144 protein-coding genes, 1 tRNA gene, 2 other RNA genes and 1 pseudogene are annotated in these 172,038 nt (G+C 61.2%); 89 read left to right on the forward strand and 59 right to left on the reverse strand.

Translation table 11 applies throughout. The annotated features are described in order from the left end of the window. The first annotated feature begins 27 nt into the window (after nt 1–27). From AB5Y53_RS04025 to AB5Y53_RS04040, 4 genes are all read left to right on the forward strand, one after another. Nucleotides 28–3,462, forward strand: coding sequence for a beta strand repeat-containing protein (locus AB5Y53_RS04025; protein ID WP_368181168.1), 3,435 nt, complete (start codon nt 28–30; stop codon nt 3,460–3,462). Between the two features lie 87 nt (nt 3,463–3,549). Further along, nucleotides 3,550–4,107 carry a hypothetical protein gene (locus tag AB5Y53_RS04030; protein WP_010675157.1) on the forward strand — a complete coding sequence of 186 codons (558 nt, stop codon included), beginning with the start codon at nt 3,550–3,552 and terminating at the stop codon, nt 4,105–4,107. A 55-nt stretch (nt 4,108–4,162) separates the two neighbouring features. Then, a complete protein-coding gene (locus tag AB5Y53_RS04035; RefSeq protein ID WP_010675156.1) occupies nt 4,163–4,864 on the forward strand; it encodes an SIMPL domain-containing protein in 702 nt (233 codons plus the stop codon). Nucleotides 4,865–5,070: 206 nt separating this feature from the next. Next, entirely contained in the window at nt 5,071–7,392 is a 2,322-nt protein-coding gene (locus AB5Y53_RS04040) for an ATP-binding protein (RefSeq protein ID WP_368181235.1), read from the forward strand. Here AB5Y53_RS04040 and AB5Y53_RS04045 read toward each other — a convergent pair. After that, nucleotides 7,370–8,029 (reverse strand): response regulator, encoded by a 660-nt coding sequence (locus AB5Y53_RS04045; RefSeq protein WP_368181169.1) that lies wholly within the window; start codon nt 8,027–8,029, stop codon nt 7,370–7,372. The genes AB5Y53_RS04040 and AB5Y53_RS04045 overlap by 23 nt on opposite strands. 204 nt (nt 8,030–8,233) lie before the next feature. On the opposite strand from AB5Y53_RS04045, the gene AB5Y53_RS04050 reads away from it, so the two are divergent. Together AB5Y53_RS04050 and AB5Y53_RS04055 are read left to right on the forward strand one after the other, a co-directional pair. Further along, complete coding sequence (locus tag AB5Y53_RS04050; protein WP_368181236.1) at nt 8,234–8,359, forward strand: hypothetical protein; 126 nt, start codon at nt 8,234–8,236, stop codon at nt 8,357–8,359. An 8-nt stretch (nt 8,360–8,367) separates the two neighbouring features. Continuing rightward, nucleotides 8,368–9,528, forward strand: a pseudogene (locus tag AB5Y53_RS04055) (IS3 family transposase). Here AB5Y53_RS04055 and AB5Y53_RS04060 read toward each other — a convergent pair. After that, a complete protein-coding gene (locus tag AB5Y53_RS04060) occupies nt 9,459–10,469 on the reverse strand; it encodes a hypothetical protein (protein WP_368181170.1) in 1,011 nt (336 codons plus the stop codon). The pseudogene AB5Y53_RS04055 and the gene AB5Y53_RS04060 overlap by 70 nt on opposite strands. 581 nt (nt 10,470–11,050) lie before the next feature. Next, on the reverse strand, nt 11,051–13,843 hold the full coding sequence (locus AB5Y53_RS04065) for an Ig-like domain-containing protein (RefSeq protein ID WP_368181171.1): 2,793 nt from the start codon (nt 13,841–13,843) through the stop codon (nt 11,051–11,053). 511 nt (nt 13,844–14,354) lie between these two features. On the opposite strand from AB5Y53_RS04065, the gene AB5Y53_RS04070 reads away from it, so the two are divergent. From AB5Y53_RS04070 to AB5Y53_RS04090, 5 genes are all read left to right on the forward strand, one after another. Next, on the forward strand, nt 14,355–15,098 hold the full coding sequence (locus tag AB5Y53_RS04070; protein WP_368181172.1) for a hypothetical protein: 744 nt from the start codon (nt 14,355–14,357) through the stop codon (nt 15,096–15,098). A 29-nt stretch (nt 15,099–15,127) separates the two neighbouring features. Further along, a complete protein-coding gene (locus AB5Y53_RS04075) occupies nt 15,128–15,613 on the forward strand; it encodes a CS1 type fimbrial major subunit (protein ID WP_368181173.1) in 486 nt (161 codons plus the stop codon). 74 nt (nt 15,614–15,687) lie between these two features. Continuing rightward, the gene (locus AB5Y53_RS04080; protein WP_368181174.1) at nt 15,688–18,111 is read left to right on the forward strand and encodes a TcfC E-set like domain-containing protein; all 2,424 of its coding nucleotides are present in this window, start codon (nt 15,688–15,690) and stop codon (nt 18,109–18,111) included. A gap of 26 nt (nt 18,112–18,137) precedes the next feature. Then, a complete protein-coding gene (locus AB5Y53_RS04085) occupies nt 18,138–18,791 on the forward strand; it encodes a response regulator (protein WP_368181175.1) in 654 nt (217 codons plus the stop codon). Nucleotides 18,792–18,800: 9 nt separating this feature from the next. Continuing rightward, nucleotides 18,801–19,985 (forward strand): hypothetical protein, encoded by a 1,185-nt coding sequence (locus AB5Y53_RS04090; RefSeq protein WP_368181176.1) that lies wholly within the window; start codon nt 18,801–18,803, stop codon nt 19,983–19,985. Nucleotides 19,986–20,099: 114 nt separating this feature from the next. Here AB5Y53_RS04090 and AB5Y53_RS04095 read toward each other — a convergent pair whose 3' ends face one another. Then, nucleotides 20,100–21,476, reverse strand: coding sequence for an amino acid permease (locus AB5Y53_RS04095; protein WP_010675155.1), 1,377 nt, complete (start codon nt 21,474–21,476; stop codon nt 20,100–20,102). A gap of 356 nt (nt 21,477–21,832) precedes the next feature. Between AB5Y53_RS04095 and AB5Y53_RS04100 the strand changes: the two genes are divergently transcribed. Beyond that, a complete protein-coding gene (locus AB5Y53_RS04100) occupies nt 21,833–22,108 on the forward strand; it encodes a hypothetical protein (RefSeq protein WP_081000923.1) in 276 nt (91 codons plus the stop codon). Between the two features lie 129 nt (nt 22,109–22,237). Here AB5Y53_RS04100 and AB5Y53_RS04105 read toward each other — a convergent pair whose 3' ends face one another. Further along, nucleotides 22,238–23,050, reverse strand: a complete 813-nt coding sequence (locus AB5Y53_RS04105; RefSeq protein ID WP_010675153.1) for a pyruvate, water dikinase regulatory protein — start codon at nt 23,048–23,050, stop codon at nt 22,238–22,240. 307 nt (nt 23,051–23,357) lie between these two features. Here AB5Y53_RS04105 and ppsA point away from each other — a divergent pair, with 307 nt between their 5' ends. Both ppsA and modF read left to right on the forward strand, forming a co-directional pair. Next, nucleotides 23,358–25,730, forward strand: a complete 2,373-nt coding sequence (ppsA, locus tag AB5Y53_RS04110) for a phosphoenolpyruvate synthase (RefSeq protein WP_368181177.1) — start codon at nt 23,358–23,360, stop codon at nt 25,728–25,730. Between the two features lie 118 nt (nt 25,731–25,848). Then, the gene (gene modF, locus AB5Y53_RS04115; protein ID WP_368181178.1) at nt 25,849–27,303 is read left to right on the forward strand and encodes a molybdate ABC transporter ATP-binding protein ModF; all 1,455 of its coding nucleotides are present in this window, start codon (nt 25,849–25,851) and stop codon (nt 27,301–27,303) included. Between the two features lie 18 nt (nt 27,304–27,321). On the opposite strand, the gene AB5Y53_RS04120 is transcribed toward modF, so the two are convergent. Together AB5Y53_RS04120 and AB5Y53_RS04125 are read right to left on the reverse strand one after the other, a co-directional pair. After that, on the reverse strand, nt 27,322–27,501 hold the full coding sequence (locus AB5Y53_RS04120; RefSeq protein ID WP_368181179.1) for a hypothetical protein: 180 nt from the start codon (nt 27,499–27,501) through the stop codon (nt 27,322–27,324). Nucleotides 27,502–27,518: 17 nt separating this feature from the next. Beyond that, complete coding sequence (locus AB5Y53_RS04125; RefSeq protein ID WP_368181180.1) at nt 27,519–28,058, reverse strand: isochorismatase family protein; 540 nt, start codon at nt 28,056–28,058, stop codon at nt 27,519–27,521. Nucleotides 28,059–28,278: 220 nt separating this feature from the next. On the opposite strand from AB5Y53_RS04125, the gene AB5Y53_RS04130 reads away from it, so the two are divergent. Further along, nucleotides 28,279–28,476, forward strand: a complete 198-nt coding sequence (locus AB5Y53_RS04130) for a hypothetical protein (RefSeq protein ID WP_010675148.1) — start codon at nt 28,279–28,281, stop codon at nt 28,474–28,476. A gap of 11 nt (nt 28,477–28,487) precedes the next feature. On the opposite strand, the gene AB5Y53_RS04135 is transcribed toward AB5Y53_RS04130, so the two are convergent. Continuing rightward, nucleotides 28,488–28,943, reverse strand: a complete 456-nt coding sequence (locus AB5Y53_RS04135) for a VOC family protein (protein WP_368181181.1) — start codon at nt 28,941–28,943, stop codon at nt 28,488–28,490. A gap of 340 nt (nt 28,944–29,283) precedes the next feature. Here AB5Y53_RS04135 and AB5Y53_RS04140 point away from each other — a divergent pair, with 340 nt between their 5' ends. After that, on the forward strand, nt 29,284–30,105 hold the full coding sequence (locus AB5Y53_RS04140; RefSeq protein WP_368181182.1) for a MetQ/NlpA family ABC transporter substrate-binding protein: 822 nt from the start codon (nt 29,284–29,286) through the stop codon (nt 30,103–30,105). A gap of 54 nt (nt 30,106–30,159) precedes the next feature. On the opposite strand, the gene AB5Y53_RS04145 is transcribed toward AB5Y53_RS04140, so the two are convergent. After that, on the reverse strand, nt 30,160–30,882 hold the full coding sequence (locus AB5Y53_RS04145; protein WP_368181183.1) for a phosphatase PAP2 family protein: 723 nt from the start codon (nt 30,880–30,882) through the stop codon (nt 30,160–30,162). A 250-nt stretch (nt 30,883–31,132) separates the two neighbouring features. Here AB5Y53_RS04145 and AB5Y53_RS04150 point away from each other — a divergent pair, with 250 nt between their 5' ends. The 7 genes from AB5Y53_RS04150 (at nt 31,133) to dedD (ending at nt 40,030) form a co-directional block, all read left to right on the forward strand. Continuing rightward, nucleotides 31,133–32,254, forward strand: coding sequence for a 4-phosphoerythronate dehydrogenase (locus AB5Y53_RS04150; protein WP_368181184.1), 1,122 nt, complete (start codon nt 31,133–31,135; stop codon nt 32,252–32,254). A 147-nt stretch (nt 32,255–32,401) separates the two neighbouring features. After that, nucleotides 32,402–33,418: an aspartate-semialdehyde dehydrogenase gene (locus AB5Y53_RS04155; RefSeq protein WP_324037855.1), complete on the forward strand. Its 1,017-nt coding sequence runs from the start codon at nt 32,402–32,404 to the stop codon at nt 33,416–33,418. A 293-nt stretch (nt 33,419–33,711) separates the two neighbouring features. Next, on the forward strand, nt 33,712–35,838 hold the full coding sequence (locus AB5Y53_RS04160) for a FimV/HubP family polar landmark protein (RefSeq protein ID WP_368181185.1): 2,127 nt from the start codon (nt 33,712–33,714) through the stop codon (nt 35,836–35,838). 166 nt (nt 35,839–36,004) lie between these two features. Next, entirely contained in the window at nt 36,005–36,814 is an 810-nt protein-coding gene (truA, locus tag AB5Y53_RS04165; protein WP_042016930.1) for a tRNA pseudouridine(38-40) synthase TruA, read from the forward strand. A 119-nt stretch (nt 36,815–36,933) separates the two neighbouring features. Next, entirely contained in the window at nt 36,934–37,797 is an 864-nt protein-coding gene (accD, locus tag AB5Y53_RS04170) for an acetyl-CoA carboxylase, carboxyltransferase subunit beta (protein ID WP_010675139.1), read from the forward strand. Nucleotides 37,798–37,799: 2 nt separating this feature from the next. Further along, nucleotides 37,800–39,059 carry a bifunctional tetrahydrofolate synthase/dihydrofolate synthase gene (folC, locus tag AB5Y53_RS04175; RefSeq protein WP_199767319.1) on the forward strand — a complete coding sequence of 420 codons (1,260 nt, stop codon included), beginning with the start codon at nt 37,800–37,802 and terminating at the stop codon, nt 39,057–39,059. A gap of 179 nt (nt 39,060–39,238) precedes the next feature. Beyond that, the gene (dedD, locus tag AB5Y53_RS04180) at nt 39,239–40,030 is read left to right on the forward strand and encodes a cell division protein DedD (RefSeq protein ID WP_368181186.1); all 792 of its coding nucleotides are present in this window, start codon (nt 39,239–39,241) and stop codon (nt 40,028–40,030) included. Between the two features lie 113 nt (nt 40,031–40,143). Here the strand turns inward: dedD and AB5Y53_RS04185 are convergent, their stop codons facing one another. From AB5Y53_RS04185 to AB5Y53_RS04200, 4 genes are all read right to left on the reverse strand, one after another. Beyond that, nucleotides 40,144–40,488, reverse strand: a complete 345-nt coding sequence (locus tag AB5Y53_RS04185) for a TusE/DsrC/DsvC family sulfur relay protein (protein ID WP_039038798.1) — start codon at nt 40,486–40,488, stop codon at nt 40,144–40,146. A gap of 112 nt (nt 40,489–40,600) precedes the next feature. Further along, nucleotides 40,601–42,751: a YccS family putative transporter gene (gene yccS / locus AB5Y53_RS04190; RefSeq protein ID WP_368181187.1), complete on the reverse strand. Its 2,151-nt coding sequence runs from the start codon at nt 42,749–42,751 to the stop codon at nt 40,601–40,603. Between the two features lie 264 nt (nt 42,752–43,015). Continuing rightward, nucleotides 43,016–43,672, reverse strand: coding sequence for a Bax inhibitor-1/YccA family protein (locus AB5Y53_RS04195; RefSeq protein WP_010675134.1), 657 nt, complete (start codon nt 43,670–43,672; stop codon nt 43,016–43,018). Nucleotides 43,673–43,835: 163 nt separating this feature from the next. Further along, nucleotides 43,836–44,774 (reverse strand): helix-turn-helix transcriptional regulator, encoded by a 939-nt coding sequence (locus tag AB5Y53_RS04200; RefSeq protein ID WP_368181188.1) that lies wholly within the window; start codon nt 44,772–44,774, stop codon nt 43,836–43,838. A 130-nt stretch (nt 44,775–44,904) separates the two neighbouring features. Between AB5Y53_RS04200 and AB5Y53_RS04205 the strand changes: the two genes are divergently transcribed. From AB5Y53_RS04205 to AB5Y53_RS04215, 3 genes are all read left to right on the forward strand, one after another. Continuing rightward, the gene (locus tag AB5Y53_RS04205) at nt 44,905–47,061 is read left to right on the forward strand and encodes a TonB-dependent siderophore receptor (protein ID WP_368181189.1); all 2,157 of its coding nucleotides are present in this window, start codon (nt 44,905–44,907) and stop codon (nt 47,059–47,061) included. A 97-nt stretch (nt 47,062–47,158) separates the two neighbouring features. Further along, nucleotides 47,159–48,205, forward strand: a complete 1,047-nt coding sequence (locus AB5Y53_RS04210) for an alpha/beta hydrolase (RefSeq protein ID WP_368181190.1) — start codon at nt 47,159–47,161, stop codon at nt 48,203–48,205. Between the two features lie 192 nt (nt 48,206–48,397). Next, on the forward strand, nt 48,398–48,601 hold the full coding sequence (locus AB5Y53_RS04215; RefSeq protein WP_353933824.1) for a DUF6719 family protein: 204 nt from the start codon (nt 48,398–48,400) through the stop codon (nt 48,599–48,601). 104 nt (nt 48,602–48,705) lie between these two features. Here AB5Y53_RS04215 and prpF read toward each other — a convergent pair whose 3' ends face one another. The 5 genes from prpF to prpB form a co-directional block, all read right to left on the reverse strand. Beyond that, on the reverse strand, nt 48,706–49,905 hold the full coding sequence (gene prpF / locus AB5Y53_RS04220; RefSeq protein WP_368181191.1) for a 2-methylaconitate cis-trans isomerase PrpF: 1,200 nt from the start codon (nt 49,903–49,905) through the stop codon (nt 48,706–48,708). 155 nt (nt 49,906–50,060) lie between these two features. Continuing rightward, a complete protein-coding gene (gene acnD / locus AB5Y53_RS04225) occupies nt 50,061–52,691 on the reverse strand; it encodes a Fe/S-dependent 2-methylisocitrate dehydratase AcnD (protein WP_368181192.1) in 2,631 nt (876 codons plus the stop codon). Next, nucleotides 52,691–52,843, reverse strand: a complete 153-nt coding sequence (locus AB5Y53_RS04230; protein ID WP_368181193.1) for a hypothetical protein — start codon at nt 52,841–52,843, stop codon at nt 52,691–52,693. The genes acnD and AB5Y53_RS04230 overlap by 1 nt, the downstream gene beginning before the upstream one ends. Continuing rightward, nucleotides 52,843–54,000 (reverse strand): 2-methylcitrate synthase, encoded by a 1,158-nt coding sequence (prpC, locus tag AB5Y53_RS04235; protein ID WP_069785208.1) that lies wholly within the window; start codon nt 53,998–54,000, stop codon nt 52,843–52,845. Before prpC ends, AB5Y53_RS04230 begins: the two co-directional genes overlap by 1 nt. Nucleotides 54,001–54,064: 64 nt before the next feature. Further along, on the reverse strand, nt 54,065–54,964 hold the full coding sequence (gene prpB, locus AB5Y53_RS04240; protein ID WP_368181194.1) for a methylisocitrate lyase: 900 nt from the start codon (nt 54,962–54,964) through the stop codon (nt 54,065–54,067). Nucleotides 54,965–55,346: 382 nt separating this feature from the next. Here prpB and AB5Y53_RS04245 point away from each other — a divergent pair, with 382 nt between their 5' ends. Next, nucleotides 55,347–56,900 carry a PAS domain-containing methyl-accepting chemotaxis protein gene (locus AB5Y53_RS04245; protein ID WP_214005645.1) on the forward strand — a complete coding sequence of 518 codons (1,554 nt, stop codon included), beginning with the start codon at nt 55,347–55,349 and terminating at the stop codon, nt 56,898–56,900. A 102-nt stretch (nt 56,901–57,002) separates the two neighbouring features. On the opposite strand, the gene AB5Y53_RS04250 is transcribed toward AB5Y53_RS04245, so the two are convergent. Then, nucleotides 57,003–58,595, reverse strand: a complete 1,593-nt coding sequence (locus tag AB5Y53_RS04250; protein WP_368181195.1) for an ABC transporter substrate-binding protein — start codon at nt 58,593–58,595, stop codon at nt 57,003–57,005. A gap of 88 nt (nt 58,596–58,683) precedes the next feature. On the opposite strand from AB5Y53_RS04250, the gene AB5Y53_RS04255 reads away from it, so the two are divergent. From AB5Y53_RS04255 to maiA, 6 genes are all read left to right on the forward strand, one after another. Continuing rightward, nucleotides 58,684–59,328: a TIGR01621 family pseudouridine synthase gene (locus AB5Y53_RS04255; RefSeq protein ID WP_368181196.1), complete on the forward strand. Its 645-nt coding sequence runs from the start codon at nt 58,684–58,686 to the stop codon at nt 59,326–59,328. Continuing rightward, nucleotides 59,325–59,978 (forward strand): HAD family hydrolase, encoded by a 654-nt coding sequence (locus tag AB5Y53_RS04260; RefSeq protein WP_368181197.1) that lies wholly within the window; start codon nt 59,325–59,327, stop codon nt 59,976–59,978. The genes AB5Y53_RS04255 and AB5Y53_RS04260 overlap by 4 nt, the downstream gene beginning before the upstream one ends. Nucleotides 59,979–60,217: 239 nt before the next feature. Then, entirely contained in the window at nt 60,218–61,372 is a 1,155-nt protein-coding gene (hppD, locus tag AB5Y53_RS04265) for a 4-hydroxyphenylpyruvate dioxygenase (protein ID WP_010675123.1), read from the forward strand. Beyond that, a complete protein-coding gene (locus AB5Y53_RS04270) occupies nt 61,365–62,513 on the forward strand; it encodes a homogentisate 1,2-dioxygenase (protein WP_368181198.1) in 1,149 nt (382 codons plus the stop codon). The genes hppD and AB5Y53_RS04270 overlap by 8 nt, the downstream gene beginning before the upstream one ends. Nucleotides 62,514–62,523: 10 nt before the next feature. Further along, nucleotides 62,524–63,522, forward strand: a complete 999-nt coding sequence (locus AB5Y53_RS04275) for a fumarylacetoacetate hydrolase family protein (protein WP_010675121.1) — start codon at nt 62,524–62,526, stop codon at nt 63,520–63,522. A gap of 69 nt (nt 63,523–63,591) precedes the next feature. Then, nucleotides 63,592–64,230, forward strand: a complete 639-nt coding sequence (maiA, locus tag AB5Y53_RS04280; RefSeq protein ID WP_010675120.1) for a maleylacetoacetate isomerase — start codon at nt 63,592–63,594, stop codon at nt 64,228–64,230. 72 nt (nt 64,231–64,302) lie between these two features. On the opposite strand, the gene AB5Y53_RS04285 is transcribed toward maiA, so the two are convergent. The 5 genes from AB5Y53_RS04285 to AB5Y53_RS04305 form a co-directional block, all read right to left on the reverse strand. Further along, nucleotides 64,303–64,926 (reverse strand): glutathione S-transferase family protein, encoded by a 624-nt coding sequence (locus AB5Y53_RS04285; RefSeq protein ID WP_368181199.1) that lies wholly within the window; start codon nt 64,924–64,926, stop codon nt 64,303–64,305. A gap of 128 nt (nt 64,927–65,054) precedes the next feature. Beyond that, the gene (locus AB5Y53_RS04290; protein ID WP_368181200.1) at nt 65,055–65,555 is read right to left on the reverse strand and encodes a thioredoxin family protein; all 501 of its coding nucleotides are present in this window, start codon (nt 65,553–65,555) and stop codon (nt 65,055–65,057) included. 167 nt (nt 65,556–65,722) lie between these two features. After that, nucleotides 65,723–67,387 carry an asparagine synthase B gene (gene asnB, locus AB5Y53_RS04295; protein WP_368181201.1) on the reverse strand — a complete coding sequence of 555 codons (1,665 nt, stop codon included), beginning with the start codon at nt 67,385–67,387 and terminating at the stop codon, nt 65,723–65,725. A 205-nt stretch (nt 67,388–67,592) separates the two neighbouring features. After that, the gene (locus AB5Y53_RS04300) at nt 67,593–67,961 is read right to left on the reverse strand and encodes a cupin domain-containing protein (RefSeq protein ID WP_039038770.1); all 369 of its coding nucleotides are present in this window, start codon (nt 67,959–67,961) and stop codon (nt 67,593–67,595) included. Nucleotides 67,962–68,102: 141 nt separating this feature from the next. Next, nucleotides 68,103–68,852 (reverse strand): HAD-IIA family hydrolase, encoded by a 750-nt coding sequence (locus AB5Y53_RS04305; RefSeq protein WP_010675115.1) that lies wholly within the window; start codon nt 68,850–68,852, stop codon nt 68,103–68,105. Between the two features lie 201 nt (nt 68,853–69,053). On the opposite strand from AB5Y53_RS04305, the gene AB5Y53_RS04310 reads away from it, so the two are divergent. Beyond that, complete coding sequence (locus AB5Y53_RS04310; protein WP_368181202.1) at nt 69,054–70,073, forward strand: adenosine deaminase; 1,020 nt, start codon at nt 69,054–69,056, stop codon at nt 70,071–70,073. Between the two features lie 74 nt (nt 70,074–70,147). On the opposite strand, the gene AB5Y53_RS04315 is transcribed toward AB5Y53_RS04310, so the two are convergent. From AB5Y53_RS04315 to AB5Y53_RS04335, 5 genes are all read right to left on the reverse strand, one after another. Then, on the reverse strand, nt 70,148–71,134 hold the full coding sequence (locus tag AB5Y53_RS04315) for a zinc-binding dehydrogenase (protein ID WP_368181203.1): 987 nt from the start codon (nt 71,132–71,134) through the stop codon (nt 70,148–70,150). A 144-nt stretch (nt 71,135–71,278) separates the two neighbouring features. Continuing rightward, the gene (locus AB5Y53_RS04320; protein WP_368181204.1) at nt 71,279–72,388 is read right to left on the reverse strand and encodes an alkene reductase; all 1,110 of its coding nucleotides are present in this window, start codon (nt 72,386–72,388) and stop codon (nt 71,279–71,281) included. Between the two features lie 176 nt (nt 72,389–72,564). Continuing rightward, nucleotides 72,565–74,106: a TerC family protein gene (locus AB5Y53_RS04325; RefSeq protein WP_045524375.1), complete on the reverse strand. Its 1,542-nt coding sequence runs from the start codon at nt 74,104–74,106 to the stop codon at nt 72,565–72,567. A gap of 637 nt (nt 74,107–74,743) precedes the next feature. Further along, the gene (locus tag AB5Y53_RS04330) at nt 74,744–75,259 is read right to left on the reverse strand and encodes a hypothetical protein (RefSeq protein ID WP_191967279.1); all 516 of its coding nucleotides are present in this window, start codon (nt 75,257–75,259) and stop codon (nt 74,744–74,746) included. A gap of 406 nt (nt 75,260–75,665) precedes the next feature. Then, complete coding sequence (locus tag AB5Y53_RS04335; RefSeq protein WP_010675108.1) at nt 75,666–76,592, reverse strand: cation diffusion facilitator family transporter; 927 nt, start codon at nt 76,590–76,592, stop codon at nt 75,666–75,668. A gap of 169 nt (nt 76,593–76,761) precedes the next feature. On the opposite strand from AB5Y53_RS04335, the gene AB5Y53_RS04340 reads away from it, so the two are divergent. From AB5Y53_RS04340 to AB5Y53_RS04375, 8 genes are all read left to right on the forward strand, one after another. Further along, nucleotides 76,762–79,818, forward strand: coding sequence for an FAD-binding and (Fe-S)-binding domain-containing protein (locus tag AB5Y53_RS04340; protein WP_368181205.1), 3,057 nt, complete (start codon nt 76,762–76,764; stop codon nt 79,816–79,818). Beyond that, nucleotides 79,818–80,306 (forward strand): hypothetical protein, encoded by a 489-nt coding sequence (locus tag AB5Y53_RS04345; RefSeq protein WP_368181206.1) that lies wholly within the window; start codon nt 79,818–79,820, stop codon nt 80,304–80,306. The genes AB5Y53_RS04340 and AB5Y53_RS04345 overlap by 1 nt, the downstream gene beginning before the upstream one ends. Before the next feature lie 126 nt (nt 80,307–80,432). Then, the gene (locus AB5Y53_RS04350) at nt 80,433–80,894 is read left to right on the forward strand and encodes a hotdog fold thioesterase (RefSeq protein WP_043154944.1); all 462 of its coding nucleotides are present in this window, start codon (nt 80,433–80,435) and stop codon (nt 80,892–80,894) included. Between the two features lie 180 nt (nt 80,895–81,074). Then, nucleotides 81,075–82,973 (forward strand): DEAD/DEAH box helicase, encoded by a 1,899-nt coding sequence (locus tag AB5Y53_RS04355; RefSeq protein ID WP_029314717.1) that lies wholly within the window; start codon nt 81,075–81,077, stop codon nt 82,971–82,973. Nucleotides 82,974–83,304: 331 nt separating this feature from the next. After that, complete coding sequence (locus tag AB5Y53_RS04360) at nt 83,305–83,787, forward strand: molybdopterin-binding oxidoreductase (protein ID WP_039038761.1); 483 nt, start codon at nt 83,305–83,307, stop codon at nt 83,785–83,787. Between the two features lies 1 nt (nt 83,788). Then, nucleotides 83,789–85,705 (forward strand): putative bifunctional diguanylate cyclase/phosphodiesterase, encoded by a 1,917-nt coding sequence (locus tag AB5Y53_RS04365; RefSeq protein WP_368181208.1) that lies wholly within the window; start codon nt 83,789–83,791, stop codon nt 85,703–85,705. Between the two features lie 208 nt (nt 85,706–85,913). Next, a complete protein-coding gene (locus AB5Y53_RS04370) occupies nt 85,914–86,819 on the forward strand; it encodes a LysR family transcriptional regulator (RefSeq protein WP_042864011.1) in 906 nt (301 codons plus the stop codon). Nucleotides 86,820–86,923: 104 nt separating this feature from the next. Next, entirely contained in the window at nt 86,924–88,117 is a 1,194-nt protein-coding gene (locus AB5Y53_RS04375; RefSeq protein ID WP_368181210.1) for an MFS transporter, read from the forward strand. A gap of 63 nt (nt 88,118–88,180) precedes the next feature. On the opposite strand, the gene AB5Y53_RS04380 is transcribed toward AB5Y53_RS04375, so the two are convergent. Continuing rightward, nucleotides 88,181–89,503 carry a Na+/H+ antiporter family protein gene (locus AB5Y53_RS04380; protein WP_039038758.1) on the reverse strand — a complete coding sequence of 441 codons (1,323 nt, stop codon included), beginning with the start codon at nt 89,501–89,503 and terminating at the stop codon, nt 88,181–88,183. A 226-nt stretch (nt 89,504–89,729) separates the two neighbouring features. After that, nucleotides 89,730–90,392, reverse strand: a complete 663-nt coding sequence (rnt, locus tag AB5Y53_RS04385) for a ribonuclease T (protein ID WP_010675098.1) — start codon at nt 90,390–90,392, stop codon at nt 89,730–89,732. Between the two features lie 145 nt (nt 90,393–90,537). Here rnt and AB5Y53_RS04390 point away from each other — a divergent pair, with 145 nt between their 5' ends. Then, nucleotides 90,538–92,511, forward strand: coding sequence for a methyl-accepting chemotaxis protein (locus tag AB5Y53_RS04390; RefSeq protein ID WP_201972144.1), 1,974 nt, complete (start codon nt 90,538–90,540; stop codon nt 92,509–92,511). Between the two features lie 68 nt (nt 92,512–92,579). Beyond that, nucleotides 92,580–93,455, forward strand: a complete 876-nt coding sequence (locus AB5Y53_RS04395) for an OmpA family protein (protein ID WP_039038755.1) — start codon at nt 92,580–92,582, stop codon at nt 93,453–93,455. Between the two features lie 100 nt (nt 93,456–93,555). Here the strand turns inward: AB5Y53_RS04395 and suhB are convergent, their stop codons facing one another. Further along, nucleotides 93,556–94,359, reverse strand: a complete 804-nt coding sequence (suhB, locus tag AB5Y53_RS04400; RefSeq protein WP_039038754.1) for an inositol-1-monophosphatase — start codon at nt 94,357–94,359, stop codon at nt 93,556–93,558. Between the two features lie 200 nt (nt 94,360–94,559). Between suhB and AB5Y53_RS04405 the strand changes: the two genes are divergently transcribed. The 8 genes from AB5Y53_RS04405 to emrD all read left to right on the forward strand — a co-directional run bounded on the left by AB5Y53_RS04405 (nt 94,560) and on the right by emrD (nt 102,824). Then, a complete protein-coding gene (locus AB5Y53_RS04405) occupies nt 94,560–95,015 on the forward strand; it encodes a hypothetical protein (RefSeq protein WP_368181211.1) in 456 nt (151 codons plus the stop codon). 119 nt (nt 95,016–95,134) lie between these two features. Further along, nucleotides 95,135–95,743, forward strand: coding sequence for a glutathione S-transferase family protein (locus AB5Y53_RS04410; RefSeq protein ID WP_039038752.1), 609 nt, complete (start codon nt 95,135–95,137; stop codon nt 95,741–95,743). Between the two features lie 31 nt (nt 95,744–95,774). Further along, nucleotides 95,775–96,437 (forward strand): glutathione S-transferase family protein, encoded by a 663-nt coding sequence (locus AB5Y53_RS04415; protein ID WP_113977567.1) that lies wholly within the window; start codon nt 95,775–95,777, stop codon nt 96,435–96,437. Between the two features lie 195 nt (nt 96,438–96,632). Beyond that, nucleotides 96,633–98,159, forward strand: coding sequence for an ABC transporter substrate-binding protein (locus AB5Y53_RS04420; protein WP_368181213.1), 1,527 nt, complete (start codon nt 96,633–96,635; stop codon nt 98,157–98,159). Then, the gene (locus AB5Y53_RS04425) at nt 98,156–99,118 is read left to right on the forward strand and encodes an ABC transporter permease (protein WP_368181215.1); all 963 of its coding nucleotides are present in this window, start codon (nt 98,156–98,158) and stop codon (nt 99,116–99,118) included. Before AB5Y53_RS04420 ends, AB5Y53_RS04425 begins: the two co-directional genes overlap by 4 nt. 2 nt (nt 99,119–99,120) lie before the next feature. Further along, on the forward strand, nt 99,121–99,927 hold the full coding sequence (locus AB5Y53_RS04430; RefSeq protein WP_368181216.1) for an ABC transporter permease: 807 nt from the start codon (nt 99,121–99,123) through the stop codon (nt 99,925–99,927). After that, entirely contained in the window at nt 99,924–101,354 is a 1,431-nt protein-coding gene (locus tag AB5Y53_RS04435; protein WP_368181217.1) for an ABC transporter ATP-binding protein, read from the forward strand. Before AB5Y53_RS04430 ends, AB5Y53_RS04435 begins: the two co-directional genes overlap by 4 nt. 270 nt (nt 101,355–101,624) lie before the next feature. Further along, a complete protein-coding gene (gene emrD / locus AB5Y53_RS04440; protein WP_368181218.1) occupies nt 101,625–102,824 on the forward strand; it encodes a multidrug efflux MFS transporter EmrD in 1,200 nt (399 codons plus the stop codon). 134 nt (nt 102,825–102,958) lie between these two features. Here the strand turns inward: emrD and ssrS are convergent. Both ssrS and zapA read right to left on the reverse strand, forming a co-directional pair. Further along, nucleotides 102,959–103,141, reverse strand: a non-coding RNA gene (gene ssrS, locus AB5Y53_RS04445) — 6S RNA. 16 nt (nt 103,142–103,157) lie between these two features. After that, nucleotides 103,158–103,490, reverse strand: coding sequence for a cell division protein ZapA (gene zapA / locus AB5Y53_RS04450; RefSeq protein WP_010675086.1), 333 nt, complete (start codon nt 103,488–103,490; stop codon nt 103,158–103,160). A gap of 173 nt (nt 103,491–103,663) precedes the next feature. Between zapA and AB5Y53_RS04455 the strand changes: the two genes are divergently transcribed. The 6 genes from AB5Y53_RS04455 (at nt 103,664) to gcvP (ending at nt 112,018) form a co-directional block, all read left to right on the forward strand. Continuing rightward, nucleotides 103,664–104,233 carry a UPF0149 family protein gene (locus AB5Y53_RS04455; RefSeq protein ID WP_103242980.1) on the forward strand — a complete coding sequence of 190 codons (570 nt, stop codon included), beginning with the start codon at nt 103,664–103,666 and terminating at the stop codon, nt 104,231–104,233. Nucleotides 104,234–104,419: 186 nt separating this feature from the next. Continuing rightward, nucleotides 104,420–105,643, forward strand: coding sequence for a 2-octaprenyl-6-methoxyphenyl hydroxylase (gene ubiH, locus AB5Y53_RS04460; protein WP_368181219.1), 1,224 nt, complete (start codon nt 104,420–104,422; stop codon nt 105,641–105,643). A 100-nt stretch (nt 105,644–105,743) separates the two neighbouring features. After that, on the forward strand, nt 105,744–106,964 hold the full coding sequence (locus AB5Y53_RS04465) for an FAD-dependent 2-octaprenylphenol hydroxylase (RefSeq protein ID WP_010675083.1): 1,221 nt from the start codon (nt 105,744–105,746) through the stop codon (nt 106,962–106,964). Between the two features lie 381 nt (nt 106,965–107,345). Continuing rightward, nucleotides 107,346–108,443 (forward strand): glycine cleavage system aminomethyltransferase GcvT, encoded by a 1,098-nt coding sequence (gene gcvT, locus AB5Y53_RS04470; protein ID WP_010675082.1) that lies wholly within the window; start codon nt 107,346–107,348, stop codon nt 108,441–108,443. A gap of 76 nt (nt 108,444–108,519) precedes the next feature. Then, nucleotides 108,520–108,909, forward strand: coding sequence for a glycine cleavage system protein GcvH (gene gcvH, locus AB5Y53_RS04475; protein ID WP_010675081.1), 390 nt, complete (start codon nt 108,520–108,522; stop codon nt 108,907–108,909). A 232-nt stretch (nt 108,910–109,141) separates the two neighbouring features. Then, nucleotides 109,142–112,018, forward strand: coding sequence for an aminomethyl-transferring glycine dehydrogenase (gene gcvP, locus AB5Y53_RS04480; protein ID WP_368181220.1), 2,877 nt, complete (start codon nt 109,142–109,144; stop codon nt 112,016–112,018). An 87-nt stretch (nt 112,019–112,105) separates the two neighbouring features. Here gcvP and AB5Y53_RS04485 read toward each other — a convergent pair whose 3' ends face one another. Next, entirely contained in the window at nt 112,106–112,591 is a 486-nt protein-coding gene (locus AB5Y53_RS04485; protein WP_368181221.1) for a VOC family protein, read from the reverse strand. 228 nt (nt 112,592–112,819) lie between these two features. On the opposite strand from AB5Y53_RS04485, the gene AB5Y53_RS04490 reads away from it, so the two are divergent. Next, on the forward strand, nt 112,820–113,569 hold the full coding sequence (locus AB5Y53_RS04490; protein WP_319896124.1) for a class I SAM-dependent methyltransferase: 750 nt from the start codon (nt 112,820–112,822) through the stop codon (nt 113,567–113,569). A gap of 124 nt (nt 113,570–113,693) precedes the next feature. On the opposite strand, the gene AB5Y53_RS04495 is transcribed toward AB5Y53_RS04490, so the two are convergent. Then, nucleotides 113,694–113,939 (reverse strand): hypothetical protein, encoded by a 246-nt coding sequence (locus tag AB5Y53_RS04495; protein WP_368181222.1) that lies wholly within the window; start codon nt 113,937–113,939, stop codon nt 113,694–113,696. A 116-nt stretch (nt 113,940–114,055) separates the two neighbouring features. Here AB5Y53_RS04495 and AB5Y53_RS04500 point away from each other — a divergent pair, with 116 nt between their 5' ends. Beyond that, nucleotides 114,056–115,375: an MFS transporter gene (locus tag AB5Y53_RS04500; RefSeq protein ID WP_368181223.1), complete on the forward strand. Its 1,320-nt coding sequence runs from the start codon at nt 114,056–114,058 to the stop codon at nt 115,373–115,375. A gap of 71 nt (nt 115,376–115,446) precedes the next feature. On the opposite strand, the gene ahpF is transcribed toward AB5Y53_RS04500, so the two are convergent. The 3 genes from ahpF to AB5Y53_RS04515 form a co-directional block, all read right to left on the reverse strand. Then, nucleotides 115,447–117,033, reverse strand: coding sequence for an alkyl hydroperoxide reductase subunit F (gene ahpF, locus AB5Y53_RS04505; protein WP_368181225.1), 1,587 nt, complete (start codon nt 117,031–117,033; stop codon nt 115,447–115,449). 142 nt (nt 117,034–117,175) lie between these two features. Further along, nucleotides 117,176–117,742, reverse strand: coding sequence for an alkyl hydroperoxide reductase subunit C (gene ahpC / locus AB5Y53_RS04510; protein ID WP_010675074.1), 567 nt, complete (start codon nt 117,740–117,742; stop codon nt 117,176–117,178). Nucleotides 117,743–118,371: 629 nt separating this feature from the next. Then, nucleotides 118,372–118,818, reverse strand: a complete 447-nt coding sequence (locus AB5Y53_RS04515) for a CBS domain-containing protein (protein ID WP_010675073.1) — start codon at nt 118,816–118,818, stop codon at nt 118,372–118,374. A gap of 211 nt (nt 118,819–119,029) precedes the next feature. Here AB5Y53_RS04515 and queA point away from each other — a divergent pair, with 211 nt between their 5' ends. The 7 genes from queA (at nt 119,030) to nlpI (ending at nt 126,059) form a co-directional block, all read left to right on the forward strand. Continuing rightward, nucleotides 119,030–120,097 carry a tRNA preQ1(34) S-adenosylmethionine ribosyltransferase-isomerase QueA gene (gene queA, locus AB5Y53_RS04520; RefSeq protein ID WP_010675072.1) on the forward strand — a complete coding sequence of 356 codons (1,068 nt, stop codon included), beginning with the start codon at nt 119,030–119,032 and terminating at the stop codon, nt 120,095–120,097. A gap of 118 nt (nt 120,098–120,215) precedes the next feature. Further along, nucleotides 120,216–121,352, forward strand: a complete 1,137-nt coding sequence (tgt, locus tag AB5Y53_RS04525; protein WP_010675071.1) for a tRNA guanosine(34) transglycosylase Tgt — start codon at nt 120,216–120,218, stop codon at nt 121,350–121,352. A 50-nt stretch (nt 121,353–121,402) separates the two neighbouring features. Next, nucleotides 121,403–121,738, forward strand: coding sequence for a preprotein translocase subunit YajC (gene yajC, locus AB5Y53_RS04530; RefSeq protein WP_010675070.1), 336 nt, complete (start codon nt 121,403–121,405; stop codon nt 121,736–121,738). A gap of 18 nt (nt 121,739–121,756) precedes the next feature. Beyond that, the gene (gene secD, locus AB5Y53_RS04535) at nt 121,757–123,610 is read left to right on the forward strand and encodes a protein translocase subunit SecD (protein ID WP_103260284.1); all 1,854 of its coding nucleotides are present in this window, start codon (nt 121,757–121,759) and stop codon (nt 123,608–123,610) included. A gap of 9 nt (nt 123,611–123,619) precedes the next feature. After that, nucleotides 123,620–124,567: a protein translocase subunit SecF gene (secF, locus tag AB5Y53_RS04540; protein ID WP_039038736.1), complete on the forward strand. Its 948-nt coding sequence runs from the start codon at nt 123,620–123,622 to the stop codon at nt 124,565–124,567. 100 nt (nt 124,568–124,667) lie between these two features. After that, nucleotides 124,668–125,036 (forward strand): rhodanese-like domain-containing protein, encoded by a 369-nt coding sequence (locus tag AB5Y53_RS04545; protein WP_213319209.1) that lies wholly within the window; start codon nt 124,668–124,670, stop codon nt 125,034–125,036. Nucleotides 125,037–125,126: 90 nt separating this feature from the next. Then, nucleotides 125,127–126,059 carry a lipoprotein NlpI gene (gene nlpI / locus AB5Y53_RS04550; protein WP_280520777.1) on the forward strand — a complete coding sequence of 311 codons (933 nt, stop codon included), beginning with the start codon at nt 125,127–125,129 and terminating at the stop codon, nt 126,057–126,059. 75 nt (nt 126,060–126,134) lie between these two features. On the opposite strand, the gene AB5Y53_RS04555 is transcribed toward nlpI, so the two are convergent. Together AB5Y53_RS04555 and AB5Y53_RS04560 are read right to left on the reverse strand one after the other, a co-directional pair. Further along, nucleotides 126,135–127,007 carry a U32 family peptidase gene (locus AB5Y53_RS04555; protein WP_368181226.1) on the reverse strand — a complete coding sequence of 291 codons (873 nt, stop codon included), beginning with the start codon at nt 127,005–127,007 and terminating at the stop codon, nt 126,135–126,137. Nucleotides 127,008–127,019: 12 nt separating this feature from the next. Then, nucleotides 127,020–128,015: a peptidase U32 family protein gene (locus AB5Y53_RS04560; protein ID WP_010675064.1), complete on the reverse strand. Its 996-nt coding sequence runs from the start codon at nt 128,013–128,015 to the stop codon at nt 127,020–127,022. A 188-nt stretch (nt 128,016–128,203) separates the two neighbouring features. On the opposite strand from AB5Y53_RS04560, the gene AB5Y53_RS04565 reads away from it, so the two are divergent. The 21 genes from AB5Y53_RS04565 to AB5Y53_RS04665 all read left to right on the forward strand — a co-directional run bounded on the left by AB5Y53_RS04565 (nt 128,204) and on the right by AB5Y53_RS04665 (nt 147,944). Continuing rightward, a complete protein-coding gene (locus AB5Y53_RS04565; RefSeq protein WP_151028118.1) occupies nt 128,204–128,716 on the forward strand; it encodes an SCP2 domain-containing protein in 513 nt (170 codons plus the stop codon). A gap of 190 nt (nt 128,717–128,906) precedes the next feature. After that, nucleotides 128,907–129,641 (forward strand): tRNA (cytosine(32)/uridine(32)-2'-O)-methyltransferase TrmJ, encoded by a 735-nt coding sequence (trmJ, locus tag AB5Y53_RS04570; RefSeq protein ID WP_103857942.1) that lies wholly within the window; start codon nt 128,907–128,909, stop codon nt 129,639–129,641. A 94-nt stretch (nt 129,642–129,735) separates the two neighbouring features. After that, on the forward strand, nt 129,736–130,239 hold the full coding sequence (gene iscR, locus AB5Y53_RS04575) for a Fe-S cluster assembly transcriptional regulator IscR (RefSeq protein WP_025327241.1): 504 nt from the start codon (nt 129,736–129,738) through the stop codon (nt 130,237–130,239). A gap of 52 nt (nt 130,240–130,291) precedes the next feature. Continuing rightward, on the forward strand, nt 130,292–131,506 hold the full coding sequence (locus AB5Y53_RS04580; RefSeq protein WP_010675060.1) for an IscS subfamily cysteine desulfurase: 1,215 nt from the start codon (nt 130,292–130,294) through the stop codon (nt 131,504–131,506). 54 nt (nt 131,507–131,560) lie between these two features. Beyond that, entirely contained in the window at nt 131,561–131,944 is a 384-nt protein-coding gene (gene iscU / locus AB5Y53_RS04585; RefSeq protein ID WP_010675059.1) for a Fe-S cluster assembly scaffold IscU, read from the forward strand. A gap of 15 nt (nt 131,945–131,959) precedes the next feature. Further along, the gene (gene iscA, locus AB5Y53_RS04590; protein ID WP_010675058.1) at nt 131,960–132,283 is read left to right on the forward strand and encodes an iron-sulfur cluster assembly protein IscA; all 324 of its coding nucleotides are present in this window, start codon (nt 131,960–131,962) and stop codon (nt 132,281–132,283) included. A gap of 190 nt (nt 132,284–132,473) precedes the next feature. Beyond that, nucleotides 132,474–132,992, forward strand: a complete 519-nt coding sequence (gene hscB, locus AB5Y53_RS04595) for a co-chaperone HscB (protein ID WP_010675057.1) — start codon at nt 132,474–132,476, stop codon at nt 132,990–132,992. A 28-nt stretch (nt 132,993–133,020) separates the two neighbouring features. Then, complete coding sequence (hscA, locus tag AB5Y53_RS04600; protein WP_368181227.1) at nt 133,021–134,868, forward strand: Fe-S protein assembly chaperone HscA; 1,848 nt, start codon at nt 133,021–133,023, stop codon at nt 134,866–134,868. Nucleotide 134,869: 1 nt separating this feature from the next. Next, complete coding sequence (gene fdx / locus AB5Y53_RS04605; RefSeq protein WP_005299781.1) at nt 134,870–135,208, forward strand: ISC system 2Fe-2S type ferredoxin; 339 nt, start codon at nt 134,870–134,872, stop codon at nt 135,206–135,208. Between the two features lie 157 nt (nt 135,209–135,365). Then, entirely contained in the window at nt 135,366–136,667 is a 1,302-nt protein-coding gene (gene pepB, locus AB5Y53_RS04610; protein WP_368181228.1) for an aminopeptidase PepB, read from the forward strand. Further along, nucleotides 136,664–137,947 carry an aminopeptidase PepB gene (gene pepB / locus AB5Y53_RS04615; RefSeq protein WP_041213015.1) on the forward strand — a complete coding sequence of 428 codons (1,284 nt, stop codon included), beginning with the start codon at nt 136,664–136,666 and terminating at the stop codon, nt 137,945–137,947. Before pepB (AB5Y53_RS04610) ends, pepB (AB5Y53_RS04615) begins: the two co-directional genes overlap by 4 nt. A 277-nt stretch (nt 137,948–138,224) precedes the next feature. Continuing rightward, on the forward strand, nt 138,225–138,653 hold the full coding sequence (gene ndk, locus AB5Y53_RS04620) for a nucleoside-diphosphate kinase (RefSeq protein ID WP_045524435.1): 429 nt from the start codon (nt 138,225–138,227) through the stop codon (nt 138,651–138,653). Between the two features lie 167 nt (nt 138,654–138,820). Further along, entirely contained in the window at nt 138,821–139,924 is a 1,104-nt protein-coding gene (locus tag AB5Y53_RS04625) for a bifunctional tRNA (adenosine(37)-C2)-methyltransferase TrmG/ribosomal RNA large subunit methyltransferase RlmN (RefSeq protein ID WP_180910998.1), read from the forward strand. An 11-nt stretch (nt 139,925–139,935) separates the two neighbouring features. After that, complete coding sequence (tapF, locus tag AB5Y53_RS04630; RefSeq protein WP_080768047.1) at nt 139,936–140,727, forward strand: PilW family type IVa pilus biogenesis/stability lipoprotein TapF; 792 nt, start codon at nt 139,936–139,938, stop codon at nt 140,725–140,727. Beyond that, on the forward strand, nt 140,717–141,637 hold the full coding sequence (locus AB5Y53_RS04635) for a RodZ domain-containing protein (RefSeq protein ID WP_368181229.1): 921 nt from the start codon (nt 140,717–140,719) through the stop codon (nt 141,635–141,637). The genes tapF and AB5Y53_RS04635 overlap by 11 nt, the downstream gene beginning before the upstream one ends. A gap of 10 nt (nt 141,638–141,647) precedes the next feature. Continuing rightward, the gene (gene ispG / locus AB5Y53_RS04640) at nt 141,648–142,778 is read left to right on the forward strand and encodes a flavodoxin-dependent (E)-4-hydroxy-3-methylbut-2-enyl-diphosphate synthase (RefSeq protein ID WP_010675049.1); all 1,131 of its coding nucleotides are present in this window, start codon (nt 141,648–141,650) and stop codon (nt 142,776–142,778) included. A gap of 138 nt (nt 142,779–142,916) precedes the next feature. Next, complete coding sequence (gene hisS / locus AB5Y53_RS04645; protein WP_368181230.1) at nt 142,917–144,194, forward strand: histidine--tRNA ligase; 1,278 nt, start codon at nt 142,917–142,919, stop codon at nt 144,192–144,194. A gap of 3 nt (nt 144,195–144,197) precedes the next feature. Continuing rightward, nucleotides 144,198–144,848, forward strand: coding sequence for a YfgM family protein (locus AB5Y53_RS04650; protein WP_368181231.1), 651 nt, complete (start codon nt 144,198–144,200; stop codon nt 144,846–144,848). After that, nucleotides 144,841–146,025, forward strand: a complete 1,185-nt coding sequence (bamB, locus tag AB5Y53_RS04655) for an outer membrane protein assembly factor BamB (RefSeq protein ID WP_029314685.1) — start codon at nt 144,841–144,843, stop codon at nt 146,023–146,025. Before AB5Y53_RS04650 ends, bamB begins: the two co-directional genes overlap by 8 nt. A 74-nt stretch (nt 146,026–146,099) precedes the next feature. After that, nucleotides 146,100–147,596, forward strand: a complete 1,497-nt coding sequence (gene der / locus AB5Y53_RS04660; RefSeq protein WP_010675045.1) for a ribosome biogenesis GTPase Der — start codon at nt 146,100–146,102, stop codon at nt 147,594–147,596. Nucleotides 147,597–147,713: 117 nt separating this feature from the next. Beyond that, on the forward strand, nt 147,714–147,944 hold the full coding sequence (locus AB5Y53_RS04665) for a zinc ribbon domain-containing protein (protein WP_039038718.1): 231 nt from the start codon (nt 147,714–147,716) through the stop codon (nt 147,942–147,944). A 322-nt stretch (nt 147,945–148,266) separates the two neighbouring features. Here AB5Y53_RS04665 and mltF read toward each other — a convergent pair whose 3' ends face one another. Continuing rightward, on the reverse strand, nt 148,267–149,760 hold the full coding sequence (mltF, locus tag AB5Y53_RS04670) for a membrane-bound lytic murein transglycosylase MltF (RefSeq protein WP_029314683.1): 1,494 nt from the start codon (nt 149,758–149,760) through the stop codon (nt 148,267–148,269). 149 nt (nt 149,761–149,909) lie between these two features. Here mltF and purL point away from each other — a divergent pair, with 149 nt between their 5' ends. Further along, the gene (gene purL, locus AB5Y53_RS04675; protein WP_368181232.1) at nt 149,910–153,803 is read left to right on the forward strand and encodes a phosphoribosylformylglycinamidine synthase; all 3,894 of its coding nucleotides are present in this window, start codon (nt 149,910–149,912) and stop codon (nt 153,801–153,803) included. A 268-nt stretch (nt 153,804–154,071) separates the two neighbouring features. Here the strand turns inward: purL and nuoN are convergent, their stop codons facing one another. The 17 genes from nuoN to AB5Y53_RS04760 all read right to left on the reverse strand — a co-directional run bounded on the left by nuoN (nt 154,072) and on the right by AB5Y53_RS04760 (nt 172,036). Continuing rightward, nucleotides 154,072–155,535, reverse strand: coding sequence for an NADH-quinone oxidoreductase subunit NuoN (gene nuoN / locus AB5Y53_RS04680; protein WP_210600104.1), 1,464 nt, complete (start codon nt 155,533–155,535; stop codon nt 154,072–154,074). Nucleotides 155,536–155,578: 43 nt separating this feature from the next. Beyond that, complete coding sequence (nuoM, locus tag AB5Y53_RS04685; protein WP_103244619.1) at nt 155,579–157,096, reverse strand: NADH-quinone oxidoreductase subunit M; 1,518 nt, start codon at nt 157,094–157,096, stop codon at nt 155,579–155,581. A gap of 69 nt (nt 157,097–157,165) precedes the next feature. Continuing rightward, nucleotides 157,166–159,013 (reverse strand): NADH-quinone oxidoreductase subunit L, encoded by a 1,848-nt coding sequence (nuoL, locus tag AB5Y53_RS04690; protein ID WP_368181233.1) that lies wholly within the window; start codon nt 159,011–159,013, stop codon nt 157,166–157,168. Then, nucleotides 159,010–159,318 (reverse strand): NADH-quinone oxidoreductase subunit NuoK, encoded by a 309-nt coding sequence (gene nuoK, locus AB5Y53_RS04695; RefSeq protein ID WP_010675036.1) that lies wholly within the window; start codon nt 159,316–159,318, stop codon nt 159,010–159,012. Before nuoK ends, nuoL begins: the two co-directional genes overlap by 4 nt. Nucleotides 159,319–159,397: 79 nt before the next feature. Further along, nucleotides 159,398–159,937: an NADH-quinone oxidoreductase subunit J gene (gene nuoJ, locus AB5Y53_RS04700; protein ID WP_010675035.1), complete on the reverse strand. Its 540-nt coding sequence runs from the start codon at nt 159,935–159,937 to the stop codon at nt 159,398–159,400. 9 nt (nt 159,938–159,946) lie between these two features. After that, nucleotides 159,947–160,489, reverse strand: a complete 543-nt coding sequence (nuoI, locus tag AB5Y53_RS04705; RefSeq protein WP_010675034.1) for an NADH-quinone oxidoreductase subunit NuoI — start codon at nt 160,487–160,489, stop codon at nt 159,947–159,949. A gap of 90 nt (nt 160,490–160,579) precedes the next feature. Continuing rightward, nucleotides 160,580–161,545, reverse strand: coding sequence for an NADH-quinone oxidoreductase subunit NuoH (gene nuoH, locus AB5Y53_RS04710; protein ID WP_010675033.1), 966 nt, complete (start codon nt 161,543–161,545; stop codon nt 160,580–160,582). Further along, nucleotides 161,542–164,271, reverse strand: a complete 2,730-nt coding sequence (gene nuoG / locus AB5Y53_RS04715; RefSeq protein ID WP_368181234.1) for an NADH-quinone oxidoreductase subunit NuoG — start codon at nt 164,269–164,271, stop codon at nt 161,542–161,544. The genes nuoH and nuoG overlap by 4 nt, the downstream gene beginning before the upstream one ends. Nucleotides 164,272–164,328: 57 nt before the next feature. Beyond that, nucleotides 164,329–165,714, reverse strand: a complete 1,386-nt coding sequence (nuoF, locus tag AB5Y53_RS04720; protein WP_042016644.1) for an NADH-quinone oxidoreductase subunit NuoF — start codon at nt 165,712–165,714, stop codon at nt 164,329–164,331. After that, the gene (nuoE, locus tag AB5Y53_RS04725; protein WP_010675030.1) at nt 165,711–166,250 is read right to left on the reverse strand and encodes an NADH-quinone oxidoreductase subunit NuoE; all 540 of its coding nucleotides are present in this window, start codon (nt 166,248–166,250) and stop codon (nt 165,711–165,713) included. Before nuoE ends, nuoF begins: the two co-directional genes overlap by 4 nt. 72 nt (nt 166,251–166,322) lie before the next feature. After that, nucleotides 166,323–168,092: an NADH-quinone oxidoreductase subunit C/D gene (gene nuoC / locus AB5Y53_RS04730; RefSeq protein WP_197713285.1), complete on the reverse strand. Its 1,770-nt coding sequence runs from the start codon at nt 168,090–168,092 to the stop codon at nt 166,323–166,325. A gap of 38 nt (nt 168,093–168,130) precedes the next feature. Next, the gene (locus AB5Y53_RS04735; RefSeq protein ID WP_010675028.1) at nt 168,131–168,805 is read right to left on the reverse strand and encodes an NADH-quinone oxidoreductase subunit B family protein; all 675 of its coding nucleotides are present in this window, start codon (nt 168,803–168,805) and stop codon (nt 168,131–168,133) included. 29 nt (nt 168,806–168,834) lie between these two features. Then, entirely contained in the window at nt 168,835–169,239 is a 405-nt protein-coding gene (locus tag AB5Y53_RS04740; RefSeq protein WP_039038710.1) for an NADH-quinone oxidoreductase subunit A, read from the reverse strand. A 256-nt stretch (nt 169,240–169,495) separates the two neighbouring features. Further along, nucleotides 169,496–170,371, reverse strand: a complete 876-nt coding sequence (locus AB5Y53_RS04745; RefSeq protein WP_010675026.1) for a flagellar motor protein MotB — start codon at nt 170,369–170,371, stop codon at nt 169,496–169,498. Beyond that, nucleotides 170,349–171,107, reverse strand: a complete 759-nt coding sequence (locus AB5Y53_RS04750) for a flagellar motor protein (protein WP_039038709.1) — start codon at nt 171,105–171,107, stop codon at nt 170,349–170,351. The genes AB5Y53_RS04745 and AB5Y53_RS04750 overlap by 23 nt, the downstream gene beginning before the upstream one ends. 657 nt (nt 171,108–171,764) lie before the next feature. Next, nucleotides 171,765–171,893: non-coding RNA, RtT sRNA (locus AB5Y53_RS04755), on the reverse strand. A 55-nt stretch (nt 171,894–171,948) separates the two neighbouring features. Continuing rightward, a tRNA-Ser gene (locus AB5Y53_RS04760) sits at nt 171,949–172,036 on the reverse strand. Nucleotides 172,037–172,038: the final 2 nt, after the last annotated feature.

Genomic DNA, 172,038 nt, shown 5'->3' on the forward strand with positions numbered 1-172,038 from the left:
GACTTCAAGGCGCTGACCGGGGGCGGGGTGGGCAGCGAAGTGTTCACCTACACCCTGACGGATGCGGACGGAGACGTGAGCACGGCGACCCTGACCCTGACCATCAAGAACGACGATGACGGGGTGACCATCACCAACCTGACGCCCAAGGGCGAGGGCGGGGATGCGAAGGTGTACGAAGACGACCTGCTGGCGACCCGCGGCGCGAATGAGTCGGCGGGGTCGGACAGCAGCAAGGAGTCGACCACGGTGACGGGGGACTTCACCATCAGCGCGCCGGACGGGGTGAAGACCCTGAGCGTGGGTGGCATCAACATCGTGGTGAACGGGGTGGTGGCGGGCTTCCCGCTGAGCGGGGTGACCACGCCGCTGGGCAATACCCTGACCATCACCGGGTACAACCCGGCGACCGGGCTGGTGAGCTACAGCTACACCCTGAACGACAACGAGGCGCACCCGACGGCGAACGGCAACAACAGCCTGTTCGAAGACTTCGCGGTGAGCCTGGTGGACAGCGACGGTGACTCGGCCTCGAACACCCTGAGCGTGCAGATCGTGGACGACGTGCCGACGGCCAACGATGATGCTGACAGTGCTACTGAAGGTGTGTTCACTCCAGTGACGGGGAATGTCATTACCGGGGCGGGTACCATCGGCGGCACAGCCGGTGCCGGGGTGGACGTCATGGGGGCGGATGGTGCGGCAATCAGCCAGGTCGTGAGCTCGAACGGCAATTCAGACAGTAATCCTGCCGGTGGATTCACCGTGACCGGGCTGTATGGGACGCTGACCATGGGGCTGGATGGCGAATACAGTTATACGCTCACGGCGGCATCGGTTCCCGTGGGGGCCTCGGAGGTATTTACCTACACGCTCAAAGATGGCGATGGTGATACGGATCCGGCAACTCTGACCATCAATATTGCTCAGGATACCCGTGTCCCTGTATTGACCATCGGCAATGCGACGGTTGATGAGGAGGGACTGCCTGAGGGGACGGCTGCCAGTGGTAATTCGGAGATATTCAATGGCAGCTTCACCATCAACACCCAGGGGGAAAATCTGACTACCTTGACCATCGGTGGGCAGGCTTACAACTTGACCAGTGGCGGCAGTCAGACCTTGATCAACAATACGGAAGGAATGCTGACGGTAACCGGTGTCAGCGGCCCCACAGCCGGTGTCTACACGGTGAACTATACCTACACGCTCAAAGACAATGTGCTGACTCACAACGTTCAAGGCAACAGTGATACAGCGAATGGTCCGAGTTTCGTCGTGTCCGCTACGGATGCCAGTGGCGACAGTGGCACGGGTAACCTGCAGGTTGTGATCAGCGATGATGCCCCCATTGCCAATGCTGTTACCAATGCAGGCCAGGCGACTCAGGTGCAGAACACGAATCTGATGTTGATCCTCGATATCTCCGGCAGTATGGGTGATCCATCGGGCTATCAAGGCATGACTCGGATGCAGGTGATGCAAAAGTCCGCTTTGGAGCTGCTGGACAAATACAGCGCCTACGGCAGCGTCATGGTCAATATCGTGACCTTCTCCACTTCAGCCGCCAATCCGACCGGGGTGTGGGTCTCGGTCGATGTAGCCAAGGCCATCATCCTTGGCCTTACCCCCACGGACTCGACCAACTACGATGATGCACTGAACGAGGCAATCAAAGCCTTTGGCGATACAGGTAGACTCGCTAATGCGCAAAATGTCTCTTACTTCATGTCGGATGGTCTGCCAAATGCCAACTCGTTGAGCGGTACCCCCGCCACAGTTCCTGATGGCAACAACTCGCTTGGCGGTGGGAACGGGATCGATGGTGACGGCACGACACTGAGCGGTGAAACCAAGGACTGGGCCGATTTCTTGACGGCGAACAACATCAATTCGTACGCGCTCGGGATGGGCTCGGGAGCGACTCAGTCTGCACTGGATCCCATTGCCTACAACGGGGTCAGTGGTGCCAGCCCGGCAAATACCACCGCAGTGGTGGTGACTGACTTCAGCCAACTGACCGCGACTCTTTTGAGCACCGTGGTAGCTCCGCCCCTGGCAGGACAACTTATCAACGGGGTAGCGGCGAGTGCTGGGGCCGACGGTGGCTGGCTCAATGCCATTACCGTGGGGGGGGTGACTTATACCTACAACCAGAAGACGGACTCCGCTGGCGTCTCGGGAGGAACATCAGCCGGGACCTTCAATACAACGACCAACGAATGGACCATTACACTTGCAGGCGGCATCCTCAAGGTGGACATGGACAACGGCGCCTACACCTATACTCCGCCGTCATCCATTCCGGTCGGGGGGATAAACCAGGTCGTGGGTTACAGTGTGATAGACAACGATGGGGATACTGCGTCCAGCACCTTGTCCATCGTTATCAACCCGGCGGTCGGTCCTACCGTGGTTCGTGATGACTTTATCATCACCAACCAGGACCCGGCGACCATTCCGGATTGGGCTCTGCTTGCCAATGACACCGGGCCTCTGGCTGCGACCCAGATGATCACGGGCGTCTCGGGAGCCGTTGGAGGGACCGTCACAGACAATGCAGGCTCGGTAACATTTGATGATACCTCCGGCAATGCGACTCCCAACTCTTACGAGGGTTCGTTCAACTACACCAATAGCACGACCACAGATACGGCCAAGGTGTATGTGGATGTGCAGAGCGGTTTGACACTTACCGGGAGCTATCTCGACGAGATCCTTATTGGGGGATCTGGAAACGATACGCTCAACGGCAATGCCGGGAACGATATCCTGCTTGGAGGACTCGGTAACGACACCTTGAATGGTGGTGAGGGCAATGATCTCCTGATCGGTGGCGCTGGCAACGATACCCTGAACGGCGGCAACGGCAATGATACGGCCAGTTACTTCGACAGCGCTGCTGGGGTCACGGTCACAGTCAATGGTGCCAGTCAGAATACCGGAGGGGCAGGGACAGACAGCCTGAGCAACATGGAAAATCTGGTAGGGTCCATGTTCAACGACAGCCTGACCGGCGATGGTAATGCCAACGTCTTGAGCGGACTGGCAGGTAACGACATCTTGAGTGGTGGTGGGGGCGACGACCTGCTGATTGGGGGTACCGGCAGTGATACCCTGACTGGTGGGGCTGGCAAGGATACCTTCAAATGGATGGCAGGTGATGCAGGAGGCACGGATACCATCAAAGACTTCACCACGGGGGCCAATGGAGATGTCCTGGACCTGAGTGAACTGCTCAGTGGTGAGCATGCCGATGCGAGCACACTGGATCACTACCTTACCTTTGCTTCTGGTCCGGGCAGTGGCAAGTCGACCCTAACCATTGATCTCGATGGGGCGGGAAGTGGCACCACGACTCATACCATCCTCTTTGACAATGTGGATCTGACGGCCGGTAAATCCAATTTGCAGATCATTCAGGATCTGCTGGATCAGGGCAACCTCAAGGTCGATCCGTAAGCAGGGTATGGGGGCCGGATGTGCCCGGCCCCTGTTATTTGACGGAGTGGGCAGATAAGATAGCTGCAGTATCAGGAGAGGGTCACCATGCAGTCATTCAACTGGGTCGACATCGACGGCATTCGCTACAGCTGGAACGGGCAGGACAATATCGTCTGCACCGGCCGCTTTGGCTATCAGGCCACGATGACAGGTGACACGCTCAATGGTCTGGAGCTGGAGAGCGAAGATGGTGAGGTGGCGGGGTTGCTCAATGTGGACTTTGCCGCCTCTCGTATCAGCTTTACGCCAGCAGAGGATGCGCCCCTGCCCCACATGATGGTGCTGGTCGGCCATGAGTGGGGGCAGCAGGAGTATTCGTTGCAGAGCCTGAGTGATACCTCCTTGCAGGGGCTGCTCAGCCACGGTGAGGAGCTTGACTGGGGGGCGCTGGCCGTCGTGACGACGTCCGAGCCGAATCTGCCATCACAAGGTCATGTTCTGTCGTGGGATTCGTTCCACTTTGAGGATGAATCGCTGTTTGGCAGCCAGGCGCCTGCTCCCGTGATGACAAGCCATGGCAATTCAGGAGGAGGGGAAATCAGCATCAATATCGACATGACCAATCAGGTGCTGGACCAGATCCCGCCGACACACGATATATGAATCCCAATCGACGACATGCATAATGACCTCCATCTAAACGATGGAGGTTTTTTTTATGTGGCGTCCCCTTCTTACCCTGTCCGCGCTGGTTGTCAGTGCCCCCTTGCTTGCCATCGAGGTTCCCCAGGCTCCCCATCTGGTCGTCAGTGGCTATGCGGAGCAGAAGGCCGAACCAGACATGCTGACACTCAATGTCGCCGTCACGGCACTGGAGAAGCAGGGCATCAAGGCCAAACAGCAGGTAGATACCAAGGTAGCTGCCTTCTTTGGCCAGCTGGAGAGCCTGGGCATCAAGCGCAGCGACGTCGAGGCGGGCAACCTGGTGATCTCCCCCGAGTATCAGTATCCCCAGAATAAGCAGCCTGAAATGGTGGGTTACCGTGCCCAGCGCCAACTGGCCGTCAAACTCTATCAACTCGACAAACTCAGCCAGTTGATGGATACCGCCCTCAAGGCGGGTCTGGAGTCCGTGACCCAGATAGAGTACGGCCTGAAGTCACCACAGGTCATCAAGGAGCAAGCCCGGCTTGGTGCTGTCGCTGATGCCACGAGCAAGGCGGAATCCCTGGCCAAGGCTTTCGGCATGAAGCTTGGCAAGGTGTATAGCGTCGAATACCGCAACAGTTCCCCCATGCCGGTCTATACCCGTGCCATGAAGGCCGCGGCAGCCCCTGCCGCCGACATGATGGAAAACAGCTATCAACAGCAGCAGATCAGCATCACTGACAATGTTGAAGCCGTCTTCCTGCTGGAATAACACAGCCCCTTTGTCTATCACTCAAACCCGAGGCAACCCCTCGGGTTTTTATTTCCTTTGTGAAAGAATGGAAGTCAATGGTCGTATATGGGAATGCTCTTATTTATCTTTTTGTCTTTAAGATAGACAATATTGAAACTCACAGAAGTCGTGGCCATGATTAATCGAGTTCAAGTCATAGAGGGTAGTCAAGGATGAGAGTGAAAATGACCAAAATTTGGTTGATATGTTCATATCTTGTCACCAATGTGGCCCATGGCGCTCTTTTGTTGAGTGAGAAGGAACACCATTGGATCAGTGAACATCCAGTGATTGTCTATCAGTCTAATGGTACTTGGCCTGTCGATTTCCATCGTAATGGCAGGCATGTTGGGCTTGTCAGAGATTACCTTGACGTGATTACAGAATTGACAGGACTGACCTTTGTTGAAAGCCAACAAACCCCTCCTTCCTTGGCATCATCACCTGTCTGGGTTATTCCGGCGGTATCTCCTAAATTTTCCAGTCTCTCGAAAAAATGGACACTGACAGATGCATATGTGACTGTTAGTGCATTAGTGGTGACGCAAACGGACAAACCCAGCGTTTACGCGCTACGCCAGTTGGAAGGTCGCACCCTGGCTATTCAAAAGACAACATTCTATCGAGATTGGTTGCATAAAAAACATCCTAACATCCGATTGATGGAGTATGACGATGGATTGCAGGCGTTGCAGGCAGTCAAAACAGGAGCGGCGTATGCAGCTCTTGGAGCAGAGTTAAGTATCAGGCCTCTTTTACAGCGATATTTTACAACAACGTTGGCAATAGCTGGATACCCGCCAGAGGCATATACTGGCGTGCACATGGCGGTCAGCGCAGAGCATCCAGAATTACATAGTATTCTGAATAAGGTCCTTATCTCACTCAGTGCTCAGCAGACCGATGCAATATTTAAACGCTGGATTGATGAGCTTGAATTGGGGATGCCCCCTGTTAGTACAATCTTCTATTATTACAGCGGTGAAGCAGCATTATTGATCGTATTCCTTATTATTTTGAGTGTCGCATTATATCAGGCCCGTCAGGCTCGTATGCGTGCCGAGGATAGTGAGGCAGAGAAATCTCGCTTCTTGGCTGTAATGAGCCATGAGATCCGCACACCGATGAATGCCGTGATGGCTTCACTGGAGTTATTACAACGACCAGAAAGCTCAAATCAAAAAGAATATATCTCACTGGCTCGAACCTCTGCAGAAGGATTGATGGAGCTGCTAAATGACATTCTTGATTACTCTCGCCTAGAGTCAGGTCAGCTTTCTCTTAATTTGATAACTTTCGAGCTAAAATCTTTTTTACAGGAAGTCTATGATAGTCATTATCCTAGTTCTATCCAAAAGGGATTGGAATTACGACTGGATTGTCCAATAAATGAAATGTGGGTTATTACGGACTCTCAACGCCTCAAGCAGATTTTGCACAATTTACTCTCTAATGCGATCAAGTTTACGGAAAAAGGGAAGGTAGTATTAGCGGTAGACTTGCAAGAAGAGGAAGGAAAATCTCTAGTGTTAGTCTTTCGTGTGGAGGATCAAGGGCCTGGTATCCCTCAGTCAGAACAGAGAAGGCTTTTTAAAGCATGGCAACAAGCGGATAATTCTGTGACCCGTCGACATGGTGGAAGTGGATTGGGGTTATACATCTGTCAGCAGTTGGCTCACTTGATGGGAGGGAGTCTCAGGTTGGCCAGTCAAGTAGGGGAAGGAACCCGCGTCTTTCTTACCCTGCAAGTTGAGCGCTGTTTACCTCAAGAGTCTGAAAGCCAAAACAATGAGAAAGCACTGCCTCGTTTCACTGAATCAATGTCTGTCCTTGTTGTTGAAGATCATCCTGTCAACCAGCGATTGCTGACGGATCAACTTGAAGTCATGGGCTGTCATAGTGAAGTCGCAGAGAATGGACTTGCAGCACTGAGACTCATCGCTGAAGAAAACTATTACAGTGCAGTATTACTTGATTGCAATTTACCAGACATGAGTGGATATATGGTTGCAAGAAAGATACGCGCTTTCGAGTCTCGAATGGAGCGTGAGCGGACGCCAATCATCGCCATCTCAGCAATGAGTGATAATCAACATCTAATCCGGACGCAAGAAAGTGGCATGGATGATGTTTTGTTCAAACCGATTAGGTTACAGAGTCTGGCCGATACTCTTTTACGGTGGTGTCAAGCAGATGTCGAAACTACCGTTTCAACCCCCTTGATTGTGCAGCCTTCTATTGGAGCAAGGGAATATCTGGAAGAGGATCTGAGAGAATTTACCGTTGCTGTGGAGCTTAAAGATCAATCTCGAATGCATCATTACAGTCACCGTATAAAAGGCGTGGCCTTGATGATAGGGTTAACCAAGTTAGCTGCTTTGGCTACGCTCCTTGAGAAGCGGCTGAGTCAGGGGGAGGGTATGTCCATAGAGGAAGGAGAAGAATGGAAAGAAAAATTACAAGCGCACATCATGCTTCTCCCGTCTAACGAATCTCCTCGCGAATAAGAAAGAGCTCATGGTCATTTTTTATCCCAAGCTTGCGCAGGGCTGATTGTTTTTGTGAGCTGATAGTCTTAATGCTGCGATGAAATTTCTGAGCGATTTCGCTGACGCTCATTCCCTCAATGATACAACGAACTACTTCATGTTCTTTTGGTGATAACCGGTTTATATACCGATTTTGCGTTGAGTTAGTATATGGCTTATGCGGTAGTTCCATTTCAATAGATTCAATTTCAGCTTTCATTTCAGGGGATAGGTAGATGTTCCCCTTTGCCACGCAATGTACAGCTTTTGTTATTTCTTTGGGGTCTGAGTTTTTTCCTATAAAGCCCTTCGCCCCAGCTCTTAGGGCTTGAATAACTAATCCACAATTGTAGTGTGCAGACACAACAAGGAGTGCTGTAGCAGGATTTTTATTGGTCAGGTATTTTATCAGCGACAATCCATCCATTTCATCAGGAGACAAAGAAAAATCCATTATAACCACATCAGTCGATTTATTTTGCAAAGCAGTGATGAGTGTTTTGCTTGTTGTAAAACTCCCCTCCATGATTAATGATTGATCTGTTAGTAGTATGTCATTGAGTCCTCTCAATATAAGTGCATGGTCATCCAAAGTCATAATTTTTAGTTTCTTCATATCGTTACCCCAAAAACGCATCTATGGGAAAGCATTTCAACGAGAGATCACGTAACTATCTGTAACTTATAATGTCTTTCCTATATTGTCTATCCCTGTATGAAGATGGTATTCACCTGACCGTTGCCCACAAAAGGGAGTGGTCATACGGCTTCAAACCGGATAACAAAACGGTACCCCTACCGTGTTATCTGGAGTCACCGTATGACCACCAACGAGAAAGTAGCACGTCGTAAGCTCAGCCTGCTAGAGCTCGCCAAAGAGCGCAATTTTAGTGGTTTAATCATCCCGGACACCATTTTAGGTGGTAGAGTCGCCACCATAATCTGAGGTGTTCAATGACAAGATTGCGTCGCTCATTTACTGCCGAATTCAAACTGGAAGCCGCATCCCTGGTGATCGACCAGGGGTATTCAGTCCCCGAAGCCAGCCGCTCGCTGGATGTCGGTGAAACCGTACTTCGCCGCTGGGTTCAACAGCTCCAATCCGAACGCTGTGGCACTACCCCAATCAGCAACGCGCTGACTCCGGAGCAGCAGAAAATCCAGGAGCTGGAAGCCCGTATCAACCGCTCGAGCGCGAAAAGGACATACTAAAAAAGGCTACGGCTCTCTTGATGGCGGACGAGTTCACACGTACGCGCTGATAGACCGATTAAGGGAGCAGGCCCCATCACCTTGGTCTGCTGCGCTTTTGATGTTCCCAAGTCCTGCTTTTACGACTATTTAGCCCGCAAGCGGACGATTAGCCGTGAGCGGATGAAACAACGAAGCGAGTTGCGCCGTTTGTTCAAAGAGAGCCGGGATTCCGCAGGCAGCCGCGCCTTGATGTCGATGATGCGAGCGCTGGGGTATCAGATTGGCCGATTCAAAGTCCGTAACCTGATGAAGGAAGCTGGGCTGGCGTCCAAACAGCCGGGCGCACACCGTTATAAGGTTGCATGCTCTGAACGACCGGATATTCCGAATCTGCTGGCCCGCGAATTTGATGTTCCACAACCCAATCAGGTGTGGTGTGGCGATATAACCTACGTCTGGACAAGTGCTCGTTGGCATTACTTAGCAGTGGTGCTTGATCTTCATACCCGGCGGGTCGTGGGCTGGGCGATGTCTGATAAGCCTGATGCAGAGCTGGTCATCAAAGCACTGGAGATGGCCTATCAGCAACGAGGTTGCCCATCAGGCGTGCTGTTTCACTCCGACCTGGGCAGCTAATATGGCTGCCGGGCATTTCGGCAACGACTGTGGCGCTATCGCATGACCCAGAGCATGAGTCGGCGTGGCAACTGCTGGGATAACACACCGATGGAGCGGTTGTTCAGGAGCCTGAAGTCAGAGTGGCTCCCGACAACGGGATATATGAACCTGCGGGAGACGAAGCGGGATATCAGCTATTACCTGATGGATTACTACAACTGGCGGCGTCCACATCAACACAATGACGGGATCGCGCCAGCAAAAGCCGAGGATCGGCCTAACCAAGTGTCCGGATTTAGTTGACCACTACAGAAATTGATACCGAAGGAAGTGCGTACTAAAGTAGCGTAATCAAGACACCGGTTTGAGGCCGGTGTCAGGTGATAACTAGATCTGTACACATTGCCAACGAGAGGTACGCCAGAGATCGTCGGGGTTGCATCGGGTTTGGTATCCTGGTTTGAAGGCAAGCCTGTTATGGTTGTACAGACTTTAACACCCTCAGGAACAGCATTACTGTTCTTGGTCGTATCAGAGAATGGGGTTATACACGCTTTAAAAACCAAATCAGCAGCATCTTTAGTTACTGTATAGGTGGATTGGCCGGTTGCAATCAAGGTATCATCTGAATACCACTCGATGCTGTTTTGAATTTTATTGTTATCAGGCAGGTCGCCATCTTCATCATAATAACGTTTGGCAAGGGTCAAAACCTGACCTTGTTGGGCTATACCGATGATGGAAACAGTTTGGAATTCAGGGGGTAAATTACCATTTGGTGTTTCACATTGAGTAGGTCCCCATACTCCATCTTGGTTACGCGGTTGAACACAAGAATAAGTAACCTTGTTTTTATCTTCTGGTGCTAACGTCAATTGGCATTCTTTACCAGCACCGGATTCACATGGTTCATAATCAGGGAGGCTAGTATCCCGATAAATAATCCAACCAAAGAGGGATTCTCCTTCCTTCCCTGATGTTGAGTTGTCGCCAGGGTAGTAGCGGTATTGGGAAAAAAGATTATCTTCGCTTCTGATGGAAATGGTAGCCGCAGGTTTTTTTATGGCTGGAGATGTGGGCTGACTACTGGTAGCTGCAGCGCATATTTCGTTCCCGCGGCGAACACCGGTTTTGGCAATGGGAGTGATGCAACCAATATACTCGGCGTCAATTTGGTAGTTGTCTGCGGTCAGTAACAGCTTTGCACTATGAGCTCCGTCAATGATGATGCCATTTTTTTCCACTTGAACTCATGAGTGTCGGCAATATCCGACTCTTTATCTAAGTATTCACCTGTGATGTACAGTGCCGTATTACCTGCACCAGCAATGGGGGGGAGTGCAGCACCTCAGACTGTGACGTTGATTGCTTGTGGTGGCGTGTTCTGCGCGTTTGAAGAGCTATCATTATCACCAGGGTACCCTCCGCAAGAAGCGAGTCCGGCCAAGAGGGGGAATGAAACTACCTATCTTTTATATAGAGACATCTTTGCACCATCCATTGTTGCACCATCCAAAGTTTATTCCTGAAACTGATGTCTTATTACATCATCATTTTTATCTTTTCATGGCCTGAGTATGTGTTCCCTCCAGATTCAGCTAATGTTTACAGACAAAAGTCAATAGCGTTTTGAAGATGAGTGTAGTTGTAACTCGTTGTTTTTTCAACCGAGTTTTTGTAACTGCCAAGAAGTGCATTCAAGTGGGTAGGGAGCAATAATCGTGGCTTGCATAGATCGGGAGCAAAGTGAATTGTATTCGGAGGGATGTACGGAGGCGTTTTTAAAAAACCCTTCTTGATGTTTTTTATCAAGAAGGGGGGATGATTACTCTTTTATTGTGGAGGCAAACTGGATTGTATGAGTATATCTGTTTGCCGAGATGGCAAAACCACGCAACACTTCATTATCAGGAACATTCCAGGTTGCGCTGCCCTGGATAACAACATCTTTGGAGTTGCCACAGGTAAAACTGATGCCATCACCATAAAAGAAATGTAACTTGGAGATGACGATCATGTTGTCCTGGTGCTTGTAATACCCCCATTCAACATCGATTTTTGTTACTTCCTCGGTGTTTATGGTGAGTGAGGTGCCACCTGAGCCACCAGTAAGCCCCAGCTCCGGCGTTCCAAGGGCATCAACAATGAAGCCGCAGCGGAATATTAATTGATGACTATTGGAAACCAGATAGAGACCATCTTCGTCTATTGGATAACGATAGCCATAGACATCGCTGAGCCTAGCGTGTGTCACTTTTACGATGCCATTGCCTTTCATGCCATGATAACTGGCCGTTACAGAGGCCATCCCTGTTGCCAATGCAGAAAGTTTACCTTGTTTATCAATGGTTGAGATACCGTCGTCAGACACTGTCCATTCAAGCTCTTCCGGATCAAGCGAGAGCTTGGTCCCATTAGAGTAAATGGCATCTGTCGAATATTGATAGAACCAACCCGGCATAATATTCAGATCGCTAGGGGATATATCAATGCCGATAATTCTTGCTTCATCAACGTGTACATCGACAGAACCGTGGAATGCGATGCCACTAAAGAACGTTACCGTCACGCGTGTGCTGCCGACAGATTTTGCCAATGCTGTCCCTTTCTGCTCACCGCTGTTTGAGACAGAGAGTATCTCTGGGTGGTCGACCTGCCAACTGGTCATACTGTCTTTCGTGATATCCAGGGTGCTGCCATCAGACAGATTGGCTCTCGCGATCAAGGGCATGGTGAGTCCCAAGGGAACGGAAGAGGTGTCATTGTCGATGAAAATGTCTGTCACAACGGCGGATATCACCGAAAAATGATATGTGGCAGATAGCTCCTGTCCATCAATGATAAGCATCGCAGAGATATTCGCGTGACCGCTGCCAGTAGCAATCACATTTCCCAATGCGCCGATTTTGGCTACTTGAAGGTTATCGGATGACCAATGCAGTCGCCCCATCCTGGTAATGTCACGATGGCTACCATCAGAATAAGTTGCCGTGGCAGTAAATCGGGTACTCAAGCCAATGGGAAGGTGATCCTGAATTGGCATAATAGAGAGTGATGTCATGCGTGCATCAGAGACCGTAACGGGGACTGATGCCAAGACTTGTTTTCCGTTATTGCTCAGGGATGCTTTGACCTCTGTCGTGCCGGGCATTGAAGCCGTAAGAACCCCTTTGGATTCCCTGTTATTGGATATGCTGGCGATTTCTGAGTCAGTAGCTTCCCATCTGAGTGCGCTATCGCCGCTGACGTCCCATGTTGTGCCATCGGAAAGATGGGCTGTGGCGGTCAGTTGTACCTCGCTGCCTCGTGGAAGCTGGATATCTGCAGGCGTCAGTTGCAGGCTCTCAACAATTGCCGAGGTAACGACCAGATTGGCGCTAGCATGCAATTGGAGCCCATTCATCTCAATGCTCGCTGTGATGCCTGTTTCCCCAGCATGATTGCCAACGACGACTCCGGCATATCCACTCTCCTTGATAAATGCAATATCGTTATCATTCGAGGACCAGTGCAAAGCATGATGATGCGTGATGTCAATGCGTTGTCCGTCAGAGAGCACGCCAATCGCAGAAAAGGCGTGTTCAAATCCCATCGGGATGGTGGCCACGTTGGGGGTCACTTCGATATCCGTGAGGGCTGCATCGTTGACCGATACCCATTCGCTGTCATCTAACCTGACGCCGTTGGCGATGACGGTGGCATGGATTTCAGCTTTCCCGACCGATACCGCCTTTACCAGGCTCTTGTAAGGATGCTGGTTATCCACGGTGGCAACCTCTTCGTTGCTTGATGACCAGACAAGGGTATGAGATTGGCTGATGTCCTTGACACTGCCGTCAGAGAATGTAGCGACGGCTTTGAAATACTGCTCGAACCCTTGCGGCATAATAATGTCGGAAACAGGGGTCACAGCCAAAGAGACCATCTCCAGATCAGATACGATCAGCGCTGCGGTTGTCTCGACCAAGGCGCCTTGTGCAGTCAGTGTGGCATGAATGGCGGTCTTGCCTTCAGCAAGGCCAGTCATCATCAGCTTGTTATTGTCCAGAGACAGGGTGGCAATGCTTGCGTCCTCCGGGGTTATGGTCAGGCTGCTTTCATGGGTCACATCCCTGATGCTGCCATCTGAAAAAGACGCGATCGCCTTGATTTCCTCTTCAAACCCAATGGGGACAGAGGTGATAGATGGTGTGAGTTGCAACGAGGTTGCCACGGCATTGCTGATGACGACTGTGGAAGATGCCGCATAATCAATACCGTTGACTTTTCCAACATAGCTAATAGTGGTCTGACCCTCTTTCAAGGCCTTAATTTCACCAAACTGATTGATTGACGCGACAGAGGGGTCGGCGCTGTCCCACACCATGTCAGGATGATAGGTAACATCCAATGAATATCCGTCAGTTCGCTTTAACTCTGCGGTAGCCTTCGAACTGAATCCGACAGGAATACTGGTATCGGTCAACGCAATTGCCAGAGTCATTATTTCAGGTTTGGGATTGGGTTTCTCAGGGGTACTTTCTGTTGTTGAGGAACTTATTTTTTCACAAGCGCTCAGTGCACCAGCTATTAATATCAGGATGGCTATTTTGTAAAATCTATACATATTTTCAACCATGTCGGTGTGCTGTGTTAACGTCTTTGGTTGTGTAATTTTACTACAATAAAGAAAATGCGATATAGGAGTACTCTTAAAGTTGATGTGGATCTATACAAAGAATCCAAGGTGGGATGCTGTCCATATCTCGCTTATGCAGGAGATGAAATTTCAATTGGCATATCGTCATGTTCTCTTCTTAATTGCTGGGCGCAAAATGATCATATGTATGCTTTTCATGTGGCGCTTGTGTTTGCATTTGTTCCCATGATGAAAATCTTAGAAGGTGGGGGGGAGGTTAAGAATGAGCAGAATGGTTCCTATTTTTGTAATTTATTGAATTTTAATGTGTTTTTGGGTTTTTTTGTTTGGCTCCTATACCCTGGTTGATATGCAGAGTGTTTTTTAGGAGTTGTCTTATTTATGAGTGGGATACATCTAGTCACAATACACCCATATCGACACAGCAGTGTGTCATACCGGATTTATTCACGATGTATAGCCGAAAGCTATCTCTAACTTGGTAGAAGAAATGAAAAGCATATTCGCCTTAGTCACTACGCTGGCTTTATCCTGTTCAGCCATGGCATCCCCCGCTATTAACATAGGAGCGATGCACAACTTTATCGAACCGGAGCGAAATACCATTCTTAAGCAGGTCAGAAATACAGGCACCAGTACTGCCTATGTGCGTATATCGGCGTTTGAACTCGATTTTATGCCAGCCGGAAAACCGGTCGAGAAGCCCATTGACAATGATGCATTGATGCAAGGTAAGGGAGTCGGCTTATTGGTGAGCCCAGCTCGGATGATTATTCCAGCATCAGGTAGTCAGGCCAATCGAATGTTATTCGTTGGGGAGCGAGATCGGGAACGTTATTACCGTGTTCGGTATGTTCCCGTGATACCGGAAACAGGCAAAGAGTTCGGTCTGACGGCCGCAGAGCAACAGGAATATGAGGCCGGGCTCAAGGTCGGCGTCAACATGATGGCAGGTTATGGCGCTATTGTGGTCGTGCGACCCGCTAACGTGCGTTATCAAACCCAGATTGATGAAGAGCCTGGCAAAGTGGTGATCACCAATAAGGGCAACAGCACGGTCATGCTTGATGCTTTTGCACAGTGCAAGGCAAAGCTCAAGGATTGCCATGGTCACAAGGTGCACTACTTGCGACCCGGTATTTCACTGACCCAGCCCAAAGAGGCAGGCAAAAGTTTTCAGTTCACCCTCGTTGAGGGAAAGAGCAAGAAAAATCTGGCATTCGGCCAGATGTAACAACCACCCAAACTAAAGGAAATCATTCCATGATTAAGCAAACCATTCTCGCATCTGCACTCCTGGCCGCTCTGGTCTCTACCGTTCAGGCAGACCCTGTCGCCCTGAACTTCGATGTGGAAACCACCATCCAGACCTCCTCGTTCTATGTGGTCCCGGATGGTAACTGGAACTCCCGACCTGTTGTGCTGAACCATGACCCGATCGCTGATGTGCTCAGACCTGCCAGTGTCAACCTGCGAGCCAAGAACACTGAGGGCGGTATCAACGCTTACCTGGATGCGCCTGCTACTCTGGCCCAGATCAATGGCAGCGGCAATATTCCGCTTACCATCGCAGTCGGTGGTGTCGAACTTGATGTCGGTGCCGCCAATGCAACTGAGGTGTTGAGCGCCAGTGACGCCGCCATCGAGAAAGGGTTGAGCGTCGATATCATGCCGGTTGATTCGAAAGGTCATGTACCGGGCAACTACTCTGGTTCCGTACTCATGATGTTTGACGCCAGCGCCTCCTGATTATCTTCGTCCATTCACGATTACGTTCAGATATGGGGGAAGGTCACCTTCCCCCACAACAGGTAAGCATTCTCATGTCATTACGTCGCGTTCTGGGAGCTGTGATGCTCCTCGGGGGAGGCTTTGTCTCTCATGCAGGGGCCGAACAAACGTCAGCCCCCACCCTTGCTGAGCAGGTAGCAGCATTGCCTGAGGGATTTAGAGAGCACTTCTTTGATACCCCGCTCTCCGCACGAGTACAACTTGATAACCAGGTCCTCGGTGACGCCATGATAATGCTCTCCTCAGATAACAAAGTTCGCCTACTTTCATTCACCGATGTGCATGACAGCCCGTTACCGGAAACCGTGCGCCAGCGTTGGTCGAAAGTGCTGGATAAACCCATCCTCCTGGGCCAATGCGAGAAAGATTGCCCTGCTGAGCTGACAGCCATTGCATATCACCTGGACAGTGCCCAGCTCTCACTGCTGACCGACATGGGAGAAACGAGAGAAACCCAGTGGCATGCCTTGCCGGAGCAGCAGAGTCTCGGGGTGATCGTGGCCAATCAGTTTCACTTCAGTGGCGGGGAGGAGCAGGAACCGGCCATGGGCTGGTCCCTTGACCTTGAAGCAGGCTTGGGGGAGTGGACCCTGCTTGGGCGGGGTCAAGTGGATCGTAGCGATGGCTCCCAGCTCAATCACCGACTGACAGCGACTTATGGTGAGCGAGAGCTGGAAGGGCATTACCTGCGAACCGGCTTGTTTACGCCGGACAGCCAGGGGGTACTGCGTCGACCTTATACCCTGGGCGGGCGCACCCAGACAATGGCTGGTGTGATGTTGGGGTCATCGGATACACGCCGACTTCAGGGCGGGAGCGTCAGCCTCTATCCCATCTATGTGACAGCGAATCGTGACAGTGTTGCTGAAGTCTACCGGGACGGCGTCCTCATCAGCAGCCAGCCTCTGAACGCGGGTTTGCAGATGCTGGATACCAGTTTGCTGCCAAGTGGCATCTATGACGTGGAGGTGAGGGTTGTCGAGAATGGGAACATCATCAGCAAAAACCAGGAGACTGTCCACAAGCCGGGAGCCTGGGCCGATCCCGCTCAGCGAATGCGCTACAACGTTTTTGCCGGTCGCGAAAGTCAATGGCTGAGCAATATCCGTGATCCGCAACAGGATGAGTGGACCCTGGGGGGAAGCGTCAACTATTTGATCGATTCTCGCTGGATTGGCGGTGTAGCCATGCAGCAAACCGGTTCTGCAAATCAGCTGGGTCTGTCCCTTGACTGGGAAGCCAGCCGCGACGTCAAGCTGTTTGGCAATCTTTATCGCAGCAGCGAGACGGGTCAGGGTTTTTCTACCCAGGCATTGTGGCGCTATGACGGGGGGAGCCTCACTGCGAACCACAGTCAGCAATGGAGTGAACGGGATAGTCTGGATGGCGCCAAGGTGAGGGAGAGAAACAGCAGCATATCCCTTAATCAGCGTGTGCAGGACAACCACAATGTGACGGCGCGAGTCAGTGCAGGCAACAACGGCATGGGATATGACCTGGGTTGGCATTTTCGCCAGCCTCTGGGGAAAACCCAGATCAATTGGCAACTATCGGTGTTTGATCGCCCCTATGAAGAAGATGGCGTCCGGCGTAACCGAGGGGGCATGCTGACCGCCAGTTTTGCTCTTGGTGGCAGCAAGCGTTACGGCAGCTTGAGTCTTGGGAGCCGAACGGACTCACGAGGTGAGCGCAGTCATTATCTGTCCGGTACCGTCAATCAGCGTTGGGAGGGGGGGCCCTTTACCGAAAGCTCCGCCACCTTGACCGTGGACAACCAGGGGCTAGGGATAGGGAACTGGAACCGGTTTGATCATTCTCAGGCCACCGGCAGTGTGTGGGGACAATCCAGTCCCGATGGTGCATTGACGGGAGGTGTTAATTTGAATAGCTCCCTCGTGGCTGGCGGAGGTGCGGTGGTGTTGAGCCGTGATACTTCAAACAGAGGGGCTGGCATGATTGTCGAGGTTATCTCGGATGATCCTAATGCAAGGCTGCTGGCTCATCATCCTCGTGGCAGCATCACGCTCAAGCCCGGTAACAACTTCATCCCGGTGGACGCCTGGAAAGAAGGAGCATTGGACCTTGATTTCCCTGGTGGTGAGGCCCCTGCATTGAGCATTTCACCGCGACAGCTGAATTACCATCTGGGGCGTGGTGGGGTGACGCGCCAGCAGGTTCGGGTCATGGAGACGGTGACCGTCATGGGGAGAGTCGTGGGGAGGGACGGCCTACCACTAGGTGGTGCAAGGGTTGTCAACCATGCGGGTCGTAGTGTCACCGAGCACGACGGTATTTTCACCCTGGAAATGCATCGGCATACGCCGCAGGTGGAGATTGAGCAACCCGATGGTGAGCGCTGCAGCATCACCTTACCCATACCCAGAGATCGTCAGGAGCAGGTGTTGTTTGCCGGTTCGCTGTCATGTCATACATCCAGTGCAAAGATAGAGAGCTGAAATTGATGAAAGAGAGAGTAAAGCACATGAAGGTAGTCCGATTGATGATATTGGACGACCATGCACTGGTATTGGCCGGGTTACGAAAAATCGTGCAACTGAGGCCTGAATTTCTGGTTGTCGGGTGTTTCACCGATGGGCAGCAGCTTTTGGAGGCTCTGGCGTTACAACCCATCGACGTGCTGTTGCTGGATTTTGAGTTGGCGCCGGGGATGTTGGATGGATTGACTCTGATCTCCCAGATCCACCGAACCTACCCGAACCTGAAGATTCTGGTGATATCGGCAGTGCACAACAGAGGGAAGGTCAGTGCAGCAATACGAGCCGGAGCTCTTGGGTTTATCAGTAAATCCGTTGAATGCGGAGAGCTGATAAAAGCTATTCGTGTGGTGTCAAAGGGGGTGAATTATGTCGAGCCTGAGATGGCGTTGACCATGTTCCAATCGTCTCAATCCCCGGACAATCCACTGGCGCTCGATGGGATGACACTTCTGTCCCCGCGAGAGCGTGAAGTGTTGCGCTGCTTCTTGCGAGGGATGAGCGTCAGCGAGATTGCAACCCAGTTCAACCGAAGCATCAAGACCATCAGCAGCCAGAAACAGTCCGCCATCAATAAACTTGGGCTCCATAAAGATCATGAGCTCTTTCAGATGGGCAGTGAGCTCATCCCGAATCTGTAGGATATCATCATGACAATCAACCTGGTCCGTCTGGTACTGGTGTTTCTGCTGCTGTGTACTGGTCTTTCTGTTCATGCGGCGACATTGCGACTGACGGCCGAATACAAACCCAGCATCAGTAATCCCAGCCATACACGTTTTACCAATACCACACCGCTTTCGGGATATTGTTCAACCTATCCGGATTATTGTCCGGCAGGAGGGTTCAGCATCCTTATCCCCTCTCTGAATGCTGAGAAACGGTTTGTCAGCAGCTCGGACGATATCAAGAAGCACACATATGCTCATCTCGATTCCCGACCGCGAGAGATCCACTTGTTTGACCGCAGAACGGGAGAACGAATTGCCGCCACGTTTCGCCTCAACCTAGTGGCCATGCGGGTGAACGGTGAGATGCATGGTGGTGGCTGGAATGGGGCGGGCTTGAATCCCCAGGGGGGGTGTACTCGAGGGGTCGGTGTCGGCAATTCGTCCTGGTACATGTTTGGTTGGGGATATCCGTCCGATGTGCAGACATGTCACCGCAAAATAAAGACCGGAGTGTCGGTCGACCAAGTCTATCGGATCGCGGACATCAGTGTCGGTTATGAGCTGGAGATCGATTCTCCTATGGGAGTGCATAACGGAATTTATGAAGGTGAGTTGACTTATAGCATTGGTGACAATGATCACATTGATCTTGGCGCTGAGACCTATTCGGATAGTGAACTGACAATTCAGATACAGGCGACAGTTGAACATGCATTCTCGCTCCAGTTCCCAGAGGGCTCTGAGCGACTGGTATTGTCCCCTGAAGGGGGATGGGCCAAATGGCTCAATAGTGGCCAGCAGCCAACGCGTTTGCGGCGGGATCTGGACTTCTTCCTGACAACATCCGGGCCTATTACGGTGGTGCTTGATTGTGAGCACCGTGCTGGCATGAACTGTGGGCTTCGTAATACACAGGGAGGAGAAGTCGTTCCTTTGGAAACCAGGCTGACGCTGCCCGGTTTGCAGATGATGGGGGCCGAGGTGAAAGAGGCCTTGTTGCATCCTGGTGGTCGGCTTGCCTTTTTCGATGTGAGTGATTTTGTGTTCACCCGGCGCTCTACTCTGCACTTCTGGGTTGAACAGCCTGCAGTGGAGACGATGTTGCGCCAACCCGGCTCCACATGGCGAGGCAGGGTGACCTTGATCTTTGATGGGGATATATAGTCCGGATGATTGATCCCGGTATCCGAGCCATGAGAAGACGAGCAGCATCTGGCAGCCTGGATATCAAAAAATGCCGGTCAGTGACCGGCATTTTTGCTGGAGGAGGCTTGATGCCTAGCCCAGGTTGGTAGCCAGCTTGCGTTGGCTCTTCTGTTTGAGCAGATAGCCGATACCGAGTACCAGGACCCAGGCCGGGATCAGCTCGACCGAGATGCGGGTGCCGTCGTTCATGTACATGATCACCAGGATGGCGGCCATGAAGGCGAGGCAGAGGTAGTTGCCAAACGGGCTCCACAGTGCCTTGAACTTGGTGGTGACGCCTTCTGCGGCCTTCACCTTGCGGAACTTGAGGTGCGCCAGGCTGATCATGGCCCAGTTGATGACCAGGGCGGAGACCACCAGGGACATCAGCAGACCAAAGGCCTTGCCCGGGATCAAATAGTTGATGAGCACACACAGCAGGGTGGCCGCGGCCGAGATGGTGATGGCGGTCAGGGGCACGCCGCTCTTGTTGGTCTTGAGCAGGGCCTTGGGGCCGTTGCCCTGCTTGGCCAGGCCAAACAGCATGCGGCTGTTGCAGTAGACGCAGCTGTTGTACACCGACAGCGCGGCGGTCAGCACCACCAGGTTAAGTACGTTGGCTACCAGGTTGCTGTCGAGCGCATGGAAGATCATCACGAACGGGCTGCCGCCTTCCACTACCTTGCCCCAGGGATAGAGGGAGAGCAGTACGGTGAGGGCACCGATGTAGAAGATGAGGATGCGGTAGATCACCTGGTTGGTGGCCTTGGGGATGCTCTTCTCGGGATTGTCCGCTTCCGCTGCCGTGATGCCGACCAGCTCCAGACCGCCAAAGGAGAACATGATGAAGGCCATGGCCATCACCAGCCCGCCGACGCCGTTGGGGAAGAAGCCCCCCTGGGCCCAGAGGTTGCTGACCGTGGCCTCGGGGCCGCCGCTGCCGGAGAACAGCATCCAGCCGCCGAATCCAATCATGCCGAGAATGGCGACCACCTTGATGATGGCGAACCAGAACTCCATCTCGCCGAACGCCTTGACGTTGGAGAGGTTGATGGCGTTGATCAGCACGAAGAAGAAGGCCGCCGACATCCAGGTCGGGATCTCGGGCCACCAGTACTGGACATAGATACCGACTGCCGTCAGCTCGGCCATGCTCACCAGCACATAGAGCACCCAGTAGTTCCAGCCGGAGGCGAAGCCGGCGAAGTCACCCCAGTACTTGTAGGCAAAATGGCTGAATGAGCCGGCAACCGGCTCTTCCACCACCATCTCGCCCAGCTGGCGCATGATGAGGAAGGCGATGAAGCCGCCGATGGCATAACCCAGCAGCACCGCAGGGCCCGCCATCTTGATGGTGTCGGCAATGCCGAGGAACAGGCCGGTACCGATGGCACCGCCCAGTGCGATGAGCTGGATATGGCGGTTTTTCAGACCGCGCTTGAGCTCCTCGCCGTGTTGTTGAAGATCCATTCTTCCTTCCTTACGTCGCTGAAATCACTCGGCTCGCGTCCCGTCAGCCACAGCACGTCCTCTGCCTGGCGCGGCATCTTGTGCCGAAAACGTGACGAAATCCGTATTTATATCGTTACGGTTTGCCGCTGGCTGTTTTTTGTAGCGGCTACCAACCCGAGCAGAATAGTGATAATCGACCGTCCATGCACCTGTTTTCCTCATCATTGGCTGCTGTTTTGTGCGCCATGCAGGTTTTTCATGATCTGGAAAGGGGTTTTGAGAGTGATTGCTGGTTTTGTGTTCGGATGGGTTTGCGCCTGTTGACGCGAATTGGTTTTTATGATTCCTTTGCCCTTTGATAAAAAGGGACTCATATGATGGAGCGTATTGTGGGTGGCCTGGTGATGGTCGTGCTCTGGCTCGGGATCTGGCTATCCCCCATGTTGCTGACGATGGCGATGAGCAGCCTTGTTGTCTGGGGCTGGTTGGGAGCGGATTACCTGGTGAACCACATCGCCATGGTGCTCATCCTTGCTGCCGGGATGGGGCTGGTGCCAGCCTGCTGGCTGAGCGAGCGAGTCCGCAAGGGCAGGGGACTCATTAATTTTCACGGCATGTTGATGAACAACAAGGAACTCAACAAGCCCTGAGCCTGCTTGCCCCGCGAGGGATGGGATGCCAGCGATGATGCTGGCATCATTTTTTCATCCTGTTCTTCTGTTTCGTTATCTTGCCACTCCTCTGTCTCATGGTGCGTTGTGCTGTCGCAGCCTTGCAGGTTAGCAGAGCTGGCGGCGAAGGCCGGTCGCTTCCAGGATCTTGGCGCTGATCTCCTCGACCGAGTGGGAGCTGGTATCGAGGAAGCGGATCGCCTCCTGGCGGAACAGCCTCTCGACGCTGGCCAGCTCCTGTTTGCATTGATCAAGCGAGGAGTAGCGGCTGTTGGCGCGGCGCTGGTTGCGGATCTCGTGCAGCCGCTGCGGCATGATGGTGAGGCCGAACAATTTGTGGCGATTGGCCTTGAGGGCGGCGGGCAGCTCCAGCGATCCCATGTCCTGCTCGATAAAGGGATAGTTGGCGGCGCGAATGCCAAATTGCAGTGCCAGATAGAGGCTGGTCGGTGTCTTGCCGCAACGGGAGACCCCGATGAGGATGATGTCTGCCTCGTCATACTCCCTGGTGGTGATGCCATCGTCGTTGGCCAGCGCAAAGTTGACCGCTTCGATGCGATCGTCGTACAGCTTGCGGTTTTCCATGCCATGGGTGCGGTGCAACCTGGGTTCGGCCTTGATACCGAGCTCCTGTTCGAGAGGGCTCACGAAGGTGTTGAGAAAATCGTGGCTGCTGGCCTGGGCCTTGAGCACCTCTTCACGCACCATGGGGTCGACGATGGTGTGAAACAGGATGGGGCGCACCCCGGTCTGGCGAAACTGCTCGTCAATGCGTGCCCGTACCTGGCGCGCTTTCTCCTGGGTCTCGACAAAGGGGATGGTGACCTGTTCGAAGGCCAGGGGAAACTGGCTCAACACGGCGTGGCCGAAGACTTCGGCGGTGATGGCGGTGCCGTCGGATACATAGAATACGGTGTGCACTGCGGACTCCTGTGGTGCGCTCCAGGGGGCGGCGAGAAATAAGTATCTCTCGAAACCATATCGTTTTTGTCAACAGATCTGCCATGCCCAAGTTGTGAACTCGCTTGCAAACCTGAGTCGTTACCTTTTTGTGTCGCTATTGTAGAATGCCTGTGTCAAACGACCATCCCCAACTCTTGCTCGGGGATTTTTTTGACAATAAATAGAAAACGTTTTCATGGTCGTTGGCAACAGACACTAACAAAAACACACGACTTGGCACAGCAGGTGAATTGTCACCCTGGCCCCCCAACCTGGAGACATGCAAATGCAACAGTACGTACTCTGGTACGAACAGCTCGGTATGCAGGACGTTGAACGCGTCGGCGGCAAGAATGCATCCCTTGGCGAGATGATCAGCAACCTCTCGGGGGTCGGCGTGTCCGTGCCGGGCGGGTTTGCGACCACGGCCTTTGCGTTTAACGAGTTTCTGGAGTTAAGCGGCCTCAACGGCAAGATCCATGACCTGCTCGACAGTCTGGATGTGGATGACATCGCCGCCCTCAACCGGGCCGGTCAGCAGATCCGCGACTGGGTGGTGGAAGCGCCCTTCCAGCCCGCTCTGGAGCAGGCGGTACGCGAGGCCTATGACAAGCTGAGCACGGGGCTCGAGGCATCCTTTGCCGTGCGCTCCTCCGCCACCGCGGAAGACATGCCGGATGCGTCGTTTGCCGGTCAGCAGGAGACCTTCCTCAATGTGCGCGGCATCGATGCCGTCATGACTGCTATCAAGCATGTGTTTGCCTCTCTGTTCAACGATCGCGCCATCTCCTACCGGGTCCATCAGGGGTATGACCACAAGGGGGTCGCTCTCTCCGCCGGGGTGCAGCGCATGGTGCGCTCGGATCTCGCTGCCTCAGGCGTCATGTTTACCCTGGACACCGAATCCGGCTTCAACGACGTGGTCTTCATCACCGGCGCCCAGGGTTTGGGCGAGATGGTGGTGCAGGGGGCCGTCAACCCGGACGAGTTCTATGTGCACAAGCCGACCCTCAAGGCCGGGCGCCCTGCCGTGGTGCGCAAGACGCTGGGCTCCAAGCTTATCAAGATGACCTACTCCGGGGATGCCGGTCATGGCCGTCAGGTGAAGGTGGTCGACACCACCGATGCCGAGCGCAACCGCTTCTGCATCACGGACGAGGAAGTGATGGCCCTGGCAAAGCAGGCCCTCATCATCGAGCAGCACTACGGTCGCCCGATGGACATCGAGTGGGCCAAGGATGGTCAGGATGGCAAGCTCTACATCGTTCAGGCCCGTCCGGAAACCGTGCGTAGCCGCCAGGAAGCCAATACCCTCGAGCGCTTTGCCCTCAAGCAAACCGGCAAGGTGCTGATCGAGGGGCGCGCCATCGGCCACAAGATTGGCGCGGGTCCGGCCCGTGTCATCTCCTCCATCAGCCAGATGGATGAAGTGCAGCCCGGCGATGTGCTGGTCACCGACATGACCGATCCGGATTGGGAGCCCATCATGAAGCGCGCTTCCGCCATCGTCACCAACCGGGGTGGACGCACCTGTCACGCCGCCATCATCGCCCGGGAGCTTGGCATTCCGGCAGTGGTGGGTTGCGGCAACGCCACCGACCACATCCAGGATGGTCAGCTCATCACCGTCTCCTGTGCGGAAGGGGATACCGGCTTCATCTATGACGGCGAGCTCGACTTTGACGTGGCGGTGACCGAGGTGGGCAACATGCCGCGCCTGCCCATCAAGATCATGATGAACGTCGGCAATCCGGACCGCGCCTTCGATTTTGCCCAGTTGCCGAATGCCGGTGTGGGCCTGGCCCGCCTCGAGTTCATCATCAACCGCATGATCGGGGTCCACCCCAAGGCGCTGCTGGAGTTCGATCAGCAGACCCCGGAACTCCAGGCCACCATCACCAGGATGATCGCGGGCTACGAGAGCCCCCGCGAGTTCTACGTAGCCAAGCTGACGGAAGGGATCGCTACCCTGGCGGCCGCCTTCTGGCCTGAGCGGGTCATCGTGCGGATGTCGGACTTCAAGTCCAATGAGTACGCCAACCTGGTGGGGGGCCGTGGTTACGAACCCCATGAAGAGAACCCCATGATCGGTTTCCGTGGCGCGTCGCGCTACATCGCCGACAGCTTCCGCCCCTGCTTCGCCCTCGAGTGCGAGGCGATGAAACGGGTGCGGGATGTCATGGGGCTGACCAACGTCGAGGTGATGATCCCCTTCGTGCGTACTCTGGGTGAGGCGGAGCAGGTGGTGGAGATACTGGCTGAGAACGGCTTGCGCCGTGGCGAGCGCGGCCTGAAAGTCATCATGATGTGCGAGCTGCCCTCCAATGCGCTGCTGGCGGACAAATTCCTCGAGCACTTCGACGGCTTCTCCATCGGCTCCAATGACATGACCCAGTTGACCCTTGGGCTGGATCGGGACTCCGGGCTCATCGCCCACCTGTTCGACGAGCGCAACGAGGCGGTCAAGGCACTGCTGGCCATGGCCATCGCCGCCGCCCGCAAGGCGGGCAAGTACGTGGGGATCTGCGGCCAGGGGCCGTCCGATCACCCGGACTTCGCCGCCTGGCTGGTCGAGCAGGGGATCGATTCCGTGTCGCTCAACCCGGATACCGTGGTCGACACCTGGCTCTATCTGGCCGAGCAGCACAAGGCCGGCTAAACCCGTCCCCGCTTTTTGATGACACGGCGCCGCAATGGCGCCGTTTTTGTCTGCGCCCCCCTTTTTCTGTTAAAAGGGGAAAGAGCAAGGCGCTCCGCACCCATCACAGGACGATCCCATGACCTCATTGCAGTGGCAATCCGCCACCCTGGCCCTGCGTGGCCACCACACCCTGGTTATTCCCGAACTCTGTCTCACCCCGCAGGCCTGCTGGGCCTTCGTCGGCAGCAACGGCAGCGGCAAGACGGCGCTGGCGTCGGCCCTGTGCGGCGAGCTGGCCGTGCGTGCCGGAGCGGTATCGGGTCGAGTCCGGGCCGAGCGACTCTCGTTCGAGTCGCAGCAACAGCTGGGGGAGCTGGACTGGCAGCGGCGCAATACCGACATGCTGGGAGAAGAGGAGGAGGCGGGGTATCGGGTATCGACCCTGATGCTGGAGGCGGGGGGGGAGGAGCATGAGGCCCGCGCGCTGCTGGCCCGTTTTGGCATTGAATCCCTGTGGGAGCGCCCCTATCGCTACCTCTCGAGCGGGGAGGGGCGCAAGCTGTTGCTGGCCCGGGCCCTGCTGGGGCGGCCCGAGCTGCTGGTGCTGGACGAACCCTTCGATGGCCTGGATCAGGGGGCCAGGGCTTCTTTGATGATGTTGCTGGCCGACCTGGTGTCAGAGGGGCTGCGCCTGGTGGTGATCGTCAACCGTTTTGACGAGATCCCCCCCTTTGCCACTCACCTCGGCCTGCTCGGCGAGTGTCGTCTGCTGCTGGCGGGGGAGCGCGAGGCGGTGCTCGGCAGCCAGGAGGTGGCCCAGCTGGCACGGGCCGAAACTGTATCCCCCCGTTTGCCGCCACCGCTGACGACACCCGAGCCCTTGCTTCCCGGCCCTCGGGTCGTCATGAAAGCCATGCGTATCGCTTACGGGGATCAGGTGATCATCGACGGGCTCGACTGGACCATTGACGAGGGGGAGCACTGGCAACTGGTGGGACCAAACGGTGCTGGCAAGTCGACCCTGCTCTCCCTCATCACCGGAGATCACCCGCAAGGTTACAACAATGAGCTCCATCTGTTCGGACGGCGGCGGGGCAGCGGCGAGAGCATCTGGGAGATCAAGCGCCACATCGGGCTCGTGAGCCCGGCGCTGCATCTGGACTATCGTGTCAGCTGCCCGGTGCAGACAGTGATCCTCTCCGGTTTCTACGACTCCATCGGGCTTTATACCCGGCCGGGGGATCGTCAGCTGGCGCTGGCCAACCAGTGGCTGGCCCTGCTGGGGCTGGCCGATCAGGGGGCGCAGCCTTTCCACTCTCTCTCTTTCGGTCAGCAGCGACTGGTGCTGATCGCCCGTGCCCTGGTCAAGCATCCGCCGCTGCTCATCCTGGACGAACCCCTGCAGGGACTGGATCCCCTCAACCGTCACCTGGTGCGGGAGATGGTGGCGCGCCTCGTTGGCGAGGGAACCCAGCTGTTGTTTGTTTCCCATCATGCCGATGATGCACCCCCCGGTCTGACCCACAGGCTGAGCTTCGTGCCAAGGGAGGAGGGAGGATACGACTATCTGCAGGAGCGTCTGGGGAGCTGAGCCGTCCGGGCGGCATGGTCAGAGAGGGGCTGGTTCGGCGAGGAGCGGCGGCATCCCTAGCAGCGTCCACCACAGTCCGAAGAAGAGCATGATCCCCAGCCAGAGCCAGGCAAGATAGTGACGGGTGGCGGTCATCCCCGTCACAGTCACCATGAATGCCGTCCCGAAGGCGATGAGGGCGAACAGAAAGGGCGCCATGTTGTCCATCATGGCGGTCATTTCACCAGGGAGAGGATCTGGCGAAATGCCGGATGGCGGCAGTCCCCCATCAGCTCATAGAGACACATCTCCACCGACGTCAGCGCAGCTCCCCTGGCCGCAAGCTGGCCGATGGCGAGATCCCGGTTGGCGGCGCAGCGAGACGACACCGCATCCACCACCAGCGAGACCCGGGCGCCGCTCGCCAGAAGCCCCTGCACGCTCTGGTAGACGCAGATATGGGTCTCGATGCCACATACCAGCCAATGCTCGATCCCGCTCTCGGCCAGCGCGGTCGCCACAGTGGGCTCCCCCAGGGCGCCGAAGCTGTATTTGGGCAGCACAAGATCGCCTGCCTGCAGCGACTGCAATTCGGGCACGGTGGCACCGAGCTTGTCCGGGTTCTGCTCCAGCCAGACAACCGGCAGCCCCAGTACCCTGGCCCCTTGCACCAGCCTGGCGGTATTGGCAATCAGGGCGTCGCTCTCCTCGACCAGGTGGGCCAGCTTGCCCTGGATATCGACCACCAGCAGGCCTGGGTGATGGTGTTTCTGCATTTTTTGTCTCCTTTCTCCGTTGCGGATGAGATACAGCGCCATCCTGGGAGCCATTCTCGCGTACATCTTGATACAAATTGTGAGCTGACCGACGGCGTGGGGGACACTAGGATGCCCGTCATGGAGCCCGTTTTCTCAGTTGTGGTGCGCATGACAAGGGGCGACGCATCAACCCGCTACTGCGTAGTTGGACGATTTTCCATTAACGATGAGAAGTACCATGAAGAAGATAATCCTGTTCGTCTCCCTGGCTGGCCTTTTGGCCGGTTGCGCCAGCCCGGCACAACGCATGGCGGAATGCCAGGCGCAAGGGATCAGCAAGGACGCCTGCTACCAGGCCGAGCAAAACCGCCAGGCGTCCATCATGAACGCCGCCGAGAAGCAGGCCTTGGAGAACGCCAGCAAGGCGGTCAAATAATCTAACCCGACTCATTCCGTGTACTTCTCAGGCCCTGGATTCACCGAATGCAGGGCCTTTTGCTGGGTGGCACTGTGCTGCGATGTGTTTGCGGCGTGTGAGGACTCAATGTAGGTCATCGCCTCGATGTTGTTGCCATCGGGATCGCGCAGGAAGGCGGCGTAGTAATTGGGGGCATAGTGGGGACGCAGTCCCGGTAGCCCATTGCAGGCAAAGCCTGCCTTGATCCCCGCGTGATGGAACGCATCCACCTGGGTCGCGTCGTCGGCCCTGAATGCGAGATGGCAGGAGGCGCCCTGCTGCCCCCGCTCAATCAGAAAGCCCACGTGATCGCGGCCCATCAGGCCAAAACCGGCTGCCGCCTCATCAGACCATTTGAGTTCTATCAAAAGAGGAGCCAGTACGGTGGCGTAGAAGTGCTGACAGGAGTCAAAACGCACCACCTTGATTTCAACATGATCGAACACGGTGACTCCTTGTGTTGTCTGGGTGTAGAGCAGCCCATCAGGCCCTCATGGGAACCGTTGACATGGGTATCGAATGACCACAATAAGTCAGTTCGAAGCCAGGCAGGGAGAGGGCAAGGCGCATAACTGCGTGCTCCGTCAAAGATTTTTCATCCAGTTGCGGGATGCGCTTTGCTTCGTGCTGGCCAAGCTTGCCCGGTTTTGTTGCTTGGCGAAGGCTACGAGCTCTGTTATGGTGTGCTCAGTTAGCCGTTTGGATGGCTAGATGGTTGTGCGCTGACTGCATGTTCGCGCCCCCGACCGCTCACCGTTTTGATGATCATGTTGACAGGGAGTTTTTATGCAACGTCGTTCCTTCTTCACCCTTTCCGCCCTGGCGCTGCTCGCCAGCAGCCTGCCGCTGTCCGCCTTTGCCATCGATGAGGCGAAGAAAGAGATCGTCATCGGCACCACGGTTGGCGACTTTGCCGACATGGTGACCAACTCTATCAAGCCGCAGCTCGAAGCCAAGGGCTACAAGGTCAAGCTGGTGGAGTTCACCGACTACGTGACCCCCAATATCGCCCTAGCGGACGGGTCGCTTGACGTCAACTGCTTCCAGCACAAGCCCTATCTGGAGAGCTTCGCCAAAGACCGGGGTCTCTCTCTGGCGCCCATCACCCAGGTACCGACCGGTCCCATGGGGCTCTACGCCGGCAAGCTGGGGGATCTGAAGGCGGTGAAAGAGGGAAGCACGGTCGCCATCCCGAACGATCCCACCAACCAGGCCCGAGCACTGCTGATGTTGCAGGATCTGGGCTGGCTGAGCCTCAAGGAGGGGATCAATCCTCTCAAGGCGAGCGAGTTCGACGTGGTGAAGAACCCCCACAACCTCAAGCTGGTGCTGCTGGAAGCGGCGCAGCTGCCGCGCTCCCGTGAGGATGTGGACTTCTCCGTCATCAACGGCAACTTTGCCGCCTCAAGCGGGATCCCGTTCAGCTCCGGCCTCTTCCTCGAGCGCAGCTATGACTTCATCAACTGGGTGGTGGTCAAGAGCGCCGATGCGGGCAAGCCGTTCGCCAAGGATGTGGCGGCCGCCTACAACTCCCCCGAATTCAAGGCTTATGCCGCCAAGCGCTTCGTCGGCTACAAGTATCCCGAGGGCTGGCAGCAGAAGGGGTGAGTGGCGTACAAGCGATAAAAAACGGGCACCCAGGTGCCCGTTTTTTATTGGAGGTCAGTAGTGGCGCAACCACCAGCGGGCGGCCAGGAGGGCGGTGAGGCTGCCAAGCAGGGCGCTTGCCAGCACATCCAGGGGCCAGTGCATGCCGATAAGGGTGCGCGAGAGGCCAATCCCGATGGCCCAGAGTGGCAGCAGCCAGGCCCCGGCGGGTGCCCGGGCCAGCCAGATCAGGCCGAAGAACTGGGCGAGGCTCATGGCGGCGATGCTGTGACCGGAGGGAAAGGCGTAGTTGACCTCTGCCTGCCAGTGCTGGCCGAGCCAGGCGGGCAGCGCCAGCAACTGGGTCGCGGCGTGGACCTGTTCACTGCGAAGGGCCTGGCTTCCTCCATAGAACTGGCGGATGGCGGGGATCAGCTCCTGGCTCTCCAGCCAGATGAGGTAGGGCCTGGGCTCCTCGGTCAGCAGCTTGATGAGGCTCTTGATGACCCAGTCGCTCGCCAGCACGGCAAAGAGGGCGCCAGCCAGCGCCAGCAGGGCGCGACCGTCCAGCGTCAGCTTGTGTCTTGTGAGCAGCAGCAGGGCGGCGATGGTGAAGACCAGCCCCGGCAAGTCCACCATGCGGGTGAGGGCGTAGGGCCACCATAGCCAGCCCGATTGCAGGGCCTGGGTCATGAACGGCTGCCAGGGCAGGCAGACGAGCAGCAGCAGGGGGAGGAGCAGGAGGGCATTGAAATGAAGCACCTTGCGGCGTTGCAACGAAGAGGAGTGAGTCGGCATCAAGGGGTCCGGTTCGGTGGCGCGAGCGGCTAAAAAGAGGCGTCATTGTGCCAGTCAGGTTGCTCTGGTCAAGGCGAAGGGGGCGAGGGCAACAGGCTGTTACATATGATGCTGCCGGGCATCGTGCCCGCACCTGAGGCCGGAAGGTGAAAAGATGGCCGCAGAGCGGTCTGCCAACAAGCCTCTGAAAATCCGTCGCGTTTGGGCTAGAATGGCGCGCCTGTGGCCCTTGTGGACGAGATGCGTGCCGATGAAGATCGTCGTTGATGAAAATATGCCCCATGCGGTGGAGCTGTTTGCGGAATTTGGTGAAGTGGTTCCCCTGCCGGGACGAGAAATAAAGGCCGCGGATCTGCAAGAGGCGGATGTGCTGCTGGTGCGCTCCGTGACCCGGGTCAACGAAGCGCTCCTGGCGAGTTGCCCCAGGCTGGGGTTTGTCGGTACGGCCACCATCGGCACGGATCACATCGATCAGGGGCTGCTGGCGGCGCGGGGCATCCCCTTCTTCAGCGCCCCCGGCTGCAACAAGGTGTCGGTGGGGGACTACGTGCTCTCCGCCCTGCTGGTTCTGGCGGAACGCCATGAGCTGATCTTGAGCGAGATGAGCCTCGCCGTCATCGGCGCTGGCAACACCGGCGAGAGCGTGGCCGGCAAGGCCGAGGCGCTCGGGATGAAGGTGCTGCGCTGCGACCCGCCCCTGGCCCGTAGCGGCGCCGCTGGCGACTTCGTGGATTACCGCACTGCCCTGGATGCCGACATCGTCAGCTTCCATGTCCCCTATCTTCGTGAAGGGGATGAGGCCACCTTCCACCTGCTGGGAGCCGAGGAGATCGCCGAGCGTCCGGCCGGGCAGATCCTCATCAACGCCTCCCGCGGCGAGGTGTGGGACAACCGTGCCCTGCTTGTCCGCCAGCAGGGACCCCATCCCCTGCGACTGGTGATGGACGTGTGGGAAGGAGAGCCCGAGCCCCTCAATGAACTGGTGCCCCATACCGAGCTGGCCACCCCGCACATCGCCGGTTACAGCCTGGAAGGCAAGGCCCGTGGCACCTGGATGCTCTATGAGGCGCTGTGCCGGCAACTGGGGCGCACCCCGCGCCAGGATCTGCAATCCCTGCTGCCTGCCCCAGAGGTGCGCGAGCTGACGCCGGGGCAGCCGGCGGATCAGGCGCTCATCAAGCAGCTTGTCCACCTTGTTTATGACGTGCGCCGTGACGACGCCCGTTTTCGCAACCGGATCGGGCTGCCCGGCAGCTTCGATGAGCAGCGCAAGCGCTACCCCGAGCGGCGCGAACTTGGCGCCCTGCAACTGAAAGGGCCCTTCGCCGACGACAGACTGGCCCGACTGGGCTTTGCCGTCTCGGAGCAATAAACCCGATTTCAACAAGGGGAGGGGCTTGTCCAGGCTGCGCCTCCCCCCGGCCCGGCATCATGGCGGGCCTGTCATCAAACCGATACGCGTGCCAGCCGGGGCCCTCATGCCCGGCCCCGACGGGCCGCATCACAGGAGAACAGATCAGTGAGTCAGCAATTCAACGTAGCGGTATTGGGTGCCAGCGGCGCCGTGGGTCAGGCCATGATCGAGATCCTGGAGGAGCGCGCCTTCCCGGTAGCGACCCTCTATCCGCTCGCCTCCAGTCGCAGCGCTGGGGACACGGTGCGTTTTGGCGGCAAGAACATCGACATCCTTGACGTGGAGGCCTTTGACTGGAGCCAGGTGGAGATTGCACTCTTCTCCGCCGGTGCCGAGGTCTCGGCCAAATGGGCGCCCATCGCCGCCGAGCACGGCTGCATCGTCATCGACAACACCTCCTGCTTCCGCTACGACGAGGACATTCCCCTGGTCATTCCGGAAGTGAACCCGGACGCGCTGGCCGATTTTCGCAACCGCAACATCATCGCCAACCCCAACTGCTCCACCATCCAGATGCTGGTGGCGCTCAAGCCCCTGCACGACGAGGTAGGCATCAGTCGCATCAACGTGGCGACCTACCAATCCGTCTCCGGCTCCGGCAAGGAAGGGGTGAGCGAGCTGGCGGGCCAGACCGCCCACCTGCTCAACGGCCGCCCGGTGGAGCCGACCCTCTATCCGCAGCAGATCGCCTTCAACCTGATCCCGCAGATCGATGCCTTCACCGACAACGGCTACACCCGGGAAGAGATGAAGATGGTGTGGGAGACCCAGAAGATCCTGGGGGATGCCAGCATCGCCGTGAACCCCACCTGCGTGCGGGTACCGGTCTTCTACGGTCACGCCGAGGCGGTTCATGTGGAGCTGCATCAGCCGCTGGACGCCGAGCAGGTCAAGGAGCTGCTGCGCAATGCCCCGGGGGTGACCCTGTTTGATGATGAAGGGGACTACCCGACCCCGGTGCGCGATGCCACCGGCCAGGATGATGTGATGGTCGGGCGGGTGCGCCAGGATATTTCTCATCCGAGTGGTATCAATATGTGGATCGTGGCCGATAACGTTCGTAAGGGCGCGGCGACCAACAGCGTGCAGATTGCCGAACTGCTGGTACGCGACTACCTCTGAGGCCGGATGTCGGCCCCGGGCGGGGAGGGAACCCCGCCTTGATGTGGGCGCCCTGGCCCCGGGATGTGACCGGGAACCCACTCTCCGGTTTTTGGAATACCGTGTGATATCAGTGGACTAGGTTTTTTTCTACACTCTGGTTCGCGTCTGGGGCTGCTTTCTGGTCGCCGCCGGGCGCGAAATATGTCGGATCGCTGGCTTGAGACCGGCGCCTGATTTATATTGAGCCGATTGTTTTGGGGTAACTATCCAGATTTTTCAATGTGATAGGGCCGTCATACGAAGGAACGAATATGGGACATTCCCGCATAACGCTGGCAACGCTACTCGCATTGGGGCTTCTGGGCACGGTTCAGGCCGAAGAGGGGGCGCGAGAACCCTTCTTTGTCGAACTCAAGGGACCGGATGGCTCACCGCCCCCCGCGGTGCAACCAGAGCCCCGGGCCCAGCCCGTGGCGCCCGTCACCCTGCCCAGAGCCCAGCCCATCGTGCGTCAGGTGCCTGCTGCGTCGGCTGGCAGTTATGGTCCCGTGCGTCCCACCGATACCCTCTGGAGTCTGGCGAGCAAGCATCGCCCGTCCAACCGGGTAAGTGTCTACCAGACCATGGTGGCCATCTATGACAAGAACCCCCGAAGCTTCGCAGACGGCAACATCAACCATATTCTGGTGGGTTCCCACATCCTGCTGCCCACCGCCGCAGAGGCGGGGCGCATCACGGATGCCGAAGCACGCCGTCGCTTCAACAGCGACAACGCGAGCTGGAAGGGGCTGAGCCCCAAATACCTGGCCAACAAGCAATCCCATGTCGCCCAGCCGGTGGCGAGCAAGCCTGCTCCGGCCAAGCTGGCTGTGGTGGCCAAGAATACACCGCCCAAGGCGGCGCCGATCCCGGCGGCACCCAAGGCGACGGCTCCTGCCCCCGAGGTGAAGGAGACCGCCAAGGCGGCTGTCTCCACCCCCGTGGTGGTGAGCGCTGCTGCGAGCAGCGCCGCCAGCACGGCGCCGGCGCCCCTGCCCGCCACTGCGGTGGGCAAACCCTCAACCGAGATGGCGCTGGCCCTGGAAGATGCCAACGCCCAGCTCGGCCAGGTCACCGAGATGAACCACAGGCTCAAGCTGCGTCTGCAAGCCCTGACCGAAGAGGTGGAGACCCTCAAGGCCCAGTTGCAGGATCAGACCGCCCTGCAAAAAGAGGTGGCGGAACTCAAGGCCAATCCGACGCCTCCCGTGGTGGCGCCGGTGCCCAAACAGAGCTGGCTGATGGAGCTGCTCTCTTCGCCGCTCAATCTCGCCATGATCATCCTGCTGCCGGTGCTCCTGGTGCTTGCCCTGGTCACGCTCTGGTTGCGTGCTCGTGCCCGCCGCGAGCTGGAAGAGCAGGAGAAGAGCCTCTCCGAGTCGACCTCCATGGTCATGGGAGACGAGAACAGCGAGTTTGATCAGCTGATGACGGTGGGGATCGCGGATGACGAGCCCCTCCATGGCATGCCGGATCTCAACGAGCCGGAAGTGAGCAGGAAGCAAGATGGCGCCAGTGCTGCCGCCGATGTCATCTTCCGGGATGACGAGACGGCGCTCTCCGCTTTTGATGTGGAGCCTGCGGTGACGACGGCGAACCGGGATCCGGATCTGGTGCCCGAGCTGGATCTGGCCCACGAGGGGGACTTCGATCTCCCCGTGGTGCCGGAACTCGATCTCTCCGACGAGCCCAGCTCCTCTGCCCGTGGTCATGACGAGATCATGACCGAAGAGGAGCTGCAGGCCGCCCTGTTTGCCGAGCTGGACGCGGATCTGGAAGCGGATCTGGCCCAGGCCCAGGAGGAGAGCCGCAGCCAGCGTGACGAGACACTGGCCAACTTCGATCTGAGCGATCTAGAGACCGGGTTTGGCGAGCCGGCCGACGATGAGCTTGCCGCCAAGGCGCCGCACATCGACGAGACGGGGTTTGGCAAGGACGATGTGGACGACATGCTGGCCGAGCTGGGGCTGGAGCCCACCAAGCCGACGGCGTCCGAGTGGGATCCCAACGAGCTGGCCCTGGCGGACTTCGAGGATGCCTTCGCCGAGGTGGAGTCCCATCAGGGGGAGGTGAAACCCCGCGAACAGGTGCAAGACAGCGACTTCGTTGAAATCGACAAGCTGCTGGCCGATGCCGATGCCAGCAGTACGGAGCAGGAACCCTATCAGGGCTTCTCCCTGGATGTGGGGCTGGACGGTTTCCCCGAGGTGCTGCCGGAGTCCAACGGCTTTGATGTGGATGCCGATGACGGCGGGGTGGGGGCCAAGCTGGATCTGGCCCGGGCTTACCTCGAGATAGACGACAAGGAGAGCGCCCGCGAGCTGCTGGAAGAGGCGGTGGCCCAGGGCAGCGAGCACCAGCGCAGCGAGGCGCAGAAGCTGCTCAAGCGCCTGGGCTAGGCAGGCCCTTGTCATCCATGCACCAGAGAGGGCAGCCCGCGGGCTGCCCTCTCTCTTTGGGGGCCCCGCACCGCGGCCTCGCCCGGTCTGGGACTTTTGAGCCCGAGCGCGTATAATCCGCCCCGTTTCTTTCACTGCATCCTTTCATCAGAAGACACCGTTACCCATGCGAATTGCCCTTGGTATTGAATATGACGGCAGCCGGTACTTCGGCTGGCAGCGCCAGCGCGAAGTGATCAGCGTTCAGGAGGAGCTGGAAAAAGCCCTCAGCCGCATCGCCAACCACCCCGTCTCCATCCAGTGTGCCGGTCGCACCGATGCGGGGGTGCATGCCACCGGCCAGGTGATCCACTTCGATACCGAGTCGAACCGCGCAGAAGGCGCCTGGACCCTGGGGCTCAACTCCAACCTGCCCCCTGACATCGCCGTGCGCTGGGTCAGGGAAGTGGACGAGCATTTCCATGCCCGCTTCAGCGCCACCGCCCGTCGCTACCGTTACGTCATCTACAACCACAACTACCGCCCGGCGATCTTGGGCCAAGGCGTCAGCCACTACCACGAAGCCATCGATGCGGCGCTGATGCATCAGGCGGGCCAGAGCCTGCTGGGGGAGCACGACTTCAGCACCTTCCGGGCTGTCGCCTGTCAGTCCAACACCCCCTGGCGCAATGTGACCCACCTGTGTGTCAGCCGTTCCGGCCCCTACATCGTGCTCGACATCAAGGCCAACGCCTTCCTGCATCACATGGTGCGCAACATCACCGGCTCCCTGCTGCTGGTGGGGCAGGGGCTTCAACCGGTGGAGTGGATTGCCGAGGTGCTAGCGGCGAAGGATCGCAACCTGGCGGGCCCGACCGCCAAGGCGGGCGGCCTCTATCTGGTGGATGTGGATTACCCGGCCGAATTCGGGTTGCCCCGGCCGCCCCTCGGCCCGCTGTGGCTGCCGGACTCGGCACCGGGTACGACCAGTTTTTAGTAACTGGGCCCGAAAATTTGTGGTTTAATGATCCGTCGTTTATTGCCATCGAGCCGTTAAGTCATTGAACAATCAAGGCTCGATGTGTTTTGTCAGGCACAAATGCATTAAGGAATTCCATGAGCTGGCTTGAGAAGATCCTTCCCAAGAGCAAGATCACCACACCGCGTCGTCACAACATTCCGGAAGGGGTGTGGACCAAGTGTACTGCTTGCGAACAGGTGCTCTACCGGGCAGAGCTGGAGCGCAATCTCGAAGTGTGCCCCAAGTGTGACCATCATATGCGCATCAGCGCACGTGCCCGTCTCGAGAGCTTCCTCGACGCCGAGGGACGCAGCGAAGTCGCGGCCGAGCTGGAGCCGCAAGACATCCTGAAATTCAAGGATTCCAAGCGCTACAAGGATCGTTTGTCTGCCGCCCAGAAAGAGACGGGCGAGAAGGATGCGCTGGTGGTGATGAAGGGGACCCTCAAGGGGGTACCGGTCGTCGCCTGTTCATTCGAGTTCTCCTTCATCGGGGGCTCCATGTCCTCTGTGGTCGGTGCCCGCTTCGTGCGTGCCGTCGAGGAGAGCATCAAGGAGGGCCGCGGCCTGGTCTGCTTCTCCACCTCCGGTGGTGCGCGGATGCAGGAAGCCCTGTTCTCCCTGATGCAGATGGCGAAGACCAGTGCGGCCCTAGATCGCCTCACCAAGGCGGGCCTGCCCTTCATCTCCGTGCTGACCGACCCCACCATGGGTGGCGTCTCCGCGAGTCTGGCCATGCTGGGTGACATCAACGTAGGCGAACCCAAGGCGCTGATCGGCTTTGCCGGTCCTCGCGTCATCGAGCAGACCGTGCGCGAGAAACTGCCGGAAGGCTTCCAGCGCTCCGAGTTCCTGCTGGAGAAGGGCGCCATCGATCTCATCATCGACAGGCGCGAAATGCGCAACCGTCTGGCCGGTCTGCTGGCCAAGCTGATGAACACTCAGGTCATCGAAGACTGAAGATGAGTTCACACATGCAACAATCCCAAAGCCGGTCGCTGGTCGACTGGCTTTCTTATTTGGAGCAGATCCACCCGGCCAACATCGACATGGGGCTGGAGCGGGTCGGCACGGTTGCCCGCCGCATGGGCCTCACCGAACTGCCGTTCAAGGTGATCACGGTGGCGGGCACCAACGGCAAGGGCTCCTCCTGCGCCATGGCGGCCAGCATCCTGATGGCCGCCGGCTACCGGGTCGGTGTCTACTCCTCCCCCCATCTGCTGCGCTTTACCGAGCGGGTGCGCGTCAATGGCCAGGAGCTGGCCGATGGCGATCACTGCGCGGCCTTTGCCGAGGTGGAAGCCGCCCGGGGCGACATCGCCCTCACCTTCTTCGAGTTCGCCACCCTGGCAGGTCTGTGGCTGTTTCGCCGCGCCGCGCCCGATGTGCTCTTGCTGGAAGTGGGGCTGGGGGGGCGGCTCGATGCCACCAATGTGGTGGAATCGGACGTCGCCCTGATCACCTCCATTGCCCTGGATCACTGCGACTGGCTCGGGGATACCCGGGAGGCGGTGGCGGTGGAGAAAGCCGGCGTCTATCGCAAAGGTAAACCCGCCATCAGCGGGGAGCCCAATCCGCCGTCGACCATCGCAAGCGAAGCGGCGCGCCTCGGCGCCTGCCTGCGTCAGGTCGGCATCGATTTTCGTGGTGACGAGCATGAAGGTGACTGGGATTATCACGGCCTGCACCACTGGTCGGGATTGCCCAAACCGGCCCTGCCGCTGATGAATGCGGTCACCGTGCTGGCGGCCCTGGAGTCCCTCGGTCTGCCATTGGCGGAGTCCGCCATCCGCGACGGCCTGGCCAATGCCCGCCTTGCTGGCCGGATGCAGCAGTTGCAAACCTCGCCGCTGGTCATCGTCGACGTGGCCCACAATCCCCACTCTGCCGCCTATCTCGCCAGCCAGTTGCGCCAGCTCCCCGGCAAGGGCAAGCGCCGCGCCGTGGTTGGCATGCTCAAGGACAAGGACATGGCGGGGTCGCTGGCCGAGCTTGACGGTCTGATTGACGAGTGGTTCCTGGCAAGCCTCCACGGCCCGCGCGCGGCCACGGCCGACCAGTTGGCGACGGCCCTTGGCAGCGGCCGGGGCGCGGCGCTCACCTTTGCCAGCGTGGGGGATGCCTACGGCGCCGCCTTGGCCGCATCGAGTCCTGACGATATGGTCATTGTGTTCGGCTCGTTTTACACTGTCGCCGACGTGCTGGCTCTGGGCTCGGTCTGAGCCGTTCGCTCCCCTGGCTCCGTCAACGTGACGACGGGCCGGGTTTTGCACTGGATAATCCCCTTTCAGGCCAAGTGGGTGGCGAGGGACCCTGCTTCGCCAGCCGGCGTGAGGGGAGGCGTTCTTTGCGAAGTGTGCAAGATTGCAATGGATCCTAAGTAACATGGGTGGAAATTAACTTGGCTTCGAAGTTTCAAAACAGATTGGTGGGGACCGTCATCCTGGTCGCCCTGGTGGTCATCTTTCTGCCGGACCTGATGGACGGCAACAAGCTGGAGCAAAAGGACGAGGCCTTCGCCAAGATCCCCCTGCGTCCGGAGCTCGAGCCCGCCAAACCTGCGCTTCAGGTCTCGGCGGCGAGCACCCTGCCGGCCGAGCATCTGGCGAGTCAGCAGCAGGCCTCTGCCGCGACCCAGTGGCAGGTAGAGGAGATTGGCGATACCGTGACCCTGGCCAATCAGGGGGGAGCCAGTCAGGCTCCCATCACCCAGCAGCAGCCGGTACAGGCCGTGGTACAACCCAAGCCCCAGCCCAAACCCGAGCCCAAGCCGGAAGTGATCGCCAAGAAACCGGTGGAGCAGCCCAAACCCAAGCCGGTGCCAACCAAGCCGGTAGAGGTGCAAAAACCGGTGGAGGCCAAGCCGCAGGCGGGCCAGATCAAGACCATGGATGATCTCATCGCGAGCAAGATGGCCCAGCCGACTACGGCACCGGCGGCAGCAGCCCCGGCTCAGGGGAGCTGGATCCTGCAGCTTGGCGCCTTCAAGAATGCAGACAGCGTCAATGCTCTGGTGAGCAAGCTGAGGGCGGCGGGCTACTCGGCCCAGACGTCGCCGAGAACCCCGGTGCAGGGGCAGATCAACCGGGTCTTCATCGGACCGGATGTCTCCAAGGCCAAGTTGCAGGGCATGCAGAGCCGGATCAGCCAGATGACGGGCTTGAGCGGCTCCGTGGTGGCCTACAACCCCTGACAGCATGATGAAATGAAAAGACCGCGCCTCATGGCAACATGGGCGCGGTCTTTTTTTGTGTCCAACACGGGGGAGGCAGTGTGGATATCGGGCTATCGGGCTGCCGAGGAGGCCTAGATGCACTTCACCGGCTTGGGGAGGCCTGCGATCTTGGTGGCCTGCTTGGCGGGGCCTTCCGGGAACAACTTGTAGAGGTAGCGGCTGTTGCCCTTCTCCGGGCCATACTGCTTTTCCATTGCCTTGACCAGGGCGCGGATGGCGGGGGAGGTGTTGAACTCCAGATAGAAGGCCCGCACGAAACGCACCACTTCCCAGTGCGGATCCTCCAGCACTATCCCCTCTTTCTCGGCCAGCACCAGGGCCAGCGCCTCGCTCCATTGCTCGCTGTGGCGCAGATAGCCCTGGGCATCGGTCTCGATGAGTTGGCCGTTGAACTGCAAATGGTGTGGCTCGGACATGACGCTTCCTCGAAAAGGCTATCTCAATGGGGCGGGCATGGTAGCGCCTTGCGTCCCGCCCGGCAACCGGGGCGGCGCTTGGCACCTGCCTCGGGCGAGACAGGCCCGGTGGCTATGTCCGGCTAGGTTCGCCCTGACCTGTCAGCAGCTGGCCGTCGTTGGCCAGCGTCAGCAGCTCGTCTGCCAACTGGCTGATGAGGGTGAGCTGCTGGCTCAGCATCAGTTGCTCCTCGCTGCTCTCCGGAGCGATGGCCGGACAGGCTCCCGCGAGCGGCGTCGGCCTTTGCCCCGCCAGGTGACCGGCGGCCTGCTCCAGGGTCTGGCTGATGTGGCGGCTTATCTCCTCCAGCCCCTCGATGGGCTCGAGTTTGTCGCGATGGGCCCCGAGTGCCGAGATATAGGAGAGCAGGGCATGGTTGCGCCAGGTGAGAGTGAAGCAGAGATCCAAGAAGCGGCGGCGCTTGCTCGGCTCCACCAGCATGCTCTGCCAGGCCATGGCCAGCTCGCTGTCGGCGAGGTGGGCACACTTGCGGGCCACCCGGTAGTCCAGGGATTCATCCCGTTGGCGATGCAGGCTGGCGAGTACCGCCGAGAGGTACTTCGCATTGGCGGACAGGGAGTTGGCGATAAGGGTCGGCAACCGCTTGTATTGCCAGTCGGGCCAGAGCCAGGCCACCAGGGCGTAGGAGAGCAGGCAGCCGAGCAGGGTATCTAGCAGGCGGGGTCCGAGGATGGCGAAGCCGATGCCATCCAGCAGGTTGAACGCCATCAGCACGTAGAGGGTGATGAAGCAGACGGCGGCGCTGTAGTTGCTGCGCACCTGGGTGAAAAACAGGAAGGCGGCAAGCCCCATGATCCCCAGTTGCAGGTGCAGCTCGGGGAAGAACCAGAGCACGGGCACGCCGATGAGGATACCGGCAAAGGTGCCGAGCATCCGCTGCACCAGACGACGGCGGGTGGCGCTGTAGCTCGGCTGGCAGACGAACAATACGGTGAGCAGGATCCAGTACCCCTTGTCCAGGTGAAACGCCTGCAGAATGCCATAGCCCACGACCAGCCCGAGGGAGAGCCGCAGGGCATGGCGAAACACCATGGAGTTCGGGGTCAGGTGCTGCCTGAGCAATGCCAGCAAGGGCAGGGCGACCGGCCGTGCCAGGGGAGGCAGGCTGGTGGGGGGCGCGGCGGGGTTTTGCAGCTCTTCGGCGCTTTGCAGCAACTGGTTGATGCTGGCCAGGTTGCGACGCAGGAACTTCATCGGTGTCAGCAGGGTCTTGGGGTAGTGCTGCTTGAGGTGGGTGAACTCCAGCTGATCGCCGAGGGCCTCCAGGGTCCAGTGAATGCGTTTGTGGTGGGTGTAGGGCTTGTGCACCAGGATGGCGTAGCCAAGCTGCTGACAGGCGTCGGCAAGCTGTGACAGCACCTCCTGGAAGCCGTCGAGGACGATGCCCTGCTTGAGCTCCGCTTCCAGCTTGCTGTAGGGGTAGTGGCTGGAGGTGGCCCGCTCCTGGATCTCCAGGGCAAGCAGGTAGAGGCGCAGCAGGCCCGCGAGCTCGGGGGCAACCCCGTGGCGGCCAGGGGCATGAAGACGGGCATTGAGCGCCGTCTTGGCCTGGTTCAGGGCATTGACCAGGTTGATGTTGAGCTGGGCCAGATTGTGGCGGATGGCCTGGGCGCCGTGTTCGTCGGCCGGGAAGAAGCGGGATTTCTCCTGCAAGTAGCGGGCGAGGGCGAAGTAGCTCTGGGCCAGTTGCTCGTGCAGGGTCTTGTAGGGCAGCAGCCAGAGCCAGACCAGGGACACCAGGCCGTACCAGAGGGCCCCGGCGCACAGGGCCAGCGGCTGATAGAAGAGATCCGGCGCCTTGGCGGCCCCCAGCATGGTGTAGATGGCAATCAGCAGGGAGCCAAAGCTGATGGTGGCGTAGCGTTGGCCGAGGGCACCCACCATCACGAAGAGGAAGGTGGAGCCCGCGAGCCCGATGGCAAACAGCCAGGGGGTGGGGAAGAGATACTGTACGCACAATGAGGCAAACAGGAAGCAGAGCAGGGTCATGGCGAGGTTCTTGACCCGGCCCCAGAGGCTGTCGTCGGTCTCGGCGATGGCGCCGGCCACCACCCCGAGGGAGAGCAGCACGGTGAGCTGGATGTCTCCGGTAGCCAGCGCGAAGGCGAGCAGCCCCGCGATGGCGAGCAGGACCTTGAGGGCGAAATAGATGTGGCTGTCTGTCAGCAGCCGGCGCAGCAGGCCGGAGAAATCCATCGGCATGCTAGGCACCACCCTTGAACGAGGTGAAATCGATGTGGCTGTCGGTCAGCAGACGGCGCAATAAACCTGAGAAGTCCATGGGCATGGGATGAAGGCAACCCTTGAGCGAAACGAAAGCGACAGCATAACCCGTCGATAACGAAACGGCCCTGATTTGGATCAGGGCCACTTCGCTTCATATCCTTGATTTGCAACTTATCCTGACAGAAATGGGCGCCAATAAAAACCCCGCCGAAGCGGGGTCTTGTGCATATCAAGCATCCATCAGTTGCGGTTGCCGCCAAGCAGGCTCAGCAGGCTCAGGAAGATGTTGTAGATGGAGACATACAGGGTGACGGTGGCAGAGATGTAGTTGGTCTCGCCGCCGCGCACGATCTGCTGGGTGGTCAGCAGGATGGCGCCGGAGGAGAAGAGCATGAACATGGCGGACAGGGCCAGGCTCAGGGCGCTCATCTGCAGGAAGATGTTGGCGACCATGGCTACCAGCAGTACCCAGAACCCGACGAACAGCATGCCGCCGAGGAAGGAGAGATCCCGCTTGGTGGTCAGGGCATAGGCAGACAGGCCGAAGAAGGTGAGCGCTGTACCGCCCAGCGCCGTCATCACGATCTCGCCGCCGCCATTGTTCATGTACATGTTGATGATGGGGCCGAGGCTATAGCCCAGCAGGCCGGTCAGGGCGAAGGTGAACACCAGCCCCATGCCGTTGTCACGGTTCTTCTCGGTCAGGAACATCAGGCCGTAGACACCGATGAGGAACACGGCCCAGTGCAGGGGCGGCATGTTCATGACGGTCGCTACCCCGGCTACCACGGCTGAGAAGCCAAGAGTGAGGGAGAGCAGCATGTAGGTGTTGCGCAGCACCTTGTTGGTGTCGCGCACGGCACCCTGGGTGCCAGTGTAGATAGAACGGGTATCCATCTTGATGTCCTCTTGATTTCCGGGGTGAAGCGACCAGTTGTGCTTCGTTAACGCATTGTATGCACTGAATGTGTGGATGACGAGCGCTGATTTCAAGCGCCACCCCACCTGCGTGGTGCCTACTATCCCAGAGTAAAGATGTATTGCGCATGAACAAGGAGGCTCAAGGCGTTGCAGAGGGCGCCAGCTCCTGCTCTTTACCCTGTCTGGCGATCCGCGTCGGCGAGAAGCCGAACTGCTTTCTAAACGCCGTGATGAAATTGGCCACATGGTCATAGCCGGCGTGGGTGGCGGCGCCTTGCAGAGAGAGGCTGCGCGCCTCCAGCCTGGCCCGCGCTTCTTGCAGCTTTCGCTGGCGAAGGTAGCGCTGCAGGCTCATGCCCAGCTCTTTTTTTGCGGCTCGCTGCAAGGTGGAGACGCTCATGCCGAGGGTGGCCGCGATCTCGGTCAGGGTCATCTCGTCCACTTTTTCATCCCTGAGCAGCATCTTGAGGCGTGTCGGTTGCTCGTTCTGGCGTTGGCAGCAGGGGGAGGCGGCCTGCTGGAGGTGGGTCATCAGGCTCTCCCAGACACTGAGGGCAAAGGCCTTGCGCATCAGCATCTCGGAGGCGTTCTGGCTGCTGGTGAGATTGAGCGCTTCCGCAATCTGTCCAAGGGCAGCGGGCAGGGTCCAGTCGACGCGGCTCAGATGGCGGCTGAAGGTCTGTGTGAAAGCCTTGCGATGCGCCTGTGCCAGGTTGTGGGCGAGCCAGCCGTGGTCCAGGGAGAGGACGATGCTGCGGCTGCGCACCTGGGCTTTGGCCGCCCCCTGCACGATGTCGGGCTCGGTATAGAGGATGGCGGTTGCCACTATGGGGTCGGACTCGTGGAAGCGACACCCCTTGAGCTTGTGAGTGGCGCCATAGGTCATCAGGGCCCGGCTCTCGAGGGGAATGGCGATGATCAACTGCGGCGGCAACTCCCGCTCGGTGGCGAAGTCTGCCTTGTGAACGATGTCCTTGTTGTGAAAGCGAAGACCCTCCTGGATCACCAGGTTCTCCACCCTGCCGGTGAAGCGGCCTCGCTGGCGTGCGCTGGTGTCCCTTGCCACTGTGTCAGTCATGTGCAATTTGACCATGTCGAAGAGTGAAATGACCACACCGCAAAACTGCGGCGGAAGATGGAGTGATATATTAGCCCCCGGAAAATCAAATGAAAATGATTATCATCTCTATCTTGGGATCACTCTTACTATGGTTGTCTTGAAGGATAAAGCGCGAAGCCCGCTGGCTCTGGCCATCTCTGCCGCTCTGGCCGTCACCGTTGCCGCCCCGGCAGGGGCACACACACCGGACATCAAGCCGGACGAAACCCTGGTCGTCTATGGCAATCCACTCTACGGGATGTCGCCGTCGGAGGAGACGGGAGGCTATGGGGTCGACTCGGCCACCGTCGGCACCAAGACGCCGGCGGCCCTCAAAGACATCCCCCAGTCGATCACCGTGTTGACCCACGACTACATCGAGGAGCGCAACTTCGTGGCGGTGGACGATCTGGCCAAGTTCACGCCGGGTCTGCGCACCCTGGTCAACGACAGCGGTCGCTCTTCCATCTTCTCCCGCGGCTATGAATACGACGAGGTGAACCTCAACGGCCTGCCATCGCCCATGCAGAGCAAGTACGGCACCCTGCCGTCGCTGGCGGCGGTGGATCGGGTGGAGATCATGCGGGGCCCCTCCGGCCTCTTCAACAGCACCAGCGAGCTGGGGGGCGTGATCAACATGGTGCTCAAGCGTCCGACCGACGCCTTCAAGGGCTCGGTCACGGCGCGCTATGGCAGCTGGGACAGGCATTACCTGGAGGCGGACATGGGGGGCGCACTCAACGACGAGGGTTCCCTGCGCGGCCGCGTCGTGGTGGCCAACGCCGACATCAAGAACCAGGTGGACTACAACAACAACGACAACGGTACCTACTACGGCACCCTGGAGTTCGATCTCTCGGATCGCACCCGGCTCTCCGTCTACGCCCTGCACCAGACCAAGGACATCCTGCCCACCAACGGCCTGCCGGCGTACAAGGACGGTTCCCTGCTCGACATCGGCCGCAGCACCTACCTGGGGTCGGCTGAAGACTTCTTCGACGCCGATACCACGGATGTGGGGGCCTCGCTGCAACACGCCTTTGCCAACGGCGGGGTGGGTCAGGTCTCGGCCCGCTACATGGATCACGACATGCGGCTGGAGCAGACCTTCACCAACGGCCCCGTGGACGCGGCGGGCAACACCGGGCTGATGTTCAACGGCCAGGGGAACCAGCAGAAGAACATGGCCTTCGATGCCAACTACAGTCAGATGTTCGATCTGTTGGGGCACAAGAGCGAGTTTGTGCTGGGCTCCGACTACAAGCGCTACGAGTCGGACATCCAGACCTACACCAACCGCAACCTCGGCAAGATCAATGTGTTCGATTTCGACCCGACCCGGGTCGCCAAGCCGGACTACAGCTACACCAAGAATGACCATGAGGAGCAGTCGGAGCTCGGTCTGTATGGCAAGGTGACCTGGCGTCTGTTGGAGCCGCTGGCGGTGATCACCGGGGCCCGCGTCTCCTGGTACGATCTGGATGCCGTCAGCACGACCCTGAGTTCCGGAGCCCAGAGTGGCGAGTCCAGTGCGTTCAACGGCAAGCTCACCCCCTACGCGGGGGCCGTCTATGACCTGAGCGACGAACACGCCTGGTATGCCAGCTACTCCAAGGTGTTCAAGCCCCAGACCAGCCAGGACGAGAGCGGCAACCTGCTCAAGCCCCGGGAGGGCAGCCAGTGGGAAACCGGCATCAAGTCCTCGCTGCGTGACGGCCTGCTCAACACCCGGGCGACCCTCTTCCTGATGAAGGACGACAACATCGCGGCCCAGGCCTACGACGATCAGGGCATTGCCATCACCAACACCTACTGGGCCACCGGCAAGGTGGAGACACAAGGGGTGGAGCTGGAGGCGAGCGGCTATCTCAGCCAGAACTGGATGGTGATGGCCGGCTATACCTTCACCGACATCGAGGAGAAGGCCGGGGATCACAACCCGAAATTCGACACCATCCCCCGTCACGCCCTCTCACTCTGGACCGACTACCACCTGGCCGACTGGGTGCAGGGGCTGCACCTCGGGGCAGGCATGACGGCGGTGAGCGACTACGGCTTCAACCAGAAGGGGGTCGAGACCCATCAGGGGGGCTATGCCCTGTTCGATGCGGCGGTGCGTTACGAGATCAACGACAAGATGCAGGCGACCCTGAACCTCTACAACCTGCTCGACCGGGAGTACTTCTACCGGGTCGGCTCCACCAGCACCTTCAACATGTACGGCGAGCCGGCGAACCTGATGGCAGGCTTCACCTACAAGCTGTAACGACCGACGACAGCAGGGCCTGCGGGCCCTGTTGTCGTCTCTGTGCGCCGCCCTATGGGGGATCCCCAAGGCTGGCGACACAATCCTGGTTCATCCCATGACAAGACTCATCATCCTGCTGCTCACCATGACCACACTCTCTTCTGCCCAGGCAGACATGCTCCACTACGCCCAGCGCTTCACCCACCATTCGGCCCTGCTGGGGGAGACGCGGCAATACAGCGTCTCCCTGCCCCAGGAATATGAACGCGAGCCCGGGGCTCGGTTCCCCGTGCTCTATCTGCTCGACGGGGAGAAGAGTCTGCTGGAGGTTGTCGGCATCACCCGGGCCCTGCGGGCCGGGCTCAATCCGGTGATTCCCCCCCTCATCATCGTCGCGGTCCACAACACCGACCGGATGCGGGATTACACCCCGAGCCACACCATGACCTTGCCAAATGGGGCACCGGCGGGGCCCGGCTATGCCGAGACGGGGGGCGGGCCCCGGTTCCTGCGCTATCTGAGTGAGGAGCTGCGCCCCCTCATCGAGGAGAGGTTTCGGACCCAGGCGCCGGCCCTGCTGGTGGGTCACTCCCTCGGCGGCCTGCTGGCGCTCGATGCACAGGCGCAAGATAGCGGCCAGTTCCAAGGTGTGATCGCCATCGACGCCAGCCTCTGGTTCGATTACCCCCGCAATTACGAGCGCATCGCGTCGGAGTTGACCGGGCCGCTCAAGCACGCTTCCTCGCTGTTTATCGCGGTGGCCAACAACCCCTTCACCCCGGGATTCGGGCGCTCGGCGTTTCACCGGGATCGCCTGCAGCAGTTTGCCCGGCAGGTGGCGGGGGCACCCGGCGCAAACCTGCACGTCACCAGCCGCTACTTCGAGGAGGAGGATCACCACAGCGTCTACCACCCCGCCGTCTATCAGGGACTCCAGTGGCTGTTTCAGGGCTACCGGCTGGATCTGGCGCTCGGGCACTTCAGCCGACAGGGGGTGATCGCCCGCTTTGATGCCCTGAACCGCCACCTCGGCAGCGCACTGCGCCCGGAGCTGGGGAGCCTGCGGGACATCAGGGAGAAGGCCGCGCGCTGGCCGCAGATGGCGATCTCCGTGGACGAGGCCGATGCCCTGCTGGCCCACTACTACGGGTCGAAGCCGTGAAAAGCCGATTTTTTGCCTGTGTCTGGAATCGTCACAACGGTGCCGGAGACGGGTGTCGGTCCGGCGCCATCCCTGGGTAGACTGCCGAAACGAGGGGCGCCGGGTCGGTGCCCCGACAGAGGCAGGGAGTGAGCGATGGCGGTTGCAGGAAAGAGGGGAGGCATGCTGGCTCTGTGGTGCAGTGCACTCCTGATGTCGGGGTGCAGTGGGTTTGCGCCTGCGCCCATTCCCGTCACCTATCTGAGTCAGGATCCGCCCCCAGGCAGGCTGCCCCTTGGGGAGACCGCCTATGTGGATGACGGTCGCTGCCCACCAGGGCAGGTCAAGCGGCTCATCGGCGGGGACGCGAAGCACAATGTGCCAAGAAAGGTGGAGTGTGTGGCAAGACCGCAATGATGATGTGATTTTCACAGCCTGAAACATCCCAAAAAGAGCCCTGAGGCAGTCGCCTTGGGGCTCTTTTCGTCTGGCTGGCCTGGTCGGTGTGATGCCGCAGCGGGCTAGAAGGCATCTCCAGGGACCCGCACCCAGCCTTCCATCAGGATGCGGGCGGAGCGGGACATCATCGCCTTGGTGACCGTCCACTGTCCCGCTACCTGCTCTGCCTGGGCTCCGACTCTCAGGGTGCCGGAGGGGTGACCAAAGCGCACCGCTTCGCGCTCGCCGCCCCCGGCGGCCAGATTGACGAGGGTGCCGGGAATGGCCGCCGCCGTGCCGATGGCCACGGCGCAGGTGCCCATCATGGCGTGGTGCAGCTTGCCCATGGAGAGGGCCCGCACCAGCAGATCGATCTCGCCAGCAATAATCTCCTTGCCGCTGGCGGTGCGGTAATCCTTGGCGGGTGCGATGAAGGCAATTTTCGGGGTGTGCTGGCGAGTGGCCGCCTCTTCGGGGCGCTTGATGAGCCCCATGCGCAGGGCACCGGCAACCCGGATCGCCTCGAAGCGGGCCAAGGCCTCGGGGTCCGTGTTTATCTGCTCGCGCAGCTCGGTGCCCTCATAACCGATCTCCTCGGCGTTGACGAACACCGTGGGAATGCCGGCGCTGATCAGGGTGGCTTTCAGTACGCCGCTCTTTACAACAGACGCGGGTACCTCCAGATCGTCCACTAGATTGCCGGTGGGGAAGAGGGCGCCGCCGTCTTCACCCTCGTCGGACGGGTCGAGAAACTCCAGCACGATCTCGGCGGCGGGGAAGGTCACCCCGTCCAGCTCGAAATCGCCTGTCTCCTGCACCTGGCCGTTTGTCACCGGCACGTGGGCGAGGATGGTCTTGCCGATATTGGCCTGCCAGATCCGCACCTCACAGGTGCCGTTCTCCGGGATGCGGGACGGGTCCACCAGGCCGGCGTGGATGGCGAAGGTCCCGGCGCCGGTGGAGAGGTTGCCGCAGTTGCCGCTCCAGTCTATGAGCGCCTTGTCGATGGCGACCTGGCCGTAGAGGTAGTCCACATCGTGATCGGGTTGCTGGCTTTTGGAGAGGATCACGCACTTGCTGGTGGAGGAGGTGGCCCCCCCCATGCCGTCCATGTGGGCGCCGTAGGGATCGGGGCTGCCGATGACCCGCAGGAAGAGGGCATCCCGTGCCGGGCCCGGTTGCTGGCAGCGCTCGGGCAGGTCAGATAAGCGAAAGAAGACCCCCTTGCTGGTGCCGCCGCGCAGATAGGTGGCCGGGATTCTGACTTGAGGTGTATGGGCCATAGGATCGTCCTGAAATGGGTGATAAACCCTTCTCCCTCTGGGAGAAGGTGCCCGAAGGGAGGTGAGGGGGATGTCCCCTCACCCCAACCCTCTCCCAAAGGGAGAGGGTGCCTTATGCCTTCCCCTTTTTCAAAGGGGCGGAGCGGGGTTGCGATTTAGCTTGCGGCCTTTTGCGCGGTCGACGCCAGGAAGTCCTGGGCGAAGCGTTGCAGCACGCCGCCCGCCTCATAGACCGAGACCTCCTCGGCGGTGTCGAGGCGGCAGGTCATGGGCACCTGGATCACTTCGCCGCTCAGGCGGCGGATCACCAGAGTGAGATCGGTGCGCGGCTGGCGTGCTCCCACCACGTCATAGGTCTCGGTGCCATCGAGGCCCAGCGTGAGGCGGGTGGTGCCCGGTTTGAACTCGAGCGGCAGCACCCCCATGCCGATGAGGTTGGTGCGGTGAATGCGCTCGAAGCCTTCCGCCGCGATCACCTCCACCCCGGCAAGGCGCACCCCCTTGGCCGCCCAGTCCCGGGACGAGCCCTGACCGTAGTCGGCACCGGCCACGATGATGAGGGGCTGCTTGCGTGCCATGTAGGTCTCGATGGCTTCCCACATCCGCATCACTTTGCCGTCCGGCTCGACGCGGGCGAGGGACCCCTTCTGCACCACGCCGTTCACCACCGCCATCTCGTTGACCAGCTGGGGGTTGGCGAAGGTGGCGCGCTGGGCGGTCAGGTGATCGCCGCGGTGGGTGGCGTAGGAGTTGAAGTCCTCCTCCGGCAGGCCCATCTTCGCCAGGTATTCCCCCGCCGCGCTGCCGGGCAGGATGGCGTTGGAAGGGGAGAGGTGGTCGGTGGTGATGTTGTCCGGCAACAGCGCCAGGGGCCGCATGCCGCGCAGGGTGCGCTCGCCCGCCAGTGCCCCCTCCCCCTCTTTTTGCCAATACGGCGGGCGACGGATATAGGTGCTTTGCGCACGCCAGTCGTACAGGGGCGCCACTTTCGGGCCCTGGTCTTCCTCTATGGTGAACATCGGGATATAGACCTGGCGGAACTGGGACGGTTTGACCGCCGTGCGAACCACGGCGTCGATCTCCTCGTCGCTCGGCCAGATGTCTTTGAGGCGCACTTCTTTGCCGTTAACCACCCCCAGCACATCTTTCTCGATGTCGAAGCGGATGGTGCCTGCGATGGCGTAGGCCACCACCAGGGGCGGGGAGGCGAGGAACGCCTGCTTGGCATAGGGGTGGATGCGGCCATCGAAGTTGCGGTTGCCGGACAGCACCGCCGTGGCGTAGAGATCCCGGTCGATGATCTCCTGCTGGATGGCGGGATCCAGGGCACCGGACATGCCGTTGCAGGTGGTGCAGGCGAAGGCCACCACGCCAAAACCGAGTTGCTCAAGTTCCTCGTCCAGTCCCGCCTCTTTCAAGTAGAGGGCGACTGTCTTGGATCCGGGGGCTAGGGACGACTTGACCCAGGGCTTGCGCACCAGACCGAGTTTGTTGGCATTGCGGGCCAGGAGGCCTGCGGCAATCACGTTGCGCGGGTTGCTGGTGTTGGTGCAACTGGTAATGGCGGCGATGATGACGGCGCCATCGGGCAAGAGACCGTCCGCCTCCTGGGCGCGGGCCTTGTCCAGATCCACCGCGATGCCCCGCGTGGCCAGCTCGGTCACAGGCAGGCGACGATGGGGGTTGGAGGGGCCGGCCAGGGTGCGCACCACGGTGGACAAGTCAAAGTGCAGCACCCGCTCGTACTGGGCGCTCGCCAGGGCATCGGCCCAGAGGCCGGCCTCCCTGGCGTAGGTCTCCACCAGTTTCACCTGGTCGTCGTCACGGCCGGTGAGCCGCAAATAGTCGAGGGTCTGTTGGTCGATGAAGAACATGGCCGCGGTAGCGCCATACTCCGGCGCCATGTTGGAGATGGTGGCCCGATCGCCGAGGGTGAGGGCGGCGGCGCCCTCACCACGAAACTCCAGGTAGGCGCCGACTACCTTCTGCTGGCGCAGGAATTCGGTGAGCGACAGCACCAGGTCCGTGGCGGTGATGCCGGGCTGCGGCTTGCCGGAGAGCTCCACGCCGACGATCGAAGGCAGCCGCATCCAGGAGGCGCGCCCCAGCATCACGTTCTCCGCTTCCAGCCCGCCCACCCCCACGGCGATGACGCCGAGGGCATCCACGTGGGGGGTGTGGCTGTCGGTGCCGACGCAGGTATCCGGGTAGGCCAGGCCGCGATCGGCGTGGATGACCGGCGACATCTTCTCCAGGTTGATCTGGTGCATGATGCCGTTGCCTGGCGGGATGACCTCGATGTTCTTGAACGCCTGCTTGGTCCAGTCGATGAAGTGGAAGCGATCCTCGTTGCGCCGATCCTCGATGGCGCGGTTCTTCTCGAACGCCTGGGGGTCAAAGCCGCCACATTCAACGGCCAGGGAATGGTCGACGATGAGCTGCACCGGCACGACCGGGTTCACCTGGGCGGGATCGCCCCCCTGATCGGCGATGGCGTCGCGAAGGCCAGCGAGGTCCACCAGGGCGGTCTGCCCCAGGATGTCGTGGCACACCACCCGTGCCGGGAACCAGGGGAAGTCGCGCTCGCGCTGGGCGAAAACGATCTGGCCGAGGCACTCGTCGAGGATGGCCGGATCGCATTTGCGAACCAGGTTCTCGGCGTGGACGCGGGCGGTGTAGGAGAGCCTGTCCCAGGCGCCGGGGGCGATGGCGTTCACCGCCTCCCGGGCGTCGAAGTAGTCAAGCTGTGTGCCGGGCAGGGGCTTGCGATATTGCGTGTTGATCATCACTTGCGCTCCTGATTCTTCTCGGCGTGGACGCGGGCGGTGTAGGAGAGCCTGTCCCAGGCGCCGGGGACGATGGCGTTGACCGCCTCCCTGGCGTCGAAGTAGTCGAGCTGTGTGCCGGGCAGGGGCTTGCGATATTGCGTGTTGATCATCACTTACGCTCCTTGAGCGGCACGAACTGGAGATCCTCCGGGCCGACGTAGTTGGCGCTCGGGCGGATGATCTTGCCGTCGATGCGCTGCTCGATGACGTGGGCCGACCAGCCTGAGGTGCGGGCGATGACGAACAGCGGGGTGAACATGGCGGTGGGCACCCCCATCATGTGGTAGCTGACGGCGCTGAACCAGTCGAGGTTCGGGAACATCTTCTTGACTTCCCACATGGTGGATTCCAGCCGCTCGGCGATATCGAACATCTTGGTGTTGTGCTGCTCCTGGCTGAGCTCGCGCGCCACCTCCTTGATCACCTTGTTGCGGGGATCGGAGACGGTGTAGACCGGGTGGCCGAAGCCGATGACCACTTCTTTTTTCTCGACCCGGGCGCGAATGTCGGCCTCCGCCTCGTCCGGATTCTCGTAGCGCTTCTGGATCTCGAAGGCCACCTCGTTGGCGCCCCCGTGCTTGGGCCCGCGCAGGGCACCGATGGCTCCCGTGATGCAGGAGTACATGTCCGAGCCGGTGCCGGCGATGACGCGGCCGGTGAAGGTGGAGGCGTTGAACTCGTGCTCGGCGTAGAGGATGAGAGAGGTGTGCATGGCGCGAACCCAGGAGTCGCGTGGCTTGTGCCCGTGCAGCAGGTGGAGGAAGTGGCCGCCGATGGAGTCGTCGTCGGTCTCCACGTGGATGCGTTTGCCGTTGTGGCTGAAGTGGTACCAGTAGAGCAACACGGATCCGAGACAGGCCATCAGCTTGTCGGCGATGTCCCGGGCGCCCGGGTGGTTGTGATCGTCCTTCTCCGGTGACAGGCACCCCAGCACGGAGACGGCGGTGCGCATCACGTCCATGGGGTGGGCGGAGGGAGGCAACTGCTCCAGGGCGGTCCTCACTCCGGTGGGCAGGCCGCGCAGGGCCTTGAGCTTGGCCTTGTAGGCGGCGAGCTCCGCCACATTGGGCAGATGGCCGTGCACCAGCAGGTGGGCTATCTCTTCAAACTCGCAGCTGGTGGCCACGTCCAGGATGTCGTAGCCACGGTAGTGCAGATCGTTGCCGCTGAGGCCCACGGTGCACAGGGCGGTATTGCCGGCGGCGGTGCCGGAGAGGGCGACGGATTTCTTCGGCTTGAAGCCGGTGGTTTCGGGCAGGGCGCTCATCACATGTTTCCTCATTCAGTCCGTTGAAGCGCCAGCCGCCAGCATAAGGCGGCCGGTCGCCGTCTTATTCCTTGGTCGACAAGTCCTGGGTGAACAGCCTGTCCAGGGTCTGCTCGTAGTGGTGGTAACCGAGAAAATCGTAGAGGGACTCCCGGGTCTGCATGGTGTCGACCACGGCGCGCTGGTGGCCGTCGCGGCGAAGCGTCTGATAGACGTTGAGGGCTGCCTGGTTGGCGGCGCGGGCGGCGCTCAGGGGGTAGAGCACCATGTCGACGCCATGCAAGGCGAGCGCCTCCTTGTCAAACAGCTCGGTCTTGCCGAACTCGGTCATGTTGGCGAGGATCGGCACCCCGGCCGCCTGCTTGAAGCGATCGTACTGATCCAGTTCGGTGACCGCCTCGGCGAAGATCATGTCGGCACCGGCCTCCACATAGGCGGCGGCCCGCTCCAGGGCCGAGCCCAGTCCTTCCACCGCCAGGGCGTCGGTGCGGGCCATGATGACGAAGTGCTCGTCCTGGCGGGCATCCACCGCGGCCTTGATCCTGTCCACCATCTCCGAGACCGTGACCACCGCCTTGTTCGGCCTGTGACCGCAGCGCTTCTGGGCCACCTGATCTTCCATGTGGACGGCGGCCACACCGCCACGCTCGAAGGCGCGGATGGTGCGGGCGATGTTGAAGGCACCCCCCCAGCCGGTGTCGATGTCCACCAGGAGTGGCACCAGGGTGGCAGCCGTGATGCGTTCGGCATCGATGAGCACGTCATTCATGGAGGTCATGCCGAGATCCGGCAGGCCATAGGAGGCGTTCGCCACCCCGGCGCCGGAGAGATAGAGGGCCTGGAAGCCGCTGCGCTCGGCCATCAGCGCCATGTAGGCATTGATGGTGCCGACAATCTGCAGGGGCTTTTCGTTGGCCAGGGCCGTGCGAAAACGCTTGCCGGCCGAGGGGGAGAGGTGGGACATGGTGACTCCTTTCATGGGGTGCGTGTCTGCTGGATGTGTAGGGTGAACGGTATCATCTCACACTACGTTTACGTTAACGTCAATTATGCTTAGGTCCAAGGTCGTATCAAGTGTGCTCTCCTCTGACGGCCTCCTGGCAACGCCAGTGCCACAGACTCGTTGGAACCATTTTTTGGTGTGATGCATCGTGTGGGAGAGAGGTGAACCTGGGAAAATGCCGAGTGTTTTTTGGCCAAACCTGGGCTTTTGGGGTCAAAATCTTGCGCGGCGTCAAACAGGATGCAAATTGTGTCTCAGCCATCCTCCCCGACTGGGTCTCTGCGTTGCTTGCCCGTAGGCGTTTGGCTACGCTCAGTGGGTGATCAAACAAGGGGTGTGCGCCATGAAGAAAAGCCAGGTTCATCTCATCGACGAAGAGGTGGATTTTCCTGCCAATGAACAGCTGGTCTCCACTACGGACCTGCAGGGTGTGATCACCTACGCCAATGATCACTTCTGCCGGGTAGCGGGGTACAGCCGGGCCGAGCTCATCGGCCAGCACCACAACATGGTTCGCCACCCGGACATGCCCAAGGCCGCCTTTGCTGACCTCTGGGGCAAGCTCAAGCAGGGCAAACCCTGGCGCGGCATGGTGAAAAACCGCTGCAAGGATGGGCGTTACTATTGGGTGGATGCTTATGTCACCCCTATCTTCGAGCAGGGGCGGATCAATGGCTACCAGTCGGTCCGCAGTCGCGCCGCGCCGGAGATGAAAGCCGTGGCCGGGCGCACCTATGCCAGATTGAAGAGTGTGGAGCGGGGGGAGCGAAAGGGCGGATTGAGCCTGCGCCCGATGCGCCACGGGCTGGCCATCGTCGGTGTCTTGCTGATGCTGGCGGGGGGGGGCTATCTGATGGGGCCCTGGGGGCCGTTGTTCACCCTGTTGCCTCTCTTGTGGCTGGCCCTGATCTATCGTGACACCCTCATCACTACCCCCCGTTATCTGCGACAGCTCGCGGACGAATATGACAGCCTGACCCGGCTCATCTATTCGGGGGAGGATGCCAGTGCCATTGCAGACTTCCACATCAAGCTGTTGCAGGCCAGGATCCGCACCGTCCTTGGACGAGTGGACGATGCGACCCTCTCCCTGCAGGATCTCGCGGTGCATCTGAAAACAGCCTCCAGCGAGGCAAGCGCCGACATCGCCGAACAGGATGTCCAGACCCAGCAGGTGGCGACGGCCATCACCGAGATGGCGGCGACAGCCCACGAGATTGCCCGCAATATCCTGGAGACGGATAACCAGATAGCCCAGGCCAAGGCGCACTGCCAAAATACCGATCAACAGCTGGAAGATACCCAGCACAGGGTGACAGAGCTGGCCACCCAGGCAGAGCATGCCTTCACGGCCGCCGTGGCACTGGCGGAGGAGTCGGACCGCATCGGTGTGCTGATGAGCGAGATCCAGGGCATTGCGGATCAGACCAATCTGCTGGCGCTCAACGCCGCCATCGAGGCGGCGCGGGCAGGGGAGCAGGGGCGAGGCTTTGCGGTGGTGGCGGACGAGGTGCGAACCCTCTCCACGCGCACCCACAAGGCGACCGAACAGATCCAGAGCAGCATAGGCCAGATCCAGCGTACCCTGAACGGCTGGAAGGGCATGATGCAGCAGAACCTGCAACAGACCCAATCCTGCGTGACCCTGACCCGCCAGGGATCAGAGAGCCTGCATCAGGTGCTGGCGGAAATAGAACGGGTGGTGGACCTCTCGGCCCAGATCTCGACGGCGGCAGAGGAGCAGCAGGCGGTGGTGGAGGACATCAGCCGCAACGTCAACGCCATCTCCCAGCACTCCCACACCAACAGCAACAAGATGCAGGACATGGACGCCTCGAGCGACATCCTGCTCACCAAGGCTCGCCAGCTCAAATCCCTGGGGCAGACCTTCGGGTAAGAGCGGTCAGACTCATGCAATGCAGGAAGGCCACCCCTGGGGTGGCCTTCCTGTTATTGGTTTCATGGGGGTATCGGCTCTGTGTGCCGGGAGATGAACCAGTCAGCCGGACTGCTCCGCCAGCGTGATGACGCGGCCGCCCTTGTCACAATACATGGCCCTGTCGGCCTGGATGAGCCACTGCTCCGGGCTCCAGTCATGCTGGTAGTGGCTGACGCCGATGCTGATGCCCACCTGCATCGGCTGGTCATTGACCACGAAGGGGGCCTGCATGGCCTGGCGGATCACGGCGGTGACCTCCTCTGCCTGACGGATATCGTAGCCCGGCAGCAGCAGGATGAACTCGTCCCCCGCCAAGCGGGCAAAATAGCACTGGTGGCCGATGGCGTCGTGGATCCGTCGGGCCAGCTGGCAGAGGATGGCATCCCCCTGGCTGTGGCCGAAGTTGTCGTTGATGCGCTTGAAGTCATTGAGATCGCAAAACAGCAGGCAGCCCGGATTGTCGCTTTGCACCTGGAGTTTCAACTGCTCCATCAGGCTCAGGCGATTGGGCAGCCCAGTAAGGGGATCGAGGCGGGCCAGTTGCAGTATCTCCTGCTCTCGCTGCTTGCGCAGGGCCACTTCCTGGTTGAGCCGCTTGTTGCTCATCAGAAGATAGAGGGAGAGCAGCAGGATGAGACCACCAACACCCAGGCTCAGCAGGAACCATGGACGCCAGAAGCTCCACTGTTCTGAGGGAACCTGATAGAGAAAACGGGTCAGGGAGACCGGTTTGGCAAGGAGGCCTATCTCGACCAGCTGCTGCATGATGTGAGCGAAGCGATCCGGATTCATATACCCGATCTCCACATAGAGCGGCTGGATCATCTCCTTGCTCATCTGCAACTCGTATTCCATGTGGGCCTGACTGCGGTTGACGCCATACTCTGTGCGCAGCAGGGCGATGGCTTCCTCGGGGTGGGTGAGGGCATAGCGCCATCCCTGGAGGCTGGCTGCACGAAAACGTGCCACCCGCTCCGGATTGAGCCGCTCCTGTGCCTGGGTGGTGAAGAGAATGTCGCTGTAGAAATCGATGCCGTAGTTGCGAGGGTTGATGACGGACACCGAGATGCCGCGCTCTTCCAGATAGAAGGGCTCATTGCTCAGATAGGCGTTGAAGATGTCTATCCGGCCGGCGATCAGATCGTCGATGTTGACCGAAGTGGGTACCGGGATGAGCTGGCGCTCGTGAAGCCCCTGATAGTAGAGGGTGGCCAGCAGTTCGGCATCCTGATGACCCGGAAACATCATGATCCGTTTGCCACGCATGTCCGCAACGGTGAGAATGCCGCTGTCGCGGCGTGCCAGGAAGATGGAGGGAGAGTGCTGGTAGACGCTGGCCAGCGCCAGCAGTGGCTTGCCCTGGGCGTAGTGGGTCAGCACCTCGGTGTTGCCGACGCCAAAGTCGGCGCGTCCGGCCAGCACCTCCTGAACCGGACTTATTCCCTTGCCACCTGGCCTTATCTCGACATCCAGACCGGCGTCGGCGTAATACCCCTTGGCCTTGGCCATGTGATAGCCCACAAACTGGGGCTGATGCAGCCAGCGCAACTGCAATACCACCTTCTCCGGCAGATCACGTGTCCGTTCACTGGCCTGGAGGGGCGAGAAGCAAGTGATGCCAAGCAACAACAGCCAAAACAGGCATTTTTTCATTCGTGCGATTCTTGTGCTGAGGGTCCATGAAGATGGCCTGCAGGCCTGCATTCAAGTTGTTAACAAATAACATTCTAAAGGGTTATACATGTACCGGATACAATTGCAGCACAAAGATTTCATGGTGATCAACAAGCGTCCGGGCATTGGAATGCACGATGATGCCGGCGAGCCGGGTCTCGTCAATCGGGTCAGAATGGATACCGGTCTTGACCTCTATCCGGTCCATCGACTGGACAAGATGACCTCTGGGTTGGTGCTGCTGGCCCGCACCGCCGAAGCGAATCGCGCCCTCAGCATGGCTTTCGCGGCGCGGGAAGTGAGCAAGCAGTATCTGGCCCTCTCCGATCGCAAGCCGAAGAAGAAGCAGGGCTGGGTGAAGGGGGACATGGAGAAAGGGCGAGGCGGCAGCTGGATGCTGAGCCGCACCCAGGATAACCCTGCCATCAGCTGGTTCGACTCCGTTTCGGTGCGCGAGGGGCTGCGCCTTTATCGCATCAAGCCCCGGACCGGCAAGACCCACCAGATCCGGGTGGCCTTGAAGAGCGTGGGAGCCCCCATCCTCGGAGATGAGCGTTACGGCGGCACGGCGGCGGATCGCGGTTATCTGCACGCCTGGCGCCTCGCCTTCACCCTGGCAGGTGAGAGCTTCGATCTCGTCTGTCCGCCCGATGAGGGGGTGCTGTTCCTCCTGCCCGAGTTGCATGCCGCCATCGCGGAGATCACCGAATGAGCGCTGCAACCGCGAGAGTCCCAGCCCGCGGCTGGATCCTGGCCGACTTCGATGACACCCTGGCGCCGGATGACAGCCATGCGGGGTTGCTGCGTTTCATCTTGCGCCGCCGTATCTGGCCGCTGCTGCTGTGGCCACTGATGGCGTTCGGTGCCGTGATCTATCTGCTGCCAGGTCAGCGCAGTCGCGGCATTGCACTCATCTGGTGGACCATCACCCTCGGGCTATCCCCCCTGGCCTGGCGCGCCCTGGTACGGCAGTACAGCCTGACCCGGCCCGGTCTGTATCGGGAGGCGCGAACCCTCCTGACGGGGGAGGGGCACCGCTGCTGGGTCATCTCCGCCAGTCCCCGCGCCCTGGTCCGTGCCCAGCTCCATCGTCAACTGCCAAGGCTCCCTCACCGCATCATCGGCTCGCGGATGGGTTACCGTTTCGGCGGCCTGGTGCCGCGCTTCTATTGCCATGGCAGGCACAAGCTGCTGCCCGAGCTCCTGACCCTGGAGGCCGCACTCACCCTGAGTGACAGCCTGCACGATCTGCCCCTGCTGGCGTTGGGGGAGCAGGCCTGGCTCATCAACCCGCAAAGGACTCGATTGCTAAAGGCGAGGGCGGTGCTGCCCCATATCGAACCCCGTTATTGGTCGCTGTAAGGCAAAGCTGACAGCCTTGCGGGACGCTAACGAGCGCAGTGCAAGGTCGGGGCTTTGTTGTCACATTTCATTTACATTTTTTGGCGCGGATCCCCGCCAAACTATCTGAACGCCGCCCCTTCTCATTCCCTGCGCTCGCCACTCTAATGAAACAAGTTGTTAACAATGCCGTGCGGGCTGCCTGTCGAGCCCTTGCGGCGTGCACCGTTTCGTTATCAGTTCATCGCAAGGAGCGCATCATGACCACCCCTTCTTCCCGTACTCACACCATCAATCCCCTTGGCACCGACGGGTTTGAGTTTGTCGAGTACACGGCGCCGGATCTCAAGGGCATTGCGGCCCTCAAGGCGCTGTTCGTCTCACTGGGCTTTGCCGAAGTGGCCAAGCACAGGCACAAGCAGTGCTGGCTCTATCGCCAGGGGGACATCAACTTCGTGGTCAATGCCGAGCCCCACTCCCAGGCGGAGGAGTTTGCCCGGGCCCATGGTCCGAGCGTGTGCGGCATGGCGTTTCGGGTGAGCGATGCCGGCCGTGCCCAGCAGTACGCCATCGGCCAGGGGGCCAAGCCGTTTGTCGGCAAGATAGGGCCCATGGAGCTCAACATCCCCGCCATCTACGGCATCGGTGAGAGCACCCTCTCCTTTGTCGATCGCTATGGCGAGCGGGGCTCCATCTATGACGTGGACTTTATCTTCTACCCCGACTGGCAGGCCCGGATGGCCGAGGTGGACGCGGGGCTCTATGAGATCGACCACCTGACCCACAATGTCCATCGCGGCAACATGAACCTCTGGTCGAATTTCTACGAGCGGATCGGCAACTTCCGGGAAATCCGCTACTTCGACATCGAGGGCAAGCTGACCGGATTGCACTCGCGCGCCATGACGGCCCCTTGCGGCAAAATTCGCATTCCCATCAACGAGTCGGCGGACGACAAGTCCCAGATAGAGGAGTACCTGCGCCAGTACAAGGGGGAGGGGATCCAGCACATCGCGCTCGCCTCTGCCGACATCTATCACACCATCCGCACGCTCAGAGGGCGGGGAACCGGCTTCATGCCGACGCCGGACACCTACTACGAGAAGGTGGACAGCCGGGTCGCGGGTCATCAGGAGGATCTGGCCGCGCTGAAGGCGCTGCGCATCCTCATCGACGGCTCGCCGACGAAGGACGGCATCCTGCTGCAGATCTTCACCGATACCGTCATCGGTCCCGTGTTCTTCGAGATCATCCAGCGCAAGGGCAACGAGGGCTTTGGTGAGGGCAACTTCCAGGCATTGTTCGAATCCATCGAGCTGGATCAGATCCGCCGTGGCGTGCTGGACGGATCCACGCAAGGGGAGGTGAACAGTGCCGCGCAGGGCCAGAAAAACGGAGAACCGAGCGATGCGTAACTGGATAAGCTTCCCCCATCGGGAGGGAACCCACTCCCGCCAGGCCCATGCCGATCTGCCGGAGCAGGCCATCTATGAGCGCGAACTGGGGCGCTCGGGCTTCTTCGGTCCGGCCACCCACATGCACCACAAGCATGCACCCACCGACTGGAGCCATTGGGAGGGGCCGCTGCGGCCGCGGGCGTTTGACTTGAACGATCTGCAGGAGGAGGTGAGCTCCCTCTCCCCCTGGGTGATGCCGGATATTCTCAGCAACCCCCACTGCCGCTACCGCATCTGGCGCCTGCATGAGCCCATGCCGTTTCTGGTGCGAAACGCCGATGGCGACGAGCTCCTGTTCATTCACGAGGGGAGCGGAGAGTTCTACTGCGACTACGGGCACCTCATCTTGAGAGATGGCGACTATGTGGTGATCCCCCGTGGCACCATGTGGCGCATCGAGCCCACCGCGCCCCTCTTCATCCTGATGATCGAGGCGACGGAAGACAGTTATCAGCTGCCGGACAAGGGACTGGTGGGCAATCACGCCATCTTCGATCCGGCGGCCCTGGACGTGCCCGCCATCAACGAGCGCTTCCTGGCCCAGCAGGATGAAAACCCCTGGTCGCTGCAGATCAAGCGCCACGATCAGGTCTCGGTCGTCACCTGGCCGTTCAACCCGCTGGATGCACAAGGGTGGCACGGGGACTTGTGCGTGGTGCGCCTCAACTGGCGGGATATCCGCCCGCTGATGAGCCACCGCTACCACCTGCCTCCCTCGGCCCACACCACCTTCGTGGCGAACCGTTTTGTGATCTGCACCTTCGTGCCGCGTCCCATCGAGAGCGACCCTGGCGCCCTGCGGGTGCCCTTCTACCACAGCAACGACGACTTCGACGAGGTGCTCTTCTACCACGCCGGGGACTTCTTCAGCCGGGACAACATCAAGCGGGGCATGGTCACCTTCCACCCTGCCGGCTTCACCCACGGCCCCCATCCCAAGGCCTTTGCGGCGGGACTGGCTCATGCCAAGACCTTCACCGACGAGGTGGCGGTGATGCTCGACACCCGTGATGCCCTGGCCGTCGGCCCGATCTGCGAAGGGGTCGAACACCCCGGTTATGTCACCAGCTGGCAGCGTCCAGAGACGCTCGGCAAATAAGGAATTCGATATGAAACTGGCAACCCTGAACAATGGCAAGCGCGACGGCGCCCTGGTGGTGGTGAGCCGCGATCTGGCGCGCGCCGTCCACGTGACGACCATTGCCCCGACTCTGCAGTCGGCCCTCGACCAGTGGGGCGAAGTGGCGCCGCAATTGGCGAAGGTTTATCAGCGACTCAACGAGGGCGCCTGCCCCGACGCCTTCCCCTTCGATGAGGAGGCGTGCCTCTCCCCGCTGCCTCGCGCCTACCAGTGGATTGACGGCAGTGCCTACGTCAATCACGTGGAGCTGGTGCGCAAGGCCCGCGGCGCCGACATGCCAGAAAGCTTCTGGCACGATCCCCTGATGTATCAGGGAGGCTCTGACAGCTTCCTGCCGCCCCGTGGCCCCATCGTGATGGGCTCCGAGGAGTGGGGCATCGACTTCGAGTCGGAAGTGGCCGTTATCACCGACGATGTGCCCATGGGGACCCGTTCGCAGGGGGCGGCGAGCCACATCAAGCTCTTGATGCTGGTCAACGACGTGAGCCTGCGCAACCTCATTCCAGGGGAGCTTGCCAAGGGCTTTGGCTTCTTCCAGTCCAAGCCCTCCAGCAGCTTCTCGCCGGTGGCCATCACCCCGGACGAGCTGGGGGATGACTGGCGCGATGGCAAGGTCCACCTGCCCCTGGTGACCCACCTCAACGGCGCCCTGTTCGGGCAGCCCGACGCCGGGGTGGACATGACCTTCAACTTTGATGAGCTGATTGCCCATGCCGCCAAGACAAGGCCGCTCGGGGCGGGCTGCATCATCGGCTCGGGCACCGTCTCCAACTACGACAGAAGCCGGGGATCCTCCTGCCTTGCCGAGCGGCGGATGCTGGAAATTATCGAGTCAGGTCAAGCCACTACACCCTTTCTGCGCTTTGGTGATACAGTGTCCATCGCGATGCAGGATCGCAACGGGATGAGTCTGTTTGGCACCATTTTGCAGCGGGTCACGCAAGCAACGGCCGAGCGGGCGAGCTAGGAGAGCCCGACCCCTGGAGGGGCGGGCGACACGGCAGGTGGCAGACACCTGCCACCACAGGGACACACTATGCTGCAGTTGTTTGGATATTGGCGCTCATCGGCCAGCTTTCGCGTGCGTTTGGTACTGCAACTCAAGGGGCTCGATTATGAGCAGCACCCGGTCAACTTGCGGCAGGGTGAGCAGAAGGAGAAGGCCTACCGCCGGGTCAATCCCCAGGGACTGGTGCCGTTTCTCGTGGACGATGACGTGCATCTGGGTCAGTCGGTGGCCATCATGGAGTACCTCGACGAGACCTATCCCGCCTACCCCCTGATGCCCTCCGCCCCCATCGAACGTGCCCGGGTGCGCCAGATAGTCAACATGATCGCCTGTGACACCCACCCCCTCAACAACCTGCGCGTGCTGCACTACCTGGAGCAGGAGTTGGGGCAGAGCAAGATGGCGCGGGATGCCTGGTATCGCCACTGGATAGACGAGACCTTTACCGCGCTGGAGCAGCTTCTCATGACCACCGCCGGCATCTATTGCGTGGGCAACGAGGTCACCCTGGCGGACTGCATGCTGGTGCCCCAGGTCTACAATGCCCGCCGCTTTGACATGACCCTGGATGACTACCCCACCATTGCGCGCATCGTCGCCAACTGCGAGCAGTTGCAGGCCTTTATCAAGGCCGCCCCCGCCAATCAGCCGGATGCCCAGCCCTGAAGCTGTGCAGACCGGGCCAGCGCGTTGGCCCGGTCTGCCGTCTCTTTCCTTGCCCGGGTTATCTTGCTCGCCTCAGGGCGTGCCATTGGCCCCATAGCGTTGAAACCCCGGCCGCTCTTTTAGTCGCTGGTAGTAGTCGTCCACGGCGGGTAGCGACGGGCGATCATAGGGCGTTTCCAGCCAGCGGTTGACTGACAGCCCGATGGGAATGTCTGCCAGCGAGAAGTGCGGACCGGCCACATATCCTCTGGTTGTTTGAAGCTGTCTCTCCAGGATCTCCATGCAGTGAGACCACTGCAGGCAAGCTGCGTGAAGGGCCTGATGGTCTTGATGCTGCGGGGAGCGCCTCACCAGCGACAGGAAGGCGTAGCGCCAGGCGGTGTTCAAGTCCGATGCCTGCCAGTCAATCCATTGATCGACCCTGGCCCTGGCTCTCGCCTCGGCGGGATAGAGTGCATTGGCACCATGGCGCGTCGCCAGGTAGCGGATGATGGTGTTCGACTCCCACAGCGTAAAATCCTCATCCTGAATGACGGGCACCATGGCATTGGGGTTGAGCGCCAGAAACGCCGGGGTGTCCGTGGGTTTGAAGCCGGATCCCCACTCCTCCAGCTCGAAGGGGAGGGCCAGTTCGGCGCAGGTCCACAGTACCTTGCGCACATTGATTGACGATGCCTTGCCCAGTATTCGCAACATCTTTTTCGTCCTTGTCCGAGGTGATGGATGGCCTGTTTGTCGCAGACATGCCACTTCCCTGTTTGCGTAGCCATCAAGGCCCTGCACTGTCACTGACCGTGCGGGGCCCTGTTTTATTGACTGGTGAGTCAGCCGTGGGTGGTCCTGGGCTGGAAAAAGGCGATAAATTTGCCGAGTTTCTCCCCGTCGTAACTCTTCCCCTTCTCCAGCAGCCCGGTGTTGAAGGACTCGAGCAGCCTGCCCCTGGCATCCAGCACGTAGAAGTGGGGGACCCCCAGATACTCGGGATAGGCTTTCAGGAAGGATTCATTCTTGTTCTGCTCGCTGACGTTCACCTTGACCACCACGAAGGTGCGGTTGAGCTGGCCGGCGAGATCGGGTTCCCGGTCCAGAAAGCGGTTCATCTCCTGGCACCAACTGCACCATTCGCCCCCCACCAGCAACAGGACTCTCTTGCCCTCGGCACTGGCCTTGGCGGTAGCGGCGGCGAGATCGCGGGCCGGATCCCGCGTCTCGTCATAACCCTGGCTGTAATCGGGCAGGCTCTGACTCCAGAGGTGGTCGCCCGCGCAGGCGGCGCCATTGAAAAGGAGGGTGCCCAGTATCAGGGGCAGTAACAGTCGTTTCATGGTCTCTTCCTTGTGTCGTTATCTTTGCTTCCAGGCGCAGACAATGTGACACGAGGCGTTTCCTGCGCCAAGCCGCAAACAGGGAAGGGGAAGGCAAAAAGCGGCAATGGAATGGCAGAAAACAACAAAGCCCCTCGAGAGGGGCTTTGTATTCAGGTCAGGGGCGATCAGTAACCCTGCTGGTGGACGTCCATCACGGCGCGACCGGAGGGGTCGGCCATCTCCTTGAACTTGGCATCCCATTCGAGCGCGGTCGGGGTGGAGCAGGCGACCGACTTGCCGTAGGGCACAGTACGGGCGGCGGACTCCAGCGGGAAGTGCTCGTCAAAGATGGCGCGGTAGTAGTACGCCTCCTTGGTGAGCGGGGTATTGACGGGGAAGCGGAAGGCCGCGGCCTCGAACATCTGATCCGTCACCTCTTCCTCGACCATGGCTTTCAGGCTGTCAATCCAGGAGTAGCCCACACCGTCGGAGAACTGCTCCTTCTGGCGCCACGCCACTTCGTGGGGCAGCAGATCCTCGAAGGCTTCCCGCAGGATGTGCTTCTCGATCTTGCCCTTGCCGCACATCTTGTCGGCGGGATTGAGGCGCATCGCCACGTCCATGAACTCCTTGTCGAGGAAGGGCACGCGGCCTTCCACGCCCCAGGCGGCCATGGACTTGTTGGCCCGCAGGCAGTCATAGAGGTGCAGGGAGGCCAGCTTGCGCACGTTCTCCTCGTGGAACTCACGGGCGTTGGGGGCCTTGTGGAAGTAGAGGTAGCCGCCGAACAGCTCGTCGGAGCCCTCTCCCGACAGCACCATCTTGATGCCCATCGCCTTGATGTAGCGGGCCATCAGATACATGGGCGTGGAGGCGCGGATGGTGGTGACGTCATAGGTCTCGAGGTGATAGATGACGTCCCGCAGGGCATCCAGTCCTTCCTGCACGGTGAAGTGGATCTGGTGGTGGATGGTGCCCAGGTGATCGGCCACCTTGCGGGCGGCTGCGAGATCCGGCGACCCTTCCAGGCCGACGGCGAAGGAGTGCAGCTGGGGCCACCAGGCTTCGCTCTTGCCATCGTCTTCCACCCGGCGGGCGGCATAGAGCTTGGTGATGGCGGAGATGACGGACGAATCCAGACCACCGGAGAGCAGCACGCCATAGGGCACGTCGCACATCAGCTGGCGCTTGACCGCCGCTTCCAGGGCCGCTTTGAGCTCGGCCTTGTCGCTGACGTTGTGCTCGACCGGCGCGTATTCCATCCAGTCCCGTTTGTACCAAGTTTTAAGCTCGCCATCCTTGCTCCACAGGTAGTGTCCCGGCGGGAAGGTCTCGACGCTCTTGCACACCGGCACCAGCGCCTTCATCTCGGAGGCGACATAGAAGTTGCCGTGTTCGTCGCGGCCGGTATAGAGGGGGATGATCCCCATGTGGTCGCGACCAATCAGGTAGGCATCCTGCTCGGCGTCATAGAGGATGAAGGCGAAGATGCCGTTCAGATCGTCCAAAAACGCCGGGCCTTTCTCCTTGTAGAGGGCCAGCAACACTTCACAGTCGGAGTGGGTCTGGAACTGGAAGTCGACCTTGAGGTTCTTCTCCAGCTCCTTGTGGTTGTAGATCTCGCCGTTGACGGCCAATACGTGCGTGCGCTCGGGGTTGTAGAGAGGCTGTGCGCCGTTGCCCGGATCGACGATGGCCAGGCGCTCGTGCACCAGGATGGCCTTGTCGGAGCTGTAGACGCCGGACCAGTCAGGCCCGCGGTGACGCAGTCGCTTGGACATCTCCAGGGCCGATTTGCGCAGAGCACTGGCGTCGGTCTTGATGTCCAGAATGCCGAAAATAGAACACATTGGCGGTAATCCTCTTGATTTTTATATGAGCCCCCCACGTTTGGGCTCGAAATTCCATTTACATTCCTCGCCAATCACAATGCCTAGCGGAAAACCCTTTTGCAAGCGGGAAAACCGCAGAAAATCATGCCGTAAGCGTCAAGTTGCGCAGGGGATGGCGGCCGTCCGGCCGCCTGAAGAGAGAGGGTCAGGGTTGACGTGCGCGTCAAGTCGCGGCGGGTTCGAAGATCACATAGAGCTTGCGGCAAGGGGTGAGGGTCTCCCACTGCCCGACAAAACCGGCGGGAATGACGAACTGATCGCCGGGCTTGAGGTGCAGCCGGCCGCCCTGCTCGTCGTGGATCACCGCCTCCCCTTCCAGCATCTGGCAGTATTCGTGTTCGGTATAGTGAACGGCCCAGCAGCCCGGCTCGCAAGCCCAGAAGCCCACGTGAAACTGCTGGCTCGGGTCGGAGTAGTGGTTCCATGCCGTCTGGCTCGGCGTTCCGGCCCTGATGCGCTCGGGGGCTGGCATCATCGGGGTGGGGGAGACAGTGTGCTTGTCCAGCAGGATCCAGTCGTTCAGGCTCTTCATGGTGCGTCCTTGAGTGGCGAAGGAGCATCCTGCTCCCGTTTAGTTTGTTTAACGATGTTGCGCTTACGTTAAACGAAACGGGCCCCCTTTGCCAAGGGGGCCCGTGCAGGCTGAAGGCTACCGGAAAGGCGGCACCCGGGATCAGACGATGTCGATGTCCACCACGGAGTCGAAGATGTGGTTCGGCCTGAACGGCATGCGATCGATGTCCGCCACCTTGCTCACCCCGGAGAGCACCAGCACCGTCTCGAGACCGGCCTGGAAGCCTGCCAGGATGTCGGTGCGCAGGTTGTCGCCGATGATGATGGTGTCGTCGGAGTGGGCCTCCATCCGGTTGAGAGCCGCGCGAATGATCCAGGCGCTCGGCTTGCCGACATAGAAGGGCTTCTTGCCGGTCATCCGCTCGATGGGGGCACACAGGGCGCCGCAGGCCGGGTACATCAGGGGGCCGTGGGTATCGGGGTTGGTGGCGATGAAGCGGGCCCCCTGATCCACGAACTTGGCGCCCTGCTGCATCATGGTCCAGTTGTAGTTGCGGGTCTCCCCCACCACCACGAAGTCCGGGTCGATATCGGTAATGGTGAAGCCGGCCTTGTAGAGCTCGTGGGTCAGGGCCCCTTCACCAATCACATAGGCCTTCTTGCCATCCTGGCGCTTGAGAAAGTCGGCGGTGCCCATGGCGGAGGTGTAGAAGCACTCCTCGGGCACCTCTATTCCGGCGGAGCGGAAGCGGTTTTGCAGATCTTTCTGGGTCTGGGCCGGGTAGTTGGTGAGGAACAGGAGCTTGCTGCCCTGCTCCAGCAGGCGGTGGACGAAGCGGTCGGCGCCGGGAATGAGATCGTTGTTGTGCAGGATGACGCCGTCAATGTCACAGATGACGTTTTTCTTCATGAATTCTCCTTGTAGGGCGCAAGAGCGGGGACAGGGCATCCCTCTGTTCGTCTCTTCAATCGGTTATGGTTTTTGTGCCGCCATTATAAGGCCCTTTGATGACAAGTCTCCTCCGGCGGGCCAGATGGGTGCACAATGAAGGCGAAGGGAGGGCGCCGCCCCGGTGGTGCCCGCACGGAGTCTGACGATGGAGCCGTCATCATGGAGCACTTAATTGCCGACTTGCCCAAGCTGGAACTGCACCTGCATATCGAGGGGACCCTCGAACCCGAGCTGATGTTCGCCCTCGGCCAGCGCAACGGGGTGGCGCTGCCCTGGCCCGATGTTGGCAGCCTGCGCGCCGCCTATGAGTTCGACGGCCTGCAATCCTTCCTCGATCTCTACTACCTCGGTGCCAGCGTGCTCATCCACGAACAGGATTTCTTCGACCTCACCTGGGCCTATCTCGAGCGCTGCGTTGCCGATCACGTGGTGCACGTGGAGATCTTCTTCGACCCCCAGACCCACACCGCCCGCGGCGTGCCTTTTGCCACCGTGTTGGGGGGTATCGAGCGGGCGTTGCAGGCTGGGGAAGCAGCCTTTGGCATCAGCTGGCGGCTCATCATGAGCTTCCTGCGCCACCTGAGTGAAGAGGCGGCATTCGCCACCCTGGCAGAGGCCATGCCGCACCTGGCGCGCCTGCATGGGGTCGGCCTCGATTCGGGGGAGCGGGGCAACCCGCCCAGCAAGTTTGCCCGGGTCTTCGCTCGCTGCCGCGAGCTGGGGTTGCCTGTGGTGGCCCACGCGGGGGAGGAGGGACCTGCGGACTACATCTGGCAGGCGATCCGGGAGCTCGGGGTGCAGCGTATCGATCACGGGGTGCGCTGCGTCGAGGATCCCGCGCTGCTGAGCTATCTTGCCGACACACGGCTGCCCCTCACCGTCTGCCCCCTCTCCAACGTGCGGCTCAGGGTGTTTGACCAGATGGCCCAGCACAATGTGCTGATGCTGCTGGAGCAGGGGCTCTGCGTCACCGTGAACTCCGACGATCCCGCCTATTTCGGGGGATACCTGGGGGCCAACTTCCAGGCCCTGGCCGACGGGCTTGGCGCCAGCCAGGAGCAGCTGTGCCGCCTCAGTCTCAATGCCGTGGAGGCGAGCTGGCTGAGCCTTGCGGACAAGGTGCGCCTGACCCGGGACATTCGCCTCCATGCCGCCCTGCACGGGGTGAGCCTGCACTGAGCAGGCCGCTTTGCACACCTAGAATGCAGGAGGCCCGCCATGGCGGGCCTCTTTGTGCCATCGTTGGGCGGGTATCAACCCACCCTCACCAGATACTTTTCCCCTTGTCCCTCCTGCTTGACGCGGGTGAGCAGGGAGGGCAGGGCGTCGAAGTCGCCCACCACCAGCGGCGGCAGGGTCAGCTCGCCGCTCGCCATCTGCGCCATCATGGCGACACCGGCCGCCACCAGACGGCTCCACTGTTTATCCGAGCCAAAGGCGTGCTGGGCGCCGAGGGCAATCTCGTGCAACGAGTGGCAATGGCTAAAGGCGGGCAGCGGGTTGCGCGCGATGCGCCCGAGCACCGTCACCATGTGGCCGTAATAGCCAAGGGCAGGCAGCAAGGCTTCTGCCTGCTGGCTGGAGACCAGATCGATGATCCCCTCGAAGGGGTCACCGCCGTTGGCGGCCTGCAACTGGGCCAGCCAGTCGGGATCCAGATAGTCCGCCACCCCCTGCACGCCTAGCTGTTTGAGCCACTGGTGGTGGCGCGGGCTGGCGCTGGCAAAGACGCGGGCCCCCTGCTTAAGGGCAAGTTGCACCGCGAAGCGGCCGACACTGCTGCCAGCCCCCGTGATGAGCAGGGCCCCCCCGTGCAGGTGAGGCAGCTTGGCCAGCGCCTGCCAGGCGGTGAGGCCGGGGCAGGGGAGCGCGGCGGCCGCCTCGTCGCTCAGGGCATGGGGCACCGGCATCAGGGCGCGAGCCGGCACCAGGGTGTGGCGGGCAAAGCTGCCGCCGTGGCGCAGGTCGGTGTGATAGGCGACCCGGGTGCCGGGGCGCAGGTGGGTGACATTGGCCCCCAGTGCCACCAGGGTGCCCATGCCATCGACGCCGGGCACATGGCCTGGCTGCCAGTGGGGATGACCCTGTTCGATGAGTTTCCAGTCCACCGGATTGAAGGCGATGATCCGGTTGGCGACGAGGACCTCGTCGGGGCCGGGGGCGGGGAGCGTCTGCCGGGTGAGGGTGAGCTGGTCCGGTTCGCCGGGGGCGTGCCAGCACCAGGCCTGGGTATGGGTCATGGTGACTCCTTGGATGAGAGGGGTGGGTGCCTTGATTGAATTACATGGCGTAACAATGCCTTGAATTACTGTTGCACTGGCAAGACAACAAGGCGAGCCCCCTGTTGGAGGGCCCGCCCTGGAAGAGGTTCGGCGCCAGCCGCCTTATGCCCGCTCTGCCCCATAGACGGGGTAGTCCGTCAGCCCTTTCTCGCCGCCGCCAAACAGGGTGGCGGGATCATGGGGGGCGAACGGATGGCCGTGGCGCAGGCGGTTCGGCAAGTCGGGGTTGGCCACGAAGGGGCGACCGAAGCCAATCATGTCGGCCCAGCCCGCCTCGATGGCGGCGCGGGCGCGTTCCCCATCGTACTTGCCGGCGTAGATGAGGGTGTTGGGGAAGGCGTCGCGCAGCCCCTGCTTGAAGCTCTCCGCCATCAGGGGGGCGTCGTCCCAGTCCGCTTCGGCGACGTGCAGATAGACCACGCCGAGCTTGCCCAGCAGGCGCGCGGCGGCCAGATAGGTCTCCTGGGGGTTGGCATCCACGGTGCCGTTGAGGGTGGTGAGTGGCGCAAGGCGTACCCCGACCCGGTCGGGACCGATCTCGTCACAGACCGCCTCGGTCACCTCTTTGAGGAAACGCAGCCGGTTTTCGAGCGAACCGCCATAGCTGTCGGTGCGGGTATTGGACTCGGAGTCGAGGAACTGGTTGATGAGGTAGCCGTTGGCGGCGTGCAACTCGATGCCGTCAAAGCCCGCTTCCATGGCGTTGCGGGCGGCCCGGCGAAACTGCCCCACCACGGCGTCGATGTCGGCCTGGGCCATGGCGCGCGGGGTGACGGTCTCCACAAACCCCGGGGCATCGCTGCCGTTGTCGACGAACACCTTCACTCCCTTGGCCTGGATGGCGGAGGAGGAGAGGGGCTGGGCGCCGCCGATGTTGTCAGGATGGGTGACCCGGCCCACGTGCCAGAGCTGGGCGAACATGATGCCCCCCTCGGCGTGGACCGCGTCTGTTACCTGCTTCCAGCCTGCCACCTGCTCGGCGCTGTGGATGCCCGGCGTCCAGGCGTAGCCCTTGCCCAGGGGATCTATCTGGGTGCCTTCGCTGATGATGAGGCCGGCCCCGGCACGCTGGGCGTAGTAGGTCGCCATCATGGCGTTGGCCACGTCCCCGGGCTGGCTGGCGCGGGAGCGAGTCATGGGGGGCATGACGATGCGGTTGGCAAGGTGCAGCTGGCCGAGGCGAAGGGGGCAGAACAGGGGATCGTGGTGCATGATGGATTCCTCAATCTTTGGGAGTGAGGTGACTCTAGAGGGGATTGTTATTGTGAAAAAGAGGGGGTATTGCAGAAGAGAATTGCCGTTATCGCAGCAATGGCCCGGGAGGGGCCGGGCTCGCGCCAGAAAAAAGAGGGCCAAGGGCCCTCTCTTGCTGTGATTGCCGCCGATGATCAAGGGGAGAGTGGGGTAACCCGTACTCGCTCGATGCGCCGCTCGCTCACGGCCATGACCTCGAAGCGGAACTGGCCGAGGTGCAACTGCTGACCGACGTCGGGCAGGCTGCCGAAGTGGGAGAGCAACATGCCCGCCAGGGTCACGTACTCGTCGCTCTCGCTCACCAGCCCGTCGCAGTTCAGGGCCTGCTCCACCTGGTGGATGTTGGTGGTGCCGTGGATGAGCCAATGCTCGCCCTCGCGCACCACATCGGGGGTCTCGTCCTCGTCCGGCAGCTCGCCGACGATGGCCTCCAGCAGATCGTGGTTGGTGACCAGCCCCTGGATGACGCCAAACTCGTCCGCCACCAGAATGAGGCTGCCCCTGGCCTGGCGCAGCTCCGCCAGCAGCCGGATCACGTTGATGGTCTGGGGCACGATGACGGGCTCGTTCTGTCTGGCTAGTGCTGCCAGGGATTGCCCCTCGTTGAGGGCAAACAGCAGATCCCGAGCCTTGACCACCCCGATGATCTCGTCCAGCTCCCCGTCACAGACCGGGAACAGGCTGTGGGGGGCCCGTTGCAGCAGGGCGCGGATCTCGTCCTCGCTGTCGCTTACGTCGATCCACTCCATCTCGGAGCGCGGGGTCATGATGGTGCGAATGGAACGCTCGGCCAGCGACAGCACGCCGCTCACCATGTAACGCTCCTCTTCACCGAAACCAGGGGGCAGGGGCTGAGCCTGCACCTCTTCTTCGTCCTCCTGCGGGTGGGCTGAGCGTTTGTTCCCCCCCATCAGCTTGAAGATGGCGGCGGTGGTGCGCTCGCGCAGGGGCTGGCGCGCCTCATGGCGCAGGGCACTGCGCTGGGCGAGCTGGTTGAAGAACTCGATGAGCACCGAGAAGCCGATGGCCGCGTAGAGGTAGCCCTTCGGAATGTGGAAGCCGAAGCCCTCCGCCACCAGGCTGAAGCCGATCATCAAGAGGAAGCTCAGGCAGAGCACCACCACAGTGGGGTGGGCGTTGACGAAGCGGGTCAGGGGCTTGGAGGCGAGCACCATCACTACCATGGCGATGGTTACGGCTGCCATCATGACGCCGAGGTGATCCACCATGCCGACGGCGGTGATGATGGAGTCCAGGGAGAAGACCGCATCCAGCACCAGGATCTGGGCGATCACCACCCCGAACCCGGCATAGACGCCGGTGCCGCCTTGCTCCTCGGGCTTGGCCTCGAGTCGCTCATGCAGCTCGGAGGTGGCCTTGAACAGCAGGAAGAGGCCGCCTCCCATCAGGATGAGATCCCGACCGGAGAAGGGGTGATCCCAGATGTGCAGCAGAGGAGCCGTGAGGGTGACCAGCCATGACATGATGGTGAGCAGTCCCAGGCGCATCAGCAGGGCCAGGGAGAGACCGATGATGCGCGCCTTGTCCCGCTGGGCGGGGGGCAGTTTTTTCACCAGGATGGCGATGAAGACCAGGTTGTCGATCCCGAGAACGATTTCCAGGATGATCAGGGTAAGCAGACCGACCCAGATTGACGGGTCCAGCAAGAATTCCATGTGATTGACCTCAATGAAGACAGATGCAGTGAATCGTGGTCACGGCGTGGCCGTGGTGACGGAGACGATCGCTTCAGAGGCGTTGGTTGAGCAGGTACAGATAGGCTTTGATGGGAAAAGACGAAGGGCTACTTCGGGGATTGTCCATGATGGGCAATAAAACCTCGGGTCAAAAGTGAGCCCTGATGATAACGACTCGCCGCCATTTGGCAAGGGGCTGTCAGGGGGACGCGACGAGGGGATTGCCGACGGGAGAGGCAAGGGAAAGGGGCATTGATGCGCAGCCAAGTTTGACTGGAGATAAAAGAGCAACACATTGACACGATCACAAATATAGGTGCTGAACAAGGAAAATAAACGATCTGATACCAACAACCGGATTCATCAGGCTCATATATATCCATTATTTTTGTAATAATTTGTTTCAGGGGGAAATATTGCGGCTGTGTCATGGGAGAAAGAAGGAATAGAGGGGGTTATGGTGTTTGATATGGAGTTATTATTCTAAATTTAACTTGTTCGCCACCAACTAATTCACATGGATCATATATTCAGCGTATAAAAAGCAAGGAGGTCCAGGCCTCCTCGTTTGCGCTCACACGGGTTGTTTCAGGGGACGTTAACCCTGGTCGTCAGGTCAATTGCCGGTATAGGCCGCGCCCTGAACATGCCCCTTCTTGTCGCTTAGACAGGACCAGGGGGCATCGGCACCCGGCACCTTGATGGTGACGCCAACCCCGGCTTCCGAGTCCATCACGTCGATCACCTGGAGCTGCTGTTGTGCCACGTCTGTCTTGTCGGAGACCGCCTTGAGACAGGCTTTCTCTGCGGGACTGGCCTTGTGGGAAGTCGCAGCAGCAGGGGCTGCGGTGGAGACGGGATGACAGACGCCGGAGCCATTCTTGCTGTTGTAAGAGACGTCGTATTTCCCGTTGATGTTGCTGATGGAGAGAATGACTCCTGACCCCTTCACCTCGAAGAAGTCCTCACCGTACTCCTTGACCTTGGCCTCTTGGCCGTTGATATAGACGGGGCCCCCTTCATCGCTGTGAAACTGGATCTGGCCCGGGCACTCATAATTCAACTGGGGAATGGCAGCTTGTGCCGCACCGGTCATGATCAGCGTCATGACAGCAATGACTGTGTTTTTCATGGATATTGCCTCAACTGTATAATGATACGATGTTTGTTATTTTATTTTTCCGGTTAATAACAACTCCCTCTTTGGCATTCAATCACCGCCTCCCTGCACACAAATAAATAGCGGTGACACTTTCTTTTAGCAACGAATTTTTATTTGTTTGGTATGGGATGAAAATAAATCTTGATCCAACAGGGGTGGCAAACGTTTTTGTTTTTGGCGGGGGAGGAACACGGGTGGATGTCGTGGGACCAGAGGTCCGTTGAGCACACCCGCAGAGGGCAGAACACGGGGAGACTCGGGAGACGCGGGAGACACAGGAGAAAAGTGCAGAACAACCAACGCCGGAGTGGGGATCCCGGATGAGTCATCGCGCGGGGCTGCGCAGCCCCGCGCGTCATTCAGCGTGCAGTCCGGGTCAGAGCCAGCGTTTCTCGCGGGTGAAGCAGACCGACAGCCAGGCGTCTCCCAGGGTGTCGCCGAGGCGGGACCAGAGCTCCTGGCGCAGGGCATCCTGGCGCTCGACGGGCCACTCCTGGCCGGGGGCCACCAGGATGTTGAGCTCGAGATCGAAGCGGCGGCCGCTTTTTGCCAGGTGGCTGTAGCATTCGATGCCATGGCGCTGGCGCAGGGCCTCGATCTCGTGTTCGACTCGCTGCTTGACCTCTCCCTTGGGGGCGATCTTCAGCACCTCCCGCAGGTTGCGACCGAGCACCTTGATGGGGATGAGGGTGGCGCACAGGGCCAGCAGGGAGACCAGCATGGGGTCTATGTAGCGGTTGTAGTGGCCGTAACCCAGGGTATCGAGCCCGATGGCGACCAGAAAGCCGATGAGCAGGGTGGCGCTGAGCAGGGTATCCACCAGCCACTCCTTGGAGTCCACCCGCACCAGCTCGGAGTTGACCCGCTCGGCCACGTCGGCCTCGATGAGATAGAGGATGCTGCAGAAGAAGGTGGAGACGACGGCATAGATGAGGGCGTGGCCGAGATCGATCTCCCGTCCGCCCGCCAGCAGGGAGGTGATGCCGCCATAGAGGGCACCGAGGCAGAGCAGCAAAATGATGGCGCCGTTGATGACGTTGGCGATGGGTTCGAAATGGGCGTAGCCGTATTGGAAACGGGCGTCGGAGGGGCGGGTAACCAGGTAGGCGGTGATGAGCCCCAGGCCCGTCATGCCCATGCTGAACAGGGTGAAGATGCCGTCCAGCATGATGGCGTTGGAACCGACGAACAGACCATAGCCGATCCCGAAAATGGCAAAGGTGATGCAACCAAACAGCGACAGGGTCAGCGCCTGTTTTTCGGTGCGAATAAGCGTACTGATAACATGGCTGTAGTGAGCCATAAAAGTCCTCCTTTCAAATGGTGAAGATTGCGCGCGCAAGCGGTTTTCTAGCTGATATACTGCCCGTTCACATGTGAGCGGACTGGTTCGGACACCCGCAAAGAGGCAGGTCCGAACGGTCGTTGTCGCCGGAATGCCGGCATCAAGCAAAGGATGGGAACAAGGATTCATGATCCCGAGACTCGATTACCAGGACAGTTTGTCACCTACAACCCTGCAGTTTCTTGAGTTGCTGGCACGATCAGCATTTCGTGGTGATATCGAAAAGTCTTATGCAAGCCGGTTGGCGATGGCGACGGATAACAGCGTCTATCAGGTCGTACCTCAGGCGGTTCTCTATCCGCGCAGCGCGGATGACATAGCGGTGATGCTCAAGCTGGCCCAGGGGCCAGAGTACGCCACCTTGAGTTTCTTCCCTCGCGGCGGCGGTACCGGCACCAATGGCCAATCCTTGGGCGGCGGCATTATCGTCGATCTCTCGCGCCATATGAACCAGATCATGGAAATTAATCTGGAAGAGGGCTGGGTGCGGGCCCAGGCCGGGGTGGTCAAAGACCAGCTCAACGCCTATTTGAAGCCCCACGGCTACTTCTTCTCGCCGGATCTCTCCACCTCCAACCGGGCCACTTTGGGGGGCATGGTCAACACCGATGCCTCGGGGCAGGGGTCGCTGGTGTACGGCAAGACCTCGGATCACGTGCTCGGCCTCAAGGCCGTGCTGGAAAACGGCGATCTCATGGCCACCGAGCCGGTGACCGGCCAGCGTCTGGCGGACAAGCTGGCCCTCGAGACCCGTGAAGGGGAGATCTATCGCACCCTCTATCGCATCGGCCGCGAGCGGCGCGCCGACATCGAAGCCACCTTCCCCAAGCTCAACCGCTTTCTGACCGGTTACGATCTCAAGCACCTCTATCAGCCCGATACCGACACTCTGGATGTGAGCCGGGTGCTGTGCGGCTCGGAAGGCTCCTTGGGCTTCATCACCGAAGCCCGGCTCAACATCACCCCCATCCCGCGCTACCGCACACTCGTCAACGTCAAGTACGACAGCTTCCCCTCCGCGCTCAGAAACGCCCCCTTTATGGTACAGGCCCACGCCCTGTCGGTGGAGACGGTGGACTCCCGTGTGCTGGGACTGGCCCGCGCCGACATCATCTGGCACTCGGTGAAGGATCTCATCCAGGATGTGCCGGGCAAGGATCTGCAGGGGCTCAACATCGTCGAGTTTGCCGATACCGACGAGGCCGAACACAAGGCCAAGGTGGACGAGCTGTGCCGGCGCATCGACGCCCTGCTGGCCAGGGGGGAGGCGGGGATCATTGGCTATCAGGTGTGCGACCACCTGCCGAGCATCGAGACCATCTATGGCATGCGCAAGAAGTCGGTGGGGCTGCTCGGCAACGCCGAGGGGCGCAAAAAGCCGGTGGCCTTCACCGAAGACACCGCCGTGCCGCCGGAATCCCTGGCGGACTTCATCATGGAGTTTCGCGCCCTGCTGGACGCCCATGGCCTTGACTACGGCATGTTCGGCCACGTCGACGCCGGGGTGCTGCACGTGCGCCCGGCGCTGGACTTGTGCGATCCCGAGCAGGAGGTGCTGCTGCGGCGCATCTCCGATCAGGTGGTGGCGCTCACCGCCAAATACGGCGGCCTGATGTGGGGGGAGCACGGCAAGGGCTTTCGCTCCGAATACAGCCCCGCCTTCTTCGGCGAGCTGTGGGAAGAGCTGCAACGGGTCAAGGGGGCGTTCGATCCGGCCAACCGCATCAACCCGGGCAAGATCTGCATGCCTTATGGCAGCGGCGCTTCGCTTGTCTCGGTAGACGGGCCCAAGCGCGGCAAGTTCGACCGCCAGATCCCGATTGCCGTGCGCGAGAGCTATACCCGGGCCCTCGATTGCAACGGCAATGGCCTCTGCTTCACCTTCGAGACCGACTCCCCCATGTGCCCCTCGGTCAAGATCAGCCGCGACCGCCGTCACTCCCCCAAGGGGCGGGCTGGCCTGATGCGTGAATGGCTGCGCCAGTTGTCGGAGCAGGGCTTCGATCCCCTTGCCGAAGAGGTGGCGCTGCAAAGCGGGGGTCTGCGCTTCAAGCAGATCGTCGACAAGTTCCGCAATACGGTGGCCCGCGCCCGGGGCGAGTATGACTTCTCCCACGAGGTGATGGAGGCGATGGAGGGGTGCCTTGCGTGCAAGGCATGCACCAGCCAGTGCCCCATCAAGGTGGATGTGCCCACCTTCCGCGCCCGCTTCATGCAGCTCTATCACAGCCGATATCTGCGCGGCCCCAAGGATTACTTCGTGGGCACGGTAGAAAGCTATGCGCCCCTGCTGGCCAAGGCCCCCAAGCTGGTCAACTTCTTCCTCGAAAAAGAGTGGGCCCAGAAGGCGACCGAGAAGAGCATCGGCATGGTGGATGTGCCGCTGCTCTCCGTGCCGACCCTGGCCGAGGAGCTGCGGGATCACCGCGCCCGCTATTTCGATCTGCCGGGCCTCGAGGCCATGAGCCCCGAGCAGCGCCAAAAAGTGGTGCTCATCGTGCAGGATCCCTTCACCAGCTACTACGACGCCCCCGTGGTGCGTGACCTGGTGAAGCTGGCCAGCAAGCTGGGTTATCAGCCCTACCTGCTGCCGTTCAAACCCAACGGCAAGCCTCAGCACGTGAAGGGATTCCTGCGCGCCTTCGCCCGCACTGCTGCCAGCAGCGCCCAGTTCCTCAACAAGGTGGCGGCCCTCGGCATCCCCATGGTGGGGGTCGACCCCTCTCTGGTGCTCTGCTACCGGGACGAGTACGTGAAGGCGCTCGGCCCCGCCCGCGGTGACTTCCAGGTGCTGCTGCCCCAGGAGTGGCTGCTCTCCCTGCCTGCCGAGGCGCTGCCGCTGCGGGAAGAGGTTGGCACCGACCCCTGGTATCTGTTTGCCCACTGCACCGAGAAGACCGCCAAGCCCACCACCCACGGTGATTGGAGCACCCTGTTCGGCCGCTTCGGTGCACGTTTGCAGCCGGTGTCGGTGGGTTGCTGCGGCATGGCGGGCACCTATGGTCACGACGCCAAACAGGTGGAGAACTCCAAGGGGATCTACGGTCTGAGCTGGGCCGAGCCCCTGGCTCGCCTGCCGCAAGCCCGTTGTCTGGCCACCGGTTATTCGTGCCGCAGCCAGGTCAAGCGGATGGAGGGGGAGAAGCTCAAGCATCCGCTGCAGGCCCTGCTGGAACTGCTCTGATGCTCCACTTTCCCAAGGGATTCCGGGTGCCAAAGGCCTATCGGCACCCGCATTTTCTGTTGCTCCCCACCACGCCGTCCCAGGCCGTGGTGGAGTTTGTCGCCATCCTGCGCGAGCGGGAGCAGCTCCATCAGCTGTTTCGCCCGGACGATGTGTGGCCCTCCGCCAATTTCAGCCTGAGTCAGCACGAGGCCGACTTGGAGTGGCAGCACGCCGAGTTTCTGGCCAAGCGCTCCTTTGCCTATGGCCTCTGGAGCCCGGACAGGGAGCCCCGCTTCTGGGGCGGGGTTTACCTCTATCCGTCGGTGCTGCCGGAGGTGCAGGTGGAGCTCTTCTTCTGGAAGGTGGCCGAGGCGCCGCTCACCGATGCCGAACTGGAGGCCGAACTGCGCACCTGGCTCGGCAAGGTATGGCGCTGGTCCGAGCCGCGCCTGCCGGGGCGGGACGGCCCCTGGGCCGAGTGGCCAGGGGTGACCTATCCCTGGTGAGGATCAATCTCGATGCAAGATGCCCCGGCGTGGGCATCTTTTTTTTTGCGCCTTTTTCGCCGACACTGCTGGTTTGCCACTACAGCGCAGCGATAACCCGTTGATCACGCAAGGAGTCCGCTCACCATGAGTCAAGAAAGCAGCCCCATCTGGCGCAAACCCATGAGCCTGGAGGGGCTCAACGCCAGCTCCCGCAACACCCTGATGGCCCACCTCGACATCGTCTACAGCGCCTTTGGCCCCGACTGGCTGGAGGCCACCATGCCGGTGGATCATCGCACCCATCAGCCGCTCGGCATGCTGCACGGCGGCGCCTCCGTGGTGCTGGCGGAAACGCTGGGATCGCTTGCGGCCAACATGGCGGTGGGGGAGGAGAGTTATTGCGTGGGGCTGGAGGTCAATGCCAATCACTTACGGGCCAAGCGGGAAGGGGTGGTGACGGGGCGCTGCGCGCCGCTGCATCTGGGGGCGACGACTCAGGTGTGGCAGATCGAGATTCGCGATGAACGTGGTCGTTTATTGTGCACCAGCCGATTGACCATGGCAGTGCTCAAGCACAAGCGGGACAAGGACTCTGGCGAAGCGTGATCCGCAATAACGCATCATGAGTGAAAAATAAGCAAGCCATAGTCGCGAGATCCCTCTATAATTGCCAACGTCTTGAGACACCTATCACATTTTTCAAGACAGCAGAACAAAGTGGCGCTATAATCGCCGCCTTTTTGCTATTCCGCGGTGTTAGCCGCCTGCCTTAATCTGGAAGAATCTATGTCTGATACCGAACAACTGCCCCTTTTTAGTGAGCTTGGACTGGCCGCGCCTGTATTGAAAGCGCTGCAGGACGTGGGCTATGAGCGCCCGTCCCCCATCCAGGCCGCAGCAATTCCCCACCTGATGGCGGGACACGATCTGCTGGGGCAGGCACAAACCGGTACAGGGAAGACCGCTGCTTTTGCCTTGCCTCTGTTGTCTCGTCTGGAAGCTGGTAACCGCAACACCCAGATCCTTGTGCTGGCCCCGACCCGTGAACTGGCCCTGCAGGTGGCAGAGGCGTGCCAACGCTATGCCCACCACATGCCCGATTTCCACGTGCTGCCCATCTACGGCGGCGCCTCCTACGAAACCCAGACCCGCGCCCTGCGCCGCGGTGCCCAGGTTGTCGTGGGTACCCCGGGCCGCGTGATGGACCTGATCCGTCGCAAGAACCTGGACCTCTCCGGTCTGAAAGCCCTGGTGCTGGATGAAGCGGACGAAATGCTGCGCATGGGCTTCATCGACGACGTGGACTGGATCATGGATCAGTGCCCGGCCGGTCGTCAGGTTGCCCTGTTCTCCGCCACCATGCCGGAGCAGATCCGTCGTGTTGCCCAGAAGCACCTGAAGCAGCCCAAAGAGATCAAGATCGCCTCCAAGACCGCGACAGCCACCACTATTCGTCAGCGTTACTGGCAGGTGACCGGTCTGCACAAGCTTGACGCCATGACCCGCCTGCTGGAAGTGGAATCCTACGAAGCCCTGCTGGTGTTCGTGCGTACCAAGAACGCCGCCGAAGAGCTGGCAGGCAAGCTGGCTGCCCGTGGTCACGCCTGTGAAGCGCTGCACGGTGACATCCCTCAGAAGCTGCGTGAGCGTACCGTTGACAAGCTGCGTCAGGGCCAGCTGGACATTCTGATCGCCACCGACGTGGTCGCCCGCGGTCTGGACGTTGAGCGCATCACCCACGTGGTGAACTACGACATTCCCTACGACACCGAATCCTACGTTCACCGTATCGGCCGTACCGGCCGTGCCGGTCGCAAGGGCGAAGCCATCCTGTTCGTGGCACCGCGCGAGCGCCGCATGCTGCGCGCCATCGAGCACGCCACCCGTCAGGCCATCGAACCGATGAAGATGCCGAGCACCGAGGACATCAACCAGCACCGTCTGGCCAAGTTCAAGGAGCGCATCCGCGAAACCATGATGGGTGAAGAGCTCGAGATCTACCACAACCTGGTGAACGAGCTGATCGAAGAAGACTCTGCCGATCCGCTGGAGCTGGCTGCCGCACTGGCCAAGCTGGTACAGGGCGATCAACCGCTGCTGCTGGATGACTCCATTCCGGATCCGGTGTTCAACGCTGGCAACGATCGCGGTGGCTTTGAGCGTCGTGAGTTCAACGACCGTGGCGGTCGTGACTTCGGTGACCGTGGCGATCGTCCGGCCCGTCGCATGCCGTCCCTCGAACCGCGTCCGCTGAAAGACAACCCGGACGTGGAGATGGAGCGCTACCGCGTCGACGTGGGCGCCCATCACGGCGTCAAGCCGGGCCAGATCGTGGGTGCCATCGCCAACGAGGCGAACATCGAGAGCCGCTTCATCGGCAACATCGACATCGCCGATGACTTCTCCACCGTCGATCTGCCCAAGGGCATGAGCGCCGAGGTGCTGGAAGTGATCAAGAAGGCCCGTGTCTGCCAGCGTCCGCTGCAGATCACCCGTTACACCGAAGTGCCGGCCGGCGGCAACACTGCTCCCCGTCCGCCCCGTGGTGATCGTCCGTTCCGTGGCGACCGTCCTTTCAACAAGGATCGCCGTCCCCAGGGTGACCGTCCCTTCAACAAGGATCGCCGTGAAGGCGGTTTCGACAAGGGTCGCAAATTCGGTGGCAACAAGCGCCGCGACAGCTAAACCCTGACTGCACTGATGAGAAGGCCGCTCCATGGAGCGGCCTTTTTTGTGTCTGTTTTTCAGATGCGTAGCGAAGACTGTCACCTTTTTCCGGCCGTGGCGGGCACCTGGCTTTATGAGGAGCCAGTGAAAAGAAAAATGGTGCAATCCATTTGCCTGGGGGTGGCGCCTGGTGTCATTCTTTGGGAAGCGATTGGGTACTTTTGGAAGGCGCAGAGATAGTTGCTGGTTGCAAACGACTGCGACTTTGGTCTGAAGGTGCATTCTGTTGTTTGCATATGAGTCAGCAGAGTGAGATGAATAAATAAACCGTATGACAGGGAGGTGCGTGATGGGCAAGTGGCTTGGCAAGGTGTTGCTGATATCTGGATGGCTTGTGTCGGGTATGGTGTTGGCGGAGGAGCCCTTCTTCAGAATTGCGGGGGCGGGGTGCTGCAATGGCAAGGGGGAGGTGGTGCTGACTCGTGCCGAGTTTGAGGCCTTGCCGCAGACGGAGGTTAAGACGGGGACGCCCTGGACCGAGGGGGAGCACCTCTATCGCGGGGTGTTGCTGCGGGACCTGGTCAGGATCTACGGTCTCAAGAGCCAGGAGGTCAAGGCCCTCGCGGTCAATGAATACTGGGCCGCACTGCCGCTGGAAGACGGGGAGAAGTACCCGGTGCTGGTGGCCGAGAAGCAGGATGGCAAGGCGCTGACCCTGCGCAACAAGGGGCCGCTCTGGGTCATTTATCCCCTCACCGACCATCCCGAACTCAACAAGGAGCTCTATCACAGCCGGATGGTGTGGCAGCTGACGGCGCTGGAGAGCAAATAAGATGCTGCGCGGCAAGTTCTTGAGCCTGATCCTGATGGTGACCACCTTTTTGGGGGTGACCCTCTGGTCGGTCTGGAACTATGACCGCGCGTTCAATGCGGTGACGCGCTACACCCAGCTCTCCGCCTGGGCACTGGCCCAGCTCGAGCTGGAGATCCACGCCTTCGAGGAGGGCTTGCAGCTCTATCGTGCCGGTGCCGCCAGCCGGGAGGAGATGAACAAGCGCTTTGACATTGCCTGGAACCGGCTCGATGTCTTCCTGCACGGGGAGGAGGCAAAGTCGGTCAGGGCCCGATTCGGTGCGGACAAGGCGGTCGGCAAGATCCTCGCTCTCTTCGAACGCTATGAGCAGGATGTGGTGCAAGGGGAGCCGAATTCCCCTGCACTCAAGATGTTCACGGCCGCGCTCGATGACGAGATGCGCGGGGTGCGGGACGTGATGGTGAAAAACTTCACCGGGCCCTCTGCCATCGCCCAGCGCGAGCTGCTCAACGAGTCGAAAACCCAGAACTTCTTCATCCTGGGATTTCTGATGCTGGCGACCATGGTGATGTTGATGGTGCTGTTTCGCGAAGTGCGTCGCCAGCATTTTCTGGCGTGGAACGACCCTCTCACCCGTCTCCCCAACCGGGCGGCGCTCATCAAGCACCTCCAGCAGTGGACCAGCCATCCCGGTCGGCGCAGCAGCATCACCGTCTGCCTCATGGATCTGGGGCATTTCAGGGAGGTCAATGACAGTCTGGGTTACGAAGTGGGGGACGCCTTGCTCAAACGGCTTGCGGCGCGGATCAAGGCCGCCTCTGGCCAGGGGATCTTCGTTGCCCGTACCGGCAGTGACGAGTTCACCCTCATCATCACCGGCACCATGCCCACCTATCTGCGCTTCCCGTTTCTGGAGCAACTGCGCAGCGAGCTGGCGGATCTGGTGTTTGCCGCCGATCCGGCGCACCGGGTCCGGGTCTTCATGGGCACCAGCCAGTACGTGAAACCGGATCATTCACCGGAAGAGATGCTGCTGTTTGCCGATATCGCCCTCGACAGCGCCAAGCGCAAACGGCTGAATCGCAATGTGCTCTTCTCCAGCAGCATGTATCAGCACTATCAGCGCAAACGCCGGCTGTCGACCGAGCTGCGGGAGCTTATCCACTGCCCGCAATGCCCGCAACTGGCCCTTTACTATCAGCCCATCGTGCGCGGCCAGAGTGTGGTGAGGCTGGGGGCGGAGGCGCTGATACGCTGGCATCATCCGGAATATGGCTTTATTGCCCCCCTCGACATCATCTCGCTGGCAGAAGAGAACGGGTTGGGCGAGGCGCTCGGGGGCTGGATCATCCGGCGCATGCAGATCGACCTGTCCGGCTTCCCGAAGGAGGTGCTAGCACCGCTCGAGATCTCCATCAACCTCTCCAACTCCATGTTCAACATGGGGTTGGCCAGGGAGATTGAAGAGAAGATGGGTGATGGTCCGTTGGGATTGCACCAGTTGATAGTGGAGCTGACCGAAACCATCGCCCTTGATGACATCGCCCTGAGCAAGCAGATCATTCACTCCCTGCGCCAGATTGGGGTGCGGGTGGCCCTCGATGACTTCGGGACCGGCTGGTCCTCGTTCTCTTACCTGCGTGAACTCTATTTCGACAAGCTCAAGATCGACAGATCCTTTATCACCGCGATCGACAGTGACACCCGGCAGGCGCTCTTCGTCGAAACCATCACCACCCTCTCTCATCAGTTGGGGGTGCGCGTCGTGGCGGAAGGGGTGGAAAACAGCGATGAGCTCAAGGCGGTGCTCACCATAGGGGTGGATGAGATCCAGGGTTATTTCTACTCGCGTCCCTTGCCGCTGCTGGAGTTCATGCAGTTCTGTCACCGCTATTTCGCCCACAGCGCCGCCATTCAGGAAGTGGCACTGGGGTAGCCTTGGGGCAATCGAGCCCCTGTAGCCTTGTCTTCGAGTCCCTCTGTTCGATTGTTCCTGGTTGATATTTCATCCCGACACCTTTCTCCCATGGCAGGAGCGCCCATGACGTGGCTTTATTGTGCCTCCTGCCAGAACGAGGGTGCGAGAGGGCATGCCCGGTGCTACCTTGTGCCACGAACAGTGCCACAGGGCAGAGGAGCCATAAATGGATCGCTTGGGGGTGATGGAGGTGTTCGTGCTGGCGGTGGAGACCGGCTCGTTTTCGGCGGTGGCCCGCCGACTGGGGATGGGGCAACCCACGGTTTCCAGATTGATTGCCCAGCTTGAGGCGCACCTTGGCAGCCGCCTGTTGCTGCGTTCGACCCGGGGGCTGGCGCCCACCGAGGCCGGAGAGGCCTACTATCTGCGGGCGAGAGAGATCCTGGCTCAGGTCAACGAGGCCGATGCCATGGTGCAGCAATGCCGGGCGGGCCTGAGCGGGCGTCTGCGGGTGAGCGCTCCCGTCACCTTCGCCCGCCTGCATATCATTCCCCATCTTGCCGGTTTTCTGGCGGCTCACCCGGGACTGGATCTGGAGATCCTGCTGGATGACGGCAATGTGGATCTCATTTCGGCGGGCATCGAGGTGGCTCTGCGGATCGGCAAACAGGCCGACTCGTCGCTGGTCGCCCGCTGCCTCGCCCGAAGCGACATGCGGGTGTTGGCGACGCCGGCCTATCTGGCCGCCAAAGGAGAGCCTGAGACCCCTCAGGCTCTGCAACAGCATGATCTGGTGCTTTACAGTCCACGGCCCGGAGTGGGGCAGCAGTGGCGATTTCGCCGTGGCGTCGAAGAGAAGGTGGTTTCCGGAGAAGGCAGGCTGACGGTCTCGGCGGCCGAAGGCATGCGCGCCGCCGTGCTGGCAGGACTGGGGCTCGGTATCGCCTCGGAGTGGATGTTTGCCCCCGAGCTTGCCCGCGGCGAGGTGGTGGCGGTGCTGCCCGAGTGGCAACTGCCCATGCAGGAGCTCTGGACCCTGCTCCCGGCAGGTCGCCAGCCTGGTGCCAAGGCGAGCGCCTTTCTGGCATTCGTGACCGGCCTGCCCGGGGTGGGGCATGCACCAGCGGAATAACTGTTATGGTCCCCACCGCTCTACTGGTGGCGACGCTCCCCGGGTAGGCTGTGCGCATGGGGCCCGTGTCCTGGCGGGAGCCCTTCTACCACGAGGAGAAGATCATGAGTACATCGCCTTCTGCCGGAGGGGCCGCAACCCCCGGCCCCTCCCTGCTCTTCGCCATGGCCCTGTCATGCGGCCTGGCAGTTGCAAACATCTACTACAACCAGCCCATGCTGGCGGTGATGGCGCAGGACTTTCCCGGGCACTCGGGCATGCCATTGATCGCCATGCTGACCCAGCTCGGCTATGCCATGGGTCTGCTTTTGCTGGTGCCGCTTGGCGATGTAGTCGAGCGCCGCTGGCTTATTCCGGGGCAGTTTGCACTGATCGCGCTGGCTTCCCTGCTGGCGGCCACGGCCACGAGTGCCACCACCTTGATGCTGGCCTCAGTCCTGCTCGGCATCGGGGCCACGGCGGCCCAGCAGATAGTCCCGGTGGCGGCGACCCTGGCAGATCCCACCCGCCGTGGTGCCGTGGTCGGCAGCGTGATGAGCGGCCTGCTGGCCGGAATACTGCTCAGCCGCACCGTCGCCGGCCTGGTCACCGCTTATGGCAGTTGGCGCGCCATGTTCTGGCTGGCCATTCCCCTGGCCCTGTCGGGGGCCCTGCTGATGGCCAGGATGATACCGCCCGGATTGCCGCGCTCTCCCCTCGGTTATGGCCGTCTGCTTCACTCTCTGGTCGGTCTGTGGCGCGAGGAGCCCGCCTTGCGCCGCGCGACCCTGACCCAGGCCTTGCTGTTTGCCTCCTTCAGCGCCTTCTGGACCGTGCTGGCGTTCTACCTGGCCGAACCTGCCTATGGGTTGGGGGCCGACATGGCGGGTCTGTTCGGCGTCATCGGGGTGGCTGGGGTGATGGCGGCCCCTCTGGCAGGCCGGATGGCGGATCGGTTGGGGGCCAGACCAGTGGTATTGGCCGGTGCCGTGCTGGTGGTGCTTGCCTGGATCTGCTTCGAGCTGTGGCTCTCTCTGGCCGGGCTGGCGTGCGGGGTCATCTTGCTGGATCTCGGCGTGCAGAGCGCACTCATCGCCCATCAGCAGCGCATCTATGGTCTGAGACCTGAGGCCAGGGGGCGCATCAATACCCTCTTCATGACCGGCATGTTCCTGGGGGGAACCCTCGGCTCCAGCCTGGGGATGCTGGTCTGGCAACAGGGACACTGGCTCGGGGTGGGAGCAGCCGGCATGGGGTTGGCCCTGGTGGCCTGTCTCTGCGCCCTGGCCGGCAGGCGGGGGCTGCAACCGGCCATCTGAGGCATGTGCAAGACAAGAAAGGCGACCCCGGAGTCGCCTTTTGTCTGTCTGCTCGGGATGGATTCAGAGCACCATGGCGGCAATCCAGCCGAAGATCACCAGGGGGATGTTGTAGTGGATGAAGGTTGGCACCACGCTGTCCCAGATGTGGTCGTGCTGACCGTCCGCATTGAGGCCCGATGTGGGGCCGAGCGTCGAGTCGGAGGCGGGGGAACCCGCGTCCCCCAGCGCGCCCGCGGTGCCCACCAGGGCGATGGTCGCCATGGGCGAGAAGCCGAGGTGGATGCACAGGGGCACATAGATGGTGGCGATGATGGGCACGGTGGAGAAGGAGGAGCCGATCCCCATGGTGATGAGCAGGCCCACCAGCAGCATCAGGAAGGCCGCCAGTCCCTTGTGACCTGCCATCATGCTGGAGACGGACTGCACCAGACTCTCCACCCCGTGGGTCTCCTTCATGACGGCGGCGAAGCCTGCGGCCGAGATCATGATAAAGCCGATGAGGGACATCATGCGCACACCCTGGGTGAAGGCATCCTGGCTCTCGCGGAATTTGATGACGCCGCCGCAGGTGAAGATGATGAAGCCTGCGAGCGCCCCCAGCACGATGCTGTTGGTCATCAGTTGCAGACCGAGTGCCACGGCGATGGCCAGCAGGGCGACCCAGATGTGGTTGAGATTGAGCTCGACCGTCTCGGGTTCGGCGGCCAGGATCTTCTCCAGATCATACTGACGAGGCTTGCGGTAGCTGAAGAAGACGGCGATGAGCAGGCCGAGGAACATGCCGAATACCGGGATGGCCATCGCCAGGGGCAGTTGGCTGAATTCCACCGGTACGCCGTTGTCGACGAGATTCTTGGCCAGGATGTTGTTCAGGAAGATGCCGCCAAAGCCCACCGGCAGCAGCATGTAGGTTGCGGTCAGGCCGAAGGTGATGACGCAGGCCACCTGACGGCGGTCGATCTGCATCTGGGCCATGACATGCAGCAGCGGCGGGATCAGGATGGGAATGAAGGCGATGTGCACCGGGATCAGGTTCTGGGAGGAGATGGAGACCGCGAGCACCGAGGTGAGCAGCAGGCTCTTGACCCAGAGAATGCGGGTGCTGCTGGCATCCTTGCCGAGCTGGTTGATGACCTTGCGGGCCAGCAGATCGGTGATGCCGGAGCGGGAGATGGCCACCGCGAAAGCCCCCAGCATGGCGTAGGAGAGGGCGATTTCTGCACCGCCGCCCAGGCCGCCGGTGAAGGTGCTGAGGGTCTGCTCGAGGGAGAGTCCGCCGAGCAGGCCACCCACGATGGCACCGATGGCGAGGGAGACCACCACATTGATCCGCAGCAGGCTGAGCACCAGCATCAGCGCCACCGCGATAACAACAGGATTCATTTGATTTCCTTATGGATTGTGTTGCTGTCAGTCGTGTGAAAGCCAGCTAGTTTGCGAAAAACAGGCTAAATGTCGAGAAAAAAATCGGCAGATCCCGGCCAAGGGACGCATCTTCTGCTGGAGGTGAACGGGAACCGGGAAAATGGCCCTTCTTCGTTGCCCAGACAGGTCCCCTCATGCAGACAGGCTGCCATGGGCAGCCTGTCTGGGCAGGGGCTGGGAGTGTTCAGCCCTCGTCTTCGGTGTCCGTCGTTTCATCCGGGTTGGCCAGAGGCCAGCCTCCCAGGCTCTTCCAGCGATTGACGATGTGGCAGAAGAGCTCTGTGGTGCGCTCGGTGTCGTAGAGGGCCGAGTGGGCCTCTTTGTTGTCAAAGGGGATATTGGCGCTCTGACAGGCCTTGGCCAGCACCGTCTGTCCCAGGGCAAGACCCGAGAGGGCGGCGGTGTCGAAGGTGGCGAAGGGGTGGAACGGATTGCGCTTGAGGCCGGCCCGCTCGGCGGCGGCCATCACGAAGCCGTGGTCGAAGGTGGCGTTGTGGGCCACTATGATGGCGCGACCACAATCCTGCTCCTTCATGCCCTTGCGCACCCCCTTGAAGATCTCGGTGAGTGCTTCCTTCTCGTCCACCGCGCCCCGCAGCGGGTTGAAGGGGTCGATGCCGGTGAACTCCAGCGCCGCTTTCTCCAGATTGGCGCCCTCAAAGGGCTGGACATGAAAATGGAAGATCTGGTCAGGGACGAGCCAGCCCTGCTCATCCATCTTGAGGGTGTGGGCGGCTATTTCCAGCAGGGCATCGGTCTTGGCATTGAATCCGGCGGTTTCAACATCGATGACGACGGGGTAAAAGCCGCGAAAACGGCCCTTGAGGGTGTGAACGGCGTCGGTCATGGTATCTCGGTCGGCGTGAAAGGAGGCGGCATTATGGCAAAAAAGCGTGCCCTTGTCCCTTATCTGCCGCCATGGGACGGCAAGAGGACCATTTTGAAACACCTGTGCTTATAATGGGCGACGTCAACCATGGAGGGAGAGGACGATGAAGAAGCTGGGATTGGCACACAAGATGATGTTGGTGGTCTGTCTGCCGCTGTTGGCCCTGCTGTTTTTCTCCGGCCGGTACGTCTATGAACGTTATCGGGTCGAACAGGAGATGAGCGGGGCCTTGGTCGCGCTGGCGGTGGTGAAGGAGGCGGCGCAGCTGGCCCATGAGCTGCAACGGGAGCGCGGCATGTCGGCCGGTTTCCTCGGCTCTGGCGGCAACAAGTTTCGCGATGCGCTGCCTGCCCAGCGCAAGGTGGTGGACAGCCTGTTGCAGCGTTTTCATCAGGATCCTGCCTTGCTGGCGCTGACGGAGGTGCAGCAGGGAGTGGCCGGACTCACCGCCATGCGTGAGCGGGTCAGCGCCCTGGGGGTCGAGGTGGCGGAACAGGTCGGCTTCTATACCCGCCTCGTGACCGCCTTGCTGGCGGTGGTGGACAAGATAAGCGTCGACAGCATGGATGCCACCATCGCCCTGCAGACCAATGCCTACGCCGCCTTCCTGCAGAGCAAGGAGCGTGCGGGGCTGGAGCGGGCAACCTTAAGCAACGTGTTTGGCCGTGACAGCTTCACGCCTGCGCTGTTGCAGCAGTTCATCTCCCTGCTGGCGGCCCAGAACACCTATCTCGAACGTTTCCAGGCGGTGGCGAGTCCAGCCCAGCGTCAGTTGCTGAACGACAGCCTCGCCTCACCCGTGGTGGCCAAGGTGGCCGCCATGGAGAAACTGGCCCTGGACAAGGCGGCAAGCGGCGGTTTTGGTGTCGATGCGGAGGCCTGGTTTGCCTTGAGTACCGACAAGATAGGCCTGCTCAAGGAGATAGAAGACAGCCTCTATCAACAGCTCTTCGAGCGGGTTGAACAGATGCGGGTCGGGAGTGCCAGTGACTTCTGGTGGGGGGCGGCTGGCGTGTTGCTGTGCATCGTCCTGACCACCTTCGTCTGCTGGCGGGTGGTGCGGGATCTGCATCTGGGCTTCATGGCCCTGCACCAGACCTTCAAGCGCCTGGTGCAGGAGAACGACCTGACCGTGCGGGTCGACTGGCGATCCGGGGATGAGCTGGGGGCCCTGGCGCGGGATCTGAACCATTTCCTCGGGCACCTGGAGAGTTTGCTGCTGGCTGTGCGCCACTCCTGTGACGTGCTGATACGCAGCGCCGCCAGCTCGGCCGAGGTCATTGCCGAGGTGAATGCCGGCGTAGTCAGGGGATGCGGGCAGGTGGATCTGGTGGCGACTGCCGCCACCGAGATGGCATCGACTGTCGCGGAGATTGCCCGTAACGCCACCCAGACCTCCCAGGCGACCCAGCAGGCCATCGGCCGGGCGAAGCAGGGTGACAAGGAGGTGGATCAGACCATCCACACCATCCAGCAGGTGGCGGGCACGCTGGTGGATACCCGGCACCTGGTGGACAGCCTGCATCGGGATACCGAGTCGGTGGGGGAGGCCCTGAGCCTCATCAAGCAGATCTCGGACAGAACCAACCTGCTGGCCCTCAATGCCGCCATCGAGGCGGCCCGTGCCGGTGAGTCCGGGCGCGGCTTTGCGGTGGTGGCCGACGAGGTGAGAGCGCTTGCCTCCCGTACCCAGCAGGCGGCGGATGACATAGAGCGGATGCTGGGCCGCTTGCGCCAGGGGGCCAACGAGGCGGTGGCTGCCATGCACACGGGCACCGAACAGGCCGGCCTTAGCGTGACGGAGGCCAAGCGGGCGGGGAGCGAGCTGACCGACATCGTCAACGAGGTGCGCAAGGTGAGCGACATGACGGCCCAGGTGGCCACCGCCACCGAGGAGCAGCGTTACGTGACCGACGACATCCAGCAAAACGTGATGACCATCCGCGATGTGTATGAAGCCCATCGCCAGCACTCCCATACCCTGCAACAACACAGTGCCGAACTGGATGCCCTGGCCCGGGATCTGGCGGGACGCATCGCCAGCTTCAAGCTGATGGCCCCTTCTTCCCCCCACTGAGCGTTTTGACCTAAAGCTTGTCCTGCCGCTGCCGATAGATAATTCGAGATAGTGTGGAGGACAAGCCGTTGAATGCTTGGGTGTTGGGGTTGATCAGCATATCAGTGAGTATGCAGTTGCAGGCGGGCGTGACCGAATTTGGCGCCGGTCTGGATCAATCCGTCTGGCGCCTGACCTCTGATACCCAGGTGGAGTGCAGGCTGGAGCATCCTATTCCCCGCTGGGGAACCGGGGCCTTTGTCAGCCGGGCTGGGCGCAAGATCAATCTGGATTTCGAGCTCAAGGGGCAGCGACCCCAGGCGCGTACCCAGACAGTGAGCCTCGGGATCATGCCCCCCAGCTGGCGTCCCGGGGTGGCCGGGCGACAGATCAGCCAGTTGCAGTTCTATCAGCAGTTTGACGGCCTGGTGGCGGGGCAGACCGCCTGGACCATGCTGGACGAGCTGGAAGGAGGGCGTATGCCGACTTTCCAGTATCGCGACTGGTATCGTCAGGACAGGCCGGTGCGGGTATCGCTCTCGTCGGTCAATTTCAGGGTCAAGTACCAGGCGTTCATGGACTGCCTGAGTGGCTTGCTGCCCTACAGCTTCAACGACATCGCCTTCAGCGTGCTCTCCTATGACAAGAACAGCGATCAGTTGTCACCGGCCTCCAAGCGGCGGCTGGCGATGATCGGTGACTATGTGAAGGCAGACAAGAGCATCGATGTGGTGGTGATCGACGCCTATAGCGACAGCTATGGCGGCCGCTGGCCAAACCAGAAGCTCTCCGAGAAGCGGGCGGATGCCATCAAGCAGGTGTTTGTGGATCTCGGCATCGAGGAGGGCAAGATCTCGGTGGAAGGGCACGGTGAGAAACAGCACGTGGCCTCCAACGAAACGGAAGCTGGCCGAGCCAAGAACCGCCGGGTGGTGATCAACATGGGACGCAACGGCACTATCTGATCCCGTTGAGTCATCGAGAGGGGCGGGATTTTCGCTGTAGTCAGGAATAAAAAATGCCAGTCGGCGAACCGACTGGCATTTTTTTCACGGGTATCCGGGATTACTTGGCCAGGGATTCCGGCAGGTTTTCGCGGATCTTGCCGAGCATCTCTTTCAGCACGCGGGGGTTGGCCACCACGATATTGCCGGAGTTTTCGTAGTTGTGACCACCGACGAAGTCGGTGACGATGGCGCCGGCTTCTTTGGCCAGCAGCTCACCGGCGGCTGTGTCCCAGGGTTTCAGGCCGATTTCCCAGAAACCGTCGACGCGGCCAGCGGCCACATAGGCGAGATCCAGCGCGGCGGAGCCAGCACGACGGATATCGGCACACTCGATGAACATGCTCTGGAACATCTTCAGGTAGGGTTCGATGTGGTGCTTCTGCTTGAACGGGAACCCGGTGGCCAGGATAGTGCCGGAGAGCTCTTTGGCCTTGCCGACACGGATGCGGTAGCCGTTCAGCTGGGCGCCGCTGCCGCGGGTGGCAGTGAACAGCTCGTCACGGATGGGATCGTAGACAACGGCTTGTTCGGTCTTGCCCTTGACGCGCAGAGCGATGGAAACGGCAAAGTGCGGAATGCCTTTGACCAGGTTGGTCGTGCCATCCAGTGGGTCGATGATCCATTGGTAGTCCGGATTGGTACCGGCAATCTCGCCAGACTCTTCAGCAACGATGCTGTGTTCCGGGTAAGATTTTTTGATGGTGTGAATGATGGCCGCTTCGGCGTCACGGTCAACGTTGGTCACGAAGTCATTGCTGCCTTTCTGGATAACCTCGATGTTCTCGGGTTGAGAAAAGGCTTTTACTACTACTTGACCGGCGTTGCGCGCAGCGCGCACGGCGATATTCAGCATCGGATGCATAGGTTCACCACTGGATGTTAAAGAACGGGGGATAAAAGGACGCGACATCTTACCAAGATATTCGGGAATAGCAACTGCTATGCCCTCATTCGGTCAGGGTGGTGACTGACAGATCTGACGGCTCCAATAAAGACCTGTAATCAACTAGTCTTATCGCGACAGCCGGATAACAGGCTGTGGTGAGCATAGGGATATGAGCCATGAATCTGTCATTAATCAGTCAGAAACCGTCGTCGCCGACGACTCTGGGTGTGTTGGCCGCACTGCGTGCCGCCAGCGAAGAGAGCGATTATGTCACCGAGGTCCGGGTGGCACAGCCCCAGCAGTGGCAACCGTCGAAGGACGAAGCGGCGATCCTGCTGCTGGAAGAAGAGGGGGCTGCCTGGCCTGCTCCGCTCTGGCCTGCAGTAGGCAGTGCACTGGGATTGCCGGTGCTTCCTCTGTTGGTGCATCGACAGTATGAACATACTCCACAGGGGCCGGATGTCCGGGATCCGCATTTTTATTTCGTCTCCAACGGTATTCTGCTGGATGAGGCCGAACTGGCGGATCCTGCCTGCAGCCTGGTGCTGCAAAGCAAGTTTGAATCCTATTTCCCGCTGCTTTCCCGTCTTATCTTGCTGCGCCAGCGCCAACCAGGGGTACTGAGCAGCTAATCATCTCCCCTCGATGCGGGCTGTTCAAGCGGCACAATATTTGTCATAACTGACCGATATTGTGCCGCTTTGCTATGGCCTGTGCAGCGGCTCACTGTGTGTTCGTCGACGGAGGTGACATGAAGGTTTATGAGCTGAGGCGAGCCCCCAATGCCCGTCGGGTCAGAATGTTTCTGGCGGAGAAGGGGATCGAGATGGAATATCAGCAGGTCGATCTGGGGGCGGGGGAAAACCTGGCGCCCGCTTTTTTGACCAAGAACCCGGCCGGGCGCATTCCTGTGCTGGAACTCGATGACGGAACCTGTCTGAGTGAAACCCTGGCCATCTGCCGCTATTTTGAAGAGCTCCACCCCGAGCCGAACCTGTTTGGCAGCACCGCGCTGGAGCGCGCCACCATAGAGATGTGGAGTCGCTTCATCGAGTTCAACCTCTGGTTGCCGACCGGAATGGCGTTTCGTCATATCACCGGTTTTTACAAAGACCGGGAGCGGGTCTTCCCCGAATGGGGGGAGGAGTGCAAGCAACAGGCTCAGATCTGGTTTGACAAGCTCGATGCCCGTCTTGCCGAGGTGCCCTATATTGCGGGGGAACGCTTCACCATCGCCGACATTCTTGCCCTCTGTACCATTGATTTTGGCAAGGTGGTCGGCCTGCGCATCACCCCCGAACAGCCCCATTTGCAGGACTGGCATGACCGGGTGAGTGCCCGGTCCAGCGCCCAGGCCTGATCCTTTCCCCTGAACGTTCAAGGAGTCCAAGATGATAGAGTTGTACACTGCCGCCACGCCCAACGGGTTCAAGGTGTCGATCGCCCTCGAAGAGCTGGGGCTGCCCTACAAGGTCATTCCCCTTGATTTCGCGACCATGGAGCAGAAGAAGCCCGAGTTCCTTGCCATCAACCCCAACGGCCGCATCCCGGCCATCGTCGATCGGGACAACGGTGACTTCGCGGTGTTCGAGTCCGGCGCCATCCTTATCTATCTGGCGGAAAAAACCGGCAAGTTGCTGCCGCAGGATCCCAAGCGCCGCTCCCAGGCCATCCAGTGGCTGATGTTCCAGATGGGGGGCGTCGGTCCCATGATGGGGCAGGCCAACGTCTTCTATCGCTATTTCCCCGAGAAGATCCCGGCCGCCATCGAGCGTTACCAGAAGGAGGGGCGACGCCTGTTCGAGGTGCTCGACGGTCATCTGGCACACCATGAGTATCTGGCGGACGAGTACAGCATCGCCGACATCGCTACCTGGCCCTGGGTGCGCATCCACGACTGGAGTGGTATCTCCATTGATGGGTTGGTGCATTTGCAGGCCTGGATGGCACGCATGGAGGCCAGGCCCGCCTGCCAGAAGGGCATCACCATTCCACCGCGCAATGAGAGCCCCGAGGATCAGGTCAAGCGGGCGCAGCAGATGGTGACTCGCTGACGCCATCATGATGGCCCTGACGGGCCATCTTTTTTATTCCCCTTTGACTCCCCGTTGCTTGACGATCTGCATCGCAGTCGCTTTTTGTCTTTCAAATAAGCCATTTATCAAAAATCAAAAGTCATTCTTTCTGATTAATTGTTATGTTATAACGCCATCTCTTTGGTTGATGAACATGAAGCTTGGATGGAAAGGATGACAAAAAAATGCACCGCAGCCGGGTGGTTCGCCCTGGCTCTGATGGCAGGAACGACTGCAGCCGACGGCAAACCGCTTGCCATGGTGGGGCCTTGGGAGATCCACAGTGTCGACCCCGCCAGCAACGGGGTCTTCTTTACTCGCATGCAGGTGGCGGAGACCCTGGTGGATGTCGATGGGAAAGGCAATCTGCAACCCGGGCTTGCCAGTGAGTGGTCGCGTAGCGATGACGGTCTGCAGTGGCGATTTACGTTGCGTCCCGGGGCCCGTTTTCACGATGGCAGCGAGGTGAGCGCCGAGCAGGCCGCTTTTGCCCTGCAACAGGCCTGGCGCAAGCCCGGCGTGATGACCAGCGCTCCCATTGCGTCCATCGAATCTGGAGATGGCGTCTTGAAGGTCACCCTGAGCGAACCCTTCGCCTCCCTGCCGGCCGTGCTGGCCCACCCCAGCACCCAGATCCTGGCGAAGGCCGCCTACGATGCCAAGGGGGAGGTAACCCAGGTGATAGGCTCTGGCCCCTACCGCATCACCCGCCTGCAACAACCCCAGCGGATAGAGACTGTGCGTTTCGACGCCTGGCAGGGGGCCAGGCCCGCAATCGAGGAAGTCAGCTACCTGACGGTGGGGCGTGCAGAGAGCCGCACCCTGATGGCCGAGAGCGGTCAGGCCGACATCGCCTGGGGGCTGGATCCGGTCAGCATCCGCCGCTTGCAGCAGGCGTCACGGGTCTCCATCGCCTCGGTCACCCTGCCACGGACCATCCAGCTCAAGCTCAATGGCGCCGATCCCCGTCTGAGCGATCCGGTGGTGCGCCGTGCCCTGAGTCTCGCCATCGATCGTCGTGGTATGGCAGCCGCCTTGCTGCGGGATCCCGAGATGGCGGCAACCCAGCTCTTTCCCCCCACTCTGGGGGAGTGGCACCAGCTCGGGTTGACGCCGCTTGCCTATGACGTCAAGGCGGCCCGGGCGGCCTTCGCGGCGGCAGGCTGGCAGCCGGGAGAGGACGGTGTGCTGCGCAAGGGGGAAGAGCGCTTCGCCCTGACCTTGCGTACCTTCCCTGACCGTCCGGAGCTGCCGCTCCTCGCCACGGCACTGCAGGCGCAGTGGAAGGCGGTGGGGGTGGATCTCAAGGTGGCGGTGGGCAACTCGAGCGAGATCCCGGCGGGCCATCAGGACGGCTCGCTCCAGCTTGGTCTCTACGCCCGCAATTATGCCCTGGTACCGGATCCCCTGGTCACGTTGCTGGGGGACTTGGCCCCTGCCGGTGCGGACTGGGGGGTGATGAACTGGCACTCCCCGGCCATGACGCAAACACTGACCCGCCTTGCCACGCAAGCCTTGTCGCCCACAGACGCCGCCGCGGCTCGCCGGGAGATAGCCACGACACTGCAACAGGAGTTGCCGCTCCTGCCCATCGCCTGGTACCGCCAGAGCGCGGCGGTCAGTCGGGGGCTGGAGGGGTTTGAACTCGATCCCCAGGAGCGCAGCTATGGCCTGGACAAGTTGACATGGAGCGCACGATGACAGCGACCCCCTTGTCTCGCGTCATGGGGATACTGGGTCAGCGTCTGATGCAGGCGCTGGTGGTTGCCCTGCTGGTGGCCGGACTCTGTTTTCTGATGGTGCAGTCCCTGCCCGGAGACATCGCCTTTCGCATCGCGGCGGGTCGTTATGGCTATGACTATGTCACCGCCGAGGCGGCCAACGCGGTGCGCAGCGAGCTGGGGCTGGCCGGCTCGGCCCTTGCCCGTTTTGGCGACTGGCTGTGGGCCTTGCTGCAAGGGGATCTCGGCAGCTCCCTGGTGACGGGCGCACCGGTCGCCACCGACGTGGGTCATCACCTGGGCGCCACCCTGACGCTCGCGAGCGCCTCCGTGGTGCTGGCGCTGGTGGTGGCGCTGCCGCTTGGCAGCCTGAGTGCGCTGCGCCCGGGGGGATGGTGTGATCGCCTGACCCTGGGCTGGAGCGTGCTGATGCGTGCGTTGCCCCCCTTCTTGCTCGGCCTGGTGCTCATGGTGATGCTCTCGGTGGAGCTGGGCTGGGTCAGTGCGGCAGGGCACGGGGAGGGGAGCAACCTGCTGCTGCCCGCCCTGACCCTGGGATTGGGGCTCTCCGGCGTGCTCTCCCGGGTGGTGCGTGAAAGCGTGCTCACCGTGGTGCAGTCCGGTTATTACCGATTTGCCCTCACCAAGGGGCTTTCGCTGGCCCGGGTTTTCTGGCGCCACGGTCTGCGCAACACCGGGGTCAGCATCATCGCCTACACCAGCGTGCAGCTGGTGCTGCTCATCGAGGGGGTCGTGGTGGTCGAGAGCCTGTTTGCCTGGCCCGGGATCGGCCATGCGCTGGTGCACGCCATCTTCTGGCGCGACATCCCCATGGTTCAGGGGACCGTGCTGGTGCTGGCGGTGCTCTTCGTGCTGCTCAATACCCTCACCGACCTGCTTTGTCTTGCCATTGACCCCCGTGGTCCCAAGGAGTCCTGATCATGTCGTTGTCTGTCAAAACGGGGCTGGGCCTGCTCCTGCTGGTGGTGCTGTTTGCCCTGCTGGGCCCCGTGCTCTGGCCCGATCCGGCGGCTCAGGATCTGGCACAGTTTCTGGCTGATCCCTCCTGGCAGGAGCCCCTCGGGCGGGATCAGATGGGGCGCAGCCTGATGGCGCGCCTCGCGGCGGCGACCCGGCTCTCCCTGCTGCTGGGACTGCTGTGCGTCATCACGGCGGCGCTGTTGGGGTCATTGCTGGGCTGGCTCTCGGCCTGGCGCGGCGGCTGGGTCGACGGTCTGCTGCGCAGCCTGGCCGACGGCGTGCTGGCCCTGCCAGGCCTGTTGCTGGTGCTGCTCTTCTCCGCCATGGCCCAGGGTGGCTTTGCCATCCTCTATCTCGGGTTGGCCATGGCCCAGTGGGTGGAGTATTACCGGGTGGTGCGTGCCCGCAGCCGGGGGCTGCTCGTCTCGCCCCAGGTGGAGGCGTCCCGTCTGCTGGGATTCGGCCATGCCCATGTGGTGCGGCGCCATCTCTGGCCCGAGCTCGCCCCCCAGTTGCTCACCATGATGGCCTTCGGCCTAGCGGGTGCCATTCTAACCCTCTCTACCCTGGGCTTTGTCGGAGTGGGCATTCAGCCGCCCACGCCCGAGCTGGGGCTGATGATGACGGAAGCGCTGCCCCACTATCAGGAGGCTCCCCGTCTGCTGCTGGCCCCCATTCTTGTCATGGGGCTGATGTTGCTGGCTCTGGTGCTGCTTCATCAGACGCGCGGCCTTGACATGTCATCTTCACAAGGAGCCACCTCATGACGGCCATTCATATCAAGGGGTTGCAGGTCGATGATGGCCAGAAAACCCTGTTGCAGGCGCTGGATTTCACCATTCATCCCGGCACCGCCCTGACCCTGATCGGGGAGAGCGGTTCGGGCAAATCCCTGTTGGCTCATGCCCTGATGGGGACGTTGCCAGCCCCCCTGACAGGCCGGGGCGAGATGGTGTCGGGTGGCCGCCATCACAACCTGGCCGACACGCCTCGCCTGCGCACTCTCTGGGGGCGGGAGCTGGCGATGCTGCCCCAGGAGCCGGTGCTGGCGCTGGATCCCACCATGGGGTTGCTTGCCCAGGTGGAGGAAGGGTGGCTGCCAGGGGGCAAGGAGGCCCGATCGCGGGCTCGCGCCGCCCTCGAGCGGCTTGGACTGGCCGGGCGGGAGGGCGCTTTTGTACACCAGCTCTCGGGAGGCATGGCCCAGCGCGCTGCCTTTGCCGCCGCCACCCTGGGGGAGGCCCGTCTGCTGGTGGCCGACGAGCCCACCAAGGGGCTCGACAGCCGGGCCGCAGCCAGGCTGGGTGCCTTGTTGCTGGGCTACCTGGCCCGTGGACGCCATCTGCTGACCATCACCCATGATCTCTCCCTGGCTCGCGCATTGGGGGGCTGGGTGCTGGTGGTCAAGGGAGGAGAGATCGTGGAGCAGGGGCCCGCCGAGCGTGTGCTGCACACGCCATCCCATGTCTATACCCGGGCCCTGCTGGCGGCGGAGCCCTCCGCCTGGCCCGAGGCGGCCGTCCCTCCTACCGGTGACTGGCTCATCCGCGGAAAGGGGCTTGCCATGGGATATGGGGCTCAACCCCTGTTCACGGGGCTCGACCTTGCCCTGGCGCAAGGGGAGCGAATGGCCATCATGGCGCCGAGCGGCGCGGGCAAGAGCACCCTCGGCAACGTGCTGCTGGGTCTGCAACGCCCCCTGCAAGGGGAGGTGCTGCGCCGGGAAGGGATAGCCCCCTGCCGCTGGCAGAAGCTCTATCAGGATCCGGTGCAGGCCTTTGCCAGCCGGGTGCGCCTCGCCACCCAGTTCGATGATGTGCTGCGTCTACACAGGCTGCCCCGCCATCGGCTTGTCGACTATCTGGCCCGGTTGGGGCTGGATGAACGGCTGCTGACGCGCCTGCCAAACCAGGTCTCGGGAGGGGAGCTGCAGCGGCTGTCGCTTATCCGGGCCCTGTTGCTGCGCCCCGTGCTGCTGTTCGCCGATGAGCCCACGTCCCGGCTCGATCCTCTGAGCCAGCAACAGACCATCGCCTGTCTGCTGGAGGAACTGGGAGAGATAGGCTGCGCCCTGCTGCTGGTGACCCATGACGAGGGGCTGGCCGGCAAGGTTGCTCCTCGTTGTCTGAGACTGGGGGAGGCGGGTACCCCCATGTTCGAAGGCGCGTCGGCCGAGGTGAGAAGAGTGGGGTAAAGAGGGGACAGGATGAATCCTTCCCCCATGATGAGACGACAGTGACGGGGCCTTGGGCCCCGTCGCATTAGAAAAACTTGGGTGAGCAGATTATAAAGTTTCGTTCGTTTTTTGTGATATGAATCACTAAGATTGTCGCAAGCCAGAGAGCGTCCTGCTGCTGGCGGGTGCGGGTCCTCCGCCTTGTTCCTCTTCAACGACCTTTGTCAGACACCTCCTGCAGATCCCTGCCCGGAGGGTGGCGGCTTTTTGATCTTTTTCGGACGAGATATGTATCGGCACAGCTTCTATCCCCTGTTTTTCCTGACCATCCTGATGGTCGCCGTGGGTCAGATGACCCAGACCCTCTATGTGCCCTCCATTCCCATGATGGCGGGGGACTTCCATGTGGCCTCCGGCCAGCTGCAGGCGGTGATGGCCTGCTACCTCATTCCCTACGGCCTCTCCCAGTTCGTTTATGGCCCCTTGTCGGATCGCATCGGTCGTCGCCCTGTGCTCATCATCGGCATGATGATCTTCCTGGTCGGCACCCTCACCATCCAGCTGATCCCAAGCTTCACCGCCCTGCTGGCGGGCAGCTTGATCCAGGGGCTGGGCACCGGGGCAGGGGGCGCCATGAGCCGGACCGTGATGCGCGACCGTTACAGTGGCGCCGAGCTTAACCGTGCCAACAGCCTGGTGAGCATGGGGGTCATCTTCTCCCCTTTGCTGGCACCTGTGCTGGGCGGCTGGCTAACCGAGCTGTTCAACTGGCGTGCCGGCTACTGGTTCCTGTTCGGTTTTGGTGCCCTGACCACCCTGGCGCTGCTGGCCTGGTTTGGGGAGACGCTGCCAGCATCCGCCCGCCAGCATTCGCTGCGGGTGGGCGCCGCCTATCGTCATGTGCTCGGCAACCCGCGCTTTCAGGGCAACCTGCTCTGTCTGATGGCCACCTTTGCCGGCCTCGCGGTGTTCGAGGCGGCGGCCGGGGTGTTGCTGGGGGACGTGCTCAAGCTGAGTGCCCGCACCGTCAGCGTGCTGTTCGTGCTGCCGCTGCCCGGTTATCTGTTCGGCGCCTGGCTTTCCGCCAGGCTGAGTTTTCGCCTGAGCCAGGGCAAGCTGATGCGCCTTGGCATCGCCTTCCTGGCCCTGGGGTCGCTCATCATCCTGGTACCCGGGCTGCTCGGCATGGTGAGCGCTGCCTCCCTGGTGGGTGGGGCTGCGGTCTACTTCATTGGCAGCGGCATTCTCTATCCGACCGCCACCTCCTGTGCCATTGAGCCCTTCCCGGGCCAGGCGGGCACCGCGGGAGCCGTGCTCGGGGGCATGCAGAATCTGGGGGCTGGCGTGGTAACCCTGCTGGCCGCCAGCTTCCCGATGACGGGGCAGGTGACCCTGGGGGTCATCATGACGGTGATGGTGCTGATCGTGGCCTTGAGCTTTGTGTGGCTGCGCCACCACGGCGCGCCCCACGAGCAGATGGCCGTCTGACACGGCCAAGAGCCCGTCTCGTTGGCGGGCTTTTTATTGCCTCCTGCCGGGTGGCGAGACGCCGCAGGCGAGTGGAAGGGGGGTTGCCGCGCAGGCAAAGAAAAAGCCCGTCGTGATGACGGGCTTTTTTGGGTAGGTACCCCGGAGATGCCGTTGCCGGTTTGGGCCCTTGAACCGTCGGTTCAAGGCGGAGATCTAATCTGGCCGCAGGCTTCTCGGTCGGGCCGAGCATGCTCAATAGCCAGAAGGCAGACCCCCTGTTTGGTATGAATATCGGCTCGGGGACTTGAACCGGCTGACAAACACTCCAGGGAATTTCAAAACTCGGTGCGATTAGGGCTGTTGCGCCTCTTCGCTGGATTCACCGTATTGTCCGTGCTCGATCAAGGCGGCTTCGATGGTGCGTTGCAGCATCTTGATCCGCTTGTCCATGGTCTCAGAGTATTGGTGGTTTTTCTCTTTTTCAAGGCAGAGCTCGTGACAGAAATTGAGCGCTGCCATGACGGCCAGCTGTTCGTTGCTGGAGACCTTGGAACGTTGACGAAGCTCGATGAGCTTGTCGGTCAGCTGGTCGGCGGCCTGGCGCAGGGCATCTTGTTGTCCCAGGGGACAGGACACCTTGTAGGGACGTCCCAGAATGACGATTTCTACGGCCTCTATGCTCATGCCTTCCTCAATACGGCGGGGCTGATTTCCGCCTTTATCCACGTGGACAACTGGGCGGGACTATATAGCGCAGATGCAGAAGTTTCAAGGCCTTGCTGGCTCTGGCAGGGGGAGAATGCTAGGATCTCGGCCATAAATTCTGCATATTTGCCTGAACTTTGAGCGGATCCTAGATGAGCAAAACAAACCCCCTGAAATACGCCGCCGTGGCGGACCTGATGGCACAGCACGACCTCATGGCGACGGCCGTCGAGGCCCATGGCGTGATCTGCGGCCTGGTGTGCGGTGGCGTGGCCCTGGACGACAAAAGCTGGCAGCCCCATTTCAATGATCTGATCAACGACGGTTTCGGTCTGCCGGCACCGGTGCGCCAGGTGATGACCGACCTCTATCACGAGGTGATCGAGAGCCTGATGGCACAAAAGGGCGTCGAGCTGCTGCTGCCAAGCGACGAGGCGCCGCTCGATGAGCGCATCGACTCGCTGGTGGACTGGTCCCAGGCCTTCCTGGCCGGCTTTGGCGTGGTGCAACAGGAGCTCTCCAAGGCATCCGAAGAGCTGCAGGAGATGATTCAGGACATCGCCAGCATCACCCAGGTCTCTGCCGAATTCGATCAAGAAGATGAAGAGAACGAAGCCTCCTTCCTGGTGCTCTACGAACACGTGCGCCTCGGAGTCATGATGGCGTTCGAGGAGTTTGGCAAGCGCCCGGTCGCACCGAGCACGCCGCCGACCCTGCACTGATCTGCCAGCCCAGCGGGCCAATGAAAGAGCGCATCACGGCGCTCTTTCTGTTTTACAAGGGCGAGAGCAGGGGAGGCACTCTGCTAAACCATGGTGCCAAAGCGGTTTTTTGCCCGTGGCTTCGCATCCCGTCCGCCACCTTTGTGGTAGGATTGGCCCACGTTTTTTCGCCTATGCCCTCTTCTCATGTCTCAATCTGATCTGGTTCACGTCGACGTGGCTATCGTCGGCGGTGGTATGAGCGGTGCCGTGCTGGCCCTCTCCCTTGCCGCCCTGAAAGGACAGGACGGCGCCCCCCTGCAGATCCTGCTGCTGGAGGCGAGTGCGCCCGAGCTCAATGCTCATCCCGGTTTCGATGCCCGTGCCATCGCGCTTTCCGCCGGTACCTGCGAGGCGCTGGCCCGTCACGGCCTCTGGCCGCACCTGGTGCCCCACTGCTCCCCCATCACCCATATCCATGTGTCGGATCGGAGCCACTGCGGCCAGACCCGGCTGTCGGCGGCGGAGTATGGCTTGCCCGCCCTCGGTCAGGTGATCGAGCTGTCGGCGGCGGGCATCGTGCTGCAAGAGGCGATCGCCGCCTGCCCGCAGATCCGTATGTTGTGCCCGGCCAGGCTTGAGGCCATCGACCCCGACGAGGGGGGAGTGACCCTCGCCCTGGAGGGGGGCGCGCGCTACCGCACCCGGCTGCTGGTGGCGGCCGACGGGGGCCACTCCTTCGTGCGCCAGCATTTCAAGATGCCGGTCAGTCGCCACGATTATGGTCAGAGCGCCATCATCGCCACCGTCAAGACCGCCGAGGATCCCGCCGGACGGGCCTTCGAGCGCTTTACCGACGGAGGGCCGCTGGCCCTGCTGCCCATGCAGGACGGCCTCTCTTCCCTGGTGTGGAGCGTCCCGCGGGACGAGGCACAGGGGCTGCTTGCACTGGATGACGCCGCCTTTCTCGCCCGTCTGCAGCAGGCCTTTGGCTGGCGCCTCGGGCGCATCGAGCGTACCGGCGTGCGCCACCTCTATCCGCTGGTGCTGACGGTGGCCGACTACCCCCTGGCCCAGCGCACCGTGCTGGTGGGCAACGCCGCCCACCTGCTGCACCCCATCGCCGGTCAGGGGTTCAACCTCGGCATGCGGGATCTGGACGTGCTGACCCGGACCCTGGCCCGTGCGCTCGCGGCGGGGGAAGACATCGGCGGCTTTGAGGTGCTAAGCGGCTACTGGCAGCAGCGGCGGGACGATCAGGCCCAGACCGTCTGGCTCACGTCCTCCCTGGCCCAGCTCTTCTCAAACCATCACGCTCCCCTGGTGGTGGGCCGCAATCTGGCGCTCTCCCTGATGGGCAGAGTGCCCTGGCTCAAGGCACCGCTCGCCTCCCGCACCCTGGGATTCGTGGACGAGGTGTGCGGCCAATAAGCGCTGTCGCCCCGGCGGCAAAGACGATTTCGAGCAAGAGGCACGCCTGTGGGCGTCGCCTCGCAGATCCTGGCGACTCGCCCGGAAAGGACACAAGAGAATGCAGATGCAAGATGTGGATGTGGTGATCGTGGGGGGGGGCATGGTGGGCCTGGGGCTCGCTGCCGCCCTCAAGAACCGGGCGATCAAGGTGGCCATCGTGGAAGGCCGGCTGCCCGATGCAACGCTCGGTGAGACGCCGGACAACAGGGTCAGTGCCCTGAGCCTCGCGAGTCAGCACATCCTGCAAGGGGTCGGCGCCTGGGACGGCATAGTGGCGCGCCGCCTGCAGCCCTACGAGAAGATGCAGGTGTGGGAGCAGGACAGTTTCGGCCACATCGATTTCGATGCTGCCAGCCTGCGTCAGGGGGCCCTTGGCCACATCGTCGAGAACCGGGTGATCCAGCTTGCGCTGCTGGACGCCATCGCGGGGGCCAGCAATATCCAGATGCTGACCCCGGCCCGGGCCACCAGCCTGCAGTGCGGGCCAGCGGGCGCCCTGCTGCTGCTGGAAGATGGCCAGGCCCTCTCGGCCAAGCTGGTGGTGGCCGCCGACGGCGCCCACTCCTGGGTGCGCCGTCAGGCCGATATCCCGCTCACCAGCTGGGATTACGGTCATCACGCCCTGGTGGCGACGGTGCGTTGTGCCGAGCCCCATGAGGCGGTGGCGCGCCAGATCTTCACCCCCCAGGGGCCGCTCGCCTTCCTGCCCCTGTGGCAGCCCGACCTCTGCTCCATCGTGTGGTCTGTGCCCGCGGCCCGCGCCGAGGCGCTCTGCGCCCTGGATGACGATGGCTTCAACCGCCAGCTCACCGCCGCCTTTGATGGGCGCCTCGGGCTGTGCAAGGTGGAGGGGGCTCGCAGCGCCATTCCGCTCACCGCCCGCTACGCCCGCGACTTTGCCCGCGAGCGCCTGGTGCTGGTGGGGGATGCGGCCCACACCATCCACCCGCTGGCGGGGCAGGGGGTGAATCTGGGCTTGCTGGATGCCGCCGCCCTGGCGGAGCAGATCCTCATTCATCACGGCAAGGGCGCGGACATCGGCCTGCTCGCCAACCTGCGGGGCTACGAGCGCTGGCGCAAGAGCGAGGCGGCGCGCATGCTGGCGGCCATGGAGGGGCTCAAGCGACTGTTTGCGGGCAGCAACCCCCTCAAGAAGCTGGTGCGCGGGGTGGGGCTTCGCGCCGTCGACGGTCTTGGCCCCCTCAAGCAGGGCATGATCCGGGCCGCCATGGGGCTGGATGGGGAGCTGCCCACCCTGGCCAAGGGTGAAAAAATCTAATCTTACCCCGGGGTTTTAACAAAAAAACTAATCTGACAGGGCGATATGACCCTTTGGGGGGTCAGCCTTTAATGTTGGCGAGAAGCGAAACGTTTTTCTGTAAATTGTGACGGGACGGTAAAAATCAACATTAAATCCCGCAATGGCGCGGTTTTGGCTGTTTTTATCACTGTTTTTGCCTTAGTGTCTGGTGTCAGTGAGTCGGGTGAGGATTAGTTTTTTTTGAGCGGTGCCCCGGCACGCTTGTCATATAATCCGCTCCGTTCAAGGAATCACTCCTGCCCGCCCGGGCGGGAACGAGCACAGAGCTTGTGGTCCGTAGTTCCCGACGAGCCGGGGCGGATTGCGAGTGTTGTCGCGAACGCTTAAGGAAACACAGCGATGATCCAGACTACTGTATTGCATCCGAAACACCTGGAAGCGGGTGCCAAGATGGTGGACTTCCACGGTTGGGAGATGCCCATCAACTACGGTTCCCAGTTGGAAGAGCACCATGTGGTGCGCACCGATGCAGGCATGTTCGATGTCTCCCACATGACCATCGTCGATTTGACCGGCGAGCGGGTCAAAGCCTTCCTGCAACACCTGCTGGCCAACGACGTGGCCAAACTCACCGTCCCCGGCAAGGCCCTCTACAGCGGCATGCTCAATCCGGAAGGCGGCGTCATCGATGACCTCATCACCTACTTCCTGACCGATACCTTCTACCGCCTGGTGGTGAACTCCGCCACCCGCGAGAAGGATCTGGCCTGGATCCGCCATCACGCCATCGACTTTGCCGTGAGCGTGACCGAGCGCCCCGAGCTTGCCATGATCGCGGTGCAGGGCCCCCACGCCAAGGCCAAGGCGGCCAAGGTGTTCACCCCCGAGCAGAATGCGGCGGTCGAAGGCATGAAGCCCTTCTTCGGTGTGCAGGCCGGGGATCTCTTCATCGCCACCACCGGCTACACCGGCGAAGATGGCTACGAGATCGTGGTTCCCCAAGAGAAGGCGTGCGATCTGTGGCAGGCCCTGCTGGACAACGGCGTGGCCCCTTGCGGCCTGGGTGCCCGTGATACCCTGCGCCTGGAAGCGGGCATGAACCTCTACGGTCAGGACATGGACGAGTCAATCTCTCCGCTTGCCGCCAACATGGCCTGGACCCTGGCCTGGGAGCCTGCCTCCCGCCAATTCATCGGCCGCGCCGCCCTGGAAGCCCAGAAGGCCGCCGGCAACCAGCCCAAGCTGGTGGGTCTGGTGATGGAAGAAAAGGGCGTGCTGCGTGCCGGCATGCCGGTCACTTTCACCAGCGAGAGCGGCGAAACACGGGAGGGGGTGATCACCTCCGGCTCCTTCTCGCCCACTCTGGGTTACAGCATTGCCCTGGCGCGGGTGCCCCGTGATATCGGCGAGCAGGCCCAGGTGGAGATCCGCAAGAAGCAGGTCACCGTGAAAGTCACCAAGCCGGCCTTCGTGCGCAACGGCCAGCCGCTGGTGTAATCATTGATTGCGGCGAGGGTTGACCTTCGCCGCCCCATTTTTGTTGAAGCGATCCAAGAGCATAAAGGAAGCACAAATGAGCCATATCCCGAGCGAACTGAAATATGCCACCTCCCACGAGTGGGTCCGTGTTGAAGCCAACGGCGAAGCCGTGGTCGGCATCACCGAGCACGCCCAGGATCTGCTGGGGGACATGGTGTTCGTCGATCTGCCGGAAGTGGGCAAGCAGGTGAGCGCCGGTGAAGATTGCGCCGTGGCGGAGTCCGTCAAGGCCGCCTCCGACATCTACAGCCCGGTGAGCGGCGAGATCCTGGCCGTCAACGAAGAGCTGGAAGGCAGCCCCGAGCTGGTCAACTCCGACCCCTACGGCGCCGGCTGGCTGTTCCGCATCAAGCTGGACGACGCGGGCGAGCTCGCCAACCTGCTGGATGCCGAAGGCTACCAGAACGTGGTGGACGAAGAGTAATGCCCCCGGGCCCTGCCAACACAGCAGGGCCCACTTGTATGATTGCCATCCTGCGGCCATGGCGGTTGCAGGAAGGGTGCAGCCTTTACGCCTTCGGGATGCCCTTGCCGCATTCCCCGTCTGCCCGCGGCGGACACAGAACATGAGTGGAGCCGGTATCGACCGGCTACAGGAACATCAGGTCTTGGTTATCAGGATGTCATGCCAGGACCTATTATCAGGAAATAGGGAAATGACCCAGTCACTGTTTGAACTCGAGCAAAAAACCGATTTCATCCGCCGTCACATCGGCCCGGGTGAGGAAGAACTGCGGGCCCTGCTCGCCACCGTGGGTGCCGAGAGCCTGGACGATCTGATTGAGCAGACGGTCCCCGCCGCCATCCGTCGTCCGGGGCCGCTTGGTATCGGCGCCCCCATGACCGAAGTGGAGGCCCTGGCCAAGCTCAAGGGCTATGCGGCCAAGAACCAGATCGCCAAGAGCTACATTGGCATGGGCTACCATGACACCCACGTGCCCCACGTCATCCTGCGCAACGTGCTGGAAAACCCGGGCTGGTACACCGCCTACACCCCCTATCAGCCCGAGCTGGCCCAGGGCCGTCTCGAAGCCCTGCTCAACTTCCAGCAGCTCACCCTGGATCTCACCGGCATGGATCTGGCGAGCGCCTCCCTGCTCGATGAAGCCACCGCCGCCGCCGAAGCCATGGCGCTGGCCAAGCGCATGGCCAAATCCAAATCCAACCTCTTCTTCGTGGCCGACGACGTTCACCCTCAGGTGATCGACGTGGTCAAGGAGCGCGCGGTCCACTTCGGTTTCGATGTGGTGGTCGGCCCTGCGGGCGAGGCCGTGAGCGAAGAGGTATTCGGTGCCATGTTCCAGTACCCGGGCACCACCGGCAATGTGACCGATCTGCGTTCCCTCATTGCCGCCGTCCAGGCCCAGAAGGGGCTGGCCTGCGTCGGGACCGACATGCTCTCCCTGCTGCTGCTCAAATCCCCAGGTGAACTGGGTGCCGACGTGGTGTTCGGCAGTGCCCAGCGCTTCGGTGTGCCCATGGGTTACGGTGGCCCCCACGCCGCCTTCTTCGCCACCCGCGACGCCTACAAGCGCTCCATGCCGGGTCGCATCATCGGCGTCTCCAAGGATGCCCGTGGCAAGAGCGCCCTGCGCATGGCCATGCAGACCCGCGAGCAGCATATCCGCCGCGAGAAGGCCAACTCCAACATCTGTACTGCCCAGGTGCTGCTGGCCAACATGGCGAGCTTCTACGCCGTCTACCACGGCCCGGTGGGGCTGAAAACCATCGCCTCCCGCGTGCACCGTCTGACCACCATCCTGGCGCTCGGCCTCACCGCCAAGGGCGTGGCCCTCAAGCACGGAAGCTGGTTCGATACCCTCACAGTACTGACGTCGGACAAGGCTGCACTCATTACCAAGGCCGAAGGGCTCGGTATCAACCTGCGTGCGGATCTCGATGGTGCGGTCGGTGTGTCCCTCTCTGAAACCACCACCCGAGGCGATGTGGCCGAGCTGTTCGACCTGTTCCTTGGGGCGGGTCACGGCCTCGATGTGGAGGCCCTCGACCAGGCCGCCCAGACGCATCACGCCATTCCGCAGGATCTGCTGCGCACCGACGCCGTGCTGACCCACGAGGTATTCAACAAGTACCACTCCGAGACCGAGATGCTGCGCTACATCCACCGTCTCGAAGCGAAAGATCTGGCCCTGAACTACGCCATGATTTCTCTCGGCTCCTGCACCATGAAGCTCAACGCCACCGCCGAGATGATCCCGGTGACCTGGCCTGAATTCGGCAAGCTGCACCCCTTCGCGCCGCTCAAGCAGACCCAGGGTTACCAGCTGCTGCTGGCAGATCTGGAAGACTGGCTGGTGAAAGTGACCGGCTACGATGCGGTCTGCATGCAGCCCAACTCCGGCGCTCAGGGCGAATACGCGGGCCTCTTGGCCATCAAGAAGTACCACGAGTCTCGCGGAGAGGGGCATCGCGATGTCTGCCTCATCCCGGCCTCTGCCCACGGCACCAACCCGGCTTCCGCCCAGATGGCGGGCCTCAAGGTCATCGTCACCGCCTGTGACAAGGCAGGCAACGTGGATCTGGACGACCTGCGGGCCAAGGCCGCTGAGGTCGGAGACCAGCTCTCCTGCCTGATGGTGACCTACCCCTCCACCCACGGGGTGTACGAGGAGACCATCAAGGAGGTGTGCGACATCGTTCACCAGTATGGTGGTCAGGTGTACCTCGACGGCGCCAACATGAACGCGCAGGTCGGGCTGACGGCGCCAGGCTTTATCGGCGCGGACGTCTCTCACCTCAACCTGCACAAGACCTTCGCCATTCCTCATGGCGGTGGCGGTCCGGGCATGGGCCCCATCGGCGTGAAGAAACACCTGGCGCCGTTCGTGGCCGGTCACGCCGTGGTCAAGACCGACAAGGAGAGCCGTGACAACGGCGCCGTGTCTGCCGCCCCGTTCGGCTCGGCCAGCATCCTGCCCATCAGCTGGATGTACATCGCCATGCTGGGGGACGAGGGGCTCAAGAAATCCACTCAGGTGGCCATCCTCAACGCCAACTACCTGGCCAAGAAGCTGGGTGAATCCTTCCCCGTGCTCTATACAGGTCGCAACGGTCGGGTGGCCCACGAGTGCATTCTGGATATCCGCCCGCTCAAAGAAGCCTCTGGCATCAGCGAGATGGACGTGGCCAAGCGGTTGATGGACTACGGCTTCCACGCGCCGACCATGAGCTTCCCGGTAGCGGGTACCCTGATGGTAGAGCCGACCGAGTCGGAATCCAAGCGCGAGCTGGATCGCTTCGTGGAAGCCATGACCGCCATCCGCGCCGAGATTGCCCGGGTGCAGGACGGTCACTGGAGCCTTGCCGACAACCCCCTGGTCCATGCGCCGCACACCCAGGACGACGTGATGGATGCAGAGTGGAACCGTGGCTACAGCCGCGCCGAGGCGGTCTTCCCATCCGACGCGGTGCGCGCCAGCAAGCTGTGGCCGTCGGTCAACCGCATCGACGATGTCTATGGCGATCGCAATCTGTTCTGCTCCTGCGTACCCACCGAGGATTACGCCAAGTAATGGCGGCGCCGTGAAGGGCTGACAGCCAATATGCACAAGGCCACCCCCAGGGGTGGCCTTGTTGTGTGCGGCGCCCGTGCGAACGGGCTACTCGCCCCGGCGCGCCGCCTCGATGGTGGCAATGTCAATCTTGTCCATCTGCATCATGGCCTCGAAGGCGCGTCTCGCTGCCTCGGGGTCGGGATCGCTTATCGCCTCGATGAGGACCTGAGGGGTGATCTGCCAGGAGATGCCCCACTTGTCCTGGCACCAGCCGCACTCGCTCGCCTGACCGCCGCTGTCGATGATGGCGTGCCAGTAACGATCCGTCTCGGCCTGGTCCTGGGTGGCCACCTGAAACGAGAACGCCCAGTTGTGGCGGACCCCGGGCCCGCCGTTGAGGCCGAGGCAGGGGATCCCCATCACCCTGAACTCGACCGTCAGCACATCCCCTTCCTTGCCGGCGGGATAGTCGGCCGGGGCCCGGTGTACGGCACCAATGGCGGAGTCGGGGAAGAGACTGGCGTAAAACCGTGCCGCCTCCTCGGCATCCCCGTCATACCAGAGGCAAATCTTGTTCTTGACTGGTCTCATTGTGTCGCAGCTCCATCCTGGTGTTTGTCCTTCGACGCCCGTGAGCGGGCGCCCCGATGGGTATCCTGCCGCCCGCAGCGCCTGCTGTTTTGCTGGGTGGCAAGCCAGCCTGTACGCCGTTTGCCACCCGCTTGGGGCTTGCATGATGGGGTCAAGTGTAGTGGCATGGGGATCCTGGTCACCAGGCCGGGAGCCGGCATGAAGGCCGCAGCAAGAGAGGAGTCTGCCATGGACAGTACCCAGCGATTCTCGACCCGGGTCGAGGCCTATGTGAAATATCGGCCCGGTTATCCCGCCGCCATGCTGGATTTTCTGGCAAGGGAGCTGGCCATGGGGCCAGAGGCCCAGGTGGCGGACATCGGCGCGGGCACCGGCATCCTGACCGCCCTGCTGGCCCCCCGGGTCGCGCGGGTCTGGGCGGTGGAGCCCAATGACGATATGCGGGCTGCCGCCAAACGGCTGCTCGCTCAGGTGGGGAACATCGGCTGGCTGCACGGCAGTGCGGAAGCCACGGGCCTGCCCACGGGGGCGATGGATCTGGTCACGGTCGCCCAGGCGTTTCACTGGTTCGATCGCGCGGCTTTTCGGCAGGAGTGCCAGCGGCTGCTCAAGCCCGGTGGCCGGGTCGCCCTCATCTGGAATGACAGGCTGACGAACACCCCGTTTCTCAAGGCCTATGAAGAGGGGCTGCACGCCTACTCGGGGGATTACGAGGAGGTCAATCATCGCAACCTCGGCGAGGCGGATTTTCGCGCCTTCTTCACCGGGGAGTTCCGGCTCGATCGCTTCGAGAACAGCCAGCTGTTCGATCTTGACGGGGTGCTTGGACGGCTCAACTCCTCCTCCTATGCGCCTGTGGCGGGCACGCCGGCCCACGATCAGATGACGGCGCTCGTTCGCCGCGAGTTTGCTCGCCATGCCGTTGACGGCAAGATAGCCTTCAACTATTGCACCCTGGTCTACAGTGGCCGGGTGTAGCACCGTTCAGCGCTGACATCCGCAGTGAAAAGGCCCCCGCCAGTGATGGCGAGGGCCTTGTTTCATTTTGGCGGTCTGTATCCGGGCGATGCGAAAGAGACCGTCGCGCGGCGAAGGGGCGGTATCAGCCCTGATCGATGCCGAGAATGGCCATGGCCTTGGCCAGTGTATCGACCGATTCCTGATGCTTGCCCGCGTTGTGCAAGGTCTCTCCGTCCGCTCTCAACTGCTTCACCTCGGCCAGTTGCTCGGCACTGAGGGCGGGGCCTGTGGCCAGGGCGTCGTCTATCTTCTTCATGTCCATGGGGCAGTGGAAGGCGAGGGCGCTGCCGCAAAAGAGCAGGGCTGCCAACAACAGCATGAGTCTCATCTTTCGGATCTCCATGTGGGGTTTCCGTCAAGCATAGCCCCGCAGGGGGAGGGCATTCGGGTTGAAGGGGGCGGGAGGCTGGGGCTACCATGACCCTTTTGTTGCGAGGAGGCTCCATGGCACTGACAAGGTTGCTGTCCCCCCTGACCAGTCTGGTGATCTTCATTCTGGGTCACGGTCTGTTCAATACCCTGCTGACGGTGCGTCTCTCCGCCGAGCAGGTGTCCGCCCAGGCCATCGGTCTGGTGTCGGCTGCCTATTTCGGCGGCCTGGTGCTGGGGACCTTCATCAATGCCCGCCTCATCATACGGGTGGGTCATATCCGGGCCTATGCGGCTTACGCCTCCCTGCTCTGTTTTCTGTTTCTGCTGCACGGCATGGTGGTGGAGCCTGTCACCTGGGCGGCGCTGCGGCTGATCGGGGGGTTTGCCACCGGCGGCCTGTTCGTGGTGCTGGAGTCCTGGATGCTGGTCTCAAGCACCCCTGCGAACCGGGGGTGGTTGATGTCCCTCTACATGATCCTGCTGTACGGCTCACTCGCCCTGGGCCAACTGCTGCTCAAGCAGGTGGACCCCATGGTGCTGACGCCGTTCGCCCTGTGCGCCATGGCGGCGACCCTCTCCGTGGTGCCTTTGGCTCTCTCCCGGGTGGCGACGCCGGCCATGGTGGCTCCCCAGCCGGTGGGAGTGCTGGAGCTGGTGCGCCTCACTCCGGCGGGAATGGGCAGCAGCTTTACCTCGGGCCTCATCCTCGGGGCCATCTATGGGCTGTTGCCGCTCTATTTCACCGACAGCGGCGCCTCCCTCTCCCAGGTGGCGGACATGATGGCGCTGGTGATCCTGGGGGGGATGTGTCTGCAATATCCCATCGGGCGTGCATCTGATCGTTACGACAGACGGTTGGTGATCCTGCTGCTCTGCGCCCTGCTGACCCTGATCGCGTTGCTGATGGTGCTGCTGCCGGAGCCCTGGCGCGAGCCAATCGAGGGGACTCTTGTCTTCCTGCTGGGGGGCATGGCGTTCTCCATCTATCCCTTGAGCCTCAGCCATGCTTGCGATGAACTGCGCCCGGATCAGGTGCTGGGGGCAAACCAGGGGCTGCTGCTTGCCTACAGCCTGGGAGCCATGACGGGTCCGCTGCTGGCCCCCTTTACCATGGCGACGTTCGGACCACAGGGGCTGTTCGTCTACTTTGCTCTGTGCGGTCTGCTGCTGTCGGCCTATCTCGGCTGGCGCAGGCGTAAGCGAGCCCCCATTCCGTTGACGGAGCACCAGGTCTTCATGCCGGTGCCCCCCAACACCCCCATGACGGCGGAGCTGGAGCCAAGAACGGATCTGGAAGGGGAGGCAGTGCCGGCGAGCTATGCCGCGCCTGATGCAGAAGAGAGAGCGGTGAGTGAAGAGGGGCAGGAGAGGGACGCGCCGCAAGGACGTTGAAGGCTGCCGACCCAACGACAGGGATAAAAAAACCGACTCCAGGGAGTCGGTTTTTTGTTGGGCGGCGGTTATCAGGCGGTCACGGCATCGGCCTGGGTAGCTTGTGTTTCCGGCGCCGGGTTGCGAATGAGGTAATCAAACGCACCCAGGGCGGCGGTGGCACCTGCCCCCATGGAGATGATGATCTGCTTGAACGGTACCGTGGTGGCATCCCCTGCGGCATAGACGCCGGGCAGGGAAGTGGCACCCTTGGTGTCGATCTCGATTTCGCCAAAGCGGGTCAGGGCAATCTCGCTTCCTTTGAGGAACTCGGTGTTCGGCACCAGACCGATCTGGACGAAGATGCCAGCCACCGCCAGATGCTTGATCTCGCCGGTGGTGCGATCTTCGTAGTCCATGCCCACCACCTTGCTGCCATCACCGATCACTTCGGTGGTGCGGGCGCTCATGATGATGTCAATGTTGCCCATGGAACGGGCCTTCTTCTGCAGCACGTCGTCGGCACGCAGAGTATCGGCGAACTCCACCACGGTGACGTGCTCGACGATGCCAGCCAGATCGATGGCCGCCTCGATGCCGGAGTTGCCGCCACCGATCACCGCCACGCGCTTGCCCTTGAAGAAGGGGCCGTCACAGTGGGGGCAGTAGGCCACACCCTTGGTACGGTACTCGAGTTCACCCGGCACGTTCAGGTCGCGCCAGCGGGCACCGGTCGCCAGGATCACGGCGCGGCTCTTCAAGGTGGCACCGGAGGCGAGATCCACGTTGACGTAACCATCCTTGCTGATGGCGGCGGCACGCTGCTCGGTGATCACTTCCACGCCGTACTGCTTGACGTGCTGCTCCAGGCTGGCTGCCAGCTTGGGGCCCTCGGTGTAGGGCACGGAGATGAAGTTCTCGATGCCGACGGTGTCCATCACCTGGCCACCGAAACGTTCGGCGACAATGGCGGTGCGAATGCCTTTGCGGGCGGCATAGATGGCCGCGGCGGCACCGGCCGGGCCACCGCCCACCACCAGCACGTCATAAGGCGCTTTTTCGCTCAGCTCTTGCGCCTTGCGCTCGGCAGCGCCGGTGTCGAGTTTGGCAACGATCTCTTCCAGCGAAATGCGGCCCTGGCTGAACGGCTGACCGTTCAGGTAGACGTTCGGGACCGCCATGATTTGACGCTCGTTCACCTCATCCTGGAACAGGGCACCGTCGATCATGGTGTGGGTGATGCCGGGGTTCAGGGTGGACATCAGGTTCAGGGCCTGTACCACGTCCGGACAGTTGTGGCAGGAGAGGGAAATATAGGTCTCGAAGTGGAAATCGCCCTTGAGGTTCTTCACCTGCTCCAGCACGGCCGGATCGGCCTTGGAGGGGTGACCGCCGCTTTGCAGCAGGGCGAGCACCAGGGAGGTGAATTCATGACCCATGGGAATGCCGGCAAAGTGCACGCGCGGGGCCTGGCCCTGGGGCGCGATGCTCATGGAAGGCTTGCGGGTATTGGTGCCATCGGTCAGGGAAATTTTGGGGGACATCTCGGCAATCTCGCTGGCCAATGCCAGGAGTTCGGCGGATTTGTCGCTGTCATTGCCGGACACGCTGATCTCGATGGGATTGACGATGTACTGCAAGTAACCGTTGAGTTGTTGTTTGAGGTTGGTATCTAACATGGTCGAATTCCTTCTTGCTGAATGCGGGTCGGCACGATGACCGGATACAGAAAACAGAGGTCCACACAGCAGACCGGCGCATTTTCTGAGGGCCGTAAACAAGACCGGCCCTTGAACGGGCCGGTCTTCAGAGCGGGGAGGCTTAGATTTTGCCTACCAGATCCAGGGACGGGGCCAGGGTGGCGTCGCCTTCTTTCCACTTGGCCGGGCACACTTCACCCGGGTGGGAAGCAACGTACTGGGCAGCCTTGACCTTGCGCAGCAGTTCCAGTGCGTCACGGCCGATGCCGCCAGCGTTGATTTCAACGATCTGGATGACGCCTTGCGGGTCGATGACGAAGGTACCGCGGTCAGCCAGGCCAGCTTCTTCGATCATCACGCCGAAGTTGCGGGTGATGGTGCCAGTGGGGTCGCCGATCATCGGGTACTGGATCTTCTGGATGGTGTCAGAAGTGTCGTGCCAGGCCTTGTGGGTGAAGTGGGTGTCGGTGGAGACGGCGTAGATCTCGACGCCCAGCTTCTGGAATTCGGCGTAGTTGTCGGCCAGGTCGCCCAGCTCGGTCGGGCAGACGAAGGTGAAATCAGCCGGGTAGAAGAACACCACGGACCACTTGCCTTTCAGGTCAGCGTCAGACACCTGAACGAATTTGCCATTGTGGTAGGCGGTGGCGTTGAACGGCTTGATTTCAGTGTTGATGTAGGTAGACATGTATTTGCTCCTTGGTGATGTACATATGCCTGTCTGGTGTTGAAGAGTCGTGCCAGACGAGGCGCTTAACTTTCGATGGAGTCATCATAGTGACTTTTTCTAATCGGTCAAAGCCACAATTTTGAATCACATAAATCTATTTATTAGATAGACCATCACAACTGTACCTAACATGAATATCTCAGGCCTTCGGAGATAACTCATTGTCGAAGTTCAATTTCTGTCCTGCATGTCACATTTTCAAGGGCTGGGCCGGATTTGTTTTCATTGCGTGAGCAGAGAAGGGGGCAGACGAGGCGGCGCAGTAGAAAAAAGAGGGATAAAAAAATCCCGGCGCCGTCGCACAGACAGGGCCGGGTCATCAAACAAGGAATGGCGATAAATATGCTTTACAGCAAAGACTAACTACGGGGTGTGCAAACTTGCAGACATATGAAGAGAAGATGGCGGGTGCACAATCCTCATCTCCTCTTCGGCAACCATTGCATGGTGGGCATCATAGTGTGATGAATGTCACAACGCAAGTTTTGTGGTGTAATTTTACAGTCAAATTGAAAGTGTTTCACTTAAATAGCCGTTAAATTAGGCTGAAAACGCTTTTATTGTAATTTTATTACAGAAATTTAAGATCAAAAGTCGGTTGGGGGCTCCTGCTCCTCCATCAGCTCCAGCAGATTGATGGCCACGGCGATGAAGTCCGACTCGGTGACGATGCCAACCAGCTTGCGCCCCTTGAGTACCGGCAGACAGCCATATTTGTGGCGCTGCAGATACAGGGCCGCCTCCTTGATGCCGGCGTGGGGATCCACGCTCGCCACCTGACGAGTCATGATCTCGTCGAGCTGGACGCTGTCGGTGAACTCCGCCTCCCGCTCGGGGTTGATCAGCAGCAGCTTGGATTCGCGGGTGGCCAGGATGTCCGAGAGGGTGACCAGACCGAGCAGATGCTGGTGTTCATCGACGATGGGAACGTGACGGATCCGCTCCTGCTGCATCAGCTCCATCGCCTGCTTGACGCTGTTTTCCGGACCCAGGGTAAAGGGGTGTTCAGTCATGATCTCGGAGAGGGTCATCATGGTGGGCCTCCTTGTGTGTCTGCTTCCACCCTAGCCCAGCCCCCGTCGCCAGAACATGATCGGGGTCAATACAAAACCTTAAAGGTTTTTTAACGGGCCCAGCCTCACAAAATGGCCCGCTATCCCTTGTCTTCCTTGGGTTTTTAGTCTTTTGGGTTGCCTTGGAAGAGGGGGATAACTAGACTAGCCGCCGATTCCCCCGAGGTGAAAGATGCAAGTATCCGATTTTCATTTTGATCTGCCAGACGAGCTGATTGCCCGCTATCCCATGGCGGAGCGTACCGCCAGCCGCCTGCTGCAGCTCGATGGTCAAACCGGCGCCCTGCGCCACGGTCATTTTGTCGATGTGCTTGACCAGCTCAACCCCGGCGATCTGCTGGTGTTCAACAATACCCGTGTCATTCCGGCGCGCATGTTTGGCCAGAAGGCCAGCGGCGGCAAGCTGGAGGTGCTGGTGGAGCGCATTCTGGACGAGCACAGCGTGCTGGCGCACGTCCGCTCGTCCAAGTCCCCCAAGCCAGGTACCCGTCTCCTTCTGGATGGCGGTGCCGACGGCGTGCCCGTCGAAGCCGAGATGCGTGCCCGCCACGACGCTCTGTTCGAGATCCACTTCCTGGACCCGCGCCCTGTGCTGACCATTCTGGATGCCATCGGCCACATGCCGCTGCCTCCCTATATCGACCGTCCCGACGAGGATGCCGACAAGGAGCGCTACCAGACCGTCTACAACCAGAAGCCGGGTGCCGTGGCGGCGCCGACCGCCGGTCTGCACTTCGACGAGCCGCTGCTCGAGCAGATCCGTGCCAAGGGCGTGGAGATGGCCTTCGTGACCCTGCACGTGGGGGCGGGCACCTTCCAGCCGGTGCGCGTCGACAAGATTGAAGATCACCACATGCACTCGGAATACGCCGAAGTGCCCCAGGAGGTGGTGGATGCCATCGCGGCGACCCGCGCCCGCGGCGGTCGTGTGGTTGCGGTGGGGACCACGTCGGTGCGATCCCTCGAGAGTGCGGCCAAGGCGACCCTGGCCCAGGGCAAGCCGCTGGCGCCCTTCTTCAATGACACCGACATCTTCATCTTCCCCGGTTACGAGTTCCAGGTGGTCGATGCCATGATCACCAACTTCCACCTGCCCGAATCCACCCTGATCATGCTGGTCAGCGCCTTTGCCGGCTATGACAACGTGATGGCCGCCTATCAGGCCGCCGTGGCGGGACAGTACCGTTTCTTCAGCTACGGGGACGCCATGTTCGTCACCCGTCGCCGGGTGCAGGGTTAAGCCTTGCCCTTCAGAAGTCGTTCAGGCTCTGCTTGTCAGTATGCCGGCCGGCTTCATATTACCGGGCCCCTCGGGCCCTTTGTTGTCAGACTGTTTCTCTGACTGAATAGAGGTAGCAATGAAATTTGAATTGAAAACCACCGATGGGCGTGCCCGTCGCGGTCAACTGGTGTTCGAGCGTGGCGTGGTCCAGACCCCGGCCTTCATGCCGGTCGGCACCTACGGCACCGTCAAGGGGATGACACCGGAAGAGGTGCGTGAGACCGGTGCCCAGATCCTGCTTGGCAACACCTTCCACCTCTGGCTGCGCCCGGGTCAGGAAGTGATGCGCGCCCACGGCGATCTGCACGACTTCATGAACTGGCAGGGGCCGATCCTGACCGACTCCGGTGGTTTCCAGGTATTCAGTCTGGGGCACATCCGCAAGATCACCGAGGAGGGGGTACACTTCCGTCATCCCATCAACGGCGAGAAGATCTTCCTCGACCCCGAGAAGTCCATGGAGATCCAGTACGATCTGGGTTCCGACATCGTGATGATCTTCGACGAGTGCACCCCGTACCCGGCCACTTACGAGGAAGCGCGCAAGTCCATGGAGATGTCCCTGCGCTGGGCCAAGCGCTCCCGTGACAAGTTCGATGCGCTCGGCAACAAGAACGCCCTGTTCGGCATCATCCAGGGTTCTGTCTACGAACCGCTGCGGGATGTGTCGCTGGACGGTCTCCTTGAGATCGGCTTCGACGGTTACGCGGTCGGCGGTCTCGCCGTGGGTGAGCCCAAAGAGGACATGCATCGCATCCTTGACCATGTCTGTCCGAAAATTCCGGCCGACAAGCCGCGCTACCTGATGGGGGTGGGCAAGCCGGAGGATCTGGTGGAAGGGGTGCGCCGCGGTATCGACATGTTCGACTGCGTGATGCCGACCCGCAACGCCCGCAACGGTCATCTCTTTACCACCGATGGCGTGGTCAAGATCCGCAACGCCAAGTACCGGGAAGACACCAGCACCCTGGATGCGGACTGCGATTGCTACACCTGCAAGAACTACACCCGCAGCTATTTGTACCATCTGGACAAGTGCAACGAGATCCTCGGTGCCCGTCTGAATACCATTCACAACCTGCGTTATTACCAGCGCGTGATGCAGGGTTTGCGGGACGCGATCGAGCAGGGTAAATTAGACGACTTTGTAACTGAGTTTTACCGTCGGCAAGGGAAGCCTGTGCCTCCACTGGCTGAAAATGACGTGAAATAACAACGACATATAAGTTAGTATTCAAATCTACATCAATAAGAGGTTGTTAAATGAGCATTATCTCCAAGGCGTATGCAGAAGGCGCGGCTCCGGCAGCACAGGGTGGTGGCATGGAAATGATCATCATGCTGGCCGTGTTCGGTCTCATCTTCTACTTCATGATCTACCGTCCCCAGGCCAAGCGTGCCAAGGAGCATCGCAATCTGATGAGCTCCCTCTCCAAGGGCGACGAAGTGCTCACTTCCGGTGGCCTGGTCGGCAAGATCGCCAAGGTTTCCGCCGACAGCGACTACATTGTGCTGGCCCTGAACGATCAGACCCAGGTCACCATCAAGCGTGACTTCGTCTCTGCCGTTCTGCCCAAGGGTTCTATCCAGTCCCTCTAATCTCCCGAGGAGCACAGCGTGTTAAATCGCTATCCGCTGTGGAAATACCTGATGGTGATCGTCGTGATCGCCATCGGTTTTCTATATGCAGCCCCCAATCTTTACGGCGAAGACCCGGCCTTGCAGGTCTCTGCCAGCCGTGGTGCCGAAGTCAAACTAGAAACCCTCGATCAGGTGAAGGAAACCCTCGACGAGGCGAAGATCCCGGTCAAGCATGCGGCGTTCGAGCACGGCTTCATCCTGATCCGTTTCAACAACACCGAAGACCAGCTCAAGGCGCGTGACATCGTGGCCAACAAGCTGGGCGACAATTTCATCACCGCCCTCAACCTGGCACCCTCCACCCCCGCCTGGCTCGAGGCCATCGGCGCGGCGCCCCTGAAGCTCGGTCTTGACCTGCGGGGCGGTGTGCACTTCCTGATGGAAGTGGACATGGCCGAAGCGCTGGCCAAGCAGCAGGAACAGATGGTGCAGGATTTCCGCGCCGAACTGCGTACCCAGAAAATTCGCTACTCCGGTGTACGCCGGGTCGGGGATCAGGTGCAGGTGGTCTTCCGTGACGAGGCCGATCAGGCCAAGGCACTCTCCTTCCTGCGTCGCCAGAATGCGGATCTTGTCTTCACCACCGACCAGAAAGGGGATGACTTCATCCTGCTGGCCACTCTGAGCGAAGCCAAGATCAAAGAGGTGAAGAAGTATGCCCTCGAGCAGAACATCACCATCATCCGCAACCGGGTGAACGAACTGGGTGTGGCCGAGCCGCTGGTCCAGCAGCAGGGCGGTGAGCGTATCATCGTCGAGCTGCCGGGGATCCAGGACACCGCCCGTGCCAAGGAGATCCTGGGTGCCACCGCGACCCTGGAGTTCCACATGGTCGATGAGGCTGCCGATATCCAGGCCGCTGCCGCAGGCCGCGTGCCGCCGAGCTCCAAGGTCTACAACGATCGCAACGGTCGTCCCGTGGTACTGCAAAAGCGCGTGATCCTGACCGGTGACCACATCGTGGGTGCCCAGTCCGGTTTCGATGAATACAGCCGTCCCCAGGTCAACATCAAGCTCGATGGTCAGGGTGGCAACAAGATGGCCAACTTTACCAAGGACAACGTTGGCAAAGGCATGGCGACCGTCTTCATCGAGTACAAGCCGGTGGGTCAGCCTGGTCCGGACGGCAAGCGCAAGTTCCGCAAGCAGGAGGAGGTGATCAACGTCGCCACCATCCAGTCTCGCCTGGGTAGCCAGTTCCGCATCACCGGGATCGACAACGCCAACGAAGCCCACAACCTGGCGCTGCTGCTGCGTGCCGGTGCCCTGATTGCCCCCATTCAGATCGTCGAAGAGCGCACCATAGGCCCGAGCCTGGGTCAGCAGAACATCGACAGCGGGATGGAAGCCATCGGCTGGGCCATGCTGGTGATCGTGCTCTTCATGGGGATCTACTACCGTGCCTTCGGCTGGGTGGCCAATCTGGCGCTGACCATGAACCTGGTGCTCATCGTCGGTATCATGTCGATGATCCCGGGGGCCACCATGACCCTGCCGGGCATCGCCGGTATCGTGTTGACGCTGGGCATGGCGGTGGATGCGAACGTGCTGATCTACGAGCGTATTCGTGAAGAGATCCGCAATGGTCGCGGGGTGCAGCAAGCCATTCACCTGGGCTTTGATCGCGCCTTCTCCACCATCGCCGACTCCAACGTCACCTCGCTCATCACCTGCGTGATCCTGTTCGGTATCGGTACCGGTGCCATCAAGGGCTTCGCCCTGACCCTCGGGATCGGCCTGACGGCGTCCATGTTCACTGCCATCACGGTATCCCGCGCCATCATCAACCTGGCCTGGGGTGGACGGCGCATCGACAAGCTGCCGATCTAAGGAAGAGACATGTTTCAAATTCTACATTTTGAAAAGCCCATCCCCTTCATGCGTTTCGCCAAGCTGGGTATGGTCCTCTCTGCTCTGGTAACGGTGCTCGCCCTCTACGTTCTGTACGATCGTGGCCTGAACTGGGGGCTGGACTTCACCGGCGGTACCACCATCGAGGTGGGGTTCCAGCAGTCGGTGAGCCTGGACAAGATGCACGAGGCGCTGGATCAGCAGAAGATTGACGGGGCGACCCTGCAGTTCTTCGGCTCCAGCCGTGATGTGCTGGTGCGCATGGCCCCGCAAGAGGGCGTCAAGGTCGAGCAGCAGGGCAACGAGGTCCTGGCGGCCGCCAAGCTGGTCGACGAGAGCGCCGTGCTCAAGCGTGTCGAGTTCGTCGGTCCCTCCGTGGGTGACGAGCTGGCCACCGACGGTGCCCTGGCCATGCTGGCCTCCATCCTCTGTATCCTGATCTACGTGGCGGTGCGCTTCGAGTGGCGTCTGGCCACGGGGGGCATCCTCTCCCTGGCTCACGACGTGATCATCACCCTCGGCATCTTTGCCTACTTCCAGTACGAGTTCGACCTGACCGTGCTGGCGGCGCTGATGACGCTGGTGGGGTACTCCCTGAACGACACCATCGTCGTGTTCGACCGGGTGCGGGAGAATTTCCGCAAGGTACGCCGTGGGGACACCGCGGAGATCATGGATCTCTCCATGACCGAGACCCTGAGCCGGACCATCATCACCTCGGGGTTGACCTTCGTGGTGGTGGTGGCGCTGCTGCTCAAAGGCGGGCCTCTGATCCACGGCTTCTCCATCGCCATGGTGATCGGGGTGGCCTTCGGGACCTACTCCTCCATCTATGTGGCGAGCGCCTCAGCCATGTTCCTCGGGATCAAGCGGGAGCACATGCTGCCGACCCAGGTGGAAAAAGAGGGCGCGGATCAGCAAGAGATCCTGCCGTAACAGACAAGGGCGCCGCAAGGCGCCCTTTCTCTTGTGGCCGGGGTGAGTCATGATGCTCCCCACAACCCAGCATCCATTACCCAAAGCAAGGAGCAAGCCCATGCAACACAATCCCCGTTTTCTGGCCCTGGTAGAGGCCATCCGCCCGCAGGTGCAGGAAACCGATGTGCACCAGATCAAGCGCTGGCAGGATGAGGGCCGAGCATTTCATCTGCTCGACGTGCGCGAAGAGAGCGAGTGGGCCAGGGGTCATCTGCCGGGGGCCACCTATCTCGGGCGTGGGGTGATAGAGCGTGACATCGAGACCCGGTATCCGGATCCCGACACCGAACTCTACCTCTATTGTGGTGGGGGATTTCGCTCCATCCTGGTGGCGGATAACCTGCAGAAGATGGGTTATTCCCGGGTCGTCAGCGTCGATGGAGGCTTTCGCGGCTGGAGCGATGCCGGATACCCTGTCGAATCCTGATTTATTTGAGGGAGAGGGGCTGCGCCACATGACAAACGGCCCCGTGATCTTTACCATATGCGGGGTCAAGCGTAAGCGTCGGAGTGTTCATTGAACGTCAGGATAGGGATTGGATACCTCACGGGTATCCTGTTGTTGCTCCCCTTGTGGGGTTGCAGCAGTAGCAGTCAGGTAAAAGCGCCTCAAGTTCCCAAGCCGCAACCCGCTTCACTGGTATTGGCGACCCCCTTGCAGGTCTCCTACCAGAGCGAGTTGGCGTTGGCGCGACTCGGGCAGATGCTCAGTGAAATGGAATTGACGACCGAACAGCGGGCTGAACTCTTCTATGAGCGTGCCGTGGTGTTTGACCGGGTGGGCTTGCGTTCCCTGGCGCGACTCGACTTCAACCGCGCCCTGCGGGAGAAGCCGGATTTTGCCGAGGCCTACAACTTCATCGGTGTCTATCTGGTTCAACAGCAGAACTACGACGAGGCCTATGAGGCGTTCGACTCCGCCCTGGAGCTCGCCCCGGATTACGACTACGCCTATCTCAACCGGGGAATCGCGCTCTATTACGGCAATCGCCCCGAGCTTGCCGCGGCGGATATGAAACGCTTCTACGAGGCGCAACCGGAAGACCCTTATCGGGTGATCTGGCTCTATCTGGCCGAGCAGAAGCTCAACGGACCGGCGGCCATGAGCCGGATGCGCGAGCGGCTCAACAAGTATGACGACGACGCCTGGAACTGGGATCTGGTGCGCCTCTATACGGGCGACATCAATGCCACCCAGTTGATGAGCAACGTGGTGAAAGGGGTCAAGGACAACAGGGAGCTCGCCGAGCGCCTGTGCGAGACCTACTTCTACCTCGGCAAGTTCGAGCTGGCCAAGGGTAACCGCAAGGAAGCCATCAGCTACTTCAAGCTGGCGCTGGCCAACAACGTCTATGACTTCATCGAGCATCGCTATGCCTTGCTGGAGCTGGAACTGATGGCGCGCAAGCCCCAGCCACCCGGAGCCCAGGGCAAGAGCGGCAAAGCGTGACTAAACGGGTTTGAACCCCATGAAAAAGGCCTCTTGACGAGGCCTTTTTGCTGTCTGGTGACACGGGGTGTACCGCTACTCCACCAGGCTCATGCCGGGGATCTGGCGCCAGTAACCGTTGCAGTCCCGCTCCTGCTGCAGGGGCAGGGGGGCCATCCCCTGTTCGTTGGCCTTGAAGCGCTCCAGCATCGTCAGGGTCTCCATGCCTTCGGGCGAGAGGCGCACCACATCCACCAGGCCCTCCATCCCCTTGAGCTCGTTACCCAGGTTGTAGCAGTAACCGGACTGGGTCTGGATGCCGTTGAGGTTGAACACCTTCTGCCCCTCGCGACTGCTGGCAAGTCGCCCGGTGGGGTAGTCGATGCAGGCCAGTTCGCAGTTGTCCTTGGGCCGGTCGAGGGAGCGGGCGGTGAAGCAGCGTGCCGAGTAGGCGAGCGGCAGATGACCATAGGCGAACACCTCCACCTCGAACTGCTGGCGCTCCCTGCTCAGATCCTGATTGAGCTGCATCAGCCAGTCGCGGGAGAGCTCCACCGGCATCACCCAGCGCTGCATCCCCTGTTTAAGCAGCATGCGCAGCACGTCGGCGTTGTAGGCGTTGATGGCGGGGCCGCAGACGAACGGCAGCCCGGCTTCACTGGCGAGCTGGACGGCCCCCAGATCGTTGGCCTCGATCATCAGCTCGCCGTTGTCGATCAGCCGCTTGACCTCCTTGAGCTCGGAGGGGGCAGAGATCAGCGCCAGCGTGGAGAGCACCGCCTGCCTGCCGGAGCCCGCCACCTGACGGGCGAGGGCAATCCAGTCATCCACTTTCAGTTCGCGCCGCTTGCTGCAGACGGTTTCCCCCAGATAGACGATGTCGGCCTGGCTGGCGGCGGCCGCCTGATAGAAGGCCTGGGTGTCGGCCTTGGGCCAGTAGAAGAGCAGGGGCCCGAGTGAGAATTTCATGAACAGGGCTCCTTATTGCCACTGGCGATGATAGGCACCGAGGGTGGTCTGGCTCCCCTCGGAGACGCGGGCGAGCTGGGCATCCCACTCAGCCTTGACCTGATAGGCCTCGGGGTTGGCCTGATAGGCGTCGATGGCGGCGCGCCAGACCCGGGTCACCTGCTCCACATAGGCGGGGCTGCGCTGGCGTCCCTCGATCTTGACCGACTGGATGCCGGTCTGGAACAGCTCGGGCAACAGGCCAAGGGTGTTGAGGCTGGTGGGCTCCTCAAGCGCGTGATAGGTCTGGCCATCCACCTCGAAGCGCCCCTTGCACAGGGTCGGGTAGCCGGCGTTTTCCCCCGGGCCGTAACGATCGATCAGCACCTCGTTGAGGCGGGATTCGAGGCCGCTCGGGGTCTCCTCCCAGCGTACGAACTTGGCCGGTGAGCAGGCGCCGACGGTGTTGGGGCTTTCGCCTGTCATGTAGGAGGAGAGGTAGCAGCGCCCCTCCGCCATGATGCAGAGGCTGCCGAAGGCGAACACCTCAAGGCCGACGTCGGTCTCGCGGGCCAGCTGCCTGACCTGATGCATGGAGAGCACCCTCGGCAGCACCACCCGGCCGACGTTGAAGTGCTGCTGGTAGAAGCGGATGGCAGCGGCGTTGGTGGCGCTGGCCTGGACCGAGACATGCAGCTCCATGTCGGGATGGCGGCGGCTGGCATAATCGAGCACGGCGAGATCGGCGATGATCAGGGCATCGGCACCGAGCGCCACCCCTTTGTCCACGGCCTGCTTCCAACGGGCATCGGAGCCCGGGTGGGCAAAGGTATTGATGGCGATGTGCAGCTTGCGGCCATGCTGGTGGACATAGTCAACCGCTCTTTCCAGCTTGCTGTCGGTGAAGTTGAGCCCGGCGAAGTGGCGGGCATTGGTGTCATCCTTGAAGCCGATGTAGACCGCATCGGCCCCGTTATCCACGGCTGTCTTCAGTGCCGGCAGGCTGCCTGCCGGGCAGAGTAATTCCATCGGGTACGCTCCGAGAGGGCAAAAATGCAAAGTGGCCCGATTGTATGCATGCTTGCCCTCCCGCTTTTTGACCTGAGGCAGCTTTAGGTGGCTTTACCCTTCTTGGGGTAAGTGGGCACAAGTTTGATTTTCAACAGGATCTTGCCGAAGGGGCTGTGCTTGAATGCGCAAAAAACTGGGAGTTTATCGTGTTTCAACATCTGCAACGTCGCCTGGTCGAACAGGCACCCCGTCTCTTGCGCCACCCCCTCAAGCTGGTGCCCTTCCCGCTGCAACAAAACCTGATGGAGGCCCTGCTGGGCAGGGTATTCCGGGAGGCCATCGAAGAGGGGGAATTTGCGTTTCTTGCGGGCAAGTGGCTGAAAGTGGAAGTCAGCGATCTGGGGCTATGCTGGTTTATCAGCGAGCAGGAGGGCAAATTGGTAGTGGCGAGGAAGTGTGAGCACGTCGATGTCTGTTTCAGCGGCAATAGCCAGGATCTTGTTCTGATCGCCGGGCGCAAGGAAGATCCCGACTCTCTCTTCTTCCAGCGCAAGCTGAAGATTGAAGGGAACACCGAGTTGGGTCTGGAGGTGAAAAACCTGATGGACAGCCTGGATCTGGACGGGCTGGGATTGATGAAATACCCCCTGATGGATCTGGCGACCTTTATCGAGCGGGCCCGCGAGACGCACGTGCCCACTGCCGCGACAATGAGCTGAGCCGTTTTCTTGCCCGAGTGCTGCGGAACAGGTGAACTTGAGCCGCAGTACCCCACTGTCAGCGTGACCACGCAGGGTGGGGATGTATCATCTGTCTGTTTGTGCAGAAATGCCTGGTCGGAAGCGGTGCCAAAATAGCGATTGGTTATGTTACAATTGCGCGCCATTTTTGACTGAAGATTGACTGGGCATGTTGGATCAGATTCGTATCGTGTTGGTAAACACCTCTCACACCGGCAACATGGGATCCGCGGCGCGGGCCATGAAGACCATGGGGCTGACTCAACTGGTGCTGGTCGATCCCCAGGCCCAGCCGGATGAGGAGGCCGTCGCCCTGGCAGCGGGGGCCAGCGATATCCTGGCTCGCGCCCGTATTGTGCCGACCCTGGATGAAGCCATTGCCAACTGTGGTCTGGTCATCGGCACCAGTGCCCGTTCCCGCACCTTGAGCTGGCCCATGCTGGATCCCCGTGAAGCGGGCGAGAAGCTGGTTGCCGAGGGCATGGAGCACCCGGTCGCGCTGGTGTTTGGCCGTGAACGTACCGGCCTCACCAATGACGAACTGCAAAAATGCCACTTCCATGTGGCCATTCCCGCCAATCCAGAATACAGCTCCCTCAATCTGGCCATGGCAGTGCAGACCCTTTGTTACGAGGTGCGGATGCGCTGGCTGGAAGTACAGAACCAGGAGCATTCGGCCCCGGAGGATGAGCGGGTCGAGTACCCCAGCGCCCAGCAACTGGAAGGGTTTTATCAGCATCTGGAGCAGACGTTGCAAAAGACGGGGTTCATTGCCGATGACCATCCAGGCCATGTGATGAGCAAACTGCGTCGTCTATTCAATCGGGCCAGACCCGAAGCAGTGGAGTTGAACATCCTGCGGGGCATTCTCACCTCTGTCCAGAAGTCCAGGGCACAGGATTAATCCCGACTGATTTACTCAAGCATATACTTGACTGATTTAGTCGGGTATGTGACCATATGCCACATATTGATTGGTTCGCAAGACGGTAAGGCATATGAGACTGACCTCAAAAGGACGTTACGCGGTGACAGCCATGCTCGACGTGGCGTTGCATGCAGAGCAGGGGCCCGTGCCCCTGGCTGATATTTCAGAGCGCCAGGGCATCTCCTTGTCCTATCTGGAACAACTGTTTGCTCGTCTGCGCAAACATGGTCTGGTGAGCAGCGTACGTGGCCCCGGTGGCGGCTATCGCCTCGGTCTGGCCCCTGGCGAGATTTCGGTCGGTCAGGTGATCACCGCGGTCGATGAATCGGTCGATGCGACCAAGTGCCTCGGCAAAGGGGGCTGCCACGGTGGTACCCAGTGCCTGACCCACTCCTTGTGGCGGGATCTGAGCGAACGCATCTCCAGTTTCCTGGGGGATATCACCCTGGCCGAGCTGGTTGGTCAGGCCGATGTGCGCCGTATCGCCGGCAAGCAAGATGAACAAATGAAGACCGTGTTGTCCCTGGTTGATCGGGCCGAACGCGGTGATGTGAGCTTGAAAGTCCAACTATAAACGTGCTTTCCACGACGAGTCGCTGTGTGACCCCGTCGTAACGGAGAAAAAGATGAAACTGCCTATTTACCTTGATTATTCGGCAACCTGTCCGGTGGACCCGCGTGTCGCAGAAAAAATGATGCAGTGCCTCACCATGGACGGCCTGTTCGGCAACCCAGCCTCCCGTTCCCACCGTTTCGGCTGGCAGGCCGAAGAGGCGGTGGATCTGGCCCGTAATCAAGTGGCAGAGCTGATCGGCGCGGATCCGCGCGAGATCGTCTTTACCTCCGGTGCGACCGAGTCCAACAACCTGGCCATCAAGGGCATCGCCCATTTCTACGCCGGCAAGGGCAAGCACATCGTCACCTCCAAGACCGAGCACAAAGCCGTGCTGGATACCTGCCGCCAACTGGAGCGGGAAGGCTATGAGGTGACCTACCTCGAGCCCATGCCCAACGGCCTGTTTACCCTTGAGCAGATCGAAGGCGCACTGCGTGATGACACCATCCTGGTCAGCATCATGCACGCCAACAACGAGATCGGGGTGGTGCAAGACATCGCTGCCATCGGCGAGTTGTGCCGTTCCCGCAAGATCCTGCTGCATGTGGACGCCGTCCAGAGCGTGGGCAAGATCCCGGTCGACGTGGAAGCACTCAAGGTTGATCTGCTCTCCATGTCCGCCCACAAGGTATACGGCCCGAAAGGCATTGGCGCCCTGTATGTGCGCCGCAAGCCCCGTGTTCGTCTGGAAGCCCAGATGCACGGCGGTGGTCACGAGCGCGGCATGCGCTCCGGCACCCTGGCAACCCACCAGATCGTCGGCATGGGGGAAGCCTTCCGCATCGCCAAGGAAGAGATGGCGAGCGAGAGCCAGCACATCATGGCCCTGCGCCAGCGTCTGTGGGATGGCATCAAGAACATCGAAGAAGTCTATATCAACGGGGATCTGGACCAGCGTGTACCGGGTAACCTGAACGTCAGCTTCGCTTATGTGGAAGGGGAATCCCTCATCATGGCACTGAAGGATCTGGCGGTCTCTTCCGGTTCTGCCTGTACCTCGGCCAGCCTGGAACCTTCCTACGTGCTGCGTGCCCTGGGCCTGAACGACGAGCTGGCACACAGCTCCATCCGTTTCAGCATCGGTCGCTTCACCACCGAAGAAGAGATCGACTACGCAATCAAGCTCATCTGCGACTCCATCGGTCGTCTGCGCGAGATGTCCCCCCTGTGGGAGATGTTCAAGGATGGCGTCGATCTGAACACGGTCGAATGGGCACATCACTGATCCTTGCCAGCATGGCAAGGGTCTGGTGAACAACGGAATTAGCAGGAGTTAGATATGGCTTACAGTGAAAAAGTAATCGACCACTACGAGAATCCCCGCAACGTCGGTGGTTTTGACAAGAACGATCCCAGCGTCGCCACCGGCATGGTCGGTGCACCGGCCTGTGGTGACGTCATGAAGCTGCAACTGAAGATCAGCGACGATGGCATCATCGAAGATGCCAAGTTCAAGACCTACGGCTGTGGTTCCGCCATCGCCTCCAGCTCCCTGGTGACCGAGTGGGTCAAGGGCAAGACCCTGGACGAAGCGGCCGGTATCAAGAACACCGACATCGCCGAAGAGCTGGCGCTGCCGCCGGTGAAGATCCACTGCTCCATTCTGGCGGAGGATGCCATCAAGGCCGCCATCGCCGATTACAAGCAGAAAAAAGGTCTTTAAGGTCCGGAGAGCAGTATGGCCATAACCATGACAGATGCCGCAGCGGCGCGGGTTTCCTCCTTCATGATCAACCGGGGCAAGGGCATCGGCCTGCGCCTCGGCGTCAAGACGACCGGCTGTTCTGGCCTTGCCTATGTGCTCGAGTTCGTGGATGAGCTGGCTGCCGAGGATCAGGTATTCGAGCAGAAAGGCGTCAAGATCATCGTGGATGCCAAGAGCCTGATCCACCTGGATGGCACCGAGCTGGACTTCGTGAAGGAAGGCCTCAACGAGGGCTTCCAGTTCAACAACCCGAATGCCAAGGGCGAATGTGGTTGTGGCGAAAGCTTCAGCGTGTAAGTGGTTCGATTGACCGATCGCCCATGTTTGCAACGCCTCGCAGCCCCAAGGGTGAGCCCTGTTGCGGCGAGTCTCTTGTGATCAACACCTTGCTCATCAACACAGTGGTGTGGACGCCAGTCCATGCCACTGCTTTCAAGTTCAAGACGAGTGTGGTTGCACTCCCAGCGCTATTGTCTGAGGACGAAGGATGAATCATTTCGAGCTGTTCGGGCTGGCTGAGGGCTTCGAGCTCGATACTCGCCAACTGGCTGACACCTATCGTCAGCTGCAGACCCAGTTCCATCCCGATCGTTTTGCGACAGCCCCCGAGCGGGAGCAGCTTGCTGCCGTGCAGCGTGCTGCCCAGATCAACGATGCGTTTACCACCCTCAAGGCCCCCTTGCGCCGAGCCGAGTATCTGCTCTCCTTGCGGGGAACCGATATTCGCGGCGAGCAGCAGACACTGCAAGATCCTGCCTTTCTGATGCAACAGCTGGAGTGGCGAGAGCGGCTGGCTGATCTCAAGGGCGACGCCGACCCTGAGGGGGCCATCAAGGATTTTCGCCAGGAGATCAGGCATGATCACCAGGCGTTGATGCAACGGCTGACCGACTCTCTCACCAGGGGTGAGGATCTGCAGGCGGCGGATTGCGTTCGCAAGCTCAAATTTGTCGACAAGCTCCTCGAGGAGCTGGAACGATTCGAAGACTCGCTGTTCGAGTCTTGACCCTCTAACGCAGGAATTGTGATTACCCATGGCATTACTGCAAATTGCCGAGCCAGGCCAGAGCGCCGCACCTCACCAGCATAAACGTGCCGTCGGCATCGATCTTGGCACCACCAACTCCCTGGTCGCCGCCGTGCGCAGCGGCCAGGCCGACACCCTCTGTGACGAGCTGGGGCGTGATCTGCTGCCCTCCGTCGTGCATTACCAGGCCGATACCATCCGGGTTGGCTTCGATGCCAAGCGTGAGGCGGCCCTCGATCCCCACAACACCATCGTCTCGGTCAAACGGATGATGGGCAAGGCGCTGGCTGATATCGATACCCGTCAGCAGCCTTACGAGTTCGTGGCTACCGAGACGGGCATGCCCCAGTTGCAGACCCGCCAGGGGCTGGTCAATCCGGTGCAGGTCTCGGCCGAGATCCTGAAAAAACTGGCCGAGCGCGGTGCCGCGTCCCTCGGGGGAGACCTCGACGGCGTGGTCATCACGGTGCCCGCCTATTTTGACGATGCCCAGCGTCAGGGCACCAAGGACGCGGCAAGACTGGCCGGCCTGCACGTTCTGCGGTTGCTCAACGAACCCACGGCGGCCGCGATCGCCTATGGCCTCGACTCCGGTCAGGAAGGGGTGATCGCCGTCTATGACCTGGGTGGCGGAACCTTCGATATCTCCATCCTGCGCCTGCATCGCGGGGTGTTTGAGGTGATGGCCACCGGCGGCGACTCGGCACTCGGTGGTGACGATTTCGACCATCTGCTGGCGGACTGGCTCAAAGAGCAAGCCGGGTTGTCCGGTCAGCTCGATGCCCGTACCCAGCGCGAGTTGCTGGATGCGGCGGCCAGCATCAAGCACGGCCTCACCGATGCCGATGCCGTTGCCTGCACCTTTGCCGGCTGGCAGGGTACCGTCACCCGCAGCCAGTTTGACGAGCTGATCCAGCCCCTGGTCAAGCGCACCCTGCAGGCCTGTCGGCGCGCCCTGCGCGATGCGGGTCTCGAGCAGGAAGAGGTGCTGGAAGTGGTGATGGTCGGTGGCTCGACCCGGGTGCCGCTGGTGCGCGAGCGGGTGGGCGAGTTCTTCGGCCGCACCCCATTGACCAGCATCGACCCGGACAAGGTGGTGGCCATCGGTGCCGCCATCCAGGCCGACATCCTGGTGGGCAACAAGCCCGATGCCGAGATGCTGCTGCTGGACGTCATCCCGCTTTCCTTAGGGTTAGAGACCATGGGCGGCCTCGCCGAGAAGGTTATCCCGCGTAATACCACCATTCCGGTGGCCCGCGCCCAGGAGTTCACCACCTTCAAGGATGGCCAGACCGCGATGGCCATCCACGTGGTGCAGGGGGAGCGCGAGCTGGTGGCGGATTGCCGCTCCCTGGCCCGCTTCACCCTGACCGGCATTCCGCCCATGGCGGCCGGCGCCGCCCACATTCGCGTCACCTTCCAGGTGGATGCGGACGGTCTGCTGTCGGTCAGCGCCATGGAGAAATCCTCCGGCGTGCAGGCCGAGATCCAGGTCAAGCCCTCCTACGGGCTGGGGGAAGATGACATCCTCAACATGCTGAGCGCTTCCATCGCCAATGCCCAGCAGGACATGGACGCCCGCATGCTGGCGGAGCAGCAGGTCGAGGCCGACCGGGTGGTCGAGAGCCTCAACGCCGCCCTGGCCGCTGATGGCGAGGCGTTGCTGAACCCCGCCGAGCGGGCCGAGCTGGATGCCGCCATCGCCCATCTGCTGACCATGCGCAGCACGGGCACCACCAACCAGATCAAAGAGGCCATCGAGGCGGCGGACGCTGCCAGTGGCGAATTTGCAGCCCGCCGGATGGATGCCTCCATCCGCAAGGTGCTGACCGGACAAAACGTCAACAAGGTGTGATATGCCAAAACTGATTATTCTGCCCCATCCCGAGCTCTGTCCGGACGGCGCGGCCCTCGAAGGTGCGACCGGTGAAACCATTCTGGATATCGCGCTGCGCAATGGTATCGAGATCGAGCACGCTTGCGAGAAGTCCTGTGCCTGCACCACCTGCCACTGCGTGGTGCGGGAAGGGTTCGACTCCCTCGAGCCGAGCGACGAGCTGGAAGACGACATGCTGGACAAGGCGTGGGGGCTGGAGCCGGAATCCCGTCTCAGCTGCCAGGCCAGACTGGCGGACGAGGATCTGGTGGTGGAACTGCCCAAGTACACCCTGAATCTGGCGTCCGAGCGCCACTGATGACCCCTTAATTACACATGAGTGAATTGCACGTGCAGCATCTCATGGTGCAGTAATGATATGGTGAAGGCCGTGACCCTTGAGGGAGCGGCCTTTTTTGTGCCCGTGATTTCCCTATTCGTTGATGAAAGTGCCAATAAAAAGGAAGCAAGAGAACATGGCTGACATGATGAACGTAAGGTTGTCGTCCCAGGCTGCCGCCGCCCAGTGGGGCGAGGGTGCCCTGCTCAGTTTCAACGGGGACGAGGCCCATCTCCATCTGGCCGCTGGCCAGGAGAAGGAGGCGCTGCGCGCCATCCAGCGCGCTGCCAGACGCCTCGAGTCGAGCGGCATCAAGCGCATCAAGCTGGTGGGCGAGGGGTGGAATGGGGAGCGTCGTTACGCCTTTGCCCAGGGCTTCTATGCCGCCAAGGGGGTTCGTGAGCTCGATTTTGGTGAACAGAGCGAGCAGGAAGCGGCCGAACTCGCCGCCTTGCTCAAAGCGACCCACTGGGTGCGCGAGGTGACCAACGGCTGCCCGGAAGCCATCTACCCCATGAGCCTGGCGGAGTCCGCTCTGCTGCTCATTCGCAGCCTCGGCGGTGACAAGGTGACCGCCCGCATCACCGCTGGCGAGGCCTTGCGTGAATCGGGTCATATCGGGATCTGGTCGGTGGGCCGTGGCAGCGAGCGCGAGCCGGTGCTGCTGGAGCTCGACTATAACCCGACCGGGGATGCCAACGCCCCCGTGGTCGCAGCGCTGGTGGGCAAGGGGATCACCTTCGATTCCGGCGGCTACTCCATGAAGTCCTCCGACAACATGCTGCCGATGAAGTCCGACATGGGCGGCGCCGCCATGGTGACCGGCGCCCTGGCGCTGGCCATCAGCCGTGGCCTGAACAAGCGGGTCAAGCTCATCCTCTGCTGCGCCGAGAACCTGGTCTCCGGCCACGCCTTCAAGCTCGGCGACATCCTCACCTATCGCAACGGCATCTCGGTCGAGATCCAGAACACTGACGCGGAAGGTCGCCTGGTGCTGGCAGACGGCCTGCTGGCCGCGAGCGAAAGCGGGGCTGCCTACATCCTCGACGCTGCTACCCTGACCGGCGCCGCCAAGACCGCGCTGGGCCGCGACTACAATGCCGTGTTTGCCCTCGATGAGGCGGAGCAGGTGCGCGCGCTGGCTGCCGCCAACGCCGAAAACGAGCAGGCCTGGCCGCTGCCGCTCGAACCCTGGCACGCAGGCCAGCTCACCTCGGCCTTTGCCGAGCTGGGCAATGTGGCGTCCGCAGAAGGTACTGCTGGCGCCACCACGGCAGCGGCTTTCCTGTCGCGCTTCGTCCGTGACGAAGGCAAGGGCTGGGTGCACCTGGACCTGGCCGCTTCCTATCAGAAGTCGGGCAATGAGCTCTGGGCGACCGGGGCCAAGGGCCATGGTCTTCGCACGATTGCCCGCTGGTTGCAGGAGGTGTGCGCATGAACGTCTGGTTGAGCCGAGAGTTTGCACCGGCCGAGTGGGGGGAGGGGGCACTGCTCTCCCACCGTGCCGACGGCATGGTGATCCATCTGGTGAGCGCCACTCCCTTGCTGGATATCCAGCAGGCGGCGCGGCGCCTGTGTAGCCAAGGGATCCAGCAGGTGGTCCTGGCTGGCCACTGGGAGCGAGAGCAGCAGTGGGCCTTTGCCCAGGGGCTGCAGACGCCCAAGGCGGAAGTGGGATTGCAGTGGGCCACTTCGTCCGAGGAGGACAGGGAGGAGTTGGAGGCGCGCTGGCTGTGCGGGCGCTGGGTGCGGGAGATGACCAACGCCACCCCGGAGCAGCTGGGGCCGCTGGAGTTGGCGGTCGAAGCAGCCGCCTTCCTCACCGAGCTGGCACCGGACCGGATCAGCCATCGCATCCTCAAGGGAGAGGCGCTGCAACAGGCGGGCTGGGTCGGTCTCTATCAAGTGGGTCGTGGCAGTGACCGCGAGCCCGTGATGCTGGAGCTGGATTTCAATCCGGGCAAGGATCCCAAGGCGCCGGTAGCGGCCGCCCTGGTGGGCAAGGGGATCACCTTCGATTCCGGCGGCTACTCCATGAAAACCTCCCAGGGCATGCTGACTATGAAACACGACATGGGCGGTGCCGCCATCGTCACCGGCGCGCTGGCGCTGGCCATTCTGCGCGGCCTCGACAAGCGGGTGAAGCTCATCCTCTGCTGCGCCGAGAACCTGGTATCCGGGCATGCCTACAAGCTGGGTGACATCCTCACCTACAAGAACGGCACCACGGTGGAGGTGGTCAATACCGACGCCGAAGGGCGTCTGATCCTGGCCGACGGCTTGCAACTGGCCGGTGAGTCTGGTGCGCCGCTCATCATCGACGCCGCCACCCTCACCGGGGCGGCCGTGATGGCGCTGGGGGGGCGTTACAACGCCCTGTTTGGACTGGACAAGGGGCTGGTGAGCCGCGCCATGGCCTATTCGGATGCGGAGCAGGAGCCTGCATGGCCGCTGCCGCTGGAGCCCTGGCATCGCCAGCAGTGCCCGTCCCACTATGCCGACACCGCCAACAGCCGCCCCGTGCCGGGCGGCGGACCGGGGGGGGCCTCCAATGCGGCAGGCTTCCTCTCCCGCTTTGTCCCTGATGAGGGAAGAGGCTGGCTGCATGTCGATCTCGCCGCCTGCTTCAGCGAGAACGGCGACAGTCTGTGGGCGCCCGGGGCCAATACCCTGGGGATGCGCACCATCGCCCATACCCTGCTGGCGGAGACGCGCTGAGTCAGTGAACGGCATCACAAGGGCACCTCAGGGTGCCCTTTCCAGTGCTGCTTTGCTGAGCAATTGATACGGTTTTGAGGCATTAGCATGCCGATCGTGCGCAAGCGCACATTTTTTCTCTCTGCCCTGGCACAAGATGAGTCACCATGTTGTTTCAAGGATTCTTTTGTTTAACAAAAAGTTGATTTTTTGTGTGTTATTTCGTTTTTTGTTTACGTATAATCGCCGCCGAACATGGATTCCTACAATAAAACTCTGTAGTTAAGGAAAGAACTCAATGGCTATCGAACGTACCTTCTCCATCGTCAAGCCGGATGCGGTCAGCAAGAACCTGATTGGTGCCATTTACAGCCGCTTCGAAAGCGCCGGCCTGAAAGTCATCGCCGCCAAGATGCTGCACCTGACCAGCGAACAGGCCGCCGGTTTCTACGCCGAGCACCAGGGCAAGCCGTTTTATGATGGTCTGGTCGGCTTCATGACCTCTGGCCCCGTCATGGTACAGGTGCTGGAAGGTGAAGACGCCATCCGCCGTCACCGTGAAATCATGGGCGCCACCAACCCGAAAGAGGCACTGGCCGGCACCCTGCGCGCCTGCTACGCCGAGAGCATCGATCGCAACGCCGTCCATGGCTCCGATGCCCCGGCCTCTGCCGCCCGTGAAATCGCCTACTTCTTTTCCGACGACGAGATCTGCCCGCGCGGCTGATGTTGTCTGCTGGTGACCAAGGGAGCTTCGGCTCCCTTTTGTTTTTTGGTCATCCTGCCAATATCCACTTATTCTCCAGGTGGAAAGCCAGACCCATTATTTGTACAATGCCGCCCCCTGACGTAGGTCAGCCGATAATTTATGAAGTGTGTGAGCTGAGGCCCCTGATGAGCGAAACAAAAACCAACCTGCTGGATCTCGACCGGGATGCCATGCGTGCCTTCTTCGTCGAGTTGGGCGAGAAGCCGTTCCGGGCAGACCAGATAATGAAGTGGATCTATCACTTCGGTTGTGATGATTTCGATCAGATGAGCAACGTCAACAAGGCGCTGCGCGAGCGGCTCAAGGCCATTGCCGAGATCCGTGCCCCCGAGATCAGCCGTGAACAGCGCTCCGCCGATGGCACCATCAAATGGGCGCTGCAGGTGGGCGATCAGGAGGTGGAGACCGTCTACATTCCGGAAGCGGACCGCGCGACCCTGTGCGTCTCCTCTCAGGTGGGCTGCGCCCTGGCGTGCACCTTCTGCTCCACCGCCCAGCAAGGGTTCAACCGCAACCTGAAAGTCTCCGAGATCATCGGCCAGGTGTGGCGTGCCGCCAAAGTGGTGGGCGGCAAGCGCCCCATCACCAACGTGGTGATGATGGGCATGGGTGAGCCGCTGCTCAACCTCGCCAACGTGGTACCGGCCATGAAGCTGATGATGGATGACTTCGGCTTCAGCATCTCCAAGCGCCGCGTCACTCTCTCCACCTCCGGTGTGGTGCCGGCGCTGGATATGCTGGGGGACCAGATCGACGTTGCCCTGGCCATCTCTCTGCATGCGCCGAACGACCAGTTGCGTTCCGAGATCATGCCGATCAACGACAAGTACAACATCGAAGCCTTCCTTGCCGGGGTACGTCGCTATCTGGCCAAGTCCAACGCCAACGGCGGCCGGGTGACCGTGGAGTATGTGCTGCTCGACCACATCAACGACGACATGCAGCATGCCCATGAGCTGGCCAAGGTCCTCAAGGAAACTCCTTGCAAGATCAACCTGATCCCGTTCAACCCCTTCCCGGGCAACCCGTTTGGCAAGCCGAGCAACAGCCGTATCGACCGTTTCTCCAAGGTGCTGATGGAATACGGCCTGACCGTCATCGTGCGCAAGACCCGTGGTGACGACATCGACGCCGCCTGTGGGCAGCTGGTGGGGGAGGTGATCGACCGCACCAAGCGCACCATGAAAAATCGGATGCAACAGGATGGGATTTCCGTCAAAATGGTTTAACTCCTAAGCCATTGTATAGACAGGAAATGGATATCCGTACATTGATCGTAGTGGCAGCGCTCTGTGCGCTGCCAGGCTGTGTCACAGAGACCACTTACGCTGGCCAGAATTCGACCCAGCGTGAAGTGGGTCCCGACCTCAAGGCCGCCGCCCAGACTCGTCTCGATCTGGGTATCCAGTATCTGCGCCAGGGCAATGCCGAGCAGGCCAAATTCAACCTCGACCGCGCCCTTCAGTACGATCCCAACAATCCTCAGGTCTACATCGGTTTTGCCTATTTCTATCAGCAGGTGTCGGATTTCAAGGCCGCCGAGGCGAGCTACAAGAAAGCGCTGGCCATGGATCCGTCCAATGCTGACGCGATGAACAACTATGGCGCCTTCCTCTGCAACCGTGGCCGCTTCGACGAAGCGGAAAAGGCGTTCTTGCAGGCCGTCAGCCAGCCCGATTACGTGAAGATCGCTGATACCTACGAGAATGCGGCGCTCTGCTCGATGCAAAATCACAGAAATGACAAGGCCGGCGAGTATTATCGTCTGGCCTTGGGGTATAATCCCCGCAATCCTAGGTTATTGCTGGACATGGCCGAGCTTTCCATGAAAGATGGCAAGCTTCCTGATGTCCAGTCTTACCTCGCGCGCTTTGCCGATGTGGCAGAGGAGAACGAGGAGAGCCTCTGGCTCCGGCTGCGGCTGGCCCAGGCCATGGACAAACCGGCATTACTTCACCAATTCGGGACTGAGCTGGTAAGGCAATATCCCACTTCGCAACAAGCCAAGCGTTACTTAGCCAATGACTACTGAACAGCCACACGATTTCCAAGACGACTCCCAGGCAGTTGGCCCAGGCCAGCTGCTGCGCAATGCCCGTGAACAGCTCGGCTGGACCCGGGAACAGGTTGCGTCCCGCATTCACCTTCGTCTGACCTTGATCGCCGCCATCGAAGCGGATACCTATGACAAGCACACGTCCCATACCTTCATTCGTGGCTATCTGCGGGCCTATGCCAAGCTCGTGGGCATCCCCGAGGAGACCATCCTCGCCGCCTACGAGAAGCTGGGACTGACCCCCCCAGACAACATCGACATGCAGAGCTTCTCCCGTCGCTCCCGCCAGCAGGCCAATGACAGCCGGCTCAAGGTGGTGACCTGGCTTGTGATCCTGGTGCTGATCGGGCTCTCCGTCGCCTGGTGGTGGCAGAGCACGGCGCGCCGCTCTGCCGGTGACGACGCCCTGGCGGCGACCGAGATGAGCGCGACCGTCAATACGCCGGAAGCGAATGTTGCCCCCGCCGTGGAGGTCGCCGAGCCCGTGCTGCCCGCAACGTCCGATGCCGTGTCCACCCAGGTTGTGGTGAGCGGTGCCACCGCGACCCTGCCTGTGGTCGCTACGGATGCCAGCGCTGCCGTCCCGACGAACGTTTCCGGTGCGGTCTCGACTGCCGAGAGCACGACCACCGAGCCCGCCAAGGCGCCCCAGCTCAAGATGAGCTTCACCGCCGATTGCTGGCTGGACGTCAAGGATGCCAACGGCAAGACCCTGTTCAGCGGTCTGAAGAAGGCGAACGACGAACTGGTACTGGAAGGACCCGAGCCACTCAGATTCATCATTGGCGCGCCCATGGCGGTCAATCTCGAATATCAGGGCAAGTCCTTCGACATGAGCCGTTACAACAACGGCCGGACTGCCCGCTTCTCACTGCCGCAGGAGTAATCAGTCCGCCATGTCTGTTCACGAAAAGCCCGCACACGAATCACCCATCGTTCGTCGCAAATCCAGACAGATCATGGTCGGCAACGTGCCGGTTGGGGGCGATGCCCCCATCACGGTACAGACCATGACCAACACCAAGACCACGGACGTGGCCGCTACCGTCGAGCAGATCCAGCGGATCGAGCGGGTCGGCGCCGACATCGTCCGGGTCTCCGTCCCCACCATGGAGGCGGCGGAAGCGTTCAAGCTCATCAAGCAGCAGACCCGCATCCCCATCGTGGCCGACATTCACTTCGACTACCGCATCGCCCTCAAAGTGGCCGAGTACGGGGCCGATTGCCTGCGCATCAACCCGGGCAACATCGGCAACGAAGAGCGGGTGCGTGCGGTGGTGGATTGCGCCCGTCACTACAACATCCCCATCCGGATCGGCGTCAACGGCGGTTCCCTTGAGCGTGATCTCCAGGAGAAATACGGCGAGCCGACCCCAGAGGCGCTGCTGGAGTCCGCCATGCGCCACGTGGATTACCTGGATCGCCTCGACTTCCAGAACTTCAAGGTGAGCGTCAAGGCGTCCGATGTCTTCCTGGCGGTCGGTGCCTATCGCCTGCTGGCCAAGCAGATTGATCAGCCTCTGCATCTGGGCATCACGGAAGCGGGCGGTTTTCGCGCCGGCGCGGTCAAGTCCGCCATTGGCCTTGGCATGTTGCTGAGCGAAGGGATTGGCGACACCCTGCGCATCTCCCTGGCCGCCGATCCGGTGGAAGAGGTGAAGGTGGGCTTCGACATCCTCAAATCCCTGCGCATCCGTTCCCGCGGCATCAACTTCATCGCTTGTCCCTCCTGCTCCCGTCAGGAGTTCGACGTCATCGGCACGGTCAACGCCCTGGAAGAGCGGCTCGAAGACATCATCACCCCGATGGATGTCTCCATCATCGGCTGTGTGGTGAACGGTCCGGGGGAGGCGCTGGTTTCCGATCTCGGCCTTGCGGGCGCCGCCAACAAGAGTGCCTTCTACGAGGGGGGCCAGCGGGTCGACCGGCTCGACAACAAGGATTTGATCCCGACTCTGGAGCGTCGCATCCGTGCCCGGGCCGCCATGCTGGATCCGGCCAACCAGATCCAGGTGGACAAAGGTTGAACCATGACGGGGCCACCTGGGGTGGCCCCGGCTTTAGGTTGTTGATTTTACATCCCGCATCCGGGCACCCGATTTTACCTCGGGGTCGAAAATCCCTATAATGCGGCCAAATTTTACCTCTTTTTCTCGAGTATCAACGTGGCAAAACAGATCCAAGCTATTCGCGGTATGAATGATTGCCTGCCGGAGCAGAGCCCGGTATGGCAGAAAGTAGAACAGATCCTGCGCCAGGTCGTGGCCAGCTATGGCTACAGCGAAGTGCGCATGCCCATCGTCGAGCAGACCCATCTGTTCAAGCGTGCCATCGGTGAAGTGACCGATGTGGTCGAAAAAGAGATGTACACCTTTGAAGACCGCAACGGCGACAGCCTGAGCCTGCGTCCGGAAGGGACAGCCAGTTGCGTGCGTGCCGGCATCGAGCACGGTCTGCTTTACAACCAGGAACGCCGGATGTGGTACATGGGCCCCATGTTCCGTCACGAGCGTCCCCAGAAAGGTCGCTATCGCCAGTTCCACCAGTTCGGGGTCGAGCTGTTCGGCATCAACGGGCCGGACATCGATGCCGAGCTCATCATGCTGACTCACCGCCTGTGGCGCCTGTTCGGCATCAGCGATCACGTGACTCTGCAGCTCAACACCCTTGGCCAGAGCAGCGAACGTGCCGCCTATCGCGATGCCCTGGTCTCCTATCTGGAACAGTACAAGAGCGATCTGGACGAAGAGAGCCAGCGCCGCATGTACAGCAACCCCCTGCGGGTGCTCGACTCCAAGGACGAGAAAGTACAGGCCATCCTGGCAGGTGCCCCCCGTTTGTTAGATCACCTGGGCGAAGAGAGCCTGGCTCACTTCGAAGGGCTCAAGCGCCTGCTCACGGCGGCCGGCATCCAGTTCGAGGTGAACGAGCGTCTGGTGCGCGGCCTCGACTACTACAACCTGACCGTGTTTGAGTGGGTGACCAACAGCCTGGGGGCCCAGGGCACCGTCTGTGCCGGTGGTCGCTACGACGGCCTGGTGGAGCAGCTCGGTGGCCAGCCGACCCCGGCGGTGGGCTTTGCCATGGGCATGGAGCGTCTGGTACTGATGCTCGAAACCCTCGAGCTCAATGCTGACATCCGCCCGGCGGTGGATGTCTATCTCTGCATGGTGGGTGAGGGGACCGAGCAGGCTGGCTTTGCCTTGGCCGAGCGCCTGCGCGATGCCCTGCCGGACTTGCGCCTCATGAGCCACTGCGGCGGCGGCAACTTCAAGAAACAACTCAAGCGTGCCGACAAGAGCGGCGCGGCCATTGCCCTGATCCTTGGGGAGACCGAGGTGCAAAGCGGGGAGATCACCATCAAATATCTGCGTGGCCAGGCCGAGCAACAGACCGTCTCGGTCGATGCCGCCATCGCCCTGCTGGCAGCGAAAGGAGAGTAAGCTGTGGAAGTGTATACCACTGAAGAACAACAGGTTGAGGTCATCAAGAACTGGTGGAAAGAGAACGGCACCTCGGTGATCGCCGGGACCGTGATCGGTTTGGTCGGCCTCTTTGGCTGGCGCTACTACAACGAGATGCAGCAGAACAACCAGGAAGCCGCCTCCCAGGCTTACAACGAGATGACCGCCCAGCTGGCCAAGGGGGATGACGCCGCCCTGGAGCAGGCAAAGAGCTTCATTACCGCTCACAAGGGTGACGCCTATGCCGAGCTGGCCGCCTTGCAACTGGCCGCGGCTGCCGTCAAGGCGGGCAAGCTGGATCTGGCTGCCGAGCAGCTGACCCTGGTGGCCACCAGTGGCGATGACAGCATCAAGCCCATCGCCGCCCTGCGTCTGGCACGGGTCCTGAGCGATCAGGGCAAGGCTGACGAGGCCCTGGCCCAGCTTGGCAAGATCAACAACGACGCCTTCAAGGCCCAGGTGGCGGAAGTGCGCGGCGACATCCTGCAAAAGCAGGGCAAGGCCGAAGAAGCGCGTGATGCCTATCAGGCGGCGGCGGATGCCGGCGGCCTGCAGAGCAGCGCCGAACTCAAGCTGAAGATGGATGATCTGGCGCTGCCAGCCGTCACTGCGGGCGAGGCTCCGGATGCGTAATCTGTACAAGCGAATGGCGCTGGGGGTGGCTGTCTCCTTCGCCTTGCAGGGCTGCTCCCTGTTCAGTTCGGAAGAAGATCTCAACCCCATGGCACCCCTGCCCAAGGTCGAGTCCGCATTCACTGCCGATACCGCATGGTCCTCCTCGGTCGGGGATGGCATCGGCGACTTCTACTCCCAGCTCAAGCCGGTGGTGGAAGAGGACCGCATCTATGCGGCGGCCCGCGATGGCGATGTGACCGCCTTCGAACGCGAGAGCGGCAAGGAGCTGTGGAGCGTGGATCTGGCAGATCTGCCCATCAACGCCGACAAGCGGAGTGCCCGTCTCTCCGGTGGTCTGGTCTCTCGCTACGGCAAGCTGTTCCTCGGGTCCGAAAACGGGGTGGTCTACGCCCTGAACGAGGCCAACGGCGAAGTGCTGTGGCAGACCACGGTGCCGGGTGAAGTGGTGGCGAGCCCCGCCGTCGAGGATGGCCGCGTGGTGGTGCTGACCACCTCCGGTCGTCTGGTGGCGCTCGATACCGACGAGGGCAAGCTGCAGTGGACCCTGTCCGAAGAGCAGCCGCCCCTGACCCTGCGCAGTGCCGGCGCCCCCATCATCACCAACGGTGCCGTCATCTATGGCCGCGCCGATGGCAAGGTGGGCATCGCCCTGCTGAGCAACGGCCAGCCGGTGCGTCAATCCAAGGTGGCTGACCCGCGCGGCGCCACCGAACTGGATCGGATGGTGGACGTCGATGCCAGCCCGCTGATTGCCGGTGATGAGCTCTACGCCATCGCCTACAACGGCCAGTTGATGGCGCGCAAGCTGATGAGCGGTGACGAAGTGTGGAAGCGCAAGTATTCCGGTTATCGCGACATGGCGGTGACCGGCAATGCCATCGTGCTGACCGACAGCCGCAGCCATCTGTTTGCGGTCGATCGCCGCAACGGTCTCGAGCTGTGGTCCAACACCCAGCTGGAAAACCGCACCGTGACCGCCCCCGTCATCCTGGGTGACTATGTGGTGGTCGGCGATGTGGAAGGTTACCTGTATTGGCTGGACCGTACCGACGGGACCATCAAGGCCATGCAGCAGCTCGACAGCAGTGGTCTCTATGCCGCTCCGCTGGTGGAGGGTGACACCCTGTATGTGCAGAGCCGTGACGGCAAGTTGTACGCCCTCAAGCGTCCTTGATCGTCCGATAATGTGAATATCCGGCTCCTGGTCTTCGGACCCGGAGCCTTTGTCGTCTTGAGAATGAGGCTTTTATGACTCCTGTAGTTGCCCTGGTGGGCCGCCCCAACGTGGGGAAATCCACCCTGTTTAACCGCCTGACCCGTACCCGGGATGCCCTGGTTGCCGACTTCCCCGGCCTGACCCGGGACCGCAAATATGGCCAGGCGAAGCTGGGCGAGCTGGAATTTATCGTGGTCGATACCGGCGGTATCGATGGCACCGAGGAGGGGATCGAGCTGAAGATGGCCGAGCAGTCCCTGCTGGCCATCGAAGAGGCCGATGTAGTGCTCTTCATGGTGGATGCCCGTGCCGGTCTCACCGCGGCGGATCAGGCCATCGCCGAGCACCTGCGCAAGACCCACAAGAAGGTGTTTCTGGTGGCCAACAAGACCGACGGCATCGACGGTGACTCCGCGGTGTCCGAGTTCTACGGTCTGGCCCTGGGCGAGGTCTACCAGATGGCGGCCGCCCACGGCCGTGGCGTACTGAGCCTGCTGGAGCTGGCCCTGGCCCCCCACCTCGAGACCCTGGTCGGCTCTGCCACCGAGGCACAAGAGGAAGAGGAGCTGGAGGAGTTCGACGAAGAGGCCCTGCTGCGCATGGTGGCTGCCGGTGAGCTCGACACCCGGGAAGACACCAAGGAGACGCCGTTCGCCGACCTGCCCATCAAGTTCGCCATCGTCGGTCGTCCCAACGTTGGCAAATCCACCCTGACCAACCGCATGCTGGGTGAAGATCGGGTCATCGTCTACGACATGCCGGGTACCACCCGCGACTCCGTCTACATCCCCATGGAGCGCGACGATCAGAAATACGTGGTCATCGACACCGCCGGCGTGCGTCGCCGTGGCAAGGTGCACGAGACGGTGGAGAAGTTCTCCGTCATCAAGACGCTCAAGGCGATTGAAGATGCCAACGTCTGCCTGCTGGTCATTGACGCCCGGGAGACCATCACGGATCAGGACTTGAGCATCCTCGGCTTCGTGCTCAACAGCGGCCGCTCCGTGGTACTGGTGGTCAACAAGTGGGACGGCCTGGATCAGAAGGTGAAAGAGGACGTCAAGAACGAGCTGGACAGACGCCTGGGCTTCATCGACTTCGCCCGGGTGCACTTCATCTCCGCCCTGCACGGCAGTGGCGTCGGTCACCTGTTCGAATCCATCAACGAGGCTTACGAGTCCGCGACTCGCCGCACCAGCACCGCCATGCTGACCCGCATCATGCAGATGGCCCAGGAAGATCACCAGCCGCCCATGGTGAATGGTCGCCGGGTCAAGCTGAAGTATGCCCACGCCGGTGGTTACAACCCGCCGCGCATCGTGATCCACGGGAACCAGTTGAACGACCTGCCTGACTCCTACAAGCGCTACCTCATCAACTACTTCCGCAAGTCGTTGAAAATCATGGGGACGCCGATCCGGGTGGAGTTCCAGGAGTCGGTCAACCCGTTCGAGGGCAAGAAGAACACCCTGACCCTGAGCCAGGAACGCCAGCGCAAGCGCCTGCTCAAGGCCAAAGCGAAGAAATAAAGCCCTGCGGCTGCCCTTACCGGCAGCCGTTTTTCTTGGTGGCCCTCCTCAGGGCAGATAAACCGGGGGAGGGGCTGCGGGTAATGCCGGTGCCAGTGACGTAAAGAGGAGAAGAGAATGAACACGCTGACCTGCCCTGCCTGTCAGGGCGAACTGGACAGCCGCAGCCGCGAGACGACGTGTGGCCAGTGTCAGGCCCGTTATCGCATCCGGGCCCTGTGTCCTGCCTGCGGGCAGGAGCTGGAGCGGCTTCGGGCTTGCGGCGCGGTGGATTATTTTTGCAACCACTGCAACACCCTGGTCTCCAAGCGCACCGTTCTGTTTGAGGCGCAGCCTGACAAGGCATAAAAAAACCCGGCTGATGCCGGGTTTATACTGTGTGCTCCGCTATCAGCAGCGTGAAGGAGCGGTTTCTGTGCCAGATCTTGCGTTTCATGTCGGCCAGCTTGAGCTTGCGTCTCGGGCTCCAGGCACATTTGGTTTTTCGGGCCAATATGGCTCTTCTGCGTGCTCGCATCCTGTTCTCCTCCCTGGTCTTGCGTGGGGCCGAAAGGGCCCTTGGCAGGAACTGCAACGCAATGAATACATTGCAATAAGTTCGCTCCAGCGCCCCTCGTATACCCAAGGATGGTAACAGAGAACAGGGCAGGAAAACACACCCCCGGCGAGGCTAGGGGGTGATGATCTGTTTGACCACTTCGGCGATGATGGCCGGACGCTGTGCCGGCACGTCCGGCTCGCTGCTGTCGTCCTCGTCCAGCTCCTCGCGACGATGGGCCTTCTGCTGTTCGTTGTCGAGCCAGAGCAGGCTCTGGTAGTACTGGCGCACGTTGTTGACATAGTTGCGCGCCTCGCCGCCACGGGCATAGCCATAGCGCACCTTGCGATGCCAGCGTGACTGCTGCAACAGGGGCAGCACCTCTTTCACGTCGCTCCAGGCGTCCGGGTTCTTGCCCAGCTCCTTGGTCAGGCGGCGGGCATCCATCATGTGGCCGTAGCCGATGTTGTAGGCGGTGAGGGCAAACCACACTTTCTCGTCCGCCGGGACCGAGTCGGGCACCTTCGCCATCATCTCCTGCAGGTAGCGGGCGCCCCCCTTGATGCTCTCTTCCGGGTGGGTGCGATCGTTTACCCCCATTGCCTTGGCGGTCGGACCGGTGAGCATCATCATGCCACGCACCCCGGTGTAGGAGCGTGCCTGGGGATCCCAGTGGGATTCCTGATAGCTGATGGCGGCCAGCAGCCGCCAGTCGATATCCTTGGCGTGGGTCTGGAACAGCGCCTGGTACTTGGGCAGCAGGCTCTTGGCCCGTTGCAGGAAGGTACGGGTGTCGACGAAGTCGAAATTCTGCACGTGGCCGAAGTACTTCTCGTCGAGCTTGGCGATGGCGCCATCCATGAAGCGCTGACCGAAGAAGTCGATGATGCTGGCGTAGAGGCTGTCGTCGGGCAGCTTGGTCATGGCCCAGGCCACGGTCTGCTTGCTGGCGAGGGTCAAGCCCTCGGTGAGTTCGGGGTAGTAGCGCTGGGTACGGGCCAGTATGGTGTCCTGCACCACCGTGTAGTCCACCTTGCCGTCGGCCACCTGCTTGAGCAGCTCTTCCACGTCCGCATCCCGATTGGTGCTCCACTTCAGGTTGGGGTACTGCTTGGCCAGCTCCTTCATCAGGTCCTCGCCGGTGGAGCCCGCCGGCACCACTATGCTGCCCTTGATGTCACCGAGGTTCTTGGGCCTGGGGGAGCCGTTGCGATAGACCAGCTTGGGGGAGACCTGGTAGAAGCCGGGGCCGAAGCGGAACAGCTTGCGCCGCTCCGGGGTCACGACGATGGCGGCGGCGGCGAGATCCAGCTTGCCCTTTTGCAGTTGCTCGACCAGCTCGGCGGTGCTGTAGGCAGGTACTATGGTCAGCTTGACCCCCAGCCAGTCGGCGTAAAGCTGCGCCAGCTCGTAGTCGAACCCCAGTGCGGTGTCGTCACGCTGGTAATAGGAAGTGGGGCCATAGAGAGTGCCAACCCGGATCTCGCCTCGCTGGCGGATCTGCTCCAGTTGGCTGGAGGGGTGGTAGAAGTCGCAACCGGCCAGGGCCAGCGTCAACATCATCCCGATGAACAGTCGAAAAATGCAGCGCAAGTAGGTGAGTACCCTTGTTGAAAAAATCGGCATTTGTCAAAAAAGAGGCACCTTTATACCAGAGAGTATGAAGGGAGTCACACCGCGCGAGATGAGAAAAACGTTTGTTCAGGATGGGCCTGATCCCTATAATACGCGCGTCTCAAATCCCCCCACACTCTAAAACTTGGTGAGAAAGGTATATGGAAATCTTGCGTGGTGCCCCAGCACTGTCTGAGTTTCGTGTCCACAAGCTGCTGCAGAGCTGCGCACAGAGAGGAGTAGAGATAGCAAGCGTCTATGCGGAATACGTGCATTTTGCCGAGCTGACGAGCCCGCTGTCGCCCCCCGAGCGAGCGACCTTGGGCCAGCTTCTGCGCTACGGCCCGACCATCCCGGAACACACCCCCAGCGGTCAGCTGTTCCTCGTTACCCCCCGCCCCGGCACTATCTCCCCCTGGTCTTCCAAAGCAACCGACATCGCCCACAACTGCGGCCTGAAACAGGTCAAGCGGCTGGAGCGCGGCATTGCCTATTACGTGCAGGCCAAGGGTGAGCTGAGCGTGGCCCAGCGTAGCGAGATCGCGGCCCTGCTGCACGATCGCATGATGGAAGTGGTCTTTGCCGAGATGAACGAGGCCGCCGCCCTGTTTGCTCACCACGAGCCGCGCCCCTTTACCCAGGTAGATGTGCTGGGTGGTGGTCGCGCCGCCCTGGAAGAGGCCAACGTGACCCTGGGTCTTGCCCTGGCCGATGACGAAATAGATTACCTGGTGACCAACTTCACCCGGCTGGGTCGCAATCCCAACGACATCGAGCTCTACATGTTTGCCCAGGCGAACTCCGAGCACTGCCGTCACAAGATCTTCAACGCCGACTGGACCATCGACGGCGAGCAGCAGCCCAAGTCGCTGTTCAAGATGATCAAGAACACCTTCGAGCAGACGCCGGATCATGTCCTGTCTGCCTACAAAGACAACGCCGCGGTGATGGAAGGCAGCCAGGGTGGCCGCTTCTTCCCGAGCCCCGCCAACGGTGAGTACCAATATCACCAGGAGCGCGTCGACATCCTGATGAAGGTGGAGACCCACAACCACCCGACCGCCATCTCTCCCTTCCCGGGGGCCGCCACCGGCTCCGGCGGCGAAATCCGCGACGAGGGTGCGACAGGCCGTGGCGCCAAACCCAAGGCGGGCCTGGTGGGCTTCTCTGTCTCCAACCTGCGCATCCCCGGTTTCGAGCAGCCCTGGGAGCAGGACTTCGGCAAGCCGAGCCGCATCGTCAGCGCCTTTGACATCATGCAGGAAGGGCCCCTTGGCGGCGCCGCCTTCAACAACGAATTCGGTCGCCCTGCCATCCTGGGTTACTTCCGTACCTTCGAAGAGCAGGTGCCGAGCCACAACGGCGTCGAGGTGCGCGGCTACCACAAGCCCATCATGCTGGCGGGTGGTATCGGCAACATCCGCAGCGAGCACGTCCAGAAAGGGGAGATCCCGGTGGGGGCGGCCCTCATCGTGCTGGGTGGTCCGGCCATGAACATCGGCCTGGGTGGCGGCGCAGCCTCCTCCATGGCGTCCGGTCAGTCTGCCGAAGATCTCGACTTCGCCTCCGTGCAGCGTGACAACCCCGAGATGGAGCGTCGCTGCCAGGAAGTGATCGACCGCTGCTGGCAACTGGGGGACGACAACCCCATCGTCTTCATTCACGACGTGGGCGCCGGTGGTCTCTCCAACGCCATGCCGGAGCTGGTGAGCGACGGGGAGCGCGGTGGTCGCTTCGACTTGCGTGCTATTCCGAATGACGAGCCGGGCATGAGCCCGCTGGAAGTCTGGTGCAACGAATCCCAGGAGCGCTATGTGCTGGCCGTGGCCCAGGACAAGCTGCCTCTGTTCAAGGCCTTGTGCGAGCGCGAACGCGCCCCCTATGCCGTCATCGGCACCGCCACCGAAGAGAAGCATCTCACTCTCTCTGATGATCACTTTGACAACCAGCCCATCGATCTGCCGCTGGACGTGCTGCTTGGCAAGGCGCCCAAGATGCACCGTGACGTGCAGAGCCTGCCCGCCCAGGGCAAGGCGCTGCAACTGGACGGCATCACCCTCAGCGACGCCGCCGAGCGCGTGCTGCGCCTGCCGACCGTGGCGGAGAAGTCCTTCCTCATCACCATCGGCGATCGCACCGTAACGGGCCTCGTCAACCGCGACCAGATGGTCGGCCCCTGGCAGATCCCGGTGGCTGACTGCGCCGTCACCGCCGCGACCTACGACAGCTACCACGGTGAAGCCATGTCCATGGGCGAGCGCACCCCGGTGGCGCTGCTCTCTCACGCCGCCTCCGCCCGCATGGCGGTGGCCGAGGCTCTGACCAACCTGGCACCGGCCAATATCGGCTCCCTCAAGCGGGTCAAGCTCTCCGCCAACTGGATGTCTGCCGCCGGTCACCCGGGGGAAGATGCGGGCCTCTACGAAGCCGTGAAAGCGGTGGGCGAGGAGCTCTGCCCGGCCCTTGGCATCACCATCCCGGTGGGCAAGGACTCCATGTCCATGAAGACCCGCTGGCAGCAGGACGGCGAGGAGCGCAGCGTCACCTCGCCGCTCTCCCTGCTCATCTCCGCCTTTGCCCGGGTCGAGGACGTGCGCAATACCGTGACCCCGCAACTGCGCACCGATCTCGGTGAGACCGACCTTATCCTCATCGACCTTGGCAACGGCAAGCAGCGTCTCGGCGCCTCGGCCCTGGCCCAGGTCTATCGCCAGCTTGGGCAAAGCGCCCCGGATCTGGACAACCCGGTTCAGCTCAAGGGCTTCTTCAACGCCATCCAGGCGCTGGTGGCGGATCGCAAGCTGATTGCCTACCACGACCGCTCCGACGGCGGCCTCTTCGTCACCCTGACCGAGATGGCGTTTGCCGGTCACTGCGGCTTCGACATCCAGCTCGATCGCGTGGGTGGCGACCTGCTGCCGGCCCTGTTCAACGAGGAGCTGGGTGCCGTCATCCAGGTTCGTCGCGAAGACAAGGAAGCGGTGCTGACCCTGCTGGCCGGTCACGGTCTGGCAGCCTGCTCCCACGTGCTGGGCACGGTGCGCGAAGACGACCTCATCCTGTTCCAGCGTGCCGGCAGCGAGGTTTATCGCGCCAGCCGCACCGCCCTTCGCACCCTCTGGGGCGAGACCAGCTGGCAGATGCAGCGCCTGCGGGACAACCCGGAGTGCGCCGATCAGGAGCATGCCGCCCGCCAGGACGCCACCGATCCGGGTTTGCAGGCCAGGCTCACCTACAACCCGTCCGACGACGTGGCCGCGCCCTATATCGCTCGCGGGGTTTCTCCCCGTCTGGCGGTGCTGCGCGAGCAGGGGGTCAACTCCCACGTGGAGATGGCGGCCGCCTTTGACCGCGCCGGTTTTACTGCGGTGGACGTGCATATGAGCGACATCCTCGAGGGGCGCATCAAGCTGGAAGATTTCCAGACCCTGGTGGCCTGTGGCGGCTTCTCCTACGGCGACGTGCTGGGGGCGGGCGAAGGCTGGGCCAAGTCCATCCTGTTCAACGACAACGCCCGTGAGCAGTTCCAGCGCTTCTTCGAGCGCGGCGATACCCTCTCCCTGGGGGTGTGCAACGGTTGCCAGATGATGTCCAACCTGCGCGACCTCATCCCGGGGGCGGATCTCTGGCCGCGCTTCGTGCGCAACCGCTCCGAGCGCTTCGAGGCGCGCTTCAGCCTGGTGGAAGTGCAGGACTCCCCGTCCGCCTTCTTCGCCGGGATGGCGGGCTCCGTGATGCCGATTGCCGTCTCCCACGGGGAAGGACGCGTGGAAGTGCGCGATGCCGCTCACCTGGCTGCGCTGCAACAGAGCGGTCTGGTGGGGCTGCGTTTCGTGGACAACCGCGGCAACGTCACCGTGCAATACCCGGCCAACCCCAACGGCTCCCCTGACGGTATCACCGCGGTGACCAGTGCGGACGGTCGCGCCACCATCATGATGCCGCACCCGGAGCGGGTGTTCCGCACCGTGGCCAACTCCTGGCACCCGGACAACTGGGGAGAGGATGGCGCCTGGATGCGCATGTTCCGCAATGCTCGGGTTCGCCTGGGTTAAGCGCCAGCAAGAAACCAAAAACCGGCCCCAGTGGCCGGTTTTTTTATGGGCATGGGTCTGAGAATGGGGAGGGCAGGAGGAGACGATCACGATGGGGGCGAGGCCGTCTTCAGCCCACTGCTCCGCCAGCTGCTTGCTGGAGGATATGGCATGGATTGAGGGGGCCGATCTGGTATCGCCAGCCAGACGGGCAAGCCGGACCGAGCCTTGGCGGGCATAAAAAAACCGGCCATGGAGGCCGGTTTTGCTGTGTGAGCTGAACCTGAGGCTAGCGCAGCACCACGTGCTGGAAGCCCTGCACCAGGCTGATGACGGGCTGGGGGTAGATGCCGAGCAATACCACCAGAATGGCGGAGAGCAGCACCACCAGGCCCCCGGAGGAGAAGGCCCAGTCGGCCCTGGCATCGCGCAGTTGCATGCCGGGTTCACGCAGGTAGAGGGTGACCATGACCCGCAGGTAGTAGTAGAGCCCCAGGGCACTGCCGAGCACGATGGCGCCACTGAGCCACCACAGCTTGGCATCGACGGTGACACCGATGAGGTAGAACTTGCCGATGAAGCCCAGCGTCATGGGGATACCCGCGAGGGAGAGCATCATCACCGTCATCACCGCCGTCAGATAGGGGCGCTTCCAGAACAGACCGCGATAACTGTGCAGGGAGTCCGCATCCTTGCCGCGATAGGGGCTGGACATCATGCTGATGACGCCGAAGGCCCCCAGGCTGGTGAACAGGTACATCAGCAGGTAGACACCCGCCGCTTCCACCGGCATCTCGCCGAGGCGGCTTGCCACCACCACTGCCAGCAGATAGCCGAAGTGGGAGATGGAGGAGTAACCCATCATCCGCTTGATGTTGGTCTGGATCAGCGCCAGGAGGTTGCCGACCACGATGGAGAGGACCGCCATGGCCGCCAGCAGCCAGTGGATCATGGGATCCGAGGTGGCGGGTACCGCCAGGTAGAAGCGCAGCAGCACGCAGAACACGGCTATCTTGCTCACGGTGGCGAGGAAGGTGGCCACCGGTGCCGGTGCCCCTTCATAGACGTCCGGGGTCCAGAGGTGGAAGGGGGCGAGGGACAGCTTGAACGCAAAGCCGACCAGCATCAGGCCAAAGCCCCCCATCAGCAGCGGATGGTGAGCCGGGCTCTGGGCCAGGGTCACACCGAGATCGCTGAAGCTCAGGCTTCCGGCCTGGGCGTAGAGCAGTGCCATGCCGAACAGCAGGAAGGCGGTGGCACTGGCGGAGAGCACCATGTACTTGATGCTGGCTTCCAGCGAGTGCCGCTCGCGATAGGCATACCCCACCAGACCGAACATGGGTAGGGTCAGCATCTCGATCCCGATGAAGAGCGAGGCGAGGTGACGGGAGGCCGCCAGCACCAGACCACCGGCGGTGGCGATGAGCAGCAGCAGGTAGAACTCTTCCCGGTTGTCCGGATAGCCCTTGAGCCAGGTGCGACCGAAGGTGCAGGTGGCCAGGGCCCCGATGAGCACCAGCCCCATGTAGAAGACCGCGTAAGCGTCCACTTGCAGCAGGGGAGTGACCCCCTGATCCCCCTGGGCCATCACGATGGGCAGGGAGAAGAGCGCGAGGTTGAGGCCGATGATGGTGACCACGAAGGCGGTGTCGTCACAGCGCTTCCAGGCGATGGCCAGCATCAGGGCCACCATGGCCCCCGTGGTCAGCAACAGGGGCAGCAGGGCCAGCAGTTGAGAAACAGTAAACGTCATGACAGTGCTCCCGACATGGACAAGGAAGGCGAAAGAGAAAGCATCATTGCAGCGCCCCCGTGCCCGGCAGCGCGTACCAGTGCAGCACGCTCAGGAGGCTGCTGCTGGCGGTGTCGAGCACCGGCTGGGGATAGAGACCGAGCAGCACCAAGAGGCCGGCGATGGTCAGCATCATGGTCAGCTCCCGGGTATCTAGCCCCTTGAGCATGCTCTCCTCCCGGGGCGTCCCGAAGCAGGCCCGCTGCAGCATGATGAGGGAGTAGACCGAGGCCAGCACCAGCCCGAAGGTGGCGATGACGGTGATGACGGGGGCCACCTGGAAGCTGCCGATGAGGATCAGGAACTCGCCGACGAAGTTGCCGGTCCCCGGCATCCCGAGGGATGCAACGGAGAAGAACAGCATCACGCCGGGCAGGTAGCGCAGCCGTCCCCAGAGACCGCCCATCTGGCGCAGATCCCGGGTGTGCAGACGCTCGTAGAGCTGGCCGCACAGGATGAAGAGGCCGGCGGCCGAGAGCCCGTGGGCAATCATCTGTACCACTGCCCCTTGCAGGGCGAGCTCGCTGCCGGAGTAGATGGCGATCATCACGAAGCCCATGTGGGAGATGCTGGTGTAGGCAACCAGCCGCTTGATGTCGGTCTGGGCAAAGGCCAGCAGGGCGCCATAGACGATGCCGATGAGGCCGAGCACCATGGCGTAGGGGGCAAACTCGGCGGACGCCTCGGGGAAGAGCGGCAGGGTAAAGCGCAGCAGGCCGTAGGCCGCGGTTTTGAGCAAGATGCCCGCGAGATCCACGGAGCCTGCGGTGGGCGCCTGGCTGTGGGCATCAGGGAGCCAGCCATGGAGCGGCACCAGGGGCATCTTGACCGCGAAGGCGATGAAGAAGCCCAGCATCAACAGCCACTGTACCGTGCTGCTCATGGGTGTGTTGAGCAGTTCCTGATAGTTGAAGGTGAAGACACCAGTAGCGGCGTGGTGGGTCAGTACCAGGCCCAGGATGGCCACCAGCATGATGAGGCCGCTTGCCTGGGTGTAGATGAAGAACTTGGTGGCGGCGTTGATGCGCGACTTGCCATCAGTGACCGAGTGGCCCCAGAGCGCGATCAGGAAGTACATCGGCACCAGCATCATCTCCCAGAAGAAGAAGAAGAGGAACAGATCCACCGCCATGAAGACGCCGAGCACGCCCCCCAGGATCCACAGCAGGTTGAGGTGGAAGAAGCCGATGCGCTGGACGATCTCCTTCCAGGAACAGAGGATGGCCAGCACGCCGATGAAGCTGGTGAGGATCACCATCAGGAGCGACAGCCCGTCCACGGCGAGGTGCAGGGAGATGCCGAAGCGGGGGATCCAGGGTTGTTGCCACTCGGCTGCCCAGACGGGGAGGCCGGGGCTGGCGAGGGTGAAGTCACCACCGAGCCAGATGGCGCTGGAGAGCACCAGACAGGCGCTCATGGAGGCGAGGGCCACCCAGCGGACAAACTGTCCGCCGAGCCGCTCCATCTGCCAGCAGAGCAAGCCGCCGATGAAGGGAATTAGCAAGATCCAGAGTAAGGTCACGATATCAGCTCTCATCTAGGTTCTAGTCGGGCAGGCGCTGAGCCTGCCACACAATATTGGGCTCATGGATCAGCCGAGCAGCAGCAGGGCCAGGATCAGGGCGGCGCCCATCCCCATGGAGGCTGCGTACCAGCGCAACTTGCCGGAGACGGTCCAGGCCAGCAGCTGATGCCCCCCCTGGGCCAGCACGGCGGGCAGGTTCATCATCCTGTCCAGCGGATCCTTGCCGAGCAGGCGAGTCGCCAGCAGGTAGGGCTTGACCCAAATCAGGTCATAAAGCCAGTCAAAGCCCCAGGCATTGAACCAGAGGGTGGACAGAGCCCGCCCCGGCGCACTCTCGGCGATCCCCTTTGCCAGGCGACGTTCGCCGAGGAAGAGGAAGGCGGCCAGCGCAATGCCTGCCACGGCGATGACGCCGGAGAGGATCTCGAGGCCATGGCGTCCCTCTTCGATGTGATCCCCGGGGCCTGCCGGCAGTACTCCGGCGAGCGGCGGCACTATCAATGCACCCACCCCGGTGGAGAGCACCAGCAGCACCAGCAGTGGCAAATGGTGGGCAAGGCCCTGTCCGGCGTGAGCCTGGGTCTGCTCCTTGCCGTGGAAGGCGATGAAGATGAGGCGGAAGGTGTAGAGGGAGGTGAGGAAGGCACCACCCAGACCGGCCCACAGCAGGGCGCTCTGGCCACTGGCCTGCACCTGCCAGAGGATGGCGTCTTTACTGTAGAAACCGGCGGTCACCAGTGGCAGCGCGGCCAGGGCCGAGCCCCCCACCAGGAAGCAGGCGTAGACCAGCGGCAGCGATTTGCGCAGGCCTCCCATCTTGAAGATGTTCTGCTCGTGGTGGGTCGCAACGATGACGGCCCCGGCGGAGAGGAACAAGAGCGCCTTGAAGAAGGCGTGGGTCATCAGGTGGAAGATGGCCCCTTCCCAGGCACCGACCCCCAGGGCCAGGAACATGTAACCAATCTGGCTCATGGTGGAGTAGGCCAGGATCCGCTTGATGTCGGTCTGCACCAGCGCCGCAAAACCGGCCAGCACTAGCGTGATGGCACCGACCAGCGCCACCAGATGGAGGATCTCGGGAGCCAGCAGGAAGAGGCCGTGGGTGCGGGCGATGAGGTAGACGCCGGCAGTCACCATGGTGGCCGCGTGGATCAGCGCCGAAACCGGGGTCGGGCCCGCCATGGCGTCCGCCAGCCAGGTCTGCAGCGGCAGCTGGGCTGACTTGCCGACCGCGCCGCCGAGCAGCATCAGGCAGGCAAACGACAGGGCAGGGGAGCCGTCGGCAAACATCGCAGGGGCGCGCACCAGCAGCTCGTGAATGTTGAGGGTGCCGAGCTCGCGATAGAGCACGAAGAGCCCGATGGCGAGGAAGACGTCGCCGACCCGGGTCACCACGAACGCCTTGAGGGCGGCGGCGCCGTTGTTGCGATCCTTGTAGTAGAAGCCGATCAGCAGGTAGCTGCAAAGCCCCACCCCTTCCCAGCCCAGATAGATGAACAGCAGGTCATCGGCCAGCACCAGGAACAGCATGCTGGCGATGAAGAGGTTGGTGTAGGTGAAGAAGCGTGAATACCCCTCTTCCCCGCGCATGTACCAGGAGGCGAACAGGTGGATGAAGAAGCCCACCCCGGTCACGACCCCCAGCATGGTCAGCGACAGCCCATCCAGGGAGAGACGGAAGGCGGGCTGGAACTCGCCCACCGTCATCCACTGCCACAGGGTCTGGGTATAGACGCCGCCTTCCGGCATGGTATTGAGAAAATCGATGCCGACCCACAGGGTAGTGAGGGCCGAGAGACCGATGCTGCCGACACCGATGAGCGCCGAGGTGCGCTCGCCGAGGCGGCCGAGGGAGAAGGCCAGCAGCAGCCATCCCAGCAGCGGGAACAGGAAAGTCAGATATAGGAGGCTCATCCGCGCATCTCGCTCACAGTGTCCACGTTCAGGGTGTGGTAACGACGATAGAGCAGCAGTAACAGGGCGAGGCCGATACTGGCCTCCGCTGCCGCCAGAGAAATCACCAGTATGTACATGATCTGGCCGTCGGCCTGGGCCCAGCGGCTACCCGCCACCACGAACGCCAGGGCGGACGCGTTCATCATGATTTCGATACTCATGAGGATAAACAACAGGTTGCGGCGTATCAGCAGGCCGCACAGGCCGATGGCAAACAAAATGGCCGCCAGCAGGAGGCCGTGCTCCATGGGAATTCCACTCATCGCCATGCTCCTTGTGCTTGCTGGATGGAAAGGGGGCGGGCTGCCGGCAGCAGGCCATGCCTCACCACGGGGATGTCGCTCATTGCTGACCTCCTTCCTGTGTGGTGCGAGGCACGGAGAGCACTTCCCCGCTCTTGTCCTCGCGGCCCAGGTGATAGGCGGTGACCAGACCCGCCAGCAGCAGGATGGAGGCGAGCTCCACCGCCAGCACATAGGGGCCGAACAGGGCGATACCGACTTCCTTGGCGCTGACCTCGGTCAGACCCAGTTCACCGCCGGTCACGCCGAGAATGCCGTGGGCCAGAAAGCCCAGCAAAATGAGGGAGAGCAGGGCCGGGCCACCCCAGGTCATGGGGGTGAGCCACTTCTTCTCCTGATCCTGGGCGCTCCCCAGGTTCAGCATCATCACCACGAACACGAACAGCACCATGATGGCGCCGGCGTAGACGATCACCTGCAGGGCCCCCGCAAAGGCGGCGCCCAGGCAGAAGAAGATCATGGCCACGGCGATGAGGGAGATGATGAGATTGAGCAGCGCATGCATGGGGTTGCTGGTGCTGATCACCCGCAGCGTGCTGTAAACGGCGACCAGGGCCGCGGCATAGAATGCCAGTTCCATGATTGACTCCTAGGGCAGCAGGCTCTTGACATCGATGGGCTTGGCTTCGTTCTCGGCATCCCCTTTGGGTTTGCCGTCGATGGCCATCCCGCTCATGCGGTAGAAGTTGTAGTCCGGGTATTTGCCGGGGCCGCTTATCAGCAGATCTTCCTTCTCGTACACCAGATCCTGGCGACGATACTCCCCCATCTCGAAATCCGGCGTCAGCTGGATGGCGGTGGTGGGGCAGGCCTCCTCGCACAGGCCGCAGAAGATGCAACGGGAGAAGTTGATGCGAAAGAACTCCGGGTACCAGCGGCCATCTTCCCGTTCCGACTTCTGCAAGGAGATGCAACCGACCGGGCAGGCAACAGCACACAGGTTGCACGCTACGCAGCGTTCGTCGCCGTCAGGATCCCGGGTCAGTACGATGCGACCGCGAAAACGGGGGGCGGCGTAGACCGGCTGCTCCGGGTAGCTCAGGGTTTCACGGGGGCGCCAAGCATGGGAGAAGACCATCCCAAGACTGCGCAACTGGGTGCCAACACCCTTGATAATACTCGTAATTTTCATAGGTGCCTCACTGCACATTTATCAGCACTGGCATCTGGGCGTTTCCTTGCCGCAGACGGCCGAATCATCGTCATGTCCATCTCGTTTTGCTCACGCATTCATCAGCACCACGGCAGCGGTGACCAGCATGTTGAGCAGGGTCAGGGGCAGGCACACTTTCCAGCCAAAGGACATCACCTGGTCGAAGCGCGGGCGGGGCAGGGAGGCCCGCAGCAGGATGAAGAACACCATGAAACAGGCGGTCTTCAGGGCGAACCAGATGAAGGGCGGCAGCCAGGGGCCGTGCCAGCCACCGAAGAAGAGGGTCACGATGAGGGAAGAGATCAGCACGATGCCGATGTACTCCCCCACGAAGAAGAGACCCCACTTCATGCCCGCGTACTCGATGTGATAGCCGTCGGCGAGCTCTTGCTCGGCCTCCGGCTGGTCAAACGGGTGGCGGTGGGTGACGGCGACCCCGGCAAACAGGAAGGTGACGAAGCCCAGGATCTGGGGGATCACGTTCCACATGCCGGCCTGGGCCTCGACGATGTCACGCAGGTTGAAGCTGCCGGTCTGGATGACGATGCCCATGAGCGAGAGGCCAAGGAACACCTCGTAGGAGAGGGTCTGGGCCGAGGCGCGCAGGCTGCCGAGCAGGGAGTACTTGTTGTTGCTCGACCAGCCGGCGAACAGCACGGCATAGACCGCCAGCCCGGCGATCGCCAGGATATAGAGCAGCCCCACGTTGAGATCCGCCACGCCCCAGGTGGGGGTGATGGGCACCACCGCAAACGCCAGGATGAAGGCGGTAAAGGCGATGATGGGGGCCAGCACGAAGATCCGGCGATCCGCAAAGGGCGGGATCCAGTCCTCCTTGAAGAACATCTTGACCATGTCGGCCGCCAGTTGCAGCAGGCCGAAGGGGCCAACCCGGTTGGGGCCGTAACGGTCCTGCCACAGTGCCAGCAGGCGGCGTTCGATGAAGCTCATGAAGGCGCCAGCCCCCACGATCCCCACAAGTACGACCAGGGCCTTGCCGACCTCGATCAGCAGATCCATCAGAGAGTCGCTCATGCGATGACCTCCTGCAGGTTATCGATCAGGGCGTGGTGCAGGGCGGTCGGCAGGCCGTTCACCCCGAGTGGCAACCCTGCCAGGCCCGGAGCCAGCGCATCGCTCAGGCGCAGACGCAGGCGCCAGTGGTTGCCACCCCAGGAGAAGGCCACCAGCGCGTCGGCGGACAGAGCCAGGCGTGCGGCATCCGCCGGGTTCAGTACCAGGGTGGGTTCCCCCATGCGAGCCTGGATGACCGGGCTTCTGGCGGAGAGCTCCTCGCCACCGAACAGCTGGTCATAGCTCACCACCTGCAGGGATGCGGCGGGCTGGAAGGGGGCCGGGATGGCGCCAAACCAGCCCAGGTTGCCTTCGCCCGGCTCCAGCAGGCGGCGACCGGGATCCCCGGCACGCAGGTTGCCACCCACCTCGTCCTGGAACTTGTTCCAGGCGGAGGGGGAGTTCCAGCCCGGCGCCCAGGCAAACGGTACCTGGGAGAGGGGCTGGCGGGCACCGGCGTAGCCTTCCATGGAGAAGGCGAACGGCGAATCGGGATCCTGGGCGACTCTGGGCTCGCTCACGTTCTGGTTCGCCAGCATGGAGGTGCGACCACTGTAGCGGTGCGGCTCCCGGGCGAGCTTCATGCCGCGAATGCGCAGGCCGGCGTTGGGTGCAGCTTCCCCCATGGTGGTGAGCAGCGGGGCGCTGGCGGCGCAATCGCGACTCACATCGTCGAAGGTGTTCCAGCGAACCGAACGCGGTTGCTGGCTCCCTTGCAGGGCATCCAGCCAGCGCCAGCTCTCGCGCACCTGGATATCGGCGTTGTAGAAGGCGGGAGCATAGACCTGGAAGAAGCGCTGGGCGCGGCCTTCCATGTTCACCAGGGTGCCATCGCCTTCGGCAAAACTGGCGGCAGGTAGCACCAAATCCGCCTTCTTCGCGGTGGCCGTCTCCTGATGGTCGATGACCAGCAGGTGTTGCAGGCGATCCAGAGCGGCGTCCACCCGGCTGCGGGGGGCTCGGCGGTAGAGGTCGTTCTCAAGAACGACCAAGGCAAGTCTCTCTTCCCCTTCCATGCGCTCGAGGGCTGACTCCAGCGGGGCGGCATGCCGGGCCAGCATGGCCAGTCCCAGGCTGTTGGCTTCCTGAGCCACCAGGGCAAGCTCCGCGGCCTGGCCACGGCCCTTGAGGGCGCGGGCGATGTTGCTGGCCGCTTCGATCAGCGCCTCGTTGCGGGCACCATTGCCTGCGATGATGAGGGGCTTTTTGGCGTTGCCAAGCAGATCGGCCCATTGGGCGGCGAGGGCCTGCTGTTCGGGGGAGAGATCCGTTGGTGCCGGTGCACTGGCATCCAGCAGGTGGGCGATGGCAAACCCGAGGCGCGCCTGATCCGCGTGGGGGGCGTGCAGGGTGCTGCTCGCCACGTCATCCAGGCGGGTGGCATCCAGACTGGTGATGAGCAAGGGGTAGCGCTGGTTCTGGGCCAGGGTCTGCACGGCGGCGACCTGCCAGAGATCCACCTTCAGCTTGCGGGCAATTTCGCGCCCCTTGCCTTTCACCGCCTGGCGCAGGGCCAGGGCGATGCGGGCGGCGGTCTGGGTGACGTCTTCCCCGAGCACCAGCACGGCGTCGGCCTCTTCCATGTCGCGCAGGCTGGGAGTGCGCACGCCGCCGTGCTCCAGAATGTCCAGCATCTTCTGCAGGCATTTCCATTCGCTCTGCTCGACCCCGGAGTAGAAGTTGGCGGCCCCCACCAGTTCGCGCAGTGCGAAGTTGCTCTCCAAGGAGGCGCGGGGTGAGCCGATGCCGATGACGCCGCTGGCGGTGCGCAGCGCATCCGCCGCCCGGTTCAGGGCACCATCCACCGTGATGGCCAGCTTGTCACTGCCATCCTGCAGCAAGGGCTGGCGCGGGCGGTCGGTCAGATTGACGTGACCGTAGCCAAAGCGGCCGCGATCGCAGAGGAAATAGTGGTTCAGGGCACCGTGGAAACGGTTCTCGATGCGGCGCAGCTCGCCGTAGCGCTCACCCGGGCTGATGTTGCAGCCGACCGAGCACCCCTGGCAGATGCTGGGGGCGAACTGCATGTCCCACTTGCGGTTGTAACGCTCGGAGTGGGTCTTGTCGGTGAAGACGCCGGTGGGACAGACCTCCACCAGGTTGCCGGAGAATTCGCTCTCCAGGGTGCCATCCTCGACCCGGCCGAAGTAGACGTTGTCATGGGCGCCATAGACCCCGAGATCCTCGCCACCGGCGTAATCCTTGTAATAGCGTACGCAGCGGTAGCAGGCGATGCAGCGGTTCATCTCGTGGTTGATGAAGGGGCCCAGATCCTGATTCTGGTGGGTGCGCTTGGTGAAACGGTAGCGGCGGCTGTTGTGGCCGGTCATCACCGTCATGTCCTGCAGGTGGCAGGCGCCCCCCTCTTCGCACACCGGGCAGTCGTGGGGATGATTGGTCATCTGCCACTCCACCACCGTCTTGCGAAACTCCTTCGCCTCTTCATCCTCGATGGAGATATAGGTGCCATCGGTGGAGGGGGTCATGCAGGACATGACCAGGCGGCCGCGCTTGTCGTCGGCATTCTGATACTGTTTGACCGCGCACTGGCGGCAGGCACCGACGCTACCGAGCGCCGGGTGCCAGCAAAAATAGGGGACGTCCAGACCCAGCGACAGACAGGCTTGCAGCAGGTTGTCTGCCCCGTCTACCTCGTACTCTTTACCGTCTACATGAATGGTTGCCATACAACTTCCCTGAAACCTGTTTTATGAAATCGGCTATTGCCCGATGCGTCCTGGCGCTTACCAGCGCTCGCCCAGCAGGTTGGGCTGGATACCCTTGAACAGCTTGTGATTGTCATGGGGGGCCTTGACCCCGGCCTCGAACTCGGACCGGAAATACTTCATCGCACTGCCAAGGGGCTCGACGGCGCCGGGGGCATGGGCACAGAAGGTCTTGCCCGGGCCCAGGAAACTGACGAGCTGTTCCAGGGTCGCGAGATCCTCGGGTTGGCCCTCGCCCCGCTCCAGCGCCCGCAGGATCTTGACGCTCCAGGGCAGGCCGTCGCGGCAGGGGGTGCACCAGCCGCAGGATTCGCGGGCAAAGAACTCCTCCATGTTGCGCAGCAGGGAGACCATGTTGATGCTGTCATCCACCGCCATGGCAAGGCCCGTACCCATGCGGGTGCCCACCTTGCCGATGCCGCCAGCGTACATCTGGGCATCCAGGTGCTCGGGCAGCAGGAAGCCGGTGCCGGCGCCGCCCGGTTGCCAGGTTTTCAGGCGATAGCCGGGCTTCATGCCGCCGGCGTAGTTTTCGAACAGCTCGCGGGCGGTGATGCCAAAGGGCAGCTCCCACAGGCCGGGATTGTTGACCTTGCCGGAAAAGCCCATCAGCTTGGTGCCGTGATCTTCCGAACCCGGCAGTGCCAGCCCCTGATACCAGGCTACACCGTTGCCGATGATGGCGGGGACGTTGCACAGGGTTTCGACGTTGTTGACGCAGGTCGGCTTGCCCCAGACGCCGGAGACGGCGGGGAAGGGGGGTTTGGCCCGCGGGTTGGCGCGCCGTCCTTCCAGGGAGTTGATGAGGGCCGTCTCTTCGCCGCAGATGTAGCGACCTGCGCCGGTGTGGACGAACAGCTCGAAGTCAAAGCCCGAGCCCAGGATGTTCTTGCCAAGGAGCCCCGCGGCCTTGGCCTCTTCCACGGCGCGGCGCAGGTGGATGGCGGCATCCACGTACTCGCCGCGCAGGAAGATGTAGCCGCGATAAGCCTTGAGAGCCCGGGCACTGATGATCATCCCCTCGATCAGCAGGTGGGGCAGCTGCTCCATCAGCATGCGGTCTTTGTAGGTATTGGGCTCCATCTCGTCGGCGTTGCAGAGCAGGTAACGGATGTTCATGCTCTCGTCTTTGGGCATCAGGCCCCACTTCACGCCAGTGGAGAAACCGGCGCCGCCGCGTCCCTTGAGGCCGGCATCCTTGACGGTGCTGACGATGTCATCCGGGCTCATCTGGCCCAGCGCCTTGCGGGCGGCTTCGTAGCCCTGCTTGGCCTGGTACTCCTCGAGCCACACCGGCTGGCCGTCGTCCCGCAGGCGCCAGGTGAGAGGGTGAGTCTCGGCGGTGCGGGGGATGCGGTTGGCGGTGCCGAGGGAGGCAAGCGTCTTGCCTGGCTGAATGCTCATGGGTAAGCCTCCAGGGTTTTCAGCAGGCTGACGGCATCGAGTCCGCCATAGGTATCGTCATCGATCATGATGGCCGGCCCCTTGTCGCAGTTGCCGAGGCAGCAGACGGGCAACAGGGTGAAGCGGCCATCCGGGGAAGTCTGACCGGGGGCCAGATTGACGACCTCTTTCAGACCGGCAAGCAACTGTTCGTGGCCGTTGATGTAGCAGACCATGCTGTCGCAGACGCGGATAATGTGACGACCCACTGGCTGGCGGAAGATCTGGCTGTAGAAGGTGGCGACCCCTTCCACGTCGCTGGCGGGGATGCCGAGCTCGGCGCCGATGGCGTGGATGGCGCCGTCAGGCACCCAGCCACGGGCCTGTTGCACTATCTTGAGCGCTTCGATGCTGGCTGCACGGGGATCTTCGTAGTGGTGTTTCTCGTGTTCGATGGCATCGCGCTCAGCCTGGCTCAGGACGAAATCTCCCTGCTGGCTGCTGCATGCCCCTTGCCCTTGTGGGGTCTGGTTATTGTGACACTGACATTGGCTCATGACTTGACCTTTTGTGGCTTGTCCCTTTACTGCGCGTCTTGCCCTTCGCCCCGGCTGCCGGGGCGAGAGGACTCAACGATCCACATCTGACATAACGAAATCGATACTGCCCAGGTAGACGATAAGATCCGACACCATCTGGCCGCGGATCACCGAGGGGATCTGCTGCAGGTGAGCAAAGCTCGGGGTGCGGATCCGGGTCCGGTAGCTCATGGTGGATCCGTCGCTGGTCAGGTAATAGCTGTTGACCCCCTTGGTCGCCTCTATCATCTGGAAGGACTCGGCGGCCGGCATGACAGGCCCCCAGGAGACTTGCAGGAAGTGGGTGATCAGGGTTTCGATGTCCTGCAGGGTGCGCTCTTTGGGCGGTGGCGTGGTGAGCGGGTGATCCGCCTTGAAGGGGCCCTCAGGCATGTTTTTCATGCACTGCTCGATAATGGACAGGCTCTGGCGGATCTCCTCGATGCGCACGGTGGCGCGGTCGTAGGCGTCCCCGTTGCTGCCCACCGGCACCTCGAACTCGAACTGATCGTAACCGGAATAGGGGCGCCATTTGCGCACGTCAAAGTTGAGCCCCGTGGCCCGCAGACCGCCCCCCGTGGTGCCCCAGGCCAGGGCCTGGGCCGTGTTGTAGGCGGCGACGCCGATGGTGCGGCCCCGCAGTATGCTGTTGCGCATGGCCGCCTTTTCATACTCCATCAACCGCTTGGGCAGCCAGCTCAACAGGTTGTCCTGGATGAGGCGGGTCCAGCCGGCAGGCAGATCGTGGGCCACGCCGCCGATGCGGAACCAGGCCGGGTGCATGCGGGCTCCGGTGATGGCCTCGATGATGGTGTAGATCTTCTGGCGGTCCGTGAAGGTGAAGAAGACCGGGGTCATGGCCCCCACGTCCTGAATGTAGGTGCCAAGGAACAGCAGGTGGCTCTGGATGCGGAACAGCTCCGCCATCATCACCCGGATCATGTCGACCCGCGCCGGCACCTTGATGCCGGCCAGCTTCTCGACCGCCAGCACATAGGGCAGGTTGTTCATCACGCCGCCCAGGTATTCGACCCGGTCGGTGTAGGGGATGTAGCTGTGCCAGGACTGGCGCTCGCCCATCTTCTCGGCGCCGCGGTGGTGATAGCCGATGTCGGGCACGCAGTCTCGAATCTCTTCCCCGTCGAGTTGCAGCACTAGGCGGAAGGCGCCGTGGGCGGAGGGGTGGTTCGGCCCGAGGTTCAGGAACATGTAGTCCTCGTTCTCGTTGCCGCGGGCCATGCCCCACTCTTCCGGCTTGAACAGCAGGTTGTCCTGCTCCTGATCCTGCTTGACCGCATCGAGCATGAAGGGATCAAACTCGGTGGCGCGCGCCGGGTAGTCCTTGCGCAGGGGGTGCCCTTGCCAGCTCTTGGGCATCATGATGCGGGTCAGATGGGGGTGGCCATCGAAGGTGATCCCCATCAAATCCCACACTTCCCGCTCGTACCAGTTGGCGTTGGGGAAGTGGCGGCTGACGGTGGGCAGATGGAGATCGCTCTCCTTGAGCGCCACCTTCAGCATCACGTCGGCGTTACGGTCGATGGAGATGAGGTGATAGAAGACGGTAAAGTCGCTCTCCGGCAGGCCGTGGCGATGGCTGCGCATCCGTTCGTCGGTGGCGCTGAGATCGAACAGCATCACGAAGGGGGAGGGCAGCTTTTGCAAGAAGCCCATCACGTCCAGCAGCAGATCCCGGGAGAGCCAGATGACCGGCACGCCGGTACGGGTGCTCTGCACGGTGAAGCGCTCGGCACCGAAGTGGGCGAACAGCTCGCCGACCACCTGGGCATCGGCGTGATCGGCGGTTTGCCACTGGGCCATGGTGTAATTGCTTGGGAATTCTCGAGTCAGTTTCATGATCAGATCTCATCCGGCGTGCGCAGGTTGGTCACGTTGATCCGCTCGCCGCGCTTGCGTTCCTTCTCGGATTGCATCTGGGGACGGTAGATCCCCTGATCCCCCACCACCCAGGAGAGGGGGCGGCGTTCCTTGCCGATGGACTCCTGCAGCAGCATCAGGGCTTGCAGGAAGGCCTCGGGGCGGGGCGGGCAGCCCGGAATGTAGACATCGACCGGCAGGAACTTGTCCACCCCCTGTACCACGGAGTAGATGTCATACATACCGCCGGAGTTGGCGCAGGCCCCCATGGAGATGACCCACTTGGGCTCGAGCAACTGCTCATAGAGCCGCTGGATGACAGGGGCCATCTTGATGAAGGGGGTGCCGGCAATCACCATGAAGTCGGCCTGACGGGGGGAGGCTCGTATGACCTCAGCACCGAAGCGAGCCACGTCGTGGGGAGAGGTGAAGGCAGTACACATCTCCACGTAGCAGCAGGAGATGCCGAAGTTGTAGGGCCATAGGGAGTTCTTGCGGCCCCAGTTGACGGTGTCTTGCAGCACCTCTTCGAGGCGCCCGATCATGATGCCGCGGGTCGCTTGCTGCGCCAGTGGATCATCGACGGTCTGGCGCTGTTCCTGGGGGTAGCGCTCAACGGGCGCATCCGGGTCAATCCGGGTCAGGGTGTACTTCATGGTGCAACCTCAAAGAGATAATCGGTAGTTCAGTCTGGTTTCTTGTCAGTCAGGACACGCTTTTTCGGGGCCCAGTCGAGGGCACCAATGCGCCACAGGTAGAGGAGGCCTACCAGCAGCAGGGTGATGAAGATGGTGGCTTCGATGAAGCCGACCCAGCCGCTCTCCCGAACGGAGACGGACCAGGCAAAGAGATAGAGGGCTTCGACATCGAAGATGACGAAGAACATGGCGACCAGGTAGAACTTGGCGGAGAAGCGCAGGCGGGCGTTGCCGACGGAATCCACCCCGGATTCGAAGGGTTTGTTCTTGGCACGGCCATAGGCGCGTCCCCCCAGCAAGGCCGCCAGGCCTATCATGGTCAAGCAGATACAGATGGCGCCAATGACATAGACAGCAAAAGCCCAGTGCTGGACGGCAATATCAGCAAACATATAGGTTTTTCCCTAACCAAATTAATCATGTGACTTAACAATGACGTTACGTAGTATGCCACTTTCGTACTGATTTACATGTCATTTCAAAGGATTAATTATTAATCAACGGGATGAAAATTGTGTTTTGCTAGCGGGGTCAACTTTCTCGTTTGAGAATTGTTTTCAATCGTTTTTATGTAGCAGAAAAAAACCGGATAGTTTGAAAATCCGGTGGATGGCAGGAAACAAAAGACCCCGCATGGCGGGGTCTGTTTCAGGGTTGAAGAACGGGGAGGCTCTGCTCTGCCGCCTTGCCCTGGGAGAGCACGATCTCCACCCGGCGGTTGGCCTGGCGGTGAGCCGGGGTATCGTTTGGATAACGGGGTTGGGTATCCGCCACCCCCTGGGCGATCAGCCGTCGTGAATCCAGCTTGGGGTTGGTCAGCAGGGTGTGGGTGATGGTGGCCGCCCGCAGCACCGACAGCTCCCAGTTGTTGCGATAGAGCTCCACCGGCGCCTGGGAGTTGTCGGTGTGACCGGTGACCACCACCATGCCGGGGATGTCTGCCAGCACGTCCGAGACCTTGTTGACCAGCGGAATGAACTGGGGCTGCAAGAAGGCGGAGTCGGCGGGGAACAAGGTCTTTTCGCCGATGCGGATCACCAGCTGGCTGCCAAGCTGCTCCACCTCGATCTCTTTGGACTCGATTTGGCTCTTGAGCTGCTGATCCAGCTTCTGCTTGGTGACCGTGACCCAATCCTGCTCCTTGGTTTTGTGGGGCCAGGACTCCGTGGCCGTAGGTTTCTCCGAGGAGCCGATGGTCTCGTTGAAAGGGTCGGCCGCCGCTGCGGGCGTCTGGGTATCCAGCACCTGCTCTTTCTGGGAGGTATTGGGGGTGGTCTTGGACTCGGGTTCCAGTATGCCTGTGCCCCCTTGCATCACGGGGGAGCCGGCGGGAAGGGAGACCAGCCCTATCTTGCCAAGAGATTCGATAAAGCCCTGAATGAGCACGCGAGTCTCCGATTGCTTGGCCATGGCGAAGGAGTAAAGCACCACGAACAGGGCGAACAGCAGTGTCATGAAGTCGGCGTAGGAGACCAGCCAGCGTTCGTGGTTCTCCGGCGCCTCAGCCTTTTTCTTTTTCGCCACTGTGGCCTCCGAGGTAAGGCTCAAGGGTCACTTGCAGCCGTTGCTGTGACTCGCCGTCCACGATGCAGAGGATGCCGGTGAGGGTCATCTCCTTGTAGTGGCGGATCTGGTGGGCAAACGACTTGTAGCGGTTGCCGAAGGGCAGGAAGATGAGGTTGGCGGCCGACACCCCGTAGATGGTAGCGATAAAGGCCACCGCGATGGCGCCCCCCAGCTTGTCGGGGGCATCCAGCAGGCCCATGGCGTGAATGAGGCCAAATACGGCCCCGACGATCCCCATGGTCGGGCAGTAGCCCCCCATGGCCTCGTAGAATTTGACGGTCTGTTCGATATCTTCCTGCTCGAACTCGATCTCGTTTTCCAGTACCTCGTGGATTTTGGTCTTCTCGTAGCCATCGACCATCATCTGTACCCCTTTTTGCAGGAAGGGATCCTTGATGTCGTCGATCATGCCCTCCAGTGCCAGCATGCCACTGCGCCGTGCATTGCCCGCCAGGGTTTCAAGCAGTTGAGCCTGCTCCAGCATGTCGAGGCGCAGGGGAGTGATGAGCCACTTGAAGCGCTTGAGGGTTTTACCAACCACGGAGAAAGGAAACTGGGTCAGTGCGGCACCGACGGTACCGCCGATCACGATGAGAAAGGCGGGCAGATCGAGCAGGGCGCTGGGGTGCCCCCCTTCTATCATGTTGCCACCCAGAATGGCTGCCAGGGCCAGCAGCAAGCCAATAAGACTCATTTGTCCATATCCCTATGCGATGTGTGAGGCTAGTGTAGCCATTTAACTATCAGTTTTTCAAAACGATATCCAATCGGTGAGCAATATCCGAGAGGTTGCGCAGACCCGGTAGTGTCCGGTGGCATCGGCCTGTACCGCTTGATCTGTAGAGCAGGTTGACGGTGCCGGCATGGCAGGACGAGGCGGTTATCCAAGTGATATCACAATATACTGTGCTATCTGTGAGAGGATATTGGTTATTTATATCGTCACTTTCTGTTTGCTTGGCGTAATGCGCTGTCAACGAGAAAGGGCTGGCTGCCCTCGGGGCATATCCCCTGTCGACAGAGAGCAGCGAGGCGGAAGGGATGGGATTGGCTAGGCGGCACTCGGCCAGGTATCGCGGCAAACCGTTTTTTCTGGCCCCCGCCGATGACGGGTTTCTCTTGTCAGGGGGCTGGCAGACGCCTTGAAGCAAAAAACCGACCCTGAGGTCGGTACCTCAAGCTGTACGCTGGATCGGGATTGACTCGCACCATCCCTGGCGCTCGCCCTGCGGGCGGCCTCTGGCCGTCCAGTCGGGCTATCCTGCCCGGCTGTCGACAGGGGTCGAACCGAGCCGCCCATCATCGGATAAAGTAAAAGGCCCCGTCTTGCGACGGGGCCTTTTACTTTATTTGGCGGTGAGGGAGGGATGATTCACCACTGCGTGGCTCACCCCTTCGGGGCGACCTGCGGCCGTTCATCGCAGCAAGCTGCTCTGCTCGAACCCGACGAGGCTTCTCATCCTCCCTCCATCGGCATTGGAGGTTGCCATGTCACCAGATGCAAAAAACCGACCCTGAGGTCGGTTTTTACAATTTGGCGGTGAGGGAGGGATTCGAACCCTCGATACGTTGCCGTATACACACTTTCCAGGCGTGCTCCTTCAGCCACTCGGACACCTCACCAA

Origin of the sequence: Aeromonas sp. R7-5 (assembly GCF_040908015.1) — a bacterium.
GTDB lineage: Bacteria > Pseudomonadota > Gammaproteobacteria > Enterobacterales > Aeromonadaceae > Aeromonas > Aeromonas caviae.

Excerpts from the sequence above, each read along its gene's own strand:
- AB5Y53_RS04050 (WP_368181236.1), top strand. The coding sequence starts at position 8,234 with ATGACCACCAACGAGAAAGTAGCACGTCGTAAGCTCAGCCTGCTAGAG.
- AB5Y53_RS04545 (WP_213319209.1), top strand. The coding sequence starts at position 124,668 with ATGCAACACAATCCCCGTTTTCTGGCCCTGGTAGAGGCCATCCGCCCG.
- AB5Y53_RS04285 (WP_368181199.1), bottom strand. The coding sequence starts at position 64,926 with ATGTTGCGAATACTGGGCAAGGCATCGTCAATCAATGTGCGCAAGGTA.
- secF (WP_039038736.1), top strand. The coding sequence starts at position 123,620 with ATGTTTCAAATTCTACATTTTGAAAAGCCCATCCCCTTCATGCGTTTC.
- hscB (WP_010675057.1), top strand. The coding sequence starts at position 132,474 with ATGAATCATTTCGAGCTGTTCGGGCTGGCTGAGGGCTTCGAGCTCGAT.
- ahpC (WP_010675074.1), bottom strand. The coding sequence starts at position 117,742 with ATGTCTACCTACATCAACACTGAAATCAAGCCGTTCAACGCCACCGCC.
- AB5Y53_RS04360 (WP_039038761.1), top strand. The coding sequence starts at position 83,305 with ATGGGCAAGTGGCTTGGCAAGGTGTTGCTGATATCTGGATGGCTTGTG.
- AB5Y53_RS04130 (WP_010675148.1), top strand. The coding sequence starts at position 28,279 with ATGAAGAAGATAATCCTGTTCGTCTCCCTGGCTGGCCTTTTGGCCGGT.
- AB5Y53_RS04150 (WP_368181184.1), top strand. The coding sequence starts at position 31,133 with ATGAAGATCGTCGTTGATGAAAATATGCCCCATGCGGTGGAGCTGTTT.
- AB5Y53_RS04250 (WP_368181195.1), bottom strand. The coding sequence starts at position 58,595 with ATGAAAAAATGCCTGTTTTGGCTGTTGTTGCTTGGCATCACTTGCTTC.
- AB5Y53_RS04090 (WP_368181176.1), top strand. The coding sequence starts at position 18,801 with ATGACAATCAACCTGGTCCGTCTGGTACTGGTGTTTCTGCTGCTGTGT.
- AB5Y53_RS04040 (WP_368181235.1), top strand. The coding sequence starts at position 5,071 with ATGACCAAAATTTGGTTGATATGTTCATATCTTGTCACCAATGTGGCC.
- fdx (WP_005299781.1), top strand. The coding sequence starts at position 134,870 with ATGCCAAAACTGATTATTCTGCCCCATCCCGAGCTCTGTCCGGACGGC.
- AB5Y53_RS04390 (WP_201972144.1), top strand. The coding sequence starts at position 90,538 with ATGAAGAAGCTGGGATTGGCACACAAGATGATGTTGGTGGTCTGTCTG.
- AB5Y53_RS04365 (WP_368181208.1), top strand. The coding sequence starts at position 83,789 with ATGCTGCGCGGCAAGTTCTTGAGCCTGATCCTGATGGTGACCACCTTT.
- ispG (WP_010675049.1), top strand. The coding sequence starts at position 141,648 with ATGTCTGTTCACGAAAAGCCCGCACACGAATCACCCATCGTTCGTCGC.
- AB5Y53_RS04210 (WP_368181190.1), top strand. The coding sequence starts at position 47,159 with ATGACAAGACTCATCATCCTGCTGCTCACCATGACCACACTCTCTTCT.
- yajC (WP_010675070.1), top strand. The coding sequence starts at position 121,403 with ATGAGCATTATCTCCAAGGCGTATGCAGAAGGCGCGGCTCCGGCAGCA.
- AB5Y53_RS04405 (WP_368181211.1), top strand. The coding sequence starts at position 94,560 with ATGAATCTGTCATTAATCAGTCAGAAACCGTCGTCGCCGACGACTCTG.
- AB5Y53_RS04320 (WP_368181204.1), bottom strand. The coding sequence starts at position 72,388 with ATGCACCACGATCCCCTGTTCTGCCCCCTTCGCCTCGGCCAGCTGCAC.
- truA (WP_042016930.1), top strand. The coding sequence starts at position 36,005 with ATGCGAATTGCCCTTGGTATTGAATATGACGGCAGCCGGTACTTCGGC.
- AB5Y53_RS04275 (WP_010675121.1), top strand. The coding sequence starts at position 62,524 with ATGAAACTGGCAACCCTGAACAATGGCAAGCGCGACGGCGCCCTGGTG.
- AB5Y53_RS04415 (WP_113977567.1), top strand. The coding sequence starts at position 95,775 with ATGATAGAGTTGTACACTGCCGCCACGCCCAACGGGTTCAAGGTGTCG.
- iscU (WP_010675059.1), top strand. The coding sequence starts at position 131,561 with ATGGCTTACAGTGAAAAAGTAATCGACCACTACGAGAATCCCCGCAAC.
- accD (WP_010675139.1), top strand. The coding sequence starts at position 36,934 with ATGAGCTGGCTTGAGAAGATCCTTCCCAAGAGCAAGATCACCACACCG.
- pepB (WP_368181228.1), top strand. The coding sequence starts at position 135,366 with ATGGCTGACATGATGAACGTAAGGTTGTCGTCCCAGGCTGCCGCCGCC.
- AB5Y53_RS04735 (WP_010675028.1), bottom strand. The coding sequence starts at position 168,805 with ATGAAGTACACCCTGACCCGGATTGACCCGGATGCGCCCGTTGAGCGC.
- AB5Y53_RS04255 (WP_368181196.1), top strand. The coding sequence starts at position 58,684 with ATGTACCGGATACAATTGCAGCACAAAGATTTCATGGTGATCAACAAG.
- AB5Y53_RS04270 (WP_368181198.1), top strand. The coding sequence starts at position 61,365 with ATGCGTAACTGGATAAGCTTCCCCCATCGGGAGGGAACCCACTCCCGC.
- ndk (WP_045524435.1), top strand. The coding sequence starts at position 138,225 with ATGGCTATCGAACGTACCTTCTCCATCGTCAAGCCGGATGCGGTCAGC.
- AB5Y53_RS04245 (WP_214005645.1), top strand. The coding sequence starts at position 55,347 with ATGAAGAAAAGCCAGGTTCATCTCATCGACGAAGAGGTGGATTTTCCT.
- AB5Y53_RS04560 (WP_010675064.1), bottom strand. The coding sequence starts at position 128,015 with ATGGAATTACTCTGCCCGGCAGGCAGCCTGCCGGCACTGAAGACAGCC.
- AB5Y53_RS04500 (WP_368181223.1), top strand. The coding sequence starts at position 114,056 with ATGGCACTGACAAGGTTGCTGTCCCCCCTGACCAGTCTGGTGATCTTC.
- zapA (WP_010675086.1), bottom strand. The coding sequence starts at position 103,490 with ATGAGCATAGAGGCCGTAGAAATCGTCATTCTGGGACGTCCCTACAAG.
- AB5Y53_RS04195 (WP_010675134.1), bottom strand. The coding sequence starts at position 43,672 with ATGGATACCCGTTCTATCTACACTGGCACCCAGGGTGCCGTGCGCGAC.
- nuoH (WP_010675033.1), bottom strand. The coding sequence starts at position 161,545 with ATGAGCGACTCTCTGATGGATCTGCTGATCGAGGTCGGCAAGGCCCTG.
- asnB (WP_368181201.1), bottom strand. The coding sequence starts at position 67,387 with ATGTGTTCTATTTTCGGCATTCTGGACATCAAGACCGACGCCAGTGCT.
- iscA (WP_010675058.1), top strand. The coding sequence starts at position 131,960 with ATGGCCATAACCATGACAGATGCCGCAGCGGCGCGGGTTTCCTCCTTC.
- ppsA (WP_368181177.1), top strand. The coding sequence starts at position 23,358 with ATGCAACAGTACGTACTCTGGTACGAACAGCTCGGTATGCAGGACGTT.
- suhB (WP_039038754.1), bottom strand. The coding sequence starts at position 94,359 with ATGCATCCGATGCTGAATATCGCCGTGCGCGCTGCGCGCAACGCCGGT.
- modF (WP_368181178.1), top strand. The coding sequence starts at position 25,849 with ATGACCTCATTGCAGTGGCAATCCGCCACCCTGGCCCTGCGTGGCCAC.
- maiA (WP_010675120.1), top strand. The coding sequence starts at position 63,592 with ATGCTGCAGTTGTTTGGATATTGGCGCTCATCGGCCAGCTTTCGCGTG.
- acnD (WP_368181192.1), bottom strand. The coding sequence starts at position 52,691 with ATGATCAACACGCAATATCGCAAGCCCCTGCCCGGCACACAGCTTGAC.
- yccS (WP_368181187.1), bottom strand. The coding sequence starts at position 42,751 with ATGCCGATGGATTTCTCCGGCCTGCTGCGCCGGCTGCTGACAGACAGC.
- purL (WP_368181232.1), top strand. The coding sequence starts at position 149,910 with ATGGAAATCTTGCGTGGTGCCCCAGCACTGTCTGAGTTTCGTGTCCAC.
- AB5Y53_RS04185 (WP_039038798.1), bottom strand. The coding sequence starts at position 40,488 with ATGTCCGAGCCACACCATTTGCAGTTCAACGGCCAACTCATCGAGACC.
- AB5Y53_RS04315 (WP_368181203.1), bottom strand. The coding sequence starts at position 71,134 with ATGACCCATACCCAGGCCTGGTGCTGGCACGCCCCCGGCGAACCGGAC.
- AB5Y53_RS04425 (WP_368181215.1), top strand. The coding sequence starts at position 98,156 with ATGACAGCGACCCCCTTGTCTCGCGTCATGGGGATACTGGGTCAGCGT.
- AB5Y53_RS04665 (WP_039038718.1), top strand. The coding sequence starts at position 147,714 with ATGAACACGCTGACCTGCCCTGCCTGTCAGGGCGAACTGGACAGCCGC.
- gcvP (WP_368181220.1), top strand. The coding sequence starts at position 109,142 with ATGACCCAGTCACTGTTTGAACTCGAGCAAAAAACCGATTTCATCCGC.
- AB5Y53_RS04335 (WP_010675108.1), bottom strand. The coding sequence starts at position 76,592 with ATGGCTCACTACAGCCATGTTATCAGTACGCTTATTCGCACCGAAAAA.
- AB5Y53_RS04100 (WP_081000923.1), top strand. The coding sequence starts at position 21,833 with ATGATGGAGCGTATTGTGGGTGGCCTGGTGATGGTCGTGCTCTGGCTC.
- AB5Y53_RS04330 (WP_191967279.1), bottom strand. The coding sequence starts at position 75,259 with ATGAAAAACACAGTCATTGCTGTCATGACGCTGATCATGACCGGTGCG.
- AB5Y53_RS04380 (WP_039038758.1), bottom strand. The coding sequence starts at position 89,503 with ATGAATCCTGTTGTTATCGCGGTGGCGCTGATGCTGGTGCTCAGCCTG.
- folC (WP_199767319.1), top strand. The coding sequence starts at position 37,800 with ATGAGTTCACACATGCAACAATCCCAAAGCCGGTCGCTGGTCGACTGG.
- AB5Y53_RS04045 (WP_368181169.1), bottom strand. The coding sequence starts at position 8,029 with ATGAAGAAACTAAAAATTATGACTTTGGATGACCATGCACTTATATTG.
- AB5Y53_RS04125 (WP_368181180.1), bottom strand. The coding sequence starts at position 28,058 with ATGCAGAAACACCATCACCCAGGCCTGCTGGTGGTCGATATCCAGGGC.
- emrD (WP_368181218.1), top strand. The coding sequence starts at position 101,625 with ATGTATCGGCACAGCTTCTATCCCCTGTTTTTCCTGACCATCCTGATG.
- nuoN (WP_210600104.1), bottom strand. The coding sequence starts at position 155,535 with ATGACGTTTACTGTTTCTCAACTGCTGGCCCTGCTGCCCCTGTTGCTG.
- AB5Y53_RS04740 (WP_039038710.1), bottom strand. The coding sequence starts at position 169,239 with ATGTTTGCTGATATTGCCGTCCAGCACTGGGCTTTTGCTGTCTATGTC.
- queA (WP_010675072.1), top strand. The coding sequence starts at position 119,030 with ATGCAAGTATCCGATTTTCATTTTGATCTGCCAGACGAGCTGATTGCC.
- prpF (WP_368181191.1), bottom strand. The coding sequence starts at position 49,905 with ATGGCCCATACACCTCAAGTCAGAATCCCGGCCACCTATCTGCGCGGC.
- bamB (WP_029314685.1), top strand. The coding sequence starts at position 144,841 with ATGCGTAATCTGTACAAGCGAATGGCGCTGGGGGTGGCTGTCTCCTTC.
- rnt (WP_010675098.1), bottom strand. The coding sequence starts at position 90,392 with ATGACCGACGCCGTTCACACCCTCAAGGGCCGTTTTCGCGGCTTTTAC.
- nuoJ (WP_010675035.1), bottom strand. The coding sequence starts at position 159,937 with ATGGAACTGGCATTCTATGCCGCGGCCCTGGTCGCCGTTTACAGCACG.
- AB5Y53_RS04420 (WP_368181213.1), top strand. The coding sequence starts at position 96,633 with ATGACAAAAAAATGCACCGCAGCCGGGTGGTTCGCCCTGGCTCTGATG.
- prpB (WP_368181194.1), bottom strand. The coding sequence starts at position 54,964 with ATGTCCCACCTCTCCCCCTCGGCCGGCAAGCGTTTTCGCACGGCCCTG.
- AB5Y53_RS04030 (WP_010675157.1), top strand. The coding sequence starts at position 3,550 with ATGCAGTCATTCAACTGGGTCGACATCGACGGCATTCGCTACAGCTGG.
- AB5Y53_RS04075 (WP_368181173.1), top strand. The coding sequence starts at position 15,128 with ATGATTAAGCAAACCATTCTCGCATCTGCACTCCTGGCCGCTCTGGTC.
- nuoK (WP_010675036.1), bottom strand. The coding sequence starts at position 159,318 with ATGAGTGGAATTCCCATGGAGCACGGCCTCCTGCTGGCGGCCATTTTG.
- AB5Y53_RS04085 (WP_368181175.1), top strand. The coding sequence starts at position 18,138 with ATGAAGGTAGTCCGATTGATGATATTGGACGACCATGCACTGGTATTG.
- AB5Y53_RS04325 (WP_045524375.1), bottom strand. The coding sequence starts at position 74,106 with ATGGAATTCTTGCTGGACCCGTCAATCTGGGTCGGTCTGCTTACCCTG.
- AB5Y53_RS04290 (WP_368181200.1), bottom strand. The coding sequence starts at position 65,555 with ATGAAACGACTGTTACTGCCCCTGATACTGGGCACCCTCCTTTTCAAT.
- AB5Y53_RS04370 (WP_042864011.1), top strand. The coding sequence starts at position 85,914 with ATGGATCGCTTGGGGGTGATGGAGGTGTTCGTGCTGGCGGTGGAGACC.
- AB5Y53_RS04410 (WP_039038752.1), top strand. The coding sequence starts at position 95,135 with ATGAAGGTTTATGAGCTGAGGCGAGCCCCCAATGCCCGTCGGGTCAGA.
- AB5Y53_RS04260 (WP_368181197.1), top strand. The coding sequence starts at position 59,325 with ATGAGCGCTGCAACCGCGAGAGTCCCAGCCCGCGGCTGGATCCTGGCC.
- der (WP_010675045.1), top strand. The coding sequence starts at position 146,100 with ATGACTCCTGTAGTTGCCCTGGTGGGCCGCCCCAACGTGGGGAAATCC.
- AB5Y53_RS04555 (WP_368181226.1), bottom strand. The coding sequence starts at position 127,007 with ATGAAATTCTCACTCGGGCCCCTGCTCTTCTACTGGCCCAAGGCCGAC.
- nuoG (WP_368181234.1), bottom strand. The coding sequence starts at position 164,271 with ATGGCAACCATTCATGTAGACGGTAAAGAGTACGAGGTAGACGGGGCA.
- AB5Y53_RS04140 (WP_368181182.1), top strand. The coding sequence starts at position 29,284 with ATGCAACGTCGTTCCTTCTTCACCCTTTCCGCCCTGGCGCTGCTCGCC.
- AB5Y53_RS04215 (WP_353933824.1), top strand. The coding sequence starts at position 48,398 with ATGTCGGGGTGCAGTGGGTTTGCGCCTGCGCCCATTCCCGTCACCTAT.
- AB5Y53_RS04495 (WP_368181222.1), bottom strand. The coding sequence starts at position 113,939 with ATGAGACTCATGCTGTTGTTGGCAGCCCTGCTCTTTTGCGGCAGCGCC.
- nuoE (WP_010675030.1), bottom strand. The coding sequence starts at position 166,250 with ATGAGCCAATGTCAGTGTCACAATAACCAGACCCCACAAGGGCAAGGG.
- AB5Y53_RS04375 (WP_368181210.1), top strand. The coding sequence starts at position 86,924 with ATGAGTACATCGCCTTCTGCCGGAGGGGCCGCAACCCCCGGCCCCTCC.
- AB5Y53_RS04485 (WP_368181221.1), bottom strand. The coding sequence starts at position 112,591 with ATGAGACCAGTCAAGAACAAGATTTGCCTCTGGTATGACGGGGATGCC.
- AB5Y53_RS04200 (WP_368181188.1), bottom strand. The coding sequence starts at position 44,774 with ATGACTGACACAGTGGCAAGGGACACCAGCGCACGCCAGCGAGGCCGC.
- AB5Y53_RS04430 (WP_368181216.1), top strand. The coding sequence starts at position 99,121 with ATGTCGTTGTCTGTCAAAACGGGGCTGGGCCTGCTCCTGCTGGTGGTG.
- AB5Y53_RS04145 (WP_368181183.1), bottom strand. The coding sequence starts at position 30,882 with ATGCCGACTCACTCCTCTTCGTTGCAACGCCGCAAGGTGCTTCATTTC.
- mltF (WP_029314683.1), bottom strand. The coding sequence starts at position 149,760 with ATGCCGATTTTTTCAACAAGGGTACTCACCTACTTGCGCTGCATTTTT.
- AB5Y53_RS04635 (WP_368181229.1), top strand. The coding sequence starts at position 140,717 with ATGACTACTGAACAGCCACACGATTTCCAAGACGACTCCCAGGCAGTT.
- AB5Y53_RS04465 (WP_010675083.1), top strand. The coding sequence starts at position 105,744 with ATGCAGATGCAAGATGTGGATGTGGTGATCGTGGGGGGGGGCATGGTG.
- gcvT (WP_010675082.1), top strand. The coding sequence starts at position 107,346 with ATGATCCAGACTACTGTATTGCATCCGAAACACCTGGAAGCGGGTGCC.
- AB5Y53_RS04345 (WP_368181206.1), top strand. The coding sequence starts at position 79,818 with ATGCTCCACTTTCCCAAGGGATTCCGGGTGCCAAAGGCCTATCGGCAC.
- AB5Y53_RS04340 (WP_368181205.1), top strand. The coding sequence starts at position 76,762 with ATGATCCCGAGACTCGATTACCAGGACAGTTTGTCACCTACAACCCTG.
- AB5Y53_RS04625 (WP_180910998.1), top strand. The coding sequence starts at position 138,821 with ATGAGCGAAACAAAAACCAACCTGCTGGATCTCGACCGGGATGCCATG.
- AB5Y53_RS04580 (WP_010675060.1), top strand. The coding sequence starts at position 130,292 with ATGAAACTGCCTATTTACCTTGATTATTCGGCAACCTGTCCGGTGGAC.
- tgt (WP_010675071.1), top strand. The coding sequence starts at position 120,216 with ATGAAATTTGAATTGAAAACCACCGATGGGCGTGCCCGTCGCGGTCAA.
- AB5Y53_RS04455 (WP_103242980.1), top strand. The coding sequence starts at position 103,664 with ATGAGCAAAACAAACCCCCTGAAATACGCCGCCGTGGCGGACCTGATG.
- pepB (WP_041213015.1), top strand. The coding sequence starts at position 136,664 with ATGAACGTCTGGTTGAGCCGAGAGTTTGCACCGGCCGAGTGGGGGGAG.
- gcvH (WP_010675081.1), top strand. The coding sequence starts at position 108,520 with ATGAGCCATATCCCGAGCGAACTGAAATATGCCACCTCCCACGAGTGG.
- AB5Y53_RS04435 (WP_368181217.1), top strand. The coding sequence starts at position 99,924 with ATGACGGCCATTCATATCAAGGGGTTGCAGGTCGATGATGGCCAGAAA.
- nuoI (WP_010675034.1), bottom strand. The coding sequence starts at position 160,489 with ATGAAAATTACGAGTATTATCAAGGGTGTTGGCACCCAGTTGCGCAGT.
- AB5Y53_RS04095 (WP_010675155.1), bottom strand. The coding sequence starts at position 21,476 with ATGGATCTTCAACAACACGGCGAGGAGCTCAAGCGCGGTCTGAAAAAC.
- AB5Y53_RS04515 (WP_010675073.1), bottom strand. The coding sequence starts at position 118,818 with ATGATGACCCTCTCCGAGATCATGACTGAACACCCCTTTACCCTGGGT.
- hppD (WP_010675123.1), top strand. The coding sequence starts at position 60,218 with ATGACCACCCCTTCTTCCCGTACTCACACCATCAATCCCCTTGGCACC.
- AB5Y53_RS04230 (WP_368181193.1), bottom strand. The coding sequence starts at position 52,843 with ATGATCAACACGCAATATCGCAAGCCCCTGCCCGGCACACAGCTCGAC.
- AB5Y53_RS04065 (WP_368181171.1), bottom strand. The coding sequence starts at position 13,843 with ATGGTTGAAAATATGTATAGATTTTACAAAATAGCCATCCTGATATTA.
- AB5Y53_RS04350 (WP_043154944.1), top strand. The coding sequence starts at position 80,433 with ATGAGTCAAGAAAGCAGCCCCATCTGGCGCAAACCCATGAGCCTGGAG.
- nuoF (WP_042016644.1), bottom strand. The coding sequence starts at position 165,714 with ATGAGCATTCAGCCAGGCAAGACGCTTGCCTCCCTCGGCACCGCCAAC.
- nuoC (WP_197713285.1), bottom strand. The coding sequence starts at position 168,092 with ATGGCCCAGTGGCAAACCGCCGATCACGCCGATGCCCAGGTGGTCGGC.
- AB5Y53_RS04120 (WP_368181179.1), bottom strand. The coding sequence starts at position 27,501 with ATGGCGCCCTTTCTGTTCGCCCTCATCGCCTTCGGGACGGCATTCATG.
- ahpF (WP_368181225.1), bottom strand. The coding sequence starts at position 117,033 with ATGTTAGATACCAACCTCAAACAACAACTCAACGGTTACTTGCAGTAC.
- AB5Y53_RS04310 (WP_368181202.1), top strand. The coding sequence starts at position 69,054 with ATGGAGCACTTAATTGCCGACTTGCCCAAGCTGGAACTGCACCTGCAT.
- AB5Y53_RS04160 (WP_368181185.1), top strand. The coding sequence starts at position 33,712 with ATGGGACATTCCCGCATAACGCTGGCAACGCTACTCGCATTGGGGCTT.
- AB5Y53_RS04490 (WP_319896124.1), top strand. The coding sequence starts at position 112,820 with ATGGACAGTACCCAGCGATTCTCGACCCGGGTCGAGGCCTATGTGAAA.
- nuoL (WP_368181233.1), bottom strand. The coding sequence starts at position 159,013 with ATGAGCCTCCTATATCTGACTTTCCTGTTCCCGCTGCTGGGATGGCTG.
- ubiH (WP_368181219.1), top strand. The coding sequence starts at position 104,420 with ATGTCTCAATCTGATCTGGTTCACGTCGACGTGGCTATCGTCGGCGGT.
- AB5Y53_RS04300 (WP_039038770.1), bottom strand. The coding sequence starts at position 67,961 with ATGAAGAGCCTGAACGACTGGATCCTGCTGGACAAGCACACTGTCTCC.
- AB5Y53_RS04205 (WP_368181189.1), top strand. The coding sequence starts at position 44,905 with ATGGTTGTCTTGAAGGATAAAGCGCGAAGCCCGCTGGCTCTGGCCATC.
- hscA (WP_368181227.1), top strand. The coding sequence starts at position 133,021 with ATGGCATTACTGCAAATTGCCGAGCCAGGCCAGAGCGCCGCACCTCAC.
- AB5Y53_RS04750 (WP_039038709.1), bottom strand. The coding sequence starts at position 171,107 with ATGAGTCTTATTGGCTTGCTGCTGGCCCTGGCAGCCATTCTGGGTGGC.
- AB5Y53_RS04070 (WP_368181172.1), top strand. The coding sequence starts at position 14,355 with ATGAAAAGCATATTCGCCTTAGTCACTACGCTGGCTTTATCCTGTTCA.
- prpC (WP_069785208.1), bottom strand. The coding sequence starts at position 54,000 with ATGAGCGCCCTGCCCGAAACCACCGGCTTCAAGCCGAAGAAATCCGTC.
- trmJ (WP_103857942.1), top strand. The coding sequence starts at position 128,907 with ATGTTGGATCAGATTCGTATCGTGTTGGTAAACACCTCTCACACCGGC.
- AB5Y53_RS04355 (WP_029314717.1), top strand. The coding sequence starts at position 81,075 with ATGTCTGATACCGAACAACTGCCCCTTTTTAGTGAGCTTGGACTGGCC.
- AB5Y53_RS04080 (WP_368181174.1), top strand. The coding sequence starts at position 15,688 with ATGTCATTACGTCGCGTTCTGGGAGCTGTGATGCTCCTCGGGGGAGGC.
- AB5Y53_RS04035 (WP_010675156.1), top strand. The coding sequence starts at position 4,163 with ATGTGGCGTCCCCTTCTTACCCTGTCCGCGCTGGTTGTCAGTGCCCCC.
- AB5Y53_RS04305 (WP_010675115.1), bottom strand. The coding sequence starts at position 68,852 with ATGAAGAAAAACGTCATCTGTGACATTGACGGCGTCATCCTGCACAAC.
- iscR (WP_025327241.1), top strand. The coding sequence starts at position 129,736 with ATGAGACTGACCTCAAAAGGACGTTACGCGGTGACAGCCATGCTCGAC.